Here is a 204,582-nt window from a genome sequence, read left to right as displayed (position 1 = left end):
GTGGCGGTGCAAGCGAGGGGTATGCGGGATCTGGGCACCCTCGGTGGCCGGGAGAGCGACGGCGTTGACATCAACGTTTGGGGTCAGGTCGCCGGCACCGCCGACACCGCGGATGAGAATGCTCGCGCCTTTCGATGGAGCCCGTCGGAAGGCATGAAAGACCTAGGGAGTGTCAGCGGCGCGAACAATTCACGTGCAATCGCCATTAACGATCTGGGTCAGGTCATCGGAGATGCCTTCACCGCCATGGGCCGACACGCGTTTCGTTGGACCGCTTCCGGCGGTATCCAGGATTTGGGCACCCTCGGCGAATACGACACCCAGCCGGCGGGAATCAACAATCTCGGGCAGGTGGCAGGGCGATCGCTGCTCTCGAACGGGAACTTCCACGCGTTTCGGTGGACGTCCACAGGGGGTTTGCGCGATCTGGGCACTCTCGGCGGTCCTAGCAGCGTGGCGACTGCCATTAACGATCTAGGCCAGGTCGTCGGCGGGGCCAAGCTTGCCGACGGCTCCACACATGCGTTTCGGTGGACAGCCGCAGGCGGGATGCAGGACTTGGGCGCGCTGGGCGGTCAATACAGCAACGCCACCGGAATCAACGTGCGCGGTCAGGTGATCGGGACCTACCGTCTGAACGATGGCGGCGATCGCGCATTTCGGTGGTCGGCATCGGAGGGAATGCGAGATCTCGGTGCTTTCTACCCCCACGCCATCAACGCGCTCGGCCAGGTGGTAGGGGTTGGCAGCGGTGTGCCCGGGCCGATTCGCGCGATTCGTTGGACAGCGTCGGGGGGCATGCAGGATCTGGGCACGCTCGGCGGTCGAGAAAGCTACGCATATGACATCAACGACCTCGGTCAGATCGTCGGGATGGCAGACACGAACGTGGAGTTCCAGCCGCACGCTTTTCGATGGACGCCGTCTGGCGGGATGACGGACTTGGGCACCCTCGAAGGCATGTACGACAGCACCGCGGGGGCGATCAACATACGCGGCCAGGTCACCGGAGTTTCTAGCATGGCGGACGGGGAACGCCGACACGCGTTCCGCTGGAGCCCCTAACAGCCGATCTCGATCCTCCTCCGCCAGGGACACGTCGCCGCGCCCACAGGCAGGGCAGAAAACGCACGCGCATGGATCCGTTTGCGGGCGCGGTGGCTCACGCCGAATTGATCTAAGAATGTCGCCGGATCGGGTCGACTGATTGCGTCAGCGTCGATCCCTACCCCGGGCGTCGTTCGCAATCATTGGCGGTGGTCTCGCGCGGGGACCCGTGCGAGGACGCAGTGGCGCTACCCTCGATAACGGCGGTGCACACGCCGGTAACGCTTCAGTTGATCTATGAGCTCGGCGTCAGGGCTACGGTGGGTCGGCTTCGCGGAAGGAATGTATCCCAACCAGGACGGCCGCACGCGGCATCAATACCGTCTTGACAACTTCCACGGCTTGTCCGGCAACGGCTGGTGTGCTTGGTGTTCACTGGCGGGGTAGCATCGCTCGCTCGTGGGGTGTATACCGGGAGCGTGGCGGGCGAATCCGATGCTCGGCAACCATGGCGCGAGCACTTCCGAAAGACTCTGGGGAACGACCCTGCGGAACTTGAAACCGCAATCGATACGGCTTTCGCGGCCATCCGGGCGGGCTCCGATAAACGACAAGCGTCTGGCCTCGGAGTGAGGGCTGCACTCGCATGGCGGGCGTCGCATTCCCCGGCGCCGGCCCCACTGCCCGACATCCCACGATCCACGAATGCGCGATCGCAGCAACGAGCAGACCCACGTTTCAATGAATTCATGATCCCGCAAGCCCACGAGCTGTCCGACTGGGCACGGCTGGAAGAGCAGAAGCAGATCGAGCAGGAACGCATCCGCTGGCGAGTGATGCGAAAGACTCCGATGGGCAGAGTAAGCCTCGTCATCGGGGTGATTGTCTCGCTTTTCGTGGTTGCAATCTTTGCGTTCGTGATCTTCAGTATCGTGATGAGTTAGGTTTCCGGTGCGCTATGAGCGACCCATACGAGGGACCAATCGACGACGGATCGTCTGACGGCTCGTTCTTCACCAACACGGACGACGGCGCGATCGATATCGGTGACCTGCCCGACCCGGATGGCGGTGCGATCGATATCGGTGACCTGCCAGACCCGGATGACGGCGCGATCGATATCGGTGACCTGCCAGACCCGGATGACGGTGCGATCGATATCGGTGACCTGCCAGACCCTAACGACGGTGTGATCGATATCGGTGACCTGCCAGACCCTAACGACGGCGCGATCGATATCGGCGACCTCCCAGACCCTAACGACGGTGCGATCGATATCGGGGACCTCCCCGACCCCGACGACGGCGCGATCGACGAGCGTCTATCTCCTCTTGGCAAGTCGGACGCTTGGGGCCAAGGGTGGGACTCCGCGACCAACGACACAATGGATCGGCCACCACAACCGGGAGAAAGGAAGCTCACTCCCGAACAGGCTGACGACTACAACAAGGGGTTCCGGGCCGGCCAGGAGTGGCGCGAGAAGCAGGAAGACGAGGGCAGGCCCGGTATCCGCCCCGACGACGGCAAAGTCGACAAGGAGAACGAAGATCTCACGGGTGAGATTCTCGACCAGATCGCCGAGATGCAAGGCAAGGGACACCCGCCACACGGTCATCACGAGCCACATGAAGTAAAGGGCTCCTTGCCGGATCTCCCAGCAGGTCGTACTCCACCGCCACGCACACCGCCGCCCCGTACCCGCTAGGGCAGCGATCTTGGCTGCCCGTCCACCCGCTGCCGTCGCCAAAGACAATCTCCACGGGCACATTCAACCGCGGATCCCTATCCGGGCACTGGGCCACGGAGTTGGGCTGACCCGCGAGATCAGTTGCCCACGCTGAGCGCCATCTGATGTGGTCCTTCTGTCCTACACGAGTAAACACCCCACGTTCTGAGAGGTGCTCCCTTCCTTCTGGGCCACGCGAGAGGCGACGACAGACGGGTCGCTTTCAGCCACACGACGATCGTCGACGCGACGGTTGTCGCGATGCAGATTCTGGAGCAGCGGGAACCTTTGGGACGGCGGCGGTATCAGCCCCGCCGCGCCGGCCTCCTGTGTTGTGACGGCCATCCCGCAGCGAGGGATGCGACGGAGCCTCAGAAAGGGAACTGATGTCCAATCGGGGGAGACGAGCGGTCAGCTCGTATTTTTTCGTGCCCTTGACAGCGATGCTCGACGTCGCCTGCAACCTCCCGTTACGCGCAAGTCGGGTCTGGTGACTGGTGCCACATGCATACCTTGCAAAGAGTCTGGCGCACATTCGCGATTACTGTATCGATCGCGGCTGTCGTGACGACAACGTCTGGCGGGCTGCTCGAGAGCCAGGCCGCATTGACCCTCCAGGACGCTGCACTTCCCCACTCTGCCGGCGAAGCCATCGCCGTTAATGCAACCGAGGTGTCGGAGGTTCCAATCGCATTGACCGCGGGTCGACGCGCAACGTTTCGTACTTTCGGTGTTGACGGTGTCGAAGATCCCGTGCTGCACCTGCTAAGCCCATCGGGAAGCCAGGTCGCTATTATCAACGCGCAGGGGGCCGGCGGGGAGGAGCAGCTGTCATACCAGCCGGCGGTATCAGGTACCTTCCGGGTCGTGCTGCGAGCGAAGACCGCGTTGTCGACGGGGCGCGCGGGGCTGACGCTCAACGGGGAGGCATGGACGGACGATCTCCCGTTCGCGGGAGGCCTTGTCAAACTGCACACCATCCGTGCCGGCGAAGTCTTGCAGACCACGCCCGTCCCTCGGGGAATGTCGAGTGTCCACAGCATGTATGTGATTGGCGGCGACGGCCTGAACCTCCTAGCACGGCGCACTGGCGGCCCGGCGGCGGCTCTCAACTGGACTGCCGATCAGGATCACCAGACCGTCACCGTAGTGGCGGGCGCACTGACGCCCGGCGGGGGAGGCGCTATCCGGCTTACCCGCAACGACGCGGCTATCTCCGGCCACGACGCTGATCACGACGGCCTCGGCACGGAGCTAGAACGGTCGATCGGGACATGTGCAGACTACTTCGGAGTGCGGCGCGGTTTCCGATGCTCCACCGCAACTGATCCGGCCGATACCGATGGAGATGGCATCGATGACGGGTGGGAGTATCTCGGCAAATTCCACATCTCTTTGGGCGCCGGCGGGTTTCGTACCGGCCGCCTGCCACTGCCGCTGTGGGGTGCCAACGTGAGACACAAGGACCTGTTCCTGGAGGTCGATATGATCCTGCGGTGCCCAGGGGACACCGAGCTGAGGATGACGCCGGACAACGCCCGGCTGTTTGCGGCCTACTACCAGGACGAGATCGGTTCACCCTCGATCGCCCGGCAGGACGCGCACGCGGCAACCCTGCGGAATCCGGACGGTAAGACTGGAATCAATGTTCATCTCGACACCGGCGTAGCCCCGGCGAGCGAGGACGACCTGACCCTCTACGGAGATTGGGGTGGCTACAACGTCGTCGACCCAGAACTCGAAGAGTGCGCAGACAACACCCACTACCAGACCGCGTGGCGAGAGCACATGGACCCCGCACGTCGAGGTGTCTTCCGGCACGTGCTCGCCCACAACGGCAACGGAGGCCAGACCGCGATCGGGTCGTTCGCGATCAGTGGCGCGATCAGCAACGCTGCGGTGCTAGTTCACGAGTCCGGGCACGCCATGTACCTCGGGCACTCGGGGCCGGACAGGGTGACCGGGGACGTTGACGTGAATTGCAAACCGAACTATCCGAGTGTGATGAATTACGCATTCCAGAACCTCGGCGCGGGATTCGCTGACGGGTCAGGCAACGTGACACTGAACAACGCGTCGCTGCAGGAGTCCGGTGCGGTGGACCCCGACAACACCCTTCTGTTGGATGGGCTGGAAGACACATTCGACTACTGGGTTGATCGGGCGAGTGGGAGCGTGGATTGGAACCGCGATGGGTTCATGTCGCCGGCAACAGAGCGGGTCCAGGCGTATGCCAACTCCCGACCAGGGGCCGCGTGCGAGTACACACGCTATAACCGCAGCGACCTCGACGAAGCGAGCGACGTGAGCCCGGCGATGTCCAGCCTGAACGGGCGGGTATACACGTTCTATGTCCGGACGGATGGTCGGTTGCGGTTCGCGCATACGGACTCCGACTGGTCCTGCGAGGTCCCGGATGCCGACGCGGCGTGCGTCACCTGGAGTACACCTGAGACGCTCAGCCAAGAGGCCACCAGTGTCGATGTGGAACGGGTCGGGACACCGGGCCGGCTCCTCGTCGTCTATGTCGATCCCGGCGGACGGCTCGTCGAGACGCGGTTGACCCTTGGAGCCGGAGGACTGCAGACCTGGAGCCCGACGACTGTCCTCCCGGACTCCTCCCGGGCCAGTGGCGAACCGTCACTCGCCCGACAAGGGCCATGCAAGGCGTACCTGGCGTACAAGACCATCACGGGTCAGCTCCGACACCGGCAATGGACATGCGTGAACGGGTGGGGCCCGGAGACTCCCGCACTCAGCGACCGGGAGCAGCCCATTGTTCTACCCGACTTCGCCTCGCCGGGAATTGGGTACGCGTATCTCGGTTTCCGACCCAACAGAGGAAGCTTCGTCGGCGCTTTCGCCGAGACAGACGGAACACTCCGGCTCTGGCGGCTCAACGAGATCACGGGTCAATGGGTACTGATCGAACGGGTTGACGACGTCGGCCGTGCTGAGGGGCGTCCCGCGCTGGCGTGGGTATCCTCCGCGACAAAGACCTCCGACGGACGGTTGTACGTGGCCTGGCTGACACATCCCGCGTCGCCCGAAGACCGTACAGTCAGAATCGCGATGTCGCACACCTCGGTCCGGCAACTGCCCAACGGTCACCTCGCCCGCCAGTTCCGTATTGGGCTCAGGACATACCTCGACAACAATTCGCTCAGAGCAGCGGGCATCTCACTGCTCTTCGACCGTGAGTCAAGCAGTCACCTGATCAGTGCCGAGTCTCGAGAGACTGGGGATGAGAGCTACATCTCGATCCGACCCAAGGCGGATGGGATCAACGATTTCGCCTATACCGGCTACAACGACTGGGAGACCATCCGAACCGGTTTGTGCCTCGGAGTCCTCAAGTCGACGGCACTTCCATACCGGGTGCGGTGTTGAGGCCGGCCACACACCACCGGACGACGCCCAATCCCTCAATCGAATGTCACTCGGGCGGTCAGATTGACTTTCATCGGCTGGGTTGGTCGGCCTCGGGTACCGCTGGCGAGCCCCGTCGGCCCGCCGAGTTGACCTCTTCATCCGCTCCGAAGACCTTAACTGATTGAGTCCGCCACAATCGCTTGCACGGCGGGGTAATGTGTCCGGCGCGCGCTCACTCCGGACGCAGATCCAGAATGATCTCGCCGGCCACTGGTCCGTCGTCGGCAGTTCGCATCACGGCACGGTGCTCCGCATCAATACTCCGTAGCGATTCGTCGCCGACCGCGCGCGCCGTCGTCAGGTCGTCTGTTTGCATCGCGTACACGATGATCGGCCCATCGCTCGTTTCGAGGAGTAGTGATGTCTCGTGCTCGATCCCTTCAGCGGCGATCGACTCAAGTGCCTCAGCGCGTCGAGGCCCATCGACCTCCTGCAACCAGGCGCGGACCGATTCGCGTTGATCCTGGCGGATGCGACGTGCGACGAGATGAATCACAAGTACAGGCTAGACAGTCGCGCAGACTCAGCCGGATGCGCTACAGATTGGGACGCAGATCGATCCCTTTACGTGCGGACCCCCCGCGGCGTCGTCAGTAGGGGCTAGCAGTCGCCGCGACGTTACGGTCGGTTCGAACGCCTTGTACCGATGCATGAGGAGCGACACAATACAGCCATACCCGGGGGCAGAGCCGCACAGTTCACCAAAGAGGAGTAGGCAATGAACGTTCGGAGGAGATGGGTGATCGCCGTGGTCGTGACGGCACTTGCCGGGTTGATGCCGGCCCCGGCGGTCGCATCCGGCTCGACAGTGTCGGTGGAAGCGACACGCATGCTCGACCTGGGCACGCTCGGCGGCCAGAACAGCTACGCGGGTGGACTCAATGTGTGGGGGCACGTGGCTGGCACGGCGGACACGTCCGGGGGGTGGGCTCACGCATTCCGGTGGACGCCATCGGGAGGGATGCAGGATCTGGGAACTTTGGGGGGGCGCAATAGCTATGGGGCGGACATCAATGTCTTGGGTCAGATTGTCGGAGCCTCGGAGTACGAGGTAGGCACTGAGGGGGAGACGCGTGCGTTTCGGTGGACTCCTTCCGGAGGCATGCAGGACCTGGGCACGCTCGACGGGGGCTCTACCGGGGCGGCGGCGATAAACAACCGCGGGCAAGTCGTCGGGTTCTCGTACCTCTCGAACGGGTACAGCCGCGCTTTCTTATGGACCCCTTCCGCCGGCATCCGCGATCTCGGCACGCTCGGCGGTCCCAGCAGCATCGCTTACGACATCAATGATGTGGGGCAAGTCACGGGGTTCGCTGATGCGGCGGATGGGAGCAGTCATGCGTTTCGGTGGACGCCGTCGGGGGGAATGCAGGACCTCGGTGTGTTGAATCCGGGCACCTGGCGAACCGCCATTAACGCGCGAGGTCAGGTCATCGGCCGCGGCTACCGCGGATTTCTGTGGACCCCGTCAGGGGGAAGGCAGGACCTTGGGTTCGCCCCGGCGGCCATCAACGCGCGTGGCCAGGTCGCCGGAGATGTCACGGGGGGCGAGACTCAGTTCGTGGTGCGGTGGACGCCGCCCGGGACAGTACGGATCGTAGGTGAAGACTCCGGCCGCAGCTGGGCGTATGGGATCAACGACGTCGGCCAGGTCACCGGACAACGCTTCGCCCCCCGAGGAGGCCCCCAAGCGTTCTTTTGGACGGCCTCTACCGGAATCACCGACCTGGGCACACTGGGCGGCGACAGCAGCTCCCCGTCCGAGATAAACATACGCGGCCAAGTCGTTGGGAGCGCCGACACGGCCGACTCCCGGACTCACGCGTTCTTGTGGAGCCCGTAGGACCTCTCCAGCACCCGGCCTTATTCGCGCTGGCGGCGGTTGAGGATGTCGCTCGAGGTGGTCCGCTGACCGATCCAAGCGAAAGATCGTCTAGAGTCGCGCTTCGTTCTCTTGTAGGGGTCCCTGTATTCGGCCCCATACAATCCATCAACCTGTCCCACATGCAAGCCGGCTATCGCCGGCGTCCGGTTGGGATCCCCAAACGGGCTGTGCCCGGATGTGGCTGGTCACGTGCGGGCCAAGCACGATGGGGATCGCCGCGTGGTCGGCCCACAGCATCTACGAAGCCCCCAGTATGAGGTCGGGCGCTCGCTTACGCATCTCAGCGATCGCGGCTCAAAGTCCGTGTCCTTCCCTCGGGATAGCGAATCCCACCAGCGTCCCGGGCTTTGACAATGGACGTCGATGTGTCACCAAAGTGACGCAGCTTGTCGGGGTGCGGTGGAGGGGCGCACCAGTTCGAGCACGACATCCGTTCGCCCACCTTGGTCCCCAATGGCTCGGGATGCGTAGCCGAACTTAGCTCGCAGAATGATGTGGCGTGCGCAGTCCTTCTAGCAGCGCCAATCTAACCCAAAATGGGAGGCTCGGCATACACGGTCTGGTACATAGCATCACCCCACGATCCGGAGCGCTCGTCCTGCCACCGCACCCTGAAGGTCGCCCCTCTCTTCCGGCCCCGCTCGGTCAAATGGCCGTGAAAGTAGCCGTACTGGGCGAACGAGTGGGAGTAGGCCGGGCCGTCGAAGATGAAACCCTTGCCGACCACCTCGATGTAAAGACCGCCAACGTCCGGAACTTCGCCGAAATGGAGGTTCTCAAGCTTTGCGGCTGGCTCGCCACTCGGGCCCGGCTCGATCGTTACTTTCCAGTTCGCTTCCATCTCGATGAATCCCGCCATGGTGGTGACTCTAGTCACATCGCATGTTGGTCGCCACGCCCAGACGCGAGGTCGATGCAACGCCGATCTCGCTAGTGGCCCATATCCAACGCCGCACGATCCTCAAGCGCGTCAGCGCTCGGTTGGGATCCCTAAGCGTTCCTTTAGTTTGGCCCCGTCACGGTCTCAAACACGGTCCGCTGAGTCCTCGGCAATGTGATTCCCTGAAACGGCACAGGGGACCCAACGTTGACGAGTGCTGGAAGGGCGGCATCAAACTCCACTGCCCGAGTCGTGGTGACCTCCCGCCCCGTGACCTGGGGCCGTCCAGACTGGCGCACGGCACTGCGGCGCTGACCGAGGCACAGCACGAGCATGATGGCGCAGGAGACGAGGTAGAACGTGTGCAGGGCCCAGATCGGTCCGAGGGGCAGGCTGAAGACGTAGAGCGAGTAGACGAGGTTGGCCGCATTGATCATGACAAGGCTCAACAGGCTGTACGACGAGACATCCCGCGTGCGCAGCGCCTTGCGCAGCATCGGCAGGTTGCTGACCGCGAAGACGACGGTCGCGACCGTGCCGGCGATCAACGCAATGTCCATGATCCGACGTTAGGAGCGGCATCCCTTCGTCGCGTCGGCCGAAGCGCGCAACTTCATCGGACGACGTGTATGGGTCATCTTGTGTATACGGCCCTCCACGCGTGCGGCGGCCACGATCAGACGAGTCCGTTCTCGTAAGCGTAGGCGATCCGACTCGCGCGGCGGACGTGCACTGCGACGCTCGCGCCAGGCGCATCGAACTGATCCAATGCCTGGGAAAGTAACTCGTAGACGCTTGCAGCGGCCGGCACGGTTCTCACCGTAGCCCGATCCTCGATCCTCGATGCTCGCGCTCGGGTACACAAGCGTCTTTGCGGTTGTCGATGCGCTGCCATCGGACCAACCTGAAGCGTCGATGTCAGGCTGGCATTCGCTCGGTTGCCGCCAGACGGCGCCGCATAGCGCCTCACAGGGCAGAGGGTTTGGGGTGGGCCGCCCGATAGCCGGTCGGCCTGAGCGCACCCAATCATGACTGCACCTACGGGCGACTCTTATGATCGGGGCATGAAGTCGCCGACCCTCGTAGCTAAGCCTGATGGGGTGCCCGTGGCAAAGGAGGTCCGCAATATCCCGCAAAGCGTGAAGGCGATCGCACTCGATACGAACGCTGGCAGCCGGGGCCTGCTCAATCTTGAGGCCATTGACGAGTTGATCGACGTGATCAATGCTCAGGAGCTCCAGGTCGAGATCTGGATACCGGAACCAGTGATGTGGGAGTGGGCCGAGCATGCTCATGATCTCGCCATGACCACGAAAGCCGTGGCTGAGACGGCATCGAGGCGCCTCGAGCGCTCCGGAATCGCTGAGTTCGCCAAAACCGACTATTCACTCACCATCGACGAGGTGATCGACATCATCGAGGATCGACTCAGCGAGTTCTACTTGGAGGACGGTTCAGAAGCGGTGCGAGTCCTCCGGCTTGAGTCATTCCCGGACGCTGCCGTCAACGGGATCCGGGATCAGGTTCTACGCCTGGGGGCTGGACGGACAAAGCCTGACGGTGATCAGGCTGTCAAGACTGGTGCAGCAGACAGCGCCTCCTGGCGCTTGATCACGGACGCGGCCAGTTCGCTCGACGAAGTCGCACTCGTGACAGCAGATAGCGACGCCGCCCGTCATTTTGTGAGCGGAAGCAAGCCGGTCATAGTGAGAGACATCTGGGCGGCGAAAAATGCGCTGCTTCGCCTCACCAAACCTTCAGTTCAGGCGGTTAAGGACGTTGCGCTGGCGATCCAGAATGACCTACCTCAGCTCAGCGAAGCGGACCTCTACCGGGCTCATACGGTCGGCGGGCTTCCCTCCTCTCTCATTCCCGCACGCGATTCGAGCTATGACCCGACGGTTCGGGTGCTCGGGATCGACCGCGTGCTCGAGGTAGAGAACATCGAAGTGTCAAGAGCCGACGAGACAGCTACAGCGATCGCCGTCGTCGAGGTGCACATAGTTGTGGACTTCCTACGCTGGGATGCAGAGAGCGAGTCGCTGGAGTCGGATCAACTTGAAGATTCCGGGATAAGGGCCGTGGCTCAGGTGAGCGCAGAGTCAGGAGGCAAGCTCGGAGGTCCGTGGTACGCGTGGGTGGACGACCTCGAACTTCACGGCTAATGGAACCACTCGTTCGGCCAATGAGTTCTCGACAATTAGAACCTGCGATGTGGACCCGCGCAATGGATCGGCGCACACGGCTAGAAGTCGTCGCGTCGCTCGTGCCAAGCCTGTCTAGACCAGTGGTTGGCGTGTCGGCTAGCGGATTCAATCCACAAGCAGGTCCTCACGGCCCTCAAGTGGGTCGTTATGCGTGCCACTGCGAGCGGGTGGCCATCGGGTCCGCCCGAGCGTGCCAAGCAGCCGGCTGCTTCGTGGGCAGTCACATCCGGTCGAGCAGGTCCTTCTTCTTGGTCTCGAACTCCTCGTCCGACAAGATCCCCGCGTCGCGCAGCGCAGCCAGCTTTTGCATTGCCTCGAACGGGTCGGACGCCGGCGCGGCCGCCGAGGGTGCGGCGCTCTTGGACCCAGAATGCTGCGCGGCGAGCTCCGCACGCACCGCGTCGGCCAGCGACTCGAGATCAGATGTGATTACGCCGGAGATCACCGCGTTGTTGCCGGAGACGAAGATCTTCAGCTCACCCGAGCCGAAGCCCGACTTTGTCTGCACCGAGGAGATAAGCCGCAGCGGGAAGTCCTCCTTCGCTCGGCCCACAATGCCATGGAACAGGAACAGCAGCCGCACGTCGGTCAACGCGACGATGCCCTGCTTGCCCTCGTAGGACCCCTGCGCGATGAGACGGACCGTTTCGCCGTCGTGAAGGTGGCTCACCAGGTTCTTCAGCTCTCGCTTTCCTCCGAACCGCCAGGTCATCCGCGCGGCGGCAGCTTCGATGTCGGGTCGGCTCTCCAACTCCGGCGCGGCTGCAGCTGCGGCCGTGTTGCGTTCCTCGGTGCGAGCCTCCATCCGGTTGAGGCGCGAGGGGGCCGCCGCATCGGCCTCCACCGTCGACGCGTCAATACCTGCGGCGCGGTTCGTCTCGATCTCCGCAGTTAACCGGTCGCGTAGCTCGCCGAACGCCTCCCGGTCCTTGAACCGGAACATCACGGAGTTCGGATCCGACGGCGCCCGAGAGGCACCAAGAGCCTCGGCGTCCGCACCACCGACGCCGAGAGTGATCCACCCGTTGACCATTCGAGTCGCGTCCTTCAGCACGACGCCCGAGATCGCCTGCAGCGGGATGCGTCGAGGCTGCTCGATCACGAGGCCGCCGCTCTTCGCCACGAATCCCGTTCGAACGATCGTCAGCAGGTCGCCGTCGACGGTGATAGTCCCGTTATATCCCTTGCATTCCACGGACTCATGATGCCCGACAGTTAGCATTCGCGGGAGTCGACTTTCAATTCTGCCTTTGCCTTGTCTCACTACAGGGGTCGGTTCACACCCTCGATAGTCCGACGAACGAAACCGGCCGACCACCGAGCAATTGACGGTCCGTCGACGCTTTGCGGCCCGAAATGCCGGAGACCGTGCGACGTTGCCGCTAGCGTTCCAGTGGATCGTGTCGATGACGGAGTTGAAGTGGCAGAAGAGAACCCCTGGAATACTGCACGCCTGATCCCGACGTCAGGAATCAACGGCGCCGAGGAACAGGAGCGGCGTGCGACATCCGCGCTGCTGGCGGTGATGAGTTCAGTGAAGGAGTACGGCCGCGTCCTCACGGGTCGAATGGGTGCACCGGCGGGTGTCATCGAGACATTCATCGAGGTGCCGTTTCTCTTGGCGGACAAGAAGGTTTTTCCCGACGGTCTCATCCGGGTGAAGCGGGGAAGCAAGCTCTGGACCGCCCTCGTTGAGGTCAAGACAGGCAACAACGAGTTGCAGCGGGAACAGCTGGAGAACTATCTCGACGTGGCGCGCGAACACCGATTCGATGCTCTGCTGACGATCTCTAATGAAATCGCGCCGGCTGCAGGCGCACATCCGACTGTCGTCGACAAACGCAAGTCGAAGTACGTCCCCATGCACCATCTGTCTTGGACGGAAGTCCTGACAGCTGCGGTGATGCAGAAGGAATTCCGCGGGGTCGCGGATCCTGACCAGGCATGGATCCTGGGGGAGCTGATCCGCTACCTGGAGCACCCAAAGTCCGGCGCAGTCGAGTTCACAGACATGGGTCCGAGTTGGGTGCCCGTTCGAGATTCGGTGTCGAGCGGCACTCTTCGGAAGAGCGACAAGGATGCCGCGCAAGTCGCCAGCAGATTCGATGCGCTGCTCCGATACGGCGCACTGAAGCTTGGCCAGCGACTCGGTGCGGACGTCACTCAGGTCTTGTCAAAGGCTGAGATCGCCAACCCAGCCATCCGCATCGCGGCCGTCACCGACATGCTGGTGAATGAGGGCAAGATGTCGGGCGCAATTCGAATCCCGAACGCGGTATCGCCGCTGACCGTGACCATTGATATCCGCGCAGCGCAGATCACTTGCTCGTTCTCCACAAGCGCTCCCGCCGAAGGCAGGCCGGCAACACGGGTCAACTGGCTCCTCCGTCAACTCAAAGATGCACCAGACACCCTGCGCGTTGAAGCATTCGCCGCGCGACAACGAGGCGGGATCGCGGAACTCCTGAGGACCGCGCGCGAGGATCCAGGCGTACTAATTGCCGATCCAACGAAGGAGATCAAGTCCTTCACTGTCACCTACCTCGGCAAGATGGGCGCTGCGCGACTCGCAGGCAGGTCCGGATTCATCGACTCAGTGATGGACGCGATCCTCTCCTCCTATGACGTGGTGGGCCAGCGCCTCAAGGACTGGTCCGCAGCCCCGCCTCGGCTACGCAAGCCGGAAGAGGTCGTGGTCGACGAGAAAGTGCCGAAGGACATTCCCTCGGCCGCGTTGTCGTCTCAAGACGACGAGCTCCCAGGTTCTTCAGCAATTGAGGAAGGTTGAGCCGGAAGGGAACTCCCGCCCAGGGCTACACGGGTAAAACCGGTACGCGTGCGCAGTGCGGCCCGCAAGCATCGGTCCCTCACAGAAACATATTGGGGTCCGTGCGCTTCGCTGAGCCGATCGTCGGAATCGGTCTCGCTTGCGATCGAATACGGGCTACCTGTGCGCTCTGAGGGTCTGACCCCATCCACTGCGGGGTTCGCTTCGAGAGCGTCGATCACCGCGCACGCCCCCTGCCATCCGGTGTCATGCACATCGGGTAGCAACGAGCGCGCCGCGTTCCATGGTGCGCACGATCCATCCTTCAGTCCTCCATTGCACAGTTCGGGGACAACCAGTTACATCAATTCGGTGACAGTCCATTCGCGCAGACGAAGGGTAATGACGGATGATGGCAACTACTTGGGTCTTGCTGCCTGTGCCACAGGAGGACTATGACGAGCTCCGGCACATGGTCGATTTTCGTCAGCAGCAACGGGGCGAATCGTCCGCACCCTCGGCGGAGGAGCTGCAGGGGAAGCAGCTCGCGGTGAATGCGGCGTTGCGAGCTGCGTTCGATGAGCACAAGGCCTGGCCGGCGAGCGCGCTCGCCCGACTTGCAGCGTCCACCACGGCCACAACCCTTCGTTTCTCGCAGGTAATGGACCTCTGCTCAGAGTCGCCGGGCTCGGTCTTCTCGACAGAAGAGATCGCCGAGCGCACAGGGATGTCTGTAAACGAATGGCGGGCGGCGTGCCGCAAGATCGGTGCGCATCTGCGCAAACACTACCCAGATGCTCCGCACTGGGACCGGGAGCCCTACATCGGCGAACCGATGTGGCCTTTGGTCAACATCTCCGGGCGCCGACTGAAGGTGCGCGACCAGCTCTACGTCGGAGTCACACAGGAGCAGGCAAAGCGGTGGAAGTCAATTCGATGATCTCGACTAAAACCCGTAGCTGCCCAGCGACAGCCTGCACGTCGATGCAGCGCTCCCGGTACGCCTCCTAGCCAGCCAGAACGGACGCAGGAATAATGCTTGCTCGAGACATGCTCATCGAGACTCCACTGCCGCTCCTTGAACTGGATGACCGAAGCCGTCATCCCGGACACGAGAACGAGAGTCAGTGCGGATATTTCGGTACCGCTCCGGACGACCCCTGGTACCCAGCAGAAGACGTGAGCGTCATCCGCCACTGGACAGTTGCAAGCGGGGACGATCCGGACGGCGGCAAGTGGTGGTGGTACTGCCCCGAACACCTCGGAACGTGGAACGACGCTGGTGGCCAAACAGTCACCATGCACCGGCGCACCTGCTTCCAGACGTGAAGCACTACTGCCGACGCGACGTGGGTTTGGGCGCGACGTGCGGAGTTCTCGCCGCAGAGAACGTCGAGGGCCTATGGCTGTGTCACCAGCACGCGGCAGCCAGCTACGTGGGCCGACGACTCAGAGAACTCCTAGACAACCCCGCTAGCAACACAGAATAGTCACCAGGCGCGACCTCTCGCCGGACGGCGGTCCAGTGCAAATCCACGCTGTCCGACATTCGCCGATCGCCCCGTAGGTGCCCGCCGATCCACGACAACCATTTGCACAACTCCAAGCGACGAAAGGTAAAACATGAACGATCGGGTTCCCGAGCGTGACCGAACCGGTCACGAAAAGTGGCTCATCTACTGCCCACAAATCAATCCCTCCACACTGCTGCACCTGAACATCCAAGGGACGAGCTACGCACTGCGCGATTTCAGCGGCGACGCTAACGAGACCAGCCGGAGCCGGCCTGGCCGTCCCTTCAAAGCCCGCGATCGAGCGGGAAAAATCATCACGGTCACCGACGAGTTCAAACGGCAGATCAGTTTCGAGCGGAAGCTCAACGTGTACGACAACCGGGTGGCGGTTACGAGAGCTAAACGTTGGCATGAGATCATCAGCCGCGCGGCCCATGACTTCGAGATTTGTCCGTCATCACGGGGGGCGAGTTAGGTCAATTCCTTCCCGCTCGCAAGCCGGTCGCTCAGCGTTCGTTGTTCTTCACGGCCCACAGCTCGGGTCTCGAGCGTGCCCGGCGTGATCACGCGCGATCCGCTCGGGATGCTGTCATCGGCCATTGCGCACTCCTCGCGTGATGCCGCCAGTCGAACGACCGCTCGGACGTTCGACAAGGTGCTTTCGAGAGTCGGTGTCTCTTGGATCGTTGTCGTGGCGATCGCCCCCATCCCGCCAACGTGCGCCACCACTTGGCATTTGCCTTCCGGCTGTTCCTCGGGCTCAGGGAGGCTGTCTTCCTTCGCGCCGGGACCGCGGCCAGTGACTCGGGATGCCGTCAGGCGGCGGGCGCGGGAGCCGCAGTCAGCACGATGAGCGGACTGTGCGCGATCATGTCGTCGACATCGTCTCTGCGCCATCGGCGTGCGGCGGCCTCGATGAGCGGCCGTGCTTCGTGGGGATCGGTGATTACCCGCGCCGTGGCAGGAACGTCGGCCTGGATGCCCTTCTTCAAATGCACAATGACGTTGGAGTCTGCGGTGATGTTGTGTATCCAGTCCCTTGTACGGTCTCGACGCGGCATCCCGGTGATGAACAGCACGCCATCCTCATGGTGCAAAAAGATCTCAATGCGGCGCGGTAGCCCGCTACGGCGACCGGTCGTCGTCAGGTCGATGAGCTGACTTCGGTGCAGGGCCTCGCTGACGTCATTGTTCACACCTGTTGAAGCAATCTCGCTGCTGCAGACATTCCAAGCGATCGGTGAGACTTTCCGTGCGCAACGCTGATGGCAAAGCCCCCGGCAGCAAAAGCCAACTCTGTCGCCAGCGGGTCCCGGAGCGCTCGATCACCGCGCTTGAGCCGGTCCATCACCGCCCGGTGGTGCGGCACACCGGGGGGCGCAACTTTTTCAAGGCAGCAGCCGTCTCTCGGCAATGTGCGTGGTTCAACGTTAGCGATCACGACCTGGAACTTCTCGTCCCGGACAACCCTCGATCCGATTGGTCGGGTTCCTTCCTCCGGTCGAGGAGTAGCACGCTATGCCAAGGAATCCGACACTGCGGGATCGAGGTGCCGGGCGACCGGACGAGCTGTTCGCCCGACCTGCTGCGCGAGGTGTTCTGACGGCGGTGCACCGCCCCACGGCGCCGATCAACCGAGGGCTATCTTCTCGGCATCGTAGAGTGCCAGCACCTGCGCGGACGTAAGCGCGGAGTTCCAGACTCGCAGCTTGGCGATCGCACCCTTGTGCAGGTTGATGAGGCTGCCGTCCCGTTTGACGACACCCACCAGGAAGTCCGTCGCGGTGGCGTTGAGCCCGTGCGGATACAGGTACGGGTTGCGGGAGTACGTCGCTCCGGTGCTGTCGGTGTACGGATAGGGGCTCGCAAGGCCGTTCAGGTAGGCGACGGCCTGCGCGCCGTCGTACGTGCCGACGTGGAACTGCCATCGCCCCCGGGTGATCTTGCGCGGCTCCGCCGCGTAGTCGATCGAAAAGGGGTAGCCGGGCGTGGGCCCGCCCAGCTTCGACACGTGCATGCACACCATGTCGTCACCGCCATACGTGGGCAGATCGTTGAACAGGGCATACGAGCGGCGCGGATCAGTACGGGACTCCTGCCAGCACCCGGCGATCATCGCGCTATTCGTGTCGGAGCTGTACACCCACGACGCGACCGTGACCCGGCCCGTCGTCGCCCCGACGTTCAGAGTACCGACGGTCGCCCTCGGCACGCCGAGGTAGTCCGTGGTCCCGTTGAATTGCACACCGCCGCCGAAAGGTGTCGAGATCCGCGTCGCGGTGGATCCCCGGCCCTGTTGCAACGCCGGCGACCCGGCCACGGCCGAGGCATATGGGGCCGCGCTCTCCGCAAAGTTCCAGCTCGCCACCGGAGACGGGATGGAGAATTCCGCGACCAGCTCCTGCCCCTGGGCGTCGTTGAGCGCGCGCACCCGCTCAGCGGTCAGGAGCGCGCTAGAACCGCCTGCGGGAAGGCGCGACGGGAGCGGCGGACTCACCGCTCCCGCGGCGGGAGTTGGTGCACCGAGGACCGCCGAAGCCGCCGCACCAGCCGCAGCCGCCGCACCGTAAACGAGGACCTGACGACGATAGAACAAGCCCGGCCAGGTCGGGTGTGACGTGTCCACGGGCGACCTCCCTTTTTAGTCGAGCATCCCGTAGATCGCAAAGGCCAGTGCCATCGACCCGGGGCCCGGAGTGGCATCTGCGGCAATAGTACTAATGCCCTCGACCGCGCACCACTAGTCAGTTGGACTAAGCAGAAACCTTCGCGTTGGGGGTGGTCGCTGCCTTATGTCGGAATTCCGCGTGGCCAATACTCCTGGTGGCTTGTGGACTTATCGATCACTTAGCGCAAGGCGGTGACACGGCATTTGGCGTCGTCGCGTCGGCGGGTAATACGCGCGGGAGACTCTTCCCGAGGGCGCCAGCGGGAACGAGCGCGCCAGGAGTACGGGCTGAAGCATCAGCCACAAGACCTGATCCCTGAAAAAAGCCGAGCAACGGCCAATGCTAGGACCACTCCCGCGTGCTGTGGGCCTCTCTCCCCCAGGTGGGTACCCCCTCGCGCGCACGTGAACCCGAGTCTTCCCGGGCCAGCCACCTGCGTCGGTTGGCAGGATGGGTTGACGCGGCGGACCTGAAGGAGGTGGCCCGGCGGATCTGGGTGAGCGCGAGCCCATCACTGACCGCCCGAGCGGATGGCTCAGCGATCCGGGCGGCGTAGTACTTCGACGGGGCGATCGGCAATTCCTCGCAGATCGGCTCGACCCGAACTCATCCTTGTGCGCGTCGATGTACTCGACCATCAGCTGTGTGGCGGTCGAGCTCCGCCGCGAAGAAAGCCGACGCGCTGCGTAGGATCGCGTTCGCTCTGCGCAGCTCTCGAACCTCCCGCTCCAGCTGGGCGATGTGCTCCGCATCATCCGTGGACCGGCCAGGGCGCAGACCCCCATCGATCTCGATCCGATGTACCCAGCCCCGCAAAGTGTCACTCGGGATCCCGAGCTGCTGCCCGACTCTCGTGCACGCGCCCAGCCGGCCGCCGTCCCCGTCACGCGTGGCCAGAACCAGCCGCACCGCCCGCTCCTTCAACTCAGGCGGATACTTCCTCAACTTCGGCATGCTCCTCATCCTTTCGGGATATCAGCAGCCTCCACCAGACCCGGGGCGCAACAAGAGGGACCTGATCAGCGTGCGCCCGTGAGGGGACGGCGGTCGCCCAGGCCGAAATCGCAGGGTCAAGTCCATTTGAGTGGTGTATCCATCGCTCGTGATCCTTCGTGTGGGTTATGCGGTGAGGGCGCGGTAGTCGGGTTCCGGGACCTCCTCGGGGTCGGGCGCGGGTTCTCCGACGCGGCGTGCTCGGGCGAGGGCGTCGAGGCCGAGGTAGCGGCGTTGCTCAGCCCACTCGTCGTGCTGCTCGGCGAGGACCGCGCCGACGAGTCGGATGATGCTGTCCCTGTTGGGGAAGATGCCCACGACGTCGGTGCGGCGGCGGATCTCCCTGTTCAGCCGCTCGGTGGGGTTATTGGACCAGATCTGCTTCCAGTTCTCTTTCGGGAACGCGGTGAACGCGAGGATCTCCTCTCGTGCCGCCTCAAGGTGCGCGAAGGACTTGGGGAGCTTGTGTTCGAGCGCATCCAACACCCGATCGAACTGGGCGTGCACGGACTCCTTGTCGGGCTGGTCGAACACCGTCTGCAGCAGCGTCTTCACCCACGGCCATGAGCTCTTCGGCGTGGTCGCCATCAGGTTCGCGGCGTAATGCGTGCGGCATCGCTGCCATCCCGCCCCGGGAAGCGTCGCCCCGGCCGAGGCGACCAGCCCGGCATGGGCGTCGCTGGTGACGAGCTTCACCCCGGCCAGCCCCCTTGCGACGAGGTCGCGGAAGAACGTCAGCCAGCCGGCGCCATCTTCCGTCGAGGTCACCTGCAGGCCCAGGATCTCGCGGTAGCCCTCCGCATTCACCGCGGTGGCGAGGAGCACAGCGACCTTGATCACCCGGCCGCCCTCACGGACCTTCATCGTCAGCGCGTCCGCGGCGACGAACGAGTACGGGCCTTGATCGAGGGGTCGCGTGCGGAACTGCTCCACCTGCTCGTCGAGGTCGCGGGCCATCTCCGACACCTGCGATTTGCTCAGCCCGGTGATCCCGAGGGTCTGCACCAGGTCCTCCATCCGCCGCGTCGAGACGCCGAGCAGGTAGCTGGTCGCGACCACGGTCGTGAGCGCGGCTTCCGCCCGGCGGCGCCGCTCCAGCAACCACTCCGGGAAGTAGCTGCCCTGCCGCAGCTTCGGGATCGCGACATCGACCGTGCCAGCACGAGTGTCGAAGTCACGGTGCCGATAGCCGTTGCGCCGATTCGTGCGATCCGGGCTGGTCGTGCCGTAGGAGGCGCCGCAGACCTGGTCGGCATCGGCGGACAGCAGCGTGTTGATGAACGTGGACAGCATCTGCCGGAGAAGATCCGGAGACGCCTGAGCCAGCTGCTCCTCAAGGAAGCGGGCAGGATCGATACTGGGTACGACGGTCATCGTCGTGGTTCCTTTCGAGTGGGATGTGAGAGTTTCCTCGAAGGATCACGCGGTGACCGTCGCCATTCCAGGCGACACGCTCACCGAGCTACCGATACACCACTCTGCCGGACGCAACCAATCGCAGAGCTGTTCAGCGTTTCTCGCGCCACCGCCTACCGCGAGCTGCGTCGACGTCGGGCGGCGTCGGTCGCGACCTGCGAGGCACACATCTTGCGATAATTCGCTAAGCGAACGCCGCCCGCTCAGGATCCGTCGGAGTGCATCCCCGCTGACGAATATCTGTCAAGCTCCGGTATCGGGTGGAGGCGCTGCCCGCCCTCTTCGGCCTGGCCGCTCTTGCGTTATCGCCGATGATCCTTCACTACGGGCTCCACAGGAACGCGTGCCGCGGGCTTATGAACCCTGCGTCCCGGGGGAGATCGGCAGATCCCGTGACTTGGCCGCGTAAGTTGATCGCGGATGCCGAGCTCTCTGGACCACCCAATGTGCCCAATTCGGTCATTCCGTTAGACGAGGTCCACCGGGACGCATGGCGCGTGTCGTTCATGGTCACCCCGGCGATCTGATTCAGGTCGTTGATCGCCGCCGCCCCACTGTATGCCCCGCTCTGGGGTGAACTCAGACTTTGCTTTCCTCGAGAGGCCGTCCATCGGATTGGGACCGCCCAGTCCGGGCCGAACTCGTATCCCACCACCTGGCCGCGTGTATTGATGGCTGCGGGCACGAAGCCGAGAGGCCGCATTCCTGCCGACGGGGTCCATATGAATCCGCTTGCGCTGTGTAGCGGTATGGACACGCCCATTACGTGACCCAACGCGTTGATGGCGGTTGCCTTGCTGTATGCACCGCCCAATGTGCCAAGATCCTGCATGCCACCCGACGGCGTCCACCGGAATCCGTGAGTAGCTCCGTCCGCTGTTTCGGCGAAGCCGGTGATCTGACCCAGGTCATTGATCCCGGTGGCTTCGCTGTGCCGACCACCGAGAGTGCCGAGGTCGCGGATGCCGCCGGTCGGCGTCCACAGGAACGCGTGACGAGGCCCGTCGAAGAGGTCCGAGGACCCTACGATCTGCCCGCGGTTGTTGATCGCTGTCGCCGAAGTCCACTCCCCGCCGAGGTTCCCCAGATCCTCCATGCCACCAGATGGTGTCCACCGAAACGCACGTCGCGGCCCGTTAAGGGGCTCAAGGAAATACGTCCATCCGGTGACGTGACCCAGCTCGTTGATCGCTGTCGCAGCGCTCGCGTCGCCCCCGAGGGTCCCGAGATCCTGCATGCCGCCGGACGGCGTCCAACGAAAGGCGTGAGGGGACCCATCCGAGGTGTCAGAGGTGCCGGCGACCTGCCCCCGGATGTTGATATCCACCCCGGAGCTGTTGAGCCCGCCCAGCGTGCCCAGATCCCGCATGCTTGTTGCCTGCGCGGACACGGTCGACACCGATGTTGCGCTGGCCGCAGCCGGGGTCAACGCCGTGAGAGCCATCCCGACCGCTGCGGCGAGTGCCCAAATCCTCGGATTGTTCATACTCACTCCTGGTCAATGAATTTGTTTCCTGATATCGGGCGTGCGTGAATTGTCCTACCCGCCGGAACCCTCCGCAAGGTGAAGCGATAAGCGAATCAACCTGACTCGCGAAACACGCGACCCCTGCTCCGTATTCGGCGATCATCGAAAACTCCTCCTTGCGTCCTAAGCGTCAGGCCCGAACGCATAGCTTCCCGAACTCGTGGAGCAACGTCATCACGCCCGTGAAAGCCCACGTCGCCGGCAAGAGGGTCCAACTGATCTTCGACGACCGCGGCACCCTCATCATCGAACACCCCTGGCCCGCGCTAGGCGTCCGCTACGTCGGCAACGGCCAACCCCGCGGCCCCCGCAAGCAGATCTGACAGTGTCACCGATGTCCTGACACACGAAGTGTCACCGATGTTCTGATACAGAACTGTCACCGATGTCCTGAGACATCACACTTCACGATTGAGGGTGTAGCGCGGGTCTAAATCCTGCTTCGAGCATGCGCCGAGCGCCGCTACGTCAGCGCGCACTCCATGAAACTCCTCAACGCCGAGCAAGAGGAGGTGGCGATCCCGGAACTGACCGCGGCATAATCACAACCATCTGAACTCGCACGGTGTCGAGAAACTCCACCACGCAGCGGGACGTCACCTGTCGGCGTCAACTTCTCATCTTGAATCCTCGAACGGAGCGGAGCATCATAATAGTCGCACGGCCGCCTCGCTCCGATGGCACGACTGCCTCAGTCTGGGTTGTTTCTTCCTCAGGGTGCGGTAGCCCATGCCGACGGCTCGGCCCTCGAACACGGTCGTGAGGTCTCGTTCGATCTACCGGTTGGGGGGGGGGAGTCGATAGCGAGAGGACCTGGAGATGACCGCTCCGGACTGGGTCAGCCTGCTCGGTTTGATCGTGTGGCCGGTGGTCGCGGTGGTGGCTTTAATCCTCCTGCGGGAGCCGATCGTTGATCTCTTCCACGGGGTCGGCGGTCGCATCACGAGCGTCTCCGTGGCATCGGTCTCCATCGAACTCGCTGTGGCTGTCGACCCGCCTTGGACCGGGATGCAGGGAGCAGACGTTAGGCATCTTGTCCCTGCGGATGACGTGAGCGACTCCTTCTTCAACTCCCTCAGACAATCGTTATTGTCTCCGGGGAGCGCGGACTATTTCATTGTCGATCTGGGGGGCAGCGGCTCCAGAGAATGGCTGACCTCTCGGCTATACCTATTCACGTGGATCTTGAGCCGGATGAAGGGGGTCCGGGCGGTTGTCTTCCTCGCTTCCCGCGAGCACGTATCTCGCGCCTACTTAGGAGTCGCCTCAGTCGCCCAGCTAGTGCTCGCGCTCGAGAAGGCCGAGCCGTGGTTGCAGCTCGCCCGTTGGGAAGCCGAGACTGCGGAGATGGTGAAGCCGCTGCCCGCAGACCGCCTTGACCTGAGGCAGTGGCAACGTCCGGAGGGGTCGCCCGAGCTGTTGGCTGACCAAAACGTGAACTGCGCCTACTGCTCGCAACCGCTTCCCGTGCCGAGGAATATTTCCGCTCAGCCATCGCCACCACTCGACGTCGACGGTTGGTGGCGCGCGGCCGCGTCGTCCGTCGACGGCGTATTTAGAGATCCACTTGGCGTGGGGCAGGCGTTCATCCGAGCGATTCAGTGGACTCAGCCAACTGGGGCGTCGGAACCGGGCAGCGGCTGGTTGCGACTTCCGGCATCCAGCCCCGACCCCGCGACAGGCGCGGTTTGGGAGCACACTCGGTGGCTGAGCGAATCAGACCTGATCGACGGCACGATCCGGAATGTCATCGAACCCGACACAAGCGTAATCAACGACCGCGCCTTGTCGAACCGAGATCGGACCCGCAAAATCGGACTCGTGGAAAGCGATTTCGTGGCACTGACGAGTTCGTCCGGACGCTTCGAAAAGCTTGTCGATCGTTCTGCATTGCTGGAATCGATCGCCGGGAGTGCGATTCGCCGGTGAAGCTCACAGAGGAACCAGTGCTTGGTAACGCCATCGGCTGAGCTGGTGTTGACCACCGCGAGAAGAACCGTGCTGCGCGAGTGCGTGCTCGTCCCGAAGGTTGACCGCCCGGATGGCACCTCGGCAGAACTGCCCGATATGGGTTCACAGTCGGGTGGCGCCCGGACCGGCTCCCCTACGCGCGGCCGCAAATGGCCGTCCGCCTCCGCTTCGGCGAAGAAGACGGAACGAGCCCTGGCGACCTACAACGCCTGTCTCCACCGCCTGATTGATCACAGCTCTTGGCTTCGAGGTATAGGGCGGCAATCATTTTACGGCCCGGACGAATGCCCTCCGTCCGGCCCGATGCCCGCCCGAGGGCCGGGTCCTGACCGTCCGCAAGACGGTCCGTACCCGCGCAACGCCAAATGCACTTGGCGGCCGGGTTCGCGCTCATGGACTCGACGCCGCCAGTTGCGCTCGCGTCAGCCGGCGATGCTTCCCCAGCGCACATCGCCGTGCAGGAAGACGACAACCTCGTCCTCGCCCTCCCAGACATCGATCCATGTCGGTGATCCATACTCGTCGGTGAATCGCGGCGTGCCCACCGCCACCGCCGCGGTGACTTCCTGGGCACTCGGCCACGACGGTGTGCAGCCACTCCCGCCGCCACCGCAGCCGCCACCCTCAAACGCGACGCGAGCACCGTCCTTCACCAGCTTTGCCGACTCGTTCGGCGTCACCTCCGCGTTCACACGTCGGACAATCACACCCTCCGGCGTGAAGAAGTCCCCTTGAAGGTTGAAGGTGCCGAGTCGTACGGCAGCTCGCCTGTCCACCCGTATGGCCGTCGCCGGCTCGACCTCGTCGGACGCGTCGCGATTGAGCTTGCGCTTGCGGCTCTTGGGCATCGTCCGATCTTCGCACCCGTCTCGCGCTGATCCGCATCAACGAGCGAATTCGCGGCCCGCGAGCCGGTCCTTCATGGGCCGGATCCCAACCGCGAGTGAGATTATGGCGTTGTGACCGAGGCAGCCCAATTCGTCGTCGATGGTGAAGAGTTCGACGTCGTCAGCGATGGTGGTTCGATTCACCACACCTGGGTTAAGGGCCCCAACGCGAAGTACGGGTTTTCGATTGGAGGATCCGGGGCGGGTCGCACGGACGATGAGATCCGCTCCGCTATCCGTGCGTTCCTATCTGAGATTGAGCCGCGCACCGGCTGCCTGGCCGATTGACGGTCCACGTGCGGGCGTGAGTGAATGCGGCACGGATGCTGGCTGTCAGCCGCACGGGATCCCTCGTAGTGCATCCCCGCTGACGGATGTCTGTCAAACACCGGTATCAGGTCGAGGCGCTGCCCGCCCTCTTCCGCTTGGCCGCTCTTGCGTTAGAGCCGATGATCTTTGACTATGGGCTCCACAGGAACGCGTGCCGCGGGCTGGCGCCCGCTTCGTCGCGGGGCAGGTGGGCGTATCCCGTGACTTGACCGCGCAAGTTGATCGCGGATGCCGCGCTTTCTCCACCACCCAATGTGCCCAAGTCCGTCATCCCGGTAGACGGCGTCCACCGGAACGCATGGCGCCTCTCCGATTGGATGGTCCACCCGGCGATCTGACCCAGGTCGTTGATTTCCAGCGGCACGCTGTAGACGCCGCTTTGGGGCGCGATCAGGCGTTGCTTTCCTCCAGAGGCCGTCCATCGGATCGGGACCAATCGGTCCTGGCTATGTTCAATACCCACTACCTGGCCACGTGCATTGATGGCTGAGGGCAAGAACCCCAGAGGCCGCATTCCCGACGACGGGGTCCACAGGAATCCGCCTTCCTGGCTGTTCGGTGGCGACGCGCCGATGATCTGACCAAACGCGTTGATCGCGGTTGCCTCGCTGGATGAACCGCTCAGCGTGCCAAGATCCTGCATGCCACCGGACGCCGTCCACCGGAACGCGTGAGTAGCTCCGTCCGCTGTTTCTGCCGAGCCGGTGATCTGACCCAAGTCGTTGATCCCGGTGGCTTCACTGTGCTGACCACCGAGAGTGCCGAGGTCGCGGATGCCGCCGGTCGGCGTCCACAGGAACGCGTGAAGATGCCCGTCGGCGAGTTGCGAGGCACCCACGATCTGCCCGCGGTTGTTGATCCCTACCGCCCGAGTCCACTCGCCGCCGAGGTTCCCCAGATCCTCCATGCCGCCAGCCGGCGTCCACCGAAACGCACGTCGGGGCCCCGCCCCGGGCTCGATGAAATATGACCATCCGGTGACGTGCCCCCACTCGTTGATCGCTGTCGCAGAACTGGCGTCGCCGTCGAGGGTCCCCAGGTCCTGCATCCCGCCGGACGGCGTCCACCGAAAGGCGTGAGCGGACCTGTCGGATGTGTCGGAGGTTCCGGCGACCTGGCCCCGGATGTTGACGTCCACCCCGGAGCTGTTAGGGCCGCCCAGCGTGCCCAGATCCCGCATGCCTGTTGCCTGCGCGGATGCGGTCGACAGCGGTGTTGCGCTGGCCGCGGCCGGGGACAGCGCCGCCAGCGCGGTGCCGACTACTGCAGCGAATACCCAAACCCTCGAAACGTTCATCACACCCTCCTGGTGTTGAATTGGTTCCTGGTACGGGCGTGTGTGAATTGTCCTACTCGCCGGAACCGTGCGCAAGGTCAGCGACAGGCGAATCAGATCGACTCGCGAAATAGGCGACCCCTGATCCCCCATACCCAACGAGTCAACAGATACCCGTCCCCTGCACCAGAGCATCACGCCAGACCGCGTGGCTCCTTGAATCCGTGTAGCAATATCATCCGTGAAGGGTCGCTGAACGAGGCGCGTCCGGATCGATTCGCCGATTGGTCTGCGTTCACCTGACGCGTAACTCACACCCAGGCGGGAGGCACGCGGGAAGGTTCTGATTGTCGTCGCGGCGATCACGTCGACCACTCAACGCACTAAAGGGGAGGTCCTGAGACCGACGATCCACGAAGTAGGCTCCCGGTCATGGCGGCGATAGCGTGGTGGAACATCCGCTCGGCACCGACAGCTGAGGAATGGCAAGCCCTCTGGAGCATGCTCACCCTGGTTGTCGCGATCTTCGGCGCGATCTTCGCGATTCGGCAGTTGCGCCAGGGCAGCATCCAACTGAAGCTGGCAGCGGAGGCGAACATGCGCGCTGCCGAAGCAGCCGAAGCAGAGGCTCGGCCGTACCTCAGCGTCCGCTTGGATTTGCGAGTACTCCCCACAGGAGACCCGAAGAGCCGTGGAAGTAGCGGTGAAGGACTGATTTTCATCGTTATCGAAAGCACGGGCCGCACCCCCGCACGAGAAGTCACCCTCACCGTGAAGCCTGAGTTTCGCACCAGCGGGCGGGGCAAACCGACAGACGACGCTGATCCGGTTCAAGACGCGCTCTCGATGATGTTCTCCGGGAAGCCGGTTATCGGCATGCTAAGCCCCGGTCAGAAGCTGGACTACTTACTCGAGTTCGCTGCGGAAGCGCTCGGCCCCCACTCGGGATTGCCGCAACGCTATGACGTAACCGCGTTCTACTGGGACGCCGCCCGCGAGCACCAATACACCGAGCCGCACATTCTCGATCTTGGACCGTGGGGACAGTCGATTATGTCAGCGGATGCCATCCAGGTGATCGCCCGGCAGATGCGCCGTCTAAATGAGAACCTCGAGAAGCGCTCGCGTACTGCTGACAACTGAAGGGAGGGGGACCCCGACCAGCCGCCAGCCATGCGTTTGGGACCGCCGAGGCGCTTTGAGATCGCCCTCAAGCCGGTCCTCGTGCGTGCGATACCAGCGGTGAGCCAGGGCCGTTCACGGGTGTCGGCCATGCACGCACAGCTTCCGCCATGGGCCCCCGCGGTTCTTGCGGAATTGGCTGCCGATGCGACGGCATCACGTCCGCAAGGCGTCGGCGACGGACGTGGTCGGGCATGTTGCTGGCTAGCCCAATTGCGGTCTTTCCCAACCACGCTACCTTGCCCGTCCGCACTCGCGGTGCAAGGCTTGGGCGGAGAAGCGAAACCGAACGGGGCAACGACGATGTCTACTCCAGCCAGCCAAGAGCACCCCGCCGTAGAACGTGCCATTGCTGCAGCTCGCGAGCGGCTCAGGGACGCGCACGTCGATTTCGACCCAGCCGACTACGAAGAAGACGAGGAAGTGCTGCGGTCGGTCCGCAGCGCTGTCTTCCAGTCAGAATGGACTGACCGGACCGCGGCTGAGCGGCTTGCGCAGGGCTATGTGACGGAGCTCGTGGCCGTCGGTTCCATCATCCGGAAGGCCGAGCACGAACCCCCCATGACACCGGGGGTCGTCGGAAGTCTGCGCGGGATCATTCGAACGATCATCAATAATCTGTTCGACAGATGAGCAGCGGCTTGCCGACCAGTCCAGAGGAAGACTCAGTTGACGACCGGTTAATTCGCAACGGCATAGCCGTCAAGCGGTGCACGTATGTCGGAGCGGGTTTCGGTGGGCTCGTGCTGCTCATGGGGCCCGGGGATCTTCTGCGGGACGCTCCGAGCATTTTTGTTCCCCTCGTGGTCACCCTCATCATCTTCGGTGGGGCTTGCCTGGGACGCGCTTACATTCCCTTCATGATCGCGTCAGAGACGCTAACGGCGAAGGTGGCACAGCACCGAACGGCTTACGGAGCGCCTGCGCTTCCTGTACCCCAGTATCAGGAGTACGCGCATCGGTTCTACGTTGCGAGCGTGCTCCTCTTGGTTGCCGCTTCTATTACTCTCCTCCTGGCGATCTGGCTCGCATTTGCCCTCACCCCGAGCTCCGACCCTTTGCACCACCTTCACCGAAGCTGATTCCAGCCAGGCTAGTTTCGGGATCCACGTGTTCGCCAAGGATCCCTCGCTGATCGCCCGGCTGCGTGGAAATCGGCCGCAGGCCGGTCCCTCTGCGCGCGGTCATCCACGTCGGATCGCAGGATCGCAATCGGCACGCGCGACAGCATGCAAGGGATTTCCGACGGACACTGGCATTCATCAAGCTGCCTCGAAGTTGGATAAGCGACGCCTTCGCAGATAATGGCAGTCCGATAGTCCGTTTTTCCTATTACCCGACAAAGGGTTCGCGCCCGTCGCCAGCTCGCATCCCGCCGCCTGGACGCGCAAGCCGTCGACGAGAGTCCTTCCTGATTGGCGCGAGGCCTTGCGGCGGGAGTCGTGGCACGTTACGCACAACCTCGTCGATGATGCCGTTCTCGCGTTCGTAACCTTCGCCACCGCTTTCTGAATACATGATCCATCGGATCTCCTCTGGCTCGAGTCCGCGATCGTGCAGAGCGATGACTTGGTCACGCCAGGCCATCGCAGACTGCGCACCGGCATGGGCGATCGCGAGCCGCTGCTGTCTCCACGCCGTCCAGGCGCTTACAACAAGTGCAAGTGTCGCAATACCTAGAGTCGCTTCGCCAATCACAACGTTCCTCCGCGTTTGGTTGATCGGTCCCTGTCTGGACAGGTGGCTCGGGCATCAGGCGGTCGACGCCCTCTGGGCCGGCACTCCACACGTGGTCGGTCCAGACGACGCCGTCAGAATAGCGCCCTTAGAAGCCACGAGGTGGGGCGCGATGCCATGCCGCAGTACTTGTCATCACTATCGCGACTCTAGCGAAGGGCACCGATGCGAACTTCACGCCAGGGCGCTGAGCATGGTCCACTCTGCGCATCCGTGCGTCATACTCGCTGAGATAGCCCCGCAGTTCGTCTAACGATTGATTGACGCTGCCCACTATTGGTGCGATCGACCTCTCGCGGATGCTATTGGATAACGAACTCGTAGTTGCCTGGGAGTCGATCTTCATCGCCGACGAACAGCCGGTAATCGCCTGGCGGGACAGCTTTGAAGACCACGGAGCGGCCTGCAACAAGACTTTTCCCAAAGAAGTCGACGGTCGAGCACCAGCTGGACGAGGACTCGTCATAGTCCACCTGCTGGATCATATCTATCATGCCTCGCTCCTGTCTCTCCATGACGTCCAGGTTGATGCTCACATAGCATGTGCCTTCCGCAGCAGAACCGTCCGATTTGCGCCCGAACCAATTGATCCACACATCAACGGTCTCTACACCTGTCTTGCGCTGGATGATCAACACCCCTTCGTCGTCGTTCCTTGACGTGGCTTGTTCCTTCGGGGTGCTAACGAAGGTCGTGAAATCCGCGACGGGTCCGCCAGCAGTCGGCGTGGGCTGGAACCATGGCACTCTCCAGCCTGAGGCGACCGAAGTAACAAGGACTGCCGTTGCGATCGCGACGACAGTCGTTATTGTCCACCTAACCCCGTCGCGGCGGCGCTTAGCGGGGTGATCGTCGGGCCCGACTGACATGGTCGTCCTCATAGTTGTCGGTGGACTTCATCATCTCGGAGCGTAGCGCCCGATCGGCTCCGGAACGCTGTGCGAGTTCCATCGTGAACGGTCCCAGTGCGAGGGCACCGACAGCAATCGCAGGCGACACCTGTCGCAATCGATCAGTACACCTTTCGCACGAGTCCCGTCAGAATAGACCAACTATGCACACGTCTGGCCCCTGGCCGCCGCGCACCCATCAGTTGAGGGTCCCTCACTGCAACAAGCTCCGTGAGATTGCCCGGGGGCCAGAATCTCGCCTCATCTGCATCGCTGAGGATCCCTCTGCGGGCACTGCGCGATAGCGGACCGAAGGCCGGCGCCGCTCGCGGCGCTAGCATAAGCCAACCCAGAGGGCGACTCGCCGGCGGAATCTCAACCTCGAGCAGGCGCCGATTGGGCGCTCACGACCTCTCGATGTCGAAGGTCAGGTCTGCCCGCACTGGATATCCAGGTTGCGCGACGTCTGACATGTGGATCTCCCACCTTCGCTTCGTCCAGAAGACCTGGCCCAGTCGGTCGAGCGTCGTAAGTACGGTTGCGCCGCGCATCTGTCGCTCGTACGCACCCGCGCCGTCTGACGTGGTTGCGCCGGACCGAGTCCGCGCAGGCGCGGTCGCCCACAACCACTCACTGGGCGAGACGTCCGCACCGCTATACGTGCGTGTTGCGACCAGGTTCAACCACTGATGATGGACATGATTTCGCACGAACTGGAATGCGAGCACCAGGTCTCCGCCCGAACCCTCGACTTTCGAAGCCCACTCCGGATCCCGGTCGGTACCGATGGTGTCGCGCGGTCCCTCCCGAAGATACTGATCGATTGTGTCCGCCCAGTTGAGGGCCTCGGCCAGGGCCCCGCGGGCACGCGATTGATTGCTGAGTTGGTCACCGCCGGTCGCGAAATCCATGGCGTGCGCCCGGAACCTCTCGACCGCGCGCAGGTAAAAGGTCACGAGTTCTTGGATCTTCATGGGACCCGGCGAGTGGAACTCGACGATGAGGCTGTCCGTGATCACGCTTCAACGCTACTGGCCCACGGATTGAAGGTGCCTTGTTCAAGAACCACGCCGCGCGACGTCGGATCCCTCACTGATTCAGGAGCTCAAGCAAGGCGATGAGAAGGAAGGCTTGATCGCCCGCCAGCAGTTCAAAATGAGAGGGGTGCTTTTCCAGAGGGGATCTGTAGTGACTGGGAACGGGAGGTGGCGTCTCTCCCCGCCCTAGCGCGTCGTATCGAGCTGCCTCTGCACTCGCGAGCTCGGCCCTCTTCCTCGCCGCTGCATGCCTACTCGCCCAGCGCTCGAGTAGTGCAGTTTAGCCGATCGCCAGTAGAGCGATCACGGACCGCCGGCGACCTTGACGATGACAAGTGCCGTGGGGTCTGTCATCTTCGACGTCAATGCAAGCACACCTGCAACACCAACGACGAAGACGAGGATGGACCGGACCCGTTGCGCCGCCCGAACGTTTTCCTAAGTCGCGATGAACGTCCGCACCACATTCTCGGATGCGCCACAGCACCCAACCGACGTTCAATATGGCGGATTGCCCCAGGGCGCTGGGAAAGCTGTGGGAAGTGGCGAAAACAACTACCTCTTGAACGGCGGGGTTACACCGCTGCGGAGTCGTGTGCGGTCAACTGGCGCGCTTGACGACCCTCAGGGTGCTCAGCTCCGGCGACGAGGACAGTTCTCGGCGCTCCACGACTGGGCCGCCGCGATCCCACGCGACGAACTGAATGACCTTGGTCGTTTCATTCTCAGCGCGCGGTGCCAGCTTGCGTTCCAGCAGATTGGCGAAGCGGCGTTCGTGGGTGGAGATGATTAGCTGTCGGTCTTGGCGCAGGTGGCGACACAGGTCGGCGAATCCGAGGACGTTCACGTCGTCCATGGATTGGACCGGGTCGTCCAAAAGGATGAATGGCAGAGCATCAGACCCAGCCGACCACCCCATCGCGAGGAAATAGGAGAGTGCCGCGATGTTGGCCTGAGATGTCGAGAATACAAGAAGCGGGTCGGCGGTGACACCAGTTACCTCATCGCGGACGATCGGAGTGGTTGTTCCCCGTCGGTAATACGTATCGAGCTCGAACTCCAACTCCTTGAATACCGGGTGAGGGTCAAGCCGGCGGTAGATGTCGGCTACGAGAGGCTGCACCGCTTCGAAGCGTTGGTTAGTAACCGCTACGCGCGCATCCACCGCGGCGTCGGCAAGTTTCTTGAGCTCGCGGGATCGATTGGCCTCGAGGGTGGCCCGCTCTCGCCGAGAGGCGACGGCGTCTTCGAGACTATGGATTTCCGAACGTGCTCTCTCGACCCCCGACTGGCTGACAGCGCTGTCGACCGTCGAGATCAGGTCCCGTATTCGACCCCTGATGACCTGGAGGCGGTCAACAGCGGGACCAGTCCCGCCCGGAAGGAGTCCTTCTCGGTCTTCGTCGAAGGTGATCGCTGGTTTGAGGGCGCGAACCGCGACTTCGTCGTGGGCCACGCGCTCGATCGCCCGGTCCCTCTCAACGCGACGTCGTAGGGCAGCCGTCTGCTGTTGCACGATCTGTTCCGCCGATGCGAGCTGAGACTCAGCGTTCGCCAGCTCCTCTCGCGCCGTTGCCAGCGTCTCCGTGAGTGCCAGTACGGTCTGGGTCTCCGCAGATATCGAAAGCAACTCTCGCTCGACATGCGCTCGATCAATATGCTGTCCGCACACGGGGCACTTGTCCGAGAGCAATGGGATCGCTACCGCAGCTAGGCGGGCCATCGATTCCCCGGCGTTGCGCGCTATGTCTAGCTCTCTGCTCGCCTCGGTAAGAGCCTCTCTCTTCCGACCAACGCTCCGACCGGCATCATCCCGAGCGGCGGTCGCGGCATTGATGTCCAGCTCCGTCGAATCCATCGGTTCACCGTCGGTCAGAAGTCTCGCCCTCTCCCGAGTGCGGTCTAGTTGCTCGACTGCCTCGATAGCCGAAGAGATGAGATCCGCCGCCGCGGCGAAACTGTCAACGTCCCGAAAGTGGAGGGACGAGAAGTCGAGCGTCACGCCGCTCGAGGGCACTGCGATCGCGTCGAGCAAACCTTGACGCATGGAGTCAAATTGGGGTGTCGCAAGAGCCAGGCGTTCTTGCGTATCGAGTCTCGACCGGGAGTGATTCAGATCTGCCTCGGACCTTTCGAGAGTCAACCGCGCCGCGTCTGCTCTCGACTTTGCGTCGTGCGCAGCTTCGCGCACTGCATCCTCGAAGTCCTCCAGACGACCCAGACCAAGAACTGCGCTGAGATGCCGGTAGCGCTCGGCCGGCTTCGCCTCGAGAACACTTCGCATCACGTCCTGTTGCATGAGTCCCGACGTGGAAAGTAGGCCGTCTAGTGTGAGTTCACTTCCACCGACCAACGCGTTGTGAAGGGCTCGAGTTGCCTCATCGCCGAACCGGGACGGGGCGCCAGCCTCGCGGAACTCCAGCGTGCTTCCCGACTGGTCGCCACTTCGGCGCACGGTGAAGCGCCGACCCGCCGCGACTAGCTCCAACTCCACCATCGCGCGATCCGGAACCCGGAACTGGTTGACGATGTGCTCAATGCTCCTTCGAGACCGAAGGCCCTCCAGGCGTTCGATTGAACCGACAAGGCACCACTGCATCGCGTCAAAAAAGCTGGTCTTGCCGGTGCCGTTCGGGCCAGTAACGATCACCGCGGACGCGTCGAGATCAAACTCTTGATAGTCGCGGAACCCTCGAAACGCCTCGACCCGCAATGTTCTAATCGACGGCTCAAAGTATGTCGGCAAGAGACGCTCCTTGGTCGAAGGCGGAGACTGCACGCGACGCGAGATCTTCACTGACGCCGCGATTCTTCAACTCTTCTCTGAGCAGAACTAGCGGATCCGTTGTTACGGATGGTTCTGCGATCTCGCGGGGCGCTACGAATGGGGCGAGCGCCGCGCGGACACCAGCAATCGTCGGGAAAACCGCATCGTGCGCAATGCGGCGAACACGAGAGGTGTCGTAATTAATCTGATACAGCGCACGCGCAGTGCTCTCGTTCTCGAGTGACCGTTCTTGCGTCAGGAGGACGACGTAGGCGTCCCACATTTTGGCGCCGACGTCGTTTTCCGACAATCGAAGGGCGAGAATGCTCTCAGTCAGGCTTTCGGCCATGAGGAGCTGTTCGATCGTTGCCGTGGCGGCGATGGCCACAAGGAAGAATCGATTTTCCGCAAGGATGATGCGCGGCTCCCCGTCGATCTCCTCGAGCGCAAATCCCGCATCGAGGAGCACGTCTCTCGCAAGCTGCAAGAGGTCGGTGTCGGAGAATGCTGTCGCTGCAGTAGGCATCATGCCAGCACATCCTCAGCTCGTTGGATGTCAGGCCGCTGATTCAAGGGGCCATCTAGAACGTCATCTCCACGCCCTTCGTCCAGTATGTCGGCGGGAAGCGTCGGGCCAAGCCCCCACCCGATCCCTCCGGCAACCAGGAACCGCGGTACCTCGCGCCCCTCAGTTCGCGCAGCCGAGAGGCGATTCTGTGCCTCTCGCTGCATACGAGAGGCGGACGCGCGACCCGACGACACGAGAATTTGCAGGTACGTTTCCGGCGCGCGCACCGTGCCCGACGCGTCTAAATAGAATCCGCCCGGCAGGAGCACGCCAAGCGCGCAGAGGATCACGGTCATCGATTCGGAGTCAAAGACGGCTACTCCGGCATGCGGCATCACGGCTGCCCGACGCGCCCATACGAGTATTCTGAGTGCGTCGTTCGCCGTGATTGAGGCTTGAGCGTTCCTCACGGCAGCCAAGAAGTTCGGATGGTCGGCGAACTCGAGTGCGATGTCGCCCAAAACGCCGAGCACATAGGCTCGGCCGAGCTGTTCCAAGAACTCGTCCGCCGTTGCGGCGATCCGCTGAGTCGCAGCAAGGTCCGGAATGAGCTCCGCCCACGGCGAAGACGTCCATCCAGTAACGATCCCGGGGCTGACGACACGGATATTCTCGATAGCTCCGACGCCGGAGATCGCCTCAGCGATGCGGAGCCTCACGTACCCGGCGATGTCACCGATTCCAACGAAGGCGACTGTCGCGGCCCCAAGTCGGTGCCGCGTCTCGTCGATCACCCATTGCGGTGGAGCAGCCAGATGAGCCGACGTGACTAGGAGTGATTGAGGTTGCGTCGCGCACCCGTGAATCTTGAGCACCGACGGGGGCGTGATATTGGATAGATCGTGGCTTGTGACGACCGCTGAGGGCCGCTCGTCGGCGCTGCCCCGCTCGATGCAATTGTCCCAGTTAGTCGTCAAGACATCAACGACGCCTTCGAGCATTAGAACGGAGAGGAGTTTGTGGGCGTAGTTTGGCGTAGCCGTAGTGAATTCAGCCACTCCCACGATCGCCTGGAGCAGGGCGGATTCTCCACCCTCCAAACCGGCAATCGCATCGGCGACCGCTGGCAAGTCCGTTGCGTCAATGTCGTCGAGAATGGGGAATGCTGGGCTGAGCCTCGCCACGATCCGCGAGGCCACGTCATTACCTAGCGGGATTCCTGCTGGCTGAGCCCTGCTTAGCCCTGCCCCCGCGTAAATCACGAGCCGTCCCGACCGACCCCGCTCTACTAGATCCACGGCGTAGGGCGCAGCTCCGTCAGCGACGGGCGAAGGACTGTGGGTCACCCGCCCACACTATTCTGTACCACGCGTCCGAAGTCGATCAGCGGTAACCATCACCGCCTTTCTGACCGTTCGCTCGTGTAGACGATTGCGTTGATCCAAGGAGTACTCCTTACTAATCCGCACAAGGAACTACTCCGAACGGGTCCGTCCCCAGGCTAAGAGGCTTGGGATCGGGAACCTTCAGCGCGGAATGGCTCCTCCGGAGCGGTCTACGTCGTCCCGAGCGCAAACACATCTCGCTCGTCCGGTTCTTCTTTCGCACGACGGTGAACGTGCGAGTGCTTGGGTGACCGAACACAGAAGGGTCGCTCAGCGGGTGCTCCACCTCCCGGGCTCAGCGGAGGTCTTCCACGGGTTCACGAGGTGCGCCGTCGTTGGTGGTCGGGCCGAATCGCTCGTAGAACAGCGTCAACGCGGCCATCGAACTCTCGTCCCGAGTCCTGCGGCCAATGGGATGTCGTGGACGTTGGCGTGGGTCGTCCGTACGTGCCCATCGGGTGGGTCAGCAACCATCCGATGCTGGGCCGGAGTGATCGAGCCGTCGTAAGCCCCGCCGTTGCTCGTGCCTTGCTTTGAACTGGAGCGGCGCGGGTGTCTGGAAGTCGGGCTACTGGATCGTGATGCGCTGCTTAAGCGGTCGACCACCTGGGGAGTCGGCCCACGTGACAACGAGCGTTGTGGCGACGCCGACGGGCTTGCGGACACGAAATCGGTAAGGGGCGTCGGGGTTGAAGATCGACGGCGCGGCGTCCAGCGACGCGGAGTCGAGCCGTGCTGTGTCTGCAGCCGTTGCGCCGGTCAACTCGACGTCGTAAAGGGAATTGGAGCCTGAGTTGATCAAAGCCCAGAGGCCATTCTCGGTTGACCGGGGCTCCACTTGCCATGGCGTCATTTCGTCATCATCCATGCCGCGGAGCTTACTCGGCGCTAGTCGCGGCGCGTCTCAAGCGCGTGCAGATGGAGCGCATCGATGCGCCTTAGGAGCGTCGACCTCCCCCGGTCGCCATCAGAGCGGTCAACCAGATCGCCGACTGCCGGTTCACTTCCGTCCTCGGCGAGGTCTCGATGCGCGAACTGGGTCGTTTGATGCAGGTAGAGAGCTCATGGGTCGACGCCATGTCGACTGTACTAAGGAAGCAGTCGTGCCTTGATCGAGTGGCTGGATCTCGAGCGCAGTGCGTCAGGGATCGCACGCAAGCCAGTGAGGATGTAGGCGGGGCATCCGGTGGGGGCTGACCCTCCGCAAGCCTGACGCAAGGTGTTGTCTTTGGACCGATCCGTCGTCTGCACCGGGTGCCCCGTAGTGCACACGAGCGGCCGGGGAACGTGACCTCATAGGAGCCTGCGCAAGAGGCGCCCATCACTGGCCTGTCCATCCGCCCGATCGCCGTGTGCCGACCTATCCGATGCAAGCGAAGGACGGCAGATGACAATAATGACGAATCTCGAAGCGACTGTCGCGGGTGTCACGGGCGGGGTGGACACACACGGCGAAACTCACCATGCGGCCGTGGTCGATCACGTCGGCCGCGAACTGGGCGACCGCGAGTTCCCGACGACTCCAAGCGGTTACCGCGCGCTGCTGAGCTGGTTGCGCGGTCACGGACAACTCCACGGCGTTGGTATCGAAGGGACCGGCACGTACGGTGCCGGGCTGAGCCGGCACCTACGCGCCGCCGGCGTGCAGGTGGTGGAGGTTGACCGGCCCGACCGAAAGGCACGGCGGAGCAAAGGCAAGTCAGACCCGTTGGATGCCTACTCCGCTGCCCGCGCCGCGCTGGCCGGCCGCGCGACCGGCGCGCCCAAGGGCCGCGACGGCCGCATCGAAGCCATCCGGGCGCTGCGCGTCGCCCGCAGCAGCGCGGTGAAGGCGCGCAGCCAAGCCACCAACCAGCTCAAGGCGTTACTCGTCACCGCGCCCGAGCAGTTGCGCGAGCAGCTGCGCGGCTTGACGACGACCGCGCTGATCGCTGCGTGCGCTCGTTTCCACCCGGCAACGGACCTCACCGATCCCGAACGCGCCACCAAGACTGCACTGCGTCGCCTGGCTCGACGCCACCAATTCCTCACCGAGGAGATCGCCGCCGCCGACGCCGAGCTCCGGGGCCTAGTGACAGCGACCGCACCACGCCTGATCGCGATACCAGGCGTCGGCACCGAGGTCGCAGGACAACTCCTGACCACCGTCGGGGACAACCTCGACCGGCTGCACTCTGAGGCTGCGTTCGCGCACCTGTGCGGAGTGGCCCCCATCCCCGCCAGCAGCGGCAAGACCCGACGCCACAGACTCAACCGCAGCGGCGACCGCGGCGCCAACAACGCGCTTTACGTCGTCGTCCTCCGGCGCTTGCGCTACGACGAACGCACCAGAACCTATGCCGCCCGACGCACCGCCGAAGGCCTGTCAAAGCCCGAAATCATCCGCTGCCTGAAACGGTACGTCGCGCGCGAACTCTTCAACGCACTCCAGCCCACACTCAACCCGCTCCAAGACCCGGCCGACGCGGCTTGACAGTCCTGTGAATCTAGAGGCGGCTGGTCCGGGACTGGCTGGCAGGGTGGGCGTTGGTCGCTCCGCCGTGGTCGTGACTCATGACAAACGTGGCCCCTTCGCGGGGTGCCTTGCCTATGAACTGTCCGGCTGCGGCGGGTGACCGGCGCCTTCCCGGCCCACCTCAGTGGCTTGATCAGAAGCATGTCCGACCTCGCGGTCGTGGCTCATCACAGGTATGCCCCGAAGTGATCCTCTCCGGGCCGGCGCCGGTCGTCAGCGACCGAGCCAATCGCCCATCTCAAGGAAAGGACCGGACCGCTGTGAGCACCATTGTCGCGCACACTCACCCGTTCGTCATCGGCGTGGACACCCACGCCCGAACCCACACCTACGCAGTTCTCACCGCAACAGGTGAGCACCTCGGAACCGAAACGTTCCCCAACACCACGGCAGGTCGTTCCCGCGCCATCTCCTGGGCCGGGCGCCGCGCCAGCGGTGTCGCCGACGCCCTCTGGGTGATCGAGGGAGCCAACAGTTACGGCGCGCAGCTGGCACGCAACGTCACCGACACCGGCTACCGCGTCGTCGAGGCCGCCCGGATGAGCGGTGGCCGCCGAGGTGTCGGCAAGTCCGACCCGATCGACGCACATCGAATCGCCGCCGCGGTTCTCGCCCTGCCGACCGATCAACTGCGCAACCCGCGCCAAGACGAGGGCGTGCGCGCCGCGACGCAGATCCTCCTGACCGTTCGCGACGAACTCGCCGGTGAGCGCACGCGAGCAGTCAACGCCCTCACTGCCCTGCTCCGCATCACTGACCTCGGCCTCGACGTCCGTCGTCCCCTCGGTGCTCGCCGGATCGCTGAGGTCGCACGGTGGCGGACGCGGGACGAGCACCTCGCCGCCGCGACCGCTCGAACCGAGGCGATCCGTCTGGGCAAACGGATCCTCGAGCTCGACGCCGAGCTCGATCAGAACATGGCCCGCATCGGCGAGCTCGTCCAAGCTAGCCCGGCCGCCGAACTGCTCGAGAAGACTGGCATCGGGCCGGTCACGGCAGCGAGAACTCTCGTCGCGTGGTCCCACCCCGGCCGAGTCGCCAACGAGGCTGCTTTCGCCGCCATCGCGGGGGTGAATCCCATCCCGGCATCCTCGGGCAACACCACACGACACCGACTGAACCGCGGCGGAGACAGGCAGCTGAATCGAGCGCTGAACGTGATCGCGATGGTCCGAATGGTCCACGACCCTGGCACCCGCGCCTACGTCGACCGGCGACGTGCCGAAGGCAAGACCGACCGCGAGATCCGACGCATCCTCAAGCGCTACCTCGCCCGCAGCATTTACCGACACCTCAACGCCGCCGCAAACGCTGAAACCGGGGTTGACGAGATATAGAAGCTTCACAGAGGCACCCCGAAGGGCACCGAACTCGGCGGGTTCAGCGAGGAACACCTCGACGCCGTCGCCGCCGAACTCAACGACCGGCCACGCAAACGACTAGAGTTCCAAACCCCGATCGAAGTCATCGGGAACGTTCTGTTGCAATGACCGCCAGAATCCGCCGATCCTTCATCGCGCATGCGGTCGCGGGAAACGGTTGGAGTCGGCCCCAGGTCCCGGGGTTGGCTAGTTACGGGGTCCAGAGGAACGCGTGGGACTCACCCATTGGTGTGCCGCTGAAGCCGGCAACCTGCCCGCGGATATTGATCGCTGTCGCGATACTGTTTCCGCCCAGTGAGCCCAAGTCCGTCATTCCGCTGGACGGCGTCTTACGGAATGCGCGCTGCCACCCGTCTGCGGTGTCGGACGACCCAATAACCTGTCCGCGGTCATTGATTCCCCACGTCCACGACCCCGCCCCGCCGAGAGTCCCCAGATCCTGCAGTCCTCCCGCTGCGGTCCATCGCACCGGACGTGACGTCACACCATCGACCCCGGTAATGACCCCTGCGACTTGGCCGCGTATTTTCAGGCCCGACGGGACCACTTCGCCTAAATCCCGCATTCCACCGGTCGCCGTCCAGAGAAACGTGTGGCGTGAACCATCGGCTGTGTCCGCGACCCCTATGACGTGGCCCAACGCGCTGATGACGTATCCGGAGCTGGTGGCACCGCCTAGCGTGCCGAGGTCTTGCATCCCTCCGGAGGGCGTCCAGCGGAATGCGTGGGATGTGCCGTCAGCGGTATCGGCGACCCCGGTGATCTGTCCCAGATCGTTGATCGTCCCTGCGGCACTGCTGGGGCCGCCGAGAGTACGAGATCTTGAATGCCGTGGGAAGGGGTCCACCGGAACGCTCGGTTGTTGCCGTTGGGAAGCCTGGAGTATCCAGTCACCTGTCCTAGGTTGTTGATCGCACCAACGGTGGTGAAGTCTCCGCCCAGCGTTCCGATGTCCTCCATTCCGCCGGACGCCGTCCAACGAAATGCGCGATGCTCGCCGTGCGCCGTATAGGACGCTCCAATGACTTGTCCGCGCGCGTTCATTCCGGCCGCGACGCTCGTTTCACCGCCGAGCGTTCCGAGATCCTGCATTCCCACCGAGGGTGTCCAACGGAAGGCGTGGGTGCTCCCTCCAGCTGTGGCGGAGTCGCCCGCCACATGGCCGAATGCGTTGATGGCCACGGCGCCGCTACTGGCACCGCCCAGCGTACCGAGGTCGCGAATCGTGCCCGACGACTGTGCCATCACATTAGGCGGCGACGTTGTTACGGCGGACGCCGGGAAGGCGCCAAGCATCGCTGTCAGCGCCCCAACAGCCACTGCCCAGCCCCACCGAACGTTCATCCCGCACCCTTCGTGGCCGCACAGTCCTGCTGTCGCTCGAGAAGATTGTCTCGCCGAAGGTATTCGCTGAAAAGGGTGATAGGGCATTCCCGAAAAGAGGGCGTGGGGAGCAGTCGGTCAATCGTCCCGACACGTCGATGGGCGTGAGCGTGCGCGGTGGCTCTCTCCCGGACGGAACCCCACCTCTGCGAGGTCCATAGCAGGATCCATATGCGGAGCGCCGACCTGCTGGATCGACGCACGGTCGCCGCCTCGAAGGTCAGTGCCCTCTCGAGGATCGTGGAGGCACGGGAGCGCACGTCTCCGGCACCCACGCGCATGCTGAACTTGCGGAGCTATCCAGTGTCGCCTGCTCGTCCTCTCGCCGATTCATTCAGTGTCCGTGACGGCTCTGTGTTGTTCGTCACGGAGCCTTGTGGAGGCCTGAGTTGCGCGGGACAATTCAGCCACTTCTTTCACGAAGGAGTTCATTTGCGAGGAGTGGGAAATGAGCGTTCGGCGCAATTTCGGAGTGGTCGCCGTGGTTGTGGGGGTGCTGGTCGCGGCGTTGCCGGTCTCCGCCGCTGCAGCGTCGGTGTCGACGGTGTCGGTGCAAGCGACCGGTGGGCGTGATCTCGGCACGCTTGGCGGCCACTATGGCGACGGGCAGGACATCAACAATCGCGGTCAGGTCACGGGATTCGCTCAGACCGCCGATGGGAGGTATCACGCTTTTCGGTGGACTGCGTCCGGCGGTATGCAGGATCTCGGGACCTTCGGCGGCGCCTCTAGCTGGGGTGTCGATATCGACGAATTGGGTCGGGTCACGGGATGGGCTCTTACTAGCGACGGTGCGCGGCACGCGTTCCGGTGGACGCCGTCGAGTGGGATGCAGGACCTGGGGACGCTCGGCGGGGACTGGAGCTCCGCGGTCGCGATCAATAATCGCGGCCACGTAGTGGGGTCTGCCACCCTCACGTCTGGCGATCAGCATGCGTTTGTGTGGACGGCGTCGGGGGGCATCCGCGATTTGGGCACGCTGGGCGGTCCGACCAGCACCGCGACCGGGATCAACGATCTGGGCCAGGTGACGGGAAATGCGGATCGGGCCGACGGAACCAGCGGTGCGTTCCGGTGGACCGCGTCCGGCGGTATGCAGGATCTCGGCACGTTGGGCGGCCCGAGCAGCTCCGCGGTCGCAACCAACCTGTTGGGTCAGGTCGTCGGGACCGCGGACACCGCGGATGGGTCACTTCATGGTTTTCTGTGGGCGCCCTCGGCAGGAATGCGGGATCTCGGGGACTTTCAACCGACCGTCCTCAACGCGCGAGCCCAGATCGGTGGGCTGGTTCCCCGGTGGGACGAGAAGTCTGCTGAACGTGCGGCTCGTTGGACGGCGTCCGGCGGTATACAGGACTTGGGTGCGCAACGCGGCGACGGCAGCCTGGACAGCGCTGCGACCGCGATCAACGAGCTGGGTGAGATTGTCGGGTACGACGGCTTCCGCGCATTCCGATGGACGTCCTCGACCGGGATGCGGTACTTGCCTGGCGACAGTCCCGGTGGTTACGGCTCCGCACAGGCGATCAACCTGCGCGGCCAAATCGTCGGATCGTGGGGTGACGAGACGGAGGAGAACCGTCACGTGTTCCTGTGGAGCCCTTAGTCAGCGAACCTGCAGGTTGCGGGCGAGCGACCGGACCGACCAGGCCCAGCACGGCGAGAGCGGCCGCGCGATAACGGGTCCACCACCGGCCGGGGTGAGGGTCTGACGAGTAGTCGCTCGATAGCGTGTGCAGTATGACTCGCGTGTGGCTGTGGGACTGGGAGTGGGCGTGTTGCGGGGATCACTTCGCGGTTGGCGATGATGTGGATCTCGGGATCGAGAGGCGAGATCCTTCATCGGTACTGACGGAGACGCTCGGTCCCGAGCTCGTCGTGACCGTAGACGCGATCGAGTCGCACCACGAGGCAGAGTTCACCGATCGGGTTCAGGGTCGCGTCACCGCAGTGCAGGCCGTCAGCCACGAGGTCGTTCAGCGCCGGACGCTACGCCGTCCCGGTCATGGAGCGCCACCGACCGCATCGATACCGGCCGATGGCGAGGAATGGCCGACGATAAGGCGTGCCTTGGGAAATGGCGTGATCGTGGGATCACGCCCTTCCCGGTACGTTATCGAGGGCGTGCCCGTCCCTGATTCGGTCGAGCTCGTGCCGGCTCCAGGTATCCGACTGCCCGCATCTTTACGCGACGAGCTAGCGCCGCCTGCCGAGGCCACGGACCCTGCGCCCGAGCGGTCATCACGGTCAATTGTGGGCTGGCTCGTCGATGTGAAGGAACGGTAGCTGACGAAGCGCGGGGGCTCGCGAGGGGCGGGAGTAAGTCCAAGGGGCGGCATCTGCCGCCGCCGGATCGACCGCCCGCAGGCCGGTCGGTGTGCGGGCGTACTCGAGATGCCCTGCTGGTCCGAGATCGGTGATCACGTGACCGTCTCGCCCCTGTCACTGAGCGCCTGTCAGGGGGTCCAGATGAAGGCACGCATCGGACTAGCCTCTGTTGCATAGAAGAATCCGGTGACCTGACCGCGCACATTCACCGCCGCGGGGCCGATGCTTATGGGGAGCGGGCCTAGGTCCCTCATTCCTCCGGACGCTGTCCAGCGGAACCAGTGCAATGAGCCGTCCGATGTTTCAGATGACCCGATGATGTGACCGAGGTCGGTGATCCCCCACGCGACGCTTTCCTCACCACCGAGAGTGCCCAGGTCCTGCCATCCCACGGAGGGCGTCCACCGGAAAGCGTGTCGTGTTTCGGGGGGAACCTCCGGGTCAAAATATGGTCGTCCTATGAGCTGGCCAAGAACGTTGATCCGGCCGGCGAGGAAGACCCCCAGGTCCTGCATCCCATCAGATGGCGTCCATCGAAACGCGCGAACCGAGCCGTCGGGGGTGTCGCAGAATCCAGCAATCTGACCACGTGCGTTGATATCGCCTCCGGAGCAGTTTCGACCGCCAAGCGTGCCCAGATCTTCCATGCCACCCGATGACGTCCACCGGTACGCGTGCAAGCTCATGTCGGAGAGGTAGGACTCCCCCGTGACTTGCCCCAACACGTTGATGGCGCGCGCATCGCTGGTGGGACCGCCCAGAGTGCCAAGATCCTGCATGCCCCCAGACGGCGTCCACCGAAAAGCGTGCCACTCGCCATTGGAGAGGTCGGATACCCCCATGACCTGGCCGAGGTCGTTGATTCCTGTCGCCTGGCTGTTCTGGCCGCCGAGGGTGCCCAAGTCCTGCATTCCGCCCGACGAGGTCCAGAGAAACGCGTGCTGCTGCCCGGCCACGCCGGTACTGGACTCGCCGACGACTTGACCCCAGATGTTGATGCCCACCCCGGTGCTGTTGGCGCCGCCGAGAGTGCCGAGATCCTGCATGCCGCTCGACGCCGTCCATCGAAAGGCGTGCTGCGATCCGTCCTCTGTCTCCGCCATCCCCGTCACCTGACTTACCGCGTTGATAGCGCGCCCTTGACTATGGTGGCCGCCGAGTGTGCCAAGATCACGTAGTCCCGTTACTTGTGCCGTGATGGAGCGTTCGAATGCCTGTGCCGCTGTGAGCGGTGCGATGCTGGTCATAGCCATCACGATTAGGGCGGACAGCCCCAAACTCTTCCGAGCGTTCATCGCAAGCTCCTCGTGGAATCGATGTCACACCTGGGGAAAGAGATTGTCTCTCCCTTCGGACTCCTCATCAAGCCAGTACTCGGCCCCTGCATTTACTGAGAGATGTGCCCGAAGACGGGGGGCCATCGAGTCCAGCGTTCCGTGCAGGCGGATGGGAGTCTTCGCAGTCGGCGGCGGCGTGTGGGCGGCGCTCGCGGGGTCGGGGCGGTGACGCGAGGACGTGCGCACCGCGTCCGCAAGCCGGTCGTTTTAGCGCGACGCTCCGGTCTCACCACAGATCCGATCCGTTCGCTCGACGCCAGCATTCTCGAATGACGATCATGCGGCGAGCATTGGTGTTGTTGGAGGTGTTTATAGCGGCTGTTTTCACGCTATTTCAGGCTCAAGACTGGATCATGCCGTTGGCGTTGGCGCTCACGCTGGGCGGCATCGCAGTTGCCGCCGTGCTGCCCTTTCGATGGGAGTTGACGACTAGTACTGGAGCCTCCGACTAAGCGTTCGTGCGCGGAAACGACAACGACGTCACCGCGCGCGACTCGACATCTGCCGCGAACACCTTTATAGACGGCGAGGGAAACAAGCTTCAAGCGGACAACGTCCATCACTTGCCCGGCGGGCGGGTTATAAGGCCGTGGTGGTGACACGCTACGTCCGGTGCAGCAACTGCCTGGCGTTCGGGACGACGGGTGACGACGGCGAGATCGGACCCTGTCCCGAGTGTGACTCGGAGTGGGGTCAGCCCGAGTGGGATCGCCGGACGTGGGAGACGGCGAAAGCGAGTGGAACGCGCGACCGCGCGCGGTCGTCGAGATAATCAACGGAGTAGAGAATCACGTTCAGGTCACCGGGGCTTCGCCGGGCGGGGCCGCCATCGGCTCTTACTACAGCCGCCGGAACGACTTTCACATCGATGGAGCCTTCAACATCGGTGTCAATGCGGAGCGCAGCTCGTTCTCAATCGCGGGCAACCAGGACGGTTCCCCGCCGCCGATGAGTCGCAAGCAGCGGCGGGATGCCAAGCGTGCAAGCCGCAAGAAGCGGCGAATCGGAAGCGACTGACCGGCCCGAAAGGGAGGCCAGACCGTCCGCGAAGCCTCCGTCGACCTGACTGGTGACACGTGGGAGTTCATCGAGGCGGTTCGTGACCAGCTAGGGGTCGAGCGTTTGAAGGCCTCCAATGTGCTCCGTCATCGTCGCAGATAGAAGAGCGCACCGAGTGGCAAGCTCTATCCTTATCGAGTCGTCGTGACTACTTCTTTGCGGCAATGTGTGGGATCCACGGGAGTGGGAAGAGGACTTTCGCATTACAGATCCCGACGATCCCGACTGGCTGGCGGTCGCCGACGTCACCGGTGTGGCGAAGGGGGCGCCCGGGTCGGAGATCGCGACGGTTCTCGGCTACATGATGAAGTATGTGCGCGAGGAGACACCCGCGAATACGCCAAGTCTCTGGGTCATCGTCAATCAGCTGTTCCACCGCGATCCGCTCACTAGAGGCGACCTCTATCGTCCGGACGATCTTGAGACAATTTGGTTCCATGATGGGATAGCCCTCGATACGAGCGCGCTGTATGTTCTCTCGCAGTCGATCGATCCCGGCAGTGATCGTGCCGTGACCTGCCGGGCGTGGCTACGCTCTTCCCGCGGCCAGGTCACTGTGGTCGATGCCCAGCAGTGGCTTGCGTCCAACCCGTAAGTTTGGCGGCTGAATCACGATGCGGCCTGGCTCCTCGATGTTCCCACGGCCGTGTTGCGACGGTCATCGCCGCCGGTCGCGCAATGAAGGTCAGCCTCTCCTTGGCCGCTCGCAGGACGGTGGCCCAGCGTTCGTCTTCTTTGGCGGCGCCGGGCCACGGCCCTCTAGACGCCAGCGGGCGGATCTGGCCGCACTTGCAGACGTCAACCAGGACGGTCACGGTCAGTTCCGACATGATCCAGGGCCACCAAGGGCTCGTCCATTTGAAGGTTCGATTCGTCATCGAAGAAGGTGGTGCGCATGTCCAACTCTTCGCCGTCGCTGATCGTCGCTCCATGCAAATGGAGCCGCCCCTGATCCTTGAAATCGGTGTGGTCGAAGGAGATCTGATAAGCGCGAGTGATGGTCGCAGAGCCGAGCCAAATTGCTCCCGATCTGATACTGGCCCCGCGCAGAGACAAACGTCCGCCGTCGCTGATAGTGGCCCAATTCATCCATATATTGTTCCGGATCGTCGCATTGGCGAACGACAATTGCCCAGAGCCGGTAATGACTATGGAATCCAGGTCGACTCCGAAGTCGATGCGAGCGCGATTGAGGTCGAGCTTGAGCGTGCTCCACGAGCGATTGGCGCCCGGCTGCATGTGCGCGCGTATGAGTCTGTAGGCCGTGGTTTTGATCTCGACCTCGTCGCGCGGTGTACTTGACTCGGGGCCGGGAGACGGCGCCCTTAGGTAGGCGCAAATTACGTCGACACAGACTTGCACTTCATCGCGTCGACCGTGGTCGTCCCAGTCGTCGGCCAGCGCCCCGAGCGCATAGATTGCCGCGGTGCGCCTTATCGCCAGATCGCTACCGATGAGATCCACGGCAGTGACGAACCGCGCTCGCAGCTCACGTTCGATGTTGAGCAGACGCTGCTCCTCGCTCTCATCGCGACGGGTGGCCTCTTTATGGCGGTCGTCGACGAGTCGTTGCCGGTCGCGTTCCGCCGCCTCTAGTTCCTGCCGATGTCGCGACAGGCTTAAGGCGACGCCCACGATTGCGATGAGGCCGCCCAGTCCGAGCAAGATAACTTGCGCGGCTGTACCGAGCAGCCTTCCGCGCTCCTCGACGGTGCTGCCCGGTAGCCAGTTATTCAGGAGTGGCTCTGGTGCGAGCCACAGCAGGAGGCAGCCGAGGACGACATATGCCACCGCGGAAGCAACGATGGCAGACGTGGCCGTGGGCCGCCGCGATTCTCGGGAGCCGCCTCTAGTCTTCATCATCGAACCTTAGCGACGCCTCATCTAGATCCACCAAGCAGACCACCGACCAGGAGCGTGACGCCCTCCAAGCGGCGGGCGTGACTAGCATCTTCGAGAACGTGCCCCTAGGGAGCCCGATCTCGCCTCAGCGCGAGCGATGCAGTCCCGCTAGGGTCGAAGCGAGCTATCCCCTTACTAGCAGCCTGCGTGAGAGACCGAGATCAAAGCTAAGGCTTGCTGTCGCCGGTTCACGTCTGCTCCACGCATCCTTGCTCGCGCGACGAACGTAGCGGCCTCCCGCGCCGCGTTACCCGGGCTGCGCGGCCGTGATTGCCCGGCGCAGTTCCGCTCGCACCGAGCCTGCGGTTTGCCGAGAGAAAAGTGCCACTCGGCGCGAACTTCCCGTTCCGCCGTGATCGGCGCTTAGCCATGTGTCGATCCACGCGAGAGCTTCATGCGTCGTCATCCCCTTTGGCCATCAGATCGGGAACAGAGTCCCCGATGAGATCCGCTTCATCGAAGGGTCCCGCCGTCGATGTCTCGAGCCGGGACGTTGGGACGACGATCCGGGAGTTGTGGTGAATCCAGCGCTGCAGGAGCAAGTTCACCCCATATGCCGAGAGAATCGCTACTCGCTCACCCGCCTCCAGTTGCTGGGGATCTACGATCTGGATGTCCTGGAACTTCACCCGGACTGCCGCGGTGCCTTCTCCTCCCACCTCGGGAAGGAACATTGCCTTGAAATGTCCGGCGGACCAGTCGCTGGGGATGTCGCCGGCGGCCACGACGTCCCCGACGAGGATCCGCGTCGCCAGGCTGCTTCCATTGCGGAATGCGCATGGATGCTGCAACACGCAGACGAGGTTTTGCTCGTCAAGCCGTATCAGGTCTCCAGTGAAACAGGCCTCTCGCGCAGTTCGTACGCGTCGCCGCCGCGGGCGAGATAGAGGTCTTCTTGAGACCCCGGAGTCTCCAGGTCGTTCGTTGTCACGCCTGCGGAGCGACCTTGCTCGAGACGACGCCGTCGCTTGCGAGAAAGCTTTCAAATTGATCATCAACTAGCGTCGAGCCCCAATCCGGATCGTACTCATCGAGTACTCGATCGACCTCGACCGCGGGAGCGGTGTCATCTGCAATGAGGAGTAGAACGAGATCGAACCGACCCTGCGCCAAGAGTTGTAGCCTCGAGATTGCGACCTCATTCTTGACCGGCATCTCTAGCCATGACGCTGGATAACTAACGAAATTCTCTCCGAGAATGTCGAGCATTGCGACCACCCGTGCAAGCGCGAGTCGCCTCGCGCCGCTCATGCCCTCGCCACGACGCCATTTCTGCACTGCCGGTACCGTCACGCCCGCGAGCTTCGCGACATCGCGCCACGCCAGTCCCGAATCGCTGAGCACGGACAGCAGTTCGACACCGTCTCTTGCGGCCGCCTCCTGCTGACGAGCATCCAAATCCTCGACCAATGCGTCACGTCGCAGGGAGGCCGAGTTCTCGTGGAGGTCGCGTACCTGACGATGAAGCACGCCGGTTTGATCGACAAAATAGGCCGAACGTCGAGTCTGCGGCAGTTCCGCGAAAACATCCCGCTGGCCCGTTCCGGACACCATCAGGTCGGTCATGCGAACACTTCCTTCCTAAGTCGATCGGTGATGAAGCTTTCGAAGATCTCCTTCATCGGTGCATGTAGCTTGTCGGCGAGGCCGACGGCACTCGTCGAGCTGACCGCTGGCATTTCCTCTCCATCCGTGAAGAGCTTCTGGCCTGGATGATGTGGTGACCGACCGCACACTGGTATGTCGCCGGTGCCTGCTCTTTCACTTCCCGGACCGTTGATGTTGCCTCAACCACCCCGGACGCAGTCCGATCGATCGCCTAATCCGACACCTTCGCGAGCTCCCCTCGCAGCTCCGCGATCTGATCCTTTGTGAGACGAGAAGCGTCGCGCTGAGGGACCCTTCAGGCAGTTGTCGATGCACCGCCCTACTTGTCCCACCCCGACCCATTTAGATTGACCGTGGAGTTGCTGGCTTGGACGATGTGATGACCGATCGCGGACTGGTAAACGCCGGGATCCTGCGCTTGGACCTGGTCGACAAGACGCCGCAGCTCATCGATATCCTCGGGATCGACGATCTCGGCTTCGATGACCTCTGCAAGCCTGTCAGATGCACGCTTGCTGTCCGGGGCTTCCTCGACCAGCTTCAGTTCGCTGGAGGGTCCAAGTTTTGACCGCAGCCATGTCACCAGTCGATCGCCGGCGTTGGCTGCGCCGTCGACGATTCCGGAGGCAGCTTTGTCGAGGGACTTCTCGAACACCTTCCCAACAAGCAATGCTGCGATCACACTCAACGTCAATGGGTCTGCCATAGTAACCTCCAATAATCGCGCACCACCAGGGTCGTCATATCAAATCGAAGTGTCGCAGCGCCGTCAATCATGTCAACCGTCCCCAGTGCAGCGACGAGCCGTTACGCAACCAGCGGCTCCCAACGGCTGTTCCTGTCTTGACGTCACCAATGGCGGCTCGTGTTGTGATAATTGAGGGTAGCGGACCCTGTCCGGCGGTGAGGCGGCGTTCGCGGCGAACGTCCTTTGAGAATGCTAATTGTGGGGTCGTGCCTGTGGGGGTAAGAAGCGCAGCGGGCTTCGTCAGCGTGGACACACGATGACAGCAAGCCCACGCTCGCATGATGGCGACCGGATCGTGTCACAGATCGCGCACGGCCACCACAATATTCAAGCCGTCGATTCTGTTGTCGCAGTCGTTGATGGCCGACGCGTAACCCTTCTGGATCGCCCTTATCCCAGCGTGTTGCCACCTACAGCGAGCGTGAGCCGCCTGTTAAGGCCGCGGTCCACTCCTGTGCCCTTCATTGATCGGGGCGGAGTGCTCGCCGATCTGGTCGACTGGGTACGAGCGCCGGGATCGATCGCGGTGCGTGTGATCGGCGGGCAAGGCGGCGCAGGCAAGACTCGACTGGGCACGGAAGCGTGCATCCGGCTGAACGCATCACTCGCCGAGGACGCCGGTTACCCGTGGGTGGCGGGGTTCCTTCCCTCCACTCTTTCCCAAGTCGGGATCGACGCCCTTGCGGGACTCCCTGTCAGCCGGCTGATCGTGGTCGACTACGCAGAGACGCGCTCCCTTCAAGTCGCGGCACTTCTACGCGCTCTCGCTGAGAACGCCGACGACAAGTTCTCGGTGCGTGTGCTGTTGTTGGTTCGGCGACCTGCGCCGCCGCGACTCGCGAAGGTCTCCGGTGGGTCGGTCTGGATCGACGCTGTAAGGGCGGAAGACGAGTTGGCTGACAAAATCCTGGACGCCGCCACCTTCAGCGTTCTTGACGACGCGCCCCTAGATCTGGTTGAACGCGTCGAGTTGTATGACGCGGCCACTCAAGCGTTTGCCGAAGTCGGTGGGTCCTCGATTCACAACTCTTGGACGCGCACCACTGAACAGCAATCTGATGATCCAGACCTGAGCGGACCGTTGTACGAGCAGCCCCTTACCGTAATGATGGTGGCGTATCTGGCTACGCGAGATCGAAACGTGCCCGACACGCGCCTTCAGATGTTCGACGCGATCCTCTCCCATGAGGCGAGGTATTGGAGCGCACGGTGGACTGCCACAGATCTGGTTGTCGGCGAGCCGACGCACCGCCAGGCAGTCGCACTCGCAACACTGACCGGCGTCGCGTCCAGCGTCGACGCGGCTTACCTGCTTGGCATCTTGCCCGAACTTCACGGCCGATCGCCGTGGGAGATCGATCGAGTCGACAAATGGCTTTCCACCCTCTATCCGTCGGCCCCCGGAGAGCCGGCTCCGCTCAGGTGGGGTCCCCTAGAACCCGACACGCTCGGAGAGCACTTGCTCAGCCAAGCCTTGGGAGGCGAGGTATTAGCCGCTGCGATCTCTCCTGGTCGCGACTGGGACCTGTTGGAACGACCCCTGACCGTGCTCTCGCGCGCCACAGCCGATGGGGATCTCGCCGCTATCGTCGGTCCGCTGTTGAATGACCTACTTCCTGACTTGGTCTCCTCTGCGCTCGACGAGGCGAACAACCACGACCGTCAGGTGGCGCAGAAGGTGACAACCCCTGCTGCTCTGGCTGAACTGTGCGCTACCCTTTCACCCCTGCTGGACCCGTCTGTCGCGCACACCGCCGAGACGACCCTTCCAGCTGCTCACACGTCAACAGCACGACTCGCATTGATCCTCGCTCGGAGCGCCGTCGATGGTTTCCGCGCACGAGCCGACACTGAACCAGCCACGTATGTTGGGGAGCTCGCGGCTGCCTGCAACAACTTCGCGATTCGACTCTCAGAGGCGGGCCGAGAGGACGAGGCGATGATCATCGCAGAGGAGGCAGTCCGCGCGTATCGGATTCTCGTCGAGGAGGACCCGTCCGAAAACGGCTCTGCGCTAGGGACAGCACTGACCACTCTTGCGAATCGGCTCGCCGCAATCGGCCGAGCAGGCGACGCGCTCCCCCCCGCTGAGGAGGCCGTCAAACGCCATCGCGACCTCGCTAGCGCCGAACCCTCGGCGAAAGCCTCCCTAGGGAGGTCTTTAAATAACCTCGCAGCCGTACTCTCCGACCTGGATAACTGGGAGCGGGCCGTCGCCTGCGCCGAGGAGTCCACCGAGATCTTTCGAGAACTATCGGAATCGGACGCAGAAACGTACTTGCATCAGAAGGCAGCGGTTCTCAACACCTACTCGAACCAGCTCCTGGCTGCAGGCCGTCAGCAGGACGCCATGGAGGCCTCTGCAGAGGCACTCCGAGCGTATCGAGATCTGGCCAGCGCTAACCCGGCCGCGCATAACCCCGCCCTCGCCATGACCCTCAACAACTCCGCGAAACTGCTCGCCACGATCGGCCGCTACACCGACGCTCTCCGCGCCGCGGAGGAAGCGGTGCGGTTGCGCCGCGTCCTCGCTGAAACCAATCCGGAAGCGCACACCCCGGACCTCGCCACGTCGTTGAACAACTACGCGACCCTGCTCTTCACGATCGGCCGCTACACCGACGCCCTCCCCCCCGCGGAAGAAGCGGTGCGGTTGCGCCGCGTCCTCGCTGAAGCGCATCCGGCCGTGCACACCCCGGACCTCGCCACGTCGTTGAATAGTTACGCGAGCCTGCTCTCCGAGACGGGCCGCCGCGACGACGCCCTTCCGATGGCCGAAGAGGCCCTCCGCTTATACCGCACCCTCGCCGAGGCACAACTGGCCGCGCACACCCCGCACCTCGCCGCGGCGTTGAACAACTACGCGAACCTGCTCGCACAAATGGGGCTTGGAGGGCAAGTCATCGCTGCTGCCGACGAGGCTGTCGACCTCGTCCGAGCGCTGGCGATCGAGAATCCCAGAAAATATGACGCTCAGTTGGCAACCTCACTCAATACGTACGCAACGATCCTCTCCATGAATGGGCACGTCGATAGCGCGCTCGCACCCGCGTCACAGGCAGTCGCCTTGTACCGTGCCCTTCTCAATGCGAACCGTATCGTGGCCAAGTCATTCCAAGCTTCGAATTCGCTCGACCCGACGAGCCTCAACCTTGACTCCTCTCAATCAGAGGAGCTCGTCTACGCTCCGCAAGACCAACCGAAGACGCTTCAACCAGCACGCGAAGGAACGACGGATGCGCACACGCGTGACCTAGCATCGGCGCTGAACACACACGCGGCGCTTCTAACACAGGCAGGTCGCCCGCAGGAGGCGCTCCCTCTCGCCGAAGAAGCAGTCCAGCTCTATAGTGACGCCGCCGCCCATTCAGCCGACGCTCAACCGGCCCTCGCCATGGCGCTGAATGACCTCTCGACGTGTCTAGGCAGGCTCGGTCGGGGGAAAGATGCGATCGCCGCGTCCGAGGAATCCATCCGGATTCGTCGCGCGCTCGCCAGCGCGAAGCCCGACGTCTATGAATCAGATTTGGCCAAGTCACTCAACAACTACTCCAACCGCTTGGCGGTGCTGGGTAGACCGAGCGAAGCATTGGCTGCCATTGACGAGGCCGTACGGCTGCGTCGGCGACTCGTCGCCAAAAGCGCCCTCGCCCACACACCGGGCCTCGCGGAGTCCTTGAACAACCTTGCTCTCCGCCTCTCCGACGCTGGTGACGTACGAGAGGCATTGCGGCCGGCGAGGGAGGCTGTCGAATTGCGTCGAAATCTCGCAATTTCGAATGTTCGAGCCTTCGGGCCGAGCCTGATTCGGTCGCTCAATAACCTCGCCAACCTCACATCCGTCTTAGGTGATGTCAGAGGCACCGCCGCCACCCGCCGGGAGGCGCTGGAGTGGGGGAACAAACTGGGGACACTCAGAGGACAGCAGTAGTCCACAGGGGCCACAGACTGTGGGAGATTCGTTTATGCAGGAGAGCGAACCGGGGCCTGTCTACTTCTAAGCCGGCTGCTCGCCCTCGGGTTTGTCTTTACCCTTTGCGCTGACAGGGCAATTTTCCTAGGAAGCCACTGATCGCGATGGCGATAGCGGGGAGCACGCCGAGGATGCTCAAGATACGTGGCCCGTTGACCTCGAACCAGTAGGCGGTGTGCTCTAGCGGCGACGCGTCGATGTGCAAGTCGGTTGTGAACGATGCGCAGCTCCTGTTTGCGTACTGGAGATCGTCGGCGTCGTCTTCTAGCATTGATGGAGGGTCGCACTTCGAGCCGCATCTGCTGGTCGACGGGCTTGACCGCCGTCACGGTCCACGACCACTCGACGACGCCGGTAGGGGTGAACTCTTACATAATCCACCCGCAATCAGATTGGCTTGCATGCTCCGCGGCGACAAGCGCGTCCCTACAGCGGTTAGCTTGGCGCCGATCGTGCACTTTACGAGCATGGTTTCGCCCGTGGTAGCCCCGCCGTGGGTTTCAATGACCTCGTCATCGGGCAGCGGTGACGACCGGATGTCGACCGCGGCGTTGTAGTCCGTCGCGTCGCCAACTGACAGAGGCAGTTCCTCGGGATAGGCGGACCACGGTCGCGGCGAGTGAAGCACCGGTTCCAGTTCTTCCCCCTCCGCCCCGATAGACAGAGTCCGTTACTCCTGAGCACACCCGTCAAGGGCGTGCGGAACGCCCATTGCGGAGCGACGCGTAGCGCCCTTTCGGGTGTGCTCAGGAGCAGTACAACCACAGATCGGGGGAAGGGAAGGTTCAGCGTTTGCGATCTGTGAGTTGAGTGCGAGGCGAGTGGGGCGTCCCGTGCTCAGGTGCGCGGCATCGAAGTTTGAGCGCCGCGGTCGCCGGCAGCCCCCGAAAGACGCCATCGCCCGGTTCACGACTCTGGCGAGGCGCGTCTGTCAGTTCGGCGGCAGCTCGGCGCTCGACTTCGCTGGCGATATCGAGCGGTGCCTTGCCGCGCACCACGCCCGCACGTGAGTCGAGAGTGACCTCTTCGCGCAGCCGCTGCCCGTGTCTCTTGAGGTACTCGACATAGGCCTCACGACGGTGTGTCGGCGAGAGACCTTCGCGAGCAAGGGCCGAGTCGCGCCACCCAGCCAGGGCGGACGTGCGTAGGGGTCCTCGAACCCGAGGGCAACCGCCCGCCCGCAAGCCGGCCACTCCTGCCTCTACCGGTGGAAGCAGCAAGATCTCGTGGACCGGGGCGTAAGACCGCCGTCCGGGCGCGCACTGTCGGCCGAGCTGGCTGCCGCGAACAGGCGCATCCGTGAGCTGGAAGAGGAGAACAAGATCCTCCGCAGAGCGGCCGCGGCGGTAGAGCAGGTGGTGCCCCCAAAAGACCGGTTCCGTCTCTTGGGCGAGTTCCACGCTGACGGCGTCCGCATCCGGAAAGCATGCCTCGTTAGGCGTATCAACATCGGGATACTACGAGTGGAAGTCGCGAGCACCCTCGACGCGGTCGATCAGGCACGCGTGGCTGACCGACCTGATCGGGCAGATCCACGAGTCGTCCTGTGGCACCTACGGGCGGATGCAGGTGCGCGCGGAGCTGCAGCGGTCGCACGAGATTACGGTCGGTCAGAACACCGTCGGGCTGTTGATGCTGCAATCGGGACTCGTGAGGCTTCCGTTGCGCGTCGCTCCAAGCGTGTCCCCATCAGGTCACCGTCACCGACCTGGTCCGTCGCCGCTTTCACGCGGATGGGCCGGACCGGCTCTGGGTGACGAACATAACTGAGCATCCGACACGAGAGGGAAAGCTGTACTGCTGCGTCGTCCTCGACGTGTTCAGCCGTCGCGTCGTGGGATGGGCGATAGACATCACGCAGCGCGCAGAGCTTGCCACGAACGCACTCGGGATGGCGATCGACTCGCGTCGACCTTCCCGGGGAACGATCATTCACGGGGATCACGGCACGCAATTCACCTCGTGGGCCTTCACCTCGCGCGCGAGGAACGCCGGGCTCCTCCCGTCGCTCGGGACGGTCGGTGACCCGTATGACAACGCCGTGGTGGAGTCGTTCTGGGCACGCATGCAAGTCGAGCTGTTGAACCGGCGGCGCTGGGCCACCCGGATCGAGCTCGCCAACGCGATTTTCGAGTACATCGAGGGCTTCCATAACCGCCGACGCCGGCACGGCGCACTCGGCTGGGACACCCCATTAGAGTTCGAAACCAGACACCGTCAACGAGCCACGGCTCCTCAACTCGAGTTCCGGGAAACCGGGTCATGACCAGTCCGGGAAACCGAGTCAAGCTCCCCGAGTGCGACCTCGACCTGCGGCGATGCGACGCGCATCGGCAAGTAGTTTGCGGCTGGTCAGGGTGTCGGGGTGGTCGTCGCCGAGGATCTGCGCTCGGCCGATAAGGGCCTGCTCGTAGAGCTGGATCGCGCGTGCGAGGTTCCCCGCGGACTGGTGGGCGTAGGCGAGGTTGTTTCGGCTAGTGAGGGTGTTCGGGTGGTCGTCGCCGAGGATCCGTCTCATGTCGGTGAGGGTCTGCTCGTGCAGGGGAATGGCTCGTGTCAGGTTTCCCGCGGACTGGTAGGCGTAGGCGAGGTTGTTCAGGATCCCGAGGGTGTTCGGGTGGTCGTCGCCGAGGATCCGTCTCATGTCGGTGAGGGTCTGCTCGTAAAGCGGTATCGCCCGGTTCATGTTCCCCGCGGAGTGGTACGCGCTGGCGAGGTTGTTGCGGCTGGTGAGGGTGTCGGGGTGGTCGTTGCCGAGGATCCGCGCCCGGTCGGCGAGGGTCTGCTCGTAAAGCGGGATGGCACGTGCCAGGTTCCCCGCGGCCTCGTACGCGCTGGCGAGGTTGTTGCGGCTAGTGAGGGTGTCGGGGTGGTCGTCGCCCTCGATCCGCGCCCGGTCGGTAAGGGTCCGTTTGTAAATCGGTATCGCGCGTGTCAGATTCCCAACGGCCCGGTAGGCGCCCGCGAGGTTGTTGCGGCTGGCGAGGGTGTCGGGGTGGTCGTCGCCGAGGATCCGTCTCATGTCGGTGAGGGTCTGCTCGTGCAGCGGGATGGCTCGTGTCAGGTCCCCCGCGGACTGGTACGCGCCCGCGAGGTTGTTGCGGCTGGTAAGGGTGTCGGGGTTGTCTTCGCCGAGTATCCGCGCCCGGTCGGTGAGGGTCTGCTCATACAGAGGGATCGCCCGGTCCAGGTCGCCTGCCGATTGATACGCAAAGGCAAGGTTGTTGCGGCTGGTGATCGTGTCGGGGTCGTCTTCGCCGTGGACCCGCACCATGTCCGAGACGGTCTGCTCTAGCAGAGGAATCGCGCGGTCCAGGTTCCCCGCGGACTGGTACGCGGAGGCGAGGTTGATGCGGCTGGTGAGCGTGCCCGGGTGGTCGGGTCCGAGGACCTCGTCGGCGATGTCCACGTAGAGGGCGAGGCCGATCGCGGAGTAGGGGTCGTGGAGTTGGTTCGCGGTGTATGCGCTGGATCGAGCGATGCCGAGGAGTTCGGCGTTGTGGCTGAGGACGGCGGAGTGGGGTTGGATGGTAAGCGCGGCTAGTTGCGTGGCGGCGAGCGCGATGCTGGCGCGCCGGTCGAAGTATGGGCTGTCCGCGGGAAGTGTCGTGGCGGCTTTCAGCACCTCAATCGCGGCGTTCACCGAGGTGTCGGTGTCGTCGGTGTGGGTTTGGCGGGTGACGGCGGCGAGGAGGCGGTGGAGGGTGATGGTTCGGCTGCCGGGGGAGGCGCTTTCGGTCAGGATGTTGGTGTTGATGAGGATGCCGACGGTGAGTTGGGCGGTGATGGGGTCGTCGCTGAGGTGTGATGCCCAGGGGCGGGGGATGCCGGTGTCGGCGAGGATGCTCATCGCTCCGAGCAGGGTGCGGGCGTAGTCCCGCTCGGCGGGTTCCAGAGTGCCTAGCACGGTGCTGATCGCGGTGGCCAGGGCGGTGGCGACGGCGTCGGGGTAGGGGTCGCCGTCGGCGCGGCGCAGGGCGATGGTGAGCGGCTTGTCTTGCAGCAGGGTGAGGTATTGCGGGTAGTCGAAGCCCCCGAGGCGGATGGTGGTGGCGGCTTGGGTGAGCGCGACGGGCAGGTCACCGAGTGCGTCCGCGATCTGGTCGGCGCTGGCGAGGTCGTCGATCCCGGTCGTGTCTTTCAGGTAGGTGAGGGATTGGTCGCGAGTGTATCCGCCGGCCGCGACCAGGGTGCCGAGTGTTGTCGTGGTGGTGGTGCTGGTGAGGAGGACCCGGGTGGTGCCGTGGGGGAGTAGGTCGGTGAGGTCGTCGAAGCGTTCCACGTTGTCGAACACGATCAGCCGGTCCCCGGTGGTGCTGTTCAGCCAGGTCAGCAGCGCCGCGGTCGCCTGCTCCGGGGGGACTTCGGGGCTGGTGAGGCCGCAGTCGGTGCCGAGGGCGGCGAGCTGCCGGATGGTGTCGTCGCGGCTGGTCGCGGTAATCCACGCGACCACCTCCCACCCGGCCACCTCGCACTCCTGCGCGTACCCGGACGCCAGCTGCGACTTCCCCGACCCGCGCATCCCCGACAATGTCGCGACCGCCCCTGTCGCGGCCAGGACGTCCCGGACTTGGCTGAGCTGATCCCGGGTGATGAACTGTGCCGCGAGGCGGGGCCGGCTGCCGAACACCACCCGGTCCGCACGGCCACCGAACCGCCACTCCCATTCATCCCCATCCACCTCGATGGACAGGAACACAGGATGCTGGTGCGATAGCGGGGTGAGGTCCTCTCTCACCGCGGCGAACAGCTCGTGGAAGTCCGGGGGGAACCCGCCGCTGTCGGCGGCGGTAAGTCGGGTCAGGACTGCCGTGGAGTACGCGGCGGTGCCGGCATCCTTGTCGAACACGGCGTATTCGCCTACGTCGGTGGCGAAGTAGACATCCTGCCGCGCCTTCCGCACCCCCAGTGGTTGGATCCGGGCATCCGGCAGCGCCCGCTTCTGACCGTCCTGGTGGGGCATGATATTCGCGCACGCGTCAATGATGAACACCTGCTGGGCGAACCCCGCCCCGATCGTGGACTGGAACCGGGCCAAGATGTCGGCGACGAACCGGTTCGCGAGATTATGCTCACTCGCCCCCGACGTCAGCAGCCGCCGCTCCAACTGGTTGCCTGCGACCCCGTGGCCGCACCAATACACCAGCAGCAGATCCCCACCCTCCACCATCAGCTCGTAGATGGTGTCCAGCAGCGACTCATTGCCCACCTCCACGGCCCGCGCACCCAACCGCTCCACCACACCCGCCCCCGCATCGTCCAGCCAGGTGCAGCCCAGCCGCACCCGGCCTGGCGGGACCCCTTGCCGGATCGCCCACTCCGCGAACTGCACCGCCTGCGACGCCGCCCCCGGCAGATCCCACCCCGCCGGCAACGCGTACCGCTCCAAACCCACCGCCAACACCGACGTCCGCCCGGCTGCCAGCGCACCAACTGCCGCGTCCTCGATGCTCATTTCTTCACGAACTCCGCGATCGACTCCCACACGGCCGGGGTGTTCCAGTACGCGCTGTGCGATTGCGGGAAGGGCTCTTTGCCGTTGACTTCGACATCGGTGATCCGCTTCCCGAACACTCCCTGCCCAACATAGGACAGGATGTCCCGTGGGTCGTAAATATTCAGCCACGGAGGCATGCTCGCCGGCAACTCGCCGCCCGGAGCGAGAGAGGGAAGAGCGCCGATCTCGTGAAAGTACGGCGCCTGAGAACCCACGGTGATAAGCCCGCGTACGCTACCTGGGATCGAGCGGGCCAATAGGTCCACGCAGATGATGCCGCCGAGGGAGTGCCCCAGCAGGTAGACGTCGGGATCTGCCAGGTCCTTTATGCGGGTCGTCAGGTAGTCCTCGACTTCTTGGTGTCGGGCGAGGAAGCGCAGGATGTCGCCGAGCGAGGGGGTCGCCGCGTCCGTCAGAGTCCCGCGATGGGCGAGGAGTGCGTGCGTAGCGATACCCGCCACCAAGTCCGCGGTCGCCTTCCTCAGCCAATCGGAGACGCCGAGCACATCCGCTTGGAGGTCCGAGGCGATGTTCTGGACGAGTCGGTCGCGCATCCACCCGGATACCGCCGGGACCCCCGCCATCTCTGCCCGAACCAGTGTCTCGGCGACGACGGCCCGGGCGATTGCTTGCCGGTGCTCCACCGGATCAGCCTGCGCGGTCACGGCCGCGTCCGCCAGTTCGCTCGACACCGCGACCGCAGCGACTGCGCTGTCGAGGAATTCGGCGAGACCGAAGGACTGGAAGAAGTCTCGCGAGTCAGGCGACGGCCGGAATGCTCTCGTGGCCCGCAACAGCTTGACCGATGGTGGCTCCCCGAACGGTGGTGGGCCGGATGGCTTCAAACCGAGGATCCGCAGCTCATAAAGGGGGTCCGCGTACAGCACCGACCACAGCGCCACGTCATCATCTTCGTCGTCCTGAGCCGTCCGACGGCGTGTATCAACATACCCGGGGACGGTCACTCCCTGCCGGGTCAGCGCCGCCCCGAATACGGTGCCCCAATAGCAGGTTTCGACCGTCCAGCCGCGGTCCAGAGTATCGACGTGTTTCTTGATCGTGGCGAGCGTCGCGTCATGACCCGACTCGCGCACGCTCGTGCCATGAACAAACAACAACACCGTCATATCCCCGCCGCTCGAGTCCGAGAGGTGGCCCGCGTCATCGGCCCCTCGGCACCCATCATGGGGTCCTGTCCCATGCAGAGCAAGAACTGAGCGAGTCATAGGAGTCCCCGCGGTGACGGCAATTGTTCTCGCGTCGTGCGGTGGAGGGGCGGTCGGCCATCGTCGGAGTACCGAGCGGGGCGTCACATCGACGAGGGGCAGGCGCGGGATTGCAGCGACATTGTGCACGTCGCGGACGCGGAGCCGCACGAGCCGGGTCACCTTTGCACGGATCGATGAGGAGGTCGGCGAGTCCGAAGGCTGGCTCACTCGTTAACGAGAGTTCGCTGGGTTCGCCGCAGGGCGCGTTGCTGGGCATGGGCTGCAGCCCGGGCCGACCTCCTTGCCGCCGCCTTCCGAGGGAGAAGGAGGCGCTCGGATTGTGGGGGACTCAGAACTTCTTGAGGTCGTCACGTGTCGCCTTAGGCGCTGTCAGCGATCTCATCCAGAGTGGGTCCGGCGGCGGAGCCCACGGCCCACTGTTGCGTAGTTGCCAGGACATCGCGAGTCATCAGCGTGTCGGGGTGGTCGGATCCGAGAACTCGCTCGAGATGGGAAACAACTCGCTTAAGCTGGGGGACCGCCCGCGCGAGATCCCCGCTCGAGACGTAGACGCGGACGAGGTTCACGCGGCAGCCCGCTGTACGGGGGTGGTCGGGGCCCATCACGCGCTCGAAGTCGGCGACCGCGCGCTCATAGAGGGGAATCGCTCGCGTTAGGTCGCCTGCGGACTCGTACGCCCAGGCGAGGTTGTTCCTGCACTCGATGGTCTGCGGGTGGTCGGGTCCGAGAATCCGTTCGAGCCCGAGGAGCGACTGGCGGATTCAAGCGGTCATCGCAACAGGACTGATCTGATGATCTCATTCGGGGTTTGGAACTCGAGCCGTTTGCGGGGACGGTCGTTGAGCTCGCGGGCGACAGCGTCGAGTTGACCCTCGGTGAACCCGTCGAGGGGTGTGCCCTTGGGGAAGTACTGGCGCAGCAGCCCGTTGGTGTTCTCGTTGATGCCGCGCTGCCAGGGTGAGTGCGGGTCGCAGAAGAACACCTCGATGCCGGTGTCGATGTGGACCTGTTCCCAGTCGCGCATCTCCGGTCCTTGATCCCACGTCAGTGTGCCGCGCAACTGCAGCGGGAGTCGCTGAATCTTGCGGGTGAGCGCCGGCGCGACCTGATCCGGCTTGTAGCCGTCCGGCAGCGGGACGAGCATCGTGAAGTTCGAGTGCCGTTCCACGAGGGTGCCGATCGCGGACAAGTTCCCCGCGCCGATGATCAGGTCGCCCTCCTTACGTTGTTGCTGAGGCCGGATCCGACGTTTGGCGTAGCGTTCCGGTCACCCTCGGGCAGCGGGTATGGCTCAGTTGTCGCCCTGCCGCTTGGACGGCTCACTGGGAATGGCCGCCCGCTGCCCGCTGATGGCTCGACCGCTGATTGAGAATTGCGACACCGATCGTTGGGTAAGGACGTGCCGGCGTGGTCATCGACAGGGGAAACCAACCACTTGATCGAGAGGACCACCTTCATGCCGACACTCTGGGCCGGAATCGACGCCGGCAAGCGAACACACCACTGCGTCGTGATCGACGGTGACGGATCTGTCCTGCTGTCCACCAAGGTCAGCAACGACGAGACTGAGCTGCTTGACTTGATCGCAACCGTGATCGAGATCGACGGCGGCAAGGTCTGCTGGGCAACGGATCTGACCGATGGTGGTGCCGCCTTGCTCATCGCGCTGCTCGCCGCTCACGGGCAGCAGCTCCTCTATATCCCCGGCCGAATCGTGCATCACGCCGCGGCGACGTATCGGGGAGACGGGAAGACCGACGCCAAGGACGCTCGGATCATCGCCGATCAGGCGCGCATGCGAACCGATCTGCAGCGTGTCCGCATCACCACCGAGATCGCCGTCGATCTGCGCTTGCTGACCTCCCACCGGCTCGACGTGATCCATGATCGAGTGCGCACGATCAACCGACTGCGCGCGACGATGCTCGAGTACTTCCCAGCGTTGGAGCGGGTGTTCGACTACTCGAAGAACAAGGCCGCGCTCGTGCTGCTGTCCCACTACGCGACCCCGGACAGTCTCCGCCGGATCGGCGTCGCCCGGCTTGCCGCGTGGTTGAAGGCTCGAGGCTGCCGCAATAGCGCTGGCGTCGCGAAAGCCGCCGTCGATGCCGCTCACGCGCAGACCACCACCCTGCCGGCCCAGGCCGTCGGCTCAGCGCTAGTGACCAAGCTCGCAGCGACGATCGCGGCGATCGATGAGGATCTCGCTGGCATCGATGCCGAGATCACCGAGCGGTTCGCCCAGCATCACAGCGCCACGAGCCTGCTCAGCATGCCCGGCTTCGGATCCGTCCTCGCTGCCACGTTCCTCGCGCAGATCGGCGGGAGTCTGGACGCGTTCGAGAACGTCGACCGGCTTGCCTGCGTTGCTGGTCTGGCGCCCGTCCCGAGAGATTCCGGACGCATCAGCGGAAACCTCCACCGACCCCGCCGGTTCAACCGTCGGCTGCTGCGGACCTGCTATCTCGCCGCTCTGTCGAGCTTGAAGAACAGCCCTGCCTCCAGAGCCTTCTACGACCGGAAGCGAGCTGAGGGCAAGTCACACAAGCAAGCGCTCATTGCCCTTGCCCGGCGACGCATGAACGTCATCTGGGCCATGCTGCGCGACAATACCCACTACGTCGAACCCGCGTTCAACGCCCCGATCGCGGCTTGACTTCTTCATTGAGATTCCCAATGCCCCGGCACGGCACGGTCCTCGACCTCGGCGGGCCGCTGGACGATGTTGACCATGTTCGGGATCCGGTTCTTGCGCTGCCCCACCTTCCGGCTGGGATGCCGCAGTGCCCGCCCGGTCCGCAGATACCGGGTCAGCTCCTGTTTCAACGCGCCACGGGACTGCACGTAGAGCGATTGGTAGATCGTCTCCGCGCTCACGTGCATCTCCGGATCGTCGGGGAACTCTCGACGCAACCGACCGGCGATCTGCTCCGGCGATCGCCATTTGGCCAAGTCCGCTTCCACCCTCGCACGCAGACGTTCGTTCACCGTCAGCTTCGCCGACTTCGGGCGCGAAGCCCGATGGTGCGCCACCACCTGGGCGGTCGAGGCACGGTAACGGCCCTTGATGCTATTCCGGGCGAGTTCTCGGGACACCGTTGACGGCGACCTGCCGATGCGTTTGGCGATCGTGCGGATCGACTGGCCCGCGGCGATGCCGAGCGCGATCTCCTCCCGCTCCAGGAAGGTCAGATACCGGCCCTGAAGATCTCGGCCCCGCCGCGGCCTGACACCGCCAGCGGCCACGAGCATCCGCTTCGCCGTCGTGCGGTTCACACCGATCCGCTCGCCCACCTCACTCGCGAACTGCCCCGCCTGAAAGCACACCCACGCCTGCTGAACTAGATCCAACCGGAACCGCAACGCCAAATCCGCCACAACACTCTCCACTCGCTAAGTGTTGCGACCACCGCAAGAACCCAAGGACTGCTCAAAGAGCAGAGTCGCTCGTTCCACATCTCCGGCGGTCTGATAGGCGCCGGCGAGGTTATTCACGCCGCTCAAGGTGTCGGGGTGGTCCGGGCCGAGGACACGCTCGGAGTTGGCCAGGATCTCTTAGTACAGTTGGGTCGCTCGGGCAACATCATTCGACGACTGGTATGCGCCCGCAAGGTTATTGCGGCTGGTGAGGGTGTCGGGGTGGTCGGTTCCGAGGACGCGCTCGGAGTCGTTGAGCGTCAGCTCGAGCATCGGGGTCGCGCGAGCATAGTCGCCCACTGATTGGTATGCCCGGGCAAAGTTGCTCCGGCACCTCAGAGTCTCTGGGTGGTCGGTTCCGAGGACGCGCTCGAGCTCATGGAGCGTCTGCTCGAGGAGCGGGGTCGCCTTTGCCAGATTTCCCGAAGCACGATATGCGCTGGCCAGGTTGTTGCGCGTCCTAAGAGTTGCGGGGTCTTCTGGTCCGAGTATCCGCTCGCTACCGGTGAGAGTCTGTTCAAGAAGCGAGATCGCTTGGGCGAGATCCCCCGACGACAGGTATGCGCTGGCGAGGTTGTTACGACTCGTGAGGGTTGCCGGGTCTTCGGACCCGACCACCCGCTGGCGGTCGGTGAGGATCCGTTCAAAGAGAGGGATCGCTGTGCCTAGATCTCTACCGCCAGGTAAGCGACCGCCAGGTTGTTGCGTTTGATTAGGGTGTCGGGGTGGTCGGGTCCGAGAACTCGGTTGGAGATGTCTACGTATCGTCCCAACGCCATTAATGTGTAGGGATCTCCGAGCTCGTTCGCGCTGATCCCCACTCTCCCGACGGTTTGAAGGGCGGCCCCCGAACCCGAGAGGGGTGCGGAGTGCGGTTGTTCCGCAATGGCGGTGAGTTGAGCGGCGGCAGCGGCGACAGCTGCTCGTCGGTTCGAGTAGGGCAGGTCGAGCCCTGTTGTTGCAAGCAGGTACTGGATTGATTGCGGTCTAGTAAAGCCGCTGACCCGTAGGACCCCGCCAACCGTGGATTTCGAGGTGGGGCTGATGAGGATGACCCGCACGTTTCCGCGGGGGAGCAGCCCGGTGAGGTCGTCGAAGCGTTCCACGTTGTCGAATACGATCAGCCGGTTCCCGCCGATGCTGCTGTTCAACCAGGTCATTAGTGCGGTGACGGCCTGCTCCGGCGGGGCGTCGGGGCTAATGATGTCGCAGGCGGTGGCGAGGGCGGCGAGGCGTAGCTGCCCGTACGACAACTCCCGATCAGCGTGCGCGATGCTTCCCATCGACGCGACAGTGATGACCATCGCCATGTGGTCGACGCTCATCGGGGTGGTGATCGTCGGGTTCGGCGTCTTCGCGAAGCGAGTGAATGCCGTCCGATAGCCGGTCCTTCAGCGAAACATGTTGGGAGTGCTCGCGCTCGACCGAGCCAGTGTCGGTGGGATCAGAGCGATCCGCCCGCTAGCCGAAGGTCCCCTCCTTAGGGGAGGTGCTACTCGCGGGCGCTACTTGATACGAGACGCCCCGCGTAGTCGTGCGTTGCTAAGTACTCGTATCGCTCGTCAAGCTGCCCGACGAGATCAACGCACGTCCTGATTGAAACTGCCAGCATTTGAATGCTAGGCGTGATCTCGAAGGACGCAACACCGTCGGTGAACTCGTTCATCTGGCGAACGTCGCTCAGCGCCCGCATCACTTGCTCACTTCCATGGAGGAATGCGCTGCTCGCCTTCCAAACGACTAGTGGCGACGAAACCTCGTAGCCAGAGCGAGTAAGGTCGCGACTCTTGGGCGAGACGGCAGTGAGAATCGCCGTGTAACTCGGTGGTGGGCCGAGGTCCAATTGTCGGAGCGGGCCGACTGTGTCTTTCAACTGGTTGAGACGCTCGATGGTCTTCTCGGTCCCGTTCCGTACGGGAGCAGCGCCACCCTTCCCCTTGATCAGCTCTGCGAACCTGAGTGCCTCCTGCGCATTCCGGTAGGCGAGCTGAAGGGCGCGGAGCACTCGATCTGATTTCTTCGAGGACTTGATCAACCACATCGACGTCGCAGCGGCCTCGACTGCGGTTCGGATGAGCGAATAGAGGGAGAACGGATATGCGAGCAGTTGCTCGTTGTCGTTGTCGATCATCATCTCGAACACTCGATCTAGGTTCTCGGTGGCTCGAGCGCGATGCGTCATGACCAGCGTGTCCACGGGCTCCCTCGCGGTGTGAGCACGTTCCAGGTCCAGCATCGACCCGGCAACCGGGGGCGGGAGTTGATCAGTGAGTCGTCGGTACCGGACTCGCGCAGCCTGGATGGCGCGAACGCCGAGCTCCATTTGCTCGTCCGTCTCCTGCCTGTCGTGTTTGCCGATCACTCCTGGATCATATGGTTCGTGTTCAAGGCTCGGCCCGCGCGAGTCCGCAAGCGGGTCCCTCGCCGACCCTATGGGCATGCGCCGTGGGCCGGTCGACAAGCGTTCTGCGCCTGGCGGCGTCTGACCTCGCCGGCTCACGTCCCTCCGTCCATGAACTCGAGTCGCAGTACACCCGGGCGCAGACAGGCCCGATGACCGCGCCCCATACGCGCGCACGAACGATTCCTCCAAACCAGACCTTCGCGAACACCGCGCCGGGACACCGCGACGCCGCTCGAAGACGGAGACGGCGAAAAGAAACGGCAATGCACGCAGGCACTTTATGTGGAAGTCGTAGCGAGTTCAGCAACTTCGGCGTACTCTTGTGGAGTGCGCGGCGGCCTCGAACGGTGGAAGCGGGGTGTCGGATCCCAGGGAGTCCGACAAGCGCTCGCCTACGCGTTCCAGGGGTCGTGCGACTCCCACGTCCGCACCGCGTCAGGCGTCGACGCGCTCGCCAGATACAGCGGCACCGACGCCTTCGCGATCACGCGGTTCACAACAGAAGCCGGCGTCATCACCCCGGATGAGCTTGATGAAGTCCAGCTACGGCGCTGGGTTGAAGGTCACGATCCGCACACGGGCGAGCTGCGTGGCCGCGACTTGGGCTCCCCCAATGCGGACCTGATCCTGGACGGCACGATCAACGCACCGAAGTCGTACAGCATCGCCGCGTTGATCAACCCGGACCTAGCACGCGAATATGAGTCGCTTCAGGATCGGCTTCGTCACCGAATCCTGACGACGTGGCAGCGCGAGCTGAACGCGCGACGTGGAGCGGGTGGACGCATCCGAGAATCACTGGACCGGGTCGAGGTGGTCGAGCTTCGGCACGCTCGCTCGCGGGCACTAGATCCGCACATCCACCGGCACCTGTGGTTGAACGTCAAAGTGCTGGGCACGGACGGCAAGTGGTCGAACGTCGACTCCCGGGTCGCGATGAAGCTGCACACCGTGATCAACGCGGAGGGGGAACTTGCCGCTCGTACCGACCCGGCGTGGATCGCGGCGCTCGCGCGCCACGGTTACACGCTGGATAGGGACGGTGAGATCGCTCAGTTTGCGCACACGGTGCGGCCGCTCTCGCGTCGATCGAACCAGATTGAGCGGAACCGAGCGGTGTTGCTCGCTCGTTGGCGGCAGGAGCACGAGGGTCTCGAGCCGTCGCCCGAGGTGCTCCAGCAGATCGACCGGAGGGCGTGGGCGACCGGCCGCCCGAACAAGCCGGGGGAAGTCAACGAGGCTGCGTGGGGGGAGTTGATCCGCGATGAGCTCATGAGCATCGATCCGCAGGTGTTCGAGCGCCGTCACCCGGTGCGTCCGTCCGAAGTCACCCTCGATCGCCTCGATCTAGAACTCCTGGCCGCGCGCGCAATCGTCGAAGCCGATGCGCGTTCGGCGCCCTGCGGTGGACGCTTCAGCCGGTTCGATCTGCGCGCCGGCGCGACCCGCGCCCTCGCGGCATCCGGGGTCGTGAAAGAGCGGAACGAGCTGCAGGCGACCCTCGACGAGGTGGTCGCTCGGGCACTCGCTAACACAGTGGATCTTCTCTCGGATGGGACCGATCGGCCGGATCACGTCAAGGGCTTCATGTCGTCAGCGACGGCGGCGATGAAGGTGCACCTCTCGGCCCAGTTCGACGCCCTCACTCGCGCGGGCGCGGCGGTTGGGGATAACGTGATCCGGTCGATCGCCTGCGAGGTGCTTCCATCCGCGATCAGCCTGGACGAGCGGCAAGTCGACGCGGCATCCGCCATCGCGGGCACCGACCGGCTCGTATCGGTGACCGGCCCTGCTGGGGCGGGAAAGACCACGATGCTGCGGGTGGCGAAGAGTGCGCTCGCGTGTCGCGGACAGCGGATGATCGTAGTCGCTCCAACGAAGAAGGCCGCCTCCGTGGCCGGGCGGGAAATCGGAACGACGGCATCAAGCGTGCACGCACTGCTCGCTGACTACGGCTGGCGCTGGCGTCTAGACGAAGGGGGCGCCGAGGTGTGGGAGCGCCTCGCGCCCGGCGATGTCGACCCCAACACGGCACTCGTGTTCGATGGCCCGCGACGATACACCCTGAGAAGCGGAGACCGCATCGTGGTCGACGAGGCCGGCATGGTGGACCTGCACGCCGCCGACGCACTGGCGGCCGTGGCGGGCGAGACGGGGGCGGGCATCGCGATGGTCGGTGACCATCTTCAGGCGATGCCGGTCGGACACTCCGGGGCGATGGCGTGCATGACGCGCCGCAGCACCGCGGTGGTCGAGCTGAGCGCGGTTCATCGCTTCCACGATGCCGACTACGCGGCGCTGACATTGCGTATGCGGGAACCGGCATCGAAGGATGCCGCGCTGCTGGTCGCGACCGAGCTCGACTCGCGCGGCCTCATCCACCGAGTGGCCGACCAGGTACAAGCCCGTGAGGTCATGGTGGATGCCTACTTCCAGTGGGCCACCAATCATCGCCGGGTCGCGCTGGTGACCAGCACCAACGAAGAAGCGGATGCGCTCAATGAGGACATCCAGCAGCGCCGCGTCGAGCGCGGCCAACTATCGTTGGCCCGCATCGCAATAGGTCAAGGCGAGCAGCAACTGCTCGAGGGCGACATCGTGCAGACTCGCCGCAACGACCGCCACGCGGGCGTGGAGAACCGCGGCACCTGGATCCTGCGACGGATCACGACAACCGGTCTGGAGCTGGCGAGCATCACCGACAACGGCGATATCCGCACCGTGAGCCATGAATACGCAGCAAGTCACGTACATCTCGCCTACGCCTCCACCGTTCACGGGATCCAAGGCGAGACCACGGACGCCTCCGTGGTGGGTCACGGTGTCGACGCGTCCGGTCTCTACGTCGGAATGACCCGCGGTCGTGCACACAACGAAGCCATCGCAATCGCTCGAACGGATGCCGCGGCACGCACAGCCATTGCCGACAGCATGCTCCGCGGGATCCCCGAGGTGAGCATCGAGGACTCCATCGAGGGAGCACGCACGGAACTCAATCGGGCAGCTCACATGCCCCAGCCGGTGCCCACGTCGCCGCCCGCAATGTGGAACGACAGGACAGGCCGCCCGTTCGGGCACGTCAATGGGGTCGAGCGAATGATCGCTGCGAGCCGGCACCGGGAACGGGAGCTTCGCGAGCGGCTCGAACGTATGACTGACTGGATGCATGCGGCCAAGCGAACCTTGCTCGAGCTCGACGCGGACGCGGGCGGTCAACTCGCTGCCCTGCACGGCCGACCGTCCGCACCCCACGGCGACGGGGAGGGGTCTGGTGGCAAGTTGCGTGAGCGATACGCCATGCGCGCGGGCGAACACGCAGAACTGGCGCGCGCGTTTGGCGACCAGGCGAGGTTGGCGGATGAACTGGAAGCGGAAGGTATCGTGCGAGCATCCCTGCATGGCGCCAGCCGTACCGCGGAGGATCTAGCCCGCCGAAGCCTCGGCGACGCGGCGCCTGGCGCGGTGGCCGCTCCGACGCTGGACGGCTTGCGTCGGTAAGCAGCCCTCGACGCAAGCGGAGGTATAGCGCTGATGCGCCGGCGGTCCGCAGAGGAATCAGGTCAGCTTGCGCGCCGAGGAAGCGTCGGCAGCTGACGACCCGAACCGGGCACCTAGTCCGAGGGAGCCGGGTGCTTAGTGCGAACGGCCGATGCCCACACCCACGTCTTGAGCTGCTTGCCGGCGACGGTGAACCGGATGCCGACCGCGTTCGAGGTCCATACGCACGCTTCCGCGTCCACGAGCACCGGTGTCTCACCGAAGCGCACCCATGCCTTCACCGGTTTCGGCTGTGGGTCCCGAGTGAACGGCTCCCGGCCAAGCTCCAGCTCCGCATCCGAAAGAGTCTGCAGCGGACCGGAGTTAGCGACCCGCTCCACGACGCGTTGATCCATCTGCCGGTCGACCCGGACTGGTGTGTGGCCGTATTCATGTCGGCGGAGTGGGTGGCAGGTAGCTCTCGGGTTGGGCCGTCCGAGTGGAGCGCGCGGACTGCGATATTCAAGTGCGCTCAGCCAACAGGCAGCGATTGGTTGCGGCTCGTGTCGAGCTGAGGCAGTTCGGAGTGCCTTCGATCCGCCTGGGTTCGGGAGTAACTTCGAGACATGTCGGCTGAGGAGTCGCACGTTCAGCTCGCCAATGAGTTGCGTGCGCGGGTGATGGATTCAGGGGTTTTGAGTCGGGACGTGCGTGAGCGCGCGGTCGATCTCGGGGCAGGGTTGGGGGAGCCTGCGGCCGGATCCGTCGAGGCTCTGGCCGCCCAGATCGGGGAGGCGTCGTTTCGGGTCACGGATGATCAGGTTGCTGCCGCTTACGACGCGGTTGGTTCCGAGAAGGAGACGTTCGAAGTGGTGATGGCGGCGAGCGTGGGGGCGGGTCTGCGGCGCTGGGACGTGGCGATGCACGCGATCGAGGAGGCGAGCGTTGCGGCTTCCTGAGGTCGAACGCGGCGACACGGTGGGCCACCGGTTGCTGATCAGGATGATCTCCCTGTTCGCCGGGTATCGGCTGCCGGATGCGGCTCGGGTCGCGTTCTACGACCAGAAGTTCGTGGGCCGTGCGTTGGGCGCGTGGACGCAGCGGGCCATGCGCGGACCGAGCGGCTGGTCGGTGTCGGAACGGGAATTGATGGCGGCGATGGTCGCCAGTTGGAACACCTGCCCGTTCTGTGTGGGCGCGCATCGCGCGATTGCGGTGAAGGGCATGGACGACGCGGTCGTGACCGCTGTCCTTGCCGACTACCGGACTGCGCCGATTTCTGGACGGTTGCGCGCCGCGCTGGTTTTCTTGGAGACGATGACGGCGCACCCGGACGACCTGTCGGCGTTGGACGCACGCGCGGCGCTGGGTGCGGGGCTGACCCGGCAAGACCTGGAGGACGCGGCGGCCGTTGCGGCGCTCTTCAACATCATCGCGAGAAACGCCAATGCGTTGGATTTCGAGATCCCGTCCAGCCAGGACTTCGCCAAGGCCGCGGGGATGCTGCTGAAGCGGGGCTACGCGTAGGGGTATCGCCTAACGGTCAATGGTGGTCGTGCTCTTTGTGGTCGTCGTGTTCGTCTTCGAGGAGCATGCCGACGGAGGTGGCGCATGCGTCCCCGCGCCAGGCCTCGAGGCCTTCGCGGACGGCGAAGCCAGCAATAACGAGGCCTGCGATCGCGTCTGCCCACCACCATCCGAACAGGGTGTTCAGGATGAGCCCGATGAGGACCGCGGCGGAGAGGTAGGTGCAGATCAGAGTCTGCTTGGAGTCCGCGACTGCGGTCGCCGAACCGAGCTCACGTCCCGTGCGGCGCTCGGCGAACGAGAGGAACGGCATGATGATCACGCTCAGCGCGGTGATGGCGATTCCGAGCGGGCTGTGCTCGACTTCGGCCCGGCCGAGCAGCGCGATCAACGAGGTGACGGTGACGTAGGCGGCCAGAGCGAAGAACGCGACCGCAATGACGCGGAGTGTGCCCTTCTCCCAGCGTTCCGGATCCTTGCGGGTGAATTGCCAGGCGACGGCGGCGGCGGAGAGGACCTCGATGGTGGAGTCCAGCCCGAAGGCGATCAGGGCCGCGGAGGACGCGATCGTGCCGGCGATTATCGCGACGACGGCTTCGATCAGGTTGTAGCTGATCGTGACAGCGACGATCCAGCGGATCCGGCGCTGCAGGACGTGCTTGCGCTCGTCAGGGACAGTGGTGGCGGTCATGCGCAGGTGCAGGTGTCGCCGGCGCAGCAACCGGGCTCGACGTAGAGGACGACTTGGAGCAGTTCGTTCAGGGCGGGGGCGAGGTGTGGGTCGGCGAGGCGATACGACGAGCGGCGCCCGTCCGGGATCGCTTCGACCAGCCCGCAGCCACGCAGACAGGCCAGCTGATTCGACATCACCTGACGCGAGACACCGAGCGCATCGGCGAGATCGGAGGGGTACGCGGGTGCCTCGCGCAGTGCGAGGAGGACACCCACCCGTGTCGAGTCGGAGAGCGCATGGCCCAGGCGTGCCAGGGCGGCGGTGTGCGTGACCGATGCGGTCGCAGTGGGCATGCACTCGAGAATACAGCGAACTGTGTATTAACCAACCGCCGAATCTGGGACGGCATCGTCGGCTTCGACCCGGGACACTGCTGCGAGGTGTTCACGCCGTCACTGTTCCGATAGCCGGGTGGCGGGTGTGGGCAGCGCGGTGACGGCGTTCGCCCAGACCCAGCACCGCATCTGCTGCTCGTCGACGGTGAATTCGATTCCGCAGGCGAGCTCGTTCCAGACGACCACGACCGCGTTCACCTGGAAAGCGTGTGGGCCGAATCGGACCCAAGCTTTGCAGGGTTTCGGTTGCGGGTCGCGGGTGACCGGAAGGGTGTCCTTGGCGGAGCTCCTGATCGGTGAGGCTCTGCAGCGGGTTCTCGAAGGCAATCCGCTGCAGAATGCGGTTGTCCATCAGCCGGTCGAAGTGCTCAGCGTGGCGTCTGTTCGTTCCGATGACCGGCATCCCCTTTCCCGGCCGACGATGAGCATAGGAGTAGCCGCCGACGTCGCTGGATGGTCACCGATGTGCCGGGTCGGTGCCGGCGAGTTGCTGCCATTTGGCTGCGGTAGAGTTCCGCACGCCGAGGAGTCGGGCGACCACGGCGGGTGGCATTTGGGTGATCAGGGTCGCTGCGGAGGATTGGTGCGCGCCGACCGGGGAGACGCCGAGCTGCTTCAGCTGTGTGCTCAGGCTGGAGGGCAGCATGTGTCCGCCGTGGCGGTCTCCCGGAAAGATCCAGATGTCGTCCCGGCCGGCACCGCCGGCGCGGCGTTTGGGCATCCCGCCGGCGAGGATTGCGTTCACCCATGGTGCGGCAGCGGCCGGCAGGTCGACGTCGATGCTCCCCAACCGGATCCGCGGGATGACTTCCTCCAGTCGGAGCGCGTCGCGGTGTAGCCCGGCGATCCGGTGCACCCGCACGGCGTAGACGGTAGTGAGGAGGACCGCCAACCGCAGCCGCGCCGGGATCTCCTCGGCGTCGATGAGGACGCGGTGCAACGCCTGTTCGTTCCCTGAGCCGAGGTCGCCGCCTAGCCGGAACCCGGAGCCTCGGTGTGGGGGCGGCGCGAGCTGAAGGGTGATGCCGGTGCGTGCGCTCCAGGTCAGGAACCGGCGGGCCCGGAACGCGATTTGATGGCCGCGGGCCCACGCATCCAGTGCGGCCTGGTCCGCGGTTGCGACGGTCGCTCCGGCGGTGTTGAACGCTCCGATCAGGTCGACGATGACGCGCAGCTCGGTGCGGTCGTTCGCGGCCTGGGAGATCGTCAGAGGCGCGTCGCTGCGGCGGTGTTGCTGTCGCCAGCGGAGGAAGCGGCGCAGGGCGAGTTGATCCTCTCGATGCGGCAGCGCGGCGACCGCGTCCGCGGCCAGCCGTTCCACGGCGAACGCGTATTCGTCTCGCGGGGGAAGCACGCCCACGGCCACTAGGAGGGACCGGACTTGGGAGACCGACCGGGGCGTTCCCAGACCGTCGAGGTCCGCATGGGTGACCGGGCGCGGCAAAGCGGCGATCTGTACGAAGAGTCGCCAGACGTTCGACTTCTTCTTGATGGTCAGCAGGTAGGCGGGATCCGCCGTATCGAGATGGTCGCGCAGCCGGGCCAGCAGCGGTTGCCTCCGCAGCGTTGCCCCATCGAACACCTCGCTGACCGCGTCCATAGCGCGGCAGGACGTGCAGAGCCGGTCCCGGTTGAGACGATCGTCCTGCCCGCACCGGGAACAGGAAGCGCGGAACTCGGGGGGGTTGCGCCAGCACCAATCGCAGTACCGGCCGGTGGGCAGCACCGCGACCGCCTTGCCGTCGTGCCCGCACGTCGGGGGCGCGGCCATCAGTCAGTGATGCGCGCCGGCCGCGGCCGCCAGCCCTGCTCTCGGATGGTCGTCGATGCCGACTCGCCCCCGACCGCGGTCTCGGCGGTGCGGGCGCGGCCGAGGTTGACCTTCACGATCAGGTCGTCGGCTGTGCAGCCCAGAATGTCCATCAACGCCGCGAGAACGACCAGGTTCAGCCGCTCGGGGGTGTCTGTGACGAGCCGGTAGACCTGGCTGGATGACAAGTTCACGCCCCGCTCGGCCAGCAGTGGGATGAGCTTGGTCGTGCTGAACATGCCGGCGGCGGCCATCTGCTCCCGCAGCCGCCATTCGTACCCGATCAGCTTCGTCATCGCCGCTCCTTTTCATGTTGGGTCAGGGTGGGGATGCGGTTCAACGCGTCTTTCAGCATCCGGTTCGCGAACTCTTCCGAGATGTGCGTGTAGATGCCGGTCGTGGACAGGTAGGCGTGCCCGAGCTGGCGTTGCACGAACACCGAGTCATGACCGTCCTCGATCAGGTGGGTCGCGTAACTGTGCCGAAGGCAGTGCGGCGTCAGCCGCCGGTCCAGGCCGAGCTCGTCCCGCAGTTGCGCGAACCTGTCATTCAGCGACCGTTTGCCCAGCCGCGTCCCCCGCTCCGACCACCACAACGCCCCCTCCGGAGCGCCCTGCATCAACGGGAGCACGTTCTGGACATAGTCCCCGACTGCCTCCACGGCCCACGGCATCACCGTCGCGACCGTCCGCGGCTTCGGCGGTGACCCGCGCGACGCATTTCCGTATCGCACCCGGAGGAACCCGAACGTCCCGAATTCGGGCAGCTTCGCATTCCGGTAGAAGTCAGCGGTGTCCAGCATCAACGCCTCCCGCGCCCGTAAACCCCACGCGTAGACCACCTTGAACAGGGTTGCGTCGCGATACGCGGACGCCGCTCCCTTCCGGCCCCCGCCAAGCCGCGTTCCGACCTCTGCATCGGCCCTGTCGAACAAGCGCTGCAGTTCCTGTCGGGTCAACGGTCGCCGTCGCGGATCGGTTTCGGTCTCCTGGACGTGGGCCCGGGTGTTCCAGTCGTGACACACCTGTATCGGGTGTGAACGGAACCGTCGCTCGCATTCCACCGCCCATCCGTAGTGCGGGGAGCAGAGGAACTCGCAGAACTGGCGGATGGCGACCTGATAGTTGCGGATCGAAGAGGGCGCGAGGTGCCGGACTGTGACCAGATCGGTCATCCACTCGTCGAACCCGGCAGCTGACCACTCCCACGGGTACGCGTTCACGTGTCCCTGGAACCGGCGGACTGCCTGCACACGCTGACGCACGGTGTACTCGCGGAGATTGCGGCCGCCGAGCTGCTGCGCTGACCACCCGTCCAGCATCGCCTCGAACACCGCCGCGTCCTCCCGCAACAACGCGACACCCGACACCAGATGAAGCTCCACCGAACCGAACTGCACCGTCTGCACCACCCGAGGGCCTCCCGTTCAACGCACGCTTCCTGCATCAAACGGGAACGACCTAGCCGGACACCAATCAGCGGCTGACGTCCAAGAGACACTCTGGTGACCACTTCGTCGCGTTGCACCGACTGGGAGCCTGCATCGGATGCAACTCCGCACGCTCGTGCGCGTATCGTCTGCTCGTCCCCACGGCCGCGCGCTCCCCTTCTCCTGCCATTCGAGACTAACGCTCTTAGAATATTTGTTCTATTCTTGCCCGTATGGTTGACCCGCAGACAATCGAGCATGACATCACGCTATGATGGTCAACGACACCCCCGCGCGAATGTTCTACGCCGGCCGCCGCTGGAAGGTCACCGACATCCCCACCCGGCTCCGCGAATCAGTCTGGGCAGCGCCTCTAAGCCACCGGCATGGCCTCTACGGGTGGCGCTTCCAGGCCACCGACCCTGCAGGGGAGTCATACGTCTTCGATGTCTTCCGCTCCGAGGACTCCTGGCACCTGCACCGCGCCTACGCATGACCCCCGAGCACGCACCTCCGTGGCGTGCGTCATAGTTAGTCAAGGGGCGCCGGAGGAGCCGAGCCGCGACCTCGGTCGTGGGGCAAAGGGCGAGTCGTGACTCGCCCGCCAGTCCCGGCCCATCTTCATTGTCGCCCCAGCGGGGAATAAGCACCGGCTGCAACCACGCGGTCAGTGTGTGTCGTGTGGGTGGCCGTATCGGTGAGGATCGGCGTCGAAGATGTCCGCGCACCCAGTTGAGCAGAAGTAGAACGTTGCTCCGTCGTGCTCGCGGGTGGCGGCGGCCGTTTTCGGATCGATTCTCATGCCGCAGACGGGATCCGTCACACGTTCGGGGCCGTCGTGCCCGTCCGTTTTGTGAGCGTGGAGTTGGCGCATGACATGATCCGCGGGCCGGCCGAGAGTGGGTGGGAACGAGTGACGTCCCCACCCATCCGTCGGTCAGAGGGTCGCGAGGATCTCCTCCATCGTGGTGATCTCGGCCGTCTGCGTAGCGATGATCGTTTCGGCGAGCTCGACGGCATCCGGGTTCTGCCCGTTGTCCACCTCGTCCTGCGCCATATCGATGGCTCCTTGGTGGTGCTGGATCATCTGCTCGAGGAACAGCCGGGACGCGTCGGTGCCGGTGGACTCCTCGAGGGCCTGCATGTCGTCTTCGGTCATCATGCCGTCGCCGTGGTCCATGCCGTCCATTTCCGCCGCGCTGGCGTTCCAGTCCTCGAGCCAGCCCTGCAGCTGCTCGATTTCCGGCTGTTGGGCAGCTTTGATCTGCTCGGCGAGCTCGATGACGCGCGGGTCGACGCCGTCCTTCGCAAGGATCGTGTCGGACATCTCAACGGCCTGAGTGTGGTGCGGGATCATCATGCTGGCGAAGGTGATGTCCGCCTCGTTGGCTTCCGCCGTCGGGGCGGAGGAGGAGGTGCTGTCGCCGTGGTTCATTCCGGGCATGTCGCCGCCGGAGGAGCCAGCGGTTCCTGCGCACCCAACGAGGGTGAGCAGGGCGGTGAGAGTGAGTGCGGCGGTTGCCGCGGGACGAATGTTCATGAGGGTTCTCCAAAGGGTCTGTGATGGGCGTTCAAGCGGGAGCTCGAGCACAACGATGCGTTCCGGTTCCCAAGGAACCGGGGACGCGTCATCACGTGCGACTGATGCAGAGAACCGTCAACGACGGAGGCTTCGCGGCTTCATTCCCGGACCTGCGCGCGAGTTCGGGGCCTGGTCGGGCGGCGGGGCCCTCGACGTGCCAGACGCGCGTGGGTCGGATCAGGACGAGCAGGGTGGCGAGCAGTCCCAACACACACATCATCGCCATCATCGATTCGTGCTCGCCGCAGTCGGGGCAGCCCAGGTCGTGGGCGGGCGCTGACTCGCCGTCGTGCGTGTGAGGGGCCTCGTCGTGGGCGGTGATCGCCGCGCTCTGAGGATGAGCGGCGGCCGCGGTGTGGGTGTTCAGGGAATGCATCGCGAGGAGCCCGATGATGATTCCCCCGGTCACCATCACCAGAACAAGGAGGGCGCGGGTGCGGGTAAGCGTGCGCCGTCCACGCAGGTGTTGCGCCAGTGCGATCAGCGACATACTCACCTCCCGTCCTCTCCTAGGTTAAGCCGCCCGGTGGCCCTCAGCCGCGGATGACCGCATCCGGGCTCAGGTCGAGGCGGCGCAGCAGCTGTGCGTTCACCGCGACCACGATCGTGGAGAGAGACATCAGGATCGCGCCGACGGACATCGGCAGCACGAACCCGATCGGGGCGAGCACGCCGGCGGCGAGCGGAACCGAGATCAGATTGTAACCGGCTGCCCACCACAGGTTCTGCTTCATCTTCCGGTAGCTGGCCCGAGACAGCTCGATCACCGACAGCACGGAGCGCGGGTCGTCGCTGGCGAGGATGACGCCCGCAGAGGCGATCGCCACATCGGTGCCGGCGCCGATCGCGATCCCGACGTCGGCTTGGGCCAGGGCAGGGGCATCGTTCACGCCGTCGCCGACCATCGCGACCTTCCGGCCTTCCGCCTGCAGCGCTTTCACCTTCGATGCCTTGTCCTCGGGGCGCACGCCGGCGAAGAACCTGTCGATGCCCAACTCGGTCGCCACCGATGCGGCAACCGCTTCCGCGTCGCCGGTGATCATTACAACCTGAACGCCCCGCTCGTGCAGTGCGGTGACCGCCTCACGCGACTCGGAACGGATCTCGTCCGCCAAGCGCAACGCCCCGGCGACGTTTCCGTCGACGAGGACGTGCAGGATGATCGCGCCCTCGCTCCGCCACTGCTGTGCGATGGGCAACTCCGCGGCGTGCTCCTGTTCGAGCATGTAGGGGCCGCCGACCTGGACGGTCCGCCCGCGGACGCGGGCGCGGACACCGACCGCGGGTGAGGACGCGAAGTCCGTGGAGGCGGCCACGGTGAGCTGCTTCTCTTTGGCGGCGTTCACAATGGCGCGGGCCAGGGGGTGCTCGGAGTCGGTCTCCGCTGCAGCGGCCACGGCCAGGAGCTCATCCGCCGTGGTGGCCGGGTCCGTGGGTTCGATAGCGGTGACGGCGGGGGCGCCCTTGGTGAGCGTGCCGGTCTTGTCGAACAGGACCGTGTTCACCGTGCGCATGCTCTCCAGGGCGAGCCGGTCCTTGACCAGCACACCGGCGCGGGCGGCGCGTTCGGTGGCGATGGACACCACGAGTGGAATCGCCAGACCCAGGGCGTGGGGGCAGGCGATCACCAAAACCGTGATGGTGCGGATGACGGCCTGATCGGGCATCCCGAACACGGTCCACACCACGGCGGTGATCGCGGCGGCGACGAGTGCGAACCAGAACAGCCATCCCGCTGCCCGGTCAGCGAGTCGTTGTGCGCGGGAGGTGGAGTTCTGCGCTTCGGTGACGAGCTTCTGGATGCCGGCCAGTGCGGTGTCCTCGCCGACGGCGGTGATCTGCACCCGGACGCCGGAGTCGGTGGCCACGGTGCCGGCCACGACGGGGTCACCGTCGCTGCGCCGGACGGGCCGGGATTCTCCAGTGATCATCGACTCGTCCATGGACGCGGAGCCCTGCACGATCCGCCCGTCCGCGGGGACCCGACCGCCGGGGCGGACCACCACCAGATCGCCCACCTGCAAGTCGGCGGGAGCGACGGTCACCGTCGTGTCGCCCTGCACCTTCTCCGCCTCGTCCGGCAGCAGCGCGGCCAGGGAGTCAAGCGCGGAGGTGGTCTGCGCGAGGGAGCGCATCTCGATCCAGTGGCCGAGGAGCATTATCACGATCAGCAGCGCCAGCTCCCACCAGAAGTCCAGCTCGTGATGCAGGATCCCAAGGGTGGCGCCCCAGGAGGCGAGGAACGCGACGGTGATCGCGAGCCCGATCAGCAGCATCATCCCGGGCTTGCGGGCCCGGAGCTCGCTGACAGCGCCGGTGAGGAACGGTGCCCCGCCCCACACGTACATCACGGTGCCGAGGATCGGGGATACCCATGGCACCCAGGCGGCGTCCGGCAGGGTGTAGCCGAGGATCATCGCGAACATGGAGGAGAACCCGACCACCGGGACGGCCAGAATCAGCATGATCCAAAACAGGCGACGGAACCGGGCCACGTGGTCGCCGTGGCCAGCGTGCCCGCCGTGGTCGGCGTGTCCCTGCGCCGAGTGACCCGCCGCCGGAGCCTGGTCGTGGGTCATCGCGGCGTAGTCATACTCGCCGCGGCCCATCGATGCATGATCGTGCGCGGTCGCGGTGGGTGCGTGACCGGCGTGCGGGTCAGGTGCGGCGTGCGGGTGGTCGTGCTGGCTCATGATGAGCTCCTTCACTGTTCACGCCCGCCGATGCGGGTGCACGATGTCAGACCGGTTCAGGAACGAGAGAATCCGTGGTGGTGCCGGATCCGGCCGTGGTGGGCTGGAACCGGCGCAGCCGCAGGCTGTTGGTAACGACGAAGACGGAAGAAAACGCCATCGCCGCGCCGGCGACGAGCGGGTTCAGCAAGCCCAGCATCGCGATCGGGATCGCTGCCACGTTGTACGCGAACGCCCAGAACAGGTTCCCCTTGATGGTGCCCAAGGTGCGGCGGGCCAGGCGGATGGCGTCGGCGACGACGAGCAGGTCGCCGGAGACGACGGTGATGTCGCTGGCAGCGATCGCCGCGTCCGTGCCGCCGCCCATCGCAAGGCCGAGGTCCGCGGCCGCCAGAGCGGCGGCGTCGTTGACCCCGTCACCGACCATCGCGACCACCCGTCCCTCGCCCTGCAGGCGACGGATGATCTCCAGCTTCCCGGCCGGGGTGACGCCGGCGTGGACCTCCTCGATGCCGATGGTGGAGGCGATATGGGCGGCGGAGCCGGCGTTGTCGCCGGTGAGCAGCACCGGCCGCAGCCCGAGCGCCCGGAACCGGCGGATCGCCTCCGCGCTGGTGGGTTTGACCGTGTCGGCCACGGCGATCGCTCCCAGGTAGTCACCGTCTTGGGCGACCATGACGACTGTGGCCCCGGCGGCGGCGAGCGTCTCGGCGTGCTGTTGCGCGTCGGCCGGGGGGCGGATGCCCCACTGTTCCTGAACCCAGGACGGGCGGCCAGCGACGACCAGGGATCCCTCGACAACGCCCTGCACTCCGAACCCGGCGTGCGAGGCGAAGGTCTCCGCGAGCGGCACGGTCGGGGCGGCGGCGACGATGGCGCGGGCTACCGGGTGCTCGGACCCGCCCTCGACCGCGGCTGCGGCGCGGAGCAGCTGGTCGCGGGTGACGCCGGGTGCGGGGGAGATTTCGGTGGTTGCCATGTGGCCGGTGGTCACCGTGCCGGTCTTGTCCAGCACGATGGTGTCGACCTTGCGGGTCTGCTCCAGCACCTGCGGCCCGCGGATCAGGATGCCCAGCTGGGAGCCGCGGCCGGTGCCGACCAGCAGCGCGGTGGGGGTTGCCAGCCCGAGCGCGCACGGGCAGGCGATGATCAGCGTCGCCACGGCGGCGGTGAAGGCCAGTTCGACCGAGCCGCCCACGAGCAACCAGCCGGCGAAGGCGAGAATAGCGAGCACGATCACCACGGGGACGAATATGGCGGAGACCCGGTCGGCGAGGCGCTGCACCTGCGCTTTCCCGGTTTGCGCTTCGTCCATCAGCCGGCGCATGCGGGCCAGTTCGGTGTCCGCACCCACCCGGGTGATCTCCACGGTGAGGCGCCCGCCGACGTTGACGGTCGCCCCGACCACGCGGGACCCGGAGGTGACTTCGACGGGGATGGACTCGCCGGTGAGCATGCTGGCATCGATCGCGGAGGACCCATCCGTGACCAGTCCATCGGAGGGGATCTTCTCACCGGGGCGAACCAGGACCAGATCGCCGACCGCGAGTGCTGAGACGGGGACGGTCTGCTCGATGCCGTTCACCAGCTTGGTGGCGTTCTTCGCCCCCAACTCCAGCAGCGCCCGCAGCGCCTCCGAGGAGGACTTCTTCGCCCGAGCTTCCGCGTACCGGCCGGCGAGAATGAACACCGTCACCAGCGCGGCGACCTCGAGGTAGACCTCGTGGCCACCCGCTTGCGGTGCGCCGACCAGGGTGAAGGTCATCGTCATCCCAGCCATACCCGCGCCGCCGAAGAACAACGCGTACAGCGACCACCCGAACGCGGCGATCACTCCCAGGCTGATCAGGGTGTCCATCGTCGCGGCACCGTGGCGGGCGTTGACCGCCGCGGCACGGTGGAACGGCCACGCCCCCCACACCGCCACCGGTGCGGTCAGGGTGAGGGCCAGCCACTGCCAGTAGGTGAACTGCAGTGCCGGGATCATCGACAGCACCGCGACCGGGACGGCCAGGGTCGTGCTGATCAGCAGCCGACGGCGCAGTGACACCAGCTCGGTATCTCCGGGGAGCTTCGCTTCGGTGTCGCTGGTGTCCTGCACGGGGGGTGCGGGGAGGGTGGCCTGGTAGCCGGCGGACTGGACCGCGGCGATCAGGTCGGCAGGGTCGACGTCGGTTGCCTGAACGCGTGCTTTCTCGGTGGCGTAGTTCACCGTGGCCTCCACACCGGGAAGCCTGTTCAGCTTGCGTTCGATCCGGGTGGCGCACGACGCGCAGGTCATCCCGGTGATCTCGAGCTCGACGTCGACGTTGCTCATGCTGGGCTGCTCACCAGGGTGTACCCGGCCTCCGCGACAGCGGCCTGCACGGCAGCGGCGTCGATCGGGGTGGCGCTGCGGATCGTCACTCGCGACGCGCCGCCGGCGTTCAGATCGACGGAAACGTTCTGAACGCCATCAATCCCGGTGAGTTCCTCGGTGACGCTCATCACGCAGTGCGAGCAGGTCATGCCGGAAACCAGGACGTCTTCGGTCACAGCGGCGGGGGTAGTCGCCTCGGTCTCGGCGGGGGTGGATGCGGTGGCGCAGCAGGAGCAGCCCGCCGCGGAGTCCGTCAGGCCAAGGTCGGTGCGGTCGTTGATGGTCATGGTTGTGTCCTCCGAGTAGGGGTGGGGTGGTCAGGAACGGACGAGGCGGGCGATGGCCTCGTTGGCTTCGCGGATCTTCTGCTCGGCCACGGGCCCGCCCTCTGCGCTGGCTTCCGCGACGCAATGGGTCAGGTGGTCGCCGAGCAGGGACAGCGCCACTGTTTCCAGCGCCTTCGTCGCAGCCGACACCTGGGTGAGGATGTCGATGCAGTACTGGTCTTCTTCCACCATGCGTGCGATACCGCGCACTTGTCCTTCAGCGCGACGCAGCCGCTTGAGCAGGTCATCCTTGTTCGCAACGTAACCGTTCATGCTCATACTGTACCCCCCTAGGGTATCAGCTTGCAAGCGATAGTCCGACCGCGGCGGATCTGTGCACCACTCAAATCGGGCCAGGCTGCACATGCTCACTTGCGCTGGCGTACCCCGGGGGGGTATATCTACACCCCATTGGGGTATACGCCCCGGAAGGAGAACGAATCATGTCGCAACCAACCAAGGCCCCGGTGAAACGCCGCTGGCTCGGGCTCGCGCTCATCGCCGCAGCCCAGTTCATCGTCATCATGGACACGTCGATCATCGGCGTCGCCCTTCCCCAGATGCAGGCCGAACTCGGTTTCACCCCGGGGTCGCTGTCCTGGGTATTCAACGCCTACGTCATCGCTTTCGGCGGCCTGCTGCTGCTCGGTGGCAGGCTCGCAGACCTCTTCGGAGCGCGAAAGGTCTTCATCAGCGGATGGGTCATCCTCGCGCTCGGTTCGGCCATCGCAGGTGCCGCGTCGAACGTGGGCGTCGAGATCGCTGGTCGCGCCGCGCAGGGCGCGGGTGCCGCGCTGATCGCCCCCGCCGCGCTCAGCCTCCTGATGGCACTGTTCGGAGGCACCCCCGAGCTGCCGAAGGCATTCGCGGTCTACGGTGCCGCCGCACCGATCGGTGGAACCGCAGGAGTCTTCCTCGGCGGAGTCCTCACCGAGTACGCCAGCTGGCCGTGGGTGTTCTACGTCACCATCCCGATCGCCATCGCCGGCCAGCGCGGCTCGGTCGACATCATCGGCGCCGTGACTGGCACTGCCGGGCTTGCCGCACTGGTCTACGGCATTGTCCGCGCGCCGGAGGTCGGCTGGGCGAGCATCGAGACGATCGTGGCCCTCGGTGCTGGAGTTGCACTCCTCGCACTGTTCTTCGTCGTGCAAGCGAAGTCGCGCCAGCCCCTGCTCCGCCTCGGGATCCTCCCCACCCCCCAGCTCGGCGCGGCGAACATCGCCCAACTGCTCCTCGGCGCCGCATGGGTGCCGATGTGGTTCTTCCTGAACCTCTACCTCCAGCAGGTGCTGGGCGCAGGGTCATTCGCCGCCGGCACAGCGCTGCCGCCGATGACCGCGCTCATCGTGATCGGCATGACGCTGGTCGCGCCGCGCCTGCTGGCCCGGTTCGGTGGGAAGCCGCTCGTGGTCGCAGGATTCGCATTCCTGGCAGCAGGGCTTCTCTGGTTGGGCTTCGTCCGGCCTGACGGAAACTACGTCATCGACGTTCTCCCCGCGTCGCTGGTTGCCGCGTTCGGGATGGCACTCGCCTTCATCCCCTCCCTCGGCACAGCCATCGGTGTCGCGCGCCCCGAAGAGACCGGAGTCGCATCCGGACTCGTCAACACGAGCTACCAGATCGGCTCCGCCGTCGGCCTGGCCGCCGTCACGGCACTCAGCTCCGCCGTCGCCGGTGGCGGCACCGGAACAGAGTCCCTGACCAGTGGCTACTCCGCGGCGTTCCTCACCGCGGCCGCCATCGCCGTCCTCGGCGGAATCATCGCCATCGCCACGCTCCGCGGGACGAACCCGACTGCGAACGCCACCACCGACGCCGAGCTGGTGGACGCAAACGCGTGAAGCTCACCGAACGGAAGAAGCGCGGGTCGGTAGCCCGCGCTTCTTCCACGCCTCGGGACTTGATGACAGAAGGACTGGGCTGCTCGTAATAGATCGTTCACCGGGGCGAGGATCTTGTCGACGTAGGCGGTCCTCATCTCCTAGCCGCTGGCGATCTTGGTGATCGCCGGACAGACCTCATTGAGCGTGCCGACCGTACTGGCGCCCCCGACCCTGCGAACCCTCGTGGCGGGCGCGTCTCAGCGGCGTGGTGGTAAGCGCGCCGGCGGCGATCAGGATGAGCGGGCGGACGCGACGACCGGTGGACCCGCGAATGCTGGGCGTGCATCCGCAACCGTCGGGCAGCAGACACGATGTGCACACCGGTCCACCTCAGACCGGTCACAGGAGGACACGACACTTCATCCTCGGCCGGTGGTTCGGCGGTCGCGGCGGTCTGCCATGGCACACCCAGGTTGCGGGTCACCGCGACCAGCCAGGCGAACATCAGGCTGAACACGATGAACTCGAACGCCGCGAGATTGATGACGCCGAAGCCGAAGATGACACCCCAGAACACCAGCGCCAACCCGACACCGCGGGTGACGATGGAAACTCGCCGGTGCATGCCGCGCAGCATCCACCGGCTTGACACGAGCAGGCTCACGAAGGAGAGCACCGCACCGCTGGAGCCGCGCTCGTGGATGAAGAGATTCACGTTGAGGGGCGCGAAACCCACCAGCGAGAGGTGGATGCCGATCAGCGCCACCAGCGCGGGCACGACATGCGCAGCGCGCCGACTGGTCAGCACACTGGTGCCGGCGTGACGATGCATCTCGATGCGCAAGCGCGCCGCGAAAAGCACGAGCATCACACTGGCCGCCACGATTGTGGCATTGAAGGAGTACCCCGAGAAGCTGCGGAACGTGCCCAGCCTGCTGAAGTGCAATTGCCACCACTCCGGATCCGGGGTCGTGACAATGGATATCAGGATGCCCGCAACGAGCACGCCGGCGGCGGCTGCGACCGCTTGGGTGGGAGTCGTCAGTCGCACGGCCATCGTCGCGAGAGAAGTCTCCCGGAAGCGGGCGAGGGGCGGCGCTACGGCGATTAGTGCCACGATCGGAGTCTTTCGTAGGGGGTCGTTTGTCACCGCTCTCGCACCCAGAGGTCCCCAGGCTACGGCCGCCCACCCCCCAGATGGAGAGCGCTGACGGTCCGTGTTCCCCAAGAACAGCAGCGCGCATCTCTGACCCGAATGTACCGCCTCACGTCTACATACAGGAATTGGGCCGCATCATGCTCTCCGATAACGGCAAGGGAAAGGTATGAGGACGGCGGTTCGTCTGATGACCGGGAAAGAGGACTATCTGAGAGAACTAGCTGCGCCGGCCACAGACGTTCCAGTCAGTCTTCCCGCGTGCTGAACACCCCCGGGCCCACGAGCGTCGCAGGGCAGTAACCGCGGGGAGACCCTGCGGTGCACATTGCCCGGAGGCATGGTCTCCCAACGCTCCCTCCGCTTACGTCCTTGCAAGGGCAGCGCCAGCAGTAGCGGGAGCCAAGGACGTGACGACGAGCCCCACGAGTCGATCGATCGCGGCGCCGGGGGTGAGCTCGGCTGCCGCTGAGAGCGCATGCTCGCAATAGACGGCGAGCTCCGCAATGGGAATTTGCCGAGTTACGGCGCCCGCATCCGCCGCGTCGGTGAGAACGCGTGTGAGGACCGCCTGGAGCTCGTCAGACGCGACCTGCATGTGTGGCGCGTTGTGGAAGTCGATTGCGATCTGCCCGGTGGGGCGCTTGGCTTGAAGAATGGCGTACTGGCGGAGTACGGCATCAAGACGCTCAGCGGGATGGTCGTGCTCGCGAGACACCGATTCCAGCGACGCGAGATGTGCGCTCACCATCCGGTGATGCCAGGCCTGGAGCACGGCGTCCAAGCCATCGAAGTATTTGTACAGGGTCGCTCGGCTGATCCTGGCGGCCTTCGCCAGGTCGGACATGTTCAGCGATCCCGCACGCCCGTCGAGGGTCACCTCTCCGGCCGCGTCCAAGATTGCATTCCTCACGGCGTCGCGGTGCTCGCTGACGGTGCTTTCCCAGATCTTCGGCACGAGGCAAATATACAAGGTGCCTACGTGCGCGGACACTGTGTATAGAAAAGTGGTATCGTCAAGGCCCGAAGTGGGAGGCACGGTGGAACCTGAACGGACGAGACATACCCGCCCCCGATGGGTGTACTGGGCGATTGTGATCGCGGGTGCGGTGGTGGTCGCTGTCCTGATTGTGCACCTCGCTGAAGGCGGCATGGGCGGACACGGGTTGTGATCCTGTCATCGCCTTGGCGGAGGCTGCTGCTTACCGGGCATGTCACCTCATCCGTGGGTTGGTTTGGTGCGGTCCTCGCATTCCTCGTGGTCGCGATCATTGGGTTGAGCTCTACTAATGCCTTCACCATCCGCGCCGCGATCGTCACGCTCGGGTGGATCGGGTGGTACGTCGTCGTGCCCCTCGCTGCGGCATCAACGGTGTCAGGAATGCTGCAGAGCCTTCTCACTCCGTGGGGTCTGTGGCGTCACTATTGGGTGATCACGAAGACGGTGATCACCGTGGCGGCCATGGCCCTTCTTGTGCTGCACATGCAGCCCATCACGACCGCCTCCCGCCTCGCCTCGGCCAACAATCTCGCCCTACCGCGTCTTGACGGCGTCCGCGAGCAGTTCGTCGTGCAAGCCAGCGCAGCCGCAGTGGCGCTGATCATCGTCACCGCTCTTTCGGTTTATAAGCCCAAGGGTCTGACCGCCCACGGACGGCGGAGACAGATGGGATGAGCAGCAGCACCCGTAGGTAGAAGATGCGGGCGAGAGTACGATGACTCTCGCCCGCACGGTTCCAGAAATCTCAGCGGACAACCCCTGTGCCGGCGTACGAGGCCGGTACTGCTGTCGGCCCCGTAGCGTACGCTGCGGGGCCTTCAGCTTTTGGGCTGCGCTCGACGTTGACGCTCGCGAACTTCAGCGACGCTCCAACGTTCTCCGCGACGATGTCGCGCGTCTCTCGTGTCTGACCGGTCTCCTTGTCGGTGTACGTGCCGAACCTCAGGTCGCCGGCGACGAGCACGTTGTCGCCCTTGCGGAGTGAGTCGGCCACGTTGCGAGACTGCTGGTTGAACACGACGACTCGGTGGAACACCGTGCCGGCGTCCTCCCACCGATTCGTCGTCTCGTTGAGGCGTCGATCGTTCACGGCGACGGTGAACCGGGCGTACTCGTTGCCCGATTCCCCTGCTCCGTGTTCGGGGTCACCGGTGAGGTTGCCCTCGATGGTGACCGGGATCCTGGTGGTCATACTGCTTCCTTTCTTTTGTGAGACACACCGGTGTCTCCATGGGCGTGGGCCCGTGTGGTCCACGCGTCCCATTCCGGCTCGTCGATTTCGGCGGCCGATGAGCGGGGTGTGACGTCGCGGTGGCCGTTGCTGCAGCCGCCGGAATAGGCACGGGTGAGCCGCGGCAAAGCGACGGCGAGCCGCTCATGCCAGCCGATCGGTCCGAAGCCGGCGTCGCTGCTGTCGAATGCGGCGGTGTGGGCGATGTGCAGGGCGGAGAGTTCCTCCACGAGGTGACCGTGCTTCCACCAGCAGCCGGGGATCGTGGACTCAGGGACGCGGTATCGGATGATGAACCACTCCACCCAGCTACGCAGGTATGTCCATGCCGCGCGGGCCTCGCCGTCGCCCAGGGTGCGCCAATTGACGATGTGTGCGCCGATCGGGGCGGAGGTGCCGTAGCGAGCGTCGGGCTCGAATGCGGCCGCCTCACCCGCGAGCAGCGCGTCGGAGTCGTCGGGATGAGTGGCGTCGTTCATGGTGACTCCGTTCCTGAGGCGAGCTTCAACTGCAGTCGTTCCAGTGCGTGGTGGGAGGCGGCACGTCGGGTGCGGTGGCGCGATAGTACGGCGTCCCGATCGATAAGGCGGTGCAGCAGTTCGTGGCAGTAGGGATGCATCGGCACGAGGTCCTCGTGCGCTTCGCGTGCTTGCCAGCGGCCGTTGTCGAGGATGACGCCCGTGTAGTCGAGGTGGTGCAGCTCGAGGTGTCTCTTGTCTGCCGGCCGCTGGCAGCCGGCGCAGCGGAGCGCGCGCCCGGTGGCGGATTCGTCCGTGAACCACCGGTCCCGGCGTGCGAACCAGACCTTGGAGCGGAGGAACTCTCCACGGTAGAGGTTCAACAGACCCGGACGGCGCCGATTGCTCATTCTTCGCTCACCTTGGGTGGTGCCGTGGTTCCCCCCGTGCGATGCTGCGCGCGCGGCGAGGTGACTTGACCGGCATCCTCGAAGACCGCGCGTTGCTCGCGTTCTGTGTCACGCTTTCCTATTGCGATGGAGTGTGCGTCGCGGCGCTCATCCCAACCGGCGAGGTCAAGGAGAACGCCGCGGCGGTTGCGGTATGCGAGCAGGCCGAGGCTCTGCGGCATCCGTCGAATCTCGTCGACGGACATCAGCGGGCGGCGCTCGTGCTGCTCGCTGGTGTTGTGGCCGGCCTGGTAGGTGGACCAGGACCTCTGGGTGCGGTGGGTATCTCGAGTGCCTAAAAGTGCTTCTATGTCGCGGAGGTGATTGACGTGGCTGGCGCCGCCGAGCAGCACCTTTGCGGTTGCCGCCGCCCAGATGGTGTCGGCCTCTGCCCGAGACCAGGAGGTCTCAGCTTGAGAGAGGGCTTGGAGGACGACGAAGGTACAGATGCCGCGGCCGCCGCCGTCTGCCATGATGCGAGGCAGACTGCCCCAGCGGAACATGTTCACGATCTCGTCAAGGATCAGCCCGAGCGGGCGCGCGAGCCGTGACCCAGGCGACGCCAGAGCACGCGTGCGGGCCACCTCGACGATGTCGTCCAGGAGCGCGCTGAGCCATCCACCCATGGCTGATGCGCCAGAGGATGACCCGATCAAGTACAACGTGTTGGCGCTGTCGAGGAACTCCCGCGGGTCGAAGATTCGGTCGCCGGGCCCGGGCATGAGCGCCTCTCGGATCTGTGGAACGGCGAGGGGTGCGACGGCTCCCTGGACGCCGAACCAGATGGAGGAGACGAGCTTCTCGTCGCCGCTGATGGTGGCCTCCAGGTTGTCGCCCCAGCCCGGGGTGCCGGCTGCCCGGAGGATATCGACCGCGTCGCGTGCCTGCGCGGGAGAAGTTCCCCAGTTGTAGACCGCCGCGATTGACTGGCTCCCGACGGCAGCGGCATGCAGCAGTCGACCGAGGACGACGCCGGATGCTTGTGCCCACTCGCCGTTCGTTGACGAAGCGCCCAGGGCTGTGCCGGTGATGATTGCCGTGCCGCGTTGCATCGCAACCAGCGGGTTCTCGCAACCGATGATCGGGTTCACCCGCATCGGATGCCGGACGCCGGAGAGTCCCTGCGGGTCGAACACGTGCACGTTCCCGCGTTGCTGCCGCATCCGCATGGTCGCGGTCAGATTGTCGTTCGTCGTGGACGTAGTGATGAGCGGCCCCGACCAGTCCACGATCGCGGAAATGAGTACCCGGTAGCCCTTCCCCGACCTAGGCGGGCCCTCGAGCGCGACCGAGTCTTCGATCGAGACGTACACGTCGGTTTTCCGTGACCGTCCGACCCGCCACCCGACGTCGGTGGGAGCGGGGCGGGCGAGATCCGGGCGGAGCTGCTTAGCCCGCCGCAGGACGGCTTTCGCCGACAGGTGCTCCCGGACCTCCGACCGGGGCGCGAACCCGGGTCGGGTGCGCAGGTCCGTGATGAACGACCGGTCGGACTGCCGGTACCGTCCGACCGCCCCGATGATCCAGACCGCCAGTCCTATGAGGATCAGGACCGCGAGGAGGTCTGCAATTCGGATCGGCACGACCGGCACTAGACAGTCGGTGGCCGGAGTGTAGGCGGCGCGGTCGCCGGTAATCGCCAGCCAGAGCCCGGACAACAGGTTGCGTGCCTGAGGGCGTGCGCCACAGGCCAGTTGCGTGACCACTTCGGTGATCAACCCGAACAAGAGCGACAGGAGGACCGCTGCTGCGATCATGATGGCGATCGCCTTGCCGAGCACCCCTTCGTTCATCGGCTGTGCCTCCTTGCTAGAGCCCCTGGGCAGCAGACGCCGCTGCTCGAAGCCACGCATCCTGGGTGCGGTGGCGCAGCGTGTCGAAGCGAAGCGGCCCGGACTTCAGCGCCGGGTCGAAGGGAATGAGCTCGACCGACCGCACGTGTCCTTGGAACCCGTCCGCTACTCGTCGCGCGGCCCGGCCGCCAACAGGTTCGGATTGAGTGACGATAACCACAGCGTTGTCGGCCAGCAACGAGGAGCGTTCATCCCGGTCGCGGAGCGCGTCGAGCAGGAGCGCCGCGGATTCAGCCGACTCCGGAGCTGCCAGAGTGGGGATCACGAGTTGATAGGACGAGTCGACCATGCGCAGCCAACGCTCGGCGGATTCGTCGTTCCCGGAGTCGAAGATCACGAGCCGGTAGTAACGGGCGGCAACCCGCATCAGCAGGTCGAATTCGGCGGTCGCGATCCGCTGATCCGTCGCGAGAAGCTCGGGGTTCGAACGCAACACGTCGTAACGGTCGGTCGCTTGGTGATGCACGAACCGGGTCATATCCGACACACCGGCTGTTGGAGAGAGGAGCTCGGGCGCGGCTGGCAGGAGGTCACGCAGCGTGGTCTCGTACAGGCCCTGCTCGGTGCGCCAGCCAAGCGTGCCCCGGGTGTCGTTGTTGTCCCAGGCCAGCACGTTTCCACCGCCTTCACGGGCGAAGACGGCGGCGAGCATGGCCGTGGTCATGGTCTTGCCGACACCGCCCTTGCCATTGGCAACGGCGATGGTCCGGCATCCCGCCCAATGGGTCGAGACAGGGCTGAGCCACTGGGCTCGTCGACGTGAGGCCGCGGACGGTCCCACCGGAAGGCCGAGCCGGGCCAGAGTGCCACGCCATCCGGACAGGTCGCTGCCGCGGTGGGAGGTAGAGGCGAGGAAGGTGAGGCGGGTAGGAGGCTCCACAGCCGGCGCGGACGGGGCGTCGACCGGTTCTGGCTGCGGAGCCTGTCCCTTCACCTCCCTTCTTCGAGTGAGTTCCCCTGATGAGCCGGCTGCCGACGAGGCGTCGAGCGGTGCCGCGGTGATGGTGCCGAGGGCGCCGTCGGTGCCGACAAGGAGGTGGTGCTTACCGCGATCACCGGAGGTGACCAGCTCTACGGGTGCGCCGGCGCGGCGGGCTTCGTGGGTTGCGCGCCGCATGATGGCGAGCCGGATGTCTTCGTCGCCGATCGCCTCGATCGGCTCAGACCGACCGTCCGGCCCGACGAACGTTGCAGTCCGTCCAATCACGGTCGCGAACGCACGTGGATGGGTCACAATGCTCATCACTGTTGCCTTTCAACGGGGATTTCAATCGGAGTCAGCCACCCCTCCAAGCCGGCATCCGGCTCGATCGGTTCTGGCCAGAGCCGTTCGATCTCGCTGACGTCAATGTCTGAGAGTTCGTGGTCGTCACGGTCAGCGGGAGACACGGCGTCGTCGGTCTTGAACAGCTCGTACTCCCATGGCGTTGAGGTGGCGAAGCAGTCGACGAGATAGGAGTACTGCCCGACGTACGCGAGGAACTCGCCTTTGCGCAGTTGCCTGGCCATCTCTACGTGGGGCGCTGGGAGGCTGAGCCGTTCCCGGAGTGAGACCTGCTCTTGGTGGTTAACGCGGAAAATGAACTTGTTCTCGATGTCGCCGACGATCGAGTAGGCGAGAGAGCGTTCGAGGGAGTCGGCGTCGCCGACCGCGTCCAGGTCGCCCATTTTATGCAGGATCACGATGTTGCTGATCCCGTAATGACGGGACAGTTTCAGCCACTGCTGGAACATCTGCAGGGATGCCAGGGAGGACATATCTCGCCAGCCCTCTTCGCGCACCACATAGCGGGTGCGGCGGGCGCCGCGGTCGCTGATGACGGCCTGTATCCAGGCCGTCGAACACACCTGCGTCAGCTGCGCCGCGAGGTCGCCGCGGGCGAACAACTCTGACGTGTCGGTGACGACGATGGGGGCGTCCTGGTCGAATTCGACTGTCGACTCCTCCTCGAACAGTCCCGACAGGTCACCTTCCACGAACCGGCGCAGCACGAAGCGGGGTTGCACCGCGCCTTCCGCTGCGCGGAACGCAGCGTCCGTCTCAGCGGCCAGTTGCCCCATCTCGTCATAGACGCCGCGAAGGGTCGGCCGGTCGCCGGTGCGGACGATGCAGCGGTCCAAAGCATCCATGATCGCGGCGTGCTCGACGGCGGTGAGTCGGCCGTTCAGGGTCATCTCGACGAGGGCGATCAGCGTGCCGATCCGGCGTTGCTTTACCATGTGCTCGTGCTGCTCGTCCGACGCATCCGATCGCCGAGGCCCACGGTCGAGTGGGTTCAATCGTGCACCGGTGCCGCCGCCGAGTCGGATCACCCGCCCGCCGGGAATCGCCTCGGCCACGGCGACCCACTCACCCTTCGGGTCGGACGGGACCACCACCTGGTGGCCGAACGCGATGGACCGGGTGGTGAGAGCCTTGATCGATCCGGATTTTCCGGACCTGTATGAGCCGAGCACGAGGATGTTGGTGGAAAACGTGCCGCGGTCGGATGAGTCGATGTAGGACTCCCAAGGGGAGAAGTGCCAGAGTGCGTCGGCGTTCAGGTCGACGCCGATGACAGGCCCGCGATGCCCGAGGCCGGAGTCGGCGACGAACGGGTAGATTCCGGCGATGTGCTGGGAGGTTGCCTGGTGCGGCGGAATCTGCGCTTTGGCCGGGTTCCAATAGCCGCCCTGAATGATCCCCGGTCCGAACGGTCCCGCGACCGCCGGTTCAGGCAGCGAACGGTCCTTGCGGGTAGAGCGAGTTGGCTTCTCCTCCTGCACCGCACGGGCCGCCTCGCGAGCGAGGGCGCGCTTCTCCGCACGGGTGCTACCGGCGGGAGTGAAGGTGAGAGAGTGGCGAGTCATTTCATTCCCAACCCGATCGGGAGGGCGTTCACCATCAGCGCCTCGGCCTGTTGGCAGTAGAGGATCTGCCCCTCCATCCCCGCACGCGAGAGGGCGTTGCGCATCCCAGCCATCGCCTGATCGAGGCGCTCCTCGTCGGGGGCGCTGACGGTGAGGTACGCGCCGTACCGGAACTCGCCGTGTCCGTTCGCGATCTCCTGCTCTTGCTGCTCCAGCGCCCGCCAATCCGCAGCATCCGCTGCCGATCCGTCCGCGCTCCGCTTCGCTCGCAGGTTCTCGTTGCCGCGCCACACCTTCTTCTCCTCCCTGATGCGTTTGAGGGCCTTCGCAACCGGCACAGGGGTGAGGACGATGGAGAAGATGTGGGTGATCGCCTCGCCAGTGTTTGGGTGCCTGGCAAACACGATCGGGGACAAGAACCCGACCGGAGCATTGGAGCGCGGCCACTCGTGCACCCACATCGTGGTGTGCACCCCCGAATCGGTGAGCACGATGCCGTTTCGACCCCTCGGCTCCTCCAGGTACATCGGGCCGATCGCTACCAGGTCAACCCCGGCCACATCGTCGGGGCGATTCTGAACGGTCGCGGCGAACTCCGGATCAAACGCCAGACGACCCAAGGCGGCCACATCGCGGTGGGACAGCCAGCGACGGACCTTGATCTTCGCGGAGCCGAGCGCGTCGGCGAGGTTCCCGGTCTCGATGGCCGCGAGGGCGAGGATCGCGTCCTTGCCACCGCCGAGGGATTTCAGTTGAGCGCCGAGCGCGATCAAGTCGAGGGTGAAGACGATGTAATTGCGGTGCGCTACCTCGAACCGCTCCGAACGGTCCATCACATTCTCGTAGTTGCGCGCGACAGGGGAGTCCGGGTCCAGCCGCCGCAACAGGCGGACGGTATCGTAGTGCTCCCTGGCGGCGCGGATCGTGGTCGGCAGAGTCCGCTCCTGAAGCGTTACCCGCTTGATGCCCGGGCGCTGGGTGAACGGCCCGAGGACGCGATCAAACTGCTCCGCGAGGTCGTACCGCTCTGGGATGTCATGCATGAGGAACCCTTGGACCTCGAGCTCCGCGATCACCGACACCGACCGGTCGTGCGGGTTGTACGCGGCGGCGACGTTGTCGACTTCCCACAGCTGGATCGACGCACGCGTACCCGGCAGGTTCAACGTCCCGACCAGCTGTCGGCGCTCCGGACGGTAGACGTTCTTAGTGGCGCCGGCGGCGTGCCGAGCTTGCTTCATCAGCCAGAGGCCGGCCATCTTGGGTGTCGAGATCCCACGGATGGTGGTCAGCGCAGCGACACCCAATCCGAGGTAGAAGGGAGCGCCGTAGAGCAAGCCGAGTGGACCGAACCTGTTCACCGCCATCAGCAGGACGAGGGCCGACGCGCTCAGAAATGTCAACTGCCAGGGGTCCATCCCCATCACGACACCCTGTCGCGATCGGCGAGAGAGACGGACCGGACGCGCAAAATCGTGAGCAGAAGTCATGAGGGCGTCCTTTCAGCCGCCGCATGCGGCGGAGCTGGTGGAGATTGCGCGGGCTCGCGGTGCGGATGAGAGGTGGATGCCTCGGGAGAAGGCGTGCCCGCCGTTGGCGTGGGCCGCGCTGAACCGTTGCTCGCCTGCGAGGGAGAGGAAGGGCCCCGCGGCACGCTAGCGGCGGACCCTGTACGAGGTCCCTCAGGCGGTCGCGCTGAGGCTGGGCCACTCTGGTTCGGTCGTACGCCCGATGGCGAGCCGCCGAGACGAGTCGGAATGCGGACTGCCGATCGCGCCGCGTTGGATGCGATGTGAGCACCATGGGAACCGAGCCGTGACCCCACCCCGTCGGCAGCGACCGCGCCCACGAAGCTGAACAGTCCGAAGATCGCAAACGGGGCGAAGGCCACTAGAGCCAGGCCGACGATTAGCGGCCACGACTGGGGATCCCAGATCGTCTTGATGTTCGCCAGACCGTTCACAATCAGCGTGATGAAGCCGATCGTGAGCGGCCCAGTCAGGAGGAGAACCGCCACCGCGGAGACGTACCGCACCACCCACTGCGGCCCGAGACCCCGCACAGGAAAGAGCATCCAGGCCACTGGTCCTACTGCGATCAGCGCAGCAAGCACGATGTTCCGGAACGCGAAGACGAGCACGAGCAGCAGCATCCCGATCATCAAAAGTCCGTGAATCAGGAACGCGAAGAAGTAGTTCGCCTGGCCGCCCGCCCACATCACCGACTGCAATGTCGAGAACAGAGCGAGAGGCCCGTTGCGGTTCATGATGTACCAGGTCATGTCATCGATCGCGTTGAGCAGGTGACCAGTCAGCCACAAGGTGATCGGCACCGCAGGGATCGCGATGAACGATCGGATGAGAGCTCCGATGAGTTCCTCGCGGTCGCGAGAGACGATGGCTGCAGCGACAGCCCACGCCATCCCACCGAACGTGATGATCAGGATCGCCCACTGCCAGAACGACCACTCGCCCACGGCGGCGGACCACAGCAGAGTGCTGGTGTCGAATTCCATGCTGTTCCCGACGACGTACATCATGGCCGTCGCCGAGAGAGCGAGCCCACGACCGGCGTTCTCGAAGGTAAGACAAACAACGTCGCCCAGACTGCATCCGTACTTCACGAGGAGGGGAGTACCTCCCCCGTTCTGGAGCTCCTGCGTGTGCCCTTCGTAGGTGGTGCACACCGTGGTGAGTCGGCCCTGGTAGAGCACGTCCTTGAAGCACTGCTGGGCGGTGACGTTCGCCGGATCCGTGGGTGTGCACGATACCTGCCCGCTCGCACTTTGGCAGTCAACCGGGTAAGCGGGCGCCGACCATGGCGCTCCGGAGACGAGCTCCATTACGACGACCGGTCCCTGCGGTGCGGACACGGTTGCCAGCGTGGTCGCGGATGCGGGAGTCAGCGCAACCAGAGCCAGGCCGGCGCCGAGGAGGAGGCCGATGACAAGAGCGGGCACGATTCGCATCAGAAGCCGAAATCGAAATTCACGAACCAGGCGAAGAGACCGTTCAGGGCGCCGAGCACGGCTGCCCCGAGGAAGATCCAGAGAATGTTCTCGCCGGCCCACGTGCGGACGCGTTCTGACCCGACGCCCCTGAACGCGAGCGCCGAACCGGCGACGATCAGCATCGCCAACACCACAAGCATCGCCCCGGCCAGGATGTAGGACACGATGACCTGGAAGCCCTGAAAGAAGGGCGCCGTGAAGTCCGGTTGGATGTCGGGCACGTCGACGTCGGTCGGTGCCTGTCGTGCGAACATGGTGCGCTCCTTGCTGGTGGCTACTTGAGAGGGAGGCCGAGGGCGGCCATGAACGGTTGCGGATCGACCGAGGTCCCGGACCTCTGCACCTCGTAATGCAGGTGGCAGCCGAATGACTTGCCAGTGTTTCCTTCGGCGCCGAGCGGTGTCCCGGCAACGAGCTCCTGGCCCACGACGACACGAAGGGAGGCCCACTGCATGTGCGCGTAGAGGGTGATAAGGCGGTCACCGTGGTCGATGCGAACGGTGTTCCCGTAGCCCTGATAGGTTCCGGCGGTTAGAACCGTGCCCGGACCCGCAGCGTAGACGGTGGCGCCGCAGCCTTGCGCCATGTCATAACCCTTGTGATCCGTCGAGCAGTAACCGCACCCCTTGACCGGGTTGTAACCGAAACCCCGGCCCTTGAAATACACCCCCGTGAGGGGATACGCCCACTCCCCGTTCGCCGGCGCCGGAGCGGGATGAGCACTGGTCACAGCAGTGCTGGCCCCAGCACCGGCGACGGCAAGGGGGATCGCGACGAGCGGCGCCTTCGCGAACGCGACCACCAGCAGAACCGCGACGATCGCCCCGGTCAGGATCCTCCGTCCAGTCCTCGTGTTCCCGAGGGCTGCTGCGGCGGCAACCAGGGCACCCATGTCAGGGCTCCAACGGCTCCGTGAAGTAGCGGACCACCTTGCAGTCCCCAACCGTCTGCGCCGAGTCCGGGGTCGGTACCGAGCCTTCGCCGCACAGCACCTGAACGCTCACACGTACTGACTCCTCGTACGAGGCTGCGCCGTCTCCGCCATCCGAGCGCGTGAACACCAAAGCAACGTCAGCCGTGCCGATCGACATGTCACCCGAGGGATCCTCCGTTACCGGAACGAACTCCACCTCCCCCGCGGCCGCCGCAACGACGCGACCGTCTTCTCCGGCCAGCGAGTCCCAATCCTGTTGAGGCAGCACAACTCCTTGACGGAGTTCGAGTTGAGCGGCCTTCATCCGTGCCGGCCGGTCAGTCTCGCCGTACCGTGTGTCCGGGGTGAACCACGAGTCCAGATACTCCAGCCACTCATCGCGTGTCGCTTTCGTCGTGTCGAAGGTGGAAGCGGCAGCCAGCGCCGCACGGATGTACGTCTCGGCATCCGTTGTGATGGGCTCTGGCGTCCAGCCACGATCCTCAGCCGTCGGGTCGACGACCTCTCCGTCTGGCTCGGCGATGGTAGGCGTCGGGATCCTCGATCCTTCGCTGGGATTACCGCTGGGTGCTGGACTCGGAGGTGACTGCGACACGACGGAGCCCACAATGACGGCCACGATTCCGAGGACCAGCACCAGGGCACCGACCGCTGCCCAAATCAGGCCGCGTCGGCTCGGATTCGGACGCGGCGTCATCGCACCTCCCTGGCACGAGTCATGACGGTGGCGATGCACGCGTCGATCCGGCTTTGCCCGGCGTCCGTCGTGAGTCCGCGACCGGCGAATCGGGTGACCCGAAGGGTTCCCTGTGCGACCCCGGTCCGGGCCTCGAACTGCGACTGCGACGGATTCACTACGCTCCTCCAAGTGCTTTGGATGCTGGATAAACCATACTGTATAGCCGTATGGATTCGATGTAAACGCCCAATTTAGATGCGGCGATGAGCGCCGAGCCGAATGGCGCGGTCGCGGCACCGCGGAGGCGGCGCGCGTTTTATGAGAGGTAGAGTGCCAGCATCTGATGTGACCCTTCTGTGCTGGGGTGATCAGAATACATAACTGGCCCGAAAGTTGTAACTATTTTCCTCTCGTCAGGGCCTCCGACGTGCGTCTTGACTGGCAGGGAGATACCAATCGATGAGTGTCGCTGCCGGGGCCTTCAGACAGTGGGCCGCGCACGCGGGCCTTCCCGGCAACACCGCTGCCATCGCGCAGGTCATCGGACTGGCTCGCCCCACGCTGCAGAAGCAGTTCATACGGGGCCGAGTGCAAGAGGGGGTGGTCATCCGCGCGGCCCGCGCCCTCCGTCTCGATCCAGTCGGCGTCCTGTCCCAGTTTCCTGAATACGCGGATCTTGGGGCCGGCGTTCGGCCGCCGCTGGCGGTGGAGGTTCTCTCACAGGTCACCGTGGATGACGCCCTTCTCGAGCTGTTGAGACGGCGCCGGCCCGACAACGGGCAGACGTTGGCGACGATGCAGACGTGGCCGGAGCCGCCGATCCCGGACGGCCTCCGCCAGTGGATCGATGCGGTGGACCCGGGAGACCTTCGACGAACACTTGCTGGCCGAATGGCCATCGCCCCTTCCAATCTGTCCGCGCAGATCACAACGAACAAAGTTGCGCCGCGAGCCCTGGTCGAGGCGGCTCGCATCGCGAACACCTCGCTCGTGAGCGGCCTCGCGGTTGCTGGCGTTGTCACTCTTGATGAAGCCGGTTGGACGCGAAACGCGCGGGCCGCGGCGATGACTCAACTCCGCGACTCCGCCCTACATGACCTCGTCACCTCAAGAATCGCGGCCGCGCAACGGGCGGCCCGCCGCCTCGAGGCCGACGAAGAAGCGGCTCAGCGCATCCGGGACACTCTGGGGTGACCGAGGCGTACACTGCCAGCCTGTAGTTCGTTTCAGCGAAGTGAGGCTTCCCATGCTCATCGCCTATTTGTTCGCCATCATCCTCCTGGCGCTTGCGCTAACCCGACTGCCAAGCGCCATTCGCGGTCGAAATGTCATCGTCATGCTCGCCGCAACGGCGATCGTCATTGCGTTCGTTCTGATCACACCCGCCGTGTACGCCGCGTTGAACCCTCTGCTGCCGGTGCCCAATTGGGCGGACCTTATTTCGAAGCTGGCGTTGTTCCTTGGTCTGCTGCTCGCGGGAACACAGATCGCGCGCGCCTACAACTCAGCGGATGCCCGACGGCTGATCTCTGGGCTGCCAGGCCTCATGGCGTTCGCATTGCTCTTCATCGCTGAAGTCGTCATCTTCGCCTTTGTCTACGATGCGACGCCGGTGCCCGGAATGGAGGCAGACCTCGCGGATCCGCTGGTGCGGGTTTACGCCGCGATCGCGACCGCCTATGCCGCCTACGTTGCCATCGTTCTGATTCCCGCGCTCCTGACTGGAAGCCGCTCCAGCGAAAGAAGCGCCCGCACCACTTCCCTGCTTCTCTTGCTGGGCTTCGGGCTCGCCATCGTTCGCTTTGGGCTCGCCATCGTGACGCTTGCGTACGTCCCGGTGTACCAAGCGGCACAGGTCGTCAGCGGCGTCGCGGCGATATTCGTAGCGCTCGGTCTCACTAACGCCTTCTTCAGCCGCGTCATCCGTGGCCGGCGTACGCAACGCCTTTACGTTTGATCAGAGAATGCCGAGCACCTTCACCGTCGTCACCCGGACACCGCACCCCATCGAGCGCCTGTTCGACGTCTCCTTGAGCATCGATGAGACGTCAAGATCGATGGGCCGATCGGGTGCTCGCCCCGTCGCGGGTGTCACCTCTGGAAGCATCGCGCTTGGACAGACTGTCACCTGGCGCGGGCGGCATTTCGGGCTGTGGTTCACCCACACGTCTCGGATAACCGAGTTGGATCGTCCACACAGTTTCACCGACGAGCAGGTAAGGGGAGCGTTCAAATCCTTCCATCACCGCCACCTGTTCCGACGCGATGCCGATGAGACGGTGATGATCGACGTCGTCACTCTCGCGTCGCCGGTGTTCGGCTTCCTTGCCGAAGCGATCGTCCTCGTTCCCTACTTTCGTCGCCTCATCAGGAGGAGGAACCGCCACCTCCTTGCGGTTCTTGATGGCGCGCAGCCAGTGATTCGAGTTCCCACGGCAGATTGATGTCGTGGGAAGCTATTCGCCTTAGCGGTGTGGGGATCGCGTGGGGGAGAATGGCCCTGTGCCCAGACTCGCCCAGCCTGCCGGATCCGAAGACGCGCAAGAGCCCGTCGCTATCCTGGGAAACCTCGTGAAGGCCGGCATCGTGCGCACTCTCCGCGAGAACCCGGACGTCACCATCCGCTCCATCTGCCAGGCTCTCGAGCTGGGACCGACCACGGTCCAGCCGTACCTGGCCGAGCTCGAGGCCTCGCGCATAGTGATCGCAGACCCTCCCATGAGCGAGAGCCGCAAGGGGGTCTGGGTTAGATACCGCGTCAACAATGAGGCGGTCACGGACCTGTATCTGAGGCTTGGGCTCGCCATCGGCGAGTTCTAGCCGACGATTGGCTCAATGAGTGCTGGCCCATGCGGCAGGACAAGGCCCGCAAACCGGTCGCCGACCAGAAGCCCACGGAGCCTGATGCCGGCATAACGTCGGCACCTCGGGCCGCTCGGCCCCAAACGCGCTGCTTTGGGATGGAGATGTCGTTGAGTCCCTGGGAAACTCGCTCGTAGGACGAGCAAGGTGGTGTGCCCATGACAACGAACGAGTGGGTAGCGGTCTTCGTCGGGATCGTGACGGCCATCACGACGGTGGTGGGCGGATTCCTCCGGTCCAGCCGTGCGGCGCAGCTCCGCAAGGCGATTTCCGAGGATCAAGCTATCGTCAAGTCGCTCGCACCCGAACGGCCCGCGAAATCGGCGTTGCTGACAGGGATCGACCGTCAATCGGCCGAGCTCGCCGCCATCGTGCTCCACCCGATGCGTGCGTCCGTGATCGTCTACGCATTCGTGGCCTTCTTGTTCTGGGGCGTCGTATTGATCGTGTACCTCACCGAAGGACCTCGTCCCTTGACGTTCGCCGAAGGACCCGGCCGCGGCCTCACGAACTGGGGATACCTGCTCGGGGGGATCGTTGCACTGACCCTCTGCATACGCGATATTCGTCGGACTGCGCGAGCACGGTCACGTGAACGCGACCGGCTACTCAACGGAAGACCGACCGGCGTTGAGCCACCCGGTCCCGGCGGGGAGGGGTGAACACCCTACGCAGAAGGGCGGAATCGCCCGGTGCAACTGCGTCCCTAGAGCGATTCCACCCACGCGGAGAGGTTCTCAACCGCCCGCCGTCCTTCGGACGTCAGCACATGACGGTAAGGGTCGGACGCTTCCGGGCTGCTGTGTCCGCTTACTCCGGAGAACGCGGCCCACGGAATGCCGGCGTGCTCGGACAGTGTCACGTAGGAGTGTCGGAGCCAGTGCGTGGTGGCACCCGGACGATCCACACCTGCCCTCAAGAGAGCCGCGCGCAGGTCCTCATTATCGTCGGCGTTTGTCTTCGGGGAGCCGTTTGCGCGGTGCCAGACCAGTCCGTGCGAGTTTGGGGCGGTGCCAGAGTCAGCGAGCGACCGAATCTGCTGAACGGTCGCATCGGTAAGCGGAATCTCGCGGGCCGTCCCATTCTTGGGCCGAACGAGCAGGTGCCGACCTTCCAGGAGGACCGAATCCAGGTCAGGCGCGACGACGATCTGACGGTGAGGGCACGCACCCGCTTGCTTCCGACCACACGAGCCGCCGCACCCATGTGTGAATGCGCCATCCGTCAGCGACCACGACAGTTGCGCGACGCCCTTCCCGAGATCGATGTCTGCCCAGCGCAGCGCGCGCGCCTCTCCGCTGCGCAAACCCGTGAGCAGCGCAAGGGTCCAGCGCGCGTCCCCGAGGGCGAGGAGTGCCCTGGCTTCCTCGCGGGAAAGCGACGATCGGACCTTGGATGGTCGCGTGCGTCGCGGGGGATTGAGTGCGGCGATGTTGTCGGCGATAATCCGCTCCGCCCGAGCATGCTCGAGCAGACTGACGAGAGTGCGGTGCGCGCCTGCGACGGTGGCATCGCCGACACCGCGGAGGCGCATGGCGGCGTGCATGCGACGGATGTCGGCAGGGGTGAGGTCGGCAGCGATGCGGTCTCCCAGCGTTGGCAGGATATTGCCCTTCACGTGGGACCGGTAGTTCGCGAGCGTGTGTGGTCGGGAGCGGTCGGCCACATCCGTCAGCCACGATGCCGCCAGGTCGCGCACCCGGGTCGAGCGATCAAGCACTATACCGATCGAGTCCCGCTCGCGGAGCATCAGGTTCAGCTTCTTGACGGCGCCGTCCTTCGTCTTCGACATCCGAGCCTTCTGGAGTCGATTGCCTGTTTCCGGGTCGAAACCGACGTCGACGACCGCGCGCCACATTCCACGGGACTCCACCCAGTAGAGGGCGCCCTGACCGTGCTCACGAGCCTTCGGCATCCCCCGAGACTACCGCCATCGGTATACACATAGATGTACACATAGCTGTGGCACCACGTGGTGTGCTGTGGCGAGACGCCGGAGGAATTCCGCGGGATTTGGCGGAACTTGTGGAGGGGATGACGGGAATCGAACCCGCGCTATCAGCTTGGGAAGCTGAAGTTCTGCCATTGAACTACATCCCCGGCAGGCCTTGCGGCGCCCGCCCAGCATAACAAACGACCGCTGCCGCGATCTTCGCGCGCACAACGCAGGAGATTCCGCGGCTGGATGTCGGTCACCGCCGTGGTCTGGCCGGCTCGGGCGCGTCGGCTTGCGGAACTCCTGCGTCATGTCCGGCCGCAGCCGGCATCCGGTGAACTCCGCCTCGCTAGGCTGGGCGCGTGCTGCTCTCCGACCGCGACATCAAACACGAACTCGCCGCCGGGCGCATCGGGCTGGAACCATCGGCCGAGGAGATGATCCAGCCATCGAGCATCGACGTGCGGCTCGACCGGTACTTCCGGCTGTTCGACAATCACAAGTACCCGTACATCGATCCGGCGGAGGACCAGCCCGAGCTGACCCACCTGATCTCCACGGCGCCGAACGAGCCCTTCATCCTGCACCCCGGTGAGTTCGTGCTCGGAAGCACTTTCGAGCTCGTGACCCTTCCCGACGACGTCGCGGCCCGCCTCGAAGGCAAGTCGTCGCTCGGTCGCCTCGGGCTGCTCACCCACTCCACCGCCGGCTTCATCGACCCGGGCTTCTCCGGCCACGTCACGCTCGAGCTCTCGAACGTCGCGACACTGCCGATCAAGCTGTGGCCCGGTATGAAGATCGGGCAGCTCTGCTTCTTCCGCCTGTCCTCGCCCACCGAGAACCCCTACGGCTCCGGCCCGTACGGAAACCGCTACCAGGGGCAGCGCGGTCCGACCGCTTCTCGGTCGTTCCAGAACTTCCACCGGACCGACGTCGGCACGACCGACGCCGGCGCCACGGGCGGCTGAGGCCCGCCGGCCCGGGGGACCGGGCGCCGGCACGCCGCAGGCGCGGGCTGTTGAGGTCGCGGCCGCCGAGGCAGCCCGGGCCGCTACAGCTGGGGCCGCCACAGCCGCGGCCGGCCGGGGCCGCCGGGGCCGCTACATCCCTAGCCGCGATCACGCGCTGCACAATCTGTCGCGCGCGGCGCGGATTGGCGCAGCGCGCGACAGAAAGGGCAGCGCGTCGTCCAGGACGGCGCCAGAAACCGGCCAGCGCGCCCTCAACGGCGCCGAGCCGCCTACGCCGCGACCGGTTCCCGCTCGTCGCCGCGCAGCGCGTCGATCGCCGGAAGGCCGCCGGTCGTCAGGGCCACGACCGCGTCGAGCACCGGATCGGCCGAGAGCACGCGGTTGTGCCCCAGCCCCTCCGTCAGCAGCAGCCGCGAACGCGCGCCGTGCGCCGCGTGCAGGCGCTGCGAGTCGAGCGGAGGCATCTGGCGGTCGCCACGGTCGTGCACGACGAGAAGGTCCACCGCGGGGGGAAGGGGATCTGCGACGGCGTCGTAGCGGGCGAAGACGGATGCCTGATCCTCGCCGACCCGGGCGCGGAAGGAGCGTCCGAAGGCAGCCCTCGTCGGCGCGTCGAGGTCGAGCGCCGCCGCGAACTGGCCGAGGAACGCATCCGGGCTTGCGGCCCCCGAGATCGCGGCGACCGCTCCGGTGGTGACTCCGTTGCGCGCAGCCGTAAGGCCGGCAAGCGCTCCGAAGGAGTGTCCGATGATGGCGCTGAAGCGCCCGTGCGCGCGCTGCAGTTGCTCGGTCGCCTCGATCCAGTCCCTGATGTCGGTGCGCCGTCCTGTCGAGTCGCCGTGGGCGGGGGCGTCGAATGACACCACGTGGAATCCCTCGGAGACGAGCTCGCGCACGACCGGCGCGAACTGCGAGGCGCGGCCCCGCCAGCCGTGCAGCAGCAGCACTGTGCGGTCGCCGGCACCCCAGCGGTACGTCGTCACATCGTCGGACCGGACTCGCAGCATGCCGCGCCGGGCGGCGAAGTGGGTGACCGCGTCGGCTTCGCGCATCGGCATCCGGGGCTGAGTCAGAGAGAAGGCCTGCGTCGTGAAGCGGCCCGCCAAGCGGGGCGACACGGCCGAGGTTGCGCGGATGCCTCCGCGGATGACGGTGAAGCTCGAAACCACGATGTCTCCTTTTCCAAAAAATGAATACGAACGATCGTACGTAGGCTATCTGAACGATCGTTCGTACACTAGAGGTATGTCGGAAATTCTCGTACAGGACCGCCGCCGGGCCCGCGGCGACGCGTCGCGCCGCACGGTGCTCGAGAGCGCGACGGACCTCGCCTCGACGGACGGCCTGGACGGGCTGACCATCGGACGCCTGGCGGAGACATCCGGACTCAGCAAGAGCAGCATCGCCACGCTGTTCGGTGGGAAGGAGGGATTGCAGCTCGCCACAGTGGAGGCCGCTCGGCAGGTCTTCCAGGAGAGCGTGGTCGACGGTGCCCGCGCCGAGGACCGCGGCATCCGGCGTCTTTCCGCACTGCTGCGCAGTGCGCTGGACTACTCCCGCGAACGCGTCTTCTCGGGAGGATGCTTCTTCGCGGCGACGGCGGCGGATGTCGACTCCAAGCCAGGCCCGGTGCGCGATGCCGTACGCGGAGCGTTGCGCGAGTGGTACGGCTACCTCGAGGCACAGCTGCGGTACGCGGCGGAGAAGGGCGAGATCACGGCGGATGCCGGTCAGGTCGAGCAGCTCGCCTTCGAGGTCATCGCCCTCGACAACGAGGCCAATGCCCGCTCACTGCTGATGGGGAGCGAGCGCCCCTATGACATCGCGGCGGCCGCGATGCGCGATCGGCTGATCGCGTTCGGCGCGGATCCGGCCGACCTTGCCGCTCTGACGCGCTGAAGCTCCAGGTCGGAGCGCCACGTCGGCGCACGCCAGGGATGCCGGACGGCCGTGTCTGCCGGTTCTATCGCGCGGATGCCTTGCGGGCATGGAGCGCGAGCGTCTGGGAGCGCATCAGCGCGGTGCTCTTCTCAACGAAATCGAGAACGAGCTCGAGCTGCTCGTTGTTGTAACCCTCCAGCAGGGCGGATGTCGAGTTGGTGAGCGGCATGAAGCGGTCCCCCGTGCCGTCCGATCGCCTCTCCGCATCGAGAGGGCGCACCACGACCCTCCGACGGTCCGCCGGGTCCTTGGCCCTCTCGACGAAGCCCGCGCGTTCCAGCCGGTCGATCACGCCGGTGACCGCCGCCGTGGTGAGTCCGGTGAGTTCGGCGAGCTCGCCGGCGGTGATCGGTCCCGTCTCGTCGAGGAGTCCGCGGCACTTCAGGTCGGTGCCGTTCAGCCCGAGACTCACCGCGAGCGCCTGGTGGAAGATCACCGTCCACGTGCTGTTGCGCTGGATCTGCTCGAAGAACTGCCGCACCAATTCTTCTCTCCCGCGCGACCCGGTCGGTGATGTCGCCATGAAAGCCTCCGCAGGTCCCTTGCCACTCGGCTTGACGTCCGACCGAGCTCGTCCTACTCTCTCACAGGATAGATATCTAAGATCGTTAGACACTCACACGCTTAGAGAAGGCAGCCCCGATGACCCCTGAATATCACTCCCATCTCGCGACAGACGAGCATGGCCGGCGCGGAGGCGATGAGGGAGCCGTCCGCGAGCTCTTCCGCCGCCTGCTCGAGGCCTGGGCGGCCGGTGATGCGGAACGATATGGCGCCCTGTTCACGGAGGACGCGGACTACGTGGCTTTCGACGGAGTGAACCAGAAGGGCCGTGCGGCCATCGTCGGCGGGCACCGCCCGCTGTTCGAGAAGTGGCTCAAGGGCTCCGCCTTGACGGGAGAGGTGACGGGCGTGCGCTTCCTTGCCCCGGACGTGGCGCTGGTGCACGCGAGCGGTGGAACGCTGCTGAAGGGCAAGAAGAAGCCCGACGCGACACGCCGCTCCATCCAGTCCCTCGTCGCGGTCAACGGCGAGGACGGGTGGAGATTCACGTCCTTCCACAACACACGGGTGCGGGGCATCGGCTCGTTCCAGGGCGTGCTGCTCTGGAAGATGACCGACACCTTGTGGCGGCTGTTCGGACCGAGGTAGATCCGGTCAGTGCGCCGTGGTGACTCCGAGAAGGTCATGGGTGAGCACCGCCGCGACACGCGCGCCGGCGCCCGCAGCGACGATCAGCTGCTGGGGTCCGGGCGTCGCAGCATCGCCTGCCGCGTAGAGCCCCGGGATGCTGGTACGGCCGGACCCGTCGGTGACGAGGTTGCCGTCGGCGTCGATCGTCGGGTCGAGCCCGGCGAGGAACTCCAGCGCGGGATGCCACTGCGGGCGAACGAAGCCACCGCCGATCTGAACCCGTGCGCCGTCGACGAGTCGAACGGCGGTGACCGCGCCGCGGTCGCCTTCGAGCTCCTCGATGAGGCGGCGGTCGACACGGATGCCTCGCGCCGCGAGCCCGGACTCCTCTTCCTCGTCGATCACCGGTGCGCCGTGGGTGAACACGGTGAGGTCGTCGGTCCAGCGGGCTATCAGCAGGGCGCGCTCCGCGAGGTCGGCGCTTTCGCCGATCAGGGCGAGGGGGCGATCCCGAAGCTCCCAGCCGTCGCACGCCGCGCAGCTGAACAGCGTCATACCGTAGAACGCACGAAGGCTCGGGATCGCGGGGAGCGTCTCGCGCAGGCCGGTGGCGACGAGCACCGAGCGCGCCGTGACGGTGGACGGGACGCCCCGGCCGCGGCTCTCGAGCGCCCCGCGGAAGCGCATGCCTTCTCCGGCATCCGGCGCATCCGGCTCGACCAGCTCAAGGGCCGAAACGAGCGCGCGCTCGATCACCCGCACCTCCGGATAGGCCTCGAGTTCGGCGCGGGCAAGCTTGCGCAGCTCGAGCGGCGAGATGCCGTCGCGGGTCAGGAAGCCGTGCGAGCGCAGGGTCGCCGAGTTTCGCGGGCGGCCGGCATCCACGACCAGCACGCTCTCGCGGGCCCGCCCGAGATTCAGCGCGGCCGAGAGCCCTGCCGGCCCCCCGCCGATCACGAGCGCGTCGACGGCCACGGTGGCCGTCTGCTCAGCCATGTGAGTCCTGCGGGGGGAGGGCATGGATGACCGGGTGGTCCTTGTGGATGACGCCGACCTTGGCGGCACCGCCCGGGGACCCGATGTCGTCGAAGAACTCGACGTTGGCCTTGTAGTAGTCCGACCACTCCTCGGGGAGATCGTCCTCGTAGTAGATCGCCTCGACGGGGCAGACCGGTTCGCAGGCGCCGCAGTCCACGCACTCATCCGGGTGGATGTACAGCGATCGATCGCCCTCGTAGATGCAGTCCACCGGGCACTCGTCGATGCACGCCCGGTCCTTCACATCGACGCAGGGCAGCGCGATGACGTACGTCACGAGTCGACGAGCGCGCCGGAGCGCGAGATCTCGACCTGCTCGTCGCGCGACACGACCTTGATGCGCTCGCGTGCGACCGGCACCTCGAACCCGTCGGAGGAGAACGCCTCGCCGAGCCCGCGCTCGTGCGCGTCCAGGGCGAGCCAGCCCTCCCACGTGGTGAACGGCACGCCGCGCTCCTGGAGCAGCTCGGGCACGTCGGCGCCGGCATCCTCCACCGGCCGCGGAAGTATGCCTGCCTGAGCATCCGCGAGCAGGTGCGTGACCGTCTCGAGTGCGTCGCCCTTCGTATGGCCGATGAGGCCTACGGGTCCGCGCTTGATCCAGCCGGTCGCATACACGCCCGGCAGGGGCGTCCCGTGCTCGTCGACGACCCGGCCCTCGACGTTGGGGATGACCGCGGCCACCTCATCGAACGGCACGCCGGGCAGCGGCGAGCTGGCGTAGCCCACCGCCCGATAGACGGCCTGCACGGGGTAGTCCACGAACACCCCGGTCCCGACGACCGAACCGTCTCCGGCTGGACGCGTGCGTTCGAACCGCACCGACTCGACGCGCCCGTCGCCCGTGATCTCGACCGGGCTGTGCAGGAAGTGCAGGTGCAGCCGCCGGGATGCCGTGGGCACCCAGTCCGCCGGCTTTCGCCAGCCGTTCAGCGTGCGCGTCATGACCTTGACCTGGTTGCTGCTCGCGTGCAGCGCCTCGGCGTGCGGGTCGCCGGCCGCGGCCTCGAAGTCTTCGTCGTAGACGACGATGTCGACATCCGGCACCTCGCCGAGCTCGCGCAGCTCGATCGGCGTGAACTTCACGTGCCCGGGGCCGCGTCGTCCGAAGACGTGCACGTCGGTGACGGGCGAGGCGGCGAGGCCTTCGTAGACGTTCTCGGGGATGTCGGTCGAGAGCAGGTCCTTCGGGTGCTTGGCCAGCACACGCGCGACGTCGAGGGCCACGTTGCCGTTGCCGATCACCGCGATCGACTCGGCCTCGAGCGGCCACTCGCGCGGCACGTCCGGGTGCCCGTCGTACCAGGCCACGAAGTCCGCCGAGCCGAAGGAGCCGGGCAGCTCGACACCGGGCACGTTCAGGGGCGCATCGCGCAAGGCGCCGGTCGCGAAGATCACGGCGTCGTACCGCTCGCGGAGCTCGGCCACCTCGATGTCGCGGCCGATCTCGACGTTGCCGATGAGGCGCACGTCGCCGGAGTCGAGCATCTCGTGCAGGGAGTTGACGATGCCCTTGATGCGCGGGTGATCGGGCGCGACGCCGTAGCGGATGAGCCCGTACGGCGCCGGCAGGGACTCGAACAGGTCGATGGAGAGCTCGAGCTCGGCGCCCACCTCTTGGCCGAGGGCGGCGACCTGCCGACGGAGGATGTTGCCCGCGTAGATGCCGGCGGGGCCGGCTCCGACGATCGCGACGCGGAGGTTCTGAAGGGTCATTGCCGGATGGCCTTTCGGGAAGGTGCCCCGAGGAGCGTCTCGTCGGTGGCGGGTGCGGGGCGAGCGTCGGCGATCGCCTGGGGGGCATAGGGGCTGAGGGTGACGACGTCTCCGACGACGATCACGGCGGGCGAGCGGATGCCGCGGGCGGCGGCCTGCGCGGCGATGGTGTCGAGGGTGCCCACGGTCACGCGCTGGCGCGCGCCGTAGCCGTCCTCGATGATCGCGACCGGGCACTCGGCGCCGCGGTCGCCGGAGGCCAGCACGTGCGCTGAGTGCGCCAGAGTGCCGACGCCCATGAGCAGCACGACCGTGTGGTCGCGTCCGCCGCCGAGCGAGACGATCTGGTCGTGGCCAGTGACGACGGTGAAGGTCGTGGCGAGCCCGCGGTGGGTGAGCGGGATGCCGGCGATCGCGGGCACCGAGATGGCGCTCGTGACACCCGGGACCACCTCGACATCCACCCCCGCCTCGCGGCAGAACTCGACCTCCTCGCCGCCGCGGCCGAAGACGAACGGATCGCCGCCCTTCAGTCGCACGACGCGCTTGCCGTCGCGGGCAAGCGTGACGAGCAGGGCGTTGATCGCGTCCTGAGGCACGGCGTGGTGGCCGGGGAGCTTGCCGACGTCGACGATCTCGGCATCCAGCTGCAGCTCGTCGAGCACCGCCCGGGCACCGAGCCGGTCCGCGACGACGACGTCCGCCGCCTCGAGGGCACGGAGGCCCCGCACGGTGAGCAGGCCGGGGTCACCCGGTCCCGCGCCGACCAGGGTCACACGCCCGGCGCTCACTTCGCGCCCCCCGAGAGGAGAAGCCCGCGCCCGCGCAGCATGCGGCGCTCGAGCGGCCCGAAGAAGACCAGCTCGATCAGGATGCCGATCGCCAGGATGACGAGGATCGTGCCGAGCACACCGGCCAGGTCCGCGAGCTCGCGCGATTGCTGAAGCATCGATCCGAGGCCGAAGCCGATCGTGCCGCCCATCGCGATGATCTCGGCCGCCATGAGGGAGCGCCACGAGAACGCCCAGCCCTGCTTGAGCCCCGCGACGTACCCGGGGAGCGCAGCCGGCAGGATCACCATGGTGGCGAGCTGTGTTCGGCTGGCTCCCAGCACCGTGCCGACGCGGCGCAGCTGGGGCGGGACCTGCTCGACGCCGGAGATGAGCCCGTTCACGATCGACGGGATCGCGCCCATCAGGATCACGAAGTACACCGTGGCGTCACTGAGGCCGAACCAGATGATGGCGGCGGGCACCCACGCGACGGAGGGGAGCACCTGCAGGCCCGAGATGATCGGGCCCATGGCGCGGCGCAGCGGCTTGACCTCGGCGAGCAGCAGGCCGAGCGGCGTGCCGACCGCGATCGCGATCAGGAAGCCGATCACCCCGCGCTCGAGGCTGGTCGCCACCGCCTGCTGAAGGCGCCCCGACTCCCATGCGTCGCCGAGGGCCGCGACGACGTCGAGGGGACTCGGCACGATATCGGGTCGCGGCTGGGCGATCACGACATAGAGCTGCCAGACCGCGAGCAGTGCCAGAACGAAGAGGATCGGAGGCAGCACGCTCGTGACGAAGACCCGCCAGCGGCTCGTCGGCCGCTCGGGATCGGTCTGCAGGCGGTCGAGTCCCGCTTCGAGGCTGCGGAATTCGTCCCGGTGCGACGGGCGTGCCAAGACCGCATCCTCGCCGGCGATCCCATCCGCGACCACGGCGGTCCGTCCGAGCACATCCCGGTGATTCAGGGCGGTGTCATGCGGCATTTCGGCGGATCTCCTTCCGCAGCTTGTCGGTGATCTCCACCGCGAGGGCGGCGACCTCGGGCGACTCGATGCGCCGTCCGGTCGTGCGGGCGATGCGCCACTCCTCCGAGACCCGGCCTGGGCGGCTGGAGAGCAGCACGACGCGCTCACCGAGCCGCGCCGCCTCGCGCACGTTGTGGGTGACGAAGACGATCGTGCGTCCGGTCGCCCGCCAGACCCGCTCCAGCTCTTCGTGCAGCAGGTCGCGGGTGATGGCGTCGAGCGCCGCGAACGGCTCGTCCATGAGCAGCACGGGGCGGTCCTGCGCGAGCGCGCGAGCGAGCGCCACCCGCTGCCGCATGCCGCCCGACAGCTCGTGCGGCCTCTTCCCCGCGGCATCCGCGAGGTTGACGGTGTCCAGCAGCACCAGCGCCTTCTCCCGGCGCTCCCTGCGCGGTACCCCGCGCAGCCGGAGGGCCAGCTCGACGTTGCCGCGTGCGCTCAGCCACGGCATGAGGGCCGACTCCTGGAACATGACCGCCGAGCCCTCGCCCGGGGTGTCGATGTGGCCGGTCGTGGGCTTGTCGAGGCCCGCGATCAGGTTGAGCAGCGTGGACTTGCCGCACCCGGATGCGCCGATCAGGCACACGAACTCGCCGGGGGCGATGTCGAGGTCGATCCCGTCGAGCACGAGGGGTCCGGTGCCGAAGCGCTTGCCGACCCCCTCGATGCGCACGGCGGGCTCGGCCGGCGGCGCGGCCGGCCGGACCGGCGCGCTCTCGTCGAAGCTCGGGCCGAGCAGGTTCGGCGGCCGCACCGCCGGCACCGCCGCGGGGGCGTGCCCGGGGGCGCCGGTCGGCGCGGACGGGGTCGTCATGGTCAGTCCTCGCCGAGTCCGGCCGCCGAGACGGTGTCGTTGCCGGCCGACTCGAGGATGCCGTTGAGCAGCCGCAGGTCGAAGAGGCCGTCGATCGATCCGTCCTTCTGCGTCCCGGCGGACAGTCCGTTCGCCACCAGGGTCTCGAAGGTGTCGGCGTGCGGGTCGACCGAGAAGGTGACGTGCTCGAGGGCCCGGGCGATGACGGCGTCGGCGAGCGGCTTGCCCGTCTCGGCCTCGATGGCGCCGTTGATCACGCCGCCGGCCTCGTCGGGGTTGTCGGCGATCCACTGCACGGCGGCGACATGGCCATCCAGCAGGTTTTCGACGACGTCGGGGTGCTCATCGAGGAACTCCGCGCGCACGAGCAGCACGGTGGTCGGGAACTCCCCGTCCTCCCACAGCTCGGCCTCGTCGATCAGCACGTGCGCACCGGCCTCGTCGATCAGCCGCGACACCCACGGCTCGGGGAGCCAGGCGCCGTCGATCGTGCCCTGCTGGAAGAGGGTGAGCGTCTGCGCGTTCTCGGTCGGCGTGATGCTGACATCGCCGCCGCCCGAGGTGTCGGTCTCGAAGCCCTCGTCGGCGAGCCACGTGCGCAGCGACACGTCCTGCGTGTTGCCCAGCTGCGGCGACGCGAGCGTCGTGCCCTCGAGGTCGGCCGGGTTGTCGATCCCTTCGCGCACGACGAGGGCCGCGCCGCCGGTGGCTGCGCCGGCGATGATGTGCGCGGACTCCCCACCGGACTGGATGAAGGTGTTGATCGATGGGTTGGGCCCGATGTAGGTGGCGTCGATCGCTCCGGCCGAGAGTGCCTCGATGGCCGCCGGTCCCGCGTTGAAGACCTGCGTCGTCACCTCGACGTCGCCGAGCGCGTCTTCGAAGAGGCCCTCCTCGAGCCCGACGAGGGCGGGCGCGTGGGTGACGTTCGCGAAGTAGCCGAGCCGCACTTCGTCGACGGATGCGCCGGCCTCGGCCGAGGCATCCGGTGAGCTGGCGGCAGCGGAGGCGCAGCCGGCCATCATGGCTGCTACGAGTCCCAGGGTTGTGAGTGTCGTCGCGGTGCGCAGTTTGTTCACGGTGTCGCCTCCTTCAGTCGGCATTTCGGCGGATGCAGCGGGTTCTGCGGGTGCAGAGTGCTGCGGTCGGTCGGTCGTGGGTGATCCGGGGATCAGTCGTGCGTGATCGCGGCAGCCAGTGTCTGGCCGTCGGCGGGGTGGATGACGAGGAACGAGCCGGCGTGCCTGTTCTCGCCGTACGGCTCGAGGGGCAGGTCGGCCGAGAGGCGCAGGCGCGCCCGGCCGATGTCGTTCGCGCTCAGGTAGTCCGCCGGCGTGTGCGCCAGGGTGTCGAGATCGCGCTTGGACTCCACCGAGGCGACGATCGCCTGCACCGTCGCGGTGCCGTGCTTCACGAGCACACGGGCGCCGGGATTCAGCGGCCGGGGGTCGAGCCAGAACAGCTCGGCGTCGACATCCCGGCGGGCCACCGGCAGGGTGTCCGCGGCGGCGATGACGGCGCCGCGGGCGACGTCGATGTCGTCGGCCAGCCGCAGGGCGACCGACTGGGGCGCGACGGCCTCTTCGAGGCTCGCGCCGGCCTGGTCGATGCCCGTGACGGTCGTCTCGATTCCGGCGGGGAACACCGTGACCCGGTCGCCCACGCGCACACGGCCGGAGCCGATGCGGCCGGCCACGGCGCGGTAGTCGCGGTAGGCCTCCGCGGCGGCGTCGTCTCCCGCCAGCTCCGGAGACAGCCCGCCTTGCGGGCGCAGCACGAGCTGCACGGGTAGGCGGAACGGATCGAAGTCGGTGTCGAGCTCGTCCTGCGACGGCAGGGACTCCAGCAGCTCCAGCAGCGCTGGGCCGCCGTACCAGGGGGTCCGGGCGGAGCGGTCGACGATGTTGTCCCCCTCGAGCGCTGAGACCGGGAGCACATGCACATCGCCGATGCCGAGCTCGGCCGTGACCCGGCGCACGTCGGCGGCGACATCCGCGAATCGTTCCTGCTCGAAGCCGAGCAGGTCTATCTTGTTCACGGCCACGATCACGTGCGGCACCCGCAGCAGCGCGACAACGGAGAGGTGCCGACGGGTCTGTTCGAGCACCCCCTTGCGACCGTCGATGAGCACGATCACCGCATCGGCGGTGGTTGCGCCGGTGACCATGTTGCGGGTGTACTGCACGTGGCCGGGGCAGTCGGCGAGGATGAAGCTGCGCGCGCCAGTGGAGAAGTAGCGGTACGCGACGTCGATCGTGATGCCCTGCTCGCGCTCGGCGCGGAGGCCGTCGGTCAGGAGCGCGAAGTCGAATCCGGTGCCGGCGCCGAATCCGCGCTCGGCGGAGGTGCGGGCGACCGACTCGAGCTGATCCGCGAGGATCGCCTTGGAGTCGTGCAGCAGGCGCCCCACGAGCGTGGACTTGCCGTCATCGACCGATCCCGCGGTCGCGAAGCGGAAGAGGGTGCCGGATGTCGGTCCCTGAGCCTGTCGAAGGGTCGACGCCTCGACCGGTTCGTGAGCCTGTCGAACCGTCGACGACGCCTCGACAGGCTCGGCGACCGGTTGGGGTCCAAGGGTCGTCATCAGAAGTACCCGTCCTTCTTGCGGTCTTCCATGGCCGCCTCCGAGATCCGATCGTCGGCGCGGGTCGCCCCGCGCTCGGTCAGCGTGGACTGGGCGACCTCGCGCACGACGGCGGAGACATCCGCGGCATGCGATTCCACCGCGCCCGTGCAGCTCATGTCGCCGACCGTGCGATACCGGACGCTGCGCAGCTCGACGGATTCGCCCGCCCTCGGCTCGGATACCTCGCCCACCGCGCGCCACATGCCGTCGCGGCGGAAGACCGGCCGCTCGTGCGCGAAGTACAGCGGCGGCAGCGGAATGCGCTCGCGTTCGATGTAGCTCCAGACGTCGAGCTCGGTCCAGTTCGAGATCGGGAAGGCGCGCACGTGCTGACCGGGGGTGTGCCGGCCGTTGTAGAGGCTCCAGAGCTCGGGGCGCTGGTTGCGGGGATCCCACTGGCCGAACTCGTCGCGCAGCGAGATGATGCGCTCCTTCGCGCGGGCTTTGTCCTCGTCGCGGCGCGCGCCACCGAAGACGGCGTCGTGCCGGCCCGCGGCGATGGCGTCGAGCAGCGGAAGCGTCTGCAGCGGATTGCGCGTGCCATCGGGGCGCTCGAGCAGCCGTCCGTCGTCGATGTAGTCCTGCACACGGGCGACTTCCAGACGGATGCCGAGGCGCTCGACGGTCGCGTCCCGGAACGCCAGCACCTCGGGGAAGTTATGGCCCGTGTCCACGTGCAGCACCGGGAAGGGCACCTTGCCGGGCCAGAAGGCCTTCGCTGCGAGGTGCAGCACGACGACGGAGTCCTTGCCGCCGGAGAACAGCAGCACAGGGCGCTCGAACTCGGCGACGACCTCACGGATGATGTGGATCGCCTCGGACTCGAGCACGTCGAGGGCGTCGAGGCGGGCGGGGCGGCGGGCGGCCCCGGTCGCTGAGCGCCCTTCCCCGGTCGCTGAGCGAGCGGAGCGAGACGAAGCGTCAGGAACCGCGAAGCGGGACGAGACGTCGGTGGTTTCCGAGACACTCATACGTGCAACCCGCATTCCGTCTTCGAGAGGCCGGCCCAGCGGCCGGATCGGGGGTCTTCGCCGGCGGCCACCGGCTTGGTGCACGGCTCGCAGCCGATGGACGGGTAGCCGTTGCTCACAAGGAGGTTGACGGGCACCTGGTGCTCGCCGGCGTAGTCGAGCAGGTCATCGAATGTCCACGCGGCGACCGGGTTGATCTTCACGAGGCCGTTGCGCTCATCCCACTGCACGAGCGGGGTGTTCGCACGCGTCGGCGCCTCCTCGCGGCGCACGCCCGTGAACCACACCTCGTAGCCACCGAGGGCACCCTGCAGGGGCGCAACCTTGCGGCGCGCACAGCACAGAGCGGGGTCGCGCGAGAACAGCGCGGCGCCGAACTCGGCATCCTGCTCGGCGACCGTCTGCTCGGGCAGCACGTCCACGATCCGCACGTCGAGCACCCGCCCGACCTCGTCACGCGTGAACCGGGTCTCGGCGAAGTGGTAGCCGGTGTCGAGGAAGAGCACGTCGACTCCCGGGAGCTGCTCGGCGACGAGGTGCGGCAGCGCCGCATCCGCCATCGAGCAGGCCACGGCCGCGGCATCCGCCCCGAAGTTGCGTGCCACCCAGGCGACGACCTCCGCGGGCGATGCCTCGTCCGCCGCGCCGCTGCGAAGCTCGGCAGCGCCGGCCTCGGCGAGCGCCTTCAGCTCCTCGGCGGGCCGCTTGATCGTCGCGCGCGGCGCGAGCGAGACGGTCATGACAGGGCCTCCTCGTCGGCCCGGTGCGCCCACTGGGCGAACGTCTCGTCGGATGCCGCGTCGCGGTCGGTGAGGAAGCGCCGCACGACCCGGTCGACGTAGTCGGCGATGCCGTCGGCCGCGACCTTCAGGCCGCGGACGGTGCGGCCGAGGCCGGCCTCGTCGCGGTCGGCGTTCACGAGCCCGCCGCCGAGGTGCACCTGGTAGCCCGGCACCTGCTCGCCGTCGATGGTGACGAGCTGGCCCTTCAGTCCGATGTCGGCCGTCTGGATACGCGCGCACGAGTTGGGGCATCCGTTCACGTGCAGGCTGATCGGATGCGGCAGCTCGAACTGCTCGAGACGCCGTTCGAGGTCAAGGACCGCCGCGGTCGCGTACGCCTTGGTCTCGACGATGGCGAGCTTGCAGAACTCGATGCCGGTGCACGCGATGGTGCCGCGGCGGATCAGGCTCGGACGGGCCGAAAGCCCGAGCTCGTCGAGCCCCGCGATGAGCGACTCCACCCGATCCTCCGGAATGTCGAGGATCACGAACTTCTGGTGCGGCGTAGTGCGGAGGCGGGTCGAGCCGTGAGCCTCGACCAGGTCGGCCAGCTTCGCGAGGATCGGTCCCGAGACGCGGCCCACGATCGGCGTCACTCCCACGTAGAAGCGCCCGTCCTTCTGGCGGTGGACGCCGACGTGGTCGCCCTGGGTCTTCGGCTTCGGGGCGGCGGGGCCGTCGGGCAGCGCGTAGCCGAGGTACTCGTCCTGCAGCACCTGGCGGAACTTCTCGGTGCCCCACTCCGCGAGCAGGAACTTGAGGCGCGCCTTGTTGCGCAGGCGCCGGTAGCCGTAGTCGCGGAAGATCTGCGCGACCCCGTGCCAGGCATCCGCCACCCGATCGGGCGCCACGAAAGCGCCGAGGCGCTCCCCGAGGCGCGGGGTGGCCGAGAGGCCGCCGCCGACCCACAGGTCGTACCCGATGCCGAGTTCGGGATGCTCGACGGCGACGAAGGCGACGTCGTTGATCTCGTGCACGACGTCCTGGCTGGGGTGGCCGGTGATCGCCGACTTGAACTTCCGGGGGAGATTGGCAAGCGATGCGTCCCCGATGAACCGTGAGGTGATCTCGTCGATCTGCGGCGTCGGGTCGAGGAGCTCGTCGGCCGCGATGCCGGCGACGGGCGACCCCAGCACGACCCGGGGCACGTCGCCGCAGGCCTCCGTGGTGCCGAGGCCGACGGCCTCCAGGCGACGCCAGATCTCGGGCATCGACTCGACCTCGACCCAGTGCAGCTGGATGTTCTGCCGGTCGGTGAGGTCGGCGGTGCCACGGCCGAACTCGGTGGAGATGCCGGCGATGACACGCACCTGCTCGGTCGTCAGCTGGCCGCCGTCGATCCGCACGCGCAGCATGAAGAACTCGTCCTCGAGCTCGTGCGGCTCCAGCGTCGCCGTCCGTCCGCCGTCGATCCCCGGCTTGCGCTGGGTGTAGAGCCCCCAGACGCGGAATCGGCCGTGGAGGTCGGTCGGGTCGATCGACGCGAAGCCGCCCTTCGAGTAGATGTTCTCGATCCGCTCGCGCACGGCGAGGCCGTTGTCGACCTGCTTCCACTCCTCGTTGCCGTTCAGGGGTGCCGTGCCGTCGATCTTCCACTGGCCGTTGGGCCGTGTGGACGGGCGGGGCGGGCGGGCTGTGCCGGCAGCGCGGGCGGCGCGCGCGGGTGCGGCCGGTGCCCCCGTTTCGTCCAGCGTCTCGTGCAGCGCCACGGCGCTCCCTCCGGTTCTCGGTGCTCGTGCGTCCTTCCCGCCTGAGCGGGCACGGCGATACCACGCCGATTGTGCGACGCTAAGCGACGGCTCCGGCGGTCGGTAATTCCGGGTCACGAAGCGTTGCAGAGCGCCACACAGCGTCACATTGCTTGACGTCTGAGGCGCCTGCGGTATTGCCGGCGTGCCGGGGTGAAGCGCTGCGGGGACTGGGTGCCGCGGTCGCCGGGGTCGAGCGGGCGGGGATGGCGGGCCGCGCGCAGGCTCGTCCGGGTGGATGGGGCGGTTTCGGCTCTGGGGCAGTACATCAGCCCCGGCGAGCCTGAGTCCGGTACGCGATCCCCGGGCACGTCGCGGTGGGCGGCCGTTGGATCGCGTCGGACGGCGCCGGATGTCCTGGGGTCAGGCACCGGATGTCCTGGGGCCAGGCGTCGGATGTCCGGGGTCAGGCGTCGGATGTCCGGGGTCAGGCACCGGGTGTCCGGGCGTAAGGCGACGGGTCAGGCCCCGGACGCCGCCGCGTAGCGGTCGAGCACGATCTGGACGAGCGGCCGGGGCACGGGCTGCCCGGCGATCAGGAGCGGCGGCGTGACGACATCCGCGCCGGCCTTCTCGATCAGGTCCTGGAAGAAGCCCTGCGCGAGCAGGTAGCTGACCGCGACGATGCGGGCTTCGGGATGCGCCGTCCGTGCCTCCGCGATGGCGTCGGGAAGACGGGGAGCGGCGGCCGAGAGGAACCCGATGCGCACCTCGCGGCCGAGCACGGCGGAGAAGCGCTCGGCCGTCGCGTGGCAATCGCGGACGGCGCGCGCGTCGCTCGAGCCGGCTACCGCCAGCACCAGCACGTCGTCGTCGTGCACCCCGGCCTCTCGGCACCGACTGCGCATCACGTCGATCAGCCGGTCGTCAGGGCCGAGCGCGCCCGCGAGGGTGACGGGCCGGTCCCTCGTGGCGTGGACGGCGTCGGTCAGATCGACGTGCACGTGGTACCCGGCGGAGAGCAGCAGCGGAACGATCACGGCCGGCTCGCCCGGATCGAGGGCGCCGAGCGTCGCGGCGACGTCGGGCTGCTCGACGTCGACGTGCCCGAGCAGCACCGTCGGCCCGTCGGACACAGCCGCCGCAACGGCGTCGTGCAGCGCGCGCACTGCCGCGCGGCCCAGCTCGGACGAGGTTCCGTGCGAGATCGCCACGAGGGCGGGGGCGCGCGCGGTCATGTCCCCAATGCTGACACATCCCCGCAGGTCGATCCGGTCGTTGAGCCTGCTGAGGGGTCGTGCCCGGTCCGGTCGCCGAGCCTGGCAGGCGTCGCCCGGGTGCCGGGCGCACGAGGTGGCGCCGAGCGCACAGCTTCCGGACGCACGGAACCCGTGCGCTCGGCGGGAAGCCGTGCGCACGGGTTGCATGGTTGGCGAGGGTCTCTGCCGTCGGGGCTGCGGGCCCGGGGACGCCCGCCGCTTGAGAGTTATACCTCAGTGGTCGGGGTCGCGGGGATTCCGCCCTCGGACCCGCGGTCATGCGAGTGACCGCGCCCGGACTCCTTCTCACCGTGCGCGAACTCGGGTTCCCACTGGCCGCAGCCGTGGCCGTGTCCGTGGTGCGGGTGACCGTGGTGACGATCGTGGCCGTGGTGGTGACCATGGTGCGGATGGTGGCGCTCGCGGTCATCCGAGCCGTGCTCGCCGCCGTGGGATCCAGGGCCGACGCCGTGGCCATGGCTCGGACCGAAACCGGGGCCGAACCCGCGTCCGAAGCGTCGGGGGTCGCGACCCCAGCCGAAACCGGGTCCGAAGCCGCGTCGGCGACCGCGGCGCCGGCCGAAGTCGTCGTCGCCTTCCCCGAGTTCGGCGGCGATCGCCTCGAGGGTCGCGAGCGTCGTCGCGAAGTCGTCCGGCGACACGGCGCCGGCGACGCGGGCACGGAACTCCGAGACCTTCGCCGCGAGACGCTCGAAGGCCATCCGGCCCTCGTCGGTCAGGGTCCAGGAACCGGGCGAGCCGTCGACCCACCCTCGGTCGACGAACGCGCGCAGTCGGCGCCCGCCACGCTGGAGCCGCGCCGCCACGGGGCCGCGATCGACGGTGCCGGCGATCGCGTTCAGGATCATCCAGTCGCGGCGGTCGAGGCCATCGGCCTCGAACAGGGTGCGGAATTCGCGGGTGAGGCGGGCGTCCACGACGCGCAGCCAGTAGCCGAGCGGTCGCCGGTCGGGACCGCGGCCTTCGGCGCGGCCGTCGCTCGCAGAATCCGGCGCGGTGCCGCCGCCGGCGTTGTCGGGGCCACCGGCGCTCCTTTTCGACGCGTCCTCTTCGGACGCGTCCACCTCAGGCCCGCTCTCCTCGGACGGGTTCTCTGGCGCGCCCTCTTCAGGTGCGTTCTCTTCGTTGTTGTTCTCTTCGGGCGTGTTCATGGTGAAGTCCTTTCGGGGGCACCCTCGCAGCTCGCGCGGTGCCGATTCGTCTGCATGTCATTGTGCATGCATATGTAGTGTGACATGCAATGGAAGTGCATGTCAAGGGGCATGTACTCTGGGCGAGTGAGCGAAGCGGATGACGCGGCCAGAGTGGCGGAGCAGATTGCGGCCGCTCTCGCCCAGCTCCGAGGCCCTCGCCCCCAGCGCGGCGCCGGGTTCGGCCCGGGCCCGGGCGATTTCCGTGGGTGGGGTCCGCACGGCGGACACATGGGCGGACCGCACTCGCACGACCCGGCGTCGCACCCGCGCGGTCACGGCCATGGCGGTCCATGGCGCGGGGATATGGGACCGATGGGCCGGTTCGCCGCGCGCTTCCGGCTGCTCGAGGCGCTGGCCTCGGCATCCGCCCCTCTGTCCGTCAGCGAGATCGCCGACCGCATCGGCGTCGACCAGCCGCGCGCCAGCCGGCTCGTGCAGGCCACCGTCGAGGCGGGTCACGCCCGCCGTCAGGCGGACGAGAACGACGCGCGCCGCACGAACATCCTGATCACAGACGAGGGGCGCGCACTGATCGCGCAGGCCCGCGGCGCGCGCGTGGGCGCCGTCGAGGCTGCGCTCGCCGGGTTCACGCCCGAGGAGCGCGCCCAGCTCGCCGCCCTGCTGGCACGCCTGGCGCAGGCGTGGCCCCGAGACCAGTAGCCGGTCACCGGCACCGGCCCCGGCACCGGCACCGGCACCGGTGTCGGCTCAGCCCTTCGGCGGCGAATTCTCGCGCCCGGCTCAGTTCTTCACTCGAACGTGCTTGGGCAGCTTGACGAACAGCAGGAGGACCAATCCGATGGCCAGGACGATGACGATCCCCAGGATGCCGAAGTGCGTCGCCCCGAAGACGCCGATGAAGACCGCCCACAGCAGGGGCGAGAGGAAGCTCATCACGCGGCCCGTCGTCGCGTAGAGGCCGAAGACCTCGCCCTGCATGTTGCGGGGGGTCACGCGCGCGAGCAGGGAGCGGCTGGATGCCTGGGCCGGGCCGACGGCGGCGGAGAGGATGATCCCGCCGATCCAGAACACCGCCTTCCCCTGCTCGCGGAAGACGAATACGAACAGCGCGCTGAGGATCAGGATCGAGAGGGCCGTGATGATCACCGCGCGGGCGCCGAAGCGGTCATCCAGGCGACCGGCGACGATCGTCGAGATTCCCGCGACCAGGTTCAAGGCGATGCCGAAGAGGATGACCTCGTTCGCGGAGAACGCGAACGACACCGCCGCCAGCACGCCGCCGAAGGCGAACACCCCGGCGAGGCCGTCGCGATACACGGCGCTGGCGATGAGGAACCAGAACGTCGGGCGGTGGTCGCGGAAGAGAGCCACGATGTCGTGGACGAGCACCGCGTAGCTGCGGAAGAAGCCCACCCTCGGCCGGTCGGCGCTCGCGGGCGCCTCGGGGACGTTGAAGACGAACGGCAGCGCGAACACGATGGTCCACACCGCCGCGCCGACCGCGATCAGGCGATAGGCGAGGCCGTCGGAGACGTCGAGTCCGAACCAGCTCACCGCGTTGAGGGCGACCACGAGAACGAGGGCGAGGATGCCGCCGATGTAGCCGAGCCCCCATCCCAGGCCGCTCACGCGTCCGATGGTGCGCGGGGTGGAGACCTCGACGAGCATCGCGTTGTAGTTGACGCCCGCGATCTCGGAGGCCACAGAGCCGAGGGCCACGAGAATCGCGCCCAGCCAGAAGAACATCGGCTCCGCGTAGACGAAGAAGAGCGCGAACTGCACGAGGGCGAGGGCGATCGTGCCGCCGAGCACCCAGCGCTTCTTGTTGCCCCGCGCATCCGCCCGCTGTCCCAGCACCGGGGCGAGCAGCAGGACCAGGATGCCGGCGGCGAACGCCACCCATCCGTACCACTCGGCGAGGTCGGACAGACCCTGGCAGTATCCGGTCGCCGCATCCGCGGTGCGCGAGCAGACGAGACTGTCGTCCGCGTTCTCTGCGGCGACGTCGGCCGGCAGGAAACTGTCGGAGACGAGGTAGAGCGACACGAAGACGAAAGTGAGGATGACGGAGTTGAACGGCTGCGTCGCCCAGTCCCACATCGCCCACGAGACGACTCGCTTGCGCGGCACCGGCGTGTCATCCAACGCCTCGCCCTGCAGGGCGGCGCTGTTGAGCACCGGTTCGGGACGGGAACCAGGCGAGGCGGGGGAGCTCATGTCGGTCACGCTAGGGTCCTTCGGTGAACGGCGGATGGCGCCGTGCCGCGCGTCGCCGCACTGCGATGCAGGGCCAGGCTACAACCGCGCGGCCGTACAGCCGCGGCCGCCCGTGCTCCGCTCCGCTCTCGCGGCTGCGGTCGGTCTCGCCCACCTCAGATCCGGGTATCGAGCCGCCACCGCATCGTCGAAAGTACGTAGAATCGCCCTGACGGCGATGTGCGTCCGCCACCGTCGTCAGGCACCATCTTCCCCGCAGCATCCGGATCGCTCGAAAGGTGCCCCACCGATGGACCACTCTCATTCCTCTCCGTCGTTTGCGCAGTTCACTCGTCGCGACGCTCTGATCGTCGGCGCGTACTCCACCGCCCTCGCCGTCGGCGGATTGGTGGCCGGACCCGCATCCCCTGCAAGGGCCGCCGTCAGTCCGCGGCTGCCCGGCGAAATCGGCCGGCTGAACAATCAGGTGAGCCGCCACGCCGGCACGGTGTTCGATCACATCCGAGTGGTCATCGGGGGTGACAACGCGAGACTGTTCATCCCGCACGGGATCGTGCCCGGCTCGCAGAACGTGCCGGTGCTCTGGCTCTATCACGGTGCCCAGAGCAGTGACGATGCGCTCGCCGGCGGCTTCAAGAGCATGGGCGAGCGCGCCGTCGATTCGGGGATGCTCGTCATCTGCCAGAACCTCGGCGGCACGCTGTACACGCATCCTGTCGCGAAGCAGCACCAGGTGAACGGATGGGACTATCTCTCCGGGCTGTACGACATCGACAGCAACTTCTTCCGCGGGACTTCGCACGGCGGCGCGATGGCGGCGGAAGTGCTCGCCACGCGCCTCATTCCCAAGGTCGTCGGCTCGTACATCGTGAACGGCGTGTACGACATCGAGAAGATGTACCTGAGCGGGACCGCGCAGGCGAAGTACAGCGTGGGTGCCGCGTTCGGGAACAACCTCAGCCTGATCCGGGCGAACAATCCGGCCCGGCACGCAGGGCCGGCCTGGGCCGGAACGCGAATGCGGGTCGTGTATTCGACACCAGACTCCTCGGACACCACGACGCCGCCTCCCATCCACGCGAAGGCGCTCCTGGCCACCGCGGGCCCGTACGCCACGGAGGCATCGGCTCGCACCCACACCCTCGGTCACGAGACGCCCGGTTTCACAGACGGTGACAATCAGGTGACCCTCGAACGGTGGATGCAGGAGATCGCCGAACCGGAGCCGCCGTCGGGGCCGAAACTCGTCGCCGGCTGGGACTTCGCCGAGGCGGCCCCGCCGTTCGCTTCCTCCGTGGCCGGGGCTGCCGCGCTCGCGCAGGGCGCGAACTCGGCGGCTCGCAGGGTGAGCACCCCGTTCGGGTGGGGGGTGGAGTTCAACGGTTCGACGGACTACCTCCGCGTCGCTCGCGACCGGATCGGGCCACTCAACATCGGCGCGACCACGGGTGCCGTGACGATCGCGGCGTGGGTGCTCAGCACCGACACGAACAACGCGATGATCGCCGGATGCTGGCAGGAGGCGTCGACAGGTGGCGAGCGCGCCTACGGGCTGTTCAACGACCTGCCCACGTTCGGGGGAGACGATCGCGTGTGCATGCACGTGTCGGCGACGGGGGGCGCGACTCCGGGCTACACAAGTTCGAAGGACGTCGCTGTCGACCCGCGCAAGATCACGCGCGGTGTCTGGCAGTTCCACGCCGGCACGTACGACGGCGCCCAGGCCGTCGCCTATCTGAACGGCACGGCCGAGCCGTTCCCCAGCTACACCGACAGCACCGGGGCGACGTACGCCAAGAACCCCTATGCCTACGCCGACGGGATCAACCCGGCCCCCATCGACTTCCTGGTGGGAGCCGGCCTGCGCAGCGGGGCTCCGCTGAATCTGCATAAGGGGGTCATCGCCAAGCTGCGCGTCTGGAACGGGGCGCTCACTGCGCAGGCGGTACGCGCGCTCTACGACGCCGAAAAAGCCGCTCTCGGCTGAGCCGGTGCCACCGCGCTCCGCCGCGGCGATCTCCGGTGCCATGATGGACGCATGCCAGTCCACGTCGAGCGCACCGCACTGCCGGGCATCGGCATCCGTCACGACATCGTGACGGATGAGGGGCGCCGGCTGTCGGTCCTCAACATGCGGGATGGGGGGCGTGAACTCGCCCTCGCCGACGAGGACGACCCGGACCGGGCGAGCGAGACAATCGCCCTGACGGACGACGAGGCGACCGCGCTGTCCGAGGTCCTCGGCGGGTCGCTGATCCTCACCCAGCTCGCCGGCCTGCGGGAGCAGGTCGCGGGGCTCTCCATCGAGCAGATCCCCCTGCGGGCCGACTCGCCGTACGTCGGTCGCCCACTGGGTGACACGAAGGCCCGCACGCGCACGCGATGCTCCATCGTCGCGATCGTGCGGGAAACAGAGGTCCTCCCGGCGCCGGGACCGGCCGACGTCCTGCAGAGCGGCGACACCATCGTCGCGGTGGGCACTCGCGACGGCCTGGACCACCTGGTTCGCATCATCGCAGGAAGCGGCTGACCCGAGATGGACCACGGCGCGCTCGTCCTCATCGAGATCGGCGCGCTCATTCTCGGGATCGGACTCCTCAGCCGGCTCGCATCCCGCCTCGGCATCTCGCCGATCCCCCTGATCCTGCTCGGCGGCCTGGCGTTCGGTGAGGGCGGGCTGCTCCCCTTCTCGCAGGGCGAGGAGTTCATCGAGATCGGCGCAGAGATCGGCGTCATCCTGCTCCTTCTGATGCTCGGGCTGGAGTACACCGCGCAGGAGCTGGTCGGCAACCTGAAGGGTTCGCGGACGGCCGGCCTGATCGACATGCTGCTGAACGCCGTACCAGGCGCGCTGATCGCTTTGCTGCTGGGCTGGGGACCGGTCGCGGCCGTGGCGATGGCCGGCATCACGTGGGTGTCCTCCTCTGGCGTCGTCGCCAAGGTGCTGCAGGATCTCGGGCGCCTGACGAACCGTGAGACGCCGGTCGTGCTCTCGCTCCTCGTCATCGAGGACTTCGCCATGGCGTTCTATCTCCCGGTGCTGACGGCGCTGCTCATCGGAACGGGCCTGATCGCCGGCACGGTGTCGGTGGTGATAGCCCTCCTGTCGGTGCTCCTCATCCTCTACATCGCGCTCCGGCACGGCCGGCTCGTGTCGAGGCTCGTCTGGTCGCGAGAGGCGGATGTGCTGCTGCTGTCCGTACTCGGGCTCGGACTGCTGGTCTCGGGGCTCGCCGCCGGAGCGAACGTCTCTTCCGCGGTGGGCGCCTTCCTGGTGGGCATCGCGATCTCGGGACCCGCCGCCAAGCACGCGCAGCGCGTGCTCACACCGCTCCGCGATCTCTTCGCCGCCGTCTTCTTCCTCTTCGTAGGACTCTCCACCGACACGGGAGACCTCGTCCCGATGCTCGTCCCGGCCGTGCTGCTCGCCATCGTCACGATGGGCACGAAGCTGCTGACCGGCTATGTCGCCGCCCGTCGTGCGGGTATCGCCGAGCCCGGTCGCTGGCGCGCCGGATTCGCGCTCATGCCCCGTGGGGAGTTCTCGATCGTGATCGCCGGGATCGCGGTCGCATCCGGTGTCGACAGCTCACTGGCCGCACTTGCGACGGCCTACGTCCTCATCACGATGATCGCCGGCCCGCTCCTTGCCCGCATCCCCGACTCGCGCCGGTTCAAGGCCGCGACCAAGCGAATCGAGGCGAATCGCCGCGCGCGACTGGCGGCCTGACGCGGGACTCTCTTGCCCACGCTGACCACACCGATCCCGCCGCCCGGTCTCCGTTTGCACTGCCCCTGGTGCGAGCCGTAGAGTGCCGCGTACGATCACGGGCGAATGCCAGTGCAAGCTCCCGAGTCGACCGAGTTGGACTCAGCGATCACGGGTGCTCGCCCTTGAATGAAGGGTGCCCTCGTGAACATGTCACACTCTGCTCGGCCGATTCTGCTCCGTCGTCGTCAGGTCCTTCTCCTCGGTATGACGACTGCCGCCGGCGCGACGGCTTCCGCGCTGCTCGGAGCTCCCACTCCCGCCCTCGGAGCGGCCAGTTCGCGGGCGATCGCCCAAGCCGGCCTTCCGTCTCCGGTGGCGAGCTGGAGATTCACCGAGAGCGCAGCCCCCTATCAGTCGACCATCTCCGGAGCGCCGGCGTTGCGGCAGGGCCGCATATCCACCGCGACCCGAATCTCGACGCCCTTCGGGGGCGGGGTGCGGTTCAACGGCACGAACGACTATCTTGTCGTGCCCGCGTCGAGCATCGGCCCGTTGAATGCGGGGGCCACGACCAATGCGGTGACGGTCGCCGCGTGGGTCTACAGCACCGACACCAACAACGCGATGATCGCGGGATGCTGGCAGGAGTCCCTTTCCGATCCTCGCCGCTCGTACGCGCTCTTCAACGATCTTCCGATGTATGGCGGAGACGACATGGTGTGCATGGAGGTGTCCAAGAGCGGCGGTGCGACGCCGGGGTATCCATACTCCATCGACTACGCGGCCGAGCCCCGCAAGATCACACGCGGACGATGGCAGCTCCACGTCGGCACGTACGACGGCGCGCAGGCAGTCGCATACCTCGACGGCGTCGCGACCCCTTATCCCTCGTACACCGACAAACAGGGGGCGACGTATTCTCGCAACCCGTACCTGTACCCGGACGGGCTCAACGCCACCGCCACCGACTTCATGGTGGGGGCGGTCAAACGAGACGGAAGTCTGATCAACCTGCACAGGGGATCCATCGCCCGGCTGAGGGTCTGGAACACCGCGCTCACGGCCGCCCAGGTGCGAGCCCTCTACGACGCCGAGAAGTGGGCTGTGACCTGACGGCTCGCGATCCGTCGGATGCAAGGGTTCCATCCCGCAGACCTGTCCGTGTACCCTTTCGACCAACCAATTTGGGGTCTCTCAGGTCGCTGCACCGGTGTCGCGCCTTTTCCTTGGGACCCGCCTCGGATGGAAGGTGCGCCCCGTGGACACGTCGCACAACGTACCGCCGCTCCAGTTCAACCGTCGCCAGGTGCTCACCATCGCCGCCATCGGCGTGGCCGGCGCCGCGGCGGCACCCGTTCTCGGCATTCCGACACCGGCGGCCGCAGCGCCGAGTCCCCGCCTGCCGGGGGAAGTCGGTCGCCAAACCGGTCTCATCAGCCGATACGGCGGAACCGTCTTCGACCACATCCGCGTCTCCATCGGCGGCGACCAGGCGAGGCTGTTCGTGCCGCAGGGCATCGTCCCGGGTGCGTCCGCAGTGCCGGTGCTCTGGCTGTACCACGGCACTGGCAGCAGCCACGATGCCCTGCTCGGCGGCTTCCGGCACATCGGCGAGCGCGCCGTGGACCTCGGAATGGTCGTCATCTGCCAGAACCTGGGTGGCAGCCTTTACACGAGCGATGTCGCCCAGCGGCACCAGATCAACGGCTGGAACTACCTCTCCGGGATCTACGGCATTCACAGCAACATCTTGCGGGCCACATCTCATGGCGGCGCCATGGCGACCGAAGTCCTTGCCAGCCGTCGCATGCCCAACGTCAGGGGTGCGTACATCGTCAACGGCGTCTACGACATCGTGAGTCTCTATCTCACCGGCACGGCTGCCCAGCACGAGAGGATCGGCAACGTGTTCGGTCACGACCTCGCCCTCATGAAATCGCACAATCCGGCGCGCCATCCGGGTGCCGCGTGGACCGGAGCGCGCGTGCGCGCGGTGTACTCCCAGCCCGACGCATCGGACCCCACCGTCCCGCCCCAGGCGCATGCGAAGGTACTCATCGCGACTGCCGCACCCTTCGCCGTCGAGGCCTCTGTGCGGACCCACTCGAGCGGACACGCCACTCCCAGCTTCGCTGACAGCGATGCGCAGGCGACCTTTGTGCGGTGGCTGGCATAAGGTCACTGGTCCGGATGTGCCGGGCCACACGCTCGTTCGGGGGCGACGGGCGACGAAACCGGCTGCCTTCAGAACACCTCGCCGAGCAGGTCCGCGAACAGCTCGTCCGGGTCGCCGGGCAGCCCGCGGCGCTCGAACCAGGTCAGCACGTTCACGCAGTCCCGGTGCAGGAAGTCGAGACCATTGGGGTTGGCGGCGAGGTCGACGATCTGCGGGAGATCGATGACCCACACCCTTCCCTCGTGCACCAGCATGTTGTACGGGGAGAGGTCGCCGTGCGCGAACCCCGCCCGGGCCGCCAGACGCAGGAAGTCGATCACCTGGTCGCGCAGCCCGGCGAGCTCGCCCCGACCGGCGTGCGACTGCTGCAGGCGCGGCGCCGCTTCGCGACCCGACCCGATGAACTGCATGAGCAGTTCGGTGTCGCTGATCTGCACCGGATAGGGGACGGGCGCTCCGAGCCGGTACAGCCGGCTGAGCGCGTCGAACTCCGCGTACGCCCAGTGGGCGGCGGAGATCCCGCGGCCGTAGCTGGAGCCGCGCTCGATCGCGCGCTGATCGCGGCTGCGCCGTACGGTGCGCCCCTCCTGGTACTCGCCGGAGCGGTGGAAGTCGCGGCGATCGCTCCCGCGATACCGCTTGGCGGCGAGGATGACGCCGGCACCGCCGACGGCCGGGTCGCCACCGCCGCCGGGCGGCTCATCGGGCACGGCGCGCTCGACGAGGTGCACGTCGGCCTCCTTGCCCGTCTTGAGGATGCCCAGTTCGGTGTCGACCGCGGCCGCCGACGTGACGAGCCAAGACGGACGGGGCTCGGGGCCCCGCTCGCTGGGCTGGGTGCCGGGCCATGTCGACCAGCGCTGGCCGTCTCCCGGCTCGAACTCGCTGAAGGCGAGCGCAAGGGATGAATCGAATTGCGAAGTGTTCACGGGGTCTCCGAGAGGGGAGGCCGCCGAGAAAGAACTAGGAGCTGCGGCGGGCCTCGAGAGGGATGGTGGTCGTGTGTGCGGACACGACGAAGACGGTCTTCACGACGAACTCCCTTCGATCGAGGCGGATGCGGTGGCGCCTCAGTCTAGGACTGCCACGCTCCCCGGCGCCAGGGGCGATTCTCCACGGGGCCGGCGGCGCGCCGGAACGGAGTCGCACTCAGAAGCTCGTGACCAGATCCCCGAGCACCGCTCGCAGCTTGGTGGGGTCGGTGGCGTCGTAGTAGTGGGCGCCCGTGGCGCTCGAGATCGACTGCAGCGTGGCGACGTCGGCGTCAGCGCCGTAGGCGAGCGTGAAGACCAGCACCGGCGTGCCGTGGTGCAGGTGCCCGAGGTTGGCGAGCATCTGCTCGGCCCCGATCGTCGGCGCGTTCGGGGTGTCGTTCCGGCCGTCGCTCAGCACCACGACGGCGGTGATGCGGTCGGCCGACCAAGACTGCGCCTGCTGGGCGGCGAAGGTGTCGACCGCCTGATAGAGGGGGGTGTCTCCGACAGACTGCAGCCCTCCGAGCGCCCCCAGGAAGTTCTCGCGCGTGCCGGCGATGTCGGCCACGGGCGAGACCTCACCGGGCACCAGGGCGCCATCGGCAGCCTGGCCGAAGGCGGCCAGCCCGACGCGGTCGCCCGCGGTGAAGTGGTCAAGGGCCATCGCGATCGCGTCCTTGGCCGCGCTCAGCTTCGTCTCGGATGCCGAGATGGGCTCATCCATCGACCCCGAGACGTCGACCAGGAAGAGCACCTGGGCGCGTTTGCGAACCTCCGGGAACGAGTCGTTCACGGCGGCGACGACGTCATCGGCGGGGAACGGGAGTGCGCCCGCGGGCTCGGCGGTGAGGTTCGCGACGGCCTTCACCCCGGCGTCGAGGTCGCCGTTCAGGTCGCGGTACCCGGAGTCGCGCACGATCTCCTGCCCCTGCCGGGTGCCTGCGAAGCGGACGAAGTCCGCACCGGCGGCCGATTCGCCGGCATCCACCCATTCTCCTGTCAGCACGACGGCGGGGTTGTCGGCCACGAAGAAGCCGTCGGCTGGATAGATCGGCGTGAGCTTCTCGGCCGGCGGCTCCACGGTCGTGCGGGTCACGCCGTCACGGCTCGTGATGCCCCGGTTGTAGTCCCACACCGACTTCTCGTCGACGATGACGGCGGAGAGGAAGTCGGCGGCAGACCCGGACTGCTCCGCCTGCCGGGCGTGCCAGAGGAAATGCTCCGGCGTGGCCATGTAGTGGCTGGTGGCCAGCTCGTGCCTGCGCACCTCTTCTGCGACGGCCGGATCGGCGATCGATTGCGCGGTGAGGGCGTCGAGCGCGCCGTGGGCGGCGCCGAATGACGCGAACATCGCCGCCTCACCGGATGTCGCGACCAGTGGACTGGTCTTGCCGAGCTTGAAGGCGCCCCACTCGGCGTGGCCCGCGTCCGCCCAGAGCGTCGCGTCTCCGGCGGCGTCGAACACCTCGTCCCACGTGGGCGGCTCCCAGTCCCAGCCGATGGTCTCGGCGAGCGGCGTGGGCATCGCGAGCACGATGCTCGACGTGCCGACGCTGGTGGGGTCGGATGCCGGCACCGCGGCGGCGCCCTTCGCCTGGGCGAGGGAGAGCCAGGTGCGCGCATCCGGAAGCCACACGCTCGGTCGCTGCTCGGGCGCGGTGTCGGGGAAGCCTGCGACGAGTGCGTCGGCAGCCACACCGGACTTCTCCCGCATCGGCGTCACGACCACGCACGAGCCGTTGATGGAGCGGGGCTCGGCGTTGTAGCCCGCCGCGAGGTTCGCGACCATCTCCGCGTTCTCGAACGAGGACAGCACGGTCAGGGGTATGCACGGTTGCGTGCCCGCGCTCGCCGCCGGTGCATCCTCCGGGAAGACGATCTTCTCCGCCTCCGGCGCAGCGGGCGGCTCTTCTGCGGGCGCCGCCGGCTGCTCGTCGTCTGCGAGGCTGCGCACGATCAGCGACGACACCGCCCCGATCGCGGCGACGAGCGCCACGATGCCGACGATGCTCGTCCACAGCAGGATGCGCTTCCTGCGCGCGCGGCGACGGAGCCGCCGCTGCTCGGTCGCGCTCGGCGGTGCGACGATCGGGGCGTCGCCGAAGAAGGGCTGCGCAGTGCTGCGGCGCACCGGCGCGCCGCCGTCGGGCTCGGTCATCGAGTGTGTCCTCAGGTGGGGGGGACCTGAACCGGCGTTCGGGCGCCGGCAAAGTGCCGGTCTTCGGGAACCGGCAAGAGCCGAGCCTAATGGACTTCTCCCCGGAAGACACCCGAGGCGGGCGGATCAGTGGACAGCGGTGTTCAGCATCCCGACCAGGACGGCCGTCCACCATCCGGTCTGCGACAGCACCGCGCTCCAGACGCACCAGACCTGCATCGACCTCGGCAGCGAGCTGAACCGCATCCGCGGAGGCATCCGCTCCAGTTCGGCGGTCAGGCGGGTCATTCCGACGCCGTTCAGCGCCACGACCAGCACCGCCAGCATCTTGATGATCGTCAGCGGGTCGCCGAGGCTCGGCTGCAGCAGCGCACCGCTCGCGAGCAGGCCGACGATCCCCAGCCACGCGAGCGCCGAGACGGCGCGCTCCGTCCGGCGCAGTTCCTCGAGAGAGCGTCGGCGGGTCATCCAGAGCAGACCGTGGAACTCCAGCGTGACGGCGGCGCCCAGCCCGAGGATCACCGAACCGAGGTGCACGAAGAGGGCGGAGTAGTGCAGCCACTCCTGAGGCACCACGGAGCCGCCGACGAACAGCGAGGCGTACATGCCGAGCAGCACCGCCCAATAGGCGAGCGCGCGGCGATGCCGGGCTGTACGGCGTTTTTCGACCAGGGGGATCGTCACGGAACGACATCGCCTTTCGCGCGACGTGGGGCGGGTTCGGGTACCCACCGGTGGAGACATTAGCCGAACCGGCGGGGGGCCCAAGACCACTGGTGGAGGGAGGCGCCGCGACGACGGTCCGCATCCATTGTTGAGTCGACTCGTATCAAGTTTGTTTTGACAGCGGACGGCCCCTCCGCTACGCTTGAGCCAGTACGACTCAGGTTTCGCCTGAGCGTCCCAGACTTCGCAAGAAAGCAAGGAGAGACACATGCCCCGTGCAGTGGGAATCGACCTCGGTACGACCAACTCCGTCGTGAGCGTGCTCGAGGGTGGCGAGCCGAAGGTCATCGCCAACGCTGAGGGCTTCCGCACCACGCCCTCGGTGACCGCGTTCACGAAGGACGGCGAGGTGCTCGTCGGTGAGACCGCGAAGCGCCAGGCCGTCACGAACGTCGACCGCACCGTCGCCAGCGTCAAGCGCCACATGGGCACGAACTGGACGTTCGACGTCGACGGCAAGAAGTACACGCCCCAGGAGATCTCCGCTCGCATCCTCGGCAAGCTGAAGCACGACGCGGAGGAGTACCTCGGCGACACCGTGACGGATGCCGTCATCACCGTGCCCGCGTACTTCAACGACGCCGAGCGCCAGGCCACGAAGGAGGCCGGCGAGATCGCGGGTCTCAACGTGCTGCGCATCATCAACGAGCCGACCGCCGCCGCGCTCGCATACGGCCTCGACAAGGGCAAGGAGGACGAGCTCATCCTCGTCTTCGACCTCGGTGGCGGAACGTTCGACGTGTCGCTGCTCGAGGTGGGCAAGGACGACGACTTCTCGACCATCCAGGTGCGCGCCACCGCCGGCGACAATCGCCTCGGCGGCGACGACTGGGACCAGCGCCTCGTGGACTACTTCATCAAGCAGTTCAAGGACACGACGGGCGTCGACGTCTCCGGTGACAAGATCGCCCTCCAGCGCCTCAAGGAGGCCGCGGAGCAGGCGAAGAAGGAGCTCAGCTCCTCGATGTCGACCAGCGTGAACCTGCCCTACCTGTCGCTCACCGACAGCGGCCCGGTCTCGCTCAGCGAGACCATCACGCGCGCGAAGTTCGAGGACCTCACCAAGGACCTGCTCGACCGCACCAAGAAGCCCTTCGAGGATGTCATCCGCGAGGCCGGCATCAAGGTCGCCGACATCGACCACGTCGTGCTCGTCGGCGGCTCGACGCGCATGCCCTCCGTGGCCGAGCTCGTGAAGCAGGAGACCGGCAAGGACGCCAACAAGGGCGTCAACCCGGACGAGGTCGTCGCCGTCGGCGCGGCCCTCCAGGCCGGTGTCCTGAAGGGCGAGCGCAAGGACGTTCTGCTCATCGACGTCACGCCCCTCAGCCTCGGCATCGAGACCAAGGGCGGCATCATGACGAAGCTCATCGAGCGCAACACGGCGATCCCGACAAAGCGCAGCGAGACCTTCACCACCGCCGACGACAACCAGCCGTCTGTTGCGATCCAGGTGTTCCAGGGCGAGCGCGACTTCACCCGCGACAACAAGCCGCTGGGCACGTTCGAGCTCACCGGCATCGCGCCCGCGCCCCGCGGCATCCCGCAGGTCGAGGTCACGTTCGACATCGACGCCAACGGCATCGTGCACGTGTCCGCGAAGGACAAGGGCACGGGCAAGGAGCAGTCGATGACGATCACGGGCGGCTCTTCGCTGCCCAAGGACGACATCGAGCGCATGGTGCGCGAGGCGGAGGAGCACGCGGCCGAGGACAAGAAGCGCCGCGAGTCCGCCGAGACCCGCAACCAGGCCGAGACGCTCGCGTACTCGATCGACAAGCTGATCAAGGACAACGACGACAAGCTGCCCGACGACGTCAAGACGTCCGTGCAGGCGGATGTCGATGCCCTCAAGACGGCGCTGGCCGGCGATGACGACGACGCGGTGAAGACCGCGTTCGACACGCTGACCCAGAGCCAGGGCAAGCTGGGCGAGGCCATCTACGCCTCGTCGCAGGCCTCCCAGGCCTCGCAGGCGTCCTCCAACCCGACGGCCGACGGCGCTCCCGACGCCCCGTCGGAGCCCAGCGAGGGCGGTTCGGACGAGGACGTCATCGACGCCGAGGTCGTCGATGAGGAAGAAGAGAAGAAGTAGCCATGGCAGGCAAGGACTTCGACCCATCGGCCGGCGCAGGACCCGGCGAGAACGAGGACGAGGTTCGGCCCGGCGGCGAGGGGTCGGAAGCGCAGGCATCCGGCCCCGAGTCGCAGGGCGACGAACTGACCGTCGATGACATCCTCAACGCCGCGCAGAGCGACGAGGCCGCCACGGCCGACGCCGAGGACGGCGTTTCATCGAGTGCCGAACCCGCCGATGCGCTGCTGATCGACCTGAAGCGCATCACGGCCGAGTACGCCAACTACCGCCGCCGCACCGAGGCGCTGCGCGAGCTCGAGATCGAACGGGCGCAGGGCCGCGTGGCGGCGGGAGTGCTGCCGGTGCTCGATGACCTCGACCGGGCCGAGAAGCACGGCGACCTCGTGGAGGGCACGCCGTTCGCGGCGATCGCCGAGAAGCTGCGCCTCTTCGCCGAGCGCCTGGGGATCACCTCGTACGGCGAGGCCGGTGAGGTCTTCGACCCGCAGCGGCACGAGGCGATCTTCCAGCAGCCCATCCCGGGCACCGTCGAGCCCACCGTGCTCGAGGTGGTCGAGGTCGGCTACCGGCTCGGCGACGTCGAGCTGCGGCCGGCCAAGGTCGTCGTCGCGGCACCGGCCGACCCTTCGGCAAGCTGAGAGGGCTGGGAGGGCAATGGCAAGTCAGGACTGGTTCGACAAGGACTTCTACAAGATCCTCGGCGTGTCGAAGGATGTCAGCGCGGCCGATCTCAAGAAGGCCTACCGCAAGCTCGCGCGCACTCATCACCCCGACTCGAATCAGGGTGATGCGAAGGCCGAGGCGAAGTTCAAGGAGATCAGCGAGGCGTACTCGGTCCTGAACGACCCCGAGCAGCGCGAGGAGTACGACCAGATCCGCGCGATGGGCTCCGGCGCCCGCTTCACGGCGGGCGGCCAGCCGGGTGGGTTCGAGGACGTCTTCAGCATGTTCGGCCAGGGCCGCGGCCGCGGTCAGGCGACCGAGGACTTCGACGACATCTTCAGCATGTTCAACCAGCAGCGGGGCGGCGGGTTCGGCTCCGGCCGCTTCGGGCAGCCGTCCGGCGGCTACCGCGGATTCGGCGGTCCTCAGCGAGGGGCCGACGTGACGGCCCGGACCACGATCGACTTCCTCACCGCGACCAAAGGCGAGACCATCACGCTGCAGGGCGAAGACGGCAAGCCGTTCAAGGTGAAGATCCCCGCCGGTGTCTCCGACGGGCAGAAGGTGCGGCTCCGCGGCCGCGGACGCCCGTCGCCCGACGGCGGCGAGAACGGAGACATCGTGGTGCAGGTCTCGGTGCGCAAGCATCCGGTCTTCGAGCGGGACGGGCTGAACCTGCGGGTCACCGTGCCGGTCACCTTCACCGAGGCGGCGCTCGGTGCCACCATCGAGGTGCCGACCCTCGGCGGAGAGCCGGTGAAGCTGCGTGTGGCCCCCGGCACGCCCTCGGGTCGCGTGCTGCGGGTAAAGGGCCGGGGCGTGCAGACGCCGAAGGGGACCGGAGACCTGCTGGCCGTCGTGCAGGTCGCCGTGCCGACGCACCTGGACGACGCCGCGCGCGAGGCGCTCGAGCGGTTCCACGAGCTGGAGCCCAAGGAGAACCCGCGCGCCGACCTGATGGCGAAGGCCCGCGGCTGACCCCGTTGCCGCGGGGTGGATCGGAGAAGAGGTGAGGGGCATGACCGATGAACGACAGGTCGACGAGGACTCTCCGCTCTTCGCGATCGCCGTCGCCGCCGAGCTGGCGGGCATGCATCCGCAGACGCTGCGCCAGTACGACCGGCTGGGGCTCGTGGTCCCCGGCCGCACGCAGGGCCGCTCGCGCCGCTACTCGATGCACAACATCCAGCAGCTGCGCGAGGTGGCCCGGCTGTCGTCGGAGGGCATGAGCCTGCCGGGCATCGCCCGCATCCTCGAACTGGAGGAACGGGTGCGGGGGCTTCAGCGGCAGGTCGCGATGCTCGAGGAGCGGGTGCGTGCCGAGCTCGAGAATCGCCCCGGGGCGCGCGTCTTCGCGGCCGGCACGAGCGGCAACGTGATCACGCTGCGCTCGGGCAAGCGGGTGCGGCGGCAGACGGATGTCGTGCTCTGGCGCCCACACGCACCGAACGACTCCTGACGTCATACCGGTCGTCCCAGCCCCCCCACAGCGATGGGCGGGGACCCCGGATCAGTCAGCCGGCGAGGGCGGCGGTGTGCCGAGCGCGTGGAACGCCGCCCAGAACTCCTCCGGGATGACGGCGTCGACGAGGCCGTCCAGGGCGCGCAGCCGCTCCACGCTCGAGACGCCCACGACGACGGAGTGGACGCGCGGGTCGGCCATCGCGAACTGCAGAGCCGCGGCCGCGAGGTCGACGCCGGACTCGTCCGCCAGCGCCCGCAGCCGCTCGAGGAACGCAAGGAACTCCGGCGACGGCTCGGTGTAGGCGTACTTCGTGCCGCGCGTCCGCGAGCCCGCGAGGATGCCGCCTCCGAACGGGGCCGCGTTGAAGACGGCCATGCCCCGCTCGGTCGCCTCGTCGAAGACGGTGCCGGCCGTCCGGTCCACGAGCGTGTAGCGATTGTGGATCAGCACCGCGTCGAAGGCATCCGTCCGGACGTACTCCTCCATGAGGGCACGCGTGCCCGCGGCGATGCCGATGGCGCCGACCGTTCCCTCGTCCCGCAGCCGCGCGAGCGCCTCGACGGGTCCTCCGGGTGCCATTGCCTCGGCGACGGTCAGCCCGTACGGGTCGTGGAAGTGCAGCAGCGGGAGCGTGTCCAGCCCTAGACGCTCCTTCGTCTCTTCGAAGGATCGCAGCACGCGATCGGCGTCGAAGACGCCGGTGTCGGGATCCTGATCCACCTTCGAGAAGATCCTGCGATCGGCCGGCAGGCCGCCGAGCCGGGCGATCGCGGCGCCGAGCAGGCGCTCGCTGGCGCCGTCGGCGTAGTTGTTCGACGTGTCCACCTGGTGGTGGCGGCCCGTGAGCAGGGCATCGCCCAGTTCCGTGCCGATCTCGGGGCGCTTGCCCAGCGGCGATGCCCCGAGCGTGATCGGCTCGAGGCCGGCTGCGAGGTCCTGTCCCGTCGTGTGCGTCATCCTCCGAGGGTATCCGGGCGGTCCCGTCGCTCGCATTCCTGCCGTGGGGCTTACGCGGTGTCCACCGCATCCACCAGAATGACGCCGTGGCGACCCTCGAAGATGTGCGTGCGATCGCGATCGCGCTGCCCGGCGTGGAGGAATCGGTCGGAACGCAGAACGGCGGACCGCAGTGGCGAGTGCCGTCCGGCGCGTTCGTGTGGGAGCGACCGCTGCGCCGGCGCGACGTGGATGACCTCACGGCCGAAGGGCGTTCGATCCCGGAGGGCGAGGTCGTCGCCGTGCGCACCGATGGGCTCGACGTGCAGCGTGCGCTCGCCGAATCCTTCCCGGACGCCTTCTTCGTGGTCCCGCACTTCGAGGGCTACCCCGCCGTGCTCGTTCGCCTCGACGCCGTCGAGCCCGAACAGCTGCGCGAGGTCATCACGGATGCGTGGCTGCTGAAGGCGCCGAAGCGAGTGGCTCGGCAGTGGGTCGCCGAGAACGTGCCGCCGAAGGAGTGACCCGCTTTGCGGGCGTCAGCCGTTCAGGCGGTCGCGCCAGGCGAGCAGCGGCTCGAGCACCGAGAGGTCGTAGTCCGGACCGTCGATGGCGGGCACGATGAAGCGCACTCCGAGCCCGTGGAGCCGCTCGGCGCCGTCCTCCTCCAGGAGTGGGCCCAGCCCGCGGATCGTGAAACCGCTCGACAGCTCGATCTCGGCAGGATCCCTTCCCGTCGTGGCGCACCACTCGTGCAGCACCCCGATCTTGCGCGACAGGTCATCCAGGGGTGTGAAGGTGTGCCAGATGTCGGCGTGCTCGGCGACGAGCCGGAGCGTCTTCCGCTCACCCTGCCCTCCGATCAGGATCGGGATGCGGCGCGTGGGCGGCGGATCGAGCAGGTCCCATCGGCGACGGATGCGGGGCAGGTCGGCGGCGAGCGCGTCGAGCCGGGAGCCCACGGTGCCGAACTCGTAGCCGTACGCGTCGTAATCGGGCTGGGCCCACCCGGAGCCGGTGCCGAAGATGAAGCGCCCGATCCCGTCGGGTCCCGCGCTGATGTGATCGACGGTACGGGCCATATCGGCCTGCAGGTCGGGGTTGCGGTACGAGTTGCAGTTGACCAGCGGCCCGAACTCGACGCGTTCCGTCTGCTCCGCGATCGCAGCGAGCACGGTCCAGGCCTCGAAGTGGGGCGCGTGCAACGGCTCGGTGAGGGGGAAGAAGTGATCCCAGCCGAAGATCGCGTCGACCCCCATGTCCTCGGCGCGCAGCACCGCGTCCCGGATGGCCCGGTACGGCGCGTGCTGAGGAGCGAGCTGCACCCCGATGCGCAGCGGGCGGTGGTCGGCCGGGTGCCCGCTCACGGTTCGATCCTCAGGACGTTGGCCGATTCGCCGAGGGCCAGATCGTCGACGACTCGGATGCCGCGGGCCAGCTCATCCAGCGGACCCATCACCGTGCCGAAGCGCTCCCTGTCGCTGCACACGGCGGTGACGCTCACGAAGTGCGTGCCGGTGTCCCACGTGTAGGTCGCGAAGGGAGGCGTTCGGCCATCGGGCGGAAGCGGCATCACGAGCTTCTCGCCGTTGCCCAGGTAGGTGCCGCGGAAGGTCTCGGTGTCGTCGTACTCCATCGGCATCGACGCACGGGCCGCCCGCAGCTGCGGCGTCGCCTCCTGCACCTGCGCCATCACGACGAGGAGCTCCGGATCGGCCTTCCACACCCACACCAGCACGCGTCCGTTGGCGCGGCGCATCAGGAAGGGCACGGCCTGGCTCATCGCCCAGGCGGCGAATCCGGTGGCCGGCTTGGCGGGCGACCCCGGAGTTCCGGTGGTCAGCGCCGACCCGGAGGCCCCGGCTGCTCCCGTCACCTGCGCCAGCAGCATCCCGATCGCCGCCTTGCGGTGCCGCCGGCCCTTGAATCCGAGCGAGTCCGTCACGGGCACCCAGCGGGTCGCGTCGGCATCGGCCTGCAGTCTCGGCATTCCTCAAGCGTATCCGGGTCGACCAGGGGGGCTCGGGTAGAGTTGGGATGCGCCCGCACGCTCGACCCGCGTGATCGCCGCGGACGCAGACCGCGTCACACCGCCGCCCACGCCCCCACGCCCCCGCGTGACCTCCGCAGAGATAGGCAGCCCGACACTCGTGACTCCCCCCGCGACGACCGACGACTCCCGCAGAGAAGACGCCGGGCGCTCCCCCCTGACGATCGTCATCGGGGCCGACACGTTCGCGCCGCACGTCAACGGGGCCGCGCGCTTCGCGGAGCGCCTGGCCGCGGGCCTGGTCGCCCGCGGCCACTCCGTGCACGTCATGGCGCCCAGTGCCACGCACCGTCGGCACGGGGTCTTCACCGAGGTCATCGAGGGCGAGCCCATGACGATGCACCGGCTGCCGTCATGGCGCTGGTACCCCCACGACTGGCTCACGTTCGTGTTTCCGTGGATGTCGAAGCACCACGCTCGCCGGGTGCTCGACTCGGTCAAGCCCGACGTCGTGCACATCCAGTCGCACATCATCATCGGTCGCGGCCTCACTCGCGAGGCCCGCAAGCGGGGCATCCCGATCATCGCGACGAACCACGTCATGGCCGAGAATGTCGTCGACTTCACGACCCTTCCGCATGCACTGAACAACGTGCTGGTGAAGCTGGCGTGGGCGGACGCCAAGCGCACGTTCGGCATGACCCGCGCGGTGACGACCCCGACGCGCAAGGCGGCAGACTTCCTCGAGGCCACGATCGACATCACGGGCGTTCTCCCGGTCAGCTGCGGCATCGACGCGTCCAACTACACGCCCGATCTCACCCCGCGGGAGAGCAATCGCATCATCTTCGTAGGGCGCCTCACGACCGAGAAGCACATCGACGTGCTGCTCCGCGCGATGCAGAAGCTGGATGCCTCGTTCGAGGCCACCCTCGACGTCGTCGGCGACGGCGACCAGCGCCGTGCTCTCGAGACGCTGGCCCGCGAGCTCGGCCTCGAGTCGAGGGTGATCTTCCACGGCCGCACCGACGAGACGGAGCTCCGCTCGCTGCTCACGCGGGCGAGCGTGTTCGCGATCGCGTCGATCGCCGAGCTGCAGTCGATCGCCACCATGGAGGCGATGGCCTCCGGTCTGCCCATCGTCGCGGCGAACGCCGTCGCACTGCCGCACCTGGTGCACCACGGCGACAACGGCTACCTGTTCGAGCCGGGCAACGCGGACGAGATGGCCGCCCGGCTCACCGACGTGCTGACGGCAGCCCCTGAAGAGCGGATGCGCATGCAGCAGGCGTCTCTCAAGGGTGTCGAGATCCACGACATCAACCGCACGCTCGACACCTTCGAGGCGCTCTATCGCGGCGAGCCGCTTCCCGGATAGGTCGCCGTGCACATCGTCATGTTCGCCGATCAGCACCTCGCCTCCCTCGGCGGGGCGCAGGTCTCCATGCGGCTGCAGCGACGATTCCTCGAGCGCGCGGGCCACACGGTGACGATCGTCGCGCCGGGCATGAGCAGGCGACGCGCCCCGGCCGCCCGGCCGGATGCCGCCGCGGAGCCGGACGGCCCGACCCCCGACGGAGAAGAAGCGCCTCAGCCGGACGACCGCGATCCGGACGAGGGGCCCGCGCCCAGCGAGCCCCAGCAAGACGAAGGGTACGTCGAAACACCCTCGATCCCGATCACCGCCGACCGGGAGTACGGACTGTCGTGGCCCGGCCGGCGCACGGATCGGTTCGTGGACGCCGAGCTCGCGAAGCGCCCACCCATCGACGTGGTGCACATCCAGGGTGACTTCTGGGGCGCCCTCACGGGTCACCGCTATGCCCGCCGCGAGGGACTCCCGGTCGTGCACACGATGCACAACAGGGTGGATGTGGGCCTTGCGGCGATCGTGCCCTTTCCCGGTCTGGCGCTGCGCGCACTGAACGCCTGGCGGCGGCAGGCGCTGCCGCTCGCGATGGAGCCGGAGCCGCCGGGAGTCGACGGATGGGCGTACCTCGGAGGCCTTGCCGCCTTCGCCGATGCCGTGACGGCGCCCTCGGCCCACTTCGCCCGGCGGCTCGAGGCCCATGGCGTGTTCCCGCACGTCGACGTCATCTGGAACGGCATCGACGACGACGTCCTCGATGCGGCGGTCGCCGCGGGGCCCACCGCGCGGGAGCCCGGTCCCCCTCGGTTCGTGTGGCTCGGCCGGATGAGTCCCGAGAAGCGCCTGCTCCCCTTCCTCGAGGCCGTGGCCGAGTCACGCATCCGCGCCGACATCGAGGTGATCGGCGGCGGAGCGCAGGAGGGGGCGGCGAAACGGCTCGTCGAGCGGCTGAAGCCCGCGGCATCCGTCACCTTCGCCGGCCGCCTGCCCTATGAGGAGACCCTCCGTCGCATCGCCCGCGCCGACGCCGTGGTGCAGACGTCCATCGGCTTCGAGACGCAGGGGATGACGGTGTTCGAGGCCGCCTCGCTCGGCACGCCGGCCGTGGTGAGCGACCCGGACATCGCGCACGAGCTCGCGTCAGGGTTCTGGCCGGTCGGCAACGGGCTGATCCCGGATGCGTCGACGCACGCGCTCGCCCGCGCGGTGCGCGCCGCAGCCACGGACATCGCCGCCGGGACCGCGCCGACGCCCGATCCCTCGACGGGGGAGCGCTTCCGGCAGTCCTCGCGCACCGACGCGATGCTCGAGGTGTACCGACGCGTCACCGGCGCACGGTAGCCGCCGGTCGGCGCGCGATCAGAGCCGGCCGGAGCGCGATCAGAGTCGGCGTGTGCGGTCGAACGGCACCTGGTGGTACCCGTCGTTGTGGAGGGAGACCACCGATGACACGAGCGCGACGGCGGCAAGGGCTGTGAAGAAGAGGAGAATGAACATGGCAGAAACGCTACGCTTGACGTGATACGGCCACGAGTGGCAGGATGGACACACAGCGTAGGGATCCTGCCATGGATCGACAGGTCGACTGCAGGCCGACAGTTCAACCAGGGTCCAGGCCGCAGAACTCGGGCAGCTCGTGGGCAGCCGCAAACAGGAGGAATCAATGAAGACCGTCGCCGTCATCGTGCAGGAGGGCTTCGCGCCGTTCGAATTCGGCGTCGCGTGCGAGGCGTTCGGTCTCGACCGCTCGGACGACGGCATTCCGAATTTCGACTTCCGCATCGTCACCCCGGATCCCGGGGCCATCCCTTCGAAGCTCGGCTTCTCCATCAATGTCACGGAGGACCTGTCGTTCGCCTATGAGGCCGATTTGGTGGTCGTGTCCCCGACGCCGAAGGAATACTGGTCGCACATCGACGAGCGGGTGCTGGATGTCGTCCGCCACGCCGCCGCGCGCGGCGCCTGGCTGCTGAGCGTATGCAGCGGTTCCTTTGTTCTCGCTGCCGCGGGGGTGCTCGACGGTCGCAAGGCGACGACGCACTGGATGTACGCCGACAAGATGGCATCCATGTATCCGCGGATCGACGTGGACCCCGATGTGCTCTACGTGCAGGACGGGCGCATCATCACCAGCGCCGGCACGGCAGCCGGGCTCGACGCCTGTCTGCACCTGCTGCGCCAGGAACTCGGCGCCGAGATGACCAACACCATCGCCCGGCGCATGGTCGTGCCGCCGCAGCGCGACGGCGGGCAGGCGCAGTTCATCTCCCATCCGCTTCCCGAGGTCGCGAGCATGTCGCTCGCGCCCGTGACCGACTGGATGCTCGAGAACCTCCGTCACGACCTCTCGGTCGATGACCTCGCCGCCCGTGCGCACATGTCGCCTCGCACCTTCGCGCGACGGTTCAAGGCGGATCACGGCACGACGCCGGCCGCGTGGCTGAACCGCCAGCGGATCATCCACGCGCAGCGGCTGCTTGAGCAGACCGACCTCGGCCTCGACCGCATCGCGTACGAGTGCGGCTTCGGCTCCGCCGCCGTGCTGCGCCAGAACTTCACCCGCACCCTGGGTACGACGCCGACGGCCTATCGCTCGACGTTCTGCTGCACCCTCGGGGCCGGCGCCTCGATGCCGGAGCCCGAGCTCGCGGGGTCGGCCGCCTGACGGCATCCGCAGATGCCGGGCCGGATGCAGGCTCGTCCGGGCGGATTCAGCCGGTTCGGGCGGTTGAGCAGCACTTCAGCCCCGGCGAGCCTGCATCCGGTACGCGACGTTCGAGCGAGGCACCAGCGGCGCATGGGCGCCTTCGGTAGCGTGTGACCGTGCGCGCGGCCCTCCGAAGGCTCTTCTCCCGCAAGACGATCGGCAAGGATGCCGTGGCGGGGCTCGTGCTGGGTGTCGAAGCGGTTCCCGACGGGCTCGCCGCGGGACTTCTCGCCGGGATCAACCCGCTGGCCGGCCTGTACGCGTATCTGTTCGGCATGGTCGGTGCGACGTTCTTCACGAGCAGCACCTTCATGGCGGTGCAGGCGACGGGGGCGATGGCCCTCATCGTCTCGGACTCCGACCTGCACACCCGCGCGGACCCCGACCGGGCGCTGTACACGCTCGCTCTTCTGACCGGCATCGTGATGATCGTCGCCGGCCTGCTCCACGGCGGCCGGCTCATCCGGTTCGTGCCGACGGCCGTGATGACCGGGTTCGTGACTGCCGTGGGCGTGAACATCATCCTCGGGCAGCTCTCGAATCTCACCGGCTACGCATCGCACGGCCCGAACCGGCTCGTCAAGACATTTGATCAGTTCGCTCACATGCCGCGATGGAGCTGGGCCTCCGTCGCGGTCGGTCTGCTCGTGATCGCGCTCATCCTGCTCTTCCGGCGCACCCCCGTCGGCTCGCTGGGCCTCGTCGTGGCGGTGGTGCTCGGATCCGGCCTCGCCGTCCTGCTCAATCAGTGGGTGGAGCCGCCGATCGTGCTGCTCCGCGATGTGGTGGACGTGCCACGCGGATTGCCCGCGCCCGTGCTCCCGAACATCGAGGACGTGGCCTTCCTGCTCATACCCGCGATCTCCCTGGCCTTCGTCGGTGTCATCCAGGGCTCGGCCGTGTCGGCCGGGCTGCCCACCGCCGACGGCAAGCCGGCTGACACCTCCCGCGACTTCATCGGGCAGGGCGCGGGCAACCTCGCCGCCGGACTCTTCCAGGGCATGCCCGTCGGCGGCTCGATGTCGGGGTCATCGCTCATCGTGGCCGCCGGTGCCAAGACCCGGCTGTCGTTCATCATCGCGGGCGCGGTCATGGCGCTCGTCATCCTGCTCGCGTCGGACCTGGTCTCGTTCGTCGCGATGCCCGCGCTCGCCGGCCTGCTGATCGTCGTCGGGGCCGGCGCGATCAAGCCGAGCCGCATCTACTCCGTCGTGAAGACAGGGCCGCTGCCGACGGCGATCATGTCGGTCACCTTCGGTCTCACGCTCGTCATCCCGCTGCAGTTCGCGGTGCTCGTCGGCGTCGGGCTCGGCATCATCCTGTTCGTCGCCCAGCAGTCCAACCACGTGCGGGTGCGGCAGGTGCACATCGCGGATGACGGGCGGATGCGCGAGTCCGATCCGCCCGCCAAGATCCCCGCCGAGTCCGTGGTGATCCTGCAGCCGTACGGCAGCCTCTTCTTCGCCAGCGCCCCGATCTTCGAGAAGCAGCTCCCCGCCGTGAGCCGCGAGTCGTCCGGCTCGGTGGTCATCATTCGGCTGCGGGGGACCGATCAGATCGGGCTGTCGCTCCTGGCCGTGCTGCGACGTTACGCTCATGAGCTGCGTGCCGCCGGGTCATCTCTCAAGCTCGTGATCAGCGAGCAGCGGGTGCTCGATCAGGTCGAAGCCGACGGGTTCGCCGACGTACTCGGAGAGGGGAACCTCTACCGCAGCACGGAGTGGATCGGCGAGAGCGTTCGCCGCGCCTACACCGACGCCCGCGCCGACGTCCGAGACGGCCGGTCGGCCTGACCAGTCCTTCCGCGACCCCAGGCGACCGCCGGCGACGCCGGGCGCACGGCTTCTCGCCGGGCGCACGGCTTTGCGACGGCGAGAAGCCGTGGTCTGGGCGAGAAGCCGTTCGCTCGGCATCCCGGTGTGCGTTGCCTGCAGCATCCTGCTCTGATAAAATTGAGTCCAACGGGCTCAACTTTTGGAATCAGCCCGACGACAGACTTCAGGAGACAGAATGCAGGCAACCCAGAATCCCGGGGCGGAGGAAGCCAAGAGCGCCCTCGAGCAGTACGGGATCAACCTCACCGAGCGCGCGAAGCAGGGCAAGCTCGACCCCGTGATCGGACGAGACGCCGAGATCCGTCGGGTGAGCCAGGTGCTCACCCGACGCACCAAGAACAACCCCGTGCTGATCGGCGAGCCGGGCGTCGGAAAGACCGCGGTCGTGGAGGGCCTTGCGCAGCGCATCGTCGCCGGCGATGTGTCCGAGAGCCTGAAGAACAAGGAGCTGATCAGCCTCGACATGTCGGCCCTCGTCGCCGGTGCCATGTACCGCGGCCAGTTCGAGGAGCGCCTCAAGGCCGTGCTCAAGGAGATCACCGACTCGCAGGGCCGCGTGATCACGTTCATCGACGAGCTGCACACGCTGATGGGCGCGGGCGGCGGGGAGGGCTCCGTCGCGGCATCCAACATGCTGAAGCCGATGCTCGCGCGCGGCGAGCTGCGCATGATCGGCGCGACCACGCTCAACGAGTACCGCGAATTCATCGAGAAGGATGCCGCCCTCGAGCGCCGCTTCCAGCAGGTCTACGTGGGCGAGCCGACGGTCGAGGACACGGTCGCGATCCTGCGAGGGCTCAAGGAGCGCTACGAGGCGCACCACAAGGTGGCGATCGCCGACGCCGCGCTCGTCGCCGCCGCATCGCTGAGCAATCGCTACATATCGGGCCGTCAGCTGCCCGACAAGGCCATCGACCTCATCGACGAAGCCGCGTCCCGCCTGCGGATGGAGATCGACTCCGCGCCGCTCGAGATCGACGAACTGCGCCGCCATGTGGACCGCCTGCGGCTCGAGGAGCTCGCCCTCAAGAAGGAGAAGGACGAGGCATCCAAGGAGCGCCTGGCCGCGCTGCGCGCGCAGCTCGCGACGGAGGAAGCCACTCTGAAGGATCTGCAGGCGCGCTGGGAGCGGGAGCGCGCATCGCTCAACCGTGTGGGCGACTTGAAGACCCGCCTCGATGCCGCGCGCGTCGGTGCGGAGCGCGCGCAGCGCGAGGGCGACCTCGAGAGGGCGTCCCGGCTGCTCTACGCCGAGATCCCGGGCCTCGAGCGCGAGCTCATGGCGGCCGAGGGCGCGGAGGGCGGTGGTGAGCGCATGGTCAACGACCAGGTCACCGACGAGGACATCGCCAACGTGATCGCCGCGTGGACCGGCATCCCGGTCGGCCGCCTGCTGCAGGGCGAGACCGAGAAGCTGCTGCATCTCGAGTCGGAGCTCGGCAAGCGCATCATCGGGCAGAAGGATGCCGTCAAGGCGGTGTCCGACGCTGTTCGGCGGTCGCGGGCCGGCATCAGCGACCCCGGTCGCCCGACCGGATCCTTCCTCTTCCTCGGTCCGACCGGTGTGGGAAAGACCGAGCTGGCGAAGGCCCTCGCGGACTTCCTCTTCGACGACGAGCACGCGATGGTGCGCATCGACATGTCGGAGTACGGCGAGAAGCACACCGTCTCGCGCCTGGTCGGTGCCCCTCCCGGGTACATCGGCTACGAGCAGGGCGGTCAGCTGACCGAGGCGGTGCGCCGGCGGCCCTACAGCGTCGTGCTGCTCGACGAGGTCGAGAAGGCCCACCCCGAGGTCTTCGACGTGCTGCTGCAGGTGATGGATGACGGGCGCCTGACCGACGGCCAGGGCCGGACGGTCGACTTCCGCAACGTCATCATGGTGCTCACTTCCAACCTCGGCTCGCCGATCCTGATCGATCCGACGATCTCGTCCGAGCAGAAGCGCGAGGCGGTTCAGGCCCTCGTGCGGCAGGCGTTCAAGCCGGAGTTCGTGAACAGGCTCGATGACATCGTGATCTTCGAGGCCCTCACGCAGGACGACCTGGCCCAGATCGTCGAACTCGCCGTCGACGCCCTGCAGCGCCGCCTGCACGATCGACGCCTGACGCTCGCCGTCACCCCCGACGCCCGCGGCTGGCTGGCCGAGCGAGGGTACGACCCGATCTTCGGGGCGCGGCCGCTTCGACGGCTCATCCAATCCGAGATTCAGGATCGCCTCGCGATGGGCATCCTCGCCGGACGGGTGCACGACGGCGACGTGGTGCGCGTGGATGTCTCGGCCGACGGCTCATCGCTCGCCCTCACGAGCGAGGGCAAGCCGGCGCCGGAGGTGGACGACATCGACGACGACGAGGTGATCGAGGCGATCCTCGAGGAGTAATCCTTCCGGGTGTTCTTCGGTCAGCACGGACGGGCGGGGTCTTCGGACCCCGCCCGTCCGCATACGATCGCGGGTATGCGCATCGCCGCGGCCCTCTGGCGCTCGTCCCACCCCGGACCCACCGTCGTCGTCACCGTGCTGGCGCTGGCGCTGGGCGTGTCGGTGGGGCTGGATGCCGGCCGCCTCGCCGTGCTCGTCATCTCGGTGCTGCTCGGACAGCTCTCGATCGGCATCTCGAACGACGTGATCGACGCCCCGCGGGACCAGCTGACCGGTCGCACCGACAAGCCGCTGGCCCGGGGGGATGTGACGACTCGCACGGCATGGACGGCGGCTGTATCGACGCTCGCCGGAGCGCTCGTGCTGTCGGCGCTGCTCAGCTGGCAGCTCGCGCTCGCGCACGCGGTGTTCCTCGGATCCGGGTGGGCCTACAACGCGTGGCTGAAATCCACCGTGTTCTCTGCGCTGTGCTTCGTGGTCGGATTCGGAGTGTTCCCGTCGCTCGCCCCGCTCGCCCTGCCCGATCCTCTGGTGGCGGCGCCATGGGCGTGGGTGGCCGGCGCAGCGCTGGGCGTCGCGGTGCACTTCTCGAACGTGCTGCCCGACCTCGAAGACGATGAGCGTACGGGAGTGCGCGGCCTGCCGCACCGGCTCGGCCGGCGCGTGTCGGCGGCCGTTGCCGCTGGCGCGCTGGTCGCCGGGGCCACCGCCGTGCTCATCGGATCGGCCGCCGGAAATCCGCCCTCTCCGCTCTCGTGGCTCTTCTTCGCCGGAGTCGTCGTCGTGTCGGTGTGGGGCCTGGTCGCCGCGCTCGCGCGACCGCCGCGGCGCCTGGTCTTCCGGCTGGTGATGACCGCCGCCCTGCTGCTGGCTCTGCAGATGGTCGTCGCGGGCGATCTCACCGGCTGACGTCTCGCATCGTCCGGGCACCCATGTGCCGCGCGGTTGAGGTGGGGTGCCTCCGTGATGCGCGTCGGGGCGCCCGGCCGATCGCCCAGACCCGGGCTCGGGTATCCCGATGTCGCGTGCACAACGGCGGGCATTGTCCGCGACGCGCGGTGCCGCGGCATCGATTCGCGGCGTGTCGTCGATGATGTCCGCCGTTGTGCTTGCGGCGAGGCAGGTAGGGGTGCGCCCACGATGAACGCGCGGACCGAAGACCGATCGGACAGCCCGGGCAGGTCGTGCTCCTACCGTTATGGTGATCAGCGGCGCAGGCAGGGCCGGCCCTCCCGCGGCGAGCCGCTCCCGCGCTCAGCGCAGTTCGACGATCCGCGCCTCGGACACGCGCCCGCCGACTTCCACCTGCGCATCCGCGCTTCGCGCGCGTGTGCGGAGGACGGAGCCCTCACCCTGCACGATCTTCAGATCGCGTCCCAGCTCCGCCGTGAGGCGCACCGCGGCAGCGCCCGTCGCCTCGTCTTCGCGGATCCCCAGGTCGGGCGCGAACATGCGGGCGCGCACGCGTCCCGCGCGCTCGTCGGCCCACGCCCACACGTAGTGCAGGCCTTCCCCGTAGGCGTACGGGTCGACCGCGTCGACCTCGGCGGGCGAGGAGAGCCGATCGAGGAGGAACTCGGGCGCCCACTCGGGTGACGCGGAGACGAAGGTCAGGCCGCCTTCCGTGCGCACACGCACCGTTCCCGCCGGCACCTCGATGGCTCTGATCTGGTCGCCGCCGCTGCGCAGCCACGCCGCCAGGCCCACCGTCGGATGTCCCGCGAACGGCAGTTCGCGCGCCGGCGTGAAGATGCGCGCCGCCGCGACGTCGCCGTCGAGGGCGTCGAGGAAGATCGTCTCGCTGAACCCGAGATCGGCGGCGATCTGCTGCTCGTTCTCGGCTGTGGACGGCGACGCCCACACGATGCCGAGCGGGTTGCCGTGGCCGCCGCGGTCATCGACGAAGACGTTCACCACGTTCAGGAGCAGGCTCACGTCAGCCGATTCTGGCACGATTCCGCGGGATGCCCGGAAACTGACCTCGCAGCGCGTCCTCGAATCTGCCGACCGAGCCGCCCAGTCCGGCGAGCTGTTCGGCGGTCAGCGCCACGGTCGTGGAGCCATCCGCGCGGTGAGCGAGCACCACGGGCAGGCGCACATTCCGGATGACGGCCTTCAGCCGTTCGTCGAGCTCGTTGCGATGCAGCAGGACCACCGGCACACCCACCCGAGCCACCATCCGGTCCCACTCGGGCTTTCTCCGGATGGCGGAGTGCGTGATGTCGCAGAGGGCACACTCCGCCGTGCCGAGCAGGTGGCCGAGGACGTAGCGGGCCTCGCCCACGAGACCGCCGTCCGCGTTGAAGATGCCCGAATAGGCGACGATGCGGGCGTCGCCCCGCGGCTCGGTGTCGTGACCTTCCGGCATAGTGGCAACCCTACGGCGCGATCCGCCGAGGAGAGCCGTACGAGAGAATGGTGGCCATGCGCGTGGTCGTGTGCGGTGCCGGAATCGGCGGCCTCACCCTGGCGCAGGCGCTGCGCACCTCCTGCGACGTGACCGTCGTCGAGCGTGATGACGAGGCGGTGTCCACCGGCGGGTATCGGCTCGCGATCAACGGTGCGGCGACGGCGGTCCTCGCGCGTTCGCTCGGCGGCGACCTGATGGCTGAGGTGCGCGCGGTGAGCGACGGCGCCGACCGCTTCGCTCAGTTCACCGTGGCGACCGACCGCCTGCGCCCGCTGCTCATCGCCCCAGAGGAACCGGATGAGGACCGGCTCCTCGCCCAGCGCCGCGCCTTGCGCCTGCTCCTCACCCGCGGCCTGGAGGATCGCATCCTCCGGTCGACGCGCGTCACGCGCGTGGAGCAGTCCGACGGTTCCGCGGTGGTGCACCTGGATTCCGGTGAGGAACTCGCGGCCGATCTCGTCGTCGGCGCGGAGGGAGCGAAGTCGCCCACCGTGCGCGCGGTCACGATCCGGGCACCCGACTCAGACCTCCACCTGACCGGGATCGCCGGCTCCACCCCCCGAACGCCCGGCGCCGTCGTGCCCCGATTCCTTCGACGCGGTCCGGCCCTGGCCTTCTCGGCGGACGGTACCGGCATGTTCCTCTCCCTGACCTCGAGCGGCTCGGGCCCCCTCAGCCCCGAGATTGCGGAGGCCGTGGGTTCGCCATCTCTCGTCTGGGGGCTGATCGCCCCCTCGTCGCGCGTGGGTCCTGCCCCGGGGAGGACGCCCGACGACCTGGTCGCCACCGCCCTGCGCCTCACGCGGCACTGGCATCCGTGGATGGCGGAGCGCATTGAAGCGGCGGACCGCGGTCGGGTCGCGGCGTTCTCGTTCCGTGCGGCGGACCCCGCGCGCGACTTCACCCCCTGGCGACCCCGCAACATCACCGCGCTCGGCGACGCCATCCATGCGATGCCGCCGACCGGGGGGCAGGCGGCCGCGACGGCGATCCGCGACGCGGGCGAACTGGCCGACAATGTGCTCGCCCACACCAGGGGCGAACTGACTCTCGACGAGGCGCTCCGCCGCTACCACCACAGCCTCCGCGCCTGGGCCGTCCCCGCGCTGCGGGAATCGCTCGGGCCCGTGCGCGTCATCCGCGCACTGGGGAATCCGGGCGTGGCGCTCTTGGCGCGCCCGCTGCTGCGCATTGCCGGAGGTCTCGCACCGGCTCGACCGCGCTGACCTTGCGGTCCCTCGGCGGGACGACCGGAGGCCTGCGGAGGTAGGCGCCGGGAATCACGCGTCGCGGTCGAGGCCCATGGCATAGGCCCGAGCGGGCACGGCGGCGAAGGGACCGGCGAGCGCCAAGCGCAGCAGCCGCATCGCGGCCCGGTGCGTGAGGTCGGGCCGCGATCGCCCGAGCGACGTGTTGAGACCCGCGAGGCGCGCGGCGGTGCGCGCCGACGTGATGCGGCGCCTTTCCCACACCGCCAGCCGCTCGGCGGGCTCCGCACCGCGGAGTAGCCAGCCGGCCAGCAGCGGCGCCAGTGTCGCGGCATCCAGCAGCCCCAGATTCATGCCCTGCCCGCCGATGGGGCTCACCTCGTGCGCGGCGTCGCCGATCACGAAGACACGGCCGGCGCGCATCCGCCTGGCCACCGCGCGCCGCACCCCGAACGCCGACACGCGGTCGATGCCCGCGGCGATCGCCTCATCGCCGGAGCGGCGGGCGACGGCCTCCCGCAGTCGACCCACATCGCGGGGGTCATCGCTGAGCCACCCGCCCCGCATCTGCTCCCCGCGAGCCGTGAACCGGTCCCATGCCACGAGGCGCCGGCCCCCCTGCGGCAGCGGGAAGGACTCGAGCACCCCGGCCGCATCGAGGTGCACGATCGCGACGTCGGCGGGTGCGCCCGCACCGGCATCCGGCACGTCGGCCATCAGGTACCGATCGCGGTAGGTGTGCACCGCCATCCTCCGCGACGGTGCGGCCAGGGAGCGCCCTCCCGAACCCGCCGCGACGACGACGACCGATGCGGTGGGTGCATCGGCCGGGCCGACCACCCGCACCCGGGACCCCTCCTCCACCAGCGCCTCCACCGACACCCCTCGACGAGGCTCCGGACCCCCGGCGGCCACGGCGGCCTCCGTCGCGGCCTGCGGCACGGTCGCGACGAAGGGGAAGCGCAGCGGCAGCCGGTCGAAGTGCACCTCGCCGAGCACCCGCTCGCGAGTGCGGGCGAGACCCAGGGGGATCCGCACGGCGTCCGCCAGAATCCGGTCGGTGGCGCCCGACGGTTCCAGGGCCGCGAGCACCGGAGCGTGCACACCGATGGCCCGTGAACCGCCACCGACGTTCTCCCGCCGTTCGAAGATCGCGACATCGAGACCTCGCCGCGTGAGCTCGGCGGCGATCAGCAGCCCGGTGGGACCTGCCCCGACGACGATCACATCGTGATCGGCGGTGCTCATCCGGAGACCGCGTCCCAGCGCGCCAGTACCCGGAAAGGCACGGGTGCGACGACCTGCCACCCCTCGGGCAGCGCATCGCGCAGCTCACCCGCCGTGTAGCTGCGCCGGATGCTGCGCAGACCGTCCGTGCGCAGGAACGACCCGGGAGCGAACGGGGTGATCCCCACGGCATACGCCGTGTAGGCCGTGCGCCCGCGTGCGATGTCGGAGTGCAGCGCGACGCGGGAGGCGAGCGCCATCGAGTCCTGGGCAAGGCCGGTGAGCTGCTCGGCGGTGAGGTGATGCAGCACATGGTTCGACACCACCACGTCGAAGCGCTCCCCCTCGGCGACGAGCTCCGCGCTCAGCGCGGGCCGGTACCGGATGCCGGCGACCGGCGTGCGGGCGTGGGCGACCGCCAGACCTCGTTCGTCCGGATCGATTCCGACGGCGTCCACGGTGAAGCCGTCCGCCCGAGCCCTGGTCACCAGCCGCCGCAGCACGTCACCCGCGCCGCATCCGATGTCGAGCAGGCGCCCGTTGCCACCCGCATCCAGCAGGGCGGGACGGACGTGCCGCTCGTAGACCGTTCCCCAGCCGGCGACCAGTCGGTTGATCACGCCGAAGCGGCGCAGGGTGCGGGCCAGACGCGCCGGATCGCAGTCCGGATCGTCCATGAGCTCGGCGAGCCCCTGGGCACGGAGGGCGAGCGTCACCCCGCCGCCGCCACGCGGCGCGTGAAGCGCGCAGCCTCCACGGTGAGCCCCGGGCCGAAGCACAGCCCGGCGACGGACGCGCCGTCCGGCAGGGCTTCGTCGGCGAGGATCCGCTGCAGGATGAAGAGCACCGTCGCGCTCGACATGTTGCCGTATTCGCGCAGCACCGAGCGCGAGACATCCATCGCATCGTCGGCGAGGCCCAGCCCACCCTGCACGCGGTCGAGCACGCTGCGGCCACCGGGGTGCACCGCCCACGCGGCCACCGTCGACGGCTCGGTGTCGCCGCCGAGCACGGTGCGGACCACCCCGCGGATCTCGCGGCCGACGATGCGCGGGACCTCGGCGGTGAGCTTCATCTCGAACCCCTGGTCGCCGATCGTCCACTCCATGTCGCTCTCGCCCTCGCTGGTGATGGCGGTGAAGAACTCCCCGATGTCGAAGACCGGACCGTCGACGCGAGGGGGGGTCGACGTGACGATCGCCGCTCCTGCGCCGTCGGCGAAGACGGCGGACGCTACGATCTGCTCGGGGTCCGTCGACGAGCGGATGTGCAGCGAGCACAGCTCGGCGCACACCACGAGCACCACGGCCTCCGGCTGCGCGTCGACGATGCGGGTGGCGGCGCGCAGCGCCGGGAAGGCCGCGGCGCACCCCAGGAAACCCAGGTGATACCGCTCCGCCGTGGCGCGGATGCCGAGATCCCGCACCAGCCGGAAGTCGGGACCCGGTGCGAAGAACCCCGTGCAGGATGCGGTCACGATGTGGGTGATCTCGGATGCCGCCACTCCCGCGCGCACCAGCGCGTCGATCGCCGCACCCGCGAAGAGGGCCGGTGCCTCCCGGCGGTAGAGCGCGTTGCGGGTGCCGGTCGACGGAGCATGCAGTTCGCGGGAGGCGGCCTCGACGAAGACGCCGTCCTCGTGCGCGGACGCCTCTCCCAGCTCGGCGATGACGGTGTGCCGGCTGTCGATCGCCGATGAGTCGAAGGCGGCGCGGATCAGCCGCGCTGCGAGGCGGTCGATGCCCGGCTGCACCGCGAAGAAGTCACGGACCTGGGACTGGCTGAGTCGGGTCTCCGGCACTGCCGTGCCCACAGACAGGATTCTCGCGGCCATGGTTCAGCCTAACCGCGGAGGACGTGCGCCGGCCGTCCGTTGCGCCCGGCCGCGCCGGCGCACGCGACCTGTTCCGACGACCCCGGCGCGTCGCGGTCAGGCGGTCGCGCCCGGCAGCTCCCGCATCCTCCAGAACGGTCCGATCACGACGAAGAGCGCCGACAGGAGGGCGAGGCCCGCCCCGAACCACATGGTGGGGACGACGCCGATCCACGTGCCGAGCAGCCCCGCGAGCAGCGCCGCGATCGGCATCACGCCCCACACCACGAAGCGGATCGAGGCGTTCATGCGGCCGAGCAGCCGCGGTGGCGTGATGCGCTGTCGGAAGGTGACCTGCGTGATGTTGTACAGCAGCACGGTGAAACTCATGACGAAGCCCTGCGCGATGAGCAGTGGCAGCGCGAACTCCGGCACGGTCGCCGCGAGGGGGAGGAAGAGGGCGACCATGCTGAAGGCCACGGCGCTGACGGGGATGGCGCGTGCTTCGCCGATGCGCTGGACGATGTGCGGCGTGGCGATCGCGCCCACGAACCCGCCGACCGACCCGAGGGCGAAGATGAGTCCCATCGCTGCGGGGGTGAAGCCCAGTTCGCGCAGCAGGAAGATCGGGAGGAGCGTGTACGACAGGGTGCTCGCGAAGTTGGACAGGCCCGTGCATCCGACGATCCGCCGCAGCAGCGGATTGCCGAACACCCACCGCAGGCCCTCGCCGATCTCCTGCATGATCGGATTGCGCTCGTGCTTGGGTGTGACCACCTCGGAGTCGAGCGTGAAGACCAGGGCGACGAGCGACGCCACGTAGGTGAAGACCGTTGGGAGGATCGCGATGGGGGCGGTCAGGATGCCGATCAGCCAGCCGCCGATAGCCGGCCCGGAGATGTTCGCCAGCTCGTAGGTCGCCTGCAGCTTGCCGTTCGCCTCGGCGATCTGCTTCGGACGCACGAGCGAGGGGATGATGCTCTGGTACGACACGTCGAAGAAGGTGGTGGCGATGCCCATCACGAGCACGACGACGTAGAGGTGCCACATCTCGAGCACGCCCGCCCACCACAGCAGCGGAACCGCGAGCAGCGCCACCGCCCGCACGGCATCCGCCCAGATCATGACGTGGCGTTTGCGCATCCGGTCGATCCACGCGCCGGCCGGCAGGCCGATCAGCAGGAACGCCGCCACGCCCGCCGCTCCCAGGAGTCCGACCTGGAACTCCGTCGCCTGCAGCACGAGCACGGCGAGCACCGGGATCGCGAGTTCGGTGATCTGCGCTCCGAACTGGCTGAGCGCCTGGCCGCTCCACATCGTGAGGAAGTTGCGGTCGTGCCACAGCGAACGTTCGGTCGTTCCGCCCGCGGCCGTGCCTTCCTCCGCGGGGAGCTCCGCCTCAGTGCCGCCTGCGACGGTGCCAGCCACGATGTCGTCGGTGCGCTGGTCGGCTTCGGTCGCCTCGTCGGCGGCGCCGCGCGACGCGGGGGTGGATGCCTCGGCGCGGGCCTCCGCCCGGATCTCGGCCTCGACGGCGCTGTCGCGGTGGTGTGATTGGGACATGCCAATCAGTGTTCCGCACCGATTGAGGAAAGTCAATCGGTTCGCTAGGGTGGGGGCATGACGGAGGAACGGCTCGTCCTGAGTCCGGACGACACCGATGCGACCGCCCAGGCGATGGCCAGGGCGCTGAGCTCGCCGCTGCGGCTGCGCGTGCTGCGCCTCTGCGCGTTCGAGTCACGAACGAACAAGGAGCTCGCGGAGCTGCTCGGCGTGAATCCCGGCACGATGCTGCACCACGTGCGCACGCTCGTGCAGACCGGCTTCCTCGCGGCGCAACCCGAGCGCTCGGGTGCCCAGGGCGCGCGCGAGGTCCCGTATCGGGCGACCGGACTGTCGTGGAACACCTCGATGCCGGAGGGCTCACCGGTGCTCGTCGAGACCTTCCTGCAGCAGATCGAGGGGCTGCCTCCCAGAGACCTCGACGCCACCTGGCTCGGCCTGAAGCTCAACGCGCAGCACAAGGCCGAGTTGCAGGATCGCCTCCACGAGCTCGTCAACGAGTTCAAGGAGCGCGGACCGGATGCCGACGGCGAGACCTACTCGCTCTTCACGGCGCTGCACACAGACCGCAACCCGCCGGCATCCCGGTGAAGGGCGCTCAGCCGGCGAGGGCCTCGCGCAGCTTCACCCGGGCGCCCATCCGCAGCAGCGAGTTCTCGTAGATCTTCGCGCCCACCACGATCGCCCCGATGCACGTGGCGATGAGGATGGCGAGCGAAAGGATCGGCTCCCACCACTGCGCCTCGCCGAGGAAGAGCCGCATGGGCATGCCGACCGGTGCCGAGAACGGCACGTACGACATGATCGCCAGCACCGTCGGGTTGTCGTTGAAGAAGATCACGAGGAAGTACGGCGCCATGATCAGCATGGTGAGCGGCGTGGTCGTCGACCCGATGTCCTCCTGCCGGGAGACCATCGCGCCGGCCGCGGCGAACAGCGACGCCAGCAGGATGAACCCGAAGAGGAAGAACACCGCGAACCACAGGATCGGTGCCCCCAGCCCCGCGAGCACCTCGCTCTGCCCCGTGACCATCAGTCCGACGATCGCGATGGCGGCGAGTCCCAGGATCTGACCCATCGCGAGGATCGTGTTCCCGATCACCTTGCCGGCCAGCAGGGAACGCGAGGGGATGGCCGAGATCAGCAGCTCGACGACCCGCGTCTGCTTCTCCTCGACGACGCTCTGGGCGATCGTCCCTCCGAAGATGGAGGCGGCGAGCAGGAAGACGATGCCGAACCCGATGGCGACGAAGTACCGGATCGCGGGGTTGCTGTCGTCGGGATTCAGAAGCACCACCTGGGGCACCTGGGCGAGCGACATCACCAGCGTCGTGGGTGCGTCGTCGTCGGCGAGCACCACGTAGTCGAACGGGCCGGATGCCGCGGCATCCGGCACCAGCGCGGCATCCACGTCGCCGGCCTCCACGAGCTGCTCCGCCTCCGCGCGGTCGGCGACCTCGGTGGTCTCGACGCCGTCGATCCCCTCGACGACCTGCGTGGTCTCCGCGGTCACGGCGACCCTCGTGTCCTCCTGGTTCTGGGCGGCGAAGCCGCCGATCACGATCGTGGCGAGGGCCGCGACGAAGAGGATCAGGGTCGAGATCACGAAGGCCTTGCTGCGCAGCTTCGAGGCGATCTCGCGCTCGGCGACGAGCCAGACGCTGGTCAGCTCGCGCGGTGCGGGCGGAACGGTGCCCGCGGGCGAGAAGGGGCGTGCGGTGCTCACTGGATGACCTCCTTGAAGATCTGTGCGAGGGACGGATGCTGCGGGGCGAAGCTGGCCACATCGCCGTGGTCGACGGCGCGGCGCAGCACACGCTGCGCGGTCTCGCCGGAGTCCACGTCGAAGAGGGCGTAGCCGCCGTCGAAGTCGACCACCTCGACCCCGGGCTCGGAGCGCAGCCACCCGGCGTCCCCTGCTGAGAGCAGCTCGTACCTGCTCGTGGAGTACTGGGTGCGCAGGCCATCGCGGGATCCGGCAGCCCGGATCGTGCCGCCGGCGATGATGACGAGGTCATCGCACAGACGCTCGACGACGTCGAGCTGGTGCGAGGAGAACAGGATGGCGCAGCCCCGCTCGGCCCTCCCCTGCAGCACGCCGGCGACGACGTCGACCGCGAGGGGATCGAGGCCCGAGAACGGCTCGTCGAGGATCAGCACCTGCGGGTCGTGCACGAGCGCGGCGGCGATCTGCGCACGCTGCTGGTTTCCCAGCGAAAGGGTCTCGACGTTGTCGTTCAGCCGCTCGCCGAGCCCGAGCTCCTGCAGCAGCGCGGTGGCGCGCACCGTGGCATCCGCCCGTTCGAAGCCGTGCAGGCGCGCGAGGTAGACGATGTGCTCGACCACCTTCATGCGCGGGTACAGTCCCCGCTCCTCGGGCATGTAGCCGAAGCGGCGCCGGTCCGCCGTCGTCAGGGGGGTGCCGCCGAGCAGCACCTCGCCCTTGTCCTTGCTCAGCACGCCGAGCACGATGCGCATGGTGGTCGTCTTGCCGGCGCCGTTGCCGCCGACGAAGCCGGTGAGCCGACCGGGCGACACGGTGAAGGCGACGTCATCGAGCACCCGCCGGTCGCCGTAGCTCTTCGTGATGCCGCGGAGTTCCAACTGTCCTGAGGTCATGCCTCCACGGTACGGAGGAGGTGCGCCGCGGGCATCCACCGGGCGACGGATCTTCGCGCGGTGCGCGCAGTCAGCCGCGCGGAAGGGGACTCAGGTGAGTCCGCTGCGGTGCGCGATGACCGCGGCCTGTACGCGGTCGCGCGCTCCGAGCTTCTGCAGCACCTTGGAGACGTGGGTCTTGACGGTGGCCTCGCCGATGTAGAGGCGCTGCGCGATCTCCGCGTTGCTCATCGCCTGCGCCAGCAGTCGCAGCACCTCGGCTTCGCGCTCGGTCAGGGGCTCGGCGTGGATGGCGGGCGCGGCACCGGGAGCGGGCGGCGCTGTCTGGGCCACTCCCTCCGCCGCCGCATCCCCCGCATGGCGCTGCTGGGCGGCGAACCGCTCGATCACCCGCCGCGTGACCTCGGGGGCCAGCAGGGCGTCGCCGCCCGCGACGACCCGCACGGCGGAGACCAGCTCCTCGGGGCCGGCGTTCTTCAGCAGGAAGCCGCTGGCGCCGGCGTCGAGGGCGGCGAAGAGGTAGTCGTCGCGGTCGAAGGTGGTGACGATGACGACGGATGACGGCACGTCCGGGTCCGCGACGATCAGGCGGGTCGCGGCGATGCCGTCCATGTCGGGCATCTGCACGTCCATGCAGATCACGTCGGGGCGAAGCGCGGAGGCCGCGGTCACCGCCTCCGCGCCGGTCGCCGCCTCGCCGACGACCGTGATGCCGTCCTGCGCCTCGAGGATCGTGCGGAAGCCGGTGCGCAGGACCGCGTGATCATCCACCAGCAGCACGCGGATCATAGAGCGATCGCTCCGGCGGCGGGCGCGTCGGCGTCGGATGGCCCAGTGCCGGATCCTTTTGTGCCGGATCCTTTTGTGCCGGATGCTGCAGGGGTTCCGGACTGCGCGGCCGGCCGCGCGATCGGCACCCGCACGCGCACCCGGAATCCGCCGCGTTCACGGGGACCGGTGTCGATCGTCCCGCCCGATGCCGCGGCGCGCTCTCGCATGCCGAGGTGACCGAGACCGGGGCTCACGGCGCCCACCGCACGGCCGGTGTTCGTGATCTCCAGCTCGACGGTGTCGTCGGCGTAGCGCAGGCGCACCTCCGCGGTCGCGCCGGTGCCGGCGTGCCGGCGTGCGTTCGTCAGGGCCTCCTGGGCGATGCGATACAGGTTGACCTGCACCACCCCGGCGATGGGGACCGGGTCGCCGACGACGGTCATGGTCGTCGGGAGCCCGGCCGAGGTCGACGCGGTCGCGAGGGCATCGAGGTCGTCGAGACCGACCGTCGACGGGTCGTCGATGCTCCCGTCCGGCGCGGTCGCGGCATCCGGGCCCTCGGGGGCTCGCAGGGTCTCGAGCAGGTTGCGGAGATCTCGGATCGCCTCGCGCGCCGACTCCTCGACCCCGGCCAGCAGGGTCTTCGCGGCCGCCGGATCGCGGTCGATCACGGCCCGCGCCGCACCCGCCTGCACGCCCATCACCGACACGTGATGGGCGACGACGTCGTGCAGCTCGCGCGCGATGCGCACGCGGTCGAGTGCGACGGCCTGCGCCCCCGTCAGCTCCCGTTCCCGCTCGAGGTCCAGCGTGCGCTGCTCGAGCGCCGCCCTCTGGGCGGCGGAGGCCCATGCCCGCTCGCCGAAGTAGTATGCGCCGCCGAAGTACAGCACGTTGACCATGGTCGTGATCAGCATGTACGCGAGGAAGGGCGAGAAGGCGCCGGCCATGACTTCCGCGTCATCCGCCTGCTCGATCGCGTCGCGGTACATCACCACGAGAAGCCACGCGAACATGCCGATGATGATCGCGATGCGCACGATGGCGGCGCGACGCCGGTCCGTCGACCAGGCGCCCACCGTGTAGAGGGCGATGAACATCGCGATGTTGCCGACGTAGATCTCGGGGATGTGCAGCGTCACGGCGACGAAGTACGCGAGCGACACCAGCACCGCGACGACCGATGGCCACCGGCGCCGGACGGCCAGCGGGGCGGCAAGGGCGAACGCATAGCCGACCGCGAGTGGGAGAGGTGCCTGCTCGTCTCCGTAGACCCCGGCGATCGACGAGAGCGCGGCGCTGAAGACGGCGCCGACGAGGATGACCACAGCGAGCACGATGTCGCCTCGAAGCTCCCGCGCGGTGGGCCTGGGGCGCGGCGGGATGTCGGGGGTTCCCATGCCTCCACGGTACGGGGGAGGGCCGACCCGCGGCATCCGTCGCGCGGGGGAGGAACGCTTTCGAACTTGTTATTGACAAGCATGGTTGTTATTTGCAAGTATCGGCTCATCGCCGCACCTGCGGCATCCACCATCACCGCACACGACCCCTAGGAGCAGTCATGAGCAGCATCTTCGTCAACCTGCCGACGAACGACCTCGAGCGCGCGAAGTCCTTCTACACGTCGCTCGGCTTCGGGTTGAACCCGCTCTTCACCGACGAGAACGCGGCGTGCATCGTCATCGACGACAACATCTACTTCATGGTGCTGACCAAGGAGTACTTCGCTACGTTCACCGACAAAGCCGTCGCCGACACCAAGACCAGCGCACAGGCGCTCATCGCGATCAGCCGCGAATCGCGCGACGACGTGGACAAGACGCTCGAGGCGGGGCTCGCGGCCGGCGGATCGGAGCCGCGCCCGGTGCAGGACTACGGCTTCATGTACAACCGCGACCTGGAGGACCCGGACGGCAACATCCTCGAGTTCCTCTACATGGACCCGAAGGCCGCCGAGCAGGGTCCCGAGGCCTACATGGCGGAACAGGGCGCCTCGGCGTAGCCAGGCCATGGCAGCGCGCAGCTACGGGCAGTACTGCGGGGTCACCAACGCCGTCGAGCTGGTCGGCGAACGATGGGCGATGCTCATCGTTCGCGACCTGCTCGTCGGGCCGCGGCGCTACACCGACCTCAAGCAGGGGCTCCCGCGCATCCCGACGAACATCCTCAGCACGCGTTTGAAGGAGCTGCAGGATGCCGGTGTCGTGCGCCGCGTGCCGCTGATGAACTGCGGGCTCGTCTACGAGCTCACCCCGTACGGCCGCGGGCTGGAGGACATCGTGCTCGCCCTCGGTCGCTGGGGCTTCCAGTCGATGGGCGATCCTGGAGAGGGCGACATCGTCACGGCGGACTCGATGACGATGGCGTTCCGCACGGCTTTCCGGGCGGATGCCGCGGCCGACCTGCCGCCAGCCGACTACGAGGTGCACATCGGGGAGGTCGTGCTCCGTGTGCGGGTGGCCGGGGCGGAGCTGTCGATCATCCAGCTCTCGCCGCCGGCTCCGCCCGTCGGCGGACGCCCGCCGGCCGGTCGGCCGGACGTCGTGATCGCCGCCGGCCCCGGCATCCGGCACGTCATCTCGGGTGCACTGTCGCCTGGTGAGGCGATCGACCAGGACGTGCTCGCCGTCGTGATGGGTGACGCGTCGCTGCTCGAGCGCTTCGTCGCCACCTTCCACATCCCCCCGCTGGGCGCCGCGGCCTGACGTTCGCGTCGCCGGGCGGAGCGGTGCGCTAGATTCGCGCCATGAGCGACGACAGGGAGCTGCTCGCACGCCAGCGTCGGGATGTGCCCGTCGGCGTCGTCATGGTCGGCATGTCTGTCGTCGTGTGGTGGCCGGCCTTCACCCTCGGCGTGTACGGCGAGCTCTTCTTCGACCAGATCCTCACCCTCTGGGCGGCCTCGACCGCGGCGTTCGTGTTCGTGCTCGTGGAGCGCCAGCCGGTCGGCGCGAGGTTGGCCCGCGCTCTCGTCCTGCTGGTGCCCTCGGCATACATCGTGCTGCTGTTCGTCGTCGGCGAGACGGAGGACATGCTGGTTGCGCTCGCCGACCTCGCGGCGATCGGTGCGGTGCTCATCGGCGTCCCGTTCACCCTGTGGGTGCTGGTGCGCATCGTGTGGCCGGACTTCGCCACCGTGACCACTCGCCGAACCAAATGGCTCATCGCGCTCGTCGTGCTGGGCATCGCCATCGCGTCGTTCGTGCTCGGGCTCAACCAATCGCAGTTCCTCACGTGCGAGGACTTCACACTGAGCGGCAACTTCCTGCCGGACGACTGCACTCCCGCACCGAACCCCGACGACTGACGGCAGGTCGTCAGGCTTCGACAGGCTCAGGCTTCGACAGGCTGAGGCTTCGACAGGCTCAGGCTTCGACGGGCTCAGGCTTCGACAGGCGTCAGGCTTCGACAGGCTCAGGCTTCGACAGGCTCAGGCTTCGACAGGCTCAGCCGAAGATCATGGGACGGTCGTCGTCGTCCTCCGGGGTCTCGAGGGCCAGGTCCACGACGACGGGAACATGGTCGCTCGGCACTTCGCCCTTGCGCTCGTTGCGATGGATCGCGGCGGCGGCGACGGCGTCGGCGAACGCCTTCGAGCCGAGGATGAAGTCGATGCGCATGCCCTCGTTCTTGGGGAAGCGCAGCCGCTTGTAGTCCCAGTACGTGTACCCCGAGGGAACGAGCGGGCGGACGACATCCTGCAGCCCCGCGGCCTCGAGCGCCTGGAAGGCGGCACGCTCGAGCTCGCTCACGTGGGTGGAGAAGCCGGGCTGCACGGCGGGATCGCCGTTGTCGGCATCCGTCGGCGCGATGTTGAAATCGCCGACGAGAGCCAGAGCCTTGTCGGGCGTCCGGGTCAGCGTCTCCTGCGTGTACTGCGCGAGGGCGGTGAGCCAGTCGAGCTTGTAGTAGTAGTGCGGGTCGCCCAGCGAGCGGCCGTTGGGCACGTAGAGGCTCCATACCCGGATGCCGCCGATCGTGCCGCCGATCGCCCGCGCCTCCTGCGGTGCGTCGATGCCCGAGTGCCCCTTCGCAAATCCGGGCATTCCGGGAAAGGCATGCTCGACGTCTTCGATCGGCTCGCGGCTCGCGATGGCGACGCCGTTCCATTGATTCAGCCCGTGCGCGACGACGTGGTAGCCGGCGTCTTCGAACTCCTCGGTCGGGAACTGCTCCGGCGTGCACTTGATCTCCTGCATCGCCAGCACGTCGATGCCCTCGCGCACGGCGAAGTCGAGTGTGCGGGTGACGCGTGCGCGGATCGAGTTGACATTCCAGGTGGCCAGGCGCATGGATCAAGCCTAGGGCGGACGGCCGACGCTCAGCCCCCGCGCGGCGCCGCCCTAGAATCGGGGGATGACCGCCTCCACACCCGAACTCGAGGCCGACCGCCATGGCCTGATCGCCCTCGTCAGGGACGAGGCGGTGTTCCACGGGGACTTCACCCTCTCGAGCGGCAGGAAGGCGTCGTACTACGTCGACATGCGCAAGCTCACGCTCGATCATCGGGCGGCGCCGGCGATCGGGCGCATCATGCTGGACCTGATCCATGACATCCCCGGCGTCGCCGCCGTCGGTGGACTCACCCTCGGGGCCGACCCCATCGCGAACGCGATCATGCACGAATCGGCGCGCACCGAGACACCGGTCGATGCCTTCGTCGTCCGCAAGGAGCCCAAGGACCACGGCCGTGGCAGGCAGGTCGAAGGGGCGGATGTCGCGGGAAAACGTGTCGTGGTCGTCGAAGACACCTCGACCACGGGTCAGTCAGCGCTGAATGCCGTCGAAGCCCTGCGCAAGGAGGGGGCGGAGGTCGTCGCCGTGGCCGTCATCGTCGACCGGGCGACCGGGGCCCAGGCCGCCGTCGAGGCGGCGGGGCTCGAGTGGCGTGCGGCGATCACCCTCGAGGACCTGCAGCTCGACCCGCAGTAGGGCCGAGCCCGCGCCGGTCGGGGTCAGTCCCCGCGACCGCGTCCCCTCCACCACGCCACCCCGAACACGATGAGCGTGCCGAGCAGCACGATGACCGTCACGGCATAGAGCAGGGCCTGTTCGTTCACAGCGGCCTCTTTCCGTTCGCGGCATCCGCCACGATCTTCGCCACGCGGGCGTCGCGGGTCTCGGGACGCTTGGCCGCATCCACGGCCGCTATGCCGAACTTGCGCGCCGAGGGCGGGAAGGCGTCCCAGTTCTGCCGCGCCGCGGGCTCGGCGTCGAGCGCGGCTGCGAGTTCGGGCGGCTCGATCATCGCCTCGGCGCGGTCGAGGATCGTCCACGATCCGTTCGCCCTGGCCTGCTCGACGGCCCGGATGCCGGCATCCGCCATGAGCCCGGCCGCCTCGAGCTCGATCAGCCGTGCCTTGTTCGTCGCCGCCCACCCGCTGCTGGGGCGCCGGGGCGAGAACCACAGCCCGCCGGTCTCTTCGTCGAACGTGCGCACGGGGCCATCGATCCATCCGAAGCAGAGCGCCTGGCGGATCGCGTCCTCGTACGGCACGTAGCGATCCGTGAACCCGGGGCGCCCGCGCACGAGCCAGGCGCCCTTCGCCCGGGTGTGGTTCTCCTGAAGCCACGACCGCCAGGTCGCGGCATCCGGCGCCACCACCTTCTCGCCGTCATCGAGCGCACCCATGCCGCGACGATACCGCTGATCTCCGACGCTTCGGAGAGCCGGCTAGATGACGCTGCTCTAGATGACTTCGGGCAGCTCGGTCTCGATCGGGTCTGCCGGAAGCAGATCGGCGACGGAGTCCAGCACCTCGCTCGGACGAAAGGGGTACCGCTCGATCTCGGCACGATCGCTGATGCCGGTCAGCACGAGCACCGTGTGCAGGCCCGCCTCGATGCCGGCGACGATGTCGGTATCCATGCGGTCGCCGATCATTCCGGTGTTCTCGGAGTGCGCGCCGATGCGGTTCAGCGCCGAGCGGAACATCATCGGGTTCGGCTTGCCGACGACGTACGGCTCCTTGCCGGTGGCCTTGGTGATGAGCGCCGCGAACGCGCCGGTGGCGGGCACGACACCGCTCGGCGTCGGGCCTGTCGCATCGGGGTTCGTCACGATGAAGCGCGCGCCGGCGTTGATGAACCGGATCGCCTTCGTGATCGCCTCGAAGGAGTACTGGCGCGTCTCGCCGACCACGACGTAGTCGGGCTGCGACTCGGTCATGATGAAGCCGGCCTCGTGCAGGGCGGTCGTGAGCCCCGCCTCACCGATGACGTACGCGGTGCCACCAGGCAGCTGCGAGTGCAGGAAGTCGGCGGTCGCGAGCGCGGATGTCCAGATGCGCTCCTCCGGCACGTCGAGGCCGGACCGCGCCAGTCGCGCGCTCAGATCGCGGGGCGTGAAGATCGGGTTGTTCGTCAGCACCAGGAACGGTGTACCCGCGTCGCGCCAGTACGCCAGCAGTTCCGAGGCTCCCGGCACGGGGCGGTTCTCGTGCACCAGCACGCCGTCCATGTCGGTCAGCCAGCACTCGATCTCGTCGCGGCGCGCCATGCGCCCAGCCTACGGGCCGGGCGTGACCGGCCGGTGAACGGGCGCTGCGGGGGCGCCCCCGCCACCCAGGATGTCGACGGTCAAGCTAGCTAGGCCTCCTAGCGAGGAGACCGGAAAACGGGCGTAGGGTCTACGTGTGACCCGATCCGAAGCCGCTTCCGCGTGGGATCCGGAGCGCCTTCCGGACCTCTCCGGACGCGTCTATCTCGTCACCGGTGCGAACGCCGGCCTCGGCTACTTCTCGAGCGAACAGCTCGCCGGGGCGGGCGCACACGTCATCATGAGCGGCCGCAATCCCCACCGCCTCGCCGCCTCTCGCGCGGCGATCGGGCGCCGCGTGGACGGCGCCTCGGTCGAGACGCTTCTGCTCGACACCAGCAACCTCGGATCGGTGCGCGCCGCCGCCGCCTCGGCCGGCGCCCGCGGCCGGATCGACGGGGTGATGCTGAACGCCGGCATCGTGCATCCACCGCGCACGCGCACGGTGACGGCGGATGCCGGGCGCGAGCTCGTGCTGGCCACCAACGTGCTGGGTCACTTCGTGCTCGCCGCCGAGCTGCTCCTCTCGCTCACCCTCACCAGCGGGCGCATGGTCTGGCTCGGGAGCATGGCCACGCGTCTCGGCGCGTACGACCCCCTCGACCTCGAACTGCGCGACGGGTACACGGGCTGGCGCGCATACGCGCAGTCGAAGGTGGCCGCGCAGGTGCTCGGATTCGAGGCCGACCGGCGGCTCCGCGAGTCCGGCATCCCCGTTCAGAGCGTGGTCGCGCACCCGGGCTATTCGGTCAGCGGCCGCACTGCCGGCATCCACGGCGTCAACATGCCGTCGCGGCGGGCGCGGTTCCTCGACAACCTGCAGGCGCCGATCACCCAGAGCAAGGAGTACGGGGCGTGGTCACCGGTCCGCGCGCTGGTCGATCCGAGGATCGCAGGCGGCGAATACTGGGGTCCGTCGTCGCTCACTCGCGGGGCACCCCGTCGGCAGACGGCTTCGAAGACCTCGCTGGACCCTGAGGTCGGGACGCGCGTGTGGGCCGACTGCGAGAGGCTGACCGGCATGCACTGGCCCTTCGCGAAGGCCGCACGCACCCTGCGGAAGGGCGCCGCGTGATCTCCCGGGAGCTGGCCGCCGCCCTGCGCGCCGAGGGACTCGTGTGGCACCCGGCATCCGGCGACCGCTTCACGCTCGATCTGCCCACGCAGAACGAGATCGAGGATGACGTCTTCACGGTCAGCGAGATGACCATCGAGCCGTACAAGTATCCGACGGGCACGATCCTCGGGTTCAACGGCACCACCGAGTGGGCGCTCGACTCGGTGAGCATCGAGCAGACCATCTGGCTGCCGCGCGAGGATCAGCTCCGGGAGATGCTCCGGGGCTCGTTCCGCTCGCTCAGTCGCGTCGGCGACGCGTTCGTCGTCGAGATCGGGTGGAGCGACCGGATGCTGGATGCCGACGAGCCGTCGATCCAGACGTTCGAGCACCCCGAGCCGGCCGAGGCGTACGGCCTCGCGGTGCGGGAGCTGATCCGCCGATCGCGCTGAGGTCAGCACGCCGGAATACGGCATCCGGGCATGGCGTGTGGTGTCGCGTCTGCATCTGTGTCACGCTTCGAGAAACGCGACAACGCCTACGTCATCGCCCGCTCGCTGTCTCGCCGCACGAGCGACCGGGTGACCGCCGAGCAGTCCCTCCACCCCGCACCGGTGAGATGCGGGGGAGAGCGAGGAGGCTCATCGTGCTCACGGTCCTGGAAGATGCGCCGGTCGTCGTCGATCGATCGACAGACGAGCGTCCCTGCCACCTGGCGTGGTGCGGCTGCCGGGGGCGGGCGACGCACGCCGGCATGTGCCTCACGTGCGGCGACGTGTCCATGCTCTGCACCTCACACGCCGAACTCTTCGCGTCGTTCACATGCAAGCCCATCGGCCTGCAGACCCTGCGCTGCGAGGCGTGCGGCATGCGCGGGTTCGTTCCCAGCCGGTTCTCGATCGACCCGCTCTGACCGCGGAACCCGGTGTGCCGCCTCGGTTCAGGCCGTCAGCCAGATCGCGTCACCGGCTCCCGTCGGCAGGTCGACTGTGCTGCCGCCGAGCGTCACGCGGTCGCCGCCCTCCACCGTGACGACGCGGCCCACGACGAGCCCGATGCCCTCGAGCGCTCGCAGCAGGGCCGGGTCCCGATCGCTCACGCGCAGCACCCGACCCTCGTGCGACGCCGGCGCCGAGCCGAGCAGCAGGAACGCCTCCCGGTGCACGTAGCCATCGGCATCCGGAATTGCGTCGCCGTGCGGGTCGAACCTCGGATGTCCCAGCCGCTCGTCGATCTTGCCCAGCAGGCGGTCGCTGATGGCGTGCTCCAGCACCTCGGCCTCGTCGTGCACTTCATCCCACGCGTAGCCGAATTCGCTGACCAGCCACGTCTCGATCAGGCGGTGCCGACGGACCATGCCCAGGGCGCGCGCCTCACCGGTGGCCGTCAGGCGCACGGCGCCATAGGGGACGTGCGACACCAGGCCTCCCGCCGCGAGCTTCTTCACCATCTCGGTCACCGACGACGGCGCCACCCCCAGCTTCGCCGCGAGGGCCGACGGGGTGATCGCCTCGTCCTGCCACTCGGTGTGCGAGTAGATGGTCTTGAGGTAGTCGTCGGCTGCCGGTGATGCCACGGGTCCAGGGTAGGACACGGGTCTGGTCGCGCCCCGGCTCGGGTCTCGGATCGCCGCGTCGATCAGGCGCCCGTGATGACCAGCCAGAGGAGCAGGCCGTTGAGGGCGATGAGGAAGACGGATGCCAGGATTCCGGCGACCGTCGTGCCGAGACGGTTGCGGAACCGGCCGAGCGTCCGCTCCTGCGCCGTGAGCGCGACCAGGGGGATGAGCGCGAACGGGATGCCGAAGGACAGCACGACCTGGCTCAGCACGAGGGCGAGTGTCGGGTCGAAGCCGAGGCCGAGGATGATCAGCGCCGGGATCAGCGTCACGAGGCGGCGGGCGAGCAGCGGCACCCGCACATGCAGCAGCCCCTTCATGATCTCGGCTCCCGCGTAGGCGCCCACGGACGTCGAGGCGAGACCCGAGGCGAGCAGTCCGACGGCGAACATCGTCGCGATCGCCGGGCCCAGGGTCTGTGCGAGGGCGGTGTATGCCCCCTCAAGGCTGTCGGTTCCCGGCACACCGGCCAGGTTCGCCGCCGCGAGCAGCAGGATGCAGAGGTTCACCGTGCCCGCGATGATCATGGCGATCGAGACATCCCAGCGCGTGGCGCGGAGCAGGCGGGAGGTCGTGACACCCCGTGCACCCTCGAGATCCTTCGCCGTGACGCTGGTGCGCGAGGCCGGTTCTGTCAGGGGCTGCTCGCTGGTCGCTTGTTGTGGGTTCCCGGGCCTGGATGCCGCACGAAGCGACCAGCGAAGAGGAGTAGCGGGCACCGCGCGGGTGCCCGCCGGCGCGAAGCGGTCGCGCGCGAGGGCGCTGTGCGCGTAGATGGCGTGCGGCATGATCGTGGCGCCGAGGATGGATGCCGCGAGCAGCACCGAACCGGCGTCCTCGAACCGGGGCACGAGTCCCCCGACGACACCGGCGGGATCGGGCGGCCCGACGAAGACTCCGACCGTGAATCCGATGGCGATGATGACCATGAGCCCGATCACCACGAACTCGAACGTGCGCGGACCCCGGCGGGACTGCAGCACGAGGAGCCCCATCGATACGGCACCGGTGATGAGGCCGCCCCAGAGCAGCGGCACCTGGAACAGCAGGTTGAGCGCGACCGCGCCGCCGATCACCTCGGCGATGTCGGTCGCCATGGCGACGAGCTCCGCCTGAATCCAGTACGCGCGGCGGGCCCAGCGGTTCCGGATGCGGCGGCCGAGCACCTCCGGCAGGCTCTCGCCCGTGACGACCCCGAGCTTCGCCGAGAGGTACTGGATGAGCCAGGCCATGACGTTGCCGAGCACCACGATCCAGACGAGCAGATACCCGTAGATCGCGCCGGCGGTCATGTTGCTCGCGACGTTGCCCGGGTCCAGATACGCGACCCCGGCGACGAGGGCCGGCCCGATCAGCCACGCGAGACGCGGCACACTGACCGGGGCGGCCGGCCCCGAGGGCACCTCCGGCGGAGCGGCCGGCCCTGCGGACACCGCCCCCGGCGCTGCTGACCCTCCGGCGGTCGCCGGCGCGGGGAGGTCTCCCGTGCTCTTCGGCCGCTTCGCCTGATACATGCCGACACTCTACCCATTTTTAGGCACACCGAAAAGAGGCTGCCGCGTGCCGGAGTCAGGGCGCACGGGGCTGGAGTGGCACAGCAACCGGTGCCCGGGGTCGGAGGGAACCAGCCCGCCTGAATGCGGTACGGCGTGCGACCCTCGGTAGCCTGATCCGGTGACCGCCGCCGACGCCCCGCTTCCGCCCGAGGAGTCACACCCGCCGGAGCCACCGCCCCTCACGGCCGAGCGCTCGCCGGCCGGGGCGCCGGAGCCACCGCCCCTCACGGCCGAGCGCTCGCCGGCCGGGGCGCCGGAGCCACCGCCCCCCACCCCCGAGCACACGACGCACGGCGTCGGCCCGTGGCCCGGCGGCCCCGAGGGGTGGCCGGCCGATCCGGAGTTCGATCCGGAGCTGCTCGCGCACGGCGACACCCGCAACGTCATCGATCGCTACCGGTACTGGCGCATGGATGCCATCGTGGCGGACCTCGATGTGCGCCGCCATCCGTTCCACGTGGCGATCGAGAATTGGCAGCACGACATGAACATCGGCTCGATCGTGCGCAGCGCCAACGCGTTCCTCGCCGACACGGTGCACATCATCGGCCGTCGCCGGTGGAACAAACGAGGCGCGATGGTCACCGACCGCTACCAGCACGTCGTGCACCACGAGGATGTCGCCGCCTTCGCCGCGTGGGCCGCATCCGAGACGCTGCCCGTGATCGCCGTGGACAACGTCGACGGCTCGGTGCCCGTGGACCGCGCGGACCTGCCCGAGCGCTGTGTGCTGCTCTTCGGTCAGGAGGGGCCGGGCCTCAGCAGCGAGGCGCTCGCCGCGGCATCCGGCATCGTCGAGATCACTCAGTACGGCTCGACCCGCTCGATCAACGCGAGCGCCGCGGCGGCCGTCGTGATGTACGAATGGTGCCGCCGGCACGCCGGCTGAGCAGCCCACGCCGCCGTCGGGCTCACACGTTCCGTACAGGAATCGCTGGGCAGTCGTCCAGAAGAGCCACGCAGAATCGGGAACTTGCGTCTGCCCGAGACGCAGCACGTCGGCACGCTCCGGCGCCGCCCCACCGAAGGACAGTTCCTCTTCGCATGCTCTCCCGCGCCACGCTCCGCCATGCCCGCACCCGCACACTTCATGTCGACCGCGCCCGCCGCTTCGCACCTCTTGCCCTCGGGCTCGCGGTCGCCATCGGCGCCGTCACGCTGACGGGCGCGGCCACCGCCGCCCTTCCCGCCGGCGCGACGGAGATCGGCTCCTCCGCAACCGCGCTGCAGGCGGGCGTCCCGACCGGTCTGGGCGATGCCGAGACTCTGCGCAACATCACGGAGGGTGCGGAGGACGCGCGCCGAAGCGCCGACGCGACCGAGCGGCGTGTGACGTCGCTGGAGGCCGACGTCGAGGCGGCGGGCCTGGACCTCGGCGCCGGAAGCACCGTCATCGACACCACCGAACTGAGGGCGCGCATCGACCAGCTCGACGCGTCCGAGGTGCTCCCGGTGCTGATGCTGCCGGCGCTGACCGAGAAGACGGTGGACGAGACGGCACGCGTGTCGGCGCTCGCCACCTCCCTGCGCGAGCGCCTCGTCGCCGCGCAGGCCCGGAAGGCGGCGGAGGAAGCGGCCGCGGCCGCCGCAGCCGCGGCCCAGCGCGCCGCCGAAGAGGCCGCGGCGCAGGCGCAGCGGGAGGCCGAGGCGGCAGCCGCCGCCCTCGCCAACGCCAATACCGTCGATGGTGCGAAGGCGACGGCCGAGCAGATGGCGTCCGCCGAGTACGGCTGGGGATCCGACCAGTTCTCGTGCCTGGTCTCCCTGTGGAGCAAGGAGTCCGGCTGGAATTACGAGGCCTACAACTCCGGCAGCGGTGCCACGGGCATCCCGCAGGCGCTTCCCGGCAGCAAGATGGCCAGCGCCGGTTCGGACTGGCAGACGAACGCCTCGACGCAGATCAGCTGGGGCCTGCAGTACATCTCGTCGGTCTACGGCACGCCGTGCAGCGCCTGGGGCCACTCGCAGGCGACCAACTGGTACTGATGACCGGATGCCGGGACAGTGCCGCCCGGCTGGTGCTGACGACCGGATGCCAGCAGGGCGCCGCCCGGAGCGCCCGACGTCACGTGACTCCGACGACCATCCACTGGGTGCCGCGTGCGCGCCACCCCAGCGTCGCCAGCCGGGCCAGCAGGTAGCCGCCGAAGAAGGCCACCGAGAGCCAGGTGAGCCCGGCGCTGCCCGTGACGCCGCTCGCGACCACCCACCAGAGCAGGGGCAGGTAGCAGGCGAGGTTGATCACCCCGGTCACCGCCAGGTACTTCGCGTCACCGGCGCCGATCAGCACCCCGTCGAGAACGAACACGAGTCCCGCGACCGGCTGGGCCACGGCGAGCACCAGCAGCGCCGGCTGGATCGCTGCGGCCAGCTCGGGGTCGCCGGTGAACACTAGACCGAGAACGCCCGAAAGCGCGGCGATCGCCCCGCCGACGATCACCCCGAACGCCAGACCCCAGCGCCCCACCCGGCCCAATACGCGACGCACCTGCGGGATGTCGCCCGCGCCGAGGCCCTTGCCGATCAGCGCCTGGGCGGCGATCGCCAGGGCATCGAGGGCGAAGGCGGCGGCGGAGAAGATCGTGAACACCACCTGGTATCCGGCCAGCTCCTGGGTGCCGAGCGCCGTGGCGGCCACCACCGAGAGCAGGAACGCGATGCGCAGCGAGAGGGTGCGCAGGAACAGCCAGCCACCGGCACGTGCCGATCCGCGCATGCCGTCACGATGGGGGCGGATGGATGCCGCGTGGCGGCGCGCGAGGCGTGCGACGACAGCGACGTAGGCGGCGACCATCGCCCACTGGGCGACGACCGTGCCGATCGCCGAACCCGCGATGCCCCACCCGAACCCGTAGATGAAGAGCCAGTTGAGCAGCCCGTTCGCGGCGAACCCGAGCCCGGCGATCCACAGCGGGGTGACGGTGTCCTGCATCCCGCGCAGCAGCCCGGTGGCGGCGAACACGATCAGCATCGCGGGCAGCCCGCCCATCGAGATGCCGAGGTAGGTGTCGGCGGCTTCCGTCACCTCGGGCGATGCCCCGAAGAGCCCGACCAGGAACGGCGTCGAGGCGTATCCGGCGAGCGCGAGGACGGCGCCGATGCCGAGGGCCAGCCACATCCCGTCGATGCCGACCGACACCCCGCGCGACGGATCGCCGGCGCCGAGCCGGCGGGCGACCGCCGGTGTGGTGGAGTAGGCGAGGAACACCATCAGCCCGACGATCGTCTGAAGCACGGCGGATGCGATGCCCAGGCCGGCGAGGGGCACGACGCCCAGATGGCCGACGAGCGCGGCATCCACGATCAGAAAGAGCGGTTCGGCGACGAGCGCACCGAGCGCGGGCACGGCGAGGCGCAGGATGTCGCGATTCAATCCGCCGCGCACTTTCCGCGGCCGTCACAGCTTCGAGCCTATTGACCCCGTGCGACTCGGCCGCCCGCTCTCCCCAGGCCGTCGGGGGAGGCCGCCCAGGCACATATCCTGTATGTCATGACCGAGAACCCCCGATCCGGTCTCGCACTCGACGAGCTGAGCGCTGAGATCCGTCCCCAGGACGACCTGTTCCGCCATGTCAACGGCAACTGGATCGACCGCACCGAGATCCCGGAGGACAAGGCCCGCTGGGGGTCGTTCCACCTGATCGCGGAGCAGGCCGAAAAGGACGTGCGCACGATCGTCGAGGAGTCGCGGGACTTCGAGCCGGGCACCGAGGCGCGCAAGATCGGCGACCTCTACACGAGCTTCATGGACACGGAGCGCATCACGGCGCTCGGTGCCGCCCCGCTCGCCGGGCAGCTCGCGGTCGTCGACGCGATCGACGACATCCCGTCGTTCCTCCGCACGGTCGGCGCCCTCGAGCGCGACGGTGTCGGGGGTATCATCGACCTGTATGTGGAGCCGGACCCGGGCAACCCGCAGCGGTATGTGCCGTTCTTCCTGCAGAGCGGCATCTCCCTGCCGGATGAGAGCTACTACCGTCTCGAGAACTTCACCGACACCCGGGCGGCCTACCTGGCGCACATCGCGCGGATGCTCGACCTCGCGGGGATCTCGGACGCCACGGCCGCGGCGGATCGGGTCTTCGCCCTCGAGACCGAGCTCGCCACCCACCACTGGGACAACGTGCGCAGCCGCGACGCCATGGCCACCTACAACCTCAAGACGTGGGAAGAGGTGCAGGCGCTCATCGGCGTCGACCTGACGCCCTGGCTCGACGCGATCGCGCCCGAGCACCAGGGCGCCTTCGCCGAGGTCGTCGTCTACCAGCCGAGCTTCCTCGAGGGCCTCGGCGCGCTGCTCACCGAGGAGCGCCTCGAGGATTGGAAAGCCTGGCTGCGCTTCAAGATCGTGCACGCCGGTGCGGCGTTCCTCTCCGACGAGTTCGTCGACGAGAACTTCTCGTTCTACGGCACGCAGCTCACCGGGGTACCCGTCAATCGCGAGCGTTGGAAGCGCGGCGTCAGCCTCGCGGAGGCGGCCCTCGGTGAGGCGATCGGCAAGGTCTACGTGGAGCGTCACTTCCCGCCGGCCGCGAAGCAGCAGATGGACGTGCTGGTCGCCAACCTCATCGAGGCCTACCGTGACAGCATCTCGAAGCTCGAGTGGATGACGCCCGAGACGCGCGAGCGCGCCCTCGCCAAGCTCGATGCCTTCACCCCGAAGATCGGCTACCCGGTCACCTGGCGCGATTACTCGGCGGTCGAGATCGACGCCGCCGACCTGGTCGGCAATGTGCGGCGCGCCCATGTGGCCGAGCACGACCGGCAGCTCGGAAAGGTCGGCCAGCCGATCGACCGCGACGAGTGGCACATGACACCGCAGACGGTCAACGCGTACTACAACCCGCTGATGAACGAGATCGTGTTCCCGGCGGCGATCCTGCAGTACCCGTTCTTCGACCCGGAGCGCGACGCCGCCGCCAACTACGGGGGCATCGGCGCGGTCATCGGCCACGAGATCGGCCACGGGTTCGACGACCAGGGCAGCCGGTTCGACGGCGACGGCAAACTGCAGGACTGGTGGACGGATGCCGACCGCGCGGCGTTCGAGGAGCGCACCAGCAGCCTGATCGCCCAGTACAGCGAGCTGAAGCCTGCCGGCCTCGACGGCGATCACGTGGTCAACGGCGCGCTCACGATCGGCGAGAACATCGGCGACCTCGGCGGCCTCGGCATCGCACTCAAGGCCTACGAGCTGTCGCTCGGCGGCGCGGAGGCGCCGGTGATCGACGGCTACACGGGTGTGCAGCGCCTGCTCCTCTCGTGGGCGCAGATCTGGCAGCAGAAGGGCCGGAACGCCGAGACCATCCGTCTTCTCACCATCGACCCGCACTCGCCCAACGAGTTCCGGTGCAACCAGATCGTGCGCAACATCGACGCGTTCTATGATGCGTTCGGTGTCACAGAGGCGGACGCCCTCTGGCTCGAGGAGGACCAGCGCGTCACCATCTGGTGACCGCTCGGCGCCCGGCGATGCGGCCGGGCCGCCGCATCCGCTTCTGCACATCCTGACAACAGAACACCGCCCCGCACGCACGTTCCTCGCGCAACCCTGCGCATGCACGTCTCCCCCTCATCGGAAGGACACATTCTCGTGGGCACGCCCCCAGAGCCCCAACGGGCCGCAGAGTCGCTACGGGGGTCGCGACGAAGCAACAGAAGACTGCCGAGGAGGGCGGCAGTCGGACGTCGTTCATTCGTGTCGACGCTCAAGGCGCTCGATGAACTCGCCGAGTCCGGCGCACGTGTCTCCGTGCACGTCGCCGACCTCGACCGTGCAACCGTCGTGCTCTCGGGCGATGACTACCTGACGCATCCCATCGCGGGGCTCGGGATCGTGCCGCTGCTCATCGAGGTCGCCGCCGGATTCGAGGCGGGAACGCTCGAACCGCTCGAGATCATCGACCGCTCATCGGTCGAACGCGTCGCCGTCGGCGGGATCTGGCAGCACCTCAAGGCGCCGGCGCTGCCACTGGTCGATCTCGCCGTGCTGACCGCCGCGTCGGGTGACGCCCTCGCCGCGAACGCGCTGCTGCAGCGCGTGGGGCTGGATGCCGTGCGGGCGCGGATCGAGACGCTCGGGCTGCAGCGCTCCGCGCTCCTCGATCGCCTGCGCGACGAGCGGGGGCCGGATGACGCCCCGCACTTCGCGCTCGGTTCGGCGGGGGAGCTCGCGGGCATCTTCGCTGCGCTGGTCAACTCCAAGGTCGTCAGCCCCGGCGTCAGCGCCCAGGTGGCGGAGTGGCTCAGCCTGAACCACGACCTCAGCCTGGTCGCCTCCGCGACGGGACTCGATCCGTTCGCGCACGAGAACGACGAGCACGGGCTGCTGTTCATCAACAAGACGGGGCGGGACGCCGGCATCCGCGTCGAAGCCGGCGTGCTCGCCGGTCCGCGCGCCGGCATCTCGTACGCACTGATCGTGTGCTTCGACGACCTGTCCATCGCGCATCGGCTGCGGGCGCAGGAGGCCTTCCGCATCCTCGGCGTCGACCTCATGGAGTACGTGTTCTGAGTCGGCGCGGCCGCGGAAGCGGGCCAGCCCCCACGCGAGTGCACGGCCTAGCGCCGAGCGCACGGGATGCCGGCGTCGCGACGCCGTGCTGTCGACGGGATGCCGTGCGCTCGGCGCCACGAGTCCCATCGGGCTCGGGGTCAGTGGTCGAGGGTGTCGACCAGGGCGAGTCCTGAGCGGCCCCACTCGATCTCGACGCGGGCGCGTTCGACGAGGCCCTCGTAGGCGAAGCGCTTGTAGGCGACGGTCCGGTCGCGCTCCTCCGGCGGCGTGACCGCGAGGCGCCGGACGAGCATCGGGTTGTCGCGGGCGGCGATGCGTCGCAGCTCGCCCTCCCACTGGTCGAGCAGCTCCTCATAATGCGCGATATGCGCGCGGAGGAACGACCGGGCGGCCTCGGGGGTGGCGGACTCGAGATACGCGGCCTTCAGATGCGCGGGGTCCCGCACCCGCTGGTAGTCCAGCGGGGAGTCCATCCAGGAAAGGAACGCCTGCTCGCCGGCGTCCGTCACGTGGTACATGCGCCGTGTGCCTCGTTCGCCGCGGGTCTGCTCCTCCGGCTCGATCAGTCCCTCGTCGGCCATCTTGCGCAGCTCGGGGTAGATCTGGGAGTCGGGGGCATGCCAGACGTGTCCGACCGACTCGGCGAACTGCTTCTGAAGGTCGTAGCCCGACAGGGGCCCGACGCGCAACAGGGCCAGCAGCGCGTACCGCAGGCTCATCCGGTCTCCTTCACTGGTGTGGCCCCGAGGCTACCAATGCGACGAGGGGGCCCGAGCGTGCCCGGACCCCCTCATGCCTTGCAGGCTCAGTCGTTCTCGTAACCGGTGCGCCAGCCGCCGTGGTAGGTCGCGCGGGCGACGGTCGAGTACGGCACCGGGCTGACCACGGCGCGGACTTCGATCTGCTCGTGCGGCTCGACGCTCGCCTTCTTGGTGCCGCCGTCCGGCTCGCCCCAGACGACCTTCAGCTCGGTGCCCTCGGGCACGTCGGGATCGACCGTCGCGAGCGAGAGGCCGCGGCGCTCGTTCGCGCTGTAGCCGGTGAACATCGAGAAGCCGACCACGGTGCCGTCCTCATCCACGACGGAGTCGTAGTTCGCCGACCCGTAGTTCGCCAGCGGCAGGTCGAAGAACTTGTAGTTCGGGCCGTCGACGTTCAGCAGCGACGTCCAGACCTTGCCGAGGTCCTCGGCATCCCAGGCGAGCGTGACCTTCTTGCGCTGCGAGGCCGGGTCGACCTTCTCGAGCGCGTCGCGGCCGATGAAGTCGTGGTCGAACTTGACGAAGTTGCCGTATCCCAGTTCCCAGGGCGTCAGGTAGTAGTCCTCGATGTTGCCGGAGACGAAGGATCCCGCCAGCGTGCCCGTGGCCTCGTAGCCGTCCGCGGGCAGCCATTCGCGGTAGCCGCGCTCCTCGGCCGCTGTATAGATCGCTGGCAGCGGGGAGGGGATCCAGCCCGACTCGAGCGTGTTGGACGGGTAGGCGCGTGAGCCGACGGGAACGAGGCCGAACTCCGCACCGGCCTCGACGATGGCCGTCCAGATGCGGTCGTGATCGGCGTACGGCCCCCAGATCTCGAGACCCGGTGCCCCGGCCATGCCGTGGCGGAGGGTGCGCACCGTGGTGCCGTCGATCGTCATGGTCGACATGTTGAAGAACTTCAGCTGCTCGAGCGTGCCGCCGTTGAGCTTCTCGATGACCTGCCAGGCGTTCGGGCCCTGGATCTGGAAGCGGTAGTACTTGCGCCTCACCTCGTGCCCGTATGGACGCGACGGCGAGCGGCGGTCGATCTCGATGTCGAGGTTCGCGTAGCCGCCCGTCTCGCCGTGGTACAGCAGCCAGTTCGAGGCGGGCGCGCGCCCGACGTACACGTACTCGTCCTCGGCCTCGCGGAACAGGATGCCGTCGCCGATGACGTGGCCGGCCGCCGTGGTCGGCACGTACTGCTTGGCCTTGTCGACCGGGAAGACCGCGGTGGAGTTGATCGCCGTGTCGGAGATCAGCTTGATGGCGTCGGAGCCCTTCAGAAACAGGTTGTCCATGTGGTGGGACTGGTCGTAGAGCACGGCGGTGTCGCGCCAGGCCTTCTGCTCCTTGATCCAGTTCTGGAAGTCGGCGGGCACGACCGGGTAGATGTACGAGCCGATCTGGGAGTTGCGCAGCAGTTCGACGGGGCTCGCGGCTGCGTCGATCACTTCCTGCAGATTCTTGGGTGCCATTGCGGTGAACCTCTCTGTTCGTAGATTGGATGCTGTTCGGGTTGGGGAGCCTCAGGTGGAGGCGTCCGTTGGAGTCAGGGTCGGTCCGTGAAGACGATGGTCTGGTTGCCATGCCGGATGACGCGGTCCTGCGCGTGCCACTGCACCGCACGGGACAGCACCGCGCGCTCGACATAGGCGCCTCGGGACTGCAGGGCCGCGGCATCCATCGCGTGATTCACGCGGGCGACGTCCTGCTCGATGATCGGACCCTCGTCGAGGTCCTCGGTGACGTAGTGCGAGGTCGCGCCGATGAGCTTCACGCCGCGCTCCTTGGCCTTCTTGTAGGGGGCCGCCCCGATGAACGCCGGCAGGAACGAGTGGTGGATATTGATGACCGGCACGCCGATTTCGCGCAGGAAGCCCGACGACAGGATCTGCATGTAGCGGGCGAGCACGACGAAGTCGACGTTGCCGGCGAGCAGCTTGACGATCTGCGCCTCGGCGGCGGACTTGTCGGGACCCTGCGACGGAACGTGGAAGAACGGCACCCCGAATGAGCGCACGTCTTCGGCCGTGTTGGTGTGGTTGGAGATCACCATCGGGATGGTGACGGGCAGCTCGCCTCGGCGGTGCCGCCACAGCAGCTCGAGCAGGCAGTGATCGGATGTCGACGCCAGAATCGCCATGCGCTTCGGGATCGACTGGTCGGTCAGGGTCCACTCCATGCCGAGCTCGCCGAGCGTGGTCGCCAGGTCGGCCTCGATCTCGGGCATGGCCGCCTGCAGATCGGTGCGGTGGAACACCACGCGCTGGAAGAACTCGCCGCCGAACGCGTCGTCGGAGTACTGGTCGAGCGAGATGATGTTTCCGGCGTTCCGGGTGATCAGGGCGGACACCGCGGCGACGATCCCGGCGCGGTCGGGGCCGTGCACGATCAGGCAGGCGTGATCCCGCAGCGCCTCGTTGTGCAGAGTCATGCGAGCGACCCTCAGGAGTCGGCGGCCGCGAAGTCGCGCGCCCACTCCGACGTGGCCAGTAGCCCGCCGAAGGTGTAGAAGTGCAGCTTGACGCTGCCGGTCGCGTTAGTCGCTGCCCCTGACATCCCGGTCCCTGAGCCTGTCGCCCCGGTCCCTGAGCCTGTCGCCCCGGTACCTGAGCCTGTCGCCCCGGTCCCTGAGCCTGTCGAAGGGTCGTCAGCGAGCAGCCGCGCGAGGTCCTCGACGAACTTGTCGGGGCCGGCGGTGCCCATCAGGTTCGTCAGCGAGAAGCCGTACTTCTTCACGATCATCGCGTTGGCGCCGATGCCGAAGCGCCGGGCGAATCCGAGCAGCCGCTTGATGCCGGCGGGACCGGGCGTGCCGATGCGGATCGGCGTGTCGATCCCGCGTGCGCGGACCTCCTTGATCCACGCCAGCACCGGATCGGTGTCGAAGGCGAACTGCGTGAGGATCGTGGCATCCAGCCCCTGCTCCTTCAGCGACGCCGACTTGTCCTCCAGCGCCTTCCAGAGCTTCCCCTCCGAGATGTCCGGGTGTCCCTCGGGATAGCCCGCAATGCTCACCTCACGCACGCCGTAGGACGGAAGGATGCCGGAGCGGATGACGTCGAACGAGTCCTCGTAGGGACCCTCCGGCGTTGTCGGGTCGCCGCCGACGACGAAGACGCTGTTGGTCGCGCCGACCTCCTGCAGGCGGCCGAGGAACTCCTCGAGCTGGGTCTGACTGCTGAGCCGGCGGGCCGAGATGTGCGGAACGGGCACGAAGCCGAACTCGCGCACGGCCTTCGCAGCGGCGACGCGCATCTCGAGGTCCTCATTGCCGAGGAAGGTGACGTTGATCTTGGTGCCGACGGGGATGGTTCCCTTGGCCTCGAGCAGCCCGGGCACATCCTTGCCCGTCATCTCGAGGGAGTAGTCGGTGAGCAGTTCGAGCGCCGCCTGGCGATTCGCCGGGACGCGGGTGGATCGGGACACGGATCGGGTTCCTTCCGCTTTCATGAGGAGGCATCATTGCGCTTCCGACCATCAGAATACCTATGGCCATAGGCAATGTCCATAGGGACATCGAGAATGTGCTCGCACGCCGCACCGACGCGTGGCACGCCTGACAATGGCCAGATCGAGCCACCGCGGACCGATTCGCCGATGCGTCAGGCTCCGGGGGAGTCCTCGTCGGAGTCGGTGTCGGCGGCGCGGGAGAGGTCGGGGGTCTTCGCCAGCAGTCGCAGCAGAAGCGCGTTGAGAAGAGCGACCTCGTCGGCGCTGAGGTCGGACAGCACGATCTCCTGACCTCGGAGCGAGATCGGCTTCATCTGGGCATGCATCTCGGCTCCGCTGCGCGTCAGGTACAGAGGCCGCGAGCCGCGAGGCCCGTCGGCGGGCACGATGAGGCTTCGGGCGATGAGCGTGTTGACGCTCTTCGAGACGACCGCCTTGTTCATGGCGACGAATTCGGAGATCTCGGTGGACGTCGCGCCCGGGCGGATCGACAGGGCTGAGATGACACGCCAGTCGTTCGTGCCGAGGTTGAAGGCGCGACGGAGCAGGCGCGACTCGCGCCACACCAGCGCGTTCGACAGCAGCGCGAGAAGCCGCGGAGTGAAGCTCTCGCTGTCTATGACATCGAGAAGGGGCTCGGTGATGATCTCCGCCGAATCCTCGTAGAACGCGCTCGATCCTGTGGTCAGGTCGGCCGTCATGCGCACTCCGTTCCAGCGGTGGATCACGTCAGCATCCGTGGGGCGATTCTAGCCATCACGCTGCCGTGGGCCGTGGCCGACGGGCGTACGCCTCTGCAGGGCGCTCGCCGGCCACGGCCGACCATCAGTGGGCCTGGGCGGCGAGAGCAGCCGCGTCGATCGTGGCGATGGACCGCGTGTCCTGGAACGCGCGGATGCCCTCGATGCCCTGCTCGCGTCCGAACCCGGACTGCTTCATGCCTCCGAAAGGCGCTCGCAGGTCGAGGCGGGTGGCGCCGTGGTCGTTGACCCACACGTATCCGCAGACGAGTTGCGCACCGACGCGTTGCGCGGATTCCGGCGAACCGGTCCATACGGATCCGCAGAGTCCGCCCCACGTGTCGTTGGCGAGGCGGACGGCGTCCTCCTCCGTGTCGAACGGGATGATCGGGATGACGGGCCCGAATTGCTCCTGCGTGACCACGCGCAGGCTCGGGTCGGGGTCGATGACCAGGGCGGGGCGGACGAAGTTGCCGCCGGTGAGGTCGCCGCCGGGAAGGTCCCCGAATTCGCGGACGTCGGCGCCGGCGTCTTTGGCTTCCTGGATGATCTCGTCCACGAACGCTTTCTGCGCGCCCTGGTGGAGTGGTCCCATCGTGGTGTCTTCGGCGAGCCCGTGCCCGAGCTTGGCGCGCTGCAGGCGTGTGGTGAGCCCGGAGACGAGCTCGTCGAGCCGGGAGCGGTGCACGAACACGCGTTTCGCGTTCATGCAGATCTGCCCGGTGGTGTCGTAGACGGCCGCGTAAAGTCGGTCCAGGTGCGCGTCGTCCAGGATCGCGTCGTCGAGGAACACGGCCGCGTCATTGCCGCCGAGTTCGAGGGTGACCCGGGTCAGCGTCTTCGACGCCATCTCCATGATCCGCTTGCCGCCGTTGACCGACCCGGTGAAGCAGACCTTCGCGACATCCGGATTCTGGATCAGCCCCGCCATGTTCTCATCCCGCCCGGTGACCACGTTCAACACCCCCGGCGGCAGCTTCTCCGCGACCCGCTGCACCACCCGCGTGGTCGCCAATGGCGCCGAGGGCGGTGGCTTCACGATCACTGTGTTCCCCGCGAGCAGCGCATGCGGCAACGACGCCCCGAGGATCGCGATCGGCCAGTTGAACGGCACGATCACCGTGACCACCCCCAACGGCTGATACGAGACGACGGTCTCCACCGGGATCCCTGGCGCCACCGGCAGTACCTTCCCGGCATCGACCTCGTCCGCATGCATCAGCGCCAGATTCCAGCGGATCTCGAACACCAGCGCGTCGACCCAGCCTTCGAACCGGATCTTCCCGTTCTCCTGCGACAGGATCGCCGCATCCACATCACGATCATCCGCGATGCCCGCGATCGCCTCCGCCATCTTCGCGGCGCGCTCCCGGCCGGTCAACGCCGACCACGCGGGAAACGCCGCCTTCGCGGCCGCCACCGCATCACGAACGTCCTCCGCGGATGCCGACGCCGCGTGCCCGACCACGGCCCCCGGCTTCGCAGGGTCGGTGATCGACAGTGTTTCGGCGGTCTCCCGGGGCTCGCCCCCGATGAACAGGCCCGTGCGGACCGTTTCCAAGGTTCCAGACATGTCGTACGAACACCTCTCTGTGTTTCTACTTCCGCCATGGCTGCGATGATTCGCATCCCTAAACAAGTTTACGTACATTCCTGTTTACTTGTAAATCACATCGTGTTACTGTCGCCTCTGTCGAGACCCGGAGCCCGGGTCGGACCCAAGAACGAGAGTCGCTGACGACGCCGGGTTCGGTGGTCGCAACGACGATCCGTGTCATTCAACGAGGAGGCATGTGATGGGCCGAGAGCGCCTGCAGGCGGATGAGAAACTTCACACCGTCGAAGAGCTGGAAGACCTGGCATTCGAACTCAGGTCGAAGCTGCTGCACCTGTGCGGCACGTACGAGGGAGCCGTCCACATCGGCGGCGACCTGTCGGCGGCCGACATCCTGACGGCGCTGTTCGAGTACGGACTGCACGTCGACCCGACCGACCTCCGCAATCCGGAGCGCGACCGCTTCGTGCTGAGCAAGGGGCACGCCGCCGTCTGCATGTACATCGCGATGGCGATCCGCGGCTTCTTCTCGTACGACGGAATCGTCGAGACGTATGGCCAGCTCGACAGCGCCTACGGGATGCACCCGTGCAAAGTGCAGCTGCCGGGCGTCGAGTGTTCGACCGGTTCGCTCGGCCACGGACTTCCGCTCGCAGTCGGCATGGCCTTGAGCGCCCGCGGGCGCGGCGAGACGCACCGCGTCGTGTGCCTGCTGGGCGACGGCGAGACCGGAGAGGGCTCGGTCTGGGAGGCCGCCATGGCCGCTCGCAGCAACGAACTCGGCAACCTCGTCGCCTTCGTCGACCGCAACCGCCAGCTCATGACCAGCTTCGCCGAGGAGCGCGTCGTCTTCGAGCCCTACCCCGACAAATGGGCGGCGTTCGGCTGGAACGTCGTGCACATCGACGGCCACGACATGGGCCAGCTCGTGAAGGCGATCGACGAACTGCCCGAGTCCTCCAGCAACCGCCCGACGGTGGTCGTCTGCGAAACCGTGAAGGGCAAGGGTGTGGACTTCATGGAGCACAACCTCGCCTGGCACGCCGGCTCGCTCGGCGCCGCCGACCTGGAGCGCGCCATGGCCGCGCTCGAAGCATCGCGTGAGAAGGAGTCAGTCTGATGCCCGTCACCTTCACGTTCGGAGAGATGCTCTCCGCCCGGTCCGTCATCGGCACCACGCTCGCCGAGCTCGGCGACGAGTATCCGAACCTCTGGGTTCTGACACCCGACATCGGCGCCACGCTCGTCGAGTTCCGCGACAAGTTCCCCGAGCGCTTCCTCGACGTCGGGCTTGCTGAGCAGGTCTGCGTCGGCATCGCGGCCGGTCTCGCCTACGACGGGAACATCCCCGTGGTCTCGGGCATGCTCCCCTTCCTGTCGATGCGCGCCCTGGAGCAGGTGCGCTCCGACGTCTGCTACCCCAACCTTCCGGTCAAGATCATCGGCACCCACGGCGGGCTCGTCGGCAACGGCGGCTCGACCCACTACGCGGTCGAAGACCTTGCGCTCATGTGCGCGCTGACGAACATGACCGTCACCTCTCTCGGCGACCCGCTGATGGTGGGCGAGATCATCCGCCAGTCCATGACGATGCAGGGGCCGATCTACATCCGCCTGGCCGTCGGCAAGAAGGACAAGGTGCTCTACGAACCCGGGCAGCACGACATCCAGATCGGCAGGGGCATCGTCGCGCGCGAGGGCACCGACGCCACGATCTTCACCCACGGCACCGTCGTCGCGCAGGCGCTGGATGCCGCGGAGGAGCTTGCCAAGGATGGCCGTTCGATCCGGGTCGTCGACATGTTCACCCTCAAGCCCATCGACGAGGAGCTGGTCGTGCGCTGCGCCGCAGAGACCGGTGGCCGATTCGTCGTGGTCGAGGATCACCTCGCCTACGGCGGCCTCGCGAGCCGGATCGCGGACGTGGTCGCGGACCGCGGGGTGCACCTCACCGCCTTCGAGCGGCTCGGCATCCCCCAGGTCTACGCCGGCTTCGGCGATGACGAGGAGCTGCGCGACAAGCACGGCTATGGACTGCCGGCCACGATCGCCGCCACCCGCCGGGTGCTCGCTGCGCAGGTCTGACCTCGCTGGCACCGCCATCGGCTCAACGGAGAGACGAACATGAGAACAGTCGCCGTCACCAAGATCGGCAGCCTGCGCGACCCCGACGAGCAGACGCGGGGCCGCATCGGCGTGGTCGACTTCCCCGAGCCGGTGCTCGGACCCGAAGACGTGCGCGTGCGCGTGGCGTATTCGGCCATCTGCGGCTCCGACCCGCACCTCGCCGAGGGCTTCTTCGGCACCGACGTGCCGATCGGCCTCGGACACGAGCTCTCCGGCGTCGTCGAGGCGCTCGGCGAACGCGCTCACCGCAACGGCCTGCAGGTCGGCGATCGGGTGGCGGGCAACTTCCTGCGCTTCTGCGGCACGTGTCGCCCGTGCCAGGAGGGCAGGCAGCAGTTCTGCGAGCACCTCGACGACTACAACAGGCCCGGCATGGCCGAGACCGTCACGTGGCACGAATCGCAGGTCTACAAGCTGCCCGACGACGTCTCGCTGCTGAAGGGATGCCTGCTCGAACCGACGTCGGTCGCCGTGCGCATCGCCGACAAGACCGGGATCAAGGTCGGCGACCGGGTCGCTATCTGCGGCGGCGGCCCCATCGGGCAGCTGACCCTGCAGGTGATGAAGATGTACGGCGCGACATCGCTGACCCTCATCGAGCCGATCGCCGACAGGCGCGAGATGGCGCTCCGGCATGGGGCGGATGTCGTCGTCGATCCGATCGCCGAAGATCAGTACGCCCGCGCCGACGAGATCACGCAGGGCCGCGGCTACGACATCGTGATCGACGCCTCGGGGTCGTCGCGCGCGGTGCGGGGCCTGCTCGACATCGCCGGCAAGGGCGCGACGGTCATCTACGGCGCGATGTACCCGGAGAACTTCGAGATGCCGCTCAACCTGTCGGACTACCTGTACCTGAAGGAGTTGACGCTGACGGGCGTGTTCGTCTCGCCCTACGCCTTCCCACGCGCCCTGCAGATCCTCCCCTACCTCGATCTCGACGAGCTCACGCAGGCGGTGTTCGACCTCGAAGACGCGGTCGAGGCGTTCGCCATGCACGTCAGCGGGAAGTTCCCGAAGGTCGTGCTCCGCTGCAACGACATCGCGGAGGAGGCGACCCCATGACCGCGATCGATGAGACCCGAACGACAGCGCCCGCGCTCGAGGCCCGCGACATCGTCAAGCGCTTCGACGGCGTGCACGCCCTGAACGGCGCGCAGCTTTCGGTGCTGCCGGGCGAGATCCATGCCCTGCTCGGTGAGAACGGCGCCGGAAAGTCCACGCTCATCAAGGTGCTCACCGGCATCTACGCGCCGGACGGCGGAACCCTGTGGCGCAGCGGTGAAGAGGTCGAGTTCCACAACGTGCGCGTGGCCAACCGCGCGGGCATCGTCGCCCTGTATCAGGAGCTTTCGATCATCCCCACCATCAGCGTCGCCGAGAACATCCTGCTCGGCGAGCAGACGCCGTCACGAGGCGGCATCGTGCAATGGCGCGCCCTGCGTCGGCGCGCTCGCTCGCAGCTCGAACGCCTGCACCAGAGGATCTCGCTGAGCAAGCTCGCCGGTGAGCTGTCGCCGGTGCAGCAGACAATGGTGGCCTTCGCCCGTGCGCTCGCGACCGACGCCCGCGTTCTCATCCTCGACGAGCCGACGGCGTCGCTGACGGATACCGAGATCACCGAGCTGTTCTCGGTGCTCCGCAGTCTGCGCGATGAAGGGGTCGCGATCCTCTACGTGTCGCACCGGCTCGAGGAGGTCTTCGAACTCTGCGACCGCCTCACCGTCATGCGCAACGGCGCGACCATCGTCACGAAAGATGTCGCCGACTCCACCATCGACGAGGTCATCTCCAACATGGTCGGCCGCCCCGGCGGGGAGCTGTATCCCGAGCGGACCACCGCGACAATGGACGTCGCCCTCACGGTGGACGGCATCGACGGCCGCCGCGTCAAGGGCGTCTCGTTCACCGCTCACAAGGGCGAAGTCCTCGGAATCGGGGGGCTCGCCGGCTCGGGCCGCAGCGAGCTGATGCGCATCCTCTCCGGAGCGCAGAAGCACACGGCGGGCACGATCGCGGTCGGGAACACGACGCTTCCGCACTCACCCGGCGTAGGCAGGGCGCTGGACGCGGGCATCGCCCTGGTTCCGGAGGAGCGGCGCACCCAGGGCGTGATCCTCGGCACGACGATTCGCGACAACATCGCCCTCGCCAATCTTTCCGCCGTCAGCTCTGCCGGGCTGGTCTCGGGCGCGCGCATCTCGGACATCGTCAATAAGGGGATGGCCGACCTGCAGATCAAGGCGCGCAGTCAGCGGCAGCCGGTGGGCGAACTCTCCGGCGGCAATCAACAAAAGGTCGTGCTGGCCAAGATGCTGGCCCGCGCGCCGAAGGTGCTGCTCATGGATGAGCCGACGCGGGGCATCGACGTCGGCACGAAGGCCGAGATCTATCGGCTCATCCGCCAGCTCGCGGCGGCCGGCACGACGGTGATCGCCGTCAGCTCCGAGCTGCCCGAGCTGATCGGCATGAGCGACCGGGTGCTCATCATGCACGAGGGGCGGATCTCCGGCGAGGTCGACGCCGCCCAGGCGGACGAAGAAGTCCTGCTGGCCTATTGCTACGGAAAGGCTGAATCACATGTCAACGACGCGTAACCCGGGACTGGAGGACGCCACCGGCACCCGAGCGGTCCCTCGCCGGTCGGTGGGGCAGACCCTGCTGGCATCCGGCACGGTCCTCGCCCTATTCGTGCTGATCATCTTCTTCTTCGCGATGCGGCCCGACGTATTCCTGAGCTTCAACAACGTGCGGAACATCCTCTACCAGGTGGCCATCCTGGCGATCATCGCAGGCGCCCAGACGATCGTCATGGTCGTCGGCGACTTCGACCTGTCCGTGGCGGCGACCTCCGCCCTGGCCGGCGCGGTCGCGGCATCCATGATGCTGAACGGCGTTCCCGTCGCCGCGGCCATCCTGGCCGCCCTGGTCGTCGGGGTGCTGATCGGGCTCATAAACGGCGCCCTCGTCGCCTACCTGAACCTCTCCGCCTTCGTGGCGACCCTGGCGACCTTGACGTCGGTGACGGGCCTCGCCTTCCTCGTGACCGATGGAACGACGCTGTTCAACCTGCCGCCGGAGTTCAACTTCCTGGGGCAGGGGCGCTTCCTCGAGATCCCGATGCCGGTCTTCATCGCGATCGCCATCTCGGTGATCCTGTGGTTCGTCCTGCGATTCACGACCCTGGGGCGCAAGTGGTACGCGATCGGGGGGAACGCGGAGGTGTCCCGCCTATCTGGCGTAAACGTCCGGAGCGCTCGGCTGCTCGCGTTCACGGTCGCCGGCCTGGTCTCAGCGATCGGCGGCATCGTGCTGGCGGCACGACTGGGCAGCGCGAGCGCCGTGCAGGGCGAGGACAACCTGCTGTTCTCCGTCGCCGCCGTCTTCCTCGGGATGACGATCGTGCGTTCCGGCGCCGCCAACATCGTCGGCACCATGGTCGGCGTCGCCATCATCGGCGTGATGAGCAATGGCCTCAACATCCTCGGGGTCAACGCCTATGTGCAGCAGGTGGTCACCGGGCTGATCATCATCGCCGCCGTGACGCTCTCGTCGTTCAAGAACCGGGAGCGGTGACCCGCATCGCTCCAAAGAAAGCTGAGCGGGTCTCAATCCCGCTCGGGCACCAGCAGCAAACGCAGTCACAACAAAGGAGTAGACAAGTGCGCACGAAACTCAAGGCTCTCGCCGCAGTCGCGGCGGCGGCGACTCTGGTCCTGGCAGGCTGCTCTTCCGGCGGGAGCGGCGGTGGCACCGGCGGCGGCGACGCCGCTGCGGGGGGTGGCGACGACGCGTTCAAGGTGATTGCGTTCACCTCCGGGAATCAGACCCCGATCGGGGCGTGGTGGGTGAAGGCGGTTCAGGAGCAGGCCGACGAGCTGGGCTGGGACCTGACGATGATCCAGGGCGACTTCGACTTCCAGAAGATGAACCCTGCGGTCGAAAGCGCGATCGGACAGGGCGCCGATGCCATCTTCGACGGTTACACCGACGTCGCCTCGATCGGCTCGATCGTCACCGCCGCGAAGGATGCCGGCATCCCGATGTTCGCCATGGACAGCGCGACCGAGGCGAACGACGCCTTCGCGATCAACATCACCACCGACCAGCAGGGGATCGTCGACCAGACGGTGGGCGCGATCGACGAGTCGCTCGGCGGCCTCGACGGCAAGACGGTCATGGTCATCGGGCACGACCCGCATCCGGGTATCCGTCTCCGTGCGAGCCTCGCAGAAGAGGCGTTCACCGAAGCGGGAGCCGAGATCGCGGGTGGGGAGATCCAGAAGGTCACCTCGCCGGCCACCGGCCGCACCGAGGCGCTCGCGCTCGTCGCCGATTACCTCACCGCGAACCCCGACGGCCTCGACGCCGTCTGGGTGGGTTGGGATGACGCGGCCCTCGGCGCGGCCCAGGCCATCACCGAGGCCGGCGCGGGCGCGAAGGTGACCGGAGTGGATGCCACGAGCGAGGCGATCGCCGGGATCCAGTCGGAGGGCGCCTTCCTCGCGACGATCGAGCAGCCGTGGCCGTCGATCCTCGACTCGGTCATGGAGCACATGATCGCCTACCAGGAGGACGGCACGCTTCCCGACTCCAACTACGAAGCCGTCGACACGACCCTCGTCACGATCGACAACGCGGCGGATATCACCCCGTCGGATCAGCTCGAGTAGCCCATCCGGAGCCGGTGGAGCGGGACGGCCCGCCCCACCGGCTCCCATGCCCTCCATCAGCTCCAGGACAGGAGAGAACATGCGTTTGACAGGCAAGGTCGCACTCATCACGGGAGGGGCCAGCGGGATCGGCCTGGCCACCGTTCGGAAGTTCGTCGCCGAGGGCGCGAAGGTCGCGGTCGCCGACATCGACCTCGCGCGCGCGCAGGCGGTTGTAGACGATCAGGGTGCCGGTGCCACCGTCGCCGTCGGCGTCGATGTGTCGGTATTCGCCGAGGTAGAAGCCGCGGTGCGGAGCACTGTCGACGCCTTCGGAAAGCTCGACGTCATCTTCAACAACGCCGGGATCGCCGGGGGCAAGCCGTTGCTCGACCACGACCCGGAAGTGGACTACGCCCCCATGATCCGCATCGACCAGGACGGCGTCTACTACGGCATCCTGGCGGCGGGTCGGCAGTTCCGTGACCAGGGCACGGGAGGTGTGATCATCAGCACGTCATCGATCTACGGTGAGCAGGCCGCGGAGCTCGCGTTCTCGTACAGCGCCGCCAAGGCCGCCGTGATCTCTTTCACGCGCTCGGCCGCGTACGAGCTGGCTGAGTACGGCATCCGCGCGGTCGCCATCACACCGGGACGGGTGGCGACGCCCATCATCAACCAGTTCAGTGACGAACTGAGGAGCACCTTCGCCTCCGAGCAGCTGCGCAACAGGATGACCGAGCCGGAAGAGATCGCGAACGTCGTCGCGTTCCTCGCCTCCGACGAGTCCAACGCGATCAACGGCACGGTGGTGCACGTCGACGACGGCTACTCGGTCTACAAGCAGCGCCTCGACCTGCCCACGTTCTGAACGGAGGTGACGCATGACCGATGACAGCCACACGGCGAGAACGCTCGATCTGGCGTGCCACGCGAACATCCTGGTACCGGATGTGGCCGCGGGGCCGTTCGCGAAGGCCCTGAAGGTCATCGCCGAGGCCGGATACTCCTCCGTGGTGCTGCCGCCGCTCGATCCGATGTCGACCGATGCGCCGGCGCTGCGCGCTCTGCTCGAGGAGAGCGGGCTGGCGCCGATCACGATCGCGGGCGGGATCTCGGCGCACACCGACGTCGGTTCGGCCGACTCTGGGGTGCGCGCGGCGGGAGCAGCACTGCTGCGAGGCGCCGTCGACTTCACCGCGGCCCTCGGCGGCGATCAGATGAACGGAGTGCCGTACGGCGTCTTCGGTCATCCCCAGGCCCCGACATCCGACGCCGGCTTCGAACGGGCGGCGCGCGAAGTCGGGGCTGTCGCGGACTATGGCCACGAGCGCGGCATCACGATGACGTTCGAGGTGCTGAATCGCTACGAGACGTCGGTGGTGAATACCGCCGCCCAGGCGCTGCGATTCGTCGAGCGAAGCGGGTCCGACCATCTCCGCATCCACCTCGACACCTTCCACATGGCGATCGAGGAGGCCGACATCGTCGAGGCGATCCGCGTCGCCCTGCCGAAGCTCGGGTATCTCGAGCTGGGCCAGTCCGGGCGGGGACTGCTCAGCAGCGGAGCGCTCGACATCGCCGACATCGTGCGGCAGGCGCTGGATCTCGGCTACGAAGGCCGGATCGGCGTCGAAGCATTCTCGCGCGGCGTCCTCCCGCCCGCGGTGGGCGACATGCTGGCCATCTGGCGCGACCCGTACGACGACGGCGCCGGCCTGGCGGCGGACGCCGCCGAGGTCATCCACCGTGGTTGGATGCTGAGCACGGTCGGACGGCGCCCGCAGCGGCTCGTCCTGAAACCGTAGGCCGCGCGGCCTGAATTCGCGGGCACGATCCCGCACGCAGAAACGACACGACAACCCGAAGGAGTTGCAATGAGCACCATCACGCAGACATCCGGCGCACTGATCGACGAGTCCGCGTTCGCAGGCAGGATCCACATCGACGGGGAATGGGTGCCTGGCGGAGGCGGCGAGATCCCGTCGATCGAGCCGGCCACGGGTGCCACGCTCGCGCTGGTGGGCATCGCGGATGCCGCGGACGTCGCCCGCGCTGCCGAAGGTGCCGCCCGGGCGCAGAAGGAGTGGGCGGCGCTGCCGCACCCGGCCCGGTCCGCCGTGCTGCGCAGGGCGGGGCAGCTGTGGGAGGAGCACGCCGAGGAGATCTCCGGCTGGAACATCCGCGAGGTCGGGGCCATCCCGCCGCTCGCGGGCTTCGCCCTGCACGTCACCGCTGCCGAGTGCTACGAGGCGGCGTCGCTGCCCTCGGCGCCCCTCGGCTCCGTACTCTCGAGCGAGGAGCCGCGGCTCTCGATCGCCCAGCAGGTGCCGGTCGGCGTCGTGGGAGTCATCTCCCCCTTCAACGTGCCACTCATCCTCGGCATCCGCGCAATCGCACCCGCGCTGGCACTCGGCAACGCCGTTCTACTCAAGCCCGACCCGCGCACGGTGATCACGGGTGGTGTGTCCATGGTGCGCATCTTCGAGGAGGCGGGCCTGCCGGCCGGGCTGCTGCAGCTGGTACCGGGAGGCGCCGACGTCGGAGAGGCGATGGTGGCGGATCCGCGTGTGCGCGTGATCGCCTTCACCGGGTCGACACGCGCCGGGCGCTCGGTGGGCGAGATCGCCGGGCGGAACCTCACCCGCGCGCACCTCGAGCTCGGCGGTAACTCTGCGTACATCGTGCGCGGCGACGCCGATGTCGACAAGGCCGTGAACCTCGCGACCTGGGGGTCGTTCCTCCACCAGGGCCAGATCTGCATGACCGTGGGGCGCCACATCGTGCACGAGTCGCTGTTCGACGAGTACGTCGACAAGCTTGCCGCGAAGGCGGAGTCGATGCACGTGGGCGATCCCGCTGCGGATCAGGTGCACCTCGGGCCCCTCATCGACGACATCCAGCGCGACCGCGTGCACACCCTCGTGCAGGACGCCGTCGCGGCGGGCGCAGAGCTGCGCGCCGGCGGCACCTACGAAGGGCTCTTCTACCGCCCGACAGTGCTCGCCAACCCGCCGAGGGATGTCGCGGCGTACAGCGACGAGGTTTTCGGGCCCGTGGCATCCGTCGTGTCGTACGCGACCGACGATGAGGCCGTCGAACTGGCCTCGGATACGGACTACGGACTGACGCTCGGAATCGTCACCGCCGACGTGTTCGGCGGGCTGGAGCTGGCGCGGCGCATCCCCACCGGGATCGTGCACATCAACGATCAGACGGTCAACGACGAGGCGAACGCACCGTTCGGCGGGGTCGGATCGTCGGGGACGGGATCGCGGCACGGCGGGGCGCAGGCGAACATCGACGCCTTCACCGAGACCCGGTGGATCACGCTTCGCCGCGAGCCCGCCGCGTATCCGCTGTAGGGGCGGTACATGGTGCCGACGACGCCTCGCCGATTCGGCTAGGGTGCGGGCATGGGGCAGGTCGTCAGCATCGAACTGCTGCTGGATGTCGCCACGGAGGCTCGTGTGCGCCACGAGTGGGACGCCCTGGCGGCGGCCGGGCTGCCGAGTCTCGCGAATCACGTCTCGCCCAGCAACCGTCCCCACATCACGCTGGTGGTGCGCTCGGAGCTGAAGCCTTTCCACGCGGCCGACCTGGTCGGCTCGTTGCCGATTCCCCTCACCCTCGGCGGACCGACACTGTTCGGGGCGGGCGAGCACCGCGTGCTCGTGCGCAGCGTCGTGCCTACGCGGGAGCTGCTTGAGCTGCACGCGGCGGTGCACGAACGAGTCGGACCGGGTGACGACGCCCGCCACACCAGCCCGGGCGAGTGGTCGCCCCATGTCACGCTCGCGCGCCGGCTGCGTCTGGGCGACCTCCCGGCGGCGGTGCCGCTCGTCGGCGAGGAGCTCCGCGGGCAGGTGGTCGGCATCCGTCGATGGGATGCGGCATCCGCCACCGTCACGGACCTTGGTTGATGACGTCCGACCCGCCCGGAACTACCGTTGGACGCATGAGCGAGAACAGTGCCGCCCGCGAGTTCTTCGAGAGCTATACCGCCGCCCTGCTTGCCCGTGATGCGGCGGCGATCGCCGGTCACTATGCCGTGCCGGCGCTGATCCAGTTCCCCGAACAGGCGATCGCGGTGTCCGACCGCTCCCAGACGGAGGCGTTCTTCGCCCAGGCGTTCGCTCAGTACGCGGGCATCTCCGAAGCGCACCCCGAGATCGATGTCGTCGCCGAGACCGCCCACAGCATCTGGGCCGATGTCACCTGGTCATACGACGACGACGCTCGCAACGAACGGAACATGTATCAGCTCGTCTGGGCCGGCGACGGCTGGAAGATCGCGGTCCTGACGCCTCTGTGAGCACATCAGGCCCCGTTCACGGCGTCGAGCCTCTCGAGCAGGCCCGTGCAGGTGCGCCAGGTGCGCACGGTGATCTGCTGGAAGACGGGCATCGCCATGAACCTCTGGATGCGCGTCTTCGTCGCCTTCGACGCCACCCGGGAGAAGTAGATGACGCCGGGCCCGGGCGTCACGGAGTCCACACCGTCGCGCAGCTCGGGAAGTTCCGCGAGCGCCTGGGCCGCGGTGAGCGGGTGCTTCAGGAAGAAGACGTCGCTCCGCAGCTTCGGCGATGCGTGGTCGGCGGGCGCGGCGTCGAGAGTCTTGGCCAACTCGTCCCGGGAGCGGATCACGACGAGCAGCGGCACGTCGAACCGCTCGTGGATCACCTTCTCGACCGCGGCTTCGAGCTTCGGCCCCTTCTGCCGCGGGGCGGTGAAGAGCACGTTGCCGCTCTGCAGGTAGGTGCTGACCTCTCCGTACCCGGCGTCGCGGAAGCACTCGGCGAGGTCCGGCATGCGGATCAGATTCCTGCCTCCCACGTTGACGCCCCGCAGCAGCGCGACGAACGACGAGCCTTTGCGCGCGGCATCCGCTGGTCTCTTTCGAGCGACGGCGGTCATGTGCATAGTGCTACCAGAGCCGGGCGGATGCCGCGAGGGGTCGCCCCGCTCACGAACGAGGGCGCGCGAGCTGCCGGAACGTCACGGACCAGCGGTCCTCGGCCACGGGCGGGATCGAGTGCTGCCAGGTCCAGCGCGCGGCGCCGGTGAGCACGTACGCCGATCGGGACGCGAGCGGCTGCTCGAAGACGCGGCGTTCGCCCCCGGCCGCCGTGCGCTGGAAACGCATCAGGCAAGCGGAGCCGAGTGAGACGCCGACGACGACGCCGCCGAAGGCGAGCACGTCCTTGTGCCAGCCGATCGTGGCGCCGGGTGGGTAGAACGAGACGAGTGCCTCGACGAAGGTGAGCGGATCGACCCCGCTGAACTCGGCGGCCTTCGCCCGGAGGCCGAAGAGGTAGTCGGGCACCGGTTCGACCTCGACGGTGCCGCGGGTGCCGAAGTCGTATCCGACGCCGAAATGTCGAGTGAGCCGACGCGACGGGACGCCGTGCAGAACGAGCGGAGTCACCTCGAGCCGCGCGAACCGTTCGAGCAGCGCGGCCTCCTCTGGCACCGTGATCACTTCGTCGCGATACGAGAGGCCGGATGGTTGCTCGAGAACTCCGCGCATTGCCATGGGCCCCAGTATCGACGGAATCGACGATCGCGCCAGGGTCTTGCCGTGCTGCTTTCTGTACCGGGCCGTCGGTCAGCGGCGGTGGAGCACGAAGCGCTCGCGCCCGACCAGTGCGCCGATGACCCCCTGCCCCAGCAGCACGAGCACGAGCAGCAGCAGCGGCGCCGTCCAGTCGCCGGTGAGGGTGTGCAGGGCGCCGAAGGCGATCGGTCCCAGGGCGGCGATGACGTACCCGACCGACTGCGACATGCCCGAGAGGGCGACGGCCGTGTGATGGTCGCGGGCGCGCTCGGCCATCAGTGTGAGCGACATGCCGAGGGATGCCCCCGCCGACAATCCGGCCAGGCACGCCCACGCGAAGACGCCCGCCGGCGCCAGGATCAGGCCGAGCGCGCCGATGATCGCAAGCGATGGGAGCAGGGCCGGCACCCACCTCCGCAGCCGGCCGCGGAGGACCACCGGCACGAGCAGCGACCCGATCACGCCGGTGATCTGGAAGAACATCACGTCGACGCCCGCGACGACCTCGCTCCGTCCGATGGACGTCGAGATCGGCGCCAGCCAGGTGACGAGCATGTAGAAGGACGCGGCCTGCAGACCCATGTACGCGGCCACCTGCCACGCCAGCCCGTCCCGCCAGATGCCGGTCGGCGGGCGGCGTGTCGTCCCGCGCGCCCGGGCAGCGGCATCCGTGTGCGCACCGCGCATGGTCCAGGCCCACAGCGCGATGGCGAAGGGCAGCAGGATGCCGGTGGCCAGCAGCGCGGGACGCCATCCGAGCTCACCGCCGTCGGCCTCGAGGTGCGAGACCGGCACGACCATGCCGGACGCGATGGCCCCGACCCCGCCGAGCAGGGCCGTGTACACCGCCATCACCGCGGGCACACGGGCGCCGAAGTCGCGCTTGATCACGGCCGGCATCAGCACGTTGGCGATCGCCAGGGCCACCCCGATGAGCACCGTCCCGAGCCACAGGTTGATCGCCGGGCCCGCAGCAGAGCGCCAGATGGTGCCGGCGGTCAGGAGGAGCAGCGACCACAGCACGACCCGCGAGTGCCCGAACCGCTGACTCAGGTCGTGGGCGAGCGGCGAGACGAGCGCCCAGGCGATGAGCGGCACGGCGGCCAGCAGGCCGAGCGCGGCGCTGCCGATGCCGAGGTCGTCGCCGATCTGGTCGAGCAGCGGGCCGATGCCGGTGATCGTCGCCCGCATGTTCGCGGCGATGACGCAGACCGCGACGAACAGCAGAAGTGCCGGTTTCGGCTGCCCCTCCCGCGACTGGCCCATGGTTCCGGGACTATACCCCAGCCCCGCTTGCTCTGTACCGGGCTCCGACTCTCCGGTATCGGTGCCCGAGCCGCCTCCGGTCCCTGAGCTTGTCGAAGGGTCGACGCCTCGACAGGCTCGGCGACCGGCATCGTCGACGCCTCGACAGGCTCGGCGACAAGGACTCCTCGACAGGCTCGGCGGCCGGGACCGGTCGAACCCCTACAGCTCGATCGGCCAGCCGGTGTACGCCTCGGCGAGATACGTACGCCCGGCCTCGGACTCGACGACCGAACGCAGCTCGCCCAGCTGGCGCAGCCGGTCGAAGTCCGATGCATTCGGCGCCACGTGCAGCATGCTCGTCATCCACCAAGAGAAGTGCTGAGCCTTCCAGATGCGCCGCAGCGCCTTGTCGGCGTAGGCATCGATCGCGCTCTCGTCGTTGTGGAGCAGCAGGGCGCGCAGGGCGAGCTCGAGCAGGATCACGTCGGCGACCGCGAGGTTCATGCCCTTGGCGCCGGTCGGCGGAACGGTGTGCGCGGCGTCGCCCACCAGCACGACCCGCCCCCGGCGCAGCTCGTGGGCGACGAAGCTGCGGAACCGCAGCACGTCGCGCTTGATGATGCGCCCCTCGACCAGCGTCGTCCCGGGCACGCGCGCCTGTAGCGCCTCCCAGATCTCGGACTCCGACAACGCGTCGGGGTCCGCATCCGGGTCGCACTGGAAATACATTCGCTGAACCGTCGGGCTGCGCTGGCTGATCAGGGCGAACCCGTCGGGCGAATTGCTGTAGATCAGCTCCTCCGCGCTGGGCGGGGCCTCGGTGAGGATGCCGAACCAGGCGAACGGGTATTCCCGGAAGTACCCGCCGGTCGATGATCCCGTCACGGCTGGCCGCGCCACGCTGCGTGACCCGTCGGCGCCGACCACGAAGTCCGCCTCGATCTCGAGCGCACCGCCCCCGGCGTCCGTCGCGATCACGCGCGGACGATCGCTGTCGGATCCGTCGACCCGCTCGGCGGTGATGCCGAAGCGCAGGTCCTGGCCCGCGGCGAGTCGCACCTCGATCAGGTCCTTGAGCACCTCGTGCTGTGGGTAGAGGTACACGCTGCGGCCGGTGAGGCTCGGAAAGTCGATGCGGTGACCCTGGCCCGCGAACCGGAGTTCGATGCCGTCGTGCTTATTCGCCTTCGCGCGGATGCTCGGGCTCGCGCCGGAGCCTTCGAGCACATCCACGGTGCCCTGCTCGAGGATGCCCGCGCGAATCGTCGTCTCGATCTCTTCGCGGGTGCGGGAGTCGATCACGATCGAGTCGATGCCTGCCTTCTCGAGGAGGTGCGAGAGCAGCAGGCCGGCCGGGCCGGCCCCGATGATGGCGACGCGGGTGCGGGCGGTGGTCATGACGTCTCCTTCGACGACGGGCGGATGCTGCATCCAGTGTGGTGGCCACGAACGAAGAACGCGTGCCCATTCTCATTGAATGGGCACGCGTTCGCTAGCGCCTGAGGTCGCTGAGCGTGTCGAAGCGTCGCTTGAGGTCGCTGAGAGTGTCGAAGCGTCGCTCGGGTCGAGGCGTCGTTCTCCGTCGGCTCAGGCGGCGACGGCCTCGATCCGCACCACGGCGAGCTCATCGAGGATCGACTGCAGCTCGGCGGTGAGTTCGGCCGGCGCGGCCAGCTTGCCGCTCTCGTCGAGGAGCGCCCAGGGGGTCTGCACCTGGAGGTCGCGGGAGGTGCGGTCGAAGCGCAGGTTGCGCAGCACGTAGTCGAGCTGACCGATCATACGGCTCTCGGGGTAGGCGCCGTAGCCGACGACGGCGGCGCGCTTGCCGCCCCACTCGGCGACGAGATAGTCGAGCGCATTCTTCAGGACACCGGGGTAGGAGCCGTTGTACTCCGGGCTCACGATCACGAAGGCGTCGGCGGCGGCGACGCGCTCGGCCCAGGCGAGGGTGTGCGGCAGCTCGTACTTGCCGAGCATCGGCGGGTGCGCCTCATCGAAGAACGGCAGGCCGATCTCCTGAAGGTCGGCGACATCGACGGTGAAGTCGCCGCGGCCGCGCGCGGTGTTCGCAACCCAGTCGGCGACCGTGTGGCCGACGCGTGCGGAACGGGTACTGGCGGTGATGACCATGAGAGTGGGCATGAAGAGCTCCTGGGGATGTGGTGGGGAACGAGAGGACGCCGCGTCCTTGCGGGACGGCGGCGTCCTGATGCCCAACCGCGGTCGTGGCCGGGGCATTCCCGATGCACGTGAATGGATTTCGGCGACCGGCTCCGGTCGCTCCGCCGCAACGACGCCCGTCAGCGGCGGTCGGCGGCGAGGGCCGCTTGGATGCCGGCGGCGGCGGCCCGCAGCGCCTCGAGCGGTTCCGCGGTAGGGGCGTCGCGCGGCAGCACGACGGACAGCGCGGCGACGACCTCACCACGATCGCGCACGGGCACGGCCACACCCGTCGACACGGCCTCGATGGAACCGGGGGCGATCACCCATCCACTGCGGCGCACCTCGGCGAGCGTTCGGCGCAGCACAGCGGCATCCGTGATCGTCTCCGGCGAAAGGCGGGCGAGCGGCTTCGACAGGATGCCATCCTGCAGCTCGGTGGGTGCGTGGGCCAGCAGCACGAGCCCCGACGACGACGCGTGCAACGGCAGGCGACCGGCGATGCGCGTGATGTTGGCACCGGATGACGGGGACGAGAGCCGCTCGAGGAACAGCGCCTCGTCCTGCTCCAGCACGGCGAGCTGGGTGTGCTCGCCGACGCGGGCCTGCACCCGTTCCATGTAGGGCAGCGCCGCCTGGCGCAGCCGCAGGGCCTCGGATCCACGGAGCGCAAGCTCCCACAGCCGCATGCCGAGCCGCACGCGATGGTCGTCGTCCCGTTCGAGCAGCCCGGCCTCCACGAGCTCTGCCACCAGGCGGTGAGCCGTCGAGGAGGGCAGGGCGGCGCGGCGCCCGATCTGGGCCGCCGTCTGGACGGTGCGGTCGGGGCCGAACGTCTCGAGGACGCGCACGACCCGGTCGGTCACGGAGTCGCCGGAGGGCGAATTCGCCATGCGCCCACCTTCTCACGGGCGGTGACTCGGTCGGGGTCCGACCGGACCGGGTCCGATTGGACGGGCTCCGGCGGGACCGGGTCGACGGCTCTCCGGCCCGTTCTCCTCCGTTGTGTCGCCGACCCCGCCGTCAGTCCGTCGGCCGGAAGTAGTCCGCTCGCAATGGACCAGCGTTCGGAGCGTCGCCGCGCGGTCTTCGGTGGGTAACCTCGGAGCAGAGCAGGAGGAGCGGTGGACGACGACAGCGGCGCCGGTGACGGGGTGCTCGCCCGTGCAATGCGGGTGCTGGAGTGCTTCACCGACGACGAGCCGACGCTGACGGCCGGCCGGCTCGGCGAACGCACAGGCCTCTCGTCATCCACTCTGCACCGCCTGCTCGCACAGCTCACGGCTTTCGGCCTGCTGACCCGCGCTCCCGGCCACGGTTACACGATCGGCGTGCGCCTGTGGGAGCTGGGCGAGCTCTCCCCGCTCTCGCTGCACCTGCGCGAGACCGCGCTGCCGCACATGCTGCGGCTCTACGAGGCCACCGGAGAGAACGTGCACCTGGCCGTGCTCGATGCTCCGTCGCCGGAGGCCGCGGTCGCCCTCTTCGTCGGGCGCGTCACCGGACAGGGGTCGATTCCGACCCTCAGCCGCATGGGCGGCCGGCATCCGCTGCACACCACGGGTGTCGGCAAGGCGCTGCTGTCCACGCGCGACGAGGCGTGGCTCGGCCGCTACTTCTCCGTCCCGCTCGAGCGGGAGACGACGCACTCGATCACGTCGGAGCCGGAACTGCGCGCGGAGCTCGTGCGCGCACAGGCGCGAGGCTTCGCGACGACGCGCGAGGAGATGACGCTCGGGAACGTCTCCGTCGCTGCCCCGCTCTCGGGCGTCGAAGGACTCCCCCCGATCGCGATCGGCACGGTCGTGAGCCTCGAGCACGCGGACGAGCGCCGGCTGGGCGGCCTCGTCGTGCAGACCGCGAAGGACCTGGCACGAGCACTGCGGACGCCGTAGGGCACCGGCGTCGCGCTTCGGGAGGACATTCCGCTTTGGGAGGACTCGTACCGCCGAATCCATCCTCCCTAGCCGGGATCTCCTCCCGAAGCGGCTGGACGAGGCGCGGCGCCGGCGTCGGGGTGGGTCCAGCCCTCGCCGCGGGAAGGGTTCCTCTCCCACTGAGTGGGAGTGCGGGCGGATACCGGAGGCCGGGGCTGTCACGATTTTCTCGACGACTGCGCCCCAAAGCCCGGGCGGGTCGGAGTCGATTTGTCGAAGGGGACACCATGACCTCACCCACGCCGACCGCGGCGTCCCCCGAGTCGCTGCTCGCGCCGGCCATCCAGGTGACGCAGGCGGCGATCACGCAGGAGATCAAGGACGTGCATGCCGACGCCCTGCGCCGCGAGGCCGCGGGCGAGCGGGTCGGACGCAGCCTGCACGACTTTCCGCCGTACCGGTCGAGCCTGCTGCGGCATCCGACGAAGAACCTGCGTCTCGTCGACCCGGAGACGATCGAGCTGCACTCGCCGGCCTTCGGCCAGCGTGACGTCGCGGCCATCGAGTCGGATCTGACGCTGCAGCACACGGGCGAGCCGCAGGGCGAGCGGATGACGATCACCGGCCGGCTCCTCGACTCGTGGGGGCGCCCGGTCGCCAACCAGCTCGTCGAGGTGTGGCAGGCGAACGCCGCCGGCCGCTACATCCACCAGCGCGACCAGCATCCGGCACCCCTGGACCCGAACTTCACGGGTGCCGGCCGTACGGTCACCAACAACCACGGTGAGTACTTCTTCACGACGATCAAGCCCGGCCCGTACCCGTGGAAGAACCACGTCAACGCGTGGCGCCCGGCGCACATCCACTTCTCGGTCTTCGGCAGCGCGTTCACCCAGCGCATCGTGACGCAGATGTACTTCCCGTCCGACCCGCTGTTCGCACTGGACCCGATCTACAACACGATCCCCCGACAGGCCGACCGCGATCGCCTGATCGCGACGTACGACCACGACCTCACGGTGCCGGAGTTCTCGATGGGCTACCGCTGGGACATCGTCGTCGACGGTCCGGATGCGACGTGGTTCGAACCAGAGGGAGAGCACTGAGATGGCACGCTTCGACAAGCTCAGCGACCGGGTGGATCTGGGCGAGAAGACCCTGGAGCCGACGGCCGGACAGACCGTCGGCCCCTTCTTCGCCTTCGGGCTCGACTACGCGAAGAAGCACGAGGTCGTGTATCCGCACAGCCCGGGGTCGGTCATCCTCGGCGGCACCGTGTACGACGGCGGCGGCGCCCCGATCCCGGATGCGGTGATCGAGATCTTCGGCGCGACGCCGGAGGGGACGGTCCCGACCGCGCGGGGAGCGTTCCGCCGCGACGACCACAGCTTCACCGGCTTCGGCCGGGCCGCGACCACGGATGAGGGTCGCTACGAGTTCTGGACCCTCAACCCGGGTCCCATCGATGGCAAGGCGCCGTTCTTCGCGGTCATCGTGTTCGCCCGCGGGCTGCCCGACAAGCTGCACACGCGCATCTACCTTCCGGAGCACGAGGACCTGCTCGCCGCCGACCCGCTGCTCTCCTCGCTGGAGCCGGAGGACCGCGCTACGCTCGTCGCAACGCGCCTGCCCGATGGCAGCCTGCAGCACGACATCCGGCTGCAGGGCGAGAAGGAGACCGTGTTCCTTGCCTTCTGACGCTTCGTCTCGCGCAGCGGTCCCTGAGCGAGGAGCGAAGCGACGAGACGAAGGGCGCTCAGCGACCAGGGAAGGGCGCTCAGTGACCGAGGAGGTTGCGCACCGATGAGCATAGACGTCGGGCTCTTGTCGCCGGTCACCGCCGGGTATGACGAACTCGTGACGGATGACGCCGTGCTCGACGCCCTCGTCACCGCGGAGGTCGCGCTGGTGCGGGCCTACGCCACGGTCGGCCTCGCCGACCCCGCTCACGCGGACGCGGTCTCACACGCGCTCGGCTGGGTGGATCCAACGAGCGGATGCCGCGGCCACGGGCTCGACGCCGCGGTCCTCGCCTGTGCGGCGGTGTCCGGCGGCAACCCCGTGATCCCCCTCGTGGGCATGCTGCGCGACCGGGTGCCGGAGGCGGCGAAGCCGTGGGTGCACCGGGGTGCGACCAGCCAGGACATCCTCGACTCGGCCCTTCTGGTGGTCGCGCGCAACGCCGGGGTCCGACTGCACGAGTCGCTGCTCTCCGTCGAGGCCGACCTCGCCGAGTTCGCCGCCGGGCACCGCAATCAGGTGGCCGCGGCCCGCACCCTGACCCAGCACGCCGTGCCCACGACCGTCGGACTGCGCGCGGCGAACTGGCTGCGCGGCGTCCGCCGGGCGGCCGATCGACTGCAGGCCGCGGTCGCCGCCCTCCCCGCCCAGCTCGGGGGCGCCGCCGGCACTCTCGCCTCCTTCGTCGAGATCGCGTCGTCCGAGGGCGACCCCGCCGCGGCATCCGCCCTGCCGGCCGCCTTCGCCGCCGAAGTGGGGCTCGCCGCGCCAGCCGCACCATGGCACACCACCCGGTGGCCCATCACCGAGCTGGGAGACGCGCTGGTGCAGGTGCTCGACGCGCTTGGAAAGTTCGCCGCCGACGTGGCGACCCTCTCCCGCACCGAGATCGGCGAGCTGACCGAAGGCGCCGGCGGCGGGTCGTCGGCGATGCCGCAGAAGCAGAACCCGGTCGACGCCGTGCTGATCCGCTCGGCCGCCCTGCGCGCCCCGAATCTCGGCGCGACGTTGCACCTCGCGGCGGCGCTCGCCGTGGACGAACGTCCCGACGGCGCCTGGCACGCCGAGTGGCCGACTCTGCGGGAGCTCCTCCGGGTCGCGCTCGGGGCGACGGCGCACGCCGCTTCCCTCCTCGAAGGTCTGACGGTGGATTCCGTCGCCGTCGCGCGCAACCTGG

Annotated in this window: 191 protein-coding genes, 1 tRNA gene, 6 pseudogenes and 1 other annotated feature (1 of these 199 only partly in view); of the genes and pseudogenes, 86 read left to right on the top strand and 112 right to left on the bottom strand. The window is 67.2% G+C overall.

Annotated elements, in window-relative coordinates:
• The 4 genes and pseudogenes from ACLQ2Q_RS15910 to ACLQ2Q_RS15895 all read left to right on the top strand — a co-directional run.
• Positions 1-1,065 (top strand): annotated as a pseudogene (locus ACLQ2Q_RS15910) (hypothetical protein); the annotation flags it as partial.
• A gap of 731 nt (positions 1,066-1,796) precedes the next feature.
• On the top strand, positions 1,797-1,991 hold the full coding sequence (locus ACLQ2Q_RS15905; RefSeq protein WP_425821577.1) for a hypothetical protein: 195 nt from the start codon (positions 1,797-1,799) through the stop codon (positions 1,989-1,991).
• Between the two features lie 14 nt (positions 1,992-2,005).
• Positions 2,006-2,752 carry a hypothetical protein gene (locus ACLQ2Q_RS15900; protein ID WP_425821575.1) on the top strand — a complete coding sequence of 249 codons (747 nt, stop codon included), beginning with the start codon at positions 2,006-2,008 and terminating at the stop codon, positions 2,750-2,752.
• Between the two features lie 585 nt (positions 2,753-3,337).
• Positions 3,338-6,163: a hypothetical protein gene (locus tag ACLQ2Q_RS15895; RefSeq protein ID WP_425821573.1), complete on the top strand. Its 2,826-nt coding sequence runs from the start codon at positions 3,338-3,340 to the stop codon at positions 6,161-6,163.
• A gap of 214 nt (positions 6,164-6,377) precedes the next feature.
• Here the strand turns inward: ACLQ2Q_RS15895 and ACLQ2Q_RS15890 are convergent, their stop codons facing one another.
• Positions 6,378-6,701 (bottom strand): DUF6176 family protein, encoded by a 324-nt coding sequence (locus ACLQ2Q_RS15890; RefSeq protein WP_425821571.1) that lies wholly within the window; start codon positions 6,699-6,701, stop codon positions 6,378-6,380.
• Positions 6,702-6,944: 243 nt separating this feature from the next.
• Between ACLQ2Q_RS15890 and ACLQ2Q_RS15885 the strand changes: the two genes are divergently transcribed.
• The gene (locus ACLQ2Q_RS15885; protein ID WP_425821569.1) at positions 6,945-8,048 is read left to right on the top strand and encodes a hypothetical protein; all 1,104 of its coding nucleotides are present in this window, start codon (positions 6,945-6,947) and stop codon (positions 8,046-8,048) included.
• A 568-nt stretch (positions 8,049-8,616) separates the two neighbouring features.
• Here the strand turns inward: ACLQ2Q_RS15885 and ACLQ2Q_RS15880 are convergent.
• Entirely contained in the window at positions 8,617-8,949 is a 333-nt protein-coding gene (locus ACLQ2Q_RS15880) for a hypothetical protein (RefSeq protein WP_425821567.1), read from the bottom strand.
• A 143-nt stretch (positions 8,950-9,092) separates the two neighbouring features.
• A complete protein-coding gene (locus ACLQ2Q_RS15875; RefSeq protein WP_425821565.1) occupies positions 9,093-9,530 on the bottom strand; it encodes a hypothetical protein in 438 nt (145 codons plus the stop codon).
• A gap of 504 nt (positions 9,531-10,034) precedes the next feature.
• Between ACLQ2Q_RS15875 and ACLQ2Q_RS15870 the strand changes: the two genes are divergently transcribed.
• Positions 10,035-11,135: a hypothetical protein gene (locus ACLQ2Q_RS15870; RefSeq protein ID WP_425821563.1), complete on the top strand. Its 1,101-nt coding sequence runs from the start codon at positions 10,035-10,037 to the stop codon at positions 11,133-11,135.
• A 262-nt stretch (positions 11,136-11,397) separates the two neighbouring features.
• Here ACLQ2Q_RS15870 and ACLQ2Q_RS15865 read toward each other — a convergent pair whose 3' ends face one another.
• Positions 11,398-12,495 carry a DUF4429 domain-containing protein gene (locus ACLQ2Q_RS15865; RefSeq protein ID WP_425821561.1) on the bottom strand — a complete coding sequence of 366 codons (1,098 nt, stop codon included), beginning with the start codon at positions 12,493-12,495 and terminating at the stop codon, positions 11,398-11,400.
• 102 nt (positions 12,496-12,597) lie between these two features.
• On the opposite strand from ACLQ2Q_RS15865, the gene ACLQ2Q_RS15860 reads away from it, so the two are divergent.
• The 3 genes from ACLQ2Q_RS15860 (at position 12,598) to ACLQ2Q_RS15850 (ending at position 15,933) form a co-directional block, all read left to right on the top strand.
• Complete coding sequence (locus ACLQ2Q_RS15860; protein ID WP_425821559.1) at positions 12,598-13,965, top strand: hypothetical protein; 1,368 nt, start codon at positions 12,598-12,600, stop codon at positions 13,963-13,965.
• 388 nt (positions 13,966-14,353) lie between these two features.
• Positions 14,354-14,884 carry a hypothetical protein gene (locus ACLQ2Q_RS15855; protein WP_425821557.1) on the top strand — a complete coding sequence of 177 codons (531 nt, stop codon included), beginning with the start codon at positions 14,354-14,356 and terminating at the stop codon, positions 14,882-14,884.
• Positions 14,885-15,567: 683 nt separating this feature from the next.
• The gene (locus ACLQ2Q_RS15850; RefSeq protein ID WP_425821555.1) at positions 15,568-15,933 is read left to right on the top strand and encodes a hypothetical protein; all 366 of its coding nucleotides are present in this window, start codon (positions 15,568-15,570) and stop codon (positions 15,931-15,933) included.
• Here the strand turns inward: ACLQ2Q_RS15850 and ACLQ2Q_RS15845 are convergent.
• From ACLQ2Q_RS15845 to ACLQ2Q_RS15830, 4 genes are all read right to left on the bottom strand, one after another.
• Positions 15,930-16,058 (bottom strand): hypothetical protein, encoded by a 129-nt coding sequence (locus ACLQ2Q_RS15845; protein ID WP_425821553.1) that lies wholly within the window; start codon positions 16,056-16,058, stop codon positions 15,930-15,932. The genes ACLQ2Q_RS15850 and ACLQ2Q_RS15845 overlap by 4 nt on opposite strands.
• 215 nt (positions 16,059-16,273) lie before the next feature.
• A complete protein-coding gene (locus ACLQ2Q_RS15840; RefSeq protein WP_425821551.1) occupies positions 16,274-16,654 on the bottom strand; it encodes a nitroreductase family deazaflavin-dependent oxidoreductase in 381 nt (126 codons plus the stop codon).
• 434 nt (positions 16,655-17,088) lie between these two features.
• Positions 17,089-18,084 (bottom strand): LamG-like jellyroll fold domain-containing protein, encoded by a 996-nt coding sequence (locus ACLQ2Q_RS15835; RefSeq protein WP_425821549.1) that lies wholly within the window; start codon positions 18,082-18,084, stop codon positions 17,089-17,091.
• A 607-nt stretch (positions 18,085-18,691) separates the two neighbouring features.
• Positions 18,692-18,803, bottom strand: a sequence feature (AL1L pseudoknot).
• Complete coding sequence (locus ACLQ2Q_RS15830; protein ID WP_425821547.1) at positions 18,734-19,081, bottom strand: transposase; 348 nt, start codon at positions 19,079-19,081, stop codon at positions 18,734-18,736. It overlaps the preceding feature by 70 nt.
• On the opposite strand from ACLQ2Q_RS15830, the gene ACLQ2Q_RS15825 reads away from it, so the two are divergent.
• Positions 19,017-19,163, top strand: a complete 147-nt coding sequence (locus ACLQ2Q_RS15825; protein ID WP_425821621.1) for a hypothetical protein — start codon at positions 19,017-19,019, stop codon at positions 19,161-19,163. The genes ACLQ2Q_RS15830 and ACLQ2Q_RS15825 overlap by 65 nt on opposite strands.
• 83 nt (positions 19,164-19,246) lie before the next feature.
• On the opposite strand, the gene ACLQ2Q_RS15820 is transcribed toward ACLQ2Q_RS15825, so the two are convergent.
• Together ACLQ2Q_RS15820 and ACLQ2Q_RS15815 are read right to left on the bottom strand one after the other, a co-directional pair.
• Positions 19,247-20,494 (bottom strand): IS256 family transposase, encoded by a 1,248-nt coding sequence (locus ACLQ2Q_RS15820; RefSeq protein ID WP_425821545.1) that lies wholly within the window; start codon positions 20,492-20,494, stop codon positions 19,247-19,249.
• Between the two features lie 364 nt (positions 20,495-20,858).
• On the bottom strand, positions 20,859-22,022 hold the full coding sequence (locus tag ACLQ2Q_RS15815) for a hypothetical protein (protein WP_425821543.1): 1,164 nt from the start codon (positions 22,020-22,022) through the stop codon (positions 20,859-20,861).
• Between the two features lie 224 nt (positions 22,023-22,246).
• Here ACLQ2Q_RS15815 and ACLQ2Q_RS15810 point away from each other — a divergent pair, with 224 nt between their 5' ends.
• A complete protein-coding gene (locus ACLQ2Q_RS15810) occupies positions 22,247-22,387 on the top strand; it encodes a hypothetical protein (RefSeq protein WP_425821541.1) in 141 nt (46 codons plus the stop codon).
• A 496-nt stretch (positions 22,388-22,883) separates the two neighbouring features.
• Positions 22,884-23,993 (top strand): hypothetical protein, encoded by a 1,110-nt coding sequence (locus ACLQ2Q_RS15805; protein ID WP_425821539.1) that lies wholly within the window; start codon positions 22,884-22,886, stop codon positions 23,991-23,993.
• A gap of 464 nt (positions 23,994-24,457) precedes the next feature.
• On the opposite strand, the gene ACLQ2Q_RS15800 is transcribed toward ACLQ2Q_RS15805, so the two are convergent.
• Positions 24,458-24,883, bottom strand: coding sequence for a hypothetical protein (locus tag ACLQ2Q_RS15800; protein ID WP_425821537.1), 426 nt, complete (start codon positions 24,881-24,883; stop codon positions 24,458-24,460).
• Between the two features lie 111 nt (positions 24,884-24,994).
• Here ACLQ2Q_RS15800 and ACLQ2Q_RS15795 point away from each other — a divergent pair, with 111 nt between their 5' ends.
• Positions 24,995-25,210 carry a hypothetical protein gene (locus ACLQ2Q_RS15795; protein ID WP_425821535.1) on the top strand — a complete coding sequence of 72 codons (216 nt, stop codon included), beginning with the start codon at positions 24,995-24,997 and terminating at the stop codon, positions 25,208-25,210.
• 172 nt (positions 25,211-25,382) lie between these two features.
• Here ACLQ2Q_RS15795 and ACLQ2Q_RS15790 read toward each other — a convergent pair whose 3' ends face one another.
• Positions 25,383-26,681, bottom strand: a complete 1,299-nt coding sequence (locus tag ACLQ2Q_RS15790) for a hypothetical protein (RefSeq protein WP_425821533.1) — start codon at positions 26,679-26,681, stop codon at positions 25,383-25,385.
• Between the two features lie 279 nt (positions 26,682-26,960).
• Between ACLQ2Q_RS15790 and ACLQ2Q_RS15785 the strand changes: the two genes are divergently transcribed.
• Both ACLQ2Q_RS15785 and ACLQ2Q_RS15780 read left to right on the top strand, forming a co-directional pair.
• Entirely contained in the window at positions 26,961-27,671 is a 711-nt protein-coding gene (locus tag ACLQ2Q_RS15785) for a hypothetical protein (RefSeq protein ID WP_425821531.1), read from the top strand.
• Positions 27,672-28,013: 342 nt separating this feature from the next.
• Positions 28,014-28,343, top strand: coding sequence for a hypothetical protein (locus ACLQ2Q_RS15780; protein WP_425821529.1), 330 nt, complete (start codon positions 28,014-28,016; stop codon positions 28,341-28,343).
• Between the two features lie 1,406 nt (positions 28,344-29,749).
• Here ACLQ2Q_RS15780 and ACLQ2Q_RS15775 read toward each other — a convergent pair.
• The 6 genes from ACLQ2Q_RS15775 to ACLQ2Q_RS15750 all read right to left on the bottom strand — a co-directional run bounded on the left by ACLQ2Q_RS15775 (position 29,750) and on the right by ACLQ2Q_RS15750 (position 36,902).
• Positions 29,750-30,316, bottom strand: a complete 567-nt coding sequence (locus ACLQ2Q_RS15775; protein WP_425821527.1) for a hypothetical protein — start codon at positions 30,314-30,316, stop codon at positions 29,750-29,752.
• A gap of 425 nt (positions 30,317-30,741) precedes the next feature.
• Entirely contained in the window at positions 30,742-31,356 is a 615-nt protein-coding gene (locus ACLQ2Q_RS15770) for a hypothetical protein (protein ID WP_425821525.1), read from the bottom strand.
• Between the two features lie 619 nt (positions 31,357-31,975).
• Positions 31,976-34,120 carry an AAA family ATPase gene (locus ACLQ2Q_RS15765; protein WP_425821523.1) on the bottom strand — a complete coding sequence of 715 codons (2,145 nt, stop codon included), beginning with the start codon at positions 34,118-34,120 and terminating at the stop codon, positions 31,976-31,978.
• Positions 34,104-34,670 (bottom strand): hypothetical protein, encoded by a 567-nt coding sequence (locus tag ACLQ2Q_RS15760; RefSeq protein ID WP_425821521.1) that lies wholly within the window; start codon positions 34,668-34,670, stop codon positions 34,104-34,106. Before ACLQ2Q_RS15760 ends, ACLQ2Q_RS15765 begins: the two co-directional genes overlap by 17 nt.
• Positions 34,667-35,848 carry an SIR2 family protein gene (locus tag ACLQ2Q_RS15755; protein WP_425821519.1) on the bottom strand — a complete coding sequence of 394 codons (1,182 nt, stop codon included), beginning with the start codon at positions 35,846-35,848 and terminating at the stop codon, positions 34,667-34,669. The genes ACLQ2Q_RS15760 and ACLQ2Q_RS15755 overlap by 4 nt, the downstream gene beginning before the upstream one ends.
• A gap of 754 nt (positions 35,849-36,602) precedes the next feature.
• Positions 36,603-36,902: a hypothetical protein gene (locus ACLQ2Q_RS15750; RefSeq protein ID WP_425821517.1), complete on the bottom strand. Its 300-nt coding sequence runs from the start codon at positions 36,900-36,902 to the stop codon at positions 36,603-36,605.
• 528 nt (positions 36,903-37,430) lie between these two features.
• Between ACLQ2Q_RS15750 and ACLQ2Q_RS15745 the strand changes: the two genes are divergently transcribed.
• The 3 genes and pseudogenes from ACLQ2Q_RS15745 to ACLQ2Q_RS15735 all read left to right on the top strand — a co-directional run.
• On the top strand, positions 37,431-38,507 hold the full coding sequence (locus ACLQ2Q_RS15745) for an IS110 family transposase (protein WP_425821619.1): 1,077 nt from the start codon (positions 37,431-37,433) through the stop codon (positions 38,505-38,507).
• Between the two features lie 302 nt (positions 38,508-38,809).
• Positions 38,810-39,886, top strand: a complete 1,077-nt coding sequence (locus ACLQ2Q_RS15740; protein ID WP_425821515.1) for an IS110 family transposase — start codon at positions 38,810-38,812, stop codon at positions 39,884-39,886.
• 18 nt (positions 39,887-39,904) lie between these two features.
• Positions 39,905-40,039, top strand: a pseudogene (locus tag ACLQ2Q_RS15735) (IS30 family transposase); the annotation flags it as partial.
• Positions 40,040-40,121: 82 nt separating this feature from the next.
• Here the strand turns inward: ACLQ2Q_RS15735 and ACLQ2Q_RS15730 are convergent.
• Together ACLQ2Q_RS15730 and ACLQ2Q_RS15725 are read right to left on the bottom strand one after the other, a co-directional pair.
• Positions 40,122-40,703, bottom strand: a complete 582-nt coding sequence (locus ACLQ2Q_RS15730) for a hypothetical protein (RefSeq protein WP_425821617.1) — start codon at positions 40,701-40,703, stop codon at positions 40,122-40,124.
• A complete protein-coding gene (locus tag ACLQ2Q_RS15725) occupies positions 40,607-41,176 on the bottom strand; it encodes a hypothetical protein (protein WP_425821615.1) in 570 nt (189 codons plus the stop codon). The genes ACLQ2Q_RS15730 and ACLQ2Q_RS15725 overlap by 97 nt, the downstream gene beginning before the upstream one ends.
• A gap of 586 nt (positions 41,177-41,762) precedes the next feature.
• On the opposite strand from ACLQ2Q_RS15725, the gene ACLQ2Q_RS15720 reads away from it, so the two are divergent.
• Complete coding sequence (locus tag ACLQ2Q_RS15720; protein ID WP_425821513.1) at positions 41,763-42,920, top strand: hypothetical protein; 1,158 nt, start codon at positions 41,763-41,765, stop codon at positions 42,918-42,920.
• Between the two features lie 134 nt (positions 42,921-43,054).
• Positions 43,055-43,600 (top strand): DUF6578 domain-containing protein, encoded by a 546-nt coding sequence (locus tag ACLQ2Q_RS15715; RefSeq protein ID WP_425821511.1) that lies wholly within the window; start codon positions 43,055-43,057, stop codon positions 43,598-43,600.
• A 170-nt stretch (positions 43,601-43,770) separates the two neighbouring features.
• Here the strand turns inward: ACLQ2Q_RS15715 and ACLQ2Q_RS15710 are convergent, their stop codons facing one another.
• Entirely contained in the window at positions 43,771-44,889 is a 1,119-nt protein-coding gene (locus tag ACLQ2Q_RS15710) for a hypothetical protein (RefSeq protein ID WP_425821509.1), read from the bottom strand.
• Positions 44,890-45,248: 359 nt separating this feature from the next.
• Here ACLQ2Q_RS15710 and ACLQ2Q_RS15705 point away from each other — a divergent pair, with 359 nt between their 5' ends.
• The 3 genes from ACLQ2Q_RS15705 (at position 45,249) to ACLQ2Q_RS15695 (ending at position 46,633) form a co-directional block, all read left to right on the top strand.
• Positions 45,249-45,431 (top strand): hypothetical protein, encoded by a 183-nt coding sequence (locus tag ACLQ2Q_RS15705; RefSeq protein WP_425821507.1) that lies wholly within the window; start codon positions 45,249-45,251, stop codon positions 45,429-45,431.
• A gap of 265 nt (positions 45,432-45,696) precedes the next feature.
• The gene (locus ACLQ2Q_RS15700; RefSeq protein WP_425821505.1) at positions 45,697-45,996 is read left to right on the top strand and encodes a hypothetical protein; all 300 of its coding nucleotides are present in this window, start codon (positions 45,697-45,699) and stop codon (positions 45,994-45,996) included.
• Between the two features lie 208 nt (positions 45,997-46,204).
• Positions 46,205-46,633, top strand: coding sequence for a hypothetical protein (locus ACLQ2Q_RS15695; RefSeq protein WP_425821503.1), 429 nt, complete (start codon positions 46,205-46,207; stop codon positions 46,631-46,633).
• A gap of 203 nt (positions 46,634-46,836) precedes the next feature.
• On the opposite strand, the gene ACLQ2Q_RS15690 is transcribed toward ACLQ2Q_RS15695, so the two are convergent.
• From ACLQ2Q_RS15690 to ACLQ2Q_RS15675, 4 genes are all read right to left on the bottom strand, one after another.
• Complete coding sequence (locus ACLQ2Q_RS15690; protein ID WP_425821501.1) at positions 46,837-47,829, bottom strand: hypothetical protein; 993 nt, start codon at positions 47,827-47,829, stop codon at positions 46,837-46,839.
• Positions 47,830-48,332: 503 nt separating this feature from the next.
• Positions 48,333-48,665, bottom strand: coding sequence for a hypothetical protein (locus tag ACLQ2Q_RS15685; RefSeq protein ID WP_425821499.1), 333 nt, complete (start codon positions 48,663-48,665; stop codon positions 48,333-48,335).
• A gap of 202 nt (positions 48,666-48,867) precedes the next feature.
• Positions 48,868-49,506, bottom strand: coding sequence for a hypothetical protein (locus ACLQ2Q_RS15680; protein ID WP_425821497.1), 639 nt, complete (start codon positions 49,504-49,506; stop codon positions 48,868-48,870).
• 361 nt (positions 49,507-49,867) lie between these two features.
• Entirely contained in the window at positions 49,868-50,254 is a 387-nt protein-coding gene (locus ACLQ2Q_RS15675) for a hypothetical protein (RefSeq protein ID WP_425821495.1), read from the bottom strand.
• A gap of 520 nt (positions 50,255-50,774) precedes the next feature.
• Here ACLQ2Q_RS15675 and ACLQ2Q_RS15670 point away from each other — a divergent pair.
• The 3 genes and pseudogenes from ACLQ2Q_RS15670 to ACLQ2Q_RS15660 form a co-directional block, all read left to right on the top strand.
• Positions 50,775-54,227 (top strand): tetratricopeptide repeat protein, encoded by a 3,453-nt coding sequence (locus ACLQ2Q_RS15670; RefSeq protein ID WP_425821494.1) that lies wholly within the window; start codon positions 50,775-50,777, stop codon positions 54,225-54,227.
• A gap of 1,443 nt (positions 54,228-55,670) precedes the next feature.
• Positions 55,671-56,039, top strand: coding sequence for an IS3 family transposase (locus tag ACLQ2Q_RS15665; RefSeq protein WP_425821613.1), 369 nt, complete (start codon positions 55,671-55,673; stop codon positions 56,037-56,039).
• A pseudogene (locus ACLQ2Q_RS15660) lies at positions 55,966-56,535 on the top strand (IS3 family transposase); the annotation flags it as partial. The gene ACLQ2Q_RS15665 and the pseudogene ACLQ2Q_RS15660, both read left to right, overlap by 74 nt.
• Before the next feature lie 18 nt (positions 56,536-56,553).
• On the opposite strand, the gene ACLQ2Q_RS15655 reads toward ACLQ2Q_RS15660, so the two are convergent.
• The 4 genes and pseudogenes from ACLQ2Q_RS15655 to ACLQ2Q_RS15640 form a co-directional block, all read right to left on the bottom strand.
• The gene (locus tag ACLQ2Q_RS15655; RefSeq protein ID WP_425821492.1) at positions 56,554-59,724 is read right to left on the bottom strand and encodes a tetratricopeptide repeat protein; all 3,171 of its coding nucleotides are present in this window, start codon (positions 59,722-59,724) and stop codon (positions 56,554-56,556) included.
• Positions 59,721-60,893: a hypothetical protein gene (locus ACLQ2Q_RS15650; RefSeq protein WP_425821490.1), complete on the bottom strand. Its 1,173-nt coding sequence runs from the start codon at positions 60,891-60,893 to the stop codon at positions 59,721-59,723. Before ACLQ2Q_RS15650 ends, ACLQ2Q_RS15655 begins: the two co-directional genes overlap by 4 nt.
• A 461-nt stretch (positions 60,894-61,354) precedes the next feature.
• Entirely contained in the window at positions 61,355-61,756 is a 402-nt protein-coding gene (locus ACLQ2Q_RS15645) for a tetratricopeptide repeat protein (protein ID WP_425821611.1), read from the bottom strand.
• 8 nt (positions 61,757-61,764) lie between these two features.
• Positions 61,765-62,214, bottom strand: a pseudogene (locus ACLQ2Q_RS15640) (IS30 family transposase); the annotation flags it as partial.
• Positions 62,215-62,451: 237 nt separating this feature from the next.
• On the opposite strand from ACLQ2Q_RS15640, the gene ACLQ2Q_RS15635 reads away from it, so the two are divergent.
• Positions 62,452-63,651 carry an IS110 family transposase gene (locus ACLQ2Q_RS15635; protein ID WP_425821488.1) on the top strand — a complete coding sequence of 400 codons (1,200 nt, stop codon included), beginning with the start codon at positions 62,452-62,454 and terminating at the stop codon, positions 63,649-63,651.
• A gap of 14 nt (positions 63,652-63,665) precedes the next feature.
• On the opposite strand, the pseudogene ACLQ2Q_RS15630 reads toward ACLQ2Q_RS15635, so the two are convergent.
• From ACLQ2Q_RS15630 to ACLQ2Q_RS15615, 4 genes and pseudogenes are all read right to left on the bottom strand, one after another.
• Positions 63,666-64,385: pseudogene (locus tag ACLQ2Q_RS15630) on the bottom strand (IS30 family transposase); the annotation flags it as partial.
• 3 nt (positions 64,386-64,388) lie between these two features.
• Positions 64,389-65,030, bottom strand: a pseudogene (locus ACLQ2Q_RS15625) (tetratricopeptide repeat protein).
• A 47-nt stretch (positions 65,031-65,077) separates the two neighbouring features.
• Positions 65,078-65,722: a hypothetical protein gene (locus tag ACLQ2Q_RS15620; RefSeq protein WP_425821486.1), complete on the bottom strand. Its 645-nt coding sequence runs from the start codon at positions 65,720-65,722 to the stop codon at positions 65,078-65,080.
• A gap of 182 nt (positions 65,723-65,904) precedes the next feature.
• Positions 65,905-66,774, bottom strand: coding sequence for a hypothetical protein (locus ACLQ2Q_RS15615; RefSeq protein ID WP_425821484.1), 870 nt, complete (start codon positions 66,772-66,774; stop codon positions 65,905-65,907).
• A gap of 369 nt (positions 66,775-67,143) precedes the next feature.
• Here ACLQ2Q_RS15615 and ACLQ2Q_RS15610 point away from each other — a divergent pair, with 369 nt between their 5' ends.
• Positions 67,144-70,314, top strand: a complete 3,171-nt coding sequence (locus tag ACLQ2Q_RS15610) for an AAA family ATPase (protein ID WP_425821482.1) — start codon at positions 67,144-67,146, stop codon at positions 70,312-70,314.
• A gap of 113 nt (positions 70,315-70,427) precedes the next feature.
• Here the strand turns inward: ACLQ2Q_RS15610 and ACLQ2Q_RS15605 are convergent, their stop codons facing one another.
• Complete coding sequence (locus ACLQ2Q_RS15605; RefSeq protein ID WP_425821480.1) at positions 70,428-70,694, bottom strand: hypothetical protein; 267 nt, start codon at positions 70,692-70,694, stop codon at positions 70,428-70,430.
• Between the two features lie 225 nt (positions 70,695-70,919).
• Between ACLQ2Q_RS15605 and ACLQ2Q_RS15600 the strand changes: the two genes are divergently transcribed.
• Both ACLQ2Q_RS15600 and ACLQ2Q_RS15595 read left to right on the top strand, forming a co-directional pair.
• Positions 70,920-71,252: a hypothetical protein gene (locus ACLQ2Q_RS15600; RefSeq protein ID WP_425821478.1), complete on the top strand. Its 333-nt coding sequence runs from the start codon at positions 70,920-70,922 to the stop codon at positions 71,250-71,252.
• Entirely contained in the window at positions 71,239-71,820 is a 582-nt protein-coding gene (locus ACLQ2Q_RS15595) for a carboxymuconolactone decarboxylase family protein (RefSeq protein ID WP_425821476.1), read from the top strand. The genes ACLQ2Q_RS15600 and ACLQ2Q_RS15595 overlap by 14 nt, the downstream gene beginning before the upstream one ends.
• A gap of 16 nt (positions 71,821-71,836) precedes the next feature.
• Here ACLQ2Q_RS15595 and ACLQ2Q_RS15590 read toward each other — a convergent pair whose 3' ends face one another.
• The 6 genes from ACLQ2Q_RS15590 to ACLQ2Q_RS15565 all read right to left on the bottom strand — a co-directional run bounded on the left by ACLQ2Q_RS15590 (position 71,837) and on the right by ACLQ2Q_RS15565 (position 76,109).
• Positions 71,837-72,511, bottom strand: coding sequence for a cation diffusion facilitator family transporter (locus ACLQ2Q_RS15590; RefSeq protein WP_425821474.1), 675 nt, complete (start codon positions 72,509-72,511; stop codon positions 71,837-71,839).
• The gene (locus ACLQ2Q_RS15585) at positions 72,508-72,846 is read right to left on the bottom strand and encodes an ArsR/SmtB family transcription factor (RefSeq protein WP_425821472.1); all 339 of its coding nucleotides are present in this window, start codon (positions 72,844-72,846) and stop codon (positions 72,508-72,510) included. The genes ACLQ2Q_RS15590 and ACLQ2Q_RS15585 overlap by 4 nt, the downstream gene beginning before the upstream one ends.
• Before the next feature lie 99 nt (positions 72,847-72,945).
• Positions 72,946-73,086 carry a hypothetical protein gene (locus tag ACLQ2Q_RS15580; protein ID WP_425821470.1) on the bottom strand — a complete coding sequence of 47 codons (141 nt, stop codon included), beginning with the start codon at positions 73,084-73,086 and terminating at the stop codon, positions 72,946-72,948.
• 259 nt (positions 73,087-73,345) lie between these two features.
• Positions 73,346-74,488, bottom strand: coding sequence for a hypothetical protein (locus tag ACLQ2Q_RS15575; RefSeq protein ID WP_425821468.1), 1,143 nt, complete (start codon positions 74,486-74,488; stop codon positions 73,346-73,348).
• 170 nt (positions 74,489-74,658) lie between these two features.
• A complete protein-coding gene (locus ACLQ2Q_RS15570; protein WP_425821466.1) occupies positions 74,659-74,994 on the bottom strand; it encodes a helix-turn-helix domain-containing protein in 336 nt (111 codons plus the stop codon).
• Positions 74,991-76,109, bottom strand: coding sequence for a tyrosine-type recombinase/integrase (locus ACLQ2Q_RS15565; RefSeq protein ID WP_425821464.1), 1,119 nt, complete (start codon positions 76,107-76,109; stop codon positions 74,991-74,993). The genes ACLQ2Q_RS15570 and ACLQ2Q_RS15565 overlap by 4 nt, the downstream gene beginning before the upstream one ends.
• Before the next feature lie 289 nt (positions 76,110-76,398).
• Between ACLQ2Q_RS15565 and ACLQ2Q_RS15560 the strand changes: the two genes are divergently transcribed.
• On the top strand, positions 76,399-76,623 hold the full coding sequence (locus tag ACLQ2Q_RS15560) for a hypothetical protein (RefSeq protein ID WP_425821462.1): 225 nt from the start codon (positions 76,399-76,401) through the stop codon (positions 76,621-76,623).
• A 171-nt stretch (positions 76,624-76,794) separates the two neighbouring features.
• On the opposite strand, the gene ACLQ2Q_RS15555 is transcribed toward ACLQ2Q_RS15560, so the two are convergent.
• The 7 genes from ACLQ2Q_RS15555 to ACLQ2Q_RS15525 form a co-directional block, all read right to left on the bottom strand.
• A complete protein-coding gene (locus ACLQ2Q_RS15555) occupies positions 76,795-77,001 on the bottom strand; it encodes a YHS domain-containing protein (protein WP_425821460.1) in 207 nt (68 codons plus the stop codon).
• Between the two features lie 63 nt (positions 77,002-77,064).
• Positions 77,065-77,667, bottom strand: a complete 603-nt coding sequence (locus ACLQ2Q_RS15550; RefSeq protein WP_425821458.1) for a DUF305 domain-containing protein — start codon at positions 77,665-77,667, stop codon at positions 77,065-77,067.
• Between the two features lie 91 nt (positions 77,668-77,758).
• Positions 77,759-78,199, bottom strand: coding sequence for a DUF6153 family protein (locus tag ACLQ2Q_RS15545; RefSeq protein WP_425821609.1), 441 nt, complete (start codon positions 78,197-78,199; stop codon positions 77,759-77,761).
• A gap of 43 nt (positions 78,200-78,242) precedes the next feature.
• Positions 78,243-80,402 (bottom strand): heavy metal translocating P-type ATPase, encoded by a 2,160-nt coding sequence (locus ACLQ2Q_RS15540; RefSeq protein ID WP_425821456.1) that lies wholly within the window; start codon positions 80,400-80,402, stop codon positions 78,243-78,245.
• Between the two features lie 46 nt (positions 80,403-80,448).
• The gene (locus tag ACLQ2Q_RS15535) at positions 80,449-82,719 is read right to left on the bottom strand and encodes a heavy metal translocating P-type ATPase (RefSeq protein ID WP_425821454.1); all 2,271 of its coding nucleotides are present in this window, start codon (positions 82,717-82,719) and stop codon (positions 80,449-80,451) included.
• Entirely contained in the window at positions 82,716-83,048 is a 333-nt protein-coding gene (locus ACLQ2Q_RS15530; protein ID WP_425821452.1) for a heavy-metal-associated domain-containing protein, read from the bottom strand. The genes ACLQ2Q_RS15535 and ACLQ2Q_RS15530 overlap by 4 nt, the downstream gene beginning before the upstream one ends.
• Before the next feature lie 30 nt (positions 83,049-83,078).
• Positions 83,079-83,360 (bottom strand): metal-sensitive transcriptional regulator, encoded by a 282-nt coding sequence (locus ACLQ2Q_RS15525; protein WP_425821607.1) that lies wholly within the window; start codon positions 83,358-83,360, stop codon positions 83,079-83,081.
• 170 nt (positions 83,361-83,530) lie between these two features.
• Between ACLQ2Q_RS15525 and ACLQ2Q_RS15520 the strand changes: the two genes are divergently transcribed.
• On the top strand, positions 83,531-84,931 hold the full coding sequence (locus ACLQ2Q_RS15520; protein ID WP_425821449.1) for an MFS transporter: 1,401 nt from the start codon (positions 83,531-83,533) through the stop codon (positions 84,929-84,931).
• A gap of 133 nt (positions 84,932-85,064) precedes the next feature.
• Here the strand turns inward: ACLQ2Q_RS15520 and ACLQ2Q_RS15515 are convergent, their stop codons facing one another.
• Both ACLQ2Q_RS15515 and ACLQ2Q_RS15510 read right to left on the bottom strand, forming a co-directional pair.
• On the bottom strand, positions 85,065-85,919 hold the full coding sequence (locus ACLQ2Q_RS15515) for a DUF998 domain-containing protein (RefSeq protein WP_425821447.1): 855 nt from the start codon (positions 85,917-85,919) through the stop codon (positions 85,065-85,067).
• Positions 85,920-86,433: 514 nt separating this feature from the next.
• Positions 86,434-87,027, bottom strand: coding sequence for a TetR/AcrR family transcriptional regulator (locus tag ACLQ2Q_RS15510; protein WP_425821445.1), 594 nt, complete (start codon positions 87,025-87,027; stop codon positions 86,434-86,436).
• 300 nt (positions 87,028-87,327) lie between these two features.
• Between ACLQ2Q_RS15510 and ACLQ2Q_RS15505 the strand changes: the two genes are divergently transcribed.
• On the top strand, positions 87,328-87,744 hold the full coding sequence (locus ACLQ2Q_RS15505) for a hypothetical protein (RefSeq protein WP_425821443.1): 417 nt from the start codon (positions 87,328-87,330) through the stop codon (positions 87,742-87,744).
• A gap of 70 nt (positions 87,745-87,814) precedes the next feature.
• On the opposite strand, the gene ACLQ2Q_RS15500 is transcribed toward ACLQ2Q_RS15505, so the two are convergent.
• The 11 genes from ACLQ2Q_RS15500 to ACLQ2Q_RS15450 form a co-directional block, all read right to left on the bottom strand.
• Positions 87,815-88,261: a single-stranded DNA-binding protein gene (locus ACLQ2Q_RS15500; protein WP_425821441.1), complete on the bottom strand. Its 447-nt coding sequence runs from the start codon at positions 88,259-88,261 to the stop codon at positions 87,815-87,817.
• On the bottom strand, positions 88,258-88,779 hold the full coding sequence (locus tag ACLQ2Q_RS15495; protein ID WP_425821439.1) for a hypothetical protein: 522 nt from the start codon (positions 88,777-88,779) through the stop codon (positions 88,258-88,260). Before ACLQ2Q_RS15495 ends, ACLQ2Q_RS15500 begins: the two co-directional genes overlap by 4 nt.
• Positions 88,776-89,168 carry a hypothetical protein gene (locus ACLQ2Q_RS15490; RefSeq protein ID WP_425821437.1) on the bottom strand — a complete coding sequence of 131 codons (393 nt, stop codon included), beginning with the start codon at positions 89,166-89,168 and terminating at the stop codon, positions 88,776-88,778. The genes ACLQ2Q_RS15495 and ACLQ2Q_RS15490 overlap by 4 nt, the downstream gene beginning before the upstream one ends.
• Positions 89,165-91,000 (bottom strand): type IV secretory system conjugative DNA transfer family protein, encoded by a 1,836-nt coding sequence (locus ACLQ2Q_RS15485; protein WP_425821435.1) that lies wholly within the window; start codon positions 90,998-91,000, stop codon positions 89,165-89,167. Before ACLQ2Q_RS15485 ends, ACLQ2Q_RS15490 begins: the two co-directional genes overlap by 4 nt.
• A 16-nt stretch (positions 91,001-91,016) precedes the next feature.
• Complete coding sequence (locus ACLQ2Q_RS15480; RefSeq protein ID WP_425821605.1) at positions 91,017-92,177, bottom strand: ParA family protein; 1,161 nt, start codon at positions 92,175-92,177, stop codon at positions 91,017-91,019.
• Positions 92,178-92,302: 125 nt separating this feature from the next.
• A complete protein-coding gene (locus tag ACLQ2Q_RS15475; protein WP_425821433.1) occupies positions 92,303-93,400 on the bottom strand; it encodes a hypothetical protein in 1,098 nt (365 codons plus the stop codon).
• Positions 93,401-93,906: 506 nt separating this feature from the next.
• Positions 93,907-95,400, bottom strand: a complete 1,494-nt coding sequence (locus ACLQ2Q_RS15470) for an SCO6880 family protein (protein WP_425821431.1) — start codon at positions 95,398-95,400, stop codon at positions 93,907-93,909.
• On the bottom strand, positions 95,397-96,869 hold the full coding sequence (locus ACLQ2Q_RS15465; RefSeq protein WP_425821429.1) for a hypothetical protein: 1,473 nt from the start codon (positions 96,867-96,869) through the stop codon (positions 95,397-95,399). The genes ACLQ2Q_RS15470 and ACLQ2Q_RS15465 overlap by 4 nt, the downstream gene beginning before the upstream one ends.
• An 8-nt stretch (positions 96,870-96,877) precedes the next feature.
• Positions 96,878-97,174: a hypothetical protein gene (locus ACLQ2Q_RS15460; RefSeq protein ID WP_425821427.1), complete on the bottom strand. Its 297-nt coding sequence runs from the start codon at positions 97,172-97,174 to the stop codon at positions 96,878-96,880.
• 20 nt (positions 97,175-97,194) lie between these two features.
• Complete coding sequence (locus ACLQ2Q_RS15455) at positions 97,195-97,812, bottom strand: M23 family metallopeptidase (RefSeq protein WP_425821425.1); 618 nt, start codon at positions 97,810-97,812, stop codon at positions 97,195-97,197.
• A 1-nt stretch (position 97,813) separates the two neighbouring features.
• Entirely contained in the window at positions 97,814-98,551 is a 738-nt protein-coding gene (locus ACLQ2Q_RS15450; RefSeq protein ID WP_425821423.1) for a hypothetical protein, read from the bottom strand.
• 441 nt (positions 98,552-98,992) lie between these two features.
• Between ACLQ2Q_RS15450 and ACLQ2Q_RS15445 the strand changes: the two genes are divergently transcribed.
• From ACLQ2Q_RS15445 to ACLQ2Q_RS15425, 5 genes are all read left to right on the top strand, one after another.
• Positions 98,993-99,727 (top strand): hypothetical protein, encoded by a 735-nt coding sequence (locus tag ACLQ2Q_RS15445; RefSeq protein WP_425821421.1) that lies wholly within the window; start codon positions 98,993-98,995, stop codon positions 99,725-99,727.
• 52 nt (positions 99,728-99,779) lie between these two features.
• Positions 99,780-100,490 (top strand): hypothetical protein, encoded by a 711-nt coding sequence (locus ACLQ2Q_RS15440; RefSeq protein ID WP_425821419.1) that lies wholly within the window; start codon positions 99,780-99,782, stop codon positions 100,488-100,490.
• A 7-nt stretch (positions 100,491-100,497) separates the two neighbouring features.
• Complete coding sequence (locus tag ACLQ2Q_RS15435; RefSeq protein WP_425821417.1) at positions 100,498-100,977, top strand: SRPBCC family protein; 480 nt, start codon at positions 100,498-100,500, stop codon at positions 100,975-100,977.
• Between the two features lie 58 nt (positions 100,978-101,035).
• Positions 101,036-101,353: a helix-turn-helix domain-containing protein gene (locus ACLQ2Q_RS15430; protein ID WP_425821415.1), complete on the top strand. Its 318-nt coding sequence runs from the start codon at positions 101,036-101,038 to the stop codon at positions 101,351-101,353.
• Positions 101,354-101,553: 200 nt separating this feature from the next.
• Complete coding sequence (locus tag ACLQ2Q_RS15425; protein ID WP_425821413.1) at positions 101,554-102,057, top strand: hypothetical protein; 504 nt, start codon at positions 101,554-101,556, stop codon at positions 102,055-102,057.
• Positions 102,058-102,101: 44 nt separating this feature from the next.
• On the opposite strand, the gene ACLQ2Q_RS15420 is transcribed toward ACLQ2Q_RS15425, so the two are convergent.
• A complete protein-coding gene (locus ACLQ2Q_RS15420) occupies positions 102,102-103,253 on the bottom strand; it encodes a tyrosine-type recombinase/integrase (protein ID WP_425821411.1) in 1,152 nt (383 codons plus the stop codon).
• Between the two features lie 168 nt (positions 103,254-103,421).
• Positions 103,422-103,495: transfer RNA gene (locus ACLQ2Q_RS15415), tRNA-Gly, on the bottom strand.
• Positions 103,496-103,693: 198 nt separating this feature from the next.
• Between ACLQ2Q_RS15415 and dcd the strand changes: the two genes are divergently transcribed.
• Positions 103,694-104,299, top strand: coding sequence for a dCTP deaminase (dcd, locus tag ACLQ2Q_RS15410; RefSeq protein ID WP_425821409.1), 606 nt, complete (start codon positions 103,694-103,696; stop codon positions 104,297-104,299).
• A gap of 272 nt (positions 104,300-104,571) precedes the next feature.
• Here dcd and ACLQ2Q_RS15405 read toward each other — a convergent pair whose 3' ends face one another.
• Positions 104,572-105,471: an alpha/beta hydrolase gene (locus ACLQ2Q_RS15405; RefSeq protein WP_425821407.1), complete on the bottom strand. Its 900-nt coding sequence runs from the start codon at positions 105,469-105,471 to the stop codon at positions 104,572-104,574.
• Between the two features lie 76 nt (positions 105,472-105,547).
• On the opposite strand from ACLQ2Q_RS15405, the gene ACLQ2Q_RS15400 reads away from it, so the two are divergent.
• Positions 105,548-106,201, top strand: coding sequence for a TetR/AcrR family transcriptional regulator (locus ACLQ2Q_RS15400; RefSeq protein ID WP_425821405.1), 654 nt, complete (start codon positions 105,548-105,550; stop codon positions 106,199-106,201).
• A gap of 64 nt (positions 106,202-106,265) precedes the next feature.
• Here ACLQ2Q_RS15400 and ACLQ2Q_RS15395 read toward each other — a convergent pair whose 3' ends face one another.
• On the bottom strand, positions 106,266-106,766 hold the full coding sequence (locus ACLQ2Q_RS15395) for a MarR family winged helix-turn-helix transcriptional regulator (protein WP_425821403.1): 501 nt from the start codon (positions 106,764-106,766) through the stop codon (positions 106,266-106,268).
• Between the two features lie 119 nt (positions 106,767-106,885).
• Between ACLQ2Q_RS15395 and ACLQ2Q_RS15390 the strand changes: the two genes are divergently transcribed.
• The gene (locus ACLQ2Q_RS15390) at positions 106,886-107,395 is read left to right on the top strand and encodes an SgcJ/EcaC family oxidoreductase (protein WP_425821401.1); all 510 of its coding nucleotides are present in this window, start codon (positions 106,886-106,888) and stop codon (positions 107,393-107,395) included.
• 6 nt (positions 107,396-107,401) lie between these two features.
• Here the strand turns inward: ACLQ2Q_RS15390 and ACLQ2Q_RS15385 are convergent, their stop codons facing one another.
• From ACLQ2Q_RS15385 to ACLQ2Q_RS15325, 13 genes are all read right to left on the bottom strand, one after another.
• A complete protein-coding gene (locus ACLQ2Q_RS15385) occupies positions 107,402-108,373 on the bottom strand; it encodes an NAD(P)/FAD-dependent oxidoreductase (RefSeq protein ID WP_425821399.1) in 972 nt (323 codons plus the stop codon).
• A complete protein-coding gene (gene fdxA, locus ACLQ2Q_RS15380) occupies positions 108,366-108,692 on the bottom strand; it encodes a ferredoxin (protein WP_425821397.1) in 327 nt (108 codons plus the stop codon). Before fdxA ends, ACLQ2Q_RS15385 begins: the two co-directional genes overlap by 8 nt.
• Positions 108,689-110,131 (bottom strand): FAD-dependent oxidoreductase, encoded by a 1,443-nt coding sequence (locus ACLQ2Q_RS15375; protein WP_425821395.1) that lies wholly within the window; start codon positions 110,129-110,131, stop codon positions 108,689-108,691. The genes fdxA and ACLQ2Q_RS15375 overlap by 4 nt, the downstream gene beginning before the upstream one ends.
• On the bottom strand, positions 110,128-110,922 hold the full coding sequence (gene cobA, locus ACLQ2Q_RS15370) for a uroporphyrinogen-III C-methyltransferase (protein WP_425821393.1): 795 nt from the start codon (positions 110,920-110,922) through the stop codon (positions 110,128-110,130). Before cobA ends, ACLQ2Q_RS15375 begins: the two co-directional genes overlap by 4 nt.
• Positions 110,919-111,890 (bottom strand): ABC transporter permease, encoded by a 972-nt coding sequence (locus ACLQ2Q_RS15365; RefSeq protein ID WP_425821391.1) that lies wholly within the window; start codon positions 111,888-111,890, stop codon positions 110,919-110,921. The genes cobA and ACLQ2Q_RS15365 overlap by 4 nt, the downstream gene beginning before the upstream one ends.
• A complete protein-coding gene (locus ACLQ2Q_RS15360; RefSeq protein WP_425821389.1) occupies positions 111,880-112,746 on the bottom strand; it encodes an ABC transporter ATP-binding protein in 867 nt (288 codons plus the stop codon). The genes ACLQ2Q_RS15365 and ACLQ2Q_RS15360 overlap by 11 nt, the downstream gene beginning before the upstream one ends.
• A 2-nt stretch (positions 112,747-112,748) precedes the next feature.
• Complete coding sequence (locus ACLQ2Q_RS15355) at positions 112,749-113,825, bottom strand: ABC transporter substrate-binding protein (RefSeq protein WP_425821387.1); 1,077 nt, start codon at positions 113,823-113,825, stop codon at positions 112,749-112,751.
• A gap of 92 nt (positions 113,826-113,917) precedes the next feature.
• Positions 113,918-115,330: a sulfate adenylyltransferase subunit 1 gene (locus ACLQ2Q_RS15350; RefSeq protein WP_425821385.1), complete on the bottom strand. Its 1,413-nt coding sequence runs from the start codon at positions 115,328-115,330 to the stop codon at positions 113,918-113,920.
• Positions 115,330-116,343, bottom strand: coding sequence for a sulfate adenylyltransferase subunit CysD (gene cysD / locus ACLQ2Q_RS15345; protein WP_425821383.1), 1,014 nt, complete (start codon positions 116,341-116,343; stop codon positions 115,330-115,332). Before cysD ends, ACLQ2Q_RS15350 begins: the two co-directional genes overlap by 1 nt.
• Positions 116,340-117,083, bottom strand: coding sequence for a phosphoadenylyl-sulfate reductase (locus ACLQ2Q_RS15340; RefSeq protein ID WP_425821381.1), 744 nt, complete (start codon positions 117,081-117,083; stop codon positions 116,340-116,342). The genes cysD and ACLQ2Q_RS15340 overlap by 4 nt, the downstream gene beginning before the upstream one ends.
• Positions 117,080-118,816 (bottom strand): nitrite/sulfite reductase, encoded by a 1,737-nt coding sequence (locus ACLQ2Q_RS15335; RefSeq protein ID WP_425821603.1) that lies wholly within the window; start codon positions 118,814-118,816, stop codon positions 117,080-117,082. The genes ACLQ2Q_RS15340 and ACLQ2Q_RS15335 overlap by 4 nt, the downstream gene beginning before the upstream one ends.
• 518 nt (positions 118,817-119,334) lie before the next feature.
• Positions 119,335-120,051 (bottom strand): sirohydrochlorin chelatase, encoded by a 717-nt coding sequence (locus ACLQ2Q_RS15330; RefSeq protein WP_425821379.1) that lies wholly within the window; start codon positions 120,049-120,051, stop codon positions 119,335-119,337.
• A 248-nt stretch (positions 120,052-120,299) separates the two neighbouring features.
• Complete coding sequence (locus tag ACLQ2Q_RS15325; RefSeq protein WP_425821377.1) at positions 120,300-121,244, bottom strand: hypothetical protein; 945 nt, start codon at positions 121,242-121,244, stop codon at positions 120,300-120,302.
• 126 nt (positions 121,245-121,370) lie between these two features.
• Between ACLQ2Q_RS15325 and ACLQ2Q_RS15320 the strand changes: the two genes are divergently transcribed.
• Positions 121,371-121,946 carry a MarR family winged helix-turn-helix transcriptional regulator gene (locus tag ACLQ2Q_RS15320; RefSeq protein ID WP_425821375.1) on the top strand — a complete coding sequence of 192 codons (576 nt, stop codon included), beginning with the start codon at positions 121,371-121,373 and terminating at the stop codon, positions 121,944-121,946.
• Positions 121,947-122,027: 81 nt separating this feature from the next.
• On the opposite strand, the gene ACLQ2Q_RS15315 is transcribed toward ACLQ2Q_RS15320, so the two are convergent.
• Positions 122,028-123,464: an MFS transporter gene (locus ACLQ2Q_RS15315; protein WP_425821373.1), complete on the bottom strand. Its 1,437-nt coding sequence runs from the start codon at positions 123,462-123,464 to the stop codon at positions 122,028-122,030.
• 289 nt (positions 123,465-123,753) lie between these two features.
• On the opposite strand from ACLQ2Q_RS15315, the gene ACLQ2Q_RS15310 reads away from it, so the two are divergent.
• From ACLQ2Q_RS15310 to ACLQ2Q_RS15290, 5 genes are all read left to right on the top strand, one after another.
• Positions 123,754-125,451, top strand: coding sequence for a LamG-like jellyroll fold domain-containing protein (locus tag ACLQ2Q_RS15310; protein ID WP_425821371.1), 1,698 nt, complete (start codon positions 123,754-123,756; stop codon positions 125,449-125,451).
• A 51-nt stretch (positions 125,452-125,502) separates the two neighbouring features.
• Positions 125,503-125,994 carry a cation:proton antiporter regulatory subunit gene (locus ACLQ2Q_RS15305; protein ID WP_425821369.1) on the top strand — a complete coding sequence of 164 codons (492 nt, stop codon included), beginning with the start codon at positions 125,503-125,505 and terminating at the stop codon, positions 125,992-125,994.
• 6 nt (positions 125,995-126,000) lie between these two features.
• A complete protein-coding gene (locus ACLQ2Q_RS15300) occupies positions 126,001-127,194 on the top strand; it encodes a cation:proton antiporter (RefSeq protein WP_425821367.1) in 1,194 nt (397 codons plus the stop codon).
• Positions 127,195-127,440: 246 nt separating this feature from the next.
• On the top strand, positions 127,441-128,289 hold the full coding sequence (locus ACLQ2Q_RS15295) for a LamG-like jellyroll fold domain-containing protein (RefSeq protein ID WP_425821365.1): 849 nt from the start codon (positions 127,441-127,443) through the stop codon (positions 128,287-128,289).
• Between the two features lie 145 nt (positions 128,290-128,434).
• Complete coding sequence (locus ACLQ2Q_RS15290; protein ID WP_425821363.1) at positions 128,435-129,352, top strand: hypothetical protein; 918 nt, start codon at positions 128,435-128,437, stop codon at positions 129,350-129,352.
• Between the two features lie 68 nt (positions 129,353-129,420).
• On the opposite strand, the gene ACLQ2Q_RS15285 is transcribed toward ACLQ2Q_RS15290, so the two are convergent.
• The 3 genes from ACLQ2Q_RS15285 to ACLQ2Q_RS15275 all read right to left on the bottom strand — a co-directional run bounded on the left by ACLQ2Q_RS15285 (position 129,421) and on the right by ACLQ2Q_RS15275 (position 133,168).
• Complete coding sequence (locus tag ACLQ2Q_RS15285) at positions 129,421-130,281, bottom strand: serine protein kinase RIO (protein WP_425821361.1); 861 nt, start codon at positions 130,279-130,281, stop codon at positions 129,421-129,423.
• 220 nt (positions 130,282-130,501) lie between these two features.
• A complete protein-coding gene (locus ACLQ2Q_RS15280) occupies positions 130,502-132,484 on the bottom strand; it encodes a VWA domain-containing protein (RefSeq protein ID WP_425821359.1) in 1,983 nt (660 codons plus the stop codon).
• A gap of 126 nt (positions 132,485-132,610) precedes the next feature.
• A complete protein-coding gene (locus tag ACLQ2Q_RS15275; RefSeq protein WP_425821357.1) occupies positions 132,611-133,168 on the bottom strand; it encodes a hypothetical protein in 558 nt (185 codons plus the stop codon).
• A 250-nt stretch (positions 133,169-133,418) separates the two neighbouring features.
• On the opposite strand from ACLQ2Q_RS15275, the gene dnaK reads away from it, so the two are divergent.
• Genes dnaK through ACLQ2Q_RS15255 form a run of 4 tightly spaced genes read left to right on the top strand, consistent with a single transcriptional unit; the run spans position 133,419 to position 137,430 of the window.
• On the top strand, positions 133,419-135,305 hold the full coding sequence (gene dnaK, locus ACLQ2Q_RS15270) for a molecular chaperone DnaK (RefSeq protein WP_425821355.1): 1,887 nt from the start codon (positions 133,419-133,421) through the stop codon (positions 135,303-135,305).
• 2 nt (positions 135,306-135,307) lie between these two features.
• Positions 135,308-135,946: a nucleotide exchange factor GrpE gene (locus tag ACLQ2Q_RS15265; protein ID WP_425821353.1), complete on the top strand. Its 639-nt coding sequence runs from the start codon at positions 135,308-135,310 to the stop codon at positions 135,944-135,946.
• Between the two features lie 16 nt (positions 135,947-135,962).
• Positions 135,963-136,949: a DnaJ C-terminal domain-containing protein gene (locus tag ACLQ2Q_RS15260; protein WP_425821351.1), complete on the top strand. Its 987-nt coding sequence runs from the start codon at positions 135,963-135,965 to the stop codon at positions 136,947-136,949.
• Positions 136,950-136,989: 40 nt separating this feature from the next.
• Complete coding sequence (locus ACLQ2Q_RS15255) at positions 136,990-137,430, top strand: heat shock protein transcriptional repressor HspR (RefSeq protein ID WP_425821349.1); 441 nt, start codon at positions 136,990-136,992, stop codon at positions 137,428-137,430.
• A gap of 51 nt (positions 137,431-137,481) precedes the next feature.
• Here the strand turns inward: ACLQ2Q_RS15255 and ACLQ2Q_RS15250 are convergent, their stop codons facing one another.
• Positions 137,482-138,393, bottom strand: coding sequence for an aldo/keto reductase (locus tag ACLQ2Q_RS15250; RefSeq protein ID WP_425821347.1), 912 nt, complete (start codon positions 138,391-138,393; stop codon positions 137,482-137,484).
• Positions 138,394-138,479: 86 nt separating this feature from the next.
• Between ACLQ2Q_RS15250 and ACLQ2Q_RS15245 the strand changes: the two genes are divergently transcribed.
• Positions 138,480-138,896 carry an MmcQ/YjbR family DNA-binding protein gene (locus tag ACLQ2Q_RS15245; protein ID WP_425821345.1) on the top strand — a complete coding sequence of 139 codons (417 nt, stop codon included), beginning with the start codon at positions 138,480-138,482 and terminating at the stop codon, positions 138,894-138,896.
• Between the two features lie 15 nt (positions 138,897-138,911).
• Here the strand turns inward: ACLQ2Q_RS15245 and ACLQ2Q_RS15240 are convergent, their stop codons facing one another.
• Both ACLQ2Q_RS15240 and ACLQ2Q_RS15235 read right to left on the bottom strand, forming a co-directional pair.
• On the bottom strand, positions 138,912-139,739 hold the full coding sequence (locus ACLQ2Q_RS15240) for an LLM class F420-dependent oxidoreductase (protein WP_425821343.1): 828 nt from the start codon (positions 139,737-139,739) through the stop codon (positions 138,912-138,914).
• On the bottom strand, positions 139,736-140,362 hold the full coding sequence (locus tag ACLQ2Q_RS15235) for a hypothetical protein (RefSeq protein ID WP_425821341.1): 627 nt from the start codon (positions 140,360-140,362) through the stop codon (positions 139,736-139,738). The genes ACLQ2Q_RS15240 and ACLQ2Q_RS15235 overlap by 4 nt, the downstream gene beginning before the upstream one ends.
• 160 nt (positions 140,363-140,522) lie before the next feature.
• Between ACLQ2Q_RS15235 and ACLQ2Q_RS15230 the strand changes: the two genes are divergently transcribed.
• The 6 genes from ACLQ2Q_RS15230 (at position 140,523) to ACLQ2Q_RS15205 (ending at position 149,565) form a co-directional block, all read left to right on the top strand.
• Entirely contained in the window at positions 140,523-141,740 is a 1,218-nt protein-coding gene (locus ACLQ2Q_RS15230) for a glycosyltransferase (RefSeq protein ID WP_425821339.1), read from the top strand.
• Between the two features lie 6 nt (positions 141,741-141,746).
• The gene (locus ACLQ2Q_RS15225) at positions 141,747-143,072 is read left to right on the top strand and encodes a glycosyltransferase (protein WP_425821337.1); all 1,326 of its coding nucleotides are present in this window, start codon (positions 141,747-141,749) and stop codon (positions 143,070-143,072) included.
• Positions 143,073-143,394: 322 nt separating this feature from the next.
• On the top strand, positions 143,395-144,396 hold the full coding sequence (locus tag ACLQ2Q_RS15220; RefSeq protein ID WP_425821335.1) for a GlxA family transcriptional regulator: 1,002 nt from the start codon (positions 143,395-143,397) through the stop codon (positions 144,394-144,396).
• A 158-nt stretch (positions 144,397-144,554) separates the two neighbouring features.
• The gene (locus ACLQ2Q_RS15215) at positions 144,555-146,231 is read left to right on the top strand and encodes a SulP family inorganic anion transporter (RefSeq protein ID WP_425821333.1); all 1,677 of its coding nucleotides are present in this window, start codon (positions 144,555-144,557) and stop codon (positions 146,229-146,231) included.
• A 217-nt stretch (positions 146,232-146,448) separates the two neighbouring features.
• The gene (locus tag ACLQ2Q_RS15210) at positions 146,449-148,656 is read left to right on the top strand and encodes an ATP-dependent Clp protease ATP-binding subunit (RefSeq protein ID WP_425821331.1); all 2,208 of its coding nucleotides are present in this window, start codon (positions 146,449-146,451) and stop codon (positions 148,654-148,656) included.
• 75 nt (positions 148,657-148,731) lie between these two features.
• Positions 148,732-149,565: a UbiA family prenyltransferase gene (locus ACLQ2Q_RS15205; protein ID WP_425821329.1), complete on the top strand. Its 834-nt coding sequence runs from the start codon at positions 148,732-148,734 to the stop codon at positions 149,563-149,565.
• Between the two features lie 345 nt (positions 149,566-149,910).
• Here ACLQ2Q_RS15205 and ACLQ2Q_RS15200 read toward each other — a convergent pair whose 3' ends face one another.
• Both ACLQ2Q_RS15200 and ACLQ2Q_RS15195 read right to left on the bottom strand, forming a co-directional pair.
• Positions 149,911-150,591 carry a PhzF family phenazine biosynthesis protein gene (locus ACLQ2Q_RS15200; protein ID WP_425821327.1) on the bottom strand — a complete coding sequence of 227 codons (681 nt, stop codon included), beginning with the start codon at positions 150,589-150,591 and terminating at the stop codon, positions 149,911-149,913.
• A gap of 1 nt (position 150,592) precedes the next feature.
• Entirely contained in the window at positions 150,593-151,024 is a 432-nt protein-coding gene (locus ACLQ2Q_RS15195; protein ID WP_425821325.1) for a hypothetical protein, read from the bottom strand.
• A gap of 56 nt (positions 151,025-151,080) precedes the next feature.
• Here ACLQ2Q_RS15195 and ACLQ2Q_RS15190 point away from each other — a divergent pair, with 56 nt between their 5' ends.
• Positions 151,081-152,292, top strand: a complete 1,212-nt coding sequence (locus tag ACLQ2Q_RS15190; RefSeq protein WP_425821323.1) for an FAD-dependent oxidoreductase — start codon at positions 151,081-151,083, stop codon at positions 152,290-152,292.
• Between the two features lie 54 nt (positions 152,293-152,346).
• Here the strand turns inward: ACLQ2Q_RS15190 and ACLQ2Q_RS15185 are convergent, their stop codons facing one another.
• The 4 genes from ACLQ2Q_RS15185 to ACLQ2Q_RS15170 form a co-directional block, all read right to left on the bottom strand.
• Positions 152,347-153,522 carry an FAD-dependent oxidoreductase gene (locus ACLQ2Q_RS15185; protein WP_425821321.1) on the bottom strand — a complete coding sequence of 392 codons (1,176 nt, stop codon included), beginning with the start codon at positions 153,520-153,522 and terminating at the stop codon, positions 152,347-152,349.
• Positions 153,519-154,217: a methyltransferase domain-containing protein gene (locus tag ACLQ2Q_RS15180; RefSeq protein WP_425821319.1), complete on the bottom strand. Its 699-nt coding sequence runs from the start codon at positions 154,215-154,217 to the stop codon at positions 153,519-153,521. Before ACLQ2Q_RS15180 ends, ACLQ2Q_RS15185 begins: the two co-directional genes overlap by 4 nt.
• On the bottom strand, positions 154,214-155,335 hold the full coding sequence (locus ACLQ2Q_RS15175; RefSeq protein ID WP_425821317.1) for a type III polyketide synthase: 1,122 nt from the start codon (positions 155,333-155,335) through the stop codon (positions 154,214-154,216). Before ACLQ2Q_RS15175 ends, ACLQ2Q_RS15180 begins: the two co-directional genes overlap by 4 nt.
• Positions 155,336-155,431: 96 nt before the next feature.
• Positions 155,432-156,877, bottom strand: coding sequence for an MFS transporter (locus tag ACLQ2Q_RS15170; RefSeq protein ID WP_425821315.1), 1,446 nt, complete (start codon positions 156,875-156,877; stop codon positions 155,432-155,434).
• 57 nt (positions 156,878-156,934) lie between these two features.
• Between ACLQ2Q_RS15170 and ACLQ2Q_RS15165 the strand changes: the two genes are divergently transcribed.
• Complete coding sequence (locus ACLQ2Q_RS15165) at positions 156,935-157,468, top strand: ArsR/SmtB family transcription factor (RefSeq protein ID WP_425821313.1); 534 nt, start codon at positions 156,935-156,937, stop codon at positions 157,466-157,468.
• A 7-nt stretch (positions 157,469-157,475) separates the two neighbouring features.
• Here ACLQ2Q_RS15165 and ACLQ2Q_RS15160 read toward each other — a convergent pair whose 3' ends face one another.
• The 4 genes from ACLQ2Q_RS15160 to ACLQ2Q_RS15145 form a co-directional block, all read right to left on the bottom strand.
• Entirely contained in the window at positions 157,476-158,603 is a 1,128-nt protein-coding gene (locus ACLQ2Q_RS15160; protein WP_425821311.1) for an ABC transporter permease, read from the bottom strand.
• The gene (locus ACLQ2Q_RS15155) at positions 158,600-159,496 is read right to left on the bottom strand and encodes an ABC transporter ATP-binding protein (RefSeq protein ID WP_425821309.1); all 897 of its coding nucleotides are present in this window, start codon (positions 159,494-159,496) and stop codon (positions 158,600-158,602) included. The genes ACLQ2Q_RS15160 and ACLQ2Q_RS15155 overlap by 4 nt, the downstream gene beginning before the upstream one ends.
• A 90-nt stretch (positions 159,497-159,586) precedes the next feature.
• Positions 159,587-160,285 carry a response regulator gene (locus tag ACLQ2Q_RS15150; RefSeq protein WP_425821307.1) on the bottom strand — a complete coding sequence of 233 codons (699 nt, stop codon included), beginning with the start codon at positions 160,283-160,285 and terminating at the stop codon, positions 159,587-159,589.
• Entirely contained in the window at positions 160,282-161,667 is a 1,386-nt protein-coding gene (locus ACLQ2Q_RS15145) for a sensor histidine kinase (RefSeq protein WP_425821305.1), read from the bottom strand. The genes ACLQ2Q_RS15150 and ACLQ2Q_RS15145 overlap by 4 nt, the downstream gene beginning before the upstream one ends.
• A 161-nt stretch (positions 161,668-161,828) precedes the next feature.
• Between ACLQ2Q_RS15145 and ACLQ2Q_RS15140 the strand changes: the two genes are divergently transcribed.
• The 3 genes from ACLQ2Q_RS15140 to ACLQ2Q_RS15130 are packed head-to-tail and all read left to right on the top strand — an operon-like array spanning position 161,829 to position 163,574.
• The gene (locus ACLQ2Q_RS15140) at positions 161,829-162,269 is read left to right on the top strand and encodes a VOC family protein (RefSeq protein ID WP_425821303.1); all 441 of its coding nucleotides are present in this window, start codon (positions 161,829-161,831) and stop codon (positions 162,267-162,269) included.
• Positions 162,270-162,276: 7 nt separating this feature from the next.
• Positions 162,277-162,972: a winged helix-turn-helix transcriptional regulator gene (locus tag ACLQ2Q_RS15135; protein ID WP_425821301.1), complete on the top strand. Its 696-nt coding sequence runs from the start codon at positions 162,277-162,279 to the stop codon at positions 162,970-162,972.
• Between the two features lie 41 nt (positions 162,973-163,013).
• Positions 163,014-163,574 carry a hypothetical protein gene (locus tag ACLQ2Q_RS15130; protein ID WP_425821299.1) on the top strand — a complete coding sequence of 187 codons (561 nt, stop codon included), beginning with the start codon at positions 163,014-163,016 and terminating at the stop codon, positions 163,572-163,574.
• Positions 163,575-163,713: 139 nt separating this feature from the next.
• Here the strand turns inward: ACLQ2Q_RS15130 and ACLQ2Q_RS15125 are convergent, their stop codons facing one another.
• Positions 163,714-164,559: an exodeoxyribonuclease III gene (locus tag ACLQ2Q_RS15125; RefSeq protein WP_425821298.1), complete on the bottom strand. Its 846-nt coding sequence runs from the start codon at positions 164,557-164,559 to the stop codon at positions 163,714-163,716.
• A gap of 64 nt (positions 164,560-164,623) precedes the next feature.
• On the opposite strand from ACLQ2Q_RS15125, the gene pyrE reads away from it, so the two are divergent.
• Positions 164,624-165,199, top strand: a complete 576-nt coding sequence (pyrE, locus tag ACLQ2Q_RS15120; protein ID WP_425821297.1) for an orotate phosphoribosyltransferase — start codon at positions 164,624-164,626, stop codon at positions 165,197-165,199.
• A 124-nt stretch (positions 165,200-165,323) separates the two neighbouring features.
• Here pyrE and ACLQ2Q_RS15115 read toward each other — a convergent pair whose 3' ends face one another.
• Complete coding sequence (locus ACLQ2Q_RS15115) at positions 165,324-165,899, bottom strand: YdeI/OmpD-associated family protein (RefSeq protein ID WP_425821296.1); 576 nt, start codon at positions 165,897-165,899, stop codon at positions 165,324-165,326.
• Positions 165,900-165,956: 57 nt separating this feature from the next.
• Entirely contained in the window at positions 165,957-166,766 is an 810-nt protein-coding gene (locus tag ACLQ2Q_RS15110; RefSeq protein WP_425821295.1) for an HAD-IIA family hydrolase, read from the bottom strand.
• Between the two features lie 136 nt (positions 166,767-166,902).
• Between ACLQ2Q_RS15110 and ACLQ2Q_RS15105 the strand changes: the two genes are divergently transcribed.
• The 3 genes from ACLQ2Q_RS15105 to ACLQ2Q_RS15095 all read left to right on the top strand — a co-directional run bounded on the left by ACLQ2Q_RS15105 (position 166,903) and on the right by ACLQ2Q_RS15095 (position 168,775).
• Entirely contained in the window at positions 166,903-167,880 is a 978-nt protein-coding gene (locus tag ACLQ2Q_RS15105; RefSeq protein ID WP_425821294.1) for an SDR family NAD(P)-dependent oxidoreductase, read from the top strand.
• Complete coding sequence (locus tag ACLQ2Q_RS15100; protein ID WP_425821293.1) at positions 167,877-168,314, top strand: pilus assembly protein CpaE; 438 nt, start codon at positions 167,877-167,879, stop codon at positions 168,312-168,314. The genes ACLQ2Q_RS15105 and ACLQ2Q_RS15100 overlap by 4 nt, the downstream gene beginning before the upstream one ends.
• Before the next feature lie 194 nt (positions 168,315-168,508).
• Positions 168,509-168,775, top strand: coding sequence for a hypothetical protein (locus ACLQ2Q_RS15095; RefSeq protein WP_425821292.1), 267 nt, complete (start codon positions 168,509-168,511; stop codon positions 168,773-168,775).
• Positions 168,776-168,802: 27 nt separating this feature from the next.
• Here ACLQ2Q_RS15095 and ACLQ2Q_RS15090 read toward each other — a convergent pair whose 3' ends face one another.
• Positions 168,803-169,438: a metal-dependent transcriptional regulator gene (locus ACLQ2Q_RS15090; protein WP_425821291.1), complete on the bottom strand. Its 636-nt coding sequence runs from the start codon at positions 169,436-169,438 to the stop codon at positions 168,803-168,805.
• 62 nt (positions 169,439-169,500) lie between these two features.
• Positions 169,501-170,883: an Nramp family divalent metal transporter gene (locus ACLQ2Q_RS15085; protein WP_425821601.1), complete on the bottom strand. Its 1,383-nt coding sequence runs from the start codon at positions 170,881-170,883 to the stop codon at positions 169,501-169,503.
• Between the two features lie 271 nt (positions 170,884-171,154).
• On the opposite strand from ACLQ2Q_RS15085, the gene ACLQ2Q_RS15080 reads away from it, so the two are divergent.
• Together ACLQ2Q_RS15080 and ACLQ2Q_RS15075 are read left to right on the top strand one after the other, a co-directional pair.
• Positions 171,155-171,925, top strand: coding sequence for a TrmH family RNA methyltransferase (locus tag ACLQ2Q_RS15080; RefSeq protein ID WP_425821290.1), 771 nt, complete (start codon positions 171,155-171,157; stop codon positions 171,923-171,925).
• A 155-nt stretch (positions 171,926-172,080) separates the two neighbouring features.
• A complete protein-coding gene (locus ACLQ2Q_RS15075; RefSeq protein WP_425821289.1) occupies positions 172,081-173,022 on the top strand; it encodes a phospholipase in 942 nt (313 codons plus the stop codon).
• Positions 173,023-173,101: 79 nt separating this feature from the next.
• Here the strand turns inward: ACLQ2Q_RS15075 and ACLQ2Q_RS15070 are convergent, their stop codons facing one another.
• The gene (locus tag ACLQ2Q_RS15070) at positions 173,102-174,409 is read right to left on the bottom strand and encodes an MATE family efflux transporter (RefSeq protein WP_425821288.1); all 1,308 of its coding nucleotides are present in this window, start codon (positions 174,407-174,409) and stop codon (positions 173,102-173,104) included.
• Positions 174,410-174,526: 117 nt separating this feature from the next.
• Here ACLQ2Q_RS15070 and ACLQ2Q_RS15065 point away from each other — a divergent pair, with 117 nt between their 5' ends.
• Both ACLQ2Q_RS15065 and ACLQ2Q_RS15060 read left to right on the top strand, forming a co-directional pair.
• Positions 174,527-176,491, top strand: a complete 1,965-nt coding sequence (locus ACLQ2Q_RS15065; protein ID WP_425821287.1) for a M13 family metallopeptidase — start codon at positions 174,527-174,529, stop codon at positions 176,489-176,491.
• A 102-nt stretch (positions 176,492-176,593) separates the two neighbouring features.
• Positions 176,594-177,550: a serine hydrolase gene (locus ACLQ2Q_RS15060; RefSeq protein WP_425821286.1), complete on the top strand. Its 957-nt coding sequence runs from the start codon at positions 176,594-176,596 to the stop codon at positions 177,548-177,550.
• Positions 177,551-177,690: 140 nt separating this feature from the next.
• Here the strand turns inward: ACLQ2Q_RS15060 and ACLQ2Q_RS15055 are convergent, their stop codons facing one another.
• From ACLQ2Q_RS15055 to ACLQ2Q_RS15030, 6 genes are all read right to left on the bottom strand, one after another.
• The gene (locus tag ACLQ2Q_RS15055) at positions 177,691-178,272 is read right to left on the bottom strand and encodes a PadR family transcriptional regulator (RefSeq protein WP_425821285.1); all 582 of its coding nucleotides are present in this window, start codon (positions 178,270-178,272) and stop codon (positions 177,691-177,693) included.
• A gap of 86 nt (positions 178,273-178,358) precedes the next feature.
• Positions 178,359-179,771 (bottom strand): vanillate/3-O-methylgallate O-demethylase, encoded by a 1,413-nt coding sequence (gene ligM / locus ACLQ2Q_RS15050; RefSeq protein WP_425821284.1) that lies wholly within the window; start codon positions 179,769-179,771, stop codon positions 178,359-178,361.
• A gap of 74 nt (positions 179,772-179,845) precedes the next feature.
• On the bottom strand, positions 179,846-180,730 hold the full coding sequence (gene purU / locus ACLQ2Q_RS15045) for a formyltetrahydrofolate deformylase (RefSeq protein ID WP_425821283.1): 885 nt from the start codon (positions 180,728-180,730) through the stop codon (positions 179,846-179,848).
• Between the two features lie 11 nt (positions 180,731-180,741).
• Positions 180,742-181,653 carry a methylenetetrahydrofolate reductase gene (locus ACLQ2Q_RS15040; RefSeq protein WP_425821599.1) on the bottom strand — a complete coding sequence of 304 codons (912 nt, stop codon included), beginning with the start codon at positions 181,651-181,653 and terminating at the stop codon, positions 180,742-180,744.
• A 248-nt stretch (positions 181,654-181,901) separates the two neighbouring features.
• The gene (locus tag ACLQ2Q_RS15035) at positions 181,902-182,450 is read right to left on the bottom strand and encodes a MarR family winged helix-turn-helix transcriptional regulator (protein WP_425821282.1); all 549 of its coding nucleotides are present in this window, start codon (positions 182,448-182,450) and stop codon (positions 181,902-181,904) included.
• Positions 182,451-182,574: 124 nt separating this feature from the next.
• A complete protein-coding gene (locus tag ACLQ2Q_RS15030) occupies positions 182,575-184,062 on the bottom strand; it encodes an aldehyde dehydrogenase family protein (protein ID WP_425821281.1) in 1,488 nt (495 codons plus the stop codon).
• Positions 184,063-184,285: 223 nt separating this feature from the next.
• On the opposite strand from ACLQ2Q_RS15030, the gene ACLQ2Q_RS15025 reads away from it, so the two are divergent.
• The 11 genes from ACLQ2Q_RS15025 to ACLQ2Q_RS14975 all read left to right on the top strand — a co-directional run bounded on the left by ACLQ2Q_RS15025 (position 184,286) and on the right by ACLQ2Q_RS14975 (position 195,138).
• Positions 184,286-185,164: a transketolase gene (locus ACLQ2Q_RS15025; RefSeq protein ID WP_425821280.1), complete on the top strand. Its 879-nt coding sequence runs from the start codon at positions 184,286-184,288 to the stop codon at positions 185,162-185,164.
• Positions 185,164-186,129 carry a transketolase family protein gene (locus tag ACLQ2Q_RS15020; RefSeq protein ID WP_425821279.1) on the top strand — a complete coding sequence of 322 codons (966 nt, stop codon included), beginning with the start codon at positions 185,164-185,166 and terminating at the stop codon, positions 186,127-186,129. The genes ACLQ2Q_RS15025 and ACLQ2Q_RS15020 overlap by 1 nt, the downstream gene beginning before the upstream one ends.
• 39 nt (positions 186,130-186,168) lie before the next feature.
• Positions 186,169-187,236: a zinc-dependent alcohol dehydrogenase gene (locus ACLQ2Q_RS15015; RefSeq protein WP_425821278.1), complete on the top strand. Its 1,068-nt coding sequence runs from the start codon at positions 186,169-186,171 to the stop codon at positions 187,234-187,236.
• Positions 187,233-188,768, top strand: coding sequence for a sugar ABC transporter ATP-binding protein (locus ACLQ2Q_RS15010; protein WP_425821277.1), 1,536 nt, complete (start codon positions 187,233-187,235; stop codon positions 188,766-188,768). Before ACLQ2Q_RS15015 ends, ACLQ2Q_RS15010 begins: the two co-directional genes overlap by 4 nt.
• On the top strand, positions 188,752-189,747 hold the full coding sequence (locus ACLQ2Q_RS15005; protein ID WP_425821276.1) for an ABC transporter permease: 996 nt from the start codon (positions 188,752-188,754) through the stop codon (positions 189,745-189,747). Before ACLQ2Q_RS15010 ends, ACLQ2Q_RS15005 begins: the two co-directional genes overlap by 17 nt.
• Before the next feature lie 86 nt (positions 189,748-189,833).
• Positions 189,834-190,844: a sugar ABC transporter substrate-binding protein gene (locus ACLQ2Q_RS15000; protein WP_425821275.1), complete on the top strand. Its 1,011-nt coding sequence runs from the start codon at positions 189,834-189,836 to the stop codon at positions 190,842-190,844.
• 79 nt (positions 190,845-190,923) lie between these two features.
• Positions 190,924-191,694: an SDR family NAD(P)-dependent oxidoreductase gene (locus ACLQ2Q_RS14995; RefSeq protein ID WP_425821274.1), complete on the top strand. Its 771-nt coding sequence runs from the start codon at positions 190,924-190,926 to the stop codon at positions 191,692-191,694.
• A gap of 13 nt (positions 191,695-191,707) precedes the next feature.
• Positions 191,708-192,631, top strand: a complete 924-nt coding sequence (locus ACLQ2Q_RS14990; RefSeq protein WP_425821273.1) for a sugar phosphate isomerase/epimerase family protein — start codon at positions 191,708-191,710, stop codon at positions 192,629-192,631.
• A gap of 69 nt (positions 192,632-192,700) precedes the next feature.
• Positions 192,701-194,188 (top strand): aldehyde dehydrogenase family protein, encoded by a 1,488-nt coding sequence (locus tag ACLQ2Q_RS14985; RefSeq protein WP_425821272.1) that lies wholly within the window; start codon positions 192,701-192,703, stop codon positions 194,186-194,188.
• Positions 194,189-194,239: 51 nt separating this feature from the next.
• Positions 194,240-194,746: a 2'-5' RNA ligase family protein gene (locus ACLQ2Q_RS14980; RefSeq protein WP_425821271.1), complete on the top strand. Its 507-nt coding sequence runs from the start codon at positions 194,240-194,242 to the stop codon at positions 194,744-194,746.
• Positions 194,747-194,781: 35 nt separating this feature from the next.
• The gene (locus ACLQ2Q_RS14975) at positions 194,782-195,138 is read left to right on the top strand and encodes a hypothetical protein (RefSeq protein WP_425821270.1); all 357 of its coding nucleotides are present in this window, start codon (positions 194,782-194,784) and stop codon (positions 195,136-195,138) included.
• Between the two features lie 5 nt (positions 195,139-195,143).
• On the opposite strand, the gene ACLQ2Q_RS14970 is transcribed toward ACLQ2Q_RS14975, so the two are convergent.
• From ACLQ2Q_RS14970 to ACLQ2Q_RS14945, 6 genes are all read right to left on the bottom strand, one after another.
• Entirely contained in the window at positions 195,144-195,740 is a 597-nt protein-coding gene (locus tag ACLQ2Q_RS14970; RefSeq protein ID WP_425821269.1) for a DUF1697 domain-containing protein, read from the bottom strand.
• 49 nt (positions 195,741-195,789) lie between these two features.
• On the bottom strand, positions 195,790-196,359 hold the full coding sequence (locus ACLQ2Q_RS14965; protein WP_425821268.1) for an alpha-ketoglutarate-dependent dioxygenase AlkB: 570 nt from the start codon (positions 196,357-196,359) through the stop codon (positions 195,790-195,792).
• Between the two features lie 72 nt (positions 196,360-196,431).
• Entirely contained in the window at positions 196,432-197,646 is a 1,215-nt protein-coding gene (locus tag ACLQ2Q_RS14960) for an MFS transporter (RefSeq protein WP_425821267.1), read from the bottom strand.
• A 201-nt stretch (positions 197,647-197,847) separates the two neighbouring features.
• Positions 197,848-199,026 (bottom strand): 4-hydroxybenzoate 3-monooxygenase, encoded by a 1,179-nt coding sequence (locus ACLQ2Q_RS14955; RefSeq protein ID WP_425821266.1) that lies wholly within the window; start codon positions 199,024-199,026, stop codon positions 197,848-197,850.
• A gap of 189 nt (positions 199,027-199,215) precedes the next feature.
• Positions 199,216-199,770, bottom strand: coding sequence for an NADPH-dependent FMN reductase (locus ACLQ2Q_RS14950; RefSeq protein WP_425821265.1), 555 nt, complete (start codon positions 199,768-199,770; stop codon positions 199,216-199,218).
• A gap of 158 nt (positions 199,771-199,928) precedes the next feature.
• Positions 199,929-200,681, bottom strand: coding sequence for an IclR family transcriptional regulator (locus ACLQ2Q_RS14945; RefSeq protein WP_425821264.1), 753 nt, complete (start codon positions 200,679-200,681; stop codon positions 199,929-199,931).
• Positions 200,682-200,912: 231 nt separating this feature from the next.
• Here ACLQ2Q_RS14945 and ACLQ2Q_RS14940 point away from each other — a divergent pair, with 231 nt between their 5' ends.
• The 4 genes from ACLQ2Q_RS14940 to ACLQ2Q_RS14925 all read left to right on the top strand — a co-directional run.
• Positions 200,913-201,683 carry an IclR family transcriptional regulator gene (locus ACLQ2Q_RS14940; protein ID WP_425821263.1) on the top strand — a complete coding sequence of 257 codons (771 nt, stop codon included), beginning with the start codon at positions 200,913-200,915 and terminating at the stop codon, positions 201,681-201,683.
• Between the two features lie 269 nt (positions 201,684-201,952).
• Entirely contained in the window at positions 201,953-202,771 is an 819-nt protein-coding gene (gene pcaH, locus ACLQ2Q_RS14935; RefSeq protein WP_425821262.1) for a protocatechuate 3,4-dioxygenase subunit beta, read from the top strand.
• 1 nt (position 202,772) lies between these two features.
• Entirely contained in the window at positions 202,773-203,363 is a 591-nt protein-coding gene (pcaG, locus tag ACLQ2Q_RS14930; RefSeq protein WP_425821261.1) for a protocatechuate 3,4-dioxygenase subunit alpha, read from the top strand.
• 105 nt (positions 203,364-203,468) lie between these two features.
• Positions 203,469-204,582: the 5' portion of a lyase family protein gene (locus ACLQ2Q_RS14925; RefSeq protein ID WP_425821260.1), read on the top strand. The gene runs 236 nt beyond the window's last position; the window shows 1,114 of its 1,350 coding nt (coding positions 1-1,114); the start codon lies at positions 203,469-203,471; its stop codon lies beyond the right edge, outside the window.

The organism is Microbacterium sp. DT81.1, assembly GCF_049844955.1.
GTDB lineage: Bacteria > Actinomycetota > Actinomycetes > Actinomycetales > Microbacteriaceae > Microbacterium.
The sequence above is the reverse complement of the archived record's forward strand: the minus strand, read 5'-3'. Positions and strand labels throughout refer to the sequence as shown.

Coding starts and splice junctions, on each gene's coding strand:
- ACLQ2Q_RS15905 (WP_425821577.1), top strand. CDS start 1,797: ATGATCCCGCAAGCCCACGAGCTGTCCGACTGGGCACGGCTGGAAGAG.
- ACLQ2Q_RS15900 (WP_425821575.1), top strand. CDS start 2,006: ATGAGCGACCCATACGAGGGACCAATCGACGACGGATCGTCTGACGGC.
- ACLQ2Q_RS15880 (WP_425821567.1), bottom strand. CDS start 8,949: ATGGCGGGATTCATCGAGATGGAAGCGAACTGGAAAGTAACGATCGAG.
- ACLQ2Q_RS15875 (WP_425821565.1), bottom strand. CDS start 9,530: ATGGACATTGCGTTGATCGCCGGCACGGTCGCGACCGTCGTCTTCGCG.
- ACLQ2Q_RS15870 (WP_425821563.1), top strand. CDS start 10,035: ATGAAGTCGCCGACCCTCGTAGCTAAGCCTGATGGGGTGCCCGTGGCA.
- ACLQ2Q_RS15855 (WP_425821557.1), top strand. CDS start 14,354: ATGATGGCAACTACTTGGGTCTTGCTGCCTGTGCCACAGGAGGACTAT.
- ACLQ2Q_RS15850 (WP_425821555.1), top strand. CDS start 15,568: ATGAACGATCGGGTTCCCGAGCGTGACCGAACCGGTCACGAAAAGTGG.
- ACLQ2Q_RS15845 (WP_425821553.1), bottom strand. CDS start 16,058: ATGGCCGATGACAGCATCCCGAGCGGATCGCGCGTGATCACGCCGGGC.
- ACLQ2Q_RS15830 (WP_425821547.1), bottom strand. CDS start 19,081: ATGCCGAAGTTGAGGAAGTATCCGCCTGAGTTGAAGGAGCGGGCGGTG.
- ACLQ2Q_RS15820 (WP_425821545.1), bottom strand. CDS start 20,494: ATGACCGTCGTACCCAGTATCGATCCTGCCCGCTTCCTTGAGGAGCAG.
- ACLQ2Q_RS15815 (WP_425821543.1), bottom strand. CDS start 22,022: ATGAACAATCCGAGGATTTGGGCACTCGCCGCAGCGGTCGGGATGGCT.
- ACLQ2Q_RS15805 (WP_425821539.1), top strand. CDS start 22,884: ATGACCGCTCCGGACTGGGTCAGCCTGCTCGGTTTGATCGTGTGGCCG.
- ACLQ2Q_RS15800 (WP_425821537.1), bottom strand. CDS start 24,883: ATGCCCAAGAGCCGCAAGCGCAAGCTCAATCGCGACGCGTCCGACGAG.
- ACLQ2Q_RS15790 (WP_425821533.1), bottom strand. CDS start 26,681: ATGGGGGATCAGGGGTCGCCTATTTCGCGAGTCGATCTGATTCGCCTG.
- ACLQ2Q_RS15785 (WP_425821531.1), top strand. CDS start 26,961: ATGGCGGCGATAGCGTGGTGGAACATCCGCTCGGCACCGACAGCTGAG.
- ACLQ2Q_RS15780 (WP_425821529.1), top strand. CDS start 28,014: ATGTCTACTCCAGCCAGCCAAGAGCACCCCGCCGTAGAACGTGCCATT.
- ACLQ2Q_RS15775 (WP_425821527.1), bottom strand. CDS start 30,316: ATGTCAGTCGGGCCCGACGATCACCCCGCTAAGCGCCGCCGCGACGGG.
- ACLQ2Q_RS15760 (WP_425821521.1), bottom strand. CDS start 34,670: ATGATGCCTACTGCAGCGACAGCATTCTCCGACACCGACCTCTTGCAG.
- ACLQ2Q_RS15750 (WP_425821517.1), bottom strand. CDS start 36,902: ATGGATGATGACGAAATGACGCCATGGCAAGTGGAGCCCCGGTCAACC.
- ACLQ2Q_RS15745 (WP_425821619.1), top strand. CDS start 37,431: ATGACGAATCTCGAAGCGACTGTCGCGGGTGTCACGGGCGGGGTGGAC.
- ACLQ2Q_RS15725 (WP_425821615.1), bottom strand. CDS start 41,176: ATGGCACAGTCGTCGGGCACGATTCGCGACCTCGGTACGCTGGGCGGT.
- ACLQ2Q_RS15720 (WP_425821513.1), top strand. CDS start 41,763: ATGAGCGTTCGGCGCAATTTCGGAGTGGTCGCCGTGGTTGTGGGGGTG.
- ACLQ2Q_RS15715 (WP_425821511.1), top strand. CDS start 43,055: ATGACTCGCGTGTGGCTGTGGGACTGGGAGTGGGCGTGTTGCGGGGAT.
- ACLQ2Q_RS15710 (WP_425821509.1), bottom strand. CDS start 44,889: ATGACCAGCATCGCACCGCTCACAGCGGCACAGGCATTCGAACGCTCC.
- ACLQ2Q_RS15705 (WP_425821507.1), top strand. CDS start 45,249: ATGACGATCATGCGGCGAGCATTGGTGTTGTTGGAGGTGTTTATAGCG.
- ACLQ2Q_RS15680 (WP_425821497.1), bottom strand. CDS start 49,506: ATGACCGACCTGATGGTGTCCGGAACGGGCCAGCGGGATGTTTTCGCG.
- ACLQ2Q_RS15675 (WP_425821495.1), bottom strand. CDS start 50,254: ATGGCAGACCCATTGACGTTGAGTGTGATCGCAGCATTGCTTGTTGGG.
- ACLQ2Q_RS15655 (WP_425821492.1), bottom strand. CDS start 59,724: ATGAGCATCGAGGACGCGGCAGTTGGTGCGCTGGCAGCCGGGCGGACG.
- ACLQ2Q_RS15650 (WP_425821490.1), bottom strand. CDS start 60,893: ATGACGGTGTTGTTGTTTGTTCATGGCACGAGCGTGCGCGAGTCGGGT.
- ACLQ2Q_RS15635 (WP_425821488.1), top strand. CDS start 62,452: ATGCCGACACTCTGGGCCGGAATCGACGCCGGCAAGCGAACACACCAC.
- ACLQ2Q_RS15620 (WP_425821486.1), bottom strand. CDS start 65,722: ATGGCGATGGTCATCACTGTCGCGTCGATGGGAAGCATCGCGCACGCT.
- ACLQ2Q_RS15600 (WP_425821478.1), top strand. CDS start 70,920: ATGTCGGCTGAGGAGTCGCACGTTCAGCTCGCCAATGAGTTGCGTGCG.
- ACLQ2Q_RS15590 (WP_425821474.1), bottom strand. CDS start 72,511: ATGACCGCCACCACTGTCCCTGACGAGCGCAAGCACGTCCTGCAGCGC.
- ACLQ2Q_RS15585 (WP_425821472.1), bottom strand. CDS start 72,846: ATGCCCACTGCGACCGCATCGGTCACGCACACCGCCGCCCTGGCACGC.
- ACLQ2Q_RS15575 (WP_425821468.1), bottom strand. CDS start 74,488: ATGGACGCGGTCAGCGAGGTGTTCGATGGGGCAACGCTGCGGAGGCAA.
- ACLQ2Q_RS15570 (WP_425821466.1), bottom strand. CDS start 74,994: ATGACGAAGCTGATCGGGTACGAATGGCGGCTGCGGGAGCAGATGGCC.
- ACLQ2Q_RS15560 (WP_425821462.1), top strand. CDS start 76,399: ATGATGGTCAACGACACCCCCGCGCGAATGTTCTACGCCGGCCGCCGC.
- ACLQ2Q_RS15555 (WP_425821460.1), bottom strand. CDS start 77,001: ATGCGCCAACTCCACGCTCACAAAACGGACGGGCACGACGGCCCCGAA.
- ACLQ2Q_RS15550 (WP_425821458.1), bottom strand. CDS start 77,667: ATGAACATTCGTCCCGCGGCAACCGCCGCACTCACTCTCACCGCCCTG.
- ACLQ2Q_RS15545 (WP_425821609.1), bottom strand. CDS start 78,199: ATGTCGCTGATCGCACTGGCGCAACACCTGCGTGGACGGCGCACGCTT.
- ACLQ2Q_RS15540 (WP_425821456.1), bottom strand. CDS start 80,402: ATGAGCCAGCACGACCACCCGCACGCCGCACCTGACCCGCACGCCGGT.
- ACLQ2Q_RS15535 (WP_425821454.1), bottom strand. CDS start 82,719: ATGAGCAACGTCGACGTCGAGCTCGAGATCACCGGGATGACCTGCGCG.
- ACLQ2Q_RS15530 (WP_425821452.1), bottom strand. CDS start 83,048: ATGACCATCAACGACCGCACCGACCTTGGCCTGACGGACTCCGCGGCG.
- ACLQ2Q_RS15525 (WP_425821607.1), bottom strand. CDS start 83,360: ATGAACGGTTACGTTGCGAACAAGGATGACCTGCTCAAGCGGCTGCGT.
- ACLQ2Q_RS15520 (WP_425821449.1), top strand. CDS start 83,531: ATGTCGCAACCAACCAAGGCCCCGGTGAAACGCCGCTGGCTCGGGCTC.
- ACLQ2Q_RS15500 (WP_425821441.1), bottom strand. CDS start 88,261: ATGACCACCAGGATCCCGGTCACCATCGAGGGCAACCTCACCGGTGAC.
- ACLQ2Q_RS15495 (WP_425821439.1), bottom strand. CDS start 88,779: ATGAACGACGCCACTCATCCCGACGACTCCGACGCGCTGCTCGCGGGT.
- ACLQ2Q_RS15490 (WP_425821437.1), bottom strand. CDS start 89,168: ATGAGCAATCGGCGCCGTCCGGGTCTGTTGAACCTCTACCGTGGAGAG.
- ACLQ2Q_RS15485 (WP_425821435.1), bottom strand. CDS start 91,000: ATGAACGAAGGGGTGCTCGGCAAGGCGATCGCCATCATGATCGCAGCA.
- ACLQ2Q_RS15480 (WP_425821605.1), bottom strand. CDS start 92,177: ATGCGGCGCGCAACCCACGAAGCCCGCCGCGCCGGCGCACCCGTAGAG.
- ACLQ2Q_RS15470 (WP_425821431.1), bottom strand. CDS start 95,400: ATGACTTCTGCTCACGATTTTGCGCGTCCGGTCCGTCTCTCTCGCCGA.
- ACLQ2Q_RS15460 (WP_425821427.1), bottom strand. CDS start 97,174: ATGTTCGCACGACAGGCACCGACCGACGTCGACGTGCCCGACATCCAA.
- ACLQ2Q_RS15455 (WP_425821425.1), bottom strand. CDS start 97,812: ATGGGTGCCCTGGTTGCCGCCGCAGCAGCCCTCGGGAACACGAGGACT.
- ACLQ2Q_RS15450 (WP_425821423.1), bottom strand. CDS start 98,551: ATGACGCCGCGTCCGAATCCGAGCCGACGCGGCCTGATTTGGGCAGCG.
- ACLQ2Q_RS15445 (WP_425821421.1), top strand. CDS start 98,993: ATGAGTGTCGCTGCCGGGGCCTTCAGACAGTGGGCCGCGCACGCGGGC.
- ACLQ2Q_RS15440 (WP_425821419.1), top strand. CDS start 99,780: ATGCTCATCGCCTATTTGTTCGCCATCATCCTCCTGGCGCTTGCGCTA.
- ACLQ2Q_RS15435 (WP_425821417.1), top strand. CDS start 100,498: ATGCCGAGCACCTTCACCGTCGTCACCCGGACACCGCACCCCATCGAG.
- ACLQ2Q_RS15425 (WP_425821413.1), top strand. CDS start 101,554: ATGACAACGAACGAGTGGGTAGCGGTCTTCGTCGGGATCGTGACGGCC.
- ACLQ2Q_RS15420 (WP_425821411.1), bottom strand. CDS start 103,253: ATGTGGCGCGCGGTCGTCGACGTCGGTTTCGACCCGGAAACAGGCAAT.
- ACLQ2Q_RS15400 (WP_425821405.1), top strand. CDS start 105,548: ATGTCGGAAATTCTCGTACAGGACCGCCGCCGGGCCCGCGGCGACGCG.
- ACLQ2Q_RS15395 (WP_425821403.1), bottom strand. CDS start 106,766: ATGGCGACATCACCGACCGGGTCGCGCGGGAGAGAAGAATTGGTGCGG.
- ACLQ2Q_RS15390 (WP_425821401.1), top strand. CDS start 106,886: ATGACCCCTGAATATCACTCCCATCTCGCGACAGACGAGCATGGCCGG.
- ACLQ2Q_RS15385 (WP_425821399.1), bottom strand. CDS start 108,373: ATGGCTGAGCAGACGGCCACCGTGGCCGTCGACGCGCTCGTGATCGGC.
- ACLQ2Q_RS15375 (WP_425821395.1), bottom strand. CDS start 110,131: ATGACCCTTCAGAACCTCCGCGTCGCGATCGTCGGAGCCGGCCCCGCC.
- ACLQ2Q_RS15365 (WP_425821391.1), bottom strand. CDS start 111,890: ATGCCGCATGACACCGCCCTGAATCACCGGGATGTGCTCGGACGGACC.
- ACLQ2Q_RS15360 (WP_425821389.1), bottom strand. CDS start 112,746: ATGACGACCCCGTCCGCGCCGACCGGCGCCCCCGGGCACGCCCCCGCG.
- ACLQ2Q_RS15350 (WP_425821385.1), bottom strand. CDS start 115,330: ATGACGACCCTTGGACCCCAACCGGTCGCCGAGCCTGTCGAGGCGTCG.
- cysD (WP_425821383.1), bottom strand. CDS start 116,343: ATGAGTGTCTCGGAAACCACCGACGTCTCGTCCCGCTTCGCGGTTCCT.
- ACLQ2Q_RS15340 (WP_425821381.1), bottom strand. CDS start 117,083: ATGACCGTCTCGCTCGCGCCGCGCGCGACGATCAAGCGGCCCGCCGAG.
- ACLQ2Q_RS15330 (WP_425821379.1), bottom strand. CDS start 120,051: ATGACCGCGCGCGCCCCCGCCCTCGTGGCGATCTCGCACGGAACCTCG.
- ACLQ2Q_RS15325 (WP_425821377.1), bottom strand. CDS start 121,244: ATGAACACGCCCGAAGAGAACAACAACGAAGAGAACGCACCTGAAGAG.
- ACLQ2Q_RS15315 (WP_425821373.1), bottom strand. CDS start 123,464: ATGAGCTCCCCCGCCTCGCCTGGTTCCCGTCCCGAACCGGTGCTCAAC.
- ACLQ2Q_RS15310 (WP_425821371.1), top strand. CDS start 123,754: ATGGACCACTCTCATTCCTCTCCGTCGTTTGCGCAGTTCACTCGTCGC.
- ACLQ2Q_RS15305 (WP_425821369.1), top strand. CDS start 125,503: ATGCCAGTCCACGTCGAGCGCACCGCACTGCCGGGCATCGGCATCCGT.
- ACLQ2Q_RS15300 (WP_425821367.1), top strand. CDS start 126,001: ATGGACCACGGCGCGCTCGTCCTCATCGAGATCGGCGCGCTCATTCTC.
- ACLQ2Q_RS15295 (WP_425821365.1), top strand. CDS start 127,441: ATGACGACTGCCGCCGGCGCGACGGCTTCCGCGCTGCTCGGAGCTCCC.
- ACLQ2Q_RS15280 (WP_425821359.1), bottom strand. CDS start 132,484: ATGACCGAGCCCGACGGCGGCGCGCCGGTGCGCCGCAGCACTGCGCAG.
- dnaK (WP_425821355.1), top strand. CDS start 133,419: ATGCCCCGTGCAGTGGGAATCGACCTCGGTACGACCAACTCCGTCGTG.
- ACLQ2Q_RS15265 (WP_425821353.1), top strand. CDS start 135,308: ATGGCAGGCAAGGACTTCGACCCATCGGCCGGCGCAGGACCCGGCGAG.
- ACLQ2Q_RS15260 (WP_425821351.1), top strand. CDS start 135,963: ATGGCAAGTCAGGACTGGTTCGACAAGGACTTCTACAAGATCCTCGGC.
- ACLQ2Q_RS15255 (WP_425821349.1), top strand. CDS start 136,990: ATGACCGATGAACGACAGGTCGACGAGGACTCTCCGCTCTTCGCGATC.
- ACLQ2Q_RS15250 (WP_425821347.1), bottom strand. CDS start 138,393: ATGACGCACACGACGGGACAGGACCTCGCAGCCGGCCTCGAGCCGATC.
- ACLQ2Q_RS15235 (WP_425821341.1), bottom strand. CDS start 140,362: ATGCCGAGACTGCAGGCCGATGCCGACGCGACCCGCTGGGTGCCCGTG.
- ACLQ2Q_RS15220 (WP_425821335.1), top strand. CDS start 143,395: ATGAAGACCGTCGCCGTCATCGTGCAGGAGGGCTTCGCGCCGTTCGAA.
- ACLQ2Q_RS15210 (WP_425821331.1), top strand. CDS start 146,449: ATGCAGGCAACCCAGAATCCCGGGGCGGAGGAAGCCAAGAGCGCCCTC.
- ACLQ2Q_RS15205 (WP_425821329.1), top strand. CDS start 148,732: ATGCGCATCGCCGCGGCCCTCTGGCGCTCGTCCCACCCCGGACCCACC.
- ACLQ2Q_RS15195 (WP_425821325.1), bottom strand. CDS start 151,024: ATGCCGGAAGGTCACGACACCGAGCCGCGGGGCGACGCCCGCATCGTC.
- ACLQ2Q_RS15190 (WP_425821323.1), top strand. CDS start 151,081: ATGCGCGTGGTCGTGTGCGGTGCCGGAATCGGCGGCCTCACCCTGGCG.
- ACLQ2Q_RS15185 (WP_425821321.1), bottom strand. CDS start 153,522: ATGAGCACCGCCGATCACGATGTGATCGTCGTCGGGGCAGGTCCCACC.
- ACLQ2Q_RS15175 (WP_425821317.1), bottom strand. CDS start 155,335: ATGGCCGCGAGAATCCTGTCTGTGGGCACGGCAGTGCCGGAGACCCGA.
- ACLQ2Q_RS15170 (WP_425821315.1), bottom strand. CDS start 156,877: ATGTCCCAATCACACCACCGCGACAGCGCCGTCGAGGCCGAGATCCGG.
- ACLQ2Q_RS15165 (WP_425821313.1), top strand. CDS start 156,935: ATGACGGAGGAACGGCTCGTCCTGAGTCCGGACGACACCGATGCGACC.
- ACLQ2Q_RS15155 (WP_425821309.1), bottom strand. CDS start 159,496: ATGACCTCAGGACAGTTGGAACTCCGCGGCATCACGAAGAGCTACGGC.
- ACLQ2Q_RS15150 (WP_425821307.1), bottom strand. CDS start 160,285: ATGATCCGCGTGCTGCTGGTGGATGATCACGCGGTCCTGCGCACCGGC.
- ACLQ2Q_RS15145 (WP_425821305.1), bottom strand. CDS start 161,667: ATGGGAACCCCCGACATCCCGCCGCGCCCCAGGCCCACCGCGCGGGAG.
- ACLQ2Q_RS15140 (WP_425821303.1), top strand. CDS start 161,829: ATGAGCAGCATCTTCGTCAACCTGCCGACGAACGACCTCGAGCGCGCG.
- ACLQ2Q_RS15135 (WP_425821301.1), top strand. CDS start 162,277: ATGGCAGCGCGCAGCTACGGGCAGTACTGCGGGGTCACCAACGCCGTC.
- ACLQ2Q_RS15130 (WP_425821299.1), top strand. CDS start 163,014: ATGAGCGACGACAGGGAGCTGCTCGCACGCCAGCGTCGGGATGTGCCC.
- ACLQ2Q_RS15125 (WP_425821298.1), bottom strand. CDS start 164,559: ATGCGCCTGGCCACCTGGAATGTCAACTCGATCCGCGCACGCGTCACC.
- pyrE (WP_425821297.1), top strand. CDS start 164,624: ATGACCGCCTCCACACCCGAACTCGAGGCCGACCGCCATGGCCTGATC.
- ACLQ2Q_RS15115 (WP_425821296.1), bottom strand. CDS start 165,899: ATGGGTGCGCTCGATGACGGCGAGAAGGTGGTGGCGCCGGATGCCGCG.
- ACLQ2Q_RS15110 (WP_425821295.1), bottom strand. CDS start 166,766: ATGGCGCGCCGCGACGAGATCGAGTGCTGGCTGACCGACATGGACGGC.
- ACLQ2Q_RS15075 (WP_425821289.1), top strand. CDS start 172,081: ATGCTCTCCCGCGCCACGCTCCGCCATGCCCGCACCCGCACACTTCAT.
- ACLQ2Q_RS15065 (WP_425821287.1), top strand. CDS start 174,527: ATGACCGAGAACCCCCGATCCGGTCTCGCACTCGACGAGCTGAGCGCT.
- ACLQ2Q_RS15060 (WP_425821286.1), top strand. CDS start 176,594: ATGCACGTCTCCCCCTCATCGGAAGGACACATTCTCGTGGGCACGCCC.
- ACLQ2Q_RS15055 (WP_425821285.1), bottom strand. CDS start 178,272: ATGAGCCTGCGGTACGCGCTGCTGGCCCTGTTGCGCGTCGGGCCCCTG.
- ligM (WP_425821284.1), bottom strand. CDS start 179,771: ATGGCACCCAAGAATCTGCAGGAAGTGATCGACGCAGCCGCGAGCCCC.
- purU (WP_425821283.1), bottom strand. CDS start 180,730: ATGACTCTGCACAACGAGGCGCTGCGGGATCACGCCTGCCTGATCGTG.
- ACLQ2Q_RS15040 (WP_425821599.1), bottom strand. CDS start 181,653: ATGACGGGCAAGGATGTGCCCGGGCTGCTCGAGGCCAAGGGAACCATC.
- ACLQ2Q_RS15035 (WP_425821282.1), bottom strand. CDS start 182,450: ATGACGGCCGACCTGACCACAGGATCGAGCGCGTTCTACGAGGATTCG.
- ACLQ2Q_RS15030 (WP_425821281.1), bottom strand. CDS start 184,062: ATGTCTGGAACCTTGGAAACGGTCCGCACGGGCCTGTTCATCGGGGGC.
- ACLQ2Q_RS15025 (WP_425821280.1), top strand. CDS start 184,286: ATGGGCCGAGAGCGCCTGCAGGCGGATGAGAAACTTCACACCGTCGAA.
- ACLQ2Q_RS15020 (WP_425821279.1), top strand. CDS start 185,164: ATGCCCGTCACCTTCACGTTCGGAGAGATGCTCTCCGCCCGGTCCGTC.
- ACLQ2Q_RS15015 (WP_425821278.1), top strand. CDS start 186,169: ATGAGAACAGTCGCCGTCACCAAGATCGGCAGCCTGCGCGACCCCGAC.
- ACLQ2Q_RS15010 (WP_425821277.1), top strand. CDS start 187,233: ATGACCGCGATCGATGAGACCCGAACGACAGCGCCCGCGCTCGAGGCC.
- ACLQ2Q_RS15005 (WP_425821276.1), top strand. CDS start 188,752: ATGTCAACGACGCGTAACCCGGGACTGGAGGACGCCACCGGCACCCGA.
- ACLQ2Q_RS14995 (WP_425821274.1), top strand. CDS start 190,924: ATGCGTTTGACAGGCAAGGTCGCACTCATCACGGGAGGGGCCAGCGGG.
- ACLQ2Q_RS14990 (WP_425821273.1), top strand. CDS start 191,708: ATGACCGATGACAGCCACACGGCGAGAACGCTCGATCTGGCGTGCCAC.
- ACLQ2Q_RS14985 (WP_425821272.1), top strand. CDS start 192,701: ATGAGCACCATCACGCAGACATCCGGCGCACTGATCGACGAGTCCGCG.
- ACLQ2Q_RS14980 (WP_425821271.1), top strand. CDS start 194,240: ATGGGGCAGGTCGTCAGCATCGAACTGCTGCTGGATGTCGCCACGGAG.
- ACLQ2Q_RS14975 (WP_425821270.1), top strand. CDS start 194,782: ATGAGCGAGAACAGTGCCGCCCGCGAGTTCTTCGAGAGCTATACCGCC.
- ACLQ2Q_RS14970 (WP_425821269.1), bottom strand. CDS start 195,740: ATGACCGCCGTCGCTCGAAAGAGACCAGCGGATGCCGCGCGCAAAGGC.
- ACLQ2Q_RS14965 (WP_425821268.1), bottom strand. CDS start 196,359: ATGGCAATGCGCGGAGTTCTCGAGCAACCATCCGGCCTCTCGTATCGC.
- ACLQ2Q_RS14960 (WP_425821267.1), bottom strand. CDS start 197,646: ATGGGCCAGTCGCGGGAGGGGCAGCCGAAACCGGCACTTCTGCTGTTC.
- ACLQ2Q_RS14955 (WP_425821266.1), bottom strand. CDS start 199,026: ATGACCACCGCCCGCACCCGCGTCGCCATCATCGGGGCCGGCCCGGCC.
- ACLQ2Q_RS14950 (WP_425821265.1), bottom strand. CDS start 199,770: ATGCCCACTCTCATGGTCATCACCGCCAGTACCCGTTCCGCACGCGTC.
- ACLQ2Q_RS14945 (WP_425821264.1), bottom strand. CDS start 200,681: ATGGCGAATTCGCCCTCCGGCGACTCCGTGACCGACCGGGTCGTGCGC.
- pcaH (WP_425821262.1), top strand. CDS start 201,953: ATGACCTCACCCACGCCGACCGCGGCGTCCCCCGAGTCGCTGCTCGCG.
- pcaG (WP_425821261.1), top strand. CDS start 202,773: ATGGCACGCTTCGACAAGCTCAGCGACCGGGTGGATCTGGGCGAGAAG.